The organism is Paenibacillus sp. FSL R5-0486, from assembly GCF_037975155.1.
GTDB lineage: Bacteria > Bacillota > Bacilli > Paenibacillales > Paenibacillaceae > Paenibacillus > Paenibacillus amylolyticus.
Genome location: NZ_CP150237.1, coordinates 5,305,768 through 5,536,453 on the forward strand (window position 1 = coordinate 5,305,768; position 230,686 = coordinate 5,536,453).

Genomic DNA, 230,686 nt, shown 5'->3' on the forward strand with positions numbered 1-230,686 from the left:
AGCGCCAATCGTGGTGGAAGAGCAGCCTATGAATTGCTTGGACTAACTCCGGCACCCAAGGTAAAATCAGATCTTCTGGACCAAGGCAAAGAAAATCTGGAAGCTAGCGCGGAGGTCTTTGGAGAGTATGTAGGTGATTACCTGCTGATGATGGTTACAGAAGGCACGAAAGATCACTCCCTGTTGCCTACCGTCTGGGACAATCTGCCTGCGGTGCAGAACGACCATATCTACAAACTGGATATTCATAAATATTTCACTGCTGATCCCTATACCTCCATTCTACAAGCCGAAGAGATCGCAGATCGACTCGCAAGTGGACAGACTGAGCTGAATTAGCGCGAGTTTTCAAATCTAGTGAGACCCGAAACCGAACCTGAACGTGTTCAGCGTAGGCAAGCGCACTGAATCCTGAATGTATGAGAACGTGCCCTTCAAGTACGAGCAAGCGATCAAGACGTCGTGAAAGCAGATTTTCTTCCTTACAATGAAAAACTTCGCTTTGGGCGGGATTCAGGGTCGTTCTCTCGGCTCGCCGCCGGTTAGATCAAAATATGGAGCGAGCGCTAACGAATCTGAGGCGTCTTATTCAACGATTTGAAGCGCGTGCAGAAATCTAAGGAACTTGAGACACTCTATATCCGATTAACAAGCCGTTTTCAGTGTTTTTATAAGGGCATTTTGGTAGATAACGTGTCTGAGGTTCCTTAGAATTTAAGAAGAGGAGCGGAAGGCCAAATAAGATGTCCTGAGTTCCTTAGAAAATCATCTATCCATTCGCCAAGATCGGCAATCTGGGATTCAAGTTTTTATCCAGCTCAAAAAAGATTACACAAACAGCGCCCACCAGAACGATTCAGGTGGCGCTGTTTTATTTGGTATGAATATCTCGCTGTCGTCAATGATCATAAGCCGAAAGACTATAAATATCTAGTTACAAAAATAAGTGTTCATACTTTCGAATCTGAGCAACTATCTCAAAATCTTGCTACTACTGACAAAAGTCTTACGAGAATCCTTGCTCACCTGCAAAACGGGGATGGACATCAGCACAAGACAACTCCTCATTAGAAAATCGAATCCAGACATAATCATCATATAACACACCATGTGTTTGTTTTACGATCTCCGAAGCTACATAATCATTCAGACCTAATGATTGCAAAATTTTATCGGCATGATGTCTGGTGCGAGGGAAACATCTTGATTCGAAATAATCCAGTACATCCCCTACGGTCACCTTGGACTTGTTTGGAAAAGGAAGAAACACAGGCGATACATTGTGATCTTGCCATACATCAACCGTTTGATTGCTATAATCCAACTTCACTTTGGCAATCACCTGGTCATGCTCCAAGACCTCAAATTCAAGAGGAGAAGATATAAATTTGTTTATATTTTTCATCTGCTACCTCCCATAGTGATCTTTCATATTTCTTTGTTATGATTATATCATTTCTTCAACTTGTATTTCATTTCCTTACTTCATCATTCTATTGAAAAAAGCCCGAACAATTTCGAGGAGATCTCGAAATTGTGTCGGGCTCTTCAGATTGCCTTCCATCCGTGCAAACCTATCTACGTATTGGAGAGAGCTTTGTTTTTCTCATAAAAACGGGCATTATGGGAAGAGACACCCGCCATATCGGAAGCAGCAGGTTCCAGATACGTCTTGGCACTGTTGACTGCGAGCACCGCATCGTTAAAAGCACCTGCAATCAGTCGAACTTTGCTTCCATAAGTGATGAAGTCCCCTGCTCCAAATATGCCTGGAATGTTGGTACGCATGCGCTGATCAACGGACACGCCGTAATCTTCCCGCGCCAGTCCCCATTGCACAAGGTTACCGAAATCACGATCATACCCATGGCTTACAACAACTTCATCCACTTCAACAAGTGTGATCTCACCAGTTTCTACATGGGCTAGCTCAACACGATCGATTTTGTCACCTGTACCGTATAAGCGTGAGATGTTAAATGGCGTCATGACGCTCGCTTGAGCTTTCATCTGAGCAACTGGCGACTCGTGTCCGGTAAATTCATGACGTCTGTGTGCCACCGTAACTTCACTTGCTATTTTGCCCATTTCATTCGCCCAGTCGACTGCGGAATCGCCACCACCCGAGATCAGAACACGCTTCCCGGCAAATCGGGACAGGTCGGTTATCGTATAGTGCAGATTTGTCAGCTCATACCGATTGGCACCCTCGACATCCAGCTTTTGCACCTGAGTCATGCCTCTACCCGCACATAATAGGATGGTACGTGTGTAATGGCGCTCCCCTGTTTTAGACATGAGTACAAATACACCATCTTCACGTCGTTCAAGCTCGGCTATTTCCTGCCCAAACACAATCGTTGGATCGAACGTTCTCGCTTGTCTCTCCAGCGATTCAATCAGCTTCTCACAGCGAATCGGATCAACCCCGCCCACATCCCAGATCAGCTTCTCCGGGTACGTACGCATGAATCCACCCAGTTCCTGTTTGGCTTCGATGATCTTGGTACGCATGGCTCTCATGCCACTATAAAAGGAGGCGTACATGCCAGCAGGCCCACCACCAATAATCGTAATATCGTAGATATCCAATTGTGTCTCCGTTGTCATTTAAGGCACCAACTTTTCAACAACATAGTCCATCAATTTTACAGAACCAATCGGACCCACACCGGATACGAATTGGCTTGTCTTCAACGGGAAGACATGATCATTCTTCACAGCCTCCAGATTCGACCACACCTGGCTTGCTTTCAGATCTTCCATGGATTTCTTCGTGTCATAACCTACGAGGGTTCTGTCTTCCAGGAAAATATAATCCGGATTCATCTCAGGCAAGAATTCCAGAGAGAACTGGCTAAACCAATCTGTAGAATCTTTAATAGCATCAGGACTATTCAGACCAAGAATATCATAGAAGAAAACACTGCTACTTCCTCCTTTGGGACCCATGAAACGGTAACGATTGTGCTCAACCCGGAGAACCAATACGGTCTTTTCTCCCAAGGCTGCCGCGATTTTCTCTTTCGCTTGTGAGGCTTTCTCATCGAATTCAGCCAGTACTTTGGCAGATTCTTCGTTCTTGTCAAATATGGCAGCCAGCTTTGGCATAGCACGTTTCATTTCACTGTTGGCATCAAGTGCCACTGTAGGAGCGATTTTGGACAATTCATCATATACGCCCTGTTCCATTCCTTCGCCAGCTGCAAGGATCATATCCGGTGACAACGCAAGCAACTGCTCATAATTATATTGATATTGCTCGACTTCAATGATTTGGACCCCGTGTTCTTTCAAATACTCAGGGCGGTATTCCGCTTCAACTTCTGGAGTTAACAAAACGATTTGGGGTGTAACACCCATTTCAATCAGATACTCGGCATAAATCGAATCAAACACAACCAGATTTTGAGGATGAGTTGGAATCATTACTTCTCCAAACTGATCCTTCACCACCTTAGTCCCACTTTCAGTCGCTGTTTGTTCTGCAGTACTCGCTACTCCTTCAGTTGGAGCGCCTGCTGTTCCAGCTGTAGCGTTCTCTTCCTTGGTTCCACCGGAACATGCCGCCAGCATTACACTAATCACCAACAGCATGATACCCAACCCTTTAAATCTTCGTGACATGATATACTTCGCCCCTTATGTATATTGATAATGATAATTATTATCAAATAGTATCAAATAAGAAGTGTTGCTTCCATAGCATATCGTGCGTATTCAGTTGGATTATTGTGCTCTCTCATGAAAAGATTCCGTAAAATGGCGAATGATCTGATTGAGAATCAGAGTGTGTCCCGTTATTCCGTGACCGTCTACCCACAGGTGAGTATCTACGTAAAATACCCGATTATTTTTCACAGCCTTGAGGTCATTCCATTGCGGACTCTCCCATAGTTTCCTCATATTCTCTTCAGCACTGAAGTGCTGCATAATCCGCTTCTCCACAAAGAGGTAATCGGGATTGGCTTGTGTGAGCAGTTCAAGCGAACAAGGGTTAAACCATGCTGTACCTGAATCCAGTGCTTGCGGCAGTGTTAATCCAAGCTGTTCATATAACAAGTGTGATACCCCGTGTGAATGCCCACCCAGATATCGATAACCAAAAGCTTCTACCCTCAGCAGCATGACAGTGGACGCGGATTGGATGAAGGGTTGCAACTGTCGCTTAGCTACGCTGACTTCGTGTTTCATCTGCTGATGCAGTCTATAAGCCTCATCTTCTTTATAAAACCAGGCTGCCATTTGATTGAGCATTGGTTCTACATCTTGATGAAGTCCGGTTAGAATCGGTGCAATTGTGCGCAACTCCCTTTTGACCTCTTCCGTCAATACGTTTCCTATCAACATCTCCGGTTGAACTTGTCGAACAAGTTCTATCTCCACCTCATACTGTGTTACCTCCAGCATCTCTACTCCATACGCTTTAAATTGTTCATGGTGATGTGGGGACAACAGGATCGGGGTGACCACTACGGCATGGGGGATGACACCCAGATGAATCATAATTTCTGCACAGATTGGAGAAAGTGACACCATCTTGCGCTGCGTCATCGTCTGCCTATATATCTTAGGTGATACGCCAGTCAATTGTTTGAAGCGCCGGCTAAAATAATGAGCATCTTCAAATCCAGATTTTTTGGCAATATCCTGTGAGGTTGCATCTGTTAATAACAGTTCTTCCTGCGCACGGTAGATCCGGTAGTGTGCCAGATAATCCAGAGGTGGCTTACCATATCGTTCACTAAATTTGCGGGAATAATGCCATGGACTGATTCCGGCAATCTGAGCTAACTGTGTACGTGTAATGACCTGATCATAATGCTGCTGCATGTAGTCAATGGAGCGAAGTATACCGTGTTCTGGTTTCAACTCGTCATCCGGCTGTTTCCGATATAGATTACTTAACAACTCATATAATAAATGCTGATTGCCAACCCTTTCTGCACTCTGATCCTGTGAATGCACTTCACTCCAATGCTGAATGATACTTGCCAGACTTCCACCGGACAGTTGCACTTTCTGATACGCCTCTCCTGACGGTAACCGCCATACGAACTTCTCAGCTTCCCGTTTATCATGCAGCACCGAATATGTATCGAACTGAACATGCCAGCCTGCCAGATCCAGGTTGCCACCTTCAATGACCTCCATTACGGAGTTCTCTTCAAGCGCAATTAATTCTCCATAGGAAACGTGAACTCGATGTCCATTTATATTCCAGATCGCTTTTCCATCAATAATAAATATCAAGGTGTGACTGGGAAAGTGGTGCAGCTCGCCTTTCGTTATCCATGCGTTGCTTAGTGTATTCGTTGACCTCCATTGAGCAATCCATTCCATGTTGTCAGACATAGGTTATCCTTTCAAAGGGATTAGTAATCCAGATTTATAGGTTTCACTATATCAAAATACATGACAACTCCATAACCAACAAGCTATGGCTTGAATAAAATGGTGGACAGCGATTGTACATTCCATACTTACATTAATCAGAAAAACACAACAAAAAAGCCCGCACCATAAGGTACAAGCTCTTTCTTACAACTTTAATGCTACTTTTCAATGCTACGTTTTACATATTAATCAATACTAGCTTTCGGTGACCCCTGTCCCCGTTTCTGTCCTTTTCCTGCCATCCAATACGTTAGTCCACCTGAGACACCAAATGCAATAACCACACCAATGCAAGTGTGTAACAGATTCAAGCTACCCTCTTCGATGAAGAGCGGGAGGCTGACCAAGCTCGGATTCCCCACCATAGCAAATGCCTCGACAGATAACAATCCAAAATACAGTCCACCCGCAGCTCCACCCAGCATTGCCGCGTAGAAAGAGGATCTTTTTCTCAAGTTGACCGCATACAATGCAGGCTCTACCACTCCAAGGAGGGCTGTTCCAGTAGCCCAGAAAGCCAGTCTTCTGGATGCTGGCTCTTTTGAGCGCAAAGCGTTTGCAAGCGCGGCCCCCGCTTGTCCAACAATCGCCACTAACATGGCAGCAATCACCATAGAACCACCATTCATAACCATTTCATTAATGATGATGGCAATCAGCCAGTAGTGTAATCCTATAATTAACATCAGTGAGAAGACAGCTCCCAGTAACATCACCGACAACACTGGAGCATTAGCTACTAGTGAATTCAATGCCTCCGGCAGATATTCATCAATCCAGGTGCCGACTGGACCAAGTATCATCAATACTAGCGGAACAAGAATCAGTAACGTCAGGAATGGAGCAACCATCCCTTTGGAGAATTTTGGACTCCATCGTTCAATGACTCTTTCCAGGTAGGCCGCTGCACAGATCGTGAGAATGACCCAGATGGGCGTAGAGTAAAAAGCAGGCTGGGACACAAGTGGCAAACCCAGGAAATGCACCTCTTTTTCCCCTGACATCAGCATGGTCATCTCCGGATAAAACATGAGTCCGCCAATAGATGCTGCAACATAGATATTACTCTTCAACCGATACGCTGTGCTGATTGCTACCAATATAGGCAGTACATAAAATACACTGTCTCCAATGATCCTGAAGATCGTAAAGGTCTGGCTGTCCATCAACGCAGAAGAGCCCGCAGAACTGTACGTATCCATTAACGCAATAATGGCGACTATAATTTTAATAACAGCGGCTCCAAGAATCGCAGGCATCAATGGCCTGAATACATCGGATACAAAATGTAAGATCGAGAATCCGTTTTTCTTCGTATGTCCCGCTTCCTGCAACGCTGTCCCTGTCGAATCCCAAGCGTCCATACCCAGTAACGTATTGTAGATTAGTGAAGATTCATCACTAATTACCAGATGACACTGCTCACTTGTTACTCGAATATCTACCACATACTCTGTGGAGGCAAGAACCGACATATTCAATAGGGTACTGTCCTTCAGCGCCAACGTCGTTGTACCCTTATCGTGTTCTACGAGCTTGATGTTCTCCTTGCCTCCTGCGAGTTTCAACCAATCTTCAATCTGTGTGTTATGCATTATGTACGATCTCCTCATATTACGGTAAACCCGTGTTTTGTGATGTGTTATGATCTAATATGCCTCTATCTATATACACATTTCCATGAAAAAACTTCAATAGGATAAAAAAACTAATTTCCCTGACATTTCATGTTCATTTATACAAGGTATATGGACCTATGAAAGTCGAAAAAGCAAAAAAGCCTACTCTTATGTAGGCTCTTATCCATCTGTACTTATGAGTCATACTCTTCATACTCACAACCGACATTCGCAGTCATCAGATGGCGATGCACGTAAATATACATCCTCATCCTATGACAGTGCCAACATCGCGTTCATATCTTCTTCTGCCGTTGTAATTAACTTCAGACCAAACATATCCACGAGTACATCCAAGACACCTTCCGATATGAACTCAGGCGGCTTTGGTCCAATTCGAATGTCCTGAATGCCAAGGCTGAACAGGCCAAGCAGGATCGCAACTGCTTTTTGCTCAAACCAGGACAGCACAATGCTGACAGGTAACTCGTTCACGGTACAGCCAAAAGCATCCGCCAAAGCCATTGCAATTTTCACCGTAGAACCGGAATTGTTGCATTGACCCAGATCGATATAACGCGGTATACCCGTGTCTACAACCGTACCATAATCCACATCGTTGAAGCGGAACTTGCCACAGGACGTGGTCAGAATTACAGTATCATTCGGTAAGGATGTCGCGAGTTCACGATAGTAGTTGCCACCTTTGCCTGGCGCATCACAACCGGCAATAACGAAGAATCGACGAATATGACCGTCTTTCACCGCTTGAATAATTTCGGGCGCAAGCCCAATCACGGTCTCATGATGATATCCTGTCGTTAAGACTTGCTCCGATTGTATATTAGCCGCAGGCAGAGACAATGCACGTTCAATCAGCGGTGAGAAGTCATCATCCATAATCTTGGCCACACCCTCCAGACCCGCCACTTCGTAGGAGAAAAAGCGGTCTGCATAGGTGCCTTTGATCGGCATAACACAGTTCGTCGTTGCAAGAATAGCACCCGGGAATTGTTCGAAAAGTCTTCTCTGATCGTACCAGGCTTTGCCGATATTACCCTTGAGATGGGCGTATTTCTTCAGCGCAGGATAACCGTGCGCAGGCAACATTTCCGAGTGGGTATAGATGTTGATTCCTTTCCCTTCAGTTTGACGAAGCAACTCCTCCAATGCATACAGATTATGTCCCGTTACCACGATGCACTGTCCTTCAATCTGGTTCTGGCTAACCGTAATCGGTTGCGGTACACCAAAGCGGTCCGTGTGTGCACGATCCAACACATCCATAATGCGGATTGCTGCATTACCTACCTTCATCGCCATCTCAAGATGTTCCTGTACATTAAAATTCGAGTTCGTTAATGTCATATATAATGCCTCATGTGTAATCCGATCCACCTCAGGATCATGATATCCCAACTGGCGTGCATGTGTCGCATAAGCAGCGATGCCTTTTAACGCAAAAATCATCGTATCCTGCAAACTTGCGATTGTTTCGTTTTTGCCGCATACCCCTACCACGGTACACCCGCCACTCGGCGTCTGTTCGCATTGATAACAAAACATATGGTTTCCCCTCCAAACTTAGATTTAAGGCAGTTCGTTATGTAATAGCGTAACAGACCCTGATATGAGCTAGTGTGATGGTGCACACAGTTTTTGATCCAACATCTATATATGGTTCTCCAGACTATCATCCAAACTGGAAATAATAACATTCAAAAAAAGGCATATCTCGGATCATTATGAAAAATACTGTGTACAGCTAAAAACGTATAAATCCATAATCTTAAAAAAATACGAAAATGAAACGATTCTAGATTTTGCCCGTAAGGGTAATACACAGAGAAATCTAATATTCAAGGAGCTGGTCAATTGCAACATTACAGACACAGTGCGGAGGAAACCCTTCAGGATGTACAGAGTTCCTCCAAGGGACTTACGACCTCCGAAGCTGCCAAGAGAATTGAAACGGAAGGATATAACGAGTTAAAAGGTAAAGATGCAACACCCGTCTGGAAACTGTTCCTCGAAAATTTCAAAGATCCGATGGTCATCGTGCTACTGATTGCAGCCGCGGTACAGGTTGTACTTGGACACCTGATTGAATCATTGATCATATTCCTGGTTATTTTGCTCAACGCAGTGATCAGTGTAGTTCAGACCAAAAAAGCCGAGAGTTCGCTTGACGCGCTGAAACAAATGTCTGCACCCGAAGCCAAGGTCATTCGTGATGGCCAGAAAAAGACCATTCCAGCGAGGGAACTCGTTCCCGGTGATATTGTTATGCTGGATGCAGGTGATTATGTCCCGGCAGACGGGCGTATCCTGGAATCAGGAAGTCTGAAAATCAACGAAGGCATGTTGACCGGAGAATCCGAAGCTGCGGAGAAACACGCCGATACCATCCCGGATGAGGCTCCAATCGGAGATCGTCGCAATATGGCCTTCAGTGGCTCACTCGTCGTATATGGACGGGGTATGCTTGTCATTACAGGTACGGCTCTCAAAACCGAAATCGGCAAAATTGCCGAATTGATTGAAAATGCCGAAGCCAAGAACACGCCATTACAACGCAAGTTGGAATCATTCAGCAAAAAACTGGGCTTTTTCATCCTAGGCTTGTCGATTCTCATCTTTGGCATTGAAGCGGGTCGTGTATGGTTGACCGAAGGTACGGAGAATATCGGACCATCCATCGTGAATGCACTGATGTTTGCTGTAGCTGTTGCAGTTGCTGCCATTCCTGAGGCGTTATCCTCCATTGTGACTATCGTATTGTCACTCGGAACAAATAAGATGGCCAAACAACATGCGATCATTCGCAGACTGCCTGCCGTTGAGGCGCTCGGCTCTGCCAGTATCATCTGTACGGATAAAACAGGAACACTAACTCAGAATAAGATGACTGTTGTTGATTATTACATTCCCCATGGCACCAAGGACGAATTCCCCGATGATCCCGATCAGTGGTCGGAAGAGGAACGACGTCTGTTACATATTGCAGTGCTCTGCAATGATTCGAATATTAACCAGGAAGGCAAGGAATTGGGTGATCCAACCGAAGTGGCCCTGATTGCCTTCAGCAACCGGGTGAACAAGGATTACAATGAAATCCGTGACCAGTTCCCTCGTGAAGCTGAGCTTCCTTTTGACTCGGATCGAAAGCTCATGAGTACGGTGCATACCTTCGAGGGACAGACAGCTTTGCTGACCAAAGGTGGACCTGATGTGCTGTTCAGCCGCTGTAGTCATGTGTTTATCAACGGTGAGGTTCAGCCCCTCACACCCGAGATTCGCACACAATTTGAAGAAAAAAATGAGGCCTTCTCGAAACGTGCCTTCCGTGTGCTGGCCTACGCGTACAAAAAATTCGATGATAAAAACCAGGTCACCATTGATGACGAGCATGATCTGACACTGGTTGGTTTGACAGCGATGATTGACCCACCGCGTGAAGCGGTATACGGTTCTATTGAAGAGTCCAAAAAAGCGGGCATTCGCACCATCATGATCACTGGAGATCACAAAACAACGGCTCAGGCGATCGGTGTGGATATCGGCCTTGCCGAACCGGATGACCTCGCCATTACCGGAGCCGAACTGGACAAAATGTCTGATGAGGAGCTGGATCAACAACTTGAACACATCTCGGTTTACGCAAGGGTATCTCCTGAAAACAAAATCCGGATTGTTCGTGCTTGGCAGCGTAAAGGCAAAGTGGCAGCCATGACCGGAGATGGAGTTAATGACGCACCTGCGCTGAAACAGGCCGACATCGGCGTAGCGATGGGTAGCGGAACAGATGTCGCCAAGGATGCGGCTGCCATGATTCTGACGGATGATAACTTTGTCTCCATCGTGAATGCAGTTAGTGTTGGACGGATGGTATTTGATAATATCAAAAAAGCCATCGCATACCTGTTCGCCGGTAACCTCGGCGCGATTATCGCCATTTTGTTTGCCTTGATCGTCGGCTGGGTTAATCCATTTACGGCCCTTCAGCTGCTGTTCATCAATCTGGTGAACGACTCCCTGCCTGCCATTGCTTTGGGTACAGAGAAACCCGAGCCAGATGTCATGCGGCGTAAACCCCGTGATATTAACGAGGGTATCTTCGCAGGTGGAACCCTGCAGGCTGTGATTACACGTGGTGTCCTTATTGGTGCGGCTGTTATTGTATCCCAATATATAGGACTTGGCATCTCGGAGGAAATCAGTGTGGCTATGGCCTTCACAACCTTGATTCTCGCACGCAGTCTGCAAACATTTGCAGCACGTTCCAACACACAAACCATCTTCCAAGTGGGCTTCATGACCAATAAATTCGTGCTTGGCTCCATTCTGGTATGTCTGTGTCTCTATGCAATCACACTGATTCCAGGTGTTCGCGGTGTATTCGCCATCCCGGATACATTCGGCTGGAATGAGTTCCTGATTGCAGGCGGACTTGCACTTGTCGCCGTCATTCTGATGGATGTCATCAAGTGGATTCGTAATCGCGGTAAACAAGTTACTGCGGCGTAAGATTTGTAGATATAACATGCACAAACAGGCGCCCGTTATCGGAGCGCCTGTTTGTTTACAGTTTTTTTTACACAGACAAAGCGTACACTTCTCAGCCATACTGATGATTTCTAGGGTATCTTCGCAAAAAATTTAAGCATTAAGTTGATATCTATATACCAATCAACAGATGGACAGATGCTCATCTGCACCGGCTGCCATTCGGGAACTAGGATACGATCGGAAACCAGGAACGATGAAGGACAGTCAAAATTCCCAATGGTGTAGCCCTCTCATTAGCTGATTGGGCTTCTTTTTCATTCACTACATGTGGAATTAATTGGAATTATATGTTATTATTTGTTTATTCCAACAGAAGGAGTCGATCTTTAAAGTGAAGAAAATTTTCAAAGCCGCTCTTACCTGTACTTTACTATTTAATGTGAGTATGGCATCCGTCGCTATGGCCTCGCCAGATACTACGGATCAGTACACTACGGAGAAGTTCACTGAAGTTCAAACGTCAGGGACAGCCAAAGCAAAAGCAGGAAAATTTCAAGGCGATAATACAATTGTTATTGATGAAGAAGGGAACCAAACTACGGTTGGGGAACTCAAAGCCTTAACAAACCTTGTTTTACCGGATAACCCTAATGCCGATGTATCTCCGAAAATCACCATACAACTGGCACCACACATTGATATGGTACAGCCATTTGCGTCAGCTTACGGTCACGCTTGGCCTTATTCGGCAGTCACTTCAAGCGGTGTCAATTGTTATGGATATTCGGTAAAGGCACCTTTCTTCTGGAACCCGGGAGATGGTGATGGGGTTTCCAATGTGTATGACACAGGATTTTTTACAAATTCGAGCGTTGGAGCAGCCCTTGTAGTTAAAGACGGAAACACGAATGGACTGTATTTTAAACCTGGTTGGAAAATTCTATCCAGTAGGACAGCTACTGTCACAGACGAAGAACACCGCATTGCTTATAGAGTTGGCTGGATTGATGCCAACAATAATGGCAAAGTCGATGTAGGTATTGATGTGGTGGACTTCCACTTTATGTTGCAGAACAGTACGGGAAAATGGTCTGAGAAACACGGACAACAACCATCTATCAACACCAATATCTCAGACCCAAGTACCTTCTCTTGGGATCTGGGTACTTATAAGAATTTTTATAATAGCTCTACTGCTTATATTGCTGCGAAGGTGCACTAATCTATGTAACCATTTTCATATTTTCATAGAAAAACGGCGTTTATCTTTAAGATAAGCGCCGTTTTCTGATTGTAGAGATTTGAATCTAAATTATGGTCATACTGCACCGGTACTAAATCCGGAACTAGCACGTGCGGCCTTATCCGTATCGATGTGCAGCTGCGCCGGTCTTCTCAGCAAATGACTACCGCCAAGCGCAAATTAAGGATACATAATCCTCAGGATACCGTCGGAAATGTCGCCGACCATTTAAACTTTTCTTTCCCTTTTGAACCATTTGTTAATCCGGATGCTATTAACGCAACTCCAATAATTAAACCGATCTGGGCAAACAGCAAAAAAATTCCTTCTACCATATAGATAACTCCCTCACATACTCCGATATCAATTTGAGCATCATTAGCATTAAATAAATCCGCTTTCTAACTGTATCTAATTACCCCTGTTTGATGCCAAAAGCGATCCAGCGTCCATCAATATCCTCGATCACAAACTCCTTGTTATTATAGTCTGTATGATTGAGGACACGTACGATGTTCACATCTGCGTTGATCAATTCCTGCTGAAGCTCTTCCTGGTTCTGGGTAATAAAATATGCATCATATCCATAGCCATATAATTCTCTGTTGGGTATAACTTTCTGTCCATTGCTTTGGGTTAAAATAATCTCGGTAAGATCACGATACAGGCAGATATGAGGTTCCGTGGCATCAAGATATTCGACCACCCGAAAGCCCATCTTTTCTTCATAAAACTGCGCCGTTCGCTTCATATCCAGAGTCGGAAATACGCTGTGGGACATTAATAATAAATGATTCATACTGTAAACTCCTTAAAATATAATCAAATCCAGTTATGTATTCAAACTTATTTATTCCAACCACCATTTTACCCAATTTCAGGGAACTAGTCTATAAATTCCGATTCTACGTCTCTTAAATTTCACTTATACTGCGTAATATACAGTATGACATTATTGCCATATGATGAAATGGGGTGTAAAATTATATATTGCTTTTCATCACATTTTCATCAAAGCTCAATCCGAATTCATATTCATACCCAAGACAGGAATGGTACCGTGAAAGATAAAATTGTCATGCCACTCTGGACATGCTGCTTGTTCATCGTTGTGATGAATACCACCATGTTCAATGTTTCTTTGCCAGTCATTATTCAAGATCTACAGATTACCTCGGACCTGGGGTCTTGGGTCATCTCAAGTTATTCGATTGGTTACGCCCTGTCGACGGTTATTTACAGTCGATTGTCAGACCGTATCCCGGTACGCAAACTGTTAACGGTCGGGCTTCTGATCCTGGGATTATCTTCATTGCTGGGGTTATTCGCGCATAACTTCGCGATCTTGTTACTGACACGTATTCTGCAATCTGCGGGCGCAGGAGTTATGGCCGGGCTGGGTCTCGTCATTGCAAGTCGTTACATCCCGGTGGAACGACGCGGAGCTGCCATCGCGCTGATCTCATCAGGTAGCGCCATGGCTTTTGGACTTGGCCCCATTGTCGGCGGACTCATTAGCGAGTACTGGGGCTGGAACGGACTTTTTGCCATAACGGTGCTTGTCCTGCTCGCCCTGCCTGTATTGCTCTATTTTCTCCCCCGTGAATCCGTCAAAACAGATCAGCCGTTCGATGTGATTGGCGCCATATTAACCGTCATTAACGCCACTACACTTCTGGTCGCGATCACCCAGCAGTCCTGGTTGTGGTTTGCCATTGGCGTTATTTCACTTGTTGCACACCTCCTGTATATTCGGAAAGCGAGTCTTCCGTTTGTGAATCCACAAGTATTCCGAACGCCAGGATACACCCGGTTAATCCTTATCGGGTTCTGCGTGCTGGTGGTGAATCTGGGAAATCTGTTTTTGATGCCGCTTGTGCTCGCTGATTTATATGGACGCTCTTCGCTCGCCATTGGTTTGCTGATTGCTCCTGGGGCAATTGTTGCAGCATTCTGCACCCGTTTTGTTGGACGCTGGATCGACCGTTATGGCAATATGCGATTTATGATCATCGGACACACCCTGCTCGCAGCGGTACTTGCCTTATTCACGCTCGGACTGGATCAGTCCGCCTTGATCATTACCAGTGGTTATCTCTTTTTCTCACCGGCACTGTCAGCCTCCATGGCTTCACTGAATAATGAAGCGTCACGTGTGCTGCCCAAAGCGCAAATCGGTTCCGGTATGGGCATGTTACAATTGATTCAGTTCTTCGGTGGTTCGGTGTCTGTAGCCGTGTGTGGGCTGCTGCTGCACAGTATTCCGGGAGTCTCGGTCGAGCAAGCTTATCATGTGGTGTATGCTTGTCTGTTGCTCGTCTGCGTTGTTTCACTCGGGTTGACCGTCTGGCATAGCAGAGCTTCACGCTCAGGCATTAAACCTGTTACATTGGACAATTGATAATTGAGGTTTAAAGTTCAGAACAAAGAGGCTTGCGTCAAGCGCGAGCCTTTTTTAGTTTGGAACAGAAATGCCGTTTTTTTAAAAGTAGATCACTCAATGAACTTGAACTTACCGGTTAATTTCCTGATTTCGTCCTACAGCAGCATGCCAACTATTTCCCGTCCAGTGCGAACTTCCAGGCCTCCATTATGCTAATTGGGGCTTTACTGCTGCTCTCGCCGTCACCTTCCTGCGTCCAAAGTGGTGGATAATACGCAAATACTTGTCCTGGCTGGAGCTGAGACATATCCTCTTGCCAATCTTTCCAGCGAAAGGTCTGATAGAACTGCTCCAGATCACCATTCGCCAGCCAGTTGATGAAACCTGAATATGCCAGTTCTGTCGATTCCCATTCGAGTGTATCCGGTGCAAAATAATATATGTGTCCCGTGCGGCCATACTTGCCTGTATCCAGTCCGAAGAAACCGCCTGCCGCATCATATGCAACGACCATCATACCTTCCAGCACATCTACCCAAGGTTGCTCACTCACACCATTCCAACTGGTGAGACTCCCCGATGTACTGTCACCACCCGCACCAAGCAACGTGATCCAGCCATGGTCCAGTACAATACCTTCTGTCTCATAAGCAACAGCCCCCAAATAGGATTTGGTGCTTATTTGCAGACGATAGAGGGTATCCTCTCCAGCCTCTTGTTTTGCTGGAACATACACATATGTATTTTGCCCACTATCCAGGAGTTCCTTGAGTTCTTCCCATGCGTGATTCTCCCGATCTACTAATTCAGCTATCGTTAATGTATTCATGAGCAGTCTCCTCGCTGATTTTATAAGAGCATATCATGGGTTATTAACCCGTTCAAATCTGCTATAATCTATCTTCAAAGCTAAATTCAAGGGGGAAACGATTTGATTCGCGTAGTTATACTTATGATTCCGATTCTGATGGTGCTTGTATCCGGTTGTCAGAATCATACATCTGCCATGAAGGAATCCGTTTCTGTTCAAAAGTCTGATCCCCAGGTCATCCATTACATATCACCCCAAGGAAACGACTCGAATAAAGGAACCATTCAATCTCCGTGGAAAACGTTGCAGCACGCAGCCGACCACGCTTCGCCAGGAAGCACGATCTATTTGCGTGAAGGTGTCTATCATCAGAAAGTCAAAATCACCCGGAGCGGTAATTCTTCCGCTAATCCAACCCTATTTTCAAGTTATCCTCAGGAGCAGGTTATCATTGATGGTAAAGGTTTATCTGTTCGGGGCATTGAAGGGTTAATTGAAATTGAAAATGCCAGTTATATCACGATTCAGAATCTCGAAATTCGTAACTTCACGACCACACTCGGGGGCCAAGTTCCAACCGGGATTTATGTCCACGGAGCAGGTGAGCATATTCAGCTGTTAGGCAACACCATACACGCGATTGCTAGTTACGCAACTCCTGAAGGTCCCGATTTGCGGGGCAGGGATGCCCACGGTATTGCCATATATGGCACAGAGCACCCTCAAGCTTTACGCGATATCATCATCAAGGATAATGAATTGTATGATCTTACACTTGGTTCAAGCGAGTCACTCGCAGTTAACGGTAATGTTGATACCTTTGCCATACAGGACAATATCATCCATGATTCCGATAATATTGGTATTGATCTGATCGGGTACGAGGGTACGTCCGAGGACGACACGTACGATCAGGCTCGGAACGGCATTGTACGAGGCAACGAAGTATACGATATTACGTCCAATAACAATCCCTCCTACGGTACAGACCTGCCCAATGATACCAACTCGGCCGGCGGCATCTATGTAGATGGCGGGAAAGATCATATCATCGACCAGAACCGGGTATATCGGAGCGATATCGGAATTGAGATTGCCTCAGAGCATGCCGGACGTTCAACCAGCAACATTACCGTGCGTGATAACCTGATTTATTCCAACAGATTGACGGGGATTGCCATGGGAGGTTATGACGAGGAACGAGGAGCTACCGAGGATAGCAACATTATGTACAATACACTTGTGGGAAATGATACCCTGAATGCAGGCAATGGACAGTTATTCATGCAGTCACGGACAAAGAACAATACGTTCATGCGTAACATTCTCGTATCGGGCAGCTCGGAAGTACTGATATACAACGAATATACTAGCAATACCGGCAATGTGTTTGACCATAATGTCTATTACTCACCAGGTGAGCAGGAAGATGCCCTGTGGGTTTGGAAAAATAAAGCCTACTCCGGCATCGCCGCCTACATCAAGGAATCTGGCAATGATGCACACTCCATATATGTGAACCCGGCATTTATGGATGAACCGAGCGAAGATTTTCGTCCTCAGGCGAACTCTCCGGCTAAAGCGTATGGTTACCTTGCTCCGCGATAGATTAACCCTGAGTCTGCCATCTCAACGTAGTCAATCTGTTTCACGCAAATAAAAGGAGCCTGTGCATGTGGGATCATCTCCCTCATCATGCACAGGCTCCTTATTGCTTTCTTTTGATGCAATCCAATTCTTAACTTTTTACTATCTGAGCTGCATGTGTCACCCGGTTTCGTCCTCCGGTTTTGGAGGCATACAGGGCGTTGTCCGCTCTTTGGAACAAGGACTTTTCCGTATCTTCCTCTACTACAGTGGCCGCACCGATACTCACAGTAATGTTATATTCACCCCAGTCGGCTGAAGCAACCTGTGAACGATATCGTTCTGCAATACCGATCGCCTGCTCCTCTTCACAATCTGGAAGAATGACAACAAATTCCTCTCCACCGTAACGTGCAACCACATCCGTACTTCGCGATACCGTTTGCAGCAGCCCTGCCAGATTGCCGAGCACCAGATCTCCGATCGGATGTCCGTACGTATCATTAATGCTTTTGAAATGATCAATGTCCACAACCAGCAGGGAGAAATAACGTTGTTTTTCACGGAACATCATTACTCTTTCAAGCATTTTTTCCTGGAAAAACCTGCGGTTCTTCAATCCTGTCAACAAGTCGGTGGAGGCCAGTGTCTCCAATTGATCATTCACTTTGATTAACGCCTGCTCTTTAATTTTATATTCCTCATGCAGTCGTTCAAGCTCTTTGTTCGCTTCTTGCGTCGCTTGATACAGCTCCTGTAGCTTCGTTTTGGTATGCAAAATATCCTTCTCATGTTCGATTCGCTTACGCATGACTACAACGACACAATCTACCACGCTTTCCCCGTTACGTGTCTGACGAACACCGTTAAGCAGAACAGGAACAGCCTGTTGATCACGGGTACGGAACGTGAAGTACATCTCGTCCACATGTCCATATAACTGGATGTAGGGATAGAAATACGTATGGAAAAACACCTTGTTGCTTACCGACATGGTGGATTCAATATGTTGCCCTATGAGCTCATCGCGTTCATATCCAAGCATCGTAAGCATAGTTTGATTAATCGACTGTACGACGCCCGAATCAGAGATAGAGAAGTATCCACAGGGAGCCAGATCTAATTGTATATCCATGGAATAACTGCCTTTCTTCCGCGTTTTATGCGCTCGTTAAATAATCCTTAATCATTCGGATGGTTTCTTCCGGTTGACTTAGATGCGGATAATGTCCCTTGGCCGTCATCTGTTGCAATCGGCTATTCTTCAGATGAGCGTGTAAATAATCCCCTACTTCTACCGGGGCAATGCTGTCATCCGAGCACTGAAGAATTAATGTTGGCACAGTTGCCTGCTCCAGATCAATACGACAGTCAGATAAAAACGTCACTTCGGCAAATTGTCTCGCAATATGCGGATCTCTGGAGCAGAAGCTTTTCTCCAACTCTTCCGTCAGCTCTTTCCGTTCCGGATTGTTCATCACAATGGGTGCCAGATAACTCGCCCACCCAATAAAATTCATCTGCATCATCTCAAGTAATTCATCGATATCATTCCGATCGAAACCTCCATAATAATTCGGCAGATCATTCACGTAACGTGGGGAGGGCCCTAACATTATAATTTTTTTGAAATATTTGGGGTTCTGAATCGATGCCAGCATACCAATCATACTACTGACGGAATGCCCGACAAATATGGTGTCCTTTAGTTCGAGCGCTTCCATAACTTCCAGCACATCCTGGGCATATCCTTGAAGGTTGTTATATTTGATAGCATCATAATAGTTAATTTGAGATTCGCCAGATCCAACATAATCAAATAACACCACACGGTAGTTCTCCATAAAACCTGGAATAATGTAACGCCACATATCCTGATCACATCCAAAACCATGAGCAAATACAATCGTTTGGCTACCCGAGCCAAGTACCTTAACATTATTTCTTACAAGTATATCAACCGTCATTACATATCACCTCTCCGAGGTAGTATTCACTTGAATCATTTTATCTGGTTATTATACCGGAAAATGTTGGGATATGAATTAAAAATAATTAATAACTTCTCTCACCCATCAAAAAATCATGAACCCCTGCTCTGAATATGCGCTTTACAATCTGACCATCGTCAGGTAAAATCAGTTCAACATGTCGCGCGACTGAGATCAATATTACGGAGGAAAACCATGAGTACTTCAACACATAGCTCTACACCTCAGCAACTCTGGGGAAGATCATTCCTATTTATCATGTTAGCCAACGCATTATTGTTTATGGCATTTGAAATGTTGCTTCCCACCTTGCCTTTGTTTGTCTCAAGTCTTGGTGGCGAAGCCTCCCAAATTGGGCTTGTTACCGGCGTATTTATGTTTTCTGCCATCTTGATTCGACCCTTCACTTCTGTTTTAGCAGCTCAAATAGATAAAAAATATCTATTGATTATCGGCATCACTATCTGTGCATTAATGACAGGCGCATACTACCTATCGTCAGGTATTTGGATGATTCTTGTATTTCGAGTGATCCACGGATTCGGATTTGGTTTGGCAACGACATATTTTGCAACGATTGCCACTGAAAACATACCAAGAGATCGCCGGGGAGAAGGTATGGGGTATTTCGGTGTAGGGGAGACGGTCGCTATATCCATCGGTCCATTGATTGGAACAAGCCTGTTGTTTAGGTACGACTACCAGAGCCTGTTTATGGGAGGTATGTGCATTTTGCTGTTAGCTCTCCTAATGACAGTGTTTGTATCCAGAAAGCCGAAAACAGTAGGTAGTAGCGAGTCTATGCAAACTCATGTCCCTTCGGTGAAACTGATTGAAAAGAAGGTACTCTTCCCTTCCCTTCTCATTATGCTCGTTGGCATTGCAGCGGGTTCAATCATGTCCTTTGTGGCTTTATTTGCCGCCGAAAGAGGGTTCGAGAATATAGCCTGGTTTTTCTTCATCGTTGCCATCGCCAGCTTCGCCGTTCGACTGTTTTCGGGGAAAATGTTTGATCGATGGGGACCAGGTTCCGTGTTGTTACCTTCTGCCGTGTTTGCAATCGCGGGGCTACTGGTTCTGATTATCGCCCAGAGTGATGTGCAATTCCTGATCGCCGGTGCGTTATACGGCTTTGGTTTTGGTGCCATATTCCCGGCGATTCAGACCTGGTGTGTGAATCTTGTAGAAGAACATGAGCACGAAAGTGCGATGGCTTCCTTCTTTAACTTCTTTGACCTCGGAATTGGCGGTGGTTCGTTGATCCTGGGCGTTGTGGCTTCTGCATTTTCCTATACGGTGGTGTATGCTATCTCTATAGGCATTTTTGTGGTATATATCTTGTTATATTTGGTATACTCCCAAAAACAGCAGAGGTATACAGTTCGCCAACTGGAGGTAGACATTGAGTAAAAAACGAATCAAAGAAATTGCCATTCAACATTTTAATCGTCTGGGTTACGAGGGGACCAAGATGGCGCAGATTGCCGAAGAGGCAGGCATTCGCAAGCAATCCCTGGCTTATCATTATTCATCCAAAAAAGCATTATTGCTGGAGTTATATGAGGAAGTTGTGCAGGAGGAACAACAGTTTGTACGCCAATTCTTCAGCGAGTCTGTTACCCAAACTTTGGATCAGCAGCTATATGCCTTTTTGCATGAACACAAAAATCGCTTTCTGACTCATCCAAACGTTGCTTTTATGTATATCTTGTCTTTTATCACACCGCTGGAGGTGCATGATTTTGTGCTAGCCCAGTATCGAACGTACCTCGGGACACTGAAGGAAGAGCTGGCAGCCGTATTTACCAGACATTCCGATATACGCCTGAGTCCGGAAGAAGCCACCCTAGCTTTTGTCACCGTGATGGATGGATTGGATGTACAGCTCGTGTATGAGACACGGCAATCCTATGAACAAGCTTTGGCAATCACCTGGAATGTCTTCTGGTCAGGCATCCAGCGTTAACGGATTAATTACGATCAGACTACAAAAATAAGAGGGGCATCCCACCAGCCATGTTGATGACTTTTGGGATAGCCCCTCTATTTCTTTATTTCACAGTTAGGATCACACGTTGATAATGCTTCAACTGGTGCTCTCCATCATCCTGTACTTCGGCAACGATATGAAGGGTATCACCCGATTTGGCATCGTCAGGAACGGTAAATGTCACCGCTTCGGTGTCACTGCCCTGTAATTTTATCGTATCCACCTGCTCATCCTTGACAAGTTCACGATGCAATCCAAGTTGCAGGTCACCCGCCATTTCAGGCTGAACTTTGTTCGGTGTTACTTTGGAATCCTCATAAGTGTCCGCTTCGAAATATCTCCACCACGTATAGGTCAGTTGATCTCCATCCGGGTCTTTACCCTCCGCGTGAAGAGTAACTTCCTCCCCAGGACTAACACTAAGATCCACCCCTTCCTTAATCGTTAAAGACGGATTATGGTTGGCACCTTCGTAAGTGTCTGCAACTGCCCAGTCTGCACGTGCTGCAAAATCATCCTGCACATCGTCAAACCATCTCATCAGAGAGTATTCGGCTTCATAGCGTTTGGTGTACGGATCGTAATCAAGCACATTGTTTCTAAACAGCTTGTCGTTCACAACTCCAAAGCGTCCACCCCAACCGCCGTAGGAAGGGTCTTCCATACTGCGCAGCCCATTATCAATCAGATAAAAGAAGGAAGGAGAGTCACCCTCAGATATAAAATCGTACTTGTCATATTGTGGATTGTTCTTCAGATACTCAGCACTTCCCCGTTGTTCTTCGGCTAGTTCGCCTTCGATCATTTTACCATCACCCATCGATGCATACATATCCATCAGCTTGCCATGTCCGTTCAGAATATTCTTGACCATCCAGTCGCCATGAAGCTTACTGTTCACTTCTTCGGCATGCATCTTCCATGCATAGGCAAAATGCCAGAAGTTCGATTGGTCGTTGAGAATGCGGATATCCGGCCAATTCTTCGCAATGTATTCGTTGTAGCTGTCATCCTGATCGAGGATGATGTACAGGACCAGTTTGTCACTGACTTTTTTGCGAATCGTATCCCACTCGGCCGTATCTTTGTACTGTTCTTCAATCGATTTTAGCGCTCTGGCTGTGGTATTGGTGCCCCCCCATGTCTGAACAATCAGGTCTCGGGAGTCATCATCGAGGAAAAGAGTTTCGAGGAACTCGGAACCTTCGGTTTCCTTCTCCATCTCCCCTTTATCGGAAATATTACCGATCTTGGTCATCGCTCGAAGCTGTTCCGGCTCCGGGTACCCATCCGCATGTTTGGATAAGTTCGGGTAGATCTCGCCATAGGCATCGATCATATCGTACACCCACTGTGTGCCTGTCCAGCGGAACGGCTTGATCCCTGCTTCCTCGTCTCCAGCATAATGATACACCGAGCTGGTCAGTACAATTCCGGCAAGGTCCATCTCATTCGAATATAAGAGGAAACGAATGACGGAGTTCATATCATCCACTTCACCGTCGGTTGTAATCACCGTTCTGCCTTTGGCAGCTTGGTTGTTTGCAGGTTCCTGGGTTTCATTCTCTGTCTGCTCTGTCGCCTGATTTGGTGTGTCACTCGCGGTTTGTGGCGCTTTGGATGCGCATCCACTAATCACCAGGATGATACTGAGACAACCTGCGGCAAAACCGTTTAACCATTTTCTCTTGTTCATAATGCTCCCCTTTCTTCTGTACAGCGTGATGTTAGTTGGGTTGGAAATAAGTACGTCCTCTGTTTTTCTATCCTTAATATGGACCGTAGAATGCAAAAAAACCCGAACAACATTATGAATGGAACAAAGTCCACGCATAGTGATGTTCAGGTTTTGCCTGCCCGAAGCAGTAACAATCCTTATTTGAGTGAAAGTATATCATGTCCACTCATTAATGTAAACGTATTCAAATTTTTTTTTGAATTTATCTTTGATATAGTATAATGCTTATAGCCAAGAATCAAACGAATCGGCCTGTTATTATATCAATGTTATTAGGAGGACTCAGACATCATGCAACAACTGGATGCGGCCTTGAGCCGTTTGGTGGAACAGCAGGATTTATATAATGAAGCTTATGGACTTTTCAAAAATCATGATCTGCGTCCACGCGAACAACATCACCAGCCGGAAGTGGATACACGAATAGCTCTTTCTCCAGAACTTCAGTATCTGTACAGTCATTATGAAATGATGGATGCGGATGCGGAAGGTACACTCAAAATGAAAAATGCCGCCGTCGAAATCGGTGATGCAGCGCTCATTTCCTTTGTCGCACCTGAACATCTGCTTCGTCAGCAACTGGGATTCCGCTGGATTGGCATGAATGAACCTTATGAGGAGTCCTCCACTTGGCCAAAAAATCACGTTGTCATCGCAAACTTTAACGATGATCCGTTAATTGTAGATGTGGAAGCACCAAACTCTCCCGTATATGCCGCTTTTACAGGTGGAGAACCAAACCGTGTTGCTGATTCACTATCAGACTTTTTCAGTGCACTAGCCATCCTGATTGAAGCGGCGCGCACCTATGCCGGAGAAGTAAAAGATGAAGAAACCTATGAAACCAAGCCCGAGTATCTGGAGCAAGTGGAACCTTTATTGCAAGATCTGTTGGGAGAAGAATATACCGCTCATCTTTTCGAGTATCTGTCATTTTGTTAAAACGGTGAATTGAAGGAATTGGAGGGGCGTCCATATGATCTATGTAGCCTTGTTGCGGGGCATAAATGTAGGCGGGAACAATAAAATCAATATGAAACAGCTGAAAGAAACGTTTGAACAAGCAGGCATGCTGGATGTCGTTACCTACATCAATTCTGGCAATATTATTTTTGCCGATCATCAGGAACGTGCCAATGCGAATGTGGAGATATCCCATGTGTTAGAGCAGGCCATCGCCGCCGATTTTGGCTTACAGATCAGGGTAATGGTGCGGAATATGGATGAAATTCAATCCGTTATTCAGGCGCTGCCAGAAGAATGGGTTAATGATGACACAGCCAAAAGTGATGTGATGTTCCTCTGGGATGAGATCAATGAGCCCTCCGTGCTGGACCAGCTGCCCATCAAACCGGAAATTGGTACACTGATCTATGTTCCTGGAGCGATTTTATATTCAGTCAGCAGAGAAGATGCATCCAAAAGTGGCATGAACAAGCTTGTGGGATCCAAAGTATATGCCTATATGACGGTTAGAAATGTGAATACCACACGTAAGATATATGCCCTGATGCAAGCAACAGCAGAGAAATAACTCGGTACCAGCACAACGGATAGTCAGTTATGCATCGTCCAATTCATATGAAAAATAAAGCATGCAGAAAACATCCTTATGGATGTCTCCTGCATGCTTTTTGCCGTGTTAGGAAACTATTTTTTTCACTGTATATTAGTCAATTTGAATGCGTCTGCGAGATTGATCATCACCAGGACGTTTTGGAATCTCGAGCTTCAGCACACCTTCTTCCAATTTGGCCTTAATGTGCTCCTCATCAATATGATCAACATAGAATCGCCGGATAAACTCGCCGGAACGGCGCTCCTGCCGTATGATTCGATTGGAGTCATCCTTCTGCTCCACTATATCATTGCGTTTGGCACGAATAATCAATTCATTACCTTGAACCTGAATGTCTATATCCTCTTTGGCAATGCCCGGAAGCTCGGCTTCTACCGAATATTTGTCTTCTTCCTCACGAATGTCGGTCCGGAATGGCTGGGAGCCAGTTCCAAAAGGGGAAAGGAATGAGTTCTCAACCATGTCATTGAAGGATTTCAACATGTGTCCGAACGGGTCTTCATTTCGTTTACGAAACGGAATCAGATCAAACATGAAAATCAGCTCCTTTTGTGTGGTTGGTTTATTGGTGTTGCTTACATTGATTATTATAATACCCGTGCAAATAAGGCTCAAAGTCCGTAAAAGACGAAAAAAAACGATTTTCTTTCATCATGGTTCACTATTTTAAAATAGATCCTTTTTTCTTTTATTTTGACCTTATTTGATCTTCTGACTTTGTCTGACTATAACGAATGAGTGGGGTCCGCTACAGTATTGGATTCATTCTTCCTCATTCCCAGCATCATGATTGCCAGCAAGACAACCAGAACAGCTACGAGCATAAATGGAACATGTTTGTCCACCTGATAAAGTGTCGTTGTAAGTAAAGGCGTAATGACGGCAGATATCCCCTGAATCGCTGCTACCAATCCCGCTGCCCCTCCCTGCTGTTCTTTGCTAACTGCCAGCGAAGCACCTGCCATGAACCCGGGCATCATCAGACCTGAACCCATGCCAAACAGGAAAAACGAGAAATAATACATGGATAACACATTAAAGACCAAAAACAGGATCATGCTTGCGATCAGGAAAAGGGACCCGAGCAAAATCATTGGGCGTGGCTGCCATTTCAACCATTTCATCTGAATGACCTGCATGATCAACATCGCTACTCCAGAGAACATGAGTCCAAACGAAACCATTCGGGCCGTCGCCGCTGAGGATAGAGCCAGTTGATCCTGAAAATAAAATCCCCCGACAACCTGTAGTGTCATGATACCCATCATCGTGACTAAGCCGGCAGCAAGGTACATTCGTAAACCACGTTGGAACGGGTTGACTTTAGGCGGTTTTGCCTGAATGACCGGTTTGGCTGACGGAATTAACAACAAGGCAATAATAAACGCAGCTATCGCTATAAAAATGCCAAAATAAAGCGGCCAGAGCAGACCGATAAGGGTAAAAGCTCCTGCAATCGCAGGTCCAAATACAAGGCCAAGTCCATTCGCAGCACTGATAATCGCCATTCCACTTCCCCGCTCTTCCCCTTCTGTCACATCACCCATATAGGCTTGGGCAGAAGACAGCACTGCCGGAATGAACATGCCGATCAGACTGCGCGTCACAATCAGAAGGGTTAACAGGAGCCCCCCTCCGATCCATGCATTTAATCCCCCGTACAATGCCAGTGCAAATAATGCACAGCTCACGGACATACCTATGAATCCAATCAATATAATTGGTTTTCTTCCTCTTATATCACTCCATCTGCCCCATACCGGAGCCATGACAGCCATCATAATGGACCCAAGCGAGATAATAAGACCGGAATGGCTTTCTTTCATGCCCAACTCGCGAATAAGTGGTGGCATAATGGGTGCAATCAGCATCAGACCCAACATGGCTGCAAATACGCTAAAAAAAATACTTCCTCTGATTCTATTCATGTTTATACACTCCTCTATATTTCAGTACAGTACCCACTGTACCTGGAGTATACAAGGCTGAATGAATCCCCACTGCCTCTATACGGAACAATTCACGGCAAGCCGGATTATTTAATAAATTTTTTTCATCTCTGAGGGCTTCACGCCGAATTTGCGATAAAATTGCTGCGAAAAGGCACTGACATTGCTGTAACCGACCGCAATCGCGGCCTCGGTGACGTTGTTATCCTGATTGCGCAGCAACTTCATGGCGTTGTCGAGACGAACCTGACGCAAATATTCGAACACCGTGCTTCCGAAAAGTGCCTTGAATCCTTTTTTTAATTTAAAATCGTTAAGACCTACTTGTCTGGACAATGCTAGCAAAGATGGAGGATCTACCATACAAGCCTCCATAATCTCCCGTGCCGTATGTAACTTCCGGATGTCCTCTCTGGAGAATCCCGCGGGAATTGGCGCCAGATCAAACAATTGGATCATAAATCGATTCAAGATCTCCAAGGCTGTCGCTTCCATCATTAAGGATGATCGATAACTGTTGTTTAATTCCACAATCAGACTGTCAATCATCGTTCGTATCCGGTTATCCAATTGAAATACAATCGGCTTGAACACTTTTCGCCCTAACACCTGATTAAACGCAATCGACTTGAAACCGCCCAGTTGCGCCGCAGCATAATTGAACAGAGAAACCGGAATCCCCAGCGAAAAGGACGTATACAGTTCCCTTGCCGGAGGATGGAACCACGCTTCGAAATCATGCATAAAAATAAGGGCCCCTTGCCCTATCGATAATGAATAATCCTGACCGGATATATCCACATTTCGCTCTCCTGACAAGGCAAATTGCAATTCCACAATGGGCGTTTCGGATGCAAAATACGTTGGATACGGCTGATGATATTCAACCTGGGAATATAAAATCTCAATGCCACTGTATGTCGTTACTCTTTTAATATTGCCACTTCCCGCCTTGGGAGAGAGCAGATACGTGTGTTCATCTTGCTGACTGTAAGGCTCCTGGGTCAGGTAATGCTGATATACTACGCCTAATGCATCATCCGTGCGCATGGGTATTCACCTCGCCTATATCTTGATCAGACTTGTCAGTAAAGAAAGTCTGAATTGATTGATAATGATTATCAATTATAATTCTAGCGTATTTTCGCCCGTTCGACCAGTCCTATATATATGAAGGTTCACGTCTGCTTTTTTCTTCATGTGGCAACATCATTTTATACACTAACTTACATATCCAATTAGGAAAAATATCTCTTATCTAACCTTTTACACAAATCACAGACTTCTCTTACATCTCCTTAACATAAGCTCCCTATACTAAAACAATTGTACAACTCATTACACACGAAACGATAAAGGGGATCTGGAACATTGAAAAAGAGAAATCAATGGCTTGCCGTTCTGTCGATGACTGCCATTCTTACTGCAGGAGCAACCAGCTACACATCAATGATTCATGCCGCTGACGCAACTAAAACCACCAACGATCATGTCGTACTGCGCACAGCCATCCAAAATATGCAGGGTACGGTCACATGGAACGGAAGCAGTCGCAGTGTTGATATCCAGATCGCAGATACTAAAGTACAACTTCCTATAGGAACTTCATCAGTCACCATCAACGGTGTGAAAACTCCTCTGGACAGTAAAAGCTACATCACCAAAGGTACAACGTATGTATCTTCCCAAACGCTAAAATTAATTACGGATCAACTGATCCTGAAACAAAATAAAACCGGTTTTGAACAGACCGCATCGTTTCAGATGCCTGGTGGCAAAGCAGAAATATCAGCCTCTACGCCAGATGGACAGCGCCTGCTCGTAACCGAAGCAGACAATGGTAGCATTGCCATACTGGATATTGCTGATCTGAAAAATATTAACGTATTAAAGACGGTCAGCTTCCATGACCTCTCCGCCAAAGCTGAAGTCACAAGCGTAACCGTGTCCAAAGATGGCAAATATGGTCTTGCAGTTATTCGCACAGGGGATACGGACAGTGAAGCAAACAAAGGGTTACTTGCCATTGTGGATCTGGCAACCTACAAAACCGTCAAAACGTATGAACTGGGCATTGGTCCTGACTCGATTGCACTGTCACCTGACGGTCTGCATGCGGTGATCGCGATAGAGGATGAGGAGCTGAATAAAGCTGCGGATGAAATTGACTATGCCAACACCAAACGTCCGGGTAGCATTATGGTAGTATCTTTTGCTGGCGGGAACGTATTGGAGGGTGAAATCACCAACTTGCCAGTATCTCTGGACAATGTAGAAGGCGCCATCTATCCGCATGATCCACAACCAGAGTATGTTGCCATTAGTCCAGATAACAAAACAGCAGCCATCACGCTACAGGAAAACAATGTCGTTGCCATCGTAAATCTGGAGACAAAAAAAATCAGCTCGATCTTCGCGCTCGGTACTACTTCACATCAAGCAGATCTGAAGGATGACGGTATCGTTCAGTTTAAAGAGACGTTGACCGCTCGTTATGAACCGGATGGGATTGCTTTCTCGGCAGATGGTAAATACCTGCTGACAGCCAATGAAGGGGACTTAGGCAAGAATGAATTTGAGGATGGTGTAAAAGCAGGCGGACGTAATATCGCTGTCTGGAATCTGCAAGGCCAGCGGATGTACGATAGTCAGAATCTCATTGACGAGGCAACCGCTATGGTCGGCTTGTATCCGGATGATCGCAGTCCCAACAAAGGCAGCGAAGTCGAGAACCTGACCGTTGCTACTGTAGACGGCACTACGTATGCAGCCGTAGCTTCTGAACGGGCAGATGCCATTTTGTTCTTTGATCTTGCTGATCCGGTCAATCCGGACTACCTGGGTCTGATTCCTACAGCTGGAGAATCACCAGAGGGAATTCATCGTGTTAACGGACGCAGCCTGTTTGTGAGTGCAGATGAAAGTACTGGAACCCTTAGTTTTTTTGCCAAGAAATAGTTTTAGTATCCATGGCGTACAAAGACTGAAATGAGCGGTTTCACGTTGTATTGAGTAGGTGGGGGCGTAGAGCCCCTGTCCTCTCCTACTGCTGTACCCACACCATTCCGCGTATCCAAAACTAGTGATGTAAAGGTTATCGACGCTTCATATTTTCCAATTCCCGCCTGTTCCGCTCTACTTCCTCTTGTAACACTCGTACTTCCATCCTTAATGCGGATACTTCCTCTTTGACGCCAGACCTCTTCATCACAAGATAGAAAACCAGATATAATACAAGACCAATCATAATAAAGAAAATTAATAGCGTTATAATACCTGCAATACCTATAGAGCTAATCATAACTTTACGTTTCCCCTTTCCGACATTCTATTAATTTATATTTACAACAATACCATAATTAAGCATAACGAACAGTATAAAAAGCCAAGAGAGCATGCTCCCTTGGCTTTCAATTTATCTATATATACCTTCCTATCCGATGATCCTTATTCCCAGAAGAAACGGCCTGCGAACACTTTTTCCGTCAACAGTTTATACGTTTCTTCAGGCAATTCTTTTTTCATCTTTGCCATAACGGCGTCTTTGCCTTGATTATATTGTGTGGACATGCCAATTTCTGCCGTTGTATTGCTTGCATCCAGACGCATGACTGGGGCTTGAGCATCTTTCGTCCAAGGTGTCCATGCCGCTAGATCAGGTGATCCACCCGTACCTGGATTGCCTGTGTACAGGAACTGCTTCAGATAAGCTGCCATCGCGGCGGACAACTGATCACGTCCTGGTTTGTTTGTATCGCTAAAGTACCCATCAGGGAAATAAGCAGCAATTCCGTCTGCGTGTCCTGTATAGAAGTCCATATCCGCACCATGTGGTGCGCCCAGTAACGTGAGCAAACGCTCAGAGATGACTCCAGGTTGTGTGCCCCATGCAAAACGATACGCATATACTGGTGGTTGACCTGCTTCACTCGTCAATTGCTCCGCTACACGCTCTGCATTAAAGCCTGCATAAGCTTCGCTACCATATTTCAACGCAGCAGCATATTGTTCCGCCTTGGTTTTATCAGTAAACAGAGTCTCATCCGTAATCGACGGAGAGAAGTTTGGATCACCGAAGGCAAAACCGGAGAACTCCGTTTCCAAGCTGCCGAGCAATACAGGTACTTTTTTATAATTGCCATTATTGATGGCGTCAAATCCTTCTTTTGGAATCACTGTGCCATCACGGAACAGATGCGGGAATGGGTCCATACGGATTGCGGTTGCACCAAACGCTGTGACCAGCTTGTCCGCAGGCAGTTCACGCAAATAGCTCTCCAGCTGTGCCTGAGATTGCTTGCCAATCCATGCTTTTGCTTCTTCTGCATTAGCCGCTTTCCCCTCTTGCACGAGTAGCTTCACAAGTACATCCTCGGATTTTTGCTCGCCTTCTTCCGGTGATGCTGTCGTCAATCCTCCGCTGAAAGCAACTGCTTTTTGATACAAACCTTTGCTAAGTGGCGAGATCAGCGTTGCCAGTACATCACGTGCACCAGCAGATTGTCCGGCCAATGTAACATTGCCTGTATCTCCGCCAAAACCTTCGATATTATCCTGTACCCACTCCAATGCACGGAATGCGTCAAGCAGACCATAGTTACCTGAGTCATCCAGGGCATTCCCTGTTTTCAGCGCTGCATTCTCGAAGAATCCAAGGGCTCCCAAACGGTAATTCACTGAGATGATAATGCTGTTGGTGCTCCGTGCAAGCTGTTCACCTTGAAAATCTTTACCTGATCCGGTCATATTCCCGCCGCCGTGCAGGAACACCATAACCGGAAGTTTCGAACTGGTTGTGTCGGGACGCCAGATATTAAGATACAACGAATCTTCGCTTCCCGCTGTAGTCTTGCCGGAGATCTGCAAGCTGTTCGCTGCAAATTCCTTAGCCGATCTGGTTCCTGTCCATGATTCCGGTTCTTGCGGGGCTTTCCAGCGCAGTTCCCCTACCGGAGGTGCCGCGTAAGGAACACCAAGCCAACCGAGCGTGCCATATTGCTCATAGGTTTTGCCATCAATTGTGCCATACTTGGTCTGTTGCACCGTTTGAGGTTTGAACGCTCCAGCTTCTTTATGTTTCAACCAGTTCTGCTCCAAAGTTCCACTGCCATTCTTGAGCTGTATCTGCAAAGCCTGTGCGGTTGCCTCTGCCATTAGGCGGTTGGTAAGTTGACTCGCTCCCTTCCCTTGAAGCGCCATGATTCCTTTCCCAGCCGCATAGGTGGAAGCCGATCCCTGCTCATAATCCGTACCTGCTTCATATCCAAGCACCTTCAGCAGCATTTCGGCATAACCTTCCGCTGTAAGGGGTGCATTAGGTTCAAACTTCTCCGTTCCTGTTACGATCTCAGACACATACGGATGCTGCTTCAAGTAACCAACGACCGGTTGTAATACTTTGCCTGCCTGAGCCGCATCGTCATACGTTTCCGATCCCTGATAAGCGAGTGCTTCTTTCTCCAATCCGGACAAACGCAAGTAAAGTACTGCGGCCTGAATACGTGTTGCCTTTTTGTTTAGATAAGCTGCATTAACACCTTGACCGCTACCGCGAATAAGCTCGGATTGGATCAGCTTGTCCATCGCTGCTGAAGAAGAAGGTCCTGTATTGCCTGCTGCATAAGCTGGTAGAGCGGATACACATAACCCCAGAATGGTTGCTACAGCAATCGAACGTTTAATGGTTTTCATGTCATAAATCTCCTCGCTGTCGAATAGTGTGTGATGGGATAAGTGCATTGGAATGTCCATTTGAGTTGCGTATCTAAGAATCAGTATTCCAATGTCTGGATGAGTCTATATCTCTATTTATGAAAAAATTAAATCTGCTGCGCTCCTTTCTGCTCGAAATATCTGCTACGGCGCTTGCGGTCATGCCATCAGGCATTTTTTATATAAAAAAACCTGAACCGAAGGCAAACAGACATCGCTTTAGCGTGGTCTACTGCCCTCAATTCAGGTTTTGCCTGCAATCAGTAACAACCCTGAGGAATGAGGTTCATTCCATATGAAAATGTAAACGCAATCAATCGTTTGATGAACAAACAACCAACGAATGAACTGACACAGGTATTGCCCTAAACACGGTTACAATCCTGTTGTTATGGTGATGTTAGCACATAATGTAAGCGTTCGCAATATCTTTTTTTAATCGTCAATATATGATCTTTGACAGGGTAACATTAAAAAACTGCGTTCTCATGCGGGTTTAAACTCAACTTACAACATGATGATCTATAAATACTGTCTCTTAATTCGTCGACTCCTCTTTTTGTCCAGTTCACCTGAATTCCAGCATCCTTCACTAATCGTAAATTTTACATATAGTTAATCCATTTCATACGTTAGTTTAGCAATTGTTGTATACACTTGGTTTGGGATACCAAACTATACATATATTCTAGGAGGATGCATTCATGTTAAACCGGTTTAATGTCCGTGCAGCCAAAATGATGCTCGCGGTGACAACAATTATTACGGCTACACTCGGAGGTAGCAGTGCAGCGTGGGCTGTGGAAGACACCACCTCAACGACATCTGCATCACCGATTAAAAATGTGATTATTCTGATTCCTGACGGTATGGCTAACGATGCTACCGCTCTGGCTCGCTGGTATAAGGGCTCGTCCCTGACACTGGACTCCATGGCAAGCGGCATGGTTCGGACACACTCCGCCGATGCGCCGATTGCGGACTCGGCCCCTGCCGGAACTGCTTTTGCTACAGGTTATAAATCTCATACCGGATTTGTCGGTGTACTGCCGGACAAGGCTACCATGCCAGGGCAAAAGGCGATTGCGCCTGGAGACGAAAGAAAACCGATCGCTTCTGTACTGGAAGCTTCCAAACTGGCGGGTAAAGCAACTGGCATTATCGCTACATCCGAGATTATGCACGCCACACCAGCGGACTTCTCCTCTCACTATCCGGACCGTAAAAACTATGATGCACTCAGCAAACAGCAAGTCTACAATGGCATGGATGTTGTATTGGGTGGAGGTAGCAAATATCTTGAGCCAGCCGGACGTAAAGACGGCGAGAATCTGATTTCGTCCATCAAGGCACTGGGTTACGATTACGTCACTACACCAGCTGCAATGAAAGCATCCGATTCGAACAAGCTGTGGGGTATGTTTGCACCCGCAGGCATGGCTTATAATATGGACCGTGATCCTGCGAAGCAGCCAAGCCTTGCCGAGATGACATCCAAAGCCATTGAAGTTTTGTCCAAAGACAAAGACGGCTTTTTCCTGATGGTCGAAGGCAGTAAAGTGGACTGGGCAGCTCATGCCAATGATCCGATTGGTATTATCAGTGACGTGCTGGCTTTTGATGATGCCGTAAAGGTAGCCATGGATTTTGCCAAAGCCGATGGAGAGACTGCCGTTGTGGCTGTTACGGACCACGGCAATGGTGGACTCACCATTGGTAACAACGCAACTAGCGGCACATACGATAAAGAGCCGTTGTCCACATTTATCGGACCTTTGAAAAAGGCCAAACTGACAGGCGAGGGCGTTGAAGCGAAGCTGAATGCCAAGCGTACAAACATCAAAGCAGTGATGAAACAATACTATGGCATTACGGACCTGACTTCCGAGGAGATTGCCACCATTAAAGCGGCCGAGCCGGGCAGTCTTAACTATGCAATCGGTCCAATGATCAGCAAACGCGCAGGGATTGGCTGGACAACCGGTGGTCATACAGGTGGAGATGTTGTGCTGTACACGTATGCTCCGAACAATGACCGTCCATTCGGTGTGATTGATAACACGGATGTCGCCAAATATATGGCACGAGTACTGGATCTGGATCTCGACAGCGTGAGCAAACAATTGTTTGTACCTGCCAAACAGGCATTTACAGCCAAAGGCGCGACATACAAACTGGACTTGACGGACGCCAAAAATCCGAAGATCCTCATAACAAAAGGTAACACCAAACTGGAACTGCAAATCTACAAAAATATTGCACTGGTGAACGGCAAAAAAACAACTTTGGAGGGTGTCATTGTGTATAACGGTGTAGATGCATTTGTACCACAAACGGCCGTTGATCTGATTCAATAATTCGTTAGAACTACTAGGACTACAGGAGATTACACCATTTGGCTGCCGAATATTTCGGCAGCTATTTTACTGTTTATTATTAAGGAGTAGGTTCCTGCTAGCGCCTATCGTATAATGAACGTAACAAAAATACATATCATGCAAAACAAAAGGAGAGATTCACCCATGTTGATCAAATTAAACTGGATCACGCTGAGGGTCAGTAATTTGGAAGCTTCGCTCGGGTTCTACCACAACATGCTCGGACTTCCCATTCAGCGCAGATTCGAAAGCCGTGGACGACAGATTGCCATGCTGGGCATGGAGAATGAAGCCAAGCTGGAACTGATTGAGGGCAGTGAATCCATTCTTAAACCAGAGGCCGGCGTGTCGATCGGCTATGAGGTGAACTCGCTGGATGAAGCCATGGAACGATTGGCAGAGCTGAATATTCCGATTGTGCGTGGCCCCATCCAGCCCAATCCGCATCTGCGGTTTATTTACATTACAGATCCAGATGGCTTCGAGGTACAACTCGCAGAGCATGTCTAATTAGGCGAGAGCACATAATTGTGCGTATCACGATGATCAGTTGTGTGTGCAAGTGTGCAGTCAAATCAGATGCAAGCTCACACCTACATCGGGCAGCGCAAGCACGTTTTTTGTCTGTTTACAGCTTCATGCGGCGCATCAGCGGTACACCTACGCGATTCAACAACCAATCAAGTAGCAGCCAGCACCAGCGTCTGCCCCATGGAAGGTGGCGCTCATACACAGCCGAATATTCAAAATCCGCCACAGCACCGCGATTGCGCTTGAACTGCGCAGCCCCGGCGCTCTCATGTAACAGATGGCCGTTCTCGCGAGCCTGTCCGATCAGACAAGCTGATAACATGCGGTATAGTCCGACGGATTGGGGCACCGCTGTGTCGTAACCAAACAGCGGCGTTGTCATGATTCCATTTCGGCAGAAATAACCCATCACCGCGTCCAGGCACCCTTTCTTCCGCAGTCCGTAGAGTCTGAGTGTTCCTGATGCCATCGCAACAGCAATGAACCGCTCAGTGAATTGCGGATTGTGATAGGAGTACTTTTCAAGGTATAACAGCTTGTACAACTCCGCGATTCGCGGAATATCTGCATCCGTCATATCTGATTCGGAAACGAATTCGTATCCATGCTTGCCCAATAATTCGTAATCCCGCTTCAACAGCCAGCGTGACTTCGAGTTGCCAAAATTCGGATCATGCGCTTGGTACAGGTAGATTTGTCGGCTCGGAATTAATCGGCAGCCCGCTTCCGTTAGCCTCGCCGTCAGATCGGGATGAAGTCCTGGACACAAGGAGCGAAACACAATGACATGCTCAGGGTATCGCTCTTGTACCGATGCGAGCAAACATTCCGCCTGTTCACCGGACATGGCTGGATACAGATTGGTGGACAACAACCAGTTGTTCACATGCACAACTTTGTTGATCTGTGATTGCTTCATTCCCCAACCTATTAGACTGAGCAGCACAGAAAGACCTTTTTCCAACACAGGCTTCTGCAACATGGTCAATTCCTGCTTGGCGTAACTCACATAATGCGTATATGGCGAACAAACGTAAGCATTATCATACTCTGTATCATTCACCGTCAGCGGAATAACGAGATCATCAATTCGTGCGAGCAACAATGTCGTTTCCACGTTGGACATAAAGCTTTGGGTCCCGTCCAGCATCATAGGTTCCAGATAGACTCTGGCATATCTGCCATCCTCCGTATCGGGCCAGTCCATGTCTTTGAACGATTGCTGATCATAAAAACGTACGCGTGTAGCCCTATTATCATTCTTAACCTCATATGTACTGTCATCACAGTCCAATCTATCTTTCATTCCTTTATCCTTCAACCTTCTACTCCCCCATGAGGTTACATCTTCTTTTAACTACCATTTACAGTTTCAGTTCTACGCTCTTCATACTCTACACATCACTGTATAGGAAAAAAATGTCGGCATCAAGCTGTATTCCAGATGAAAAAAGCCCGTCTAGTACGCTAAATACGTACCAACAGGCCCTCAACTATTAATATTAAAATTTATTCTCAACGGAAGAAGCCTGATGATCCGAGACTAACTCATTCAGGTCCACAATCAGTTGCTCCAATTCTCCAAAGCTCTCTACCATCTTCTGTGTCAGGTTACGTTGTTCTTCCATGCTCGCCAGAATCTCTTCTGTCGCTGCACTGGATTGCTCCGTTACACTCGAAATCTCGGAAACCTCATTCACAACTCTGGTGGAAGATTCCTTCATGGTCGCCGAACTAGTCTCGATATCTGTCGCTTGATTCAACACATGCTGAGAGTTGCTGTTGATCGTACGGAATACTTCCTCTGCCGTATGGACGCTATCTCTTCCTTGTTGTAACGATAGACGAATACGTTCGAATCGATCTGTCAGTGCCTGCGTTTGTCCTTTTAATCGAGACAGGATGGTTCCGATATCACTTGCGGACTGACCCGAGTTCTCTGCCAACTTGCGCACTTCCTCTGATACAACGGCAAACCCGCGTCCATGCTCACCCGCACGAGCGGCTTCAATGGCTGCATTAAGCGCGAGCAGGTTGGTCTGACTCGCAATATCCGCTATGCTGTTCAGCATAAGCGTCATGGATTCACTTTCCTCGTTGAACTTTCGCATGTCATTTGCAGTTGTATCGATTATCTCATATAGATCTTGCATCTGGATGTTCAGCTGGTCCATCTGTGTGCTTCCTGTTTGCGTGCTCGTTGCCATACTTGCGGACAAGTCTTTCATCTGCTGGGAATACGAAGCAACGTCCTTGATATGCTGATCCGACACAGATAAGGATTCCGAGATCTCGGCTACACTGGTCGCTTGGAACTCAACACCTTTTGCAACCTCACTGAACCCAAGCGTCACTTCATTGGTGATAGAGCCAGTCGCATTCACTTTTTGCTTCAATTGATCTGTATAACGTGATAGACCTTCGACCGATTCCTTCACACGCTCCAGCATGGTTTCCACTCTTTGCTTAGAATGCTCCACCTCATTCTGGCGTACTTCACTTTCATGGAAGAGCCTTTGATTCAGCTGGGAGACCAGCATCAGAATGGCCCCCGTAAGAGCGAATAGTCCCACATTAACGATATTACCTATTAGCTCAACAGAGTCAACGGTATTCATAACAAATAATTGAAGAACACTGTTGACTAGTAATACCGAAAATCCAACCACAAAAAATTTCTTGTTAGGAAATAGCAGTAGAACTGCGGTTATGACCAAACTTAACGCAAAATTGACCGTTCCCCAACCGACATAGACTCCACATATTGTAAGTAATACAGTAATCAGCCATGGAATGAGATGAATATGTTTCTTTTTCGCATTAGCGTATGTAATCCAAACTACAAAGATCAGAGCTACTCCATTGGACACAAGTAACTTCGGCATCGTAAAGGCCAGCCCCATACCAATGGCAATAATAATCCACAAAATGATACCGATTAATTTGTTCCTTTTCCAAATAATTTCGTCCATACGATCCATGCATACCCCGTCCTTTTATGTAGGTTAAATGTAAGTTGTAGGGCCTTTCTGTACTACATCTAGTAGTCTTTGGTCCTGCTTATGTGCAAATCGCAAATACGCAGCGCCTTAGCATAGTACATATTAACTTCATAAGTATGAAACCAGCGCTACTTTATGTATATCGGTATTCAACATTTAAAATGAATATGAATTATAAAATGATATGTAGGCATATCATTTTATAAACAAAAAGCCTGTCTTATACGTTTTGGCGTATAGGACAGACTTTTTGGCATAATGCGAATATACGGGACAAGCTCTTACTTTCCGAATACAAGTGTCGTATTGGAGGAGCCTGCATACTTGGTGACGAACTCACGCGCGTAGCTGGCACTTTCTACCTGATAACTATAATTGGAGCTTGGTCTCCAGTTCGTTTTAGGAGAAGTCGGACTATTAAGCGCTGGTGTACTGCCCGTATCCGTAAACTCACCTTTTCCTTTGTCATCCAGGATGCCACCCTTTTCAGCGCCAGCACCAAAGTAGTTGTTTTCAGAATAAATTCGTGCTTTTTCACCAATTGTGATGGCCTGATTAAAGTTGTTTGCATAGTTGTTTTTGAGATGGAAGTAACCATATCTTAAAAGCCCAGGACCACGTACATATAAATTTTCGAAGTAATTATTGGACATCGTCACATGAGGTACGCCATTGTAACTACTGTTACCATCATTCGGATGACCGAGGATGACGCCATACTTATGGTTCGCAAATTTGGAATTGCTAATCGTAATATAGTCGGCGCGATCACCAATATACAGAAGTTTGTCCAGATCACTACCGCCAGAGCTGTAGCTGTGACCAGCAAACGTCACATGATCAATCCAGTAATTGGAGCCTGAAGTGATATACATCTGGATATCATCATTGGCATTAATATTGGAAGCGTGTTCAAAAGTCAGATTCTGAAAAATCACATTGCTTGAACTGCTTGTGGATCTGAAATGAATATTCGTTAATGTATGTTTGCCAAAGGAACCTACAAGTGTCTTGTTCGCTCCGAATTCAACCTTTTGCAGCGTAGAGGAAGAAATATTCTGTTCAACAACGACAATCTTGGCTGTAGAGCCCGCCATATGTGTTCTCAAGTCATTGAGATTACTAACGTAAACCACCTGACCGTTCTTACCACCTGTCGTAGCTGACTTGGATACACCATTTTCATTCTTGGCACTGCCTGCAAAACCAGTCAACCCGTTCGTACCTGTGTTTGGATAACTGGCCGCACCATATGTAGACGGGGCTGTGGAGACAGTTAACAACAATAGAGTTACAGCGAGTAAAAGCATCGAAAATTTCTTCAAAATTTCACCATCCTTTATAATATTATCCTCAAAGACAACTCGATTATATCGTGTAACTTTGGCTGTGACAATACAAAAATTGCAAAAAGACAACAATTATCATTTTTATGCAACAGCAGATCAGATATAGTGAAAAAACATAAAACCATGCTATTCGTTCACACAAAATTGAGCCGCTAATTAGCGGCTCTATTAACGAGTACTATGTGATCCAACTTGGAACTGATCCACCCTTGGATCAGTTCCTAAAGCCTCTGACGAAAAACCATTCGCTTGCGAATAATAATATGTCACGACTTCTGATAGCTGCGGCGGAAGGCGCCAGGTGTGATTCGTTCCAGCTTCTTGAAGATGGCTCCATAATAGCTGGCCGATTCGAAACCGACTTGACGAGCGATATCCTCCATCCCGCGTTGCACATTATCGAGCAGCAGTTCCTTGCTCTTGTTGACTCTTACCTGATTAACATAGCTGATGGGACGAATAGCTGTCGTTTTCTTAAACAAATGACAGAAATATTCTGGTGTAACACAGATCAATCCAGCAAGCGTTGGCAAAGTAATCTCTTCAGCATAATGTTGTTCAATATAGTCCAGAACCGGCTTTATTCGCTCATACTGCTGTCCGACAGTATCGCTGCCCTCAACAGATACGCGTTGAATAATCTCTGTCAATAAGGTATAGAGGACAGCGGAGCAGGCGTAATTGCTTAATGTCTGCTCTTGTGGTGTTAAGGCAGCTTGTAGTAGCTCCCGCATTCGGGATAGAAGGTATTCAGGCTGTGCAAGCGTGTATACGCATGTGTCGACAATGCCAACGGTTTCAAACAAGCTTGCTGTCCCGTTGCCATCGAAAATGATCCAGTCGACTTCCCAACTGCCGGATAGCGCATAGTATTCGTGCTTCTGTCCAGGGAATAACAGCATGCCCATACCTGGCTTGACGATATGTTCCGTTTCACTGAGCTTGAGCTTACCCACACCGCTGCGGCATTGTATCCACTGATAATCCTCAATGCCTTGGTCTCGGCGGATATGCTCCTGTTCATGATGCAGGCCGATGCCAAGTAAATAAAAAGGGAGCAGCTTGTCTCGGGAAGATAACACCGGAAAATTACGATTGGGATGATGCATACGGCTAACTCTCCTAATCTTAATATTGTTATATCATATTAATTATTTAAGATATTCACTCGAATTAATATAACATATAATCGCAATATATTGATAAATAAAGGAGATCACAGGATGACAATTAAGATCGGAATTGATTATTATCCAGAGCAATGGACCCCGGAGTTATGGGAGAAAGATGCCATACTTATGCAACAGACAGGGGTTGCAGTTGTGCGAATGGCGGAGTTCGCCTGGAGCCGAATGGAACCGACTGAGGGGAATTATCAGTTTGAATGGCTGGATGCGGCCATAGAAGTATTCGCTTCGCGTGGTATGGAAATTGTGTTATGCACCCCCACCAATACCCCGCCAAACTGGATGACAACCCGTTATCCGGATGTGCTGCCCATGGATGAACAACGCCACATCATTCGGCCAGGTGTGCGTGGACATCGTTGCAACAACAGCCCTTCCTTGAGAATGCTGGGCTCCAAATTTGTGGAAGCGATATCACAGCGCTATGGTAAGCATCCCGCCGTCATAGGCTGGCAAATCGATAACGAGATGCACTACCAAGAATGCCATTGTGATACATGTAATCGTGCATTTGTTGCTTGGCTGCAAAAGCGTTATTCCAAACTGGAGGAGTTGAACCGGGAGTGGGGTACGGTCGTCTGGAGTGGTGAGTACAGTAGCTGGGCTGAGGTAACAACACCACTCGGTGCCAGCAAACCGATGAATCCTTCCTATCTTCTGGAGTACAAACGATTTTGTTCTGACAGCGTAGGCTATCTGCTGGGATGGCAGCTTGAGATTTTACGTCGCAACTGTCCAGATCAATTCGTGACGCATAACATGTGGCAATATCCGAATAGCCTGGACTATTATGATATGCACAACGAATTGGACTTCGTCTCTGTCGATTATTATCCGAATGAGCTGTATCGCGATTATGGCGATCGGTTTCCGAGGAACGGAGCGCTTACGCTGGACTTGGTTCGCGGTATCAAACGTCGGAATTTCTGGGTAATGGAACAGCTCAGCGGAGCGCAGGGCGCCTGGATGCCGATTCAGCGCACGCCGTATCCTGGACTGATCCGAGCTCGCTCTTGGCAGACAATCGCTCGCGGTGCCGATATGGTCGTACATTTCCGCTGGCGGAGTGCTACCGTCGGAGCGGAACAGTTCTGGCATGGGCTGATCGACCACAGCAATGTTCCTGGACGCAGGTTCAGGGAGTTTGCTGAGCTTACTCGCGAGGTGAACCGGTTAGGAGAAATGCTCGCCGACTCAACCATTGTTACCCAGGTTGCGATTCTGCATTCGCATGATCAGCACACAGCGCTTTCCCTTCAGCCGCAGGCGGAAGGGGGAATGCACTACTTAGACAACTTGTCCTCTATGCATAATGCATTTCTGAAAATGGGCGTCGGTACAGACGTTATCAACTGGACTGAGGAGCTCGATGGGTACAAGCTGGTCATTGCCCCTTCCCTCTTCCTGTTAAGTGAAGAAGTAGCACAGCGGCTGGAGCGATTCGCAGCCAAGGGTGGTACGGTTGTTCTTACCAATCGGACTGGCGTGAAGAACATGAGGAATGTATGTGAGATGCTGCCTCTGCCGGGGCTACTGGGTGAAGCGGCGGGTGTTGTCGTAAGTGAATATGATGCCATCGGCAACAGTGAGCATCGGATACGGAACGCTGAGGGCAAGACATTCGCTGCGAAGCAATGGTGTGATCTACTGGAACTGCGAGGGGCAGAGCCAATCGCCTGGTATGACAACGACTTTTACGAGGGTGTACCGGCGGTTACTGTCAATAAGTTTGGTGAAGGTGAAGTGTATTATGTCGGCACTTGGCCGGAGCCATCGTATTTCTATCAGTTGTTTGAAGGCATATTGAAGGAAAAGGATTTGGCGCCCAAAATCCAGCTGCCGGAAGGTGTCGAGCTGTCGATTCGAACGAAGGGGGAGCAAAACTTCCTATTTCTGATCAATTTGACGAATGAGCAACGAGAGATTACGCTGGACGTTCCTTATCGCAGCTTGTTGACCAGCGAGAGATTGGATCAGAAGTTGACCCTTCCAGCTCTGGGAGTAGATATTTTAACTGTATAAGATCAGCGGTTTTTCATACCTAAGAAGGGATGTCTCACAAGGCTTACATCCTTGAGGGACATCCCTTCTCTGCTTTCACTAACATTCACCTAATCTGAATAAGAGTATTGCCAGTTAGTTCATCTTATTTGATTTTGATTTCCAGTTCATCCTTCTTGGCTTCCTGCAAATCATCATAGACCTTATCTGGTTTACCACGAAGTTTTAATACCATGGACTCCGGATGGTCCAACAGATTGCTACTGAAAGAATACATCATTCCATCTTCCGTTCCGCTCCCGCCTACCATGGATAACTTGGTCTGCTTCCCATTCCTGGAGATCGAAATGATTTCGATAGGCCAAACGATCTCGTTGAGCGACAACTTCGTTTTGTAGTCCATCTCTTGATCAGGTGCATGGACAAATTTGACCCGCGTTACTAGCGGAGACATCTCCACCTCCGACAATAAGACCTCATAGCCTCCAACGGTAAAGGTCCGATTAACGTTGATGATTTCCGTTTTGGGGATAGAGAATTTGGGATCCAGTGCAAAAGAAAGATTCATTTTTTTGGAATATTTATATTTCCGTTCCTTTTCCCCTTTTTCTGAATTTCCCACCACATCTGGAACAACGGAAGAAAGCTGGAACTGAAGATTCACTTGCTCAGGGAGCGGTTTATTTCGATTACGCTCAATTGTATTCCGGCCATAAATGGTATGCTTATCCTTCGAAAAATGCATACCTCCTATATTTCCGTTATCAAGGACATAACCTGTTCTTGCATCCGTCATCTTGGTATTGACTATCGAATAAATCTCTTGCGAAGCATCCGTTCTGGCGGTATACAATACCGTTATCCTGTTCTCATCTGCCAGAACCGCATTCACGGTAAACTGATATATGCCCGATGTAACCGTCCGATCCACGAGTTGCACATAATCATGATTTAGCGTTGAAGTAATCGTGGCACTATCCATATCCGAAGTTAGCAGGCCACGAAAGGGCTCTAGTACACCCCAATGGGTGACAGGCTCAGTATATGTTGCCGGTTGTTGCCCATAGTTTCCAAGCGGGCCCGTAAGAAACCAACCTGCAGCAAGGACCGTGACCAGCACTGCCGTAATCCATTTGACACGAACGATCCTACCTGATCGTCTTGTTCTGGCCTTTGCGATACCACGTTGAATCGCAGCAGTCGTGTCCGCCGGATTCCACTGCTGTTTCTCTCTTTTCACCTGATATGCGTCTGCAAGAAGTGCTTTCTCCTCCGGGTTAGTGGTCATGCCAATCCCTCCTGTTCTTCATCAACTTGCGCAACTGCTGGAGTCCCTTGTGCTGCCAGGTCTTGATCGTCCCTTCTGGTTTGCCAAGGATCGAGGCAATATCCGTCAGTGTCATGTCGTTATAATATTTCAGCAGTAGTACATGGCGATATTTCGGTTTCACCTTTTGCAAAAGAGATTCCATAGCGATTCGATTATCGTCAACACTAATCATCCAAGATGCCGGAATGCTGTCCTCCATATCCTCCTTCGCCAGAGGTGTCGCCCGCTTGCGGCGCCTCTGTTCATCGATGCAGACATAGATGAGAATCCGAATGATCCACGACTTGAACGCCTTCTCATTATTCAGCGTACGACGTTTGATCCAAGCCCGGCACGTCATCTCCTGCACAGCTTCCAGCGCATCTTGCCGGTTACGCAGGTAGCTATAGGCAATAGAAATGAGCGTATCTTGATGTTCCATAATAGATTGCACAAATGCCGTCTCGTCTTCGGTCTGCACATAGATCCTCTGGTTTATCTCTGCTTTTGTTTCCACCCCGCATCCCTCCTTCTCTCTCTTTCTGTGGTATAAGACGGGTGAGTGAAGCAAACGGTTTTTAATATTTATTCATCAAAAAAAGCTCCGCCATCATCATGAGGGAGCTTGATTACATAGCACTTCGGCCGCTGATATACTGAATTACGTACACAAATGAACAATCCAAGATCAACTAACTTACAAATTGCCGGTAACTTCGATCCCGTCAGCCAATTGCAGATGATTTCTCACCCAAGCTGTGAACTGATTCAAAAAATTCCGTAATTCTGGCTCTGCAACCACCTGTTGATCCAGCTCTGATATAATTTCCACCCACACTTCCTTCGTAATCGGATTCTCCCAGCAGGGATCAAGAGCCTTCATCTCTTCTCCAGTTCGTGGGTCAGTTAAGGGAAATACACGATCCAATGCAGGACGAATATAGTCAAAGTCTTCATTATATATGAACAGCATGTCTTCCATCTCTACTTCAACCGAGTCTTCTATGTATAAAGGGGATAAAACAAAACCCACATTTCGCTGTGGACCTTGATATTGATATATGAGCGCAGGAATTGTTCTCTTTGATTTTTTAGCCATATATGTTCCTCCTGTTTCAGGCAAATCTTCTACCGATCAGAGTTCAAACCAGATTAAACCACCATCAACCCGCCTGGTTTCTTGCTCCATCTGATGCATCCAGCTCCGCGCCTCTTCACCCCAGATATGAAACAAACAGTATATATACGAATCCCCATCCACAATCTCTTCAAACCCGGAAGCCTCTTCTATCCACACTTCAAGTGCTCTAGGCCAGGAAGGATCTTCACGTTTCAATACAAAGCCGTTGGCTTGGTGTTCCAAACTATACACTTCGGTAAATTTTAATGAATTTGCCAAACGCTTCACGACTTCAGGTAAAATCGCAGGCTCCGTTGTTCTAATCCCATATTCCCAGCCCATATGTACAACCTCCTTCAGACTTCGTTCGCTCCAGATTGTTGCTTTTGTTCATGCATTTGATGGATCGAACGATTCAACCACAACTCGTACCAGTCCAGAAAATGTAATCGATTCGTATTGCCCCAATACTGATCAGGATAGATTCCATTGCGGTTAGCCCGGTCATCAACCCAGATCTCTCCGTAGGAGGCTCCCTTAACAATCAGATTCATGGAGATGCCACAGCCAAAATCACTGATGCGCAGCATGCCTGCCGACCATTTTGGATCAAAATATTCATGTTCCAGCGCTTCCCATTCCTCTTCTTCCTTGCTGTCATCGAACCAGTCATAGTTCCAGTTCCATGCTTCCGTGAATTGGAAAGGGTCCGAGACCGCGTTCAGCTCATCGTTATAACCCAGCACAGCGTATACGCCGTCATCCGGGTTTTCCAGACCATAATAAGGTCCTGTACCACCCGTTCCCATATGAAGAAGCCATACCTTATAGTCCTCCGGCAACTCAATTCGCCATTTCTGTTCAAATTGCGTAATATCCTCCTGCGTCCATACAGGTGCCATTTCATATTCATGGTTTTCTGCACCAAACAGCTCCAGATCCGGGTCCAGACTTCGGAGAGTGATCAACTTTTCACGCATACGCTCCAGTTGCACTTTGTACATGGCTTCCCTACCTCCCTTCTTTACTCTGTTAAGTTTGTTCGACGGGGTACCCGCGTTGCTGCAACTCACCCAGTGTGGCTGCCACATCTCGCTCAGGACACAACTGCTTAATCAGTCTGGCGGTCACCGGTTTTCCTTCATATACTTCAGCTACGGCTTCCAACGGCAGATCCGGCAAGTCATAGTACCCTTTGGCCCAATCAGCGTAATCTTCCGAGTTTTTTTCCAAATATCCCAGTAAAAATTCTGCGCCACCTCTGGCGTCCGCTTTGTCTTCCTTGGCCATCGCCAGCTGAATCCAGTTACCAACCTTCCATGGCAAGTCGTTCCCTTCCTGCCATAGGCAAAAGGTCACATCCTCCATATCCAACGTTTCCTCATGATCTCGCAGTACAGCCATCAAGGCCTCCGGCACTTCATCGTACATGCCCGGATAGATTTCTCCGTCCTCACGAGCATGTGGGCTCAAGGGTGACTCATGATCAAATCCTTTGATCAACGTGCCTGAGTTCGTAAACAAGACATGCAGATGATCACCTGCGCCGTTATTGATGTTTCCCCATGCCAGACCTGGCTGAATTTTATCTTCATAATGATGAACGCGTAGCCATTCTTCCTCCGAAAAAATGATATCCAAAGCAGCGAGTATTCTCATCCGTTTACGCAGGGCATCTGCATTCATCATCGTTATCTCGTTCCATTCCTGCATATGAATCCCTCCTGTTCGTATATGTACACTATATCCGGATTAATTCATCCAGCGTGTTATTTCCCTGAATACTTGGTGTCATGACAATGGTGATCCGACTGGCTTCTCTGGAGACGATACAAGCATAATTTCCGGGTTTTAACTGAAACAGAACCCCTTCACACGTCTCATCCGGCTCCAATTCACCGCCAGTGACATCATCCGCCGCTCCCAGATAGACGTGCCCAGACGGAACTTGCAGATGATACACCTTTTCCCGTTCCGCTGCGTGATCTGGATCTGAATCCTCCTCTACATCCTCCAGGCTCCATCCCACCTCATACACTCCATCCGCACCCAGATTCAAGAACAGACAATGACCTGCATTCACCTCAGCCAGCTCATCCACTGGAATAGACCACCAGTCCGAAGTATCCTCAAGCCGATGTTTTAACGCTGCCAGATCATACAGGCACAATGTTGCCGTATCTGTAACCATTTGAAATGTTCCTCTCATATTCATCCGTCCCTTCTGCCTGATCCAGGTCTGACCTCAGAAATATATTCCATCATTATATCAAGCCTGATACACGTGTAAAAGGAACCCATGGACCATCTCTGCTTGCGCAACTCTTCATTTCTCGCTCCAAATGGTCGATATAAGCATAACTGACTTTTTTTGAACCTGATGGAGGAAGCCAAGCCATGTCAATTAACAATAGAAAAGAACCCTTTCGCTACACATTGAAGGAACCGATCCACTTTGAGATCTATATTCTCAGCATCAACGGGGTTAACGCACCAGCCAAACCCATTCAGGCCGAACTCTGCGATATCAGTCGATCCGGCTGTCAGCTGTCATTTCCGCTATCCCTTCCTGTAGAGAATAACGATATTCGGATTGGAATGAATATGCTGCTCTTTGAAGACCCTCTATATATGGAAGGCACTCTCCGTTGGGGTCAAGAAAAAAATACCTCATGGCACTATGGTGTTCAACTCGAAATGCAGGATGGGAACCAGGACCGTCTATCTAGAGAGATGCGAATGCTTGCAGGACAAGGCAAAATTATCGTGAAATAGCCATATAGCCTGATAACAAAAAACAAAAAAACAGCCCAATCAAATTGGACTGTCGCAAGTGAAACTCTTTATGCCGCTTTACTAACTGTCGCTGGTTGTTCCATTTTGGACCAGTTCACGGTTTTTTCAAGAACCAGCGAGACCAATACCCCAATGACGAGACCATTACTTATGATCGGAATGAGGTACATGGGCAAAGTTTGAAAGGCCTCAGCAGGAATATTCATGACCGCAACTCCCGTGAGGACCGGCAGCGCTACACGATAGATCGTTTTAGAATTAAACGTTGTACCTTCAAGCGTTCTTAGTGCCGTGCCGAACATCTGAAGATAAGCCACAAACAAAACCGCACTGCCGACGCTTGGTGGTATTTGTGCAAAAAATGCTGTCACTGAAGGTGTAAGACCTATCACACATAACATCCCCGCTCCAATTATCAAGGCAGCACGACGCAGAATGCGAGTACTCTCCAGGAACCCGATCGATGATGCAAATAAACCAAAGGGCAGCACACCTACACAGGCTGACAACATCGTGAACAGACCCGTTAGCGCATAGGAATGCCTATACTGACGACTTGTTGTTTCTGTCCGGTATAGTTTCTCAACTGTGCTTAATGTGGTGATCGAATTCGTCATGTTCACCAGTCCCACGAAAAATGCAGTAATGACAATACCCGGTTCCCATCTGGGCGCTCCCCACGGAAACAGTTCGAGACCAGCCGGGGCCTGATTCGGCTGTCCGCTATGTTGTCCAGGAAACAATAGACTATAAGCGATCCAGCCTGCCACAATCCCAATCAGGATCGCGTAGTTCCCCAGTTTCCCCCTACCCTTTAATTGAATCCATGCCACCAAAAATGCAATGACAACGGACAATGCGGCAACAGGCAGATTGAAGCGGCCAAACTCCGTATATCCAATCATACCTTTGAAAAAATTCATGGTTAATTGAATCGTCATTAGAAACAACATGGCACTCTTCACCATGGGTGTAAACAGCTTTTGCAGCACTTGCGCCGCTCCCAGCCAGCCCAGAATCACCATCGTTAATCCCGCTAACAAAAAACCTGCAGCCAGTCCACCGCCAATACGCTCCAGACTCATACCGGCCGATGAAGCAGATACCGTCAAACTTAGCGTCAATCCCCACCATAACCCTGACGGACCATCCATAATCGCATATCGATGACCAAATACGGCTTGAAGAATACACACTGCTCCGGTAAGGATAAATGCGTGCTGCATGGAGGTAGCGATGGCATCCGGAGACAGATGAAAATTATGTCCAATGGATAGCGGAACAACAACGGTATTGGTAAACAGGAAGAAAAACCACTGTATACCTGCCAAAATCAGTGAAGATACGTCCTTCATATTCTTTTGTAAAAAATGCTCTTGATGTCTGTTCATTCGTTTGGAATATCCTTTCACTGTTCTGTATCATAAATGTATAGCCTTTTCAGACTTGGGTTAATAGTCGTTCCATCTCGGCATACCGATGCCGGCTCGCATGTGCAAGCGGTGTAATCCCGTCCCGATCCGCAATCTTTGGATCTGCACCATATTGTAAAAGCAAGGCAACAATCTGCTGCTGACGCGGCCCACCATCTCCCAAAATGACCGCTTCCAGCAAGGCTGTCCACCCCAGGTTGTTGATATGGTTCACATCCACATCACTGCGTGTCAGCAGAAGCTCCACAATGTCCACATGGCCCCGATCCGCTGCTGGGATAAGAGCTGTGCCGCCAAAACGATTTGTTAACCTCGTATCTGCACCTGCTGTAATCGCCAATTCGACCATGTCATACATACCCTCAGCACTCGCGTATAACAGCAGGTTGTCCAATCGTGCATCCCGAAGATTAATGTCGGCTCCGGCGTCCACTAACATCCTTGCCGTGTCTATCTTGTTACCGTGCACCGCTGCCAGCAGAGGTGTCCGCCCCAATGTATCCCGTTCGTTCAACCGGTTACCCTGTTGTGTGATAAATCGAATGACCTCATCGGTATGGCCCGCTTGAGCAGCATCATGTATTGTTCTAACCACGTTGTTTTATCCTCCAATTCAAGGTCTTTCTCATGCAGTAATATTCATATAGAAACCAAACCCTGTTAGTCAGGTATGCAAATCTAATGTATGGTAACATAAGATCGTAGTATATTAAAAATACATGTTTTGTTGCCTTTCCATATGAATTACATATACATTGCAGGCGAAGGAGAACAACCACTTGGATATCAAACAATGTCGCTATTTCATTGCCATTGCTGAGGAGAAACAGATTACAGCCGCAGCTCGAAGACTGCACATGGCTCAGCCACCCTTAAGTCAGCAGCTAAAGTTAATGGAGGAAGAGCTTGGCGTAATTTTGTTTGAACGCAAAGGACGTATGATGGAATTAACGCAGGCGGGTCTCAGCTTCTATGATTATGCGGTTACCTTGACCAAATATATGGAGGAAGCTGTAATGGAGATGCAAAGTTTCCGTCACGGCATACGGGGCAAACTCGCCATCGGCATCAATACCATATCGGATCGCCTGATCCCGCAAACACTGCAACAGTTTCGCACCACCCACCCACAGGTTACCTATAAAATTCAACAAAATGAATCTGCGCAATTATGCCGATTGCTGGAAGATGGCAAAGTTGAACTTGCCTGTGTACGCATGCCTGTCCAGACTGAACGTTATGAGGTGCTGCATCTGCCACAGGAACCCCTTTTCTACATTTCTTCAACACCGCTCGATAGTCCGACAGAGATGGGACCAGGAGTGGAGATGGGGACTTATTTTGAGCAGCTTACAGGTATCCCTCTACTGCTTCCAAGCACAGAAGGACTCGGTATGTTCGAGCTAATTTTGGACAAGTTTCGGGAGCATCAGGTTACCCCCTCCATCATGGGTGAGTGCTCAGACATTAATATGTTACTCGAGCTGGTCCGACTCGGCTTCGCCAGTTCCATCGTGCCTCACACGGTACTACAGCTATATCACGAGCACCCATTCCACGTATATCGCATCCAGGATCAGCATTCCACGGTCGGTTCGGCGCTGGTCTGGCTGCAGAACCGTTATCTGTCCAAGCCTGCACAACACTTTGTGCAACTGGTGCAGGGTATGCTTCCCGTGTAAAAGGCTATAAGCAAAAAAAACAGCAGCTTTACCGGATTACATTCCAGTGAAGCTGCTGTTTCATTTTTATGGTTAAGCTTTAGCTGTGAACAACAAGTCTTTTTCTTTGATCGTAGTGCGACCAGCAGACTCAATCGACTCATACTGATGCATATTTGTAATAATGACTGGTGTAATCGTTGTGTAACCGGCTTTTTCGATCTGTTCCCGGTCAAACTCCATCAGTACATCACCTACAGCAACCTTCGCACCTGCTTGAACTTTAGGAGAGAAGAATTGACCTTTCAGCTTCACGGTATCAATCCCGATATGAATCAACATCTCTGCGCCTGTATCACTTACCAGACCAATGGCATGTCCACTCTTCGATAACGAGAACACGGTTCCGTTGATCGGAGATACGACGCGACCTTCAGATGGTTGAATCGCGAATCCTTTACCCATAATCTCTTCAGAGAACGCAGGGTCTGGCACTTCGCTCAGCGGTTTAACTTCACCTGTGATCGGGCTGAATACTTGCTCATCTTGTGCTTTTGCTTCTTCAGTTACAGCAGCAGAAGTTGTTGCTACTGCTGTTGCCGGCTCTGCTGCTGGTGCAGCTACTGGCTCCGATGCATTTTCTTCTTGGAAGCCCAAGATATACGTAATGATTGCTGCCGCTACGATGGCAATCAAACCACCAACCAAAGCATAAATCAATGTGCTAATTGCTGGACTGACAAATGCCGCAATACTCGGCAGACCTGCAAGTCCTGTAATAACATACGATTTAACATTGAAGATTCCCATGAATGCACCAGCAATAGCACCCCCGCTGAGAGCTGCGATAAATGGTTTTTTGAACTTCATGTTGATACCATACATCGCTGGTTCCGTGATCCCCATAATAGCCGTAAGACCTGTGGAATAGGCCAGGGATTTGGTTTTGCTATTTCTCGATCTGAGACCTACACCAAATGCTGCACCACCTTGTGCCAAGTTAGCTGCAAACATCAGTGGAATAATAAAGTCGTAACCCAGTGTTGTCATTGAACCAACAACGATTGGTAGCAACGCATAGTGCATACCTGTAATGATCAGCAGTGACATCGTACCACCAATCAGGATACTTGCGAAGATGGACATGTTATCGAACAACCATGAAATACCACCGGACAAACCATTACCAAGAACCGTACCCAATGGACCTACTGTCATCAACGTCAGTGGAACCATAATTAACAAGGTAACTGTTGGAACAATGAGTAACTTAAGTGAAGCATGTATAACACGATCAACGGCTTTCTCTACATATGAAGCAATCCAAACGGCCAGAACAATTGGAATAACTGTAGAAGAATACGTTGCCGCTATGACTGTAATCCCCATAAAGGATGAGTTATGACCATCGGCCAGCAATGCTGTAATGGTCGGGTGCATAATGCCCGCAGCAAGCGCCGCGGCAATATACATATTACTACCCAGCTTACGTGCAGCACTGATCGCCAGAATGATTGGCAGGAAGTAGAAGGCACCGTCACCAATTGCCGACAAAATGATATAGGTTGAACTAGTATTGGACAACCATCCAAGTGCGACAAGGATAGCCACGATCCCTTTGATCATACCTGCACCTGTAATCGCAGGCAGGATTGGTGTAAACATACCTGAGATGAAGTCGAACAACGCACTTATCGGATTTCTCTTTTTCTTTTCTCCAGTTGAAGCGCTTGAGGTTGCATTATCTGCGTTTGGTGATTTGGACATGTTGCCAACGAGTGCGTTATACACGATAGGCACATCGTTACCGATGATAACCTGGAACTGTCCACCGTTCTCCATCACGCCCATAACGCCTGGTGTATTTTTTAGCGTCGCTTTGTCCGCTTTTTGGTTGTCATTCAGGTTAAATCTGAGTCTTGTCATACAGTGTGTGACTTGATCGATATTCTCTTCGCCACCAACAAGCTTCAAAATATCCTTGGACAATTGTTGTTTATCCATTGTGTTTTGCTCCTTTTATGTGTAATGAAGGTTAAAAAAAAACCTAAACACTGAATAATGACAAAGCAGAAAAGCTTATCATTATTCAACGTTTAGGTTTTGCCTTTTTAGCAGTAACAATCCCAACTTTATTCAATTGTTTGTTCATTTCTGACAATTCGTTCAATATGAATGGTCAGATACAGTATTTCTTCCTTGGACAATACCCGATTATAGATCTTACGCGTATAGTCACTGATCCTTACTGCACATGCATGTGCTTCCGGATACTGCTTGCTCACCAAGTCATGAAGCGGATTATCTACTTCTTTATCTTCAATCGCCGTTCCTTGCAACACACGTTGGGCAAAGAACTTCAGATGAGTTAAAAATCGATAATAACTCAATGAATCTTCATCAAGTTCAATCACAAAGCTACGTCTTACGATGTTAAGTATGTCCTTAACGATGTTCGTAATACTGATCGTTTCCCTCATCTCACCGTTCATCTGGGCATTAACCAGATGCATTGCAATGAATGCGCATTCGTCTTCGGGTAGCAGGACACCTAATGTTTCCTCAATAATCTGTAGCGCCTTGAGTCCAATGGCATATTCCTTCCGGTACATGCGCTTGATCTCCCAGAACAATGCGTTACGGATCTGCAATCCTTGACGATGTCGATCAATGGCAAAATGAATATGATCCGTCAGTGAAATGTAGATGCTTTCATGCAGCTTCTCACCTAACACCGTCTCGGCATAACGGATAATCTCATCCGAGCACTCGACATATTCAACCGGGATATCAGACAGAAGTGTTTTAAGTTTCTGTGATACTTCCTTACTTTCAAGCGAGAATATTTTTTCGACGAGACTCTCGTCAATCGATTCACCAGTATGCTTTTTGAAGGCAATTCCACGTCCCATAACGACCAGTTCGTTTCCTCCCGGATCAATTACGGTAACTACGTTGTTGTTCAGCACCTTCTCAATTTTCATTTCTTCACATCACCTTGCACCGTCAAAGTAGTAAAAGGCAAAACCAAAGCAGGTCACGAAATATGCCCCGCTTCTGGTTTTGCCTGATTGAACAGTAACAATCCAGTATTCATTAGCCTTAGGCCCATCTTACCATATAATTATCCATATGACAATGTTTTTGTGAAAGCGGTTAATGTGCGTTAATGTGACATCAGAAGGTGCTTGCACAACTATGCTTATAGAACTAGTGTTTACTCGTTGTTGTTCTTAAGACTTGCGCCATTTGTACTAATAACTTCCTTGTACCAATGGAATGATTTTTTCTTGTAACGCTCCAATGTTCCTGACCCGTCATTGTTGCGGTCTACATAGATGAAACCATAACGTTTCTTCATCTCTGCTGTTGAAGCACTTACCAGGTCAATACAGCCCCATGACGTATAACCCATCACTTCTACGCCATCCTCAAGAGCTTCGCCAACCTGTACCAGATGGTCATTCAAGTATTGAATACGGTAATCATCGTTCACCGTTTTATTGCCATTTTCGTCCGTAATCAGTTCATCGACTGCGCCCAGACCATTTTCGACAATAAACAATGGTTTTTGATAACGGTCCCAGTATTTGTTCAAGGTTACGCGCAGCCCTTGCGGATCGATCTGCCAGCCCCACTCACTCGCTTTCAGATAAGGGTTTTGCACACCTGCGAACAGGTTCCCTTTTCCTTCGATACGTTTCTCGGGATCACCAGTCTCACAGATACTTACATAATAACTGAACGAGATAAAGTCTACGGTATGCTTCAGAATTTCAGCATCGCCATCTTCAAACTTGATATTGATATTATTCGCTTTGAAATAACGATTAATGTATTTTGGATAGTATCCACGTGCATGGATATCAGCAAAGATATCATTGCGCTGTTCCGCATGCATCGCTGCAACCACATCATCCGGATTCGGAGTCAGCGGATACGTAGGCATGCTCAGTACCATACAGCCGATTTTGGCTTCAGGCATAATTTCATGACCCAGTTTTACAGCTAACGCACTGGCTACCAATTCATGATGGATCGCTTGGTAAAGATCCTGTTTGGACAGTTCAGCTTTTGGCGTATAGATTCCGCCACTCATGAATGGTTCCTCCAGGATGGAGTTGATTTCGTTGAATGTCAGCCAGTATTTCACTTTGCCTTTGAAACGGTTGAACAGCACTGTTACATAACGCTCGTAGAAATCGATCATTTTACGGTTAACCCAGCCATCATATGTTTTGGACAAATGCAGCGGTGTCTCATAGTGAGAGATCGTTACGAGTGGTTCAATCCCGTATTTGTGGCACTCATCGAACAGGTCATCGTAGAATTGCAGACCTTTCTCATTTGGCTCCAATTCATCACCTTTAGGGAAGATACGGGACCAAGCGATAGATGTACGGAACACTTTGAAGCCCATTTCAGCAAACAGTTTAACATCCTCTTTGTAGCGGTTGTAGAAATCGATACCGATCAGTTTCAGGTTATCTTCTGTAGGTGCTTCCGTTCTAGGCGTTGTAATCCCATGTGGCATTACATCTTGAACAGACAGACCTTTGCCATCTGTATTATAAGCTCCTTCAAGTTGGTTGGCTGCTACAGCGCCGCCCCATAGGAAGTCTTTCGGAAATGGTGTAGTCATATCAATCATTCCTCTCATTATTTATCATTATAAAGTTGGTTATTGAACTTAGTTTGTTGGCAATTGTTCCAATCGTTGCAGAATCAGCTCCAGCTGAGCACCTGTAACCGACTTCGATGAATCAAATTGATCTTTGGACATACCGGACATAATACCGGCTTTGGCACTATTTTGAACGGCTTCATAAGCCCAATGCTTATCATTCAAATCCTTGAACAATACTACAGTTGACTCGTCTGCATCATTCCAGCCGCGACTCGTCAAAATATGGTCTACGATCACTGCCATCTGTGCACGTGTTACTTCCTCTCCCGAGGCAAATATCTGATTGCTGACACCTTTCATCAATCCTGCCTTAGTCACTGTTGCGATGGCCTGACGAGCCCATTCAGGGGCAGAATCTGTGTACGGGTAAGCAGATTCGGATACTTCAGGAAGATTTAACTTGTCGGCAAGCACGAGGGCGATCTGCGCTCTTGTCACAGGCTCAGTTGGTTTTGTTCCATGCTCTATGTTACCTCCATCCTGTTCCCCTGAAGTTCCTTTGCTTAGTTGGAACAGGTCGGCAAGTACTTCTTTGTTGTCAAAAGCCGGTACCCATGACCAATGCTTCATGCCACCGTACAGTCTTTGGCTATCCATGTAAGCATCGTCATACAGCGTCATATTGACATGCTTGGCTCCAAGCTCAGTCAAAGCCTGATAAGCCAAAGAGCTTGTCCGGCTGTCAGTGGTTGGATCATTTTTGGCATGCATAATCCATACTGGGACATCCACAATATCTTTCAGTTCTTTTTTGAATGCTTCAACAGATCCGGTGTAATCCGCTACCGTATCCTTGGCCGCTACAATAATCGCTCCAGCAAACAGATCGGGATATTGTGTCAAGAAACGGAAGGCACCACCACCGCCACTGGAAACACCAGACAGATAGATCCGATTCGGATCAACTTCACCTTCAGCAACCAGCTTCTGGATCAGCTCATACTGTGCAACAAAATATGCTTGCATTTTAGCCAGTTGTTCAGGGTTATCGTAAATTTTGAAACTGTAATTCTCGGGATACTGTACAGCAAGCACGGAAGTATCATACCCCGATTCCGTCCAGACTACTGCTCCACGATTAGCCGTAAGATGACTTCTACCATCCGTACCTACTTCACCCCCGCCATGAAGCCATACCATGAGCGGCTTCGGTTCTTCGGACGTGCTTCGTTTCAGTTGATAGGACAAGTTCGCACCATTACTGCCTGTAAATTGTCCTTTTTCAAACTCATCGACCGTACGTGTTTTGACTACATTTACATTTTTATCGTCAAAAGAAAGTTCAGGATACGCCTTGCTTGTGACTGCAAATGCTGACTTAAATCCACCTGGATATTTAAAAGGCTTTACCGCCATATGGATGGTATGATCCGTAATTGTCAATTTTATTCCGTCATCTTCATACTCATTTTGTATGATCTCTTCCTCTTCATTTAAGGGATAGCCATCATAATTGCCAGTAATTTCGAAGTCTGAAGCTTTCAGATTCTGATATTTCTCCGGATTTGCTACAGTAATGTCAAAGGACTCTACCATCTCTCCAGGATCACCAACATAGGTATTGGCCTGGATTCGAGTAACCTGGTTGCTTTCCGCACCAACGGTTGCTGGCCAGATCACACTCAGACTTAGTGTCAGGGCAAGCATCCATCCCATACTTTTTGTGTTCATACTCCATCTTTTCAAAAGATATCCCTCCATATGTAATGTTTGCAGCACATAAAAAAGCGGACAAACGCTAATCAGCAGGCCCTCAGGAACATTAAATTCCATTAAACACTAACTGTTATATCAGGTTTGCCCGCTCAGAAAACGTGAGAACTACAGTTGCTCACCATTACTGGAGATTACGTTTTTGTACCAGTCGAATGAATCCTTTTTGGAACGTTTGAGTGTTCCGTTACCTTCGTCATCCAGATCCACGTAGATGAAACCATAACGTTTGGACATTTCGGAAGTGGACATGCTCACAAGGTCAATCGGGCCCCATGCTGTAAATCCAATCAGATCGACGCCATCTTTGATGGCTTCTTTCATTTGTTCGATGTGTTTTTTCAGGTAATCCACACGATAGGAGTCATGGATCGAACCGTCTTCTTCAACACGGTCATATGCACCCAGACCATTTTCTACGATGAACAATGGTTTCTGGTAACGATCCCAGAAGTTGTTCAAGGTTACGCGCAGACCGATCGGATCGATCTCCCAGCCCCAGTCGGATGCTTCCAGATAAGGGTTTTTCACGCCGCCAGTCAGGTTACCCGATGTTTCTTCCTTGTCTGCAGATGCAGATTTGGTTACGGACATGTAGTAGCTGAAGGAGATGAAATCAACGGTATTGTTCAGCAAGATCTCGTCATCGCCTGCTTCTTTTTGGATCACGATGTCGTTTTCTTCAAAATAACGAGCCATGTAGTTCGGGTATTTACCACGAGCATGCATGTCCGTGAAGAAGAGGTTAATCTGATTCTCGTGTTGAGCCAGACGAACATCTACCGGATTACATGTTGCTGCATAAGTTTCCATACGAGCAAGCATACAACCCACTTGGGAACCAGGCATAATCTCGTGAGCAAGCTTCGTTACCAATGCACTTGCTACAAATTGGTGATGCAGCGCTTGATAAGTGGTTTGCAGTTTGTTGTCCACTTTATCGATCAGAATGCCGCCGCCAGTGTATGGGCTGAACAACATGACGTTAATTTCATTAAACGTCAGCCAGTATTTCACTTTATTTTTATAACGGTTGAACACCGTTTCTGCATACCGAACATAGTGCTCGATTACTTCACGGCCAGCCCAGCCGTTATATTTTTGCGTCAAGCCAAGCGGTGTCTCATAGTGAGACAATGTAACGAGCGGCTCGATGCCATATTTCAACAATTCGTCAAATACTTCATCATAGAATTTCAAGCCTGCTTCATTCGGCTCTTGATCATAACCGTTCGGGAAAATACGTGCCCAGTGAATGGACAAACGGAATACTTTGAAGCCCATTTCAGCGAACAATGCAATATCTTCTCTAAAGTGATGGTAGAAATCGATACCAAAACGTTTCGGGAAACGTTCTTCAAATTTGCCGGAGAGGATCTCTTCGATTCGGGAAGAGGAAATTTCCATAGCATGTCCGCCTGTACGCTTCTCTTTGGGAACATGAGCGATCATGTCCGCTGTGGAGAGGCCTTTGCCGTCCTTATCGAATGCACCCTCCAATTGATTGGCAGCTGTAGCGCCGCCCCATAGGAAGTTTTCGGGGAATCCTTTTTTTGCCGTGGTCATGAACAACAACCTCTTTTCGAAATTTATTTTGGTTTTTCCAGGTAAAAAATGGTGTGATTTAGAGCAGAAAACAAGAAAAACCTAAACTCAAGGTAAAATAGCACCAAAAAAAGGAGCTTTCATTTCACCATCAGTTTAGGTTTTGCCTGTCTTCACAGTTACAATCCATCAAAAGATGTTATTGCATATTCTGTTGTGTTTGCTCTTGTAATGTAAGCGTAACATATCTATTTTGCAAAATCAACTTCACTGGATCAACTGATCGCTCGCACACTCTCACCATCGAAAAAATTAACGTGGCATACGCATAATGGCCGCCCTTAATGCCTGCGCTCCTTCCTCCGTTTCCAGGTAAACAGCGGGACTTTGGTCCCCTAAAGCCGGGATATCTTTAGCTATCCATTCAAAAACGTACTCCCCCATTTCACACAAAAGCACCCGACTTATATCTGCCGGAATCCCTTGTAATCGCGCACGTTCTACCCACGCGGGGTCCAACTTTTGTCCAAGTTCTTCAAACCCTTCGGAAAATGAGTCCCAGCTTGTATGATTAAACTCCTTTAAATAGATACCTTTCATACTCATGTAATTTCACTCCCTGAATTGCAATTAATAACACCCAAGTCCTATCTGACACAATTCATCCTTAAGCCGCTTGAATCCGTTTCTGTAACAGGTAGACTTAATTTTAAATGTTTTTCGGGGGAAAGAACAGTCAAGGAGGATTCAATAATGACTCAGGAAGAAAACACATCCGGTTGGGATGCGATTGATCAATCCATGCGTGAATTGTATGGGGAACAAGAGCCAAAACACTACGGCACTGCCCTTCCATATATTCTTGGAGGTCCCGATCCACTCGATGGCATTAGCGTTTATGAGGTGAACACACCTATGCCTCACTGGCATTTTGTTACCTACGGTTTCTCAGAATTATATGAAAAAGAGATGCAGGATGCATCCAAAAGCGGGTATGGATTTGAGCTCACCTTTCGTCTTACACGCAGTGAAGCAGAGACTGATCCGCCAGCCTGGGCGCTGAATCTGTTACAGAATGTAGGACGATACGTGTTCAACAGCGGAAATATCTTTCAGCCAGGGGATTACATGGACGCCAATGGCCCCATCTGTCTGGAGTCCGACACTTTGCTGACTGCTCTCTCGTTTATTGAAGACCCGGATCTACCCGCGATCTCTACGACTAATGGTTCAGTGCAATTTATTCAGATGGTTGGCATTACAGGTCGGGAACTGGAAATGATTCAAAGCTGGAATGCTCGTGGATTCCTGTCTGCCTCCTCCATGTTCATGCCCAAATATGTGACGGATCTGATGAGAAATTCGTACGCAGATATCCCTTCGGTTATACAAGCGGTTGAGCATGGAATAGAACAGGACGGGTCCAGCACAGCGTTTTTATTCATACAACAACTGGCTTGGGAATCTCCTCGCAAAAAAATTGCTGCAAAAATCGGTTCCGGCCAAACTCCAGCTTGGAGCCAAACAAGCCGTATTAGTTGGCACCATCCTTCGTAGCCGAATTTCGAAAGGTGCCTCTCTATCCTTGATCGGACCGGATACTAATATTCTGTTCGAAGCAGGAGAACATCCAGCCGTATTGGAGTCGGACAGACAAGTTACCCTGACGGTGAACAAACAAACTGTTGAGGAGCTGGCAGAGAATCTTCGTCCGGTTGAAGGGACATTTGAGATAACTTCATTGGATCATATTCTCGTTCAGATTGTTAGAACAGAAATCAAGGACCAGGAAGGACACGTCATTCAAACGATTGGATGAGAACTGTGCAACAAGGAGAAAACAACATGCCTGCCATTACATTTGCCACACGACACGAAGAGTCCCCGACTTGCTCGCATGCAGCAGGAACGGCTCCGTTCGACTATTTACCAAAATCCAGTCTGGACAGGCTTCGTAAAATCAATCATTTCCTGATTCATGCATTCCAGAACAGTATCTCGGTTATCCAAGAGAATTTAACGGGCACTTATCTTTTTCTACTCACAGATAGCAACGGTGTGCTCCTCTCGATGAATTATAGTTCAGATCTTAAAGCTGTAGTAGAACATTCCCCCATTCGTCCTGGCATGTTCTTCACTGCACAGAGCTGTGGAGTTAACGCCATATCTGTAACGATGGACAGCAACGAGCCTGTAGTGCTGCTGCCCGAGCAGCATGAAAGTCCTTTTTTTCAAAGCTGGCATTGTTACGCCGCACCTCTGTTCATGGGATCGCAACATGTCGGTTATCTGGATGTGTCCACCATTAATACAGATATGCAAGGTGAACTGATTGCCATTGCCAAGCTAATTCCAGCGTACATGCAGAACTGTTATCAGAGTCAACAGACTGCTGAAGCGTGCGACAAACCGGCGGTGGAGTTCACCGAGCGTCAGTTAACCATTCTGGAGATGATAGCCGGAGGCCTCACGGTAAAAGCCATTGCTTTGAAATTAAAGATCAAGGAATGCACCGTGAATCATCACAAAAAAGTGATTTTTAACAAATTAGGTGTGCAATCCAGCACAGAAGCTGTTTCAATTGCCAGCCGAATGTCTTATGTATAGAAGACCCCTATAGATTCCTATAGGTAGTATATGAGAACGTTTGTGCTACAATTTAAGAAGCAGGCAACATGTAGAGAGAGAAACAAACACACACATTTCAGGAGGGTAATATGACAATTCCAAAAAAAGCTTCTTTATTCGCCATGCTCATTATGATTATGCTGGTTGCAGCCGCTTGCGGTGACAAAGCAGATAACACAGCCGCAACAGAAGAGCCTACCCCGACAGAAACAACGACAGGTACTGATTCTGATACAGCCAATACAGAAGAAACAGAGAACACAGAACCAGCAAGCGAAGAGTCCAAGGAAACTGATAATTCACAAGACGTTGAGCTGGGGACTACGAAAAAAGGTTCTTACACCAATGACTATTTTGGCGTATCTCTGAAATTTCCGGAAGCTTGGGAGTTCCAGGATGCTGCAGGCATGAATGAGCTGACAAGTGCTTCATCCGAAGCGATTGCTGGTGATGATGAAACAAAGAAAAAACAAATTGAACTGTCTCAGACCAAAACATTGAATCTGCTTATGGCTTCAAAGTATCCATTAGATGCAGGCCAAGTTGGTCCTTCCGCAATTGCGGTTGCTGAGAAAGTAAGCTTGTTGCAAGGCATTCGTACAGGTAAAGACTACCTGGAAGCAACCAAAAAATTCATGGTGGATAGCCAGTTCCCTTACGATTATAAGGAAATGACAACGGAAACCATCGGTGGTAAAGAGATGGATCTGATGCAAATCACGATGGATCCAGGTGACGGTTCAACCGTTACTCAAGATTACTATAGTACAATTATTGAAGGATATGCTTTCAACTTCATATTCACTTACGTGGATGATAAGACCAAAGCCGAGATTGATACCATCAAGAAATCGGTTCAATTCAAATAATCGCTTTCGATTACTGCCATTATACGAAGAACATATAACTCAACCCCGATAACGATCTGTAGAGATCATCGTCGGGGTTCTTTTGTCGATGAAACAGACTATATATTGCACTATCTAACTAGATATGGCTACCCAGTGCCCTTCCGTGACTTCTACCCACTTGGAATGTTCCAGATTATAACGGTCCTCTACTTCAACATTTTCTTTAGTTGTTTCTTTGACAACATGTCTCTTTTTCTTCGCTTCTACCGCCGGATCAGGCACGGGAATAGCAGATAGCAAAGCCTTGGTGTAGGCATGTTGCGGGTTGGAATAGAGTTCTTCACTCTCGGCCAGCTCTACAATTTTTCCGTTATACATCACCGCCACTCGATCACTGATATGTTTAACCATGGACAAGTCATGCGCGATGAAGAGATATGTCAATCCGAGTCGCTGCTGCAACTCTTCAAGCAATTGTACGATCTGAGCCTGTATCGACACATCCAGTGCAGACAATGGCTCATCACATACGATGAATTCAGGTTCCACAGCCAGAGCTCGTGCAATACCGATCCGCTGTCTCTGCCCACCCGAGAATTCATGTGGATAACGCTGCGCATGGGTGGGATCAAGACCCACCATCTCCAGCAATTCCTCCACACGCATTTCCCGCTGAGCGGCAGTGCCTGCAAGTTGATGAATATCAAGCGCTTCTCCAATGATATCCATAATCCTCATTTTGGGATTCAGAGATGCATAGGGGTCTTGGAAGATGATTTGCATATGTCTACGCATCGTTTTCATCTCCGAAGCCGACAAACGATTGAGCGGGACTCCTTTAAACAGTACATCTCCACCTGTTGGCTCATGCAATCGCAGAATCGCACGGCCCGTGGTTGATTTTCCGCTACCGGATTCCCCTACAACGCCAAGCGTCTCTCCTTGACGAATATGAAAGCTAATATCATTAACCGCCTTTAAGGTGTTACCTTTGCCCAGATTAAAATGTTGTCTGAGTGATTTCACCTCAAGCAACGGCTGATCGTCTTCCAGATCTCTCGGGACCAACGATACCGGTTTGGGCTTTTTCTTCTGATCCAGACGTGGTAATGCATTCAGAAGTCTGATCGTATACGGGTGTTTGGGATTAGCAAAAATCTCTGTTGTTGTCCCGGTTTCCACAATCTGTCCTTCTTTCATAACAACAACCCGATCACACATGCCTGCTACTACGCCCAAATCATGCGTGATCAGGATAATCGATGTGCCCAGTTGGTCCTGCATATCTTTCATCAAATTAAGAATTTGTGCCTGAATCGTAACGTCAAGTGCGGTTGTCGGCTCATCGGCAATGAGTAATTCAGGACGACAAGCAAGTGCAATACCGATCATGACCCGCTGGCGCATGCCTCCGGAGAATTCGTGTGGATATTGGTTGTAGCGTATTTCACTACGAGTTATCCCCACCCGCTCCATCATGGCAATCGCCTGTTTCTTGGCTTCCCTTTTGGACACCTTCTGATGTTTGATTAGACTTTCGGAGATCTGTTTACCCACTTTAATAGTCGGATTAAGAGAACTCATCGGGTCCTGAAAGATCATGCCAATATCACGCCCACGAATGCTCTCCATCTCTTTCTGCGTTTTATTCGCCAGATCGACCCCTTTGAACAGAATCTCTCCATTTTTCATCTGTGAAGGCGGCGATGCAAGCAGCCTCATAATGGAACGTGCGGTTACACTCTTGCCACTACCCGATTCGCCTACAATGCCTAGTGTCTCTCCTTTGCGCACTTCAAAACTTACCTCTCGTACTGCATGAAACTCACTCTCTCCAGAATGAAAAGAGACCGATAGATCATTCACTTTCAATAAAGGTTCCATGTTATCACCAGCTCTCATCCGTATTTCACATTCACTTATCTCATATGTATACCATTTAATTCCTTGACAATTGTTTAGACCCTAAATAATATATACTATATCAATCGGAATAATGCAATTTAAACCTGAATGAAAGGAGGCACGCTTGGTTTGAATCTTGCAGAAAGCAGCAGACTCTCGCGGTTGGTGCACAATTTAAGTTTTATTTATGGCAAAATGATGCTTCATCCTTCCTACCGATATGTTCTGTTCATTCTTGGATTACCGATCAATCTGGTCGTGTTTCTAATATGGCGTTCGAATCGAAAAAATGACGGCTGGGTAGCCGCCAGGCAGACGGCTGAGCAAGAACTGCTCGCTTCTTCCTATCGGAACAAGATGAAGTTGGAAGTCGAAGAACAGCTACGACGCAAACATCGTTTTTTCCAGCAGCAGGTCAGTGAGGAAGAATTCAGACGTCAGACCGAGGAATGGTTGGAAGAAACGGTTCAGAAAGAGTTGAAGGAGCGGACTTCTCGCATACTTCAGGAACAGGGAAGTCAACGTCTTACGATGGCCGATACATTCCACACCCTTATCGACAAACCGTGGTTTTTCGCGATATCCATTATTCCTGGCTGTCTGATGTATGGCATCCTCTTTTTGTATGGAAATCCTTATCTAAAGTACATATTTGAAAGAATACTGATGACGGTATTTGTCATTCTGGGCGTAGCCACACTCGTATTTACGATTTTGTATCTGTCTCCGTTCAACCCGGCAGCTAACATTCTCGGAGAGACAGCAACGCAGGAACAGATTGCAGCATTCAATCAGGTGTATGGCTTGGATCAGCCTTATCTTACACAGCTCTGGAACAATATTAAGGGAGTTGCTCTCTTCGATCTTGGCAAGTCTTTTGCAGGAAATGAAGACGTAACAGCAACGATTGCAAGAAAGTTTCCAATTACATTGACGCTGGCGGTCATCTCCCTGCTGCTAGCACTCGTCATCGCATTGCCCATCGGTATCATCTCAGCGATTAAGCCTAATTCATGGTTCGATTATACGTTTATGTTCATCGCTCTGATTGGATTATCGATCCCGAATTTCTGGCAAGGACTTATTTTCATTCTGAACTTTTCGATCAAATTACAGTGGCTTCCCGCCACCTTCAACCCGCAGAACTGGCTGTCGATCATTATGCCAACCATTGTGCTGGGCACAGGACTTACGGCTGCGGTGGCACGGATGACCCGGTCTTCCACACTGGAAGTCATTCATGAGGATTATGTGATGACCGCCCGCGCCAAGGGGTTAAGCGAACGTCAGGTCATGCTGAAACACGCTGTACGTAATGCATTGATTCCAATCGTAACTGTGGTTGGACTTCAATTCGGAGCCATGCTTGGCGGGGCAGCAGTGACGGAGAAAGTGTTTAATATCAGCGGTCTCGGCAGCTATATTGTGGATAAACAATTCATCCCCGATATTCCGAGTATCATGGGCGGAGTAATCTACACAGCAATTACGATCTCCATTATCAATGTAGCGGTTGATCTGCTGTACGCTTTTATTGATCCAAGAGTGCGCTCCAAGATGAAACAATATTAAAGTGTGTGTTGAACTACCTCTTAAAGCAGGTGTATTATGACAAACTCGTCCTTAACACAAGAAATGCGTTTCCGGCTTAAGTCTTCTCGAGAATACAGTCAGGCAAGCTTCGCCTGGATCACGTCCCTTCTCTTGACTGCCTTGTTGCTGTTCAACAGTTATGACTGGAGCGGGCAGACGTTCAAACCATTTCTGCTAACGATACTTGGGATCTATGTATTCTTCACACTGGTCCAAAGTGTCATCACCCTTCGGATTCGAAAAGACTTGATCCGTACGGGTACGATCTCTACTTTGACCCGCAGGTTAGCCTGGGTTCAGCTACTTGCCATCATTTCTGGAAATATATTTATCGTAACGGCAGCCTTTCATCTGATTCGAAAAGCCAGGAATGTGGAGTACACCTTTGCGGTATATATGCTGTTAACCCAGCTGTTCGTCATCGGTGTATCCGCGTTAAATGTTTTCAAACCCTATGTGGCTGACAACTTTCTGCCAGCTATGGCGGTGCTCATATTTATTCTGGTCATCGACCTGGTCGTACTGATTATCGTATCCCGATATAACGCGACCTCTATCCTCCCTCGCTGGATGATCGGTGTCAGTGTAGTACTGATTCTGACCTCAATCACAGGTAATGTATTTGCCCTATTGCTCGGCATTTCCATTATTGGGCGCATTCGCAGACAGGGGAAACAAAAATCAAACTTCTGGAATGATCTGTGGGAGCGACTTGCTCCGAATATGACTGCCATGTCCGGTTTGTTTTTTATCATTTTTCTGTTCTCGATATCGATTTGCAGCTTCTTTACTTTTGATTACAGCATGGCTGTGGAAAACAACTACTCCGCTCTGCTTCAACCCCCTTCCCTTGCGTATCCCTTGGGAACGGACGACTTCGGACGATGTTTATTTTCCCGGATTGTATTTGGTGCCCGGATCTCCTTAATCGTAGGTTGCATGTCGACCATCATTCCTGTGTTGATCGGTGGAGTCCTCGGAGCATTCTCCGGTTTCTACGGAAGGCATACGGATAACATCATCATGCGGCTGCTGGATATTCTCTATGCGATTCCGGGAATTCTGCTCGCCATTGCCATTATTGCGGCGTTTGGAGCTAATACGGTCAATCTTATTCTGGCGCTGAGTCTGGGTTCGATCCCAACTTACGCCCGTACCATGAGAGCCAGTGTGCTCTATGTATCTACTTTTGAATTTGTGGAAGCTGCACGTGCACTGGGGTACAACAATCGTACGATTATTTTCAAACACATTATTCCCAACTCCCTTGCGCCCATGATTATCAAGTCCACACTCACGATTGGTGGAGCGGTTATCGCTACCAGCAGTTTGAGTTATCTGGGACTCGGCGTGGAGCCGCATATTCCGGAATGGGGTAACATTCTGAAGCTCGGCAGTACATACCTGGAGACCCACTCTTATCTGGCGATTTATCCAGGCTTGGCTATTATTCTGCTGGTTCTTTCGTTTAACTTTCTCGGTGACGGTCTGCGTGATGCGCTTGATCCCAAGCTGGAAAAGGCATAAAAGATTCGTCATTGAAATGAATGATATAGAAAAAAAGAAATCACACATCACACATTCAAGATATGGAGGGTAATCCCATGAAAAAACGTACACTGATCTCATTACTATTAATTCTCGTCATTGTGATTTCCGGTTGCAGTGTAAAAACGAAAACCGAATCCCAGGCGGAGACCACACCAGCGGATACAACAGAAACTGCACAAAAACCGGCTGACATTGAACTGCTCGCCATGAGTTCTTCCGAAAATGATGTAAACATTGTGCGCGACCAGCTGACTAAAAACGGCTTCAATGTGAAACTGAACCTGCAGCCGGATTATGGTAGCTTCAAATCCCAGCAGGATGCAGGGAATTATGACATTGCCTTGTCCAGCTGGACAACGGTAACGGGAAATCCCGATTATGCGGTGCGTTCCCTTTTCAAAACAGGTGGAGATTACAGTATCCTTGCGGATGGGGAACTTGATAAACTCATCGATCAGGCAGCTACTCAAACTCCAGATGAGTACAAAGACACGTACAAACAATTGGAAGATCGCTTGGTAACGGATCAGGCGTATATCGCTCCTTTGTACATTTCCCTGAAAAGTCAGGCTGTGAACCAAGACATTCTGAATGTCGACACCGTTCGTCTCTCCAAATCCCGCGCCATGGCTTGGGAACCAATTGAGTTCAAGGACAGCTCCAAAAATGCCAAAGATCCGTTGATTCTGACGCAAAGTGCATCCGTACTGACTTCCCTTGATCCAATCAAAGGAAACGACGGCTCCATCAACCAGTTGAATACCAATATGTATGTACGTCTCGTTAACTTGACAGATGACGATCAGCTGACAGCAGATGGATCACTGTCCCATAACTTCAGTATTGCTGAAGGTAATTCGGACTACTACTTCATTCTCAGAGACGATATCAACTTTGCGAAGATTGATAACAAAAAAGCTGTAGATACAGGAGAACGTGTCGGTGCAGATGATGTGATCTTCTCCCTGGATCGTGCTAAAAATAAAGATTCCGTTCCGGATCACCGGACGTACAGTCTGCATGAACACATCAAAGAAGCTGAGGTTGTAACGGATCTGAGTGCATTACAATCCATTAAACAATCCAGCGGTAACGGCACAATCCTCGAAGCATTGGAACAAGGATTGGGCAGCAAAATTACAGAACTCGTGACGGACAAAACCAAAGCAGATAATAGCGCAGGTAAATATCAGGTCGTTAAACTGACAACAACTGAACCTTTCCCGCAAGTACTGAACTATCTGGCTCACCAATCTGCGGGTATCGTGTCCAAAAAACAGGTGGAGAGCATCAACACATATGATGTAGCTTCCTTTGACGTCAACAAAGATATTCCTTACGGTGATCAGAACACGGTGACTGAAGGCGCAGCATACAATAACACCCTTTATACTAGCGGACCTTATATTTTGTCTTATAAAAATGATTATGAAGGTGTATTCTTAAAAAATCCAGCTTACCGTAAAGGTACGGAAGATGAGCCCAAAATTGCTCAGGTTAACGTCCGATTCATCGCGGATGCAGACAGCGCCCTCTCTGCTCTTCGCAGCAGTGAAATTCACTTATACTACGGTGTACCTGAAACCAAGTATGACATCATCGAAAATGACAGCAAACTGAAACTGCAAAGTCTGCCAAGTAACGCTGTCTCCTATCTGTTGTTCAACACGGCCAATCGTGAAGTTGCCAAGAGCAGTGACCTGAGAAAAGCCGTGCTGTACTCCATTAATCAGGATGAGATTTTGAGTTTCTACAAGAACAACAAACTCAAAGCATACTCTACAGTAAGCCCGCTCGTTCAGACCGGGAATGAATTGAAAGCTGATCCTGCAAAAGTAAAAGAATTCTTGAGTAACTACAACGCCTCCAAGTAAACGCATAACAAAAAAAAGGTTGTCACCAGGATCATCTATTTGATCCTGATGGCAGCCTTTTTTATTCTTCCAGCACACGGCAATCTGCCAGAACATCGGGGTAGTTTCGCATGCTGTCCGCATCAGTAATTTTGCGAATAACTTTGCACGGTACGCCTGCTGCAAAAGAATGCGGTGGAATATCACGAGTCACCACGCTACCTGCTCCAATGACACAGCCGTCTCCAATCGTTACGCCCCCGCACACTGTGACGTTTGCCGAGATCCATACATCGTTACCAATCGTGACCGGTTTGGCATAACATAGCGACTTCACATCACCGTTCTGGTCCACCATCTGTCTCCGCTCGCTGGCAATCATGGGGTGAATGGGGGTAACAATCGTAACGTTGGGTCCAAAACTGGTATAGTCCCCGATCGTCACTTGTGCGTCATCTTGTATCGTCAGATTGTAATTACCGAAGAAATGCTCGCCTATCCGGGTATGCACACCATAATGAAAGAAGATGGGGCCTTGCATGAATCCACCTTCACCGATCTGCCCCATTAACTGTTGTAATATCTGATTCCTTTCCTCAGTCTGTTCTTCAAAGGTCTGACTGTAACGCTGACTGAGATTATGGGCCCGCCTTTTGATGATCTTTAATTCGGGATCACTTGGACTGAACAACACGCCTTTCATGATTCTCTCTTCTTCACGCATCATGAATCCTCCTCTACAAGGGTTAGCTTATAAAATAAAAGCCAAAGACATGGCCTGTGGGTTATAAGGCTTCTGATAGAATGCCTGACTTCAACGCCTGAAGCACCATTCCTCGTAACCCAGCATCAAAATCATGTTGGAACGAATCCTGATGTACGATCTCAGGCAACGACGGCATGGGGTGATCCTTCCCGTATTGTTTCCACGCCATATCCAGCTCTTCTCTCTCCACCCGTTCCTGATAAATGACAATCTGGTGCGGGGCAACGACGGCATTAATCGTTTGCAAGATGTGACATACGTTCACTACAAAATCATCTTTGCTCATGTCACGGTGCCAATCAGGTGAATAAGGAAGATACTTGATCTCACCAAACATCCCGTTTTTCCCACGGATCATCTGTCCATTCAACATCATGCCCATACCCGGCGGGTATCGGTTCGGAAAATAAATTCCTGCTACACTCCGTTCCTTCATATCCGCATGCTGTGTACAGTATCCGCTAATCGCTGCATTAACATCATTCTCCACGAGAACGTTCAATTGAAACTCGCTTTCGATCTCCCGTATCAGATGTGAATGGATAAGCTCTTCATGACTGCTCACCGTGATGTCCCCATCAACGGCTTGCCCCGGAATACCGATGCCGATCATATCAATGGAGGGATATTCCTTAATGAAACGCGCGATAAGTTGCAGCATATGCTGTTTATCAAAAGCAGGCAAGATGCGCTCTTCCTTCAACACAACCTTATTCTCCAGATTCATGACCGTCGCCGAAATCAACTCCTGGCCTTTCATCTCTTTGATGTAAAGAACCAAAGCAAGCTTGAAGTTATAATTATATCGATATGCCTGAGCAGGACGACCGCCGTTAGAGGGAACCACTTTATCCTGGAACAACTCTCCGCCATCACATAATTCCTGAATCAGCGCATTAATGGTAACAACACTAAGATTGGTTAATAAAGCTAATTGCGGTTTGGTCGCCGTTTCAATCTGCTGCATGACTTCACGCACATTATTCAAATTGATGTATTTCATCATTGTAGCGTTGGCTTTTTTCATAACCCTCTCGTTTCTACTCTGGTTCAATTGAGCCAAAGCAATGGTATGGATGTCATTCACACCATATCATAACATAATGCCTTACTCGAACACATGAGTTCCATCGTGCTGGAAAAGGATCGAAATCGGCCAAGCTACTTTGTTCACTCAAACAAATCATCCATCGATTTCACAGGTTTCACTTCAATCGGTTGCTTTGACAAGACCATACTTGCATAGGTACCTGCCCATATTATAACTGCCATAATAACGTAGACCATCCATACTTACCTCCCTGTTTCATACGGATTAGGATTTTGCGATACTTACCACATGTGACTATTTCTCTAGTTAATAAACAAACTTTATAAAGTGTATTACGTAAGTATGCGAGGATAATAGTTCTTTGTCAATATGATATAGATTTATCCGAGCCGTTTTCAGTCCAAGGAACATGTGGACAACAAGACTACAACAACGCGTATTATCTCGATGTCCATAAAAAATAACTGTCGAAAGAATCATTCAACGATTCTTTCGACAGCCGTTTGTTCAATATACAAGCAGTTTATTTTGAATATATTCGCTGTACCCCGGGCAATAAGCTCACAACTTGGATACCCACTCCCCATGCAAAATAGACCAAGTGAATGATAGAGACATCCTGAATCCAGTACACCTGCGCCATAATCCAGATGATGAGAGCAAACCCCGTATACAACGAAAAAGTCCAAGCCCAATAGCGGTCAGGATAGAGATTCAGTCTCTCACCCAGCCCCCAATGAATGTAGCAGATGAGCGAAATAGCAATCATTGTAGGCATCACGCCAAGAACTAGCAATAGGATGATCCCCGGGAACAAAAAACTGGCAAACGGAGAATTCTCCAACAAAGATGCGGGCAAATTCACCATACTTCCGGATGGGTCTATGATTAAAATGATGCCTCCAATGATCGCCCCAATCCCCAGCATTCCATGCATCAACATGAGTAACCACGATCTGCCTATACGCTGCTTCATCATGAATGGCTCCTTCCGTTCTCTCGTTTCTCAACCTCATATATGGAGGATTATACTCAAACCCTCTAGTACCATTCTCACACATGCCACGTATTGTTCCTGTGCTGCTTTTCACTATATTGATCTCGAAAATCATTCGTAATGGAAAAACTTGATAAAAGAACGTACGTTCGGTATAATGGGATTATCCTGAATAAGCGAGAGGCAGATATGGACGACAAATTTATTAAGGAATTACGCGAGATTAGTCGGGATGACAGACGAAGATCGGAATTTATGATTCAAGGTTTGAAGGAAACACTGCAAGAACGCAAAGAAGAAGGCATACTCAAGCGCTGGATACGGCGTAAGAAAACAGAGAAAAAAATCTCTCAAAGATTTAATCAAGATCCTCACTCGGATCAAAAGTAACAACATAAAAAGGAGGCGGAATACGCCTCCCTTGCTTGCTATTTACATATGTGAATCATTTAGACTTTGTTAGTTGTGACTTAACCCATAAGTTTGCCAAAGCACACATTTATGCTTCTAAATAAATCAAATCCTAGCTGAACTTGGTTCCTCATAAGCTTACTTGCCTCTTGCCAGTTAGCTAAATGAAAAAAGAGCAGCCTGCCATCCTGCAGTCTTCCCCATGCTTTATGAACTAACGTTTCCCGTTAGCTTATAAGTAAGGGTCTCTATAGCTCTTTTACCATCTTCACAACTTCAATTTCATAATTTAAATGCTTATAGAAATTTACGGCACGAAGGTTATTGTTAAAGACATTCAGTATAAGCTGTCGATAGCCTTTTTGCCTTGACCACTCTTCTGCTTTGGTCATGAGTCCCTTGCCGACCCCTTTTCCTTCTCCTTGTGGAGAAACCGCAATCGCCACAATATAACCTTGTTCTATATCGTTCAATTTATCTTTATGCGGCTGTACTTCAAGGAAACCCAGTAGCTCTCCTGTTTCATCTTCCGCCACAAAAATCTCCGTACCAGGAGAAAGATTGTCTACTGATTCTTGGGCTAGGCTGAGCTGTGATTCTTCCATTTTGTCTGGATCACGCCAGCTCATCAGCTCAAAGTCCATAAATCGTAAAGCCAGACTTACAATGAAATCTTTATCGGACTCTTGAAAAGCTCTAATCTGCATACACTTACCCCTTATATATAATATAAATTATGGAATACCTGTTCTAATCTTAAAATTAATGCCGTTATTTCTCCCAAAGCTCGACCAGTCGACCTTCAGGAACTTCATTCAAAATAAACTTTCCAAATTCACTAATCTCTTTTTTCTTTGCAAGAAGTACACTAATCTGTTCAAGATGCTTCATAGTCTCGTTTAGATTATGTACTTAGAAATTTAACATCACTTGTTGTTCTGTTGGAAAATAACTGTCATTCTCGATAAAGACTGTACCTTTTTTTATAACTTCAAGATTCTTAGTTCTCCAAAATACTCCTCCGAAACCTTTATCATCGTATCTAAGTCCTGTTTATCATCAAATTTTTAGCTATCCGATTACATTAAATATTCGAGGTTTAAATAAAAATACCTTTTTCAACTATTCTGCCCGTTAGTTGAACTAAAGCAGCTGATCACGTTGGTAGCTGCTTTGTTGGATTTATTGAGCTATCGTTTCCCGTTAGCGTAATGTTCTGTACTTCTACCTATGATACGGATCACCGTAATGAATCAAAACATAAAGTATCTTTTGATCACAAGATATACATATCAACATAAACAAAATCCCACTCCATGGCCGAGTGGGATTTTGAATAGAACTTCTCTTTTGTGGAACTATCGTTCCGCTAAATCAAGGAAGAGTAGTATTTCTAACATACTTCATTCCAACTCTAGAATTGATTCGCCACTAATTATCGTACCATTATTCTTACCCTCACAGATTTCTTTCATCGAACCTGGTTTATCGAAGTTAAACACATGCATTGGCAAATTGTAGTCTCTTGCCAAAATGAAAGCTGATTGGTCCATTACCTTTAAGTTGTGTTCTAAAACGTCGTTGTAATGAAGCGAACGAAATTTCTTTGCATTTTTATCAAATTTAGGGTCTGCATTAAGAACACCATCAACACCTTGCTTTGCAACTAATAAGGCGTCACAATTAACCTCGATGGCTCTTTGTACTGAAGGATAGTCTGTTGTAACGTAAGGTTGACCGTTCCCTCCTGCAAAAATTACAATATAGCCTTTCTCTAGATGGTGAACTGCTCTTAGACGGATGTATGGTTCTGCAACTGAAGTAATAGGTATAGCGGTCATTACCCGTACTTCCTTTTTGGTCTTGGCTTTAAGAACTCCACGAAGCATTAAACTATTTACTACAGTCGCAAGTGTTCCAATGTTGTCAGCTTCTGCCCTTTCTATCCCCCAGCTTTCCGCCATATTACCTCGAAAAATATTACCCCCACCAATAACTAATGATACTTCAACTCCTAAGTTTACTATTGACATAATTTCATCAGCGATTTGGTCCAATCTTTCCGGTTCAAAACCAAATTCAGAGTTTCCGGCTACTGCTCCGCCACTTAGCTTAACGAGAACTCTTTTATACCTTGACAATTAATACACCCCCATAAAATAAAAACACTAAAGCAATAAATGCTTTAGTGTCCTACAGGAATGGAAATATGAAATTACACAAGTCGACTGAATATAAGTCTTACTTTTCCACCTCATACCCCCACCCCTTCCATGTTTTTCCGTTAAGTAATTTTACATTACGTGAGGCTAAATTGCAATTACCGTCAATATTAAATCTGCAAGCAATTTCAATAAGTTATAGAATGATTTACGATGAGCCGTATCAAAGAGCTACCTTGCCACTATCCTGCCCCTTAGCTGAAAAACAGCCGACTATTTAGCCGGCTTTCTACTTGAGTATCATTCTGAGTTCTGTACCTGATTTAACTATTTCAGCTTTTGATCTACCCCGTATTACGGCAGAATGGCAAAGGACCGGACTGGAAAACCAGAAGCTCTCTCCGCTTTGGGTACAATGTTGAAGATTACCGCGCCTTTAGCCGGCACCTGATCCAGGTTTGTTAACAGCTCGACCTGGTATGTATCCTGGGCAAGTACATAATATTCTGCCAGAAGTGCCCCATTCTTCTGATAATCCACCGCTGAATCCGTGTCAAAGGTTTCATGCCCAATGGCTTGTACTTTTCTTTCCTCAAATAAAAACATGAGCGCACGAACCGACCATCCAGGTGCATGACTGTTGCCCTCCGCATCCTTGTTATCAAATGTTTCATGATTAGGCCAGCGTTTGCTCCAATCGGTACGTAAGGCTACAAAGCTTCCAGCTTCAATCACGCCATGCTCTCTTTCAAATTCAAGAATATGCTCCACATCCAGTGTGAAATCCGGATTGTTCTCTACTTCGGCGGACTGGTCAATGACCACAAACGGGAGCACAAGCTCTTTCAAGCCCAGCTCATCCAGATACCGGGTATCCCGAACGAAGTGGATCGGCGCATCAAGATGTGTCCCGTATTGACCCGGGAACTTGAAGCTCTGGGCAAAGAAACCTTGATCGTGATCAAACAGTGTATCGAATTGCGCTGCCTCAAAAGCTGAAAAATGTGGAGAGTTTGGACCAAACGTATGGGTCAGATCCACCCATTTCTTTTCTTTTAACAATTGAATGGCTTGAATGAGTTCGTTGGACATCCTAATCACCTCATGCACAAAATGGAATAAATTTCTCCTATTATATCTTATTCCACTACAATTGGGGAGCAGTCCCTATATTGGTTCTTAGGGCTGTTAATTTTCAAATTTAAAAACTTCACTGACCGTAGATGTCAGTGAAGTTAATTTATAATACAAGAGTAATCCATTCAATCATGAAAACAAAAGGAGCATGTATGATGCAAACGAAGAACGTATATCTATATGTATTTGATACGATGGCAGACTGGGAGGTAGGATATCTAACTGCTGAATTGAACTCGGGAAGGTATTTCAGGAAAGAGATCAAGCCTTTACAGGTCGTAACCGTAGGCGTGGATAAACATCCGGTAACTACCATGGGCGGATTGAACATCCTTCCTCATATTTCTATTGATGAATGTACATTGAAAAGTGATGACGTCATCATTCTTCCAGGAGGAAACACCTGGATGGACACCATCCATGATCCCCTATTGAAAAAAGTTGCTGCCTCTATAGAAGAGGGTACGGTTATTGCGGCGATTTGCGGTGCGACAGTTGCACTTGCAAAAATAGGGATACTGGATTCCAGACAGCATACAAGCAATGATTTAGAATACCTGAAGATGATATGCCCAGATTATACTGGAGAAACCTATTATGTAACGGAGCCTGCAGTAACCGATGGAAATCTAGTTACTGCATCTGGAATAGCTCCGTTAGAATTTACGATGCATGTGTTGAAGCTGTTGAATGTCTATACACCAGAAACATTACAGGCCTGGTACAATCTATATCAGACTCATGAGTCCAAATACTTCTACGAGTTAATGAATTCTATTGCACCTGAATAACCAGTTTCCCGCGGGTATGATGGGTTTCACTCTTCTCATGTGCTTCCCTTACTCCCTGTTGAGTTAGCGGGTACGTTCCATCAATAATCGATTTGAGCTTGCCTTCCGCAGCCAGTTCAGCCAGCTGATCCAGTTGATCCCCTTTGGGCTCCATCATGAAGACGTTGGCCGTTACTCCGGCTTCCTTGGCAAGCTTCTCATCCGGTTGTTCCACCAAGGATACCAGATGCCCGCCAGACTTTAACACCTTGAAGCTATTGCGCTGAATATCACCGCCCATGGTGTCCAGCACAACATCATAACCGGAGAGAATCTCCGAGAAATCTTCTTTTTTATAGTTGATAAAATGATCCACACCCAACGAGCGAAGCAACGCTTCGTTTGATTCACTTGCCGTGGAAGCCACTTCAGCGCCGAGGGACTTGGCGATCTGAATGGCATACGTTCCCACACCACCTGCACCAGCATGAATGAGTACCTTCTGCCCTTTGCCTAAACGTCCGTGATCCACAAGTGCCTGCCATGCCGTCATCGCCGCTAGCGGGATCGCTGCTGCTTCCTCGAAACTCAGTTGCTCCGGTATACGGGCAATAATGTCTGCATCAACAGCAACATATTCTGCATAGGTTCCGAATTGACGCGGACGCGCAAATACCCGATCACCTTCTCTGAACCGCGTGACATTTGAACCTGCTTCAGCCACAATACCCGCAACATCGCCGCCCAGAATCAACGGAAAATTCTCCGCTGCTTCTTTCATATAACCTTGTCTGATTTTGAAGTCGACCGGATTCACCGACGTGGCATGTGTTCGAATTAATACCTGATTCACTCCACATGTTGGCTTGGCTACTTCTTGTTCCTTCAATTGTTCCGCTCCACCAAATTCCTCAATCACAATTGCTTTCATTAGAAATCCCAGCCTTTTCATTGATTATTGTTATACTCTCTCTCCCTTCATTACCCTTTCCCGGCGATCACTTGACCTATTCATTCAAAATTCACAGCAATCTGGGATTCACAAGCCCGTTCAACAATCGTGATATAATGTCCATTATCGATTACGTTAAATCTTAACCCAATAACTGAACAAGCGAGGTAACACGATGGAAGTAGAAGTAAGTACATTACATTCATTTTCGGACAAGGCTCATGGCGGAAACCCCGCAGGTGTTGTTTTACAAGCAGCGCATTTGTCTGAAACCCAGATGCAGGAGATTGCCAGACAAGTCGGTTTTTCAGAGACTGCGTTTGTCATGCCGTCGGATCAGGCTGATTTCAAAGTACGTTATTTCACCCCAAGTGATGAAGTCGATCTATGTGGACATGCCACAATTGCTTTATTTTATCTAATGAAGACACAACATCTCGTTAATGTTGGTACATATACACTGGAGACACTGGCCGGAATTCTTAAAGTTGATATCGAAGTCAATGGAGAAGTCTATCTGTCTCAGACGTTGCCGGAGTTTGGGGAGATCGTGGATCGACAGCAGATTGCCGATTCGTTACGTATTTCTATGGAGGATTTGCATTCCGAGCTACCTGTACAGATTGTGTCTACCGGGTTACCCGATATCCTGATAGCTGTTAAAGATGTTAATGTTCTGACCAGTATCGATCCTGACTTCCAGCGTATCACTGAAATAAGCAAGGCTCATCATGCCATAGGTTATCACGTGTTTACACTCGAATCAGATGCTGAGGACGTTCTGGCAGAATGCCGTAATTTTGCACCGCTTTATGATATACCGGAAGAGAGCGCGACAGGCACATCCAATGGTGCCATGCTCTGTTATTTATCCCAATACAACCAGCTTACAGATCCTCATCTTCACACGTACATGATCAGACAAGGGTATACCATGAACCGCCCCTCTGAGATCCGAGCCAGATTAACATTGGACAGCTCTAATGAAATCACACAGATTCAGGTTGGCGGTAGTGCAATTCATATCAAAAACATTCAAATACACCTCCCTTAGTGGGAGGTGTTTTACGTACTTAGGATATGTAAACTATCTTATGCGAAGCAGTGTAGTAGCCAGTGTTCATCATTGAATTTGTTGTAAAAATCGTAGTACCGCTACCTCCAACTGGTTCAGCCCTGGCTGCTCTATAGGAAAATGACCTGCCCCTTCCAAGATCACACATTCCTTCTCCACCACCAGACGATCAAAAAAAGATTGGCTGAACCTGATCGGTGTCATGGGATCCAGTTCAGGGTGAACCAACAGGACCGGACACTGGTTGAACTGTTCCGGGCTTATTTCCGGTTTTTTATTAAGGAATGTTCTTAATAATTTCAACGGAATACGTGTAGCTGCCGCTTGTGGATCATTCATAATAAGCCGGGTTAAGTCCTGGTTATTAGTAATCAGTTGCATTCGGGATACCTGTTTGACCGAAATACGTACATGATTCAGCAGACCTGGGAACAGATCCATCATCCGTTTTCCCGCCCGACTCACCAGACGATTCGGTGCAAGCTGATCTCGCATTTTCGGATTACTCGTATCTACAAATGTAGTTGCGATCAAACCCTTAACACGCTTGCTGCGTGCACTGGTGTGATAGGCAAGCATCCCTCCGATGCTACTTCCCAATACAACGATTGGCTTGCCGTCTTTTTTGTATTCCCGTTCGATGAGTGACACAAGCAGCTCTATCCAAAGTTCGTAGTTAATACGTGTACCAGACATTGCGTAACTTAACCCATATGGCGGAAGATCTGGCGATACCACCTCGTATCCATGTCGCTGCAACATGCGGGCATACGGAGCGAGCAACCTGCCATTGCCTCCCGCACCATGAATGAACAGAATTTTGATTGAAGACTCCGGCGCAGGCAAGCGATCGATATGCAGATGAACCCCATTTGACTCCCACCATTCTTCCTCAGGAGCTGTATGCTCCCCTAACCTCACTTCTTCCGGGAAAAAGCCCTGATACTGTTTCCAATAGGGATGTGTTGTCTGATATGAAGGCAAACTTTTTTTCATACGTTACATTCTCCTCTTTTTGTATACAAAAAAAAGCCGTACAGTGTACGACTTTTCGTTAAGAATACGTCTATGACCATACTTCTTTTTATAACAACTCCGTATATCTGTCAATCGGGAAACTGTACATTGCCCGGTACGATATATGCACCACCTGACCCATCATTAGGCAGAGCCGGGATCGTGTCATTTAATACCTGACCGCGAATATCGGTAATACGAACGTTTAATTTTTCTTTGCCCAGTCCAGTTCCGAGGAAATGATTATAGTCTTGCTTTTCAAGATTGAGCCACGTACCATCCTTCTGTTTCACTTCGAACTTCAGCACCGGATATTTGTGATTACGAACCTGAATGGCTGCCCACCACTGACTGCTGCCTTCCTTGATCCGATAAGAGACGTTGCCTTGAATTGGAGCTTTGACCACTTTCCAGCTGATATCGATTTTACCTGCCTTTGGGTCACCGATCAGGTTAAAGGCATTCGGTGAGAGATCCAGCGCTCCGCTGGCGCCTTCTGGATAAAGGTCTGTTACATAGACGGTTGTTTTGCCTTTAGGGCCCTGCACCTCGAGATAGGCTCCCGCTAAAGCAGCTTTGACACCGTTATAATTGAGTTGAAACGGATTAAGTGCAGTAATCTTCATGTCCGCCGGGATGGGATCAAGCAACACTGCACCTCCCGAGTAACCTGAGCCTGTATACGTCGCGTAACCCTGATATGTATCGTTCCATGCAGCAGATGCAGGCAGAGCAAATAATACGAGACTGAGCAACACCCCTGTACCGGCCCATTTTAACCGTTGAAATCTACTTTTCTTGTTCATGAGCTATTCCTCCTCGTTCGTTCTCGTGTACATAGTGCGTTCAATTGCTAGATTTGAATATAACATTATTTTACATAATATGTTCTTATTTTCAATCCCTCTCAACCAAATCACAACTATAGTCCTGCCCGTGGACTTAAACATTCACGACCACGCACAAGATATGGATACATACCATAATTTGGTGAAGTAGGTATAATAACAAGGCTGTATTGGATGGATTCCTCGTAATAAAAAAACGCCACACCCTGGAGTAATTTCGCTCTCCAAATGGTGTGGCGCCTATTAAACACTACGGTCAGAATAACCTGTCTGTCCTAGGACATACAGCGTTTGACTCAACCCGTTTCCCTTCGTTTCATCCGCTTCCTTAGCCGCGCATACTGAGCATAGATCCGCGGAGATTCTTTGGTCAGGATAGGCCCCAGCACAGCCAGAATTAACACATACAACACGGCAAACGATTGGATGGATGCCATCAGCCCTCCGGCCTTGCCGATGTTCGCCATGATAATGGAGAATTCACCCCGCGAGACCAGGGTAAAGCCCACATTCAATGATGCTTTAGGGCTCATTCCAGCCAGTCTGCCAGCGATCATACCTGCACCATAGTTACTGGCAATCGTCAGAATAACGGCAATAATCGTCATCCCAACAGCTCCGCCAAGTGAAGCCGGCTCGATGGTCAGGCCAAAACTGAAGAAGAAAATTGCACCAAAAAAATCTTTGAAAGGCATGATCTGATGTTCAATCCGACTCACATGTCTTGATTCGCCCAACACAAGCCCCATCATCAACGCTCCAATAGCTTCCGCTACGTGCAGCGTCTCCGAGAAACCTGCTACCAGGAAGAGCAGTGTCATGACGGTAAGCAGAAACAACTCTGATGACTTGATATTCAGTGCCTTATCAATATATTTGATGCTTTTCCTGCCAATAATCAGGAACAGCACAATAAACAGCAGGGCAGACAGCGATACTAACAGAACACTTAAGAATGAAGTTGCCCCGCTGAGCACAAGCCCGGTCAGGATGGAGATATGAATCGCGATGAACAAGTCATCAAACATGATCATGCCCATAATAATCTCTGTTTCAGGGTTTGCCGTGCGTTTCAGATCAACGAGCACTTTAGCTACAATGGCTGTAGAAGAGCTGGTCATGATCCCGCAGACAACAAGTGTCTCCTGAAGGGGCAGATCCATGAACCACCCCAACAGCAATCCAGAGATAAAATTCAGACCAACATAGAACATGCCCCCGGTCAGAATGGCTTTACCAGACTTTAATAAACGGGAGACCGAGAACTCCAAACCCAGATAAAATAACAAAAACAGAATGCCAAGCCTGCCCATAAATTCAATAAAGGTCGAACTTTCGATAAAACGTAAATCCACTATGCCGATCTGTGGTGCATGTGGTCCAACAGCCATACCAATCAGGATATAGAAAGGAATGACTGAAAATCGTAATCGTGAAGATATCAGCCCAGTAAGTGTAATCAGCGCAACGGCAATTCCCACTTCGAATATGAGCATATCCATAGGCTAAGTCCGTCCATCAGTCAACAATTGTTTGAGATGTTTGATCTGATTCCGTTCACCGGCAACTACAATTGTAGCTCCAGCGGTAAAAGCATAATCCGGGCCTGGATTAAAATGCTTCTCCTTATCCTTGGTCACAACAGCGAGAATTACGGCGCCCGTAGCCTGACGGATATCCAGTTCACCAATCGTCATGCCTACGCTTGCGGCGTGGGGCTCAATCCGTAGCCATTCGATTAACAGCCCTTCAAGCATCACTTCACGCTCATCCTGAAACTTCGGTTTATAGGTCATACCACCAACAATAGCGGCTACCGCCCGGGCTTCATCATCGTCCAGGGTGACCAGAGATACCATATCACCCACCTCTTCAGGTGTATCCCCTGACTCCATATGGAACAGGTCACGTCGCTCGTCGTTATGAATCACTATGACCAAATGCTCACCACTACGGGTATGCAGCCAGTATTTACGTCCAATCCCTGGTAAGTCCGTCTCTTTAAAGTGCATGATCTGCACCCCCTAGCGCCGGCTCGTTCAAGGTTTCGCTCCTCAGCTCGATCCCCGTAATGCGGATTCTCATGGAACCTGATGGTGTATGAACAGACCTAACTTCCCCTTTACTGCCAAGCAGTAATTGACTCCCTACTGGAGAGAGGAAGGAAATACGACCCTCATCAGGATTAGTATCCTCTGGCATGACAATCATGAACGAATCTGACGTATGAAAATCGAGATATTCAAAATCAATATGACTGCCGATCAATACAGCTGAGTCCAGATCTTCATCAGGACCCAGGAGCAGTTTTTCCACATACTCTGTATATGCGGACAATTGTTTTTCCAATTGTATCCGCTCTGGATCACGCGCGTCGAAATAGTCGTCGAGAAATGTTCTTTTCTCTTCACCGAATGTAAATAGCTGGCTCACCAGCTTCTCTCTGCAATTATGGCGGGAGGTCCTATGGTTCATAGTAGATTTCCCCCCCTATACAAGCCTTGTTCTCCATGTTGATTGGCATGTTTCTCTTCATCATCTTGTTTTCCTCCTTTATATTTTAAAAAGACCCCGGAATACGAGACCTTCTTACCATCTTACCAAAACTAATATTTTAATCCAGTATATTCGTCTAACTTGCTTTTTTATTATCATTTGTGGTCATATCTTCCATTTAATAACTTAATTCTTCACATCATATGGTAGATCCATAGAACATTTTAATTACTGCATAAAAAACATTTTATGAATTTTTATCTCGTATTTTTATTTGCTTTCCTGTATATTTAACTACAAACTTTTATTCAATTTATGCAAATAAGCCTCTACAGACTTTAACACAATAAAGGAGTGCATCGAAAAAGTGTCCACGATAACAAAAGAAACTACAGAGTCCGTTCAAGTTACTGCCGCAGAATATGTTCATTCCGTTTACGAGTCGGTTGTCGCCAGAAATCCGCACGAAGACGAGTTCCATCAGGCTGTCAAAGAAATTCTGGATTCCCTTATTCCTGTTATTGAAGCACACCCCAAGTATAAGAACCATAGTCTGTTGGAACAGCTTGTTGAACCTGAACGTGTAATCACATTCCGTGTCCCATGGGTAGATGATCAGGGCAAAGTTCAGGTTAACCGTGGATTCCGGGTGCAATTCAACAGTGCCATTGGCCCTTACAAAGGCGGACTTCGCTTCCATCCTTCTGTATACTCGGGCATCATCAAGTTCCTTGGCTTCGAACAGATCTTCAAAAATGCTTTGACCGGTCTGCCCATTGGCGGCGGTAAAGGTGGTTCTGACTTCGATCCCAAAGGAAAATCGGATCTGGAAGTCATGCGTTTCACGCAAAGCTTCATGACAGAGCTGTACAAATATATCGGTTCCGATACGGATGTACCGGCAGGTGACATTGGTGTAGGCGCACGGGAAATCGGTTACATGTTCGGCCAATACAAACGTATTCATGGCGGGCATGAGGCAGGCGTATTGACAGGAAAAGGTCTGCTGTACGGAGGAAGCTTGGCACGTAAGGAAGCGACTGGCTTCGGCTGTGTGTACTTCGTGAAGGAGATGTTGCAATCCAAGGGGCTCAGCTTCCAAGACAGCACAGTCGTTGTCTCTGGCTCTGGTAATGTGTCCATCTATGCCATTCAGAAGGCACAGGAGCTTGGAGCTACAGTCGTGGCGTGTAGTGACTCAGGTGGCTACATACACGATCCACAAGGCATCAACCTGGATACTGTGAAACGTCTGAAAGAGGTTGATCGTCTTCGCATCAGCGAATACATCAAAGAACACCCGCATGCTACATATACCGAAGGCTGTGAAGGCATCTGGTCTATCCCTTGTGATATTGCTCTTCCATGTGCAACGCAAAATGAGATCGATGAAGAAGCTGCGGCCCTTCTAATCAAAGGTGGCGTGAAGGCCATTGGCGAAGGGGCGAATATGCCTTCCACCCTGGCTGCCATTGACGTCTTCCACGGTGCAGGCGTGCTGTTCGGTCCAGCCAAAGCGGCTAATGCCGGAGGTGTAGCCGTGTCTGCTCTTGAAATGTCACAGAACAGCATGCGGTTGTCCTGGTCATTTGAAGAAGTAGACGCCAAGCTGCATGACATCATGAAGAACATCTACACCAGCTGTGTAGAAGCTGCTGAAGAGTATGGCTGTGAAGGCAACCTCGTAGCCGGAGCGAATATCGCCGGTTTCCTCAAGGTAGCGGATTCCATGATTGCTCAAGGTGTAGTTTAATTTAAATACGTGATTCTCCACGATCAAAGGGCGTTCCCATCCATTTGGGTAACTGCCCTTTTTTCCTTGTCTTCAATTGCTCTAATCGCAATGCAATGGTAAAGTGGTACTGACGTAATTCCATCTATTTGTACCATTATAAGGAAGTGTTTACATTGTCTAACCAACCATTTGCCAGCACTGCGAGTCCTCATCTTAGCGCAGACTGTGAGCAATGTTTTGGCCTGTGCTGTGTTGCCTTGCCCTATGGCAAGTCATCTGACTTTGCTTTTGATAAAGCCAGCGGCACACCCTGTCCCAATCTGCGCACGGACAATCGCTGCGGTATCCATACCCAGCTTCGGCAGAAAGGGTTCAAAGGTTGCACGGTATACGACTGTTTCGGAGCTGGACAGAAGCTGTCCCAAGTGACCTACGCGGGCAAAGATTGGCGTGATCATCCAGAGTCTGCAAACGAGATGTTCGATTGTCTGCCTGCCTTGCGACAACTTCACGAGTTGCTCAGTTATATGAAGGAAATGATGATGAGACCGGAGACGTCATCCCTTCACTCGGCATTTGGTGAGTTATATGAGGAGGTTGAGCGCTTGAGCAATCTGGAGCCTGCGGCACTCCTCCGTCTGGACATCGCCAATTATCGGTCCAGTGTGAATCAACTCTTGGTCCAGGCAAGTGAGATGGTACGCGCGAATGTGCCACCCACCGCTCAAGGACAAGGACAGTCGAAGAAGAGTAAAAAACGTACCGGAAGTGACTTTTTTGGTGCCAATTTAAAAGGGGCTGACCTGCGGGGTGCAAGCTTCCGAGGGGCTTTAATGATCGCAGCCGATCTCCGATATGCAGATACACGAAATGCGGATTGGATTGGCGCGGACTTGCGGGATACGGATCTGGGCGATGCAGACCTGAGAGGTGGCATCTTCCTGACGCAATCCCAGATTAATGCAGCCAAAGGTAATGTGAATACCAAGTTGCCGGATCATCTTAACATTCCCTCACACTGGATGTAGGGTGCCATTTCCGCAAGAGCACGAGCAGGGATACAGGCAGGATAGTACCTGCCAATTCATATGAATGTATGAATCGTATACAGCAACAGCAAAAAAAACAGCTCGTCCTATACATCCAAGGACGAGCTGTTTCTATAAAATCACTGGAACGAATCAGAATTATAACAAGTCGCGGCGAAGATCTTCAGCCGATTTTGGAGACAAATGACCGAGCGGAATATCAAATACCGTTTTCGCTCCCTTGTGTCCTTCCACGCTCAAGCGTTGTGCGGCTCTTGCATACGCTACAAGTACGCTTGCTGTAAATTCAGGATTGCTGTCGAGTTTTAGACCAAATTCAATAATTTGCTTTTGACCAGCACCTGTAACCCCACTGCGAATTACAAATCCACCATGCGGCATACCTTCATGCTCGGATTTCAATTCTTCTTCGCTAATGAACGTTACAGTTGTATCGTAATCTGCAAAGTAGTTAGGCATCGACACAATCGTCTCACGGATCTCATCCTGATTAGCACCATCTTCTGCTACCACATAACATTGACGCAGATGTTTCTCACGTGTAGACAGCTCTGGTGTCTCCCCTGCACGAATGCGGTTGATCACCTCTTCAACAGGTACAGTATACTGTACACCCGCCTTAACGCCTGGAACACGACGAATAGCATCCGAGTGGCCTTGGCTCACACCTTTGCCCCAGAACGTGTACTCTTTTCCTTCTGGCAGGATAGACTGTGCAAGCAGACGGTTCATGGAGAACAAGCCTGGGTCCCAACCTGTGGAAATGACACTTACGTGACCGCCTTGCTCTGCCGCAGCATTAACTTCCTTGTAGAATTCAGGAATCTTCGCATGTGTATCGAAGCTATCTACCGTATTGAACAACTTGGCGATGGCTGGTGTCTGCTCTGGAAGGTCGGTTGCAGAACCACCACAGAGGATCATAACATCAACCTTGCCTATGTATTGCTCCGCTGCAGAGATATGCTCAAAACGTACTTCTGTGCTTTCAGCGACCATCTGCTCCGGATTACGACGTGTAAACACAGCAATCAGTTCCAGATCCTCGTTCTGGGAAATGGCTTTCTCTACACCTTTACCCAAGTTACCGTAACCAACAATACCCACTCTAATCATGTTCAATCCTCTCCTGTCTTCTTCTATAGTTGTCTATTACTCTGTTTATAATGATATAACATATCATGTAACCTGTCAGGTTTCCAGTTCGAAATAAAAATACCTTGCAGCGGTGCAACAATAATGCGGCTCCGTATGCAAGGTATTATGGCGTTCATTCGTTATTTTAGGAAGAAAAAAAGCAGGAAAGAAAAGTAGCCCTTATCTTCTGCTTATGATTCTGTCCAGGTCAACGTCAGTTCAATGACGCCTTCCTGTCCCGCCAATGTTCCTCCAATCAAGGACCAGACATCCTGCGTTTCCGGATCGGTTCCCTGAATGATAATATTTTTGTCATCGATCGTCTGACCTGCATCGGTCAACTTTTTGGCGTTGAAGTAATCTTTATACAGCTGGGATACGGTTTTCATATCTTGTTCAGTGGAGAAAATCACCATGGCCGATTGCTTGCCTTCATTCTCACCAGAATTGGCTAAACGAATCGTAGCATCTTCCGGCAACGGGAAATCACTTGGCAAGTTCTCCGGCAACTCATTGGTTCCAGCAGTTGCTTCCTCACCACGATCTGAATCCGAGTCGGTTGGTGCAGTCGTACCCTCCGTTTCGGTCACTGCACTTGTTGTTGCTTCGCCTGCACCTTCTTTAGTCGCTTGTTCACCAGTTCCAGAGGAAACTTCAGTGTCCACCTTCTCCGTATCACTCGGTTCGTCTGCCGCGCTGCTGCAAGCACTCAAGGCCACCATCATCGCCAGTGCCGCACAGGCCAATACATATTTCCTTCTCTTCACCATCTGTTACCACTCCTTCTTCTTAGTTTCATGTGCTAATCACGTTCAAACGGCTGGATCACAGGCACCGCATGAACGTTATTCTTAACCCATATCACAGATACAGATAATACACTTAGAGACAATAGACAACTGACTACAAGAATGGACAGGAAGCGGGTGATTACTTTAAACTTTTTCATCCATCCCTCCTCCTCCTGTTCATCATGTATTTGTGGAATCATGTTACTCATAGGTCACTGGACGGTGTCACTAATTTCATGATCTCGGCGGCGACAATATCCGGTTGACTGTTGTGGATACTGTGTGTCGCTTGTGGAACCGTCAGCTGTGTTCCGTGTCTTGACCATGAAGCAAAATTCGCTTGGTCGTCCTGCCATGCACGACTGTCCTCATCCAACTCCTCCGAACCGGCTGTGAGGATCGTCAGGGGGAAGCCAAACTTCGTTTTGTTCTCAAGCACACAAGCTGCATTTGTTCTGGAATTACGAACCTCTTCCATGACATTGTCATTGTACGCATGTCTCAGCGTGGATATCGTGACGGCTTTTTTCATCGGTTCCGTTACCAGATTGGGGTCAATGACCAGAGATGCCATCATGCGATCCGATTGCAACAATGTTCGTGCGATGCCTGTTTTCACCAGAAAACGGGACCCATCCATCATCCATTCCGGTGTATTGAGGTCCGTACGACTGTAATACTCCGGGCTTCCACCATCGATCATGACCATGCCAGCCACTTCATCAGGATACCTTTGCGCAAACCGCAGTGTCTCCAGCGCACCCAGGGAGTGACCGACCATGATGTAAGGGGGACGTTGACCGGATGTTCGCAGCAATTGGTGGATCTCTTCCGAGATGGTATCAACATCACGAGGGTCATCGGTATAGTCGCTGTATCCGTATCCGAACCGATCATATACTGCAATTTTTACCTGTGATTTCAACTTGTCATATAGCGGACTGAAATCCACATACGGATTGGGTGTACCCCAGCCTGAGGCAAACACCACAGTTACCTCTCCTTTGCCAGCAGTGTAGAGGTGCATGTTGCGACCACTCACTTCATAATACTTGCCTGGCGGGGGATAGGACTTCATATCCTGCGTGGATTGATACGCTTCATACGCTGTACCTGCCAGCAGCAAAAGTCCTGTGGCAAGCATGATGCCTCCCAGCACTTTTAACCCTCTCCGTAACCCCTTCTTCATCTTCTCTACCCCTTACCCCAAAGGTTCATCTATATATGTATGCTTCAATCGTACCCAAGAAATAGCGGGATTGAAACAATCCCGAGTCCAGTTCTTTCCCCAACCAAAGTCCAGTGTCCCTCCCCTACCTGTGACGCAAAAAAACTGCAAATCTCCCATTCAGGAAACTTGCAGTTCATCTATACTTGTATTCTAAAACTCTTACCTCAATCTATCTCATGATGATCCTTACCTATAGTTGCAACGTAAGACCCACCGGGCAATGATCACTGCCCATCACGTGGCAGTCGATATGCGCATCTGCCACCTTAGGTGCCAATTGATTGGATACGAGAAAATAATCAATGCGCCAGCCCACGTTCCGTTCTCTAACCTTAGGCATATAAGACCACCAGCTGTATACATCCGTACGATCCGGATACAGATGGCGGAAGCTGTCTACATACCCGGAAGCAAGCAAATCAGTCATCTTGCCACGCTCTTCAAGGGTAAATCCGGAATTGCCCAGATTGGGCTTCGGATTCTTCAGGTCAATCTCCTGATGAGCCACATTCAGGTCACCACAGACGATAACCGGCTTAGTCTGCTCCAATTGCAGAATGTACCCCCGGAATCGATCCTCCCATTCTAGACGGTAAGGCAGCCGGGTCAGATCCCGCTTCGCGTTAGGGGTATAGACGTTCACCAGATAAAACTCATCATACTCCAGTGTAAGCACCCGTCCTTCCGGCTCGCTGTCCTCCTCCATCCCGTAACGAACGGATAAAGGCTTGATTCGGCTAAATACAGCCGTACCGGAATAACCTTTTTTGATCGCATAATTCCAATATTGATAAACATCTTCCCCCAGGTCCATCTCAATCTGTCCGGCTTGCAATTTGGTCTCCTGAAGGCAGAAAATGTCTGCCTGACTCTCCCGATAATAATCCATGAATCCTTTGGTCACACATGCCCTTAAGCCATTCACATTCCAGGACACCAGCTTCATATCCTCATCTCCTCACATCCCTCCAATATAGCATGGGCTCATTCAGAGGGACAAGCCTTACGGCTCTGGAATGAGATGGAGTCATTGGAATCCTTATGGGGCTAGCTTGCCTATATTTCGCTTCGTAACTTAGAGAACACCGCAAGGTCAATATATCTGCCTTTCTCAAACTCATGCTGCCGCAGTACACCTTCCTGTTGAAAATCAAGTTTATGTAACAGGTGAATTGACGCCTCGTTCTCCGGTTCAACCTTTGCTTCGATCTTGTTGAGCTGCATGCTTGTGAATCCAAAATGTAACACAGCACGGGCCACTTCAGTCATAACACCGCGGCCCCAGAAAGAGGAACGCAAATCGTATCCAATCTCTGCACGGTTATGTACATCTTCATAGTTCAGGAACCCACAGGTTCCGATCACTTTACGAGTTTCACGGTCTTCAATCATCCAGCGTAAACCCGTGTGTTCTTTGAAAATCTTCGTATACCAATTCATCTCACCCTGTGCATCCTCTACGGATTCAAAGGGAGTGAATGGCATATATTGAACCACAGCTTCATCGGAATATAACGCGAGCAGATCATGGCTGTCTCCAGCCTCAGCTGACCGGAGGATGAATCGTTCTGTCTGAATTAATGGAAATAGATCAAACCTAAATTGCTCACTCATGCGAAGTCTCCTTTGCAACATTCATTGTAGAAGTCCATTTTACTACACTTGCCTTCATCAAGCTTTTACTATTAATATGTTCTATTAAGGCATTACTGTAGAAAAGGATACATAGGAGAGGACGTGCTATTATCACACAATCATATGACGTTATTATCGTTGGAGCCGGCTCCATGGGTATGAGTGCTGGGTATTATCTATCGCGCAGTGGATACAAAACTTTATTAATCGATGCCTTTGATCCTCCGCATACGGAAGGAAGTCATCACGGGGATAGCAGACTGATGCGCCATGTGTACAGTGGTGGGCCTGACTATATTGCCATGGCATTACTTGCACAGAAGTTATGGCACGAGCTGGAGGAAACGACCGGAGACCAACTGTTTGTTCCTTCCGGTGTAATAAATGTGGTTGATCCGGAGATTCATTCCTTCCACAACCGATTGAGCCATGCAGATGGTGCAGGCATTCGTTATGAAACGTTGCACGCAGCCGAGGTGATGAAACGCTGGCCAGGTATTACAATACCTGAACATTACAAGGGCATGTATGAGCCTGATGCGGGTTATCTGTATAGTGAACCCTGTATTCGTGCCTTCCGCAAAGCAGCCGAAACTCACGGTGCCACCTTGTTAACGCACACGCTTGTGGAGCATATCGAATACGGACCACATTCCGTTGCAGTTCAGACTTCAGGTGGTGAGACATACCATGCAAATCAAATCATTCTGAGCGCTGGTGCCTGGTTTCAGACATTAAAACCTTTCGTGGATCTCCCCATTCAGGCAGTGCGTAAAACGGTTGGATGGTTTGATGCACCAGAAGCCTTATACGGCGAGACAAACTTCCCTGGTTTTACACTGGCGGGAAAAGAAGGTACATATTATGGATTTCCAAGCATGGGCGGATCAGGTCTGAAGATGGGTCGTCATGATACAGGCCAGGTGTGGACACCAGGAAGTACAATGGCTCCATTTGGTACGGAAGAAACGGACGAGGGGGATCTGCGCAGGCTGCTCGAACTTCATATGCCTCAGGCAGCTGGAGAATTGAAACGTGGTAGTGTGTGCAAGTATGAATTCACTTCGGATGAAGATTTTATCATCGACCGACACCCTGCCCATGAACGTGTGTGGCTCGCAGGCGGTTTCTCCGGTCACGGCTTCAAGTTCGCAAGTGCCATTGGGCAGATTCTATCCGACTTGGTGCAAACGGGGTACACGGATCAGGATATTAGCAGGTTCGCCCTATCCCGTTTTCGTTAAGTACCAGCTGGGTGGATGAATATATGTATGTCTAAAATAGTTACTTTTCTTGAGGGTGCAGTGTTGCTTAGAGCACTGCACCTCCAAGAAAAAAGGACACGTAATAACGTTTAATTCATGTGTACTCACACTAATTAACTTTGACTAGGCTCCATTGCTGATTGGCCCCGCCATTGTCGGCCCATTGAATGGTGGAGGCACCCGCGGTCAGAGACCCTTGATTGATGTCAACCGTCAGTCCACTGTTTCGATTCGCAAGTACCACATATCCTGCCACTGAATCAGAGCGGCTCCGCCTTGTGTGGAACCCGAATTCACATCCAGCAAAAGCCCACTGCCTACATTGCGAATGTTGTAATATCCGTTACCTGCCGACTCCAGCTTCCATTGCTGGTTGGCTGCTCCATTATCATTCCACTGAATGATTGTTGCCCCACCCGTAGAAGAAGCACCGTTAACATCGAGTGCAAGTCCGCTATTTCGATTGATTGATTTGTAGATGGCCCCGGATTCATATCCTGTACCGCCATTGTAAGTTGCACCGGAAATGACGTAGGTTGTGACCGAATTGGCCTTGGCCGTAGCGGTAAAGGTTTTGTTTTGCACTGAAATATTGGTCAGTTGCTGCAACTTCTCTGTTGAAGAGGTCCGATATACTTGAGCAGACGTGCCTGTGTTAGTAAAACGACTGAGATCATAGGTTACTGTTGTATCCGTCGAATCCGAATTGGTTGTAACCAGTACAACTTTGCCGGAAGCTGCATCATAGGCTGCAAGGGTATTGGCATCATTCATGCCGATAATCTTGTATCCAGGACGAATAAATTTGCTGTAATTGCCCATGACATAGTATTTTTGGTTCACGGTGTAACTGGTCGTTTGTGTATTGTTCAACACGTTCTTGAAGAATCCCCATCCTTCTGCACTATCGACGGCTTGCCAATACACCCATCCACTTGCGCCCATATTGCGAATATCCTTGAGGATGGTCCGTGACATCGTAAGTCCGCTTGCATCCCCATCTCCATATTCCGAGGTCCACAGATGTTTGCCCGCAGACGTCGCTGTGTTGCGCAAAGCAGTACGATTGCTTCCGCCATACGTATGAGTGTTGATCTGAGTGATCGCTGATTTAACCGCATTGCTGTAGCTGTTGAACGACACATTGGTATCATCGATACTGTATTCTTCCGGTGCGCTCAGCTTTGTGGACAGGCCCTTTGCATTCAACGAAGCTTGTACCTGACTCAGAATTGTGTTCTGATCCGCCCGGTCAAAGTGCATGCCCTCCTGGTCATTGCCCTGCTTCCACCACGTCGAGATCGGTTCATTCAGCGGAGTTACACTATCAAATGTGATCCCCCAGTTATCCCGAAAATGCTTTACAACCTCGGTTAAGTAATCGGCAAAATCATCGTAGTAATCGGGCTTGAGGTTGTTACCACCATTGGCCGAACCGGACACATTACCACTGATCGTCATCCAGTAAGGTGCGGAATTCGCAAAAGCTTCGATGACATTCACGCCTTGCGCTTTGGCAGCTTGCAGCATATATCGTTGGTTTGCATCTGCATTCCAGTCATACACGCCGGGAGAAGGCTGGTAACCAGGAACGGCTTTGCGATATTCAAGGATATTGGACGATGGATTATCCCCGCCTCCAATGTTGTACCGCAGAATATTCAGCCCCAGTCCGGTATTTGCATTGAACATTTTCTCCACATACTCATCCCGATTGGAATATTCTCCAACCACTTTGCCCCACCACGCGAGGGATGTTCCCCATCCTTCCATCGTCTGATATTGCTTCGATGGATCGGCAACAGCCGTATAGGCTCCAGCAGCATATGCGTTCATTTGTTTCAACCCCTTCATGCACTTCACTCCTTACGGGATATGATTAAGTCCCTTTGAATGAACACAACGATATAAGTTCAATTAAAGAATATTTGTATCTAGCACTCCGATGTCAGAACAACTTGCCGATCGCTGTTATCCTTGGACTTTTCTGGACACAAAATTATTATTGCGCAGGAAATAACCCGGTATCCCGATGGTATTACATGACCAGTTCGTGGTATAGACGACATAATATAGACCATCTGTTCGAATTGCACTTACATGAAGCTTCACTCCCTTCACAGATCATGGATGAACATTAGTATTTTATGTAAACGGTTACATATTATAAAAATCTTTTATTATGTCTGCTCAACATTTCGTTGTTCTAAGCCTCCCTAACATCCCCCATCCTCTTAGCCCGATCCTCATCAAACTGAATCGAAAATCAACGAATCTTGCGATTCCACCAGCCAAGAAGATTAGGAGAAATTCATTAAGTCAATGCACATTCGAAGTTAACAATCTATCATTCATCTGTATTGTTTATGTCTTGGAGCTTTCGATATTTACCATTTAACTTCATTAGTTCGTCGTGAGTCCCATCCTCAGCAATTCGACCATCTTCCATGAGGATAATGCGATCTGCCAAAGGAATTAGATTCAAACGATGGGTAATCAGTATTGCAGCTTTATTTTGCAGGAAATTCTCCAAGGCATTTATTATGATTTGTTCTTTCCCTTGATCCAATGCTGATGTGGGTTCGTCCATAATTATCAATGGACTATTCTGATGAATAAATGCCCTTGCCAAGCCTAAACGCTGTTTCTGCCCACCGGAGAAATTGTCTCCCTTCTCACTTAAGGATGTGTCATAAGATAGAGGCAAACGTTCAATATCTTCGTTTACTCCCGCCAAGGAGGCTGCATGACGAATATCCAGTTCCGTGGCTTCGTCCATAGCTAATTTAATATTCTCTCCTACTGTACCCGAGAACAAGAATATGGATTGACCAACGTAAACGGACTTATCAATTGCTGATCTGAATTCGCCACTGGTAGGTTGGTAAAGTCCAGAGCATATTTTCGAAAATGTCGATTTACCCGAACCGCTACTTCCTATAACAATAACTTTCTCTCTTTTTTTCAATTCAAAATTGATATGTCTTAGAATCGTTTGTTCACTATTTTGAGGCTGATAAGAGACATCTCTCATGAAGATTATCATATCTTCCTGAATTGGTTTCCTATCATTCGAATGAACGGGTTCGATCTCATCTGTGCTACTCTTTGTATTTAAAAACTTATTAATGCGTTGAAAGGCTCCTACTCCTTCTTGCAAACGACTATACTGATCGGACAACCCGATTACGGGCCATATCACTAATTCAAATAGAACGCTGAATGTCACTATGCTTCCTGGCGTTAACGTATTTCTGGAAGCCGCAATAGCAATAAAGATCAGAGCGGTTACATACACAAGCTGAAAGCTACTTTCCGTAAAAATCCGGCTCATCGCGTTGGACATGGCAAGCTTTGTTTGGGAATGGTTAAGCGTTCTCCTTTGTTCCATAAATTGGTTAAGGTAAAGAGATTTGGCACCATACATTCTGATAACTGGCAAACCTTGAATAAATTCTTGTGATGTTTCTCTTAACTTCGTTTCATCCTCCTGTACACGACTAGCCTGATATCGAATCCTCCGATCAAATATACGACCAATCAGAAAAAGAACCGGAGAACCCACCGCCCCCAACAATGCCAATACCAGATCAATCCGAATCAAGTAAACAAAAGATAAGATAATAAGCAACAACACGGTGATAAATTCAATTATAGCTTCAATAATTTGCGAACCATGTTCAATATCCTCTTTTAAGCGTGAAGTGAGTTCGCCAGAATGATATTTCTTTATTTCTTCATAAGGCATATGATTTAGTACTGCAAACAACTTCAACGTTAAATCACGATGGACATTGCCCAAAACTTTGACAATAATATGACGATGCACAGCCAATAACAGGATACCTGCAACTAATAAAGCGACCACAATTTGAACAAGATAAAATAAGTGCTCTTTAGTACTGGTGGTTGCCGTGTCGATAAATAATCCCTGGATTTTCGCAACGCCTAATTCAAAAATGACATCAACTAACATTAAAAAAGGAAGAAACACAAGCAAAATTCCGTATTTCTTAGTGTAAGACCATATAAGAGATACAGTCTGTCGTGTGCTAAAACGAAGTTCCAAGTGCCTTCCCCCTCACAAAACCTTGCTCTGTATAAGTTGATAATACTTCCCTTTATTATTCATCAGTTCTTCATGGCTCCCCATTTCTTCAATAGTTCCTTCGTTCATGTAGACAATTTTGTTCGCAGAGCGTATTGTATCCAAATTATGAGCTATGACAATCGTTGTACAGCTTTGAACTAAACGATCCAGTGATTCCCTGAACTTTATTCCATTTTCGAGGTCTAATGCGGAAGTCGGTTCATCCAATAACAGGATAGGTGATTTCCGTAAATATACCCTTGCAAGTGCAAGCCGCTGAACCTCTCCTCCGGATAGCTGAACTCCACGCTCTCCAATACATGTCTCATAACCTTGAGGGAGCATTAATATTCGATCATGCAAATGTGCAAGCTTCGCTGCATTCTCCACTTCGGTCATAGATATATCGCTTAGTCCAAAGCAGATATTCTCTCTAACAGAACCACTAAAAACGATTGCATCCTGGGAGACATAACCCAGACTAGATCTCCATTCGTTAAGATCCATATCCGTTATGGACACTTGACCACTTTTTATTACTCCTTCTGAAGGAGTATACAGTCGTAACATCAACTTCATCAAAGTCGATTTGCCTGCTCCACTTGGTCCGACAACGGCCAGCATCTGACCTGCTTCTATTTGAAAAGATATATTCTTCACCCCATTATTTCCGTTCGAATAACGATAACCTACGTTACTAAACATAATAGAATGGGAAGTTTGAGAAACGGAGCTCGAATTTCCAGTAAAAGTTTTATTATTTTCCTCTGGCAGATCACTAATGGTGAAAACTCGCTGTGCTTGTGTTATAGATTGAATCATCTCAGTCCACAAACTGGATATGGACAATAGAGGATTGATAAGTTGACCGCTGGTGACTACAAATGTAGCTAATGTCCCTGCAAGTAACTCCCCTTGAATGACTTGATACCCACCGAAACCCAACGTGAAAATCATACCACCAAAGGTAGCAAATCGATTCAGAGAATCGACAGATCTCTCGTACAAGGAAATTTTAAGTGTCCGCCTTAAAACTTTGTTTAACCTGCCTTCTAGTACATATCGAAAATAGTTTTGCAATTGATATGTTCGAACTTCTTCAACTCCCTGAACCGCTTCCTGCAAAACTACATCTCTTTGAGCAATCTCATCACCCTGATGGTCATAATTCTTTCGCAGAACACGTGAAATGGGATACGTGATGATCGGGTAGAGTAAAGTAAAGCCAATCAATCCAATCGTCAGTGGAAGGTTAAGCCAACTGAAATAGGCTAAGCTTAAAATTACTTGCAAGCCATTTTGGAAAAAAACCAGAAATTTTTCATTTACACCTGATTGAGCTTTATCGACAGAATGAAGTAATCTACCCACAAGATCGCTACTATGATAGCCTTCTAAGGATTCATGCTGTTTACCGTGCAATTGATTCAAGACACGATGTTGCATATCGGTTACAGATTTATTCTTCACTCGAATCATGACTCTACCCTGTAAAAGACCTAAAAAAACTTGTAAAATGGTTGCACCTATCGCCAAAATGGCACCCATATAAACGCTATCAAGAGATTTTGTAGTTGCACCTGATATGATTCTACGGATAGATTCAAGATATCCTATGTTAACAAAGGCTAAACATGAGATGATAAGCAATAAACAAAGATAATGAAAAACATAGGCTTTAGAATGTTTGATTAGTCTGGCAAAAGTTTTACGTGTCGAATACACGGCTGTCTTTCCCATCTCGGCTCCTCTAGTTCGTGTCTTCACTTTTGGATTGTTGTTCAATATACTCTAAGATTTCTCTAATCGTTGGAAAGTAACTTAAGTCTAATTTGGTTTCTTCGAATTGAATATCAAATTCATTTTCGATGAGAATTACAAGCTTAATAAAACTGATTGAATTTACTCCTGCGTCGATCAAGTTAGTATCCATGGAAAATTCAATATCTGCCTCCGGAAATTCTTTTTGGATCACATTGAAAAAACGTTGCTCTATGTTCTTCATATTTATTCACTCCCTGTACATGATAAGTTACTTGTTTCAACTGAGATTTGCTGGAGAACTGACTGCTCATCTTCATGAATGAAGAAGTGACCACCCCGAAAAACCTTAACATCCGTGCAAGGAAGCGTAGTGAAATGTTGCCATTCCATCACCGACTTCAGGTCACAAGGTACATCCCGCTCGCCAATATACACCGACAATGGGATATTAAGAGGTTCTGTTGGTATATGCTGATAATTGTCAACTATATGGAAATCATTGCGGATAATGGGTAAAAACAAACGAAGGAGCTCTGGTTCCTCAAGCAACATTTCCGAAGTGCCTCCCAAATCCCTTAGTGTTTCTATTAGTTGATCGTCGTCCATATCCTTGACTTTTTCTTGCCTGGAAGTCCCGAATTTACCTGGTGGTAAACATCCTGATATAATGATGCGAGTTGGTGGAGGATCCCCATTTATTTGAATTTTTCTAGAAACTTCGTAAGCCAACATTCCTCCCAAACTATGGCCGAATATAATATAAGGTGTATCTATATCCCCTCTCTTTAATTGACTTAACAAATCTTGCGCACCTTCATCAATATTGGAATACAGTGGTTCGTTTAGACGGCTTCCGTGACCACTCATTTCCAGCGGAATAACCTTTATAGTACTCTCTAATTCCTTTTTCCACTTATAATAAATAGAGGAGCTTCCACCGGCATAAGGAATGCAAAATAATACTGGTTTCATTTCAGTATTCATTGATGTGCTCCCATCCATTAATTTTAATCAGTCTCTTCTCCATTTCCATGATTCTGTTTAAGATGTCTTTGGTAGCCATCAATTGATTAGGAGAGTACATATCGGAAAAATATAATTTGCCCCAAATTGCCCGGATATTCTTCCATGCGTCCAATATTTCTCCTATTGTCTGAAGCCGATCTGGTTTACTATCAAAATAAAAGTACCTCGCACACTCTACTTGTTTGGCTGCAACAATGCGATTAAATCCTAGAAATATGGACTCGGCATATGCCTGTATCTCACCTTCTTCTAGACATTTTTCGCCAAACCAAGCCGAATATTGTTCCAGTTGTTTGATACCCTCTGTGTACTTAGCGCGATGTTTAAATATGTTGTACTCATATGTTTCGATCCAATCAGAGACAAAAGGCTCTTGCTTCGATTCAAACCTATACGTGGAAATAAGATTCTCATCCGCATGATCCAGTTGAAAAAAAGCATCGTAGCTTTCTTTAAGACTGGAATAAGAAATCCATTTCAATCCATAATTTAGGGATTCTTTGTTGGAGTGTTCCATAATAGCAAACTGCTTCGTATCATCGTTGTAACCCACAATCAATAACGTGTGGGCCCAATGTTCCTTGTGATACATATCCAATCGAATATCTTCATAAAAACAATCGACCCATATAATAACAGGTTTATTCTGATGTATTGAACTGACAAGGTATTCTATAATATTTTCTTGTCGCCGGCTTGTGCAGACTTCATAATTTTCTTCCTTAAATATTAATTCCGGATCTCGAAAAGGATAATATGTCATATCCAGCATGCCAGGCACTTCTTCGTCTTGACTATAAAACATAATATCATTAGAAATATGTGGATAGATGCTTCTATCCATCCATTCCAGCACGGAGAAAAGGGCGTTATAAAAACAGCTTTTGTAAAAAAATTGGTTGAACGGCTTAATCTCCTGAATGATTTTTAATGCCATGTACTTCCTCTCCCGCCTCTTTTCTTTCCACATATTCCGCTTCTACATACCGAGCAATATCAGAGAGGCGAGAATTTTCAAAAATAACTTCCAGTGTTAAATCCACCTCGTATTTTTCGTATACTTTAGCAATCATATTCATAATATTGATAGAGTTTCCGCCTAAATGTAAAAAGTGATGCTCTCTTCCAATGAATTCAACCCCCAAAATTTCCGTCCAGATCTCGGAGATTTCTTGTTCAAAGCGACCGACTGGCGAAACATATTCAACCATCTCAGGCTCAGGCAAAGCTGAATACTCAATCTTTCCATTCGCGTTGATAGGGAATTTAGAAAGCTCAATAAAGTACGAAGGAATCATTGGTTCTAATAAATGGTTCTCAACTTTTCGGATATAGGTTTCGTATGGATACACAGGTTCGTCATTTGCTTTAATTTCCGTATTCGGAATAACGTAAGCAATGAGAACTAACTCCTCGGAAGGTGCTTCTTTCACTATAACAGCGACGTCTTTCACAAGACCGGAAGCCATGATCACTCGCTCAACCTCAGCTAATTCAACCCGATGTCCTCTAATTTTGACCTGTCTATCTTTTCGCCCTAAAAACTCAATATTCCCGTCGGGTAATGCTCTTCCAATATCTCCAGTTTTGTAAACCAAATCGTTGTCGCGCTCTGAAAAAGGATTCTGTATAAATTTTTCGCGATTGAGACCTTCCTCATGGAGATACCCTAAACTTCGATACGGAGTACGTATAATGATTTCACCTTTTGTTCCAACTGGACACATCTGCAAATCATCATTCAATATAATGACACGAGTTCCGGATATAGGTTGACCGATGGGTATACTAGCTCGATACACATCTTGGGGTTTGATTCTATAAAACAATTTAGCCAACGTCGTTTCAGTAGGTCCATACAGATTAATAAGCTGTACCCGATCTCCAATGGCCTCATACCAAGATTTCAGCTTTTGCGGAACGATCTCTTCTCCTGCCAAAAAGATATATTCCAAACTCTTATAATGCTCTCGGTTGGGCTTGAAAGAAGTCATGTTCTTAAACAAACTTGGTGTACAATGAATTAACTGAACTCCTCTATTTTCTAGCCAATCCATTAACTGATTGGTGTTCAGAAGAGTCATCCTAGATTCGGGAATGCAGATTGTCCCCCCTGATAACAAGGGCACTAAAATATCTCTAAGGAATGGATCATGACCTGGAGAAGTGAGTTGACTTACCTTTTTTCTATATAACTTGAATTCACTAGTTTCCCACTCTACATAATGAGTGAGCCCTTTGTTTCTACCGAGTATGGCATGGGGAGTTCCGCTTGTTCCCGATGTGAAGTAAATATATATTGCATCATCCTCATCATATTCAACGGATTCCATTGGTTCGGAAAATAACAAATCGTCCAATTGCTTTCGATCTAGCGTTAGAACCTTAAGCCCAGCTTGCTCTAGTGAAACAAGTCCAGGCATAGAATCTGTAATGACCAATTGCAAATCGGAAGCGACCGCCATCGACAACAATCTTTGGTCTGGATAGTCTGCATCAAGCGGCACAAATACACAACCGGCTTGCCAGATTCCAAGCATAGATGCAATTACCATATAACGATCCTGGAAGCACACACCAACAAATGTGCCCTTCTCAACATTGTTCACGTGCAGCCACTGTGTGATTCGATTCATGTCCTTATATAACTCTGAATACGTGATATGACGACTTAAATATTCCACCGCACAGTAGTCCTTATATTGTGCGAAACTTTCTGATATTCTGTTCTGAATCGTATTCCGAACCTTGTCATCCAATCCAATCACCCATTTCTTTTATAAATCAGGCATATCAAACACATCTAAAAATACACAAAAAGTAATTATAATGATAAGTATGTCACTTTCGTAAGGGAGGTTTAATTTGAAATCATTACGACTATACTGCTCCACCAATTCATGCACAAAATCTGGATTGAAGTAGCCTTGCTTCTTTAATCGCTCTTTAGAGAGGAGGTTAATCAAATACTCGTCTGCCTCTCTAATTAAGTCGGGACTTCCGGGAGCGACAAAAGCGAATTTCGGCCGTTTGATAATCTCGTTAGGAACCATACTTCGTGCTATTTCTTTGAGAATATATTTTTCATTAAACCCTTTAAGCTTTAAGTGGGGTGGCAATTTTCGGGAGACAAATTCCATCAACTTATAATCCAGAAAAGGGTAACGCGCTTCAACCGAATGCGCATATGCCATGCGATCGCCATGACCTGCCAATAGATGTTCCGGTAGTCTCAACTTGAAATCAATGTAGGAACGTTTATGCAGCAAGTGGATATCCGCAATCTTCTCTTTAGAGATTACAGGATACCGGAGACAATCTATGGATTCAATGTCAGGAAGTATTTTCTCCCCATATAGCCTTAACTTCAATTGTCTCAGTTGACTATAGTCCCGTTCATAGAAAAAGCTGCCATCCCCCCATAACCTTTCTCGTATGGCAACCTCCTCTTCAGCGATGGAGTGAGTCCCCTTTTTGGCGTTAAATTGATCAAACCGATAGCCTACATAGCCTGCAAAAAGCTCATCTGCTCCTTCACCGGTTAAGACCGCTTTAATACCTTCACGGTTCACCAGCTTGGACAGCATATAGGACGCTGTATTATAACTCTCCTTAAGTGCTGTTTCCGAATGCCAAACCACACTTTTCAAATGTTCAGTGATATCACGAATATCGAATTCGTGTTGGAAATGTTCCGATTTAATCTCATCGACAACTAACTTCTGATAGATAGACTCATTCATACTTTTATCAGCAAATGTAACGGAGAACGACTTCCTTGGCGATGGTGAAAGTTGAGAAGCTTTCAAAGCAATCATGGAAGAATCCAACCCCCCACTGACATAAAGTCCTACCGGGAAGTCAGCCGTTAGCCGAGTTCCAACAGCCTCGGAAAAAATATGGTCCAGTTCTTCAATGTAATCCTGCTCCTCGCACAATGAATCTTCTATTTCGTGCGACTTGGGATAAACGAGATCCCAATATTGAACCTTCTCCATGCGGTTACCAGTAATATGTAAATAGTGTCCGCTTTCCAAGCTGGAAATTCCATGAAATAATGTTCTGGGAGCTATAATACTGGGAAAAGTCAGTAATTGATCTAAAGCAACCAAGTCTACTTTTCTTTCCACAGATGGATGATGGAGGATGGATTTGATCTCCGATCCAAAAATAAAGTCATCGTTATTCACCGTGTAGAACACAGGGCATATTCCTGCCTGATCCCGAATCAAATACATCTCTTCTCGAACTGAATCATATAATGCAATAGCAAATTGCCCGTTTATATATTGCATAAACTTTATACCATATTTTTCATATAGATGAGGAATGATTTCCATATCACATTTTGTGTGTAAAACGTGCCCCTCAGATTGTAAGGAGCTTTTCAAGCTCTCATAGTTAAAAATTTCACCATTACATATAGCAATAACTGTGCCGTCTTCATTAGAGAACGGTTGCTGACCATGTTCCCAATCCATCAAACTAAGGCGAGTGAATCCAAAAGCAACTCGATTCCCAATATATTTAGAATGATCGTCAGGGCCCCGATGATGAAGAACTTGCGTCATTTGTTCCAACGTACCTGGAACGATGACTTGTTCTTTAAAACGCATGTTATATACTCCACATATTCCGCACATATGACCCTCCACACATTCTTGCATAGTTTCTTCGATGAGACTTCCACATCAATGAGAACGATTCAATCAGAAGTGAATTCTAATCCAATGTAGATGCTTATGACCCATCACTAGGTCAGATCGTCATTAAAATTGATCATGGTCTGTTTACTTTTCTCACTTCCCGTTAGCTCAAGCTCAACAATGCGTTGATCCATATTTCCGCATGTTTGATTTATTAAGAAAATATAATCATCTAACCATGCTTTCACAGTAGCTTCGTGATATAACTCTGTGCTGTAATCAAATACAATCGCCATCTGCTCATCTTGTTCATAGATTTCCATTTTGAAATCAAATTTAGCAGTATCATTGACAAAAGGTTTGCTTATAAAAGATAAATCCTCGATATCTCCAATGCTAGACTTATTGTTTTGCATGATGAACATCGTATCGAATAGCGGGTTTCGATTTAATGGAGTAGAGTAATCAATCTCTTCAACCAAGAGTTCAAAAGGGTAACTCTGATTATTGAGTGCATCATGAACTGTTTTACGAATAGATTGCAAAAACACCCTAAATGTATTCTCTTTATTTATTTTCATTCGAAGTGCTAGCGTGTTAACGAACATTCCAACAATTCTATCCCACTCACTACGGGATCGCCCCGAAGTCGGTGTACCTACAACCAAGTCTTCTTGCCCTGCATACTTGTGTAATAACAATACATATATTGAGAGCAACACAGTATACGAGGTCGTTTGCTCCTCATGGGCAATGTCCTTAATTTTTCTAATTAAAGAGGTGGGTATATCCATTCGTAAATCTTGCCCGGTACCCTTTCTTACATTCGGACGGCTAAAGTCTGTGGGCATATCAAGAAGAGGGACTCCGTCCTTGAATTGTCCTCTCCAAAACTGCTGTTGTTTCCTTAGCGTCTGTTTCCCTTCTTCACCTTTCTGCCAGTTTATATAATCCTCATAGGTATACCTGCTAGATTCAATCGGATGACCATGATATAAATCAACAAAATCCTCCATTAGAATATTCATAGAAACACCGTCTGATACAAGGTGATGTACATCGAAAAAGAGGCAATGATGTGTCGCCGCACATTTTACTATAGCCACCCGAAACAAAAAATCGCTCGTAATATCAAATGGACGTACAAAATTTCTATATAATGACTCCATGGTCGATTGGGGTTCCAAATGTAAGTATTCAATGACCAAATCGTGTTTTTCGATCCTTTGCATAGCCATATCATTAATATAGTGGAACGATGCATGTAGTTGGCTGTGTCGAAGAACCAGTTCTTGAAGAGAGCGCTCCACTCTCTCTACATCCAAGGTCCCATAAATGTCCAGGGAGCCAGGCATATTGTAGCTTGTATTGATCTTTGTTCTTTGAAGGGCGTAGTATATCCCTCTCTGTGCATACGTAAGAGGTATAAATTCTTCTTTTTTATGGGTTCGATGAATATGGTCGAGGGATACCATCTGTTTCTTGTCCCATTGTGATTCTATATAACTTGCGAACTCGTAAAGTGTCGGACTGACTAATAATTGGCTAATTTCAAGATCTATATGAAGTTGTTCTCTTAATTTATTGATGATTTTCAAAGCAAATATAGAGTCTCCACCCAAATCGTAAAAATTTGCGTCTACATTGATTTCGCTGTATCCTAAGACCTCTTTCCAAATTTGGATCACCTTTTGTTGAATGGTATCGGCGTCTCCTGCATTGGAAGAATTATTCAGAAGAGATTGGTTTGTTACATCCAACCAACATCGAATTCTTTCAAATGGGTACACAGGCAATGATATTTTAGGCACCGGTTTCTCATACAGACTTTCAAGCTGAACCTGGTCACCTTGCAAGTAGCTATGCAAGAGCGTACTTACTGAGTCAGATAACGCTAACGGATGAAACAGTAACGGCGCTTCCGCCGCAGGATTAGTATAGTACACATGCTCTATCTCGTTGTTTTGCGGATTTAAGCGGATCGACTCCAATCTCTGGACAAGATCTTCATAATTATGGAACATAATTAATACTCGCTCCGCATACTGTCCCCTGCCCGTATTAATTGTATAACACAGCGCTTTCAAGTCAACATCTGGATTTAAAGACAAAAACAAAGCATAGGCGTTCATCAGTTCAACTAGTGTACTGTAATTGTGAGCAGAAATAGTTAAAAACTCAAACGAGGTTTGACTTGTTTTTTCGATAATTGCACTCTTTTGTTCGTTCTCCACATACTCTTCAAGGACAAGATGACAATTCGTCCCACTCATACCAAAGGCACTGATTCCACAACGCCGGATGCCGGAACCTGCTTCCCATAAAGAGAAATCCCGATTCACGTAGAAGGGAGAATTAATAAAATCAATCAGTTCATTAGGAGAATCAAAGTGTAGAGAAGAAGGAATCGCTCTCCTTTTCAAAGACAACACACTTTTAATGACTCCTGCAATTCCGGCCGTTCCATCCAAATGACCAATATTAGATTTTAAAGATCCTATGGCGCAAAATTGTTTTTGATCTGTGAATCTTCTCATTGCTTTTGTCAAAGCTTCAACTTCAATAGGGTCTCCGATCTTTGTACCTGTCCCATGAGTTTCAATATAAGATAGGGTACTCGGATCGATTCGAGCATCTTTCCACGCTTTAATCAGCACTTCTTCCTGCGCTGTTACATTAGGCGTCGTTATTCCAGCGGATCTGCCATCTTGGTTTATTGCGCTTCCCTTGATAATCGCATAGATATGGTCACCGTCATTTTTAGCTGCAAGTAACGGCTTTAATATAAGGGCAGCTACTCCTTCCCCACTCACGGTTCCATCTGCCCCCTCCGCGAAAGCACGAACCCGGGACGTAGAGGATTCTATACCGATCTGGCTTTGACTTTCTGTCGGTAAAATACTCAGATTCACTCCGCCGCATATAGCGGCCGTACAATCCCCGTTTCTTATCGCTCGAACTGCAGTATGAATTGCAACTAGTGAAGATGAACAAGAGGTATCAATTACCATACTTGGTCCCTTCAAATCCAACACGTAGGAAATTCGGCTGGCGATGATCGCATTCAGGCTACCTGCGACATTTTCTAATTCAGGAGCGATATCCTGCACAAAATCTTGATATAGCCCTCCAGCGTTGCCGCTAAAACCGAGATACACTCCGGTTTCGCTTCCTCTCAACTTCCTTCCTCCATACCCCGCATCTTCTATAGCTCTCCATGCTACCTCGAGAAACAACCTTTGATTGGGGTCCATTGCTTTTGCTTCAGCTGGCGATAGTCCAAAAAAGGGATAATCGAACTTATCAATTTGATTTAGAAACCCAGCTTTTACATACTGGGGATTCTCGATGTTCTTATACTTTAAATAGTCGTCTACATCTTTCTTTCTGTATTCCGGCAACTCACCGATCAGATCTTTGCCTTCACGAAGATTTGCCCAGAATTCATCTAAGGAATCCGCGCCTGGGAAATATCCTTCCATCCCAATAATAGCAATGTCTTTATTATCCATTTTCTGAATGGTCATTTCATTGAATGGGGCGTTAGATGGTTTTATATTAAGGTCAGTCAATTTGATCATCGTGGCTTCCTCCTCTGCTCGATGTTTAACCCTGGCTTTCTATTCTCAAGTTATATTTGCGATAGAGGGCATGGAGGATCGTTGTTTTACTCTCCAAAGGTATCTTCTTATTTTCAAGAATAGTTAAGAACAATAGACCCGCTCGATGGATTCGATCTTCAGCAGTTCCCGGTGCACTTGAAAAGCTGTATTTTATGGCCTCTAACTCTTTGTATGCTCGCACAACTGTCCGATCATATTCAGCTACATCTTTATTGTAATTCCGAGTACCAGCTGCAATAGACAATAGATGATTATAAATCTCTGATTCATCATTCTTTTGATAATTTTCGAAATCATCCACGCTCGATAGTGCATGTACGTTTACACCTTCGATATATTGAAGCATCTTCTGAAAAATATTTTTAGGCGGCATACTCGTTAGGTGTGTAACACCATGCCTAATGGCCGTTTCCATCGATTTTGTCCATAACACAGGTTTGGTCAGTTGCATTTCCAAGTTTTCCACGATACAATCAGCGCCCGTATAAGCTTGACCCGTTACATTAGAGATAATTGTGCATCGTGGAGGGCTCCATTCTACTGTTCTTAAACGCCTTCCAAGAAGTTCTCCTGCCTCGTGCATCAACGGACTGTGAAAAGCACCGGAAACCTGAAGAGGAATTACCTTATAACCTCTCTCTTTCCATTTCGTCTCTGCACTCATAAGATCACTTCTCTTACCTGTCAGCACAATCTGATTATCCGAATTGTACGCCCCAATCCAAATCTGCATATCGTTTAAACGTAAATCAGCGCACTCCTGTTCAATATGCTGCAAGTCTTTTACTTCGTACTCTAAGGCAAACATGGCTCCGTTCCCCGAGTCGGCTACTTCCTCCATGACTTGCGCGCGATAATGTACCACGCGAAGTAAGTCTTCGAACGATGCGGCTCCAGAAGATGCAAGTGCAGAATACTCTCCTAAACTATGGCCCCCCATAATTTCGGGAGCCAATTGATGCATGTTCTGAAGTTGACGGTATGCTGCGACACTTAACACAAAAATAGCAATTTGGGCATTTATTGTTCTCTTTAATTGTTCTGACGTTCCACTAAAACATAGATTAGACACTGAAAAATCCAGGATATCACTTGCTTCATCAAATGTCCTTTTTATAATGGGGTAATGGTCATAAAGGGCTCTCCCCATACCGGTAAACTGTGCTCCTTGACCGGGAAAAAGAATCATTGTTTTATGCATAATACGGGTTCATTCCTCTCAATTCCAATTTGAGGAAATCGATGATATCACCTCGCGTGATGAACTCTTCCCATTTTTCTTCTGGCAAGACAACACCGAATTTTTGATAGATTTCAGATAGGAATGCAAACTTATGCCAAACTTCCTCACTATTCAGATTAAGTCTGTCATTCCAAGAAACGGCGTTTTCTCCCCAAACGTTGTACATGGCATTTTCCACAATTTTTTCAAGTTCAGAAAGTCCCTCTTGTTGAACGTGCTCTACTCTCCTGGATTCCATAGGCAAAAATTTCAACTCAGTTGGTTGACTATGTAGGAGCGGGATATATTGTTCAGCATGAGTTAGTTCCTTCTCATTATTAATGAATATATCCCACTCACCCACAGATTCGATACACTCGCTTTTGCTTTCAGTTTCCTTTGCTGGCTCTTCATTCTCCAAGTATTCGTCGTCCAGACCTTGTCCATATACACAAACGATATGGCTTACTTCATCGGGTATACGTGACACAGGTATCGTAATCACTCGCTCTCCTTCGTGCACTACCTCATGTTCCATCCAATCGTTATCTCGTATAAATTGTTGGATGGCCTTATTTTTATCTCCGTTAATCAATACAAGTTCAATTTTGGTTAGTTGCCGTTCCAAGCAAAACTTTTTCAACAAAGAGAATACTGCAACCTCAACACCTCTTCCAAGGACTCGGCAACTCAGCAAAAAGGTATCAATAATCAATGCTTCTTGCATCATTTTAGTAATGATTAACCCCGTAAGGCCGTATGATCCAAAACGGTCTGTAACTTCAATCGCCCAACAGACATAATTCCGATCTTGCATCAATCCATACATTTCCTTTTCCGACCTTCGGATAATGGTTGAGTTGAATTGATTGGTTCGTTGAGTCAATTGTGCCAGTCTTGGAATCATACTAGAGTCGGCCACATCCATATACAATTGGAGACCCAGTTCATTCATATAATCTTCCGGCGACTTCGTTTCCAATGTTTTCCGCTGTGCATTGGTCAGCTGCATTTGGGTGCGTTTTCGGTCTTCATTTGTAATTAACAACTTGTCTAATGCCCATACATGGGATAAAAATGCAGGGATTTGCATTTTATCTTTTGGCAGTTTTAGAGTCAAAACTTCAGGCAGTTGATTCATAACTTCTAAACACTCATGTGGACTATCATCTATGAAAATGATGCTGTCCATTCCTAGGTTCAACTCTTGGGCAATCTCGCGAATATTTTCTGCCTTGCTCTTCCAGTTAATCCTCCAACTTACGAAATGTTTTTTTTGCAGTAACATATCCTTATGGTTTTCGAACACATTCCACACATCTGATTCGTTATTTTTGCTGGCTATGCACAAGAGCATACCTTCTTCCATTTTGGAAATCATGGTCTGCTGAAGTGATTGGAACGGATTATCTATTCCTACATTTGTCTGGTTTTCACCACATATACCTTCCCATAAGGTATTATCACAGTCCAGCACAATGACTTTGAATTTCTGATTATTCAGAGCGTGCAATTGTCTTATGAGATAAGCCCCCATTACTGCATCAAACGACTGGGAGAATGGCATCTGCGCCAGATTATCCTTGACATAATCGAATGGATTCTCAATGACATACAATTTTTGGCTGCGTTCAAAATCCACAAGGTGAACACCGGAAATGCCACTTAGAGCATTTCTCCATCGTTGGTTCAACTCTGTAATATAGCTAAATAGCGTGTTACTTAAACCTGCTTCGGTGGATATAGGGAAGATGGCTACGATGAGCGCCTCCTTTTGGGAGGCACTCTCAATAGCATTTAATGTTTCTTTAAAGGCATACTCTAACTTTTCACATTTTTGTGGTTCCATCATGTGGTCATCGTCACGAATCCAATCCTCAAATCTATTAAAAACAACGCGATAATCGAATGAGTTCATGAACTGACTTCTAGGGTATAACAAATCAGGTAACATCCGCTGCTTATGGAGCGTAACGTTCAGTTTGAAAGGTAACATTCTTTCTGCCCACCATTCCATATGCGGCACAATAGGGTCCGATTCAAAAGTCGATGTAATCACTAATTTACGAGTGTTCTCTTCTGCAATTGTCAATATAACCCCTCCTCAAACTGTTGTGTTGTTAGAAACCTGGTCACAAACAGCCGATATCATAGCGACGTAGAGTTCGGTAATCTCTTGTATTGTTTGCTCACGTATTCTGGAGCTGCCGATAAATTGAATGGTTAGTCCTTCTTCATTTTCTTGTGCTAACAATGTAATATCGTATTTTTGATACAAGGAACTGGACGATTTCCATGTATATAAAATACTGGCTTCTCCATCTGGATAATGCATCTCAAAGTCATGTTTGTTTGACTTCGGGTCATATCTTTTTTCATAGAGATAGCTCACCAATTCCTCCAAGCTTTCAAATTCAGGCAAGTGAACATCACAATGCACGATAGAATCTTCGGAAACCCCCAAATCAATGGATATATTATCCAATTGAGCATATTGATTCAGTGTATATACCCAAATAGCAAACGTAATATCTTGAATATCCACAGCCATGCCTTTAGCCATTTCATTCAAAATACTTACTTTCTCCTCAGCCAAAATCACCCGATACATTGCTCCATCCGATAATCCCATAGCGGCAAGGTCGCTTCCCAAAGTAACTCTGCTTGCCTCATTGGTTCGGGACCCTTCCTTACCCGTAACTGTGTCATCCAGATATTGAGCCATTTCTCGAATGGTTGGATAAGTGAAATAATCCGTAATCGTCAACAATCCCGAGAATGCTTCATTTAGTCTGGCATGCAACTGTATTAGCAGGAGCGAGTTACCACCAACCTCAAAGAAGTTGTCGTGTCTGCTTATATGATGATGTTTTAATACAATGTTCCATGCATCAAACAAAACAGCCTCCGTTTGGTTCAACGACTCATTCTCCATTGGACAATCAATCAAACCCGTAAGATCCTCACGCAAGGACAATTCCAACTTATCAATCTTCCCATTAGCCGTTCGAGGGAATTCATTCAGGAATATCACATCTTCGGGTGTCATAAATGGAGGTAGTTTCTGAGCAAGTTCTTTCTTTAATTGTGAATCTTCTATTGGTTGGCTCGCATCCATGATGACATAAAGAACAAGACGTTGGCTGTCATCGGTTTTCTTCATTACTGCAGCAGCTTGTGTAACACAGTCCATCTGCATTGCACTGCGTTCAATCTCTTCAAGCTCAACCCGATATCCCCTGATTTTCACCTGATTGTCAGTTCTACCCCAATATTCCAGTGTACCATCTGATAACCATCTCCCCCGGTCACCCGAACGATACAATAATTGATTTGGCAATTCGGTTACATGAACAAAACGTTGACTCGTTTTTACATCGTCATTCAAATAACCTTTGGAAAGGCCCTTTCCTGTTATATACAGTTCTCCAGGTACTCCAATGGGTACTATTCTTTCATGGTTATCCAGAATATAAACTTCCATGTTATCGATAGGTTTTCCAATGCGAATTTGTGTATCTTCTGCCTTGAATTCATGAACTGTCGTACAAACACTGCATTCGGTTGGCCCATATTCATTAAACAACCTCACGTCAGGGAATAATGCAAAATGATTGTTTACGAGATGCGCATGAACTGATTCTCCAGCTACAGTTACCGATTTAAGATAATTGAAATCCGGCTTAGTTTCCAATATAGCGGCATACATACTAGGGACCATCAGAAAATGAGTAATTTTATGTCGCTCTGCAATTTTAGTTAGTGCTGTAACATCCAATCGATCCTTCGACGACATTAATGTCAACGTTGCTCCTGACAATAATGCACAGAAAATATCTTCTACAGAACTATCAAAGGATAAAGAAGGTACTTGAAGCGTATTATCACCTAACCTAAACGAATAATGGTTTATTCTCCATTTCAGCGTATTAAAAATGGCTGCATGGCTTACCTTGACTCCCTTTGGATTTCCTGTTGATCCAGAAGTATAGATGACATAGGCTAATGCTTCGGTGTCCGGATAACTTCCAGAAATAGTCTCCGATACATAATCGTATTCGATATCCTGCACGTTAAAGCGCTGTCCCTGAAAATCTGCAAGCATCTTTGTGCTGGTTTGATTATCCGTCATCAACACATCCGTCATGCTATCATCCAGCATGTATTGCAGACGTTGATCGGGATATTCGGGATCTAATGGCAAGTAAGCTGCTCCCGTTTGAAGCACCGCCAGAATCGAGATAATCATTTCTGGGGAACGCTCCATCATCACACCCACAATCGTCCCTGCTTCAGCTCCTTTTAAAGCAAGCGCTCCGGCCACCGTCTGAGTACGCCGATGTAATTCGGAATACGTAAGTTGAATGTCATCGTGAATTAATGCAACAGCCTCTGGCGTATGCTCACACTGCTGTTCAAACCAGTGATAGAGTGTTATGGGTTGGGTTTCCTTCCCGCTAGAACGAATATCCACATTCAAATGTCTCTTCTCATGATCTGCAAGCATATTTAAATGTGCTATAGGCGCATTGGGCTGTCCAATGACATCGAGCATTAAATTGATAAAATGCGTCGAGAGACGTTTAATCGTTTGTTCTTCGAAAAGATCAGTACTGTATTCAAAACAGAACGAGATCTGTTCATTCTCTTCCCAAGCAAACAGTGTCAAATCAAATTTTGAACTTTCCATTTCTGGACTTATAGGTACAATCGTTATGGAGTCTTGAATTGCAAGGCCCCCATCATCATAATTTTGCAAAGCAAACATAACATCAAAAATGGGGTTACGCGAAGTATCTCTCTCCACATGGAGACGTTCAACCAATTGTTCAAAAGGAACATCCTGGTACTCTAACATCTGAACAGTATTTTTCTTGACTGCTTCTATCAGTTGTGTAAAGGTCATTTCTCCTGAAAGTGCAAGACGAAGTACTGTCGTATTTACAAACATCCCTATAAGGCCTTCCAATTCCTGTTGCTTTCTTCCAGCTAGAGGTGTCCCTATTAAAATATCTTCTTGTTGAGTGTAGCGGTACAGGGTCGATCCAAAGAGGCTAATCAGTCCCATATATAATGTAATTCCGTTCCGTTTACACAACTGTGAAAACTGGGATGATACGGACGAATCTGCCTCGAATCGAAAAGCTGATCCTTTGAAACTTTTTACCATTGGCCTTGGAAAATCTGTCGGAAAAGCAAGAACAGGCAGTTCTCCAGACAATTGTTCCAACCAATACTTCTCCTGTTGAGCATAGGTTTCCGTTTGTAAAAACGCTTCCTGCCATACGGAATAATCCCGATATTGAATGCTAAGTGGAGGAAGTTCATGTTTTGCATTGTAAAAACTCACAAAGTCACGGATGAAATATTCCATAGAAATGCCATCAAAAATAATATGATGGAAATCAAATTTTATTTCATGGCGCTCCATTCCCAATCGGACCACTCTTGTTCTAAATAATGGCGCAGCAGATAAATCAAACGGTTGTACATATTCAGAGATATCCAACGCCGAGTTGCACCATTCCAAAAGTGGTTGAACACGATCTGGATCATGAACAATTTGTACCAAACCATCCTGTTCTGTAAAATGAAAACTGGTTCGTAAGATTTCGTGTCGTTCAATCATTTTTCTCAAGGCAAACTCGAACTTTTCCTTCTCTAAGTTACCTTCAATAACAAAGCTTTCAACGATGTTATAAACGGTTCCATTATTGAATTGTTGAAGAAAATATAATCTCACTTGTGCAGATGTCAACGGGTAATGACCTTGGTTCTCGACAGGTTTAATTGCTGGGATAACTGGTTTTTGGCGGCTCACAACAAGTTCCGATAACATCTCAATCGTTGGATTGGCAAAGAACGACTCCAAACTAATCTCAACTTCGAATTTCTTTTTGATTCTGGAAAGGAGCATGATTGCTTTAAGCGAGTGCCCCCCTAGATCAAAGAAATTATCATTGATGCTTATCTCCGAAACATTTAATAAAGGAGTCCACATCTCAGATAATGCCGTTGTCAATGTATCCATACGTTCTGGATCAGAGATATCTGTGCTTTCCTTCGTTTTAAGATTGGTGGAAATCTGTTTTTTGGCGAGAGCGTTACGATCCACTTTTCCATTTAAAGTGTACGGAATTTCATCCATAATATATATTTGGTCCGGTATCATGTACCGGGGTAAATACAATTGCAACTCTTCTTCGACGTTTTTCACTCCATCGGGAGAGTTCGATTTAGCCGGTACTACACAAGCTATTAATGCATATCCACCAATAGAATCATTCTCAACGAATACTACTGACTCCTTAATATTTGGGTTCTGATTCAAATAATGCTCCACTTCGCCTAGTTCAATACGATATCCTCTTACTTTGACCTGGGTATCTATCCTACCCACATATGCAAGTTTGCCATCCGGCATTAACCTGGCCAAATCTCCTGTTCTATACATCCATTCTCCGTTCTCAAATGGATTTGGAATAAAGCGCTCTCTAGTGAGCTCTTCTTGTCCAATATACCCCATCCCAACTCCCATTCCGGAGATGTACAATTCTCCAATCACGCTTAAAGGACAAGGCTTGAGATACTCATCCAAAACATAAACCCTTGTATTGTCCGCTGGCACACCTATAGATACGAATGGTGAATCATAATCAGGCTCCAACTCATAGATCATGCAACCTACGGTTGTTTCTGTTGGGCCATATTCGTTATATATTTTAATTGTACCCTTACCATATATCGACTCAATATCACGAGCTAACTTGGTTTCCAGAGCTTCTCCCCCGACAATGAAACGTTTAATGCGATTACCCTCAAGTTCCATTTCTTTCATTAGTCGCAGATGGGACGGAGTTAATTTGATAATATCGACCAAGTTATCCTGAATGATCCGTTTGAGAGACTCCTCGGGTGGATCGTTGTATACAACGATGATATTTCCTGTGATCAATGGTGTAAATAAAGAGGTGATCGTCAAATCAAAAGCGATGGAAGAATATAAAGGGAAGGCGATATCCTGTTCTCCGCCTACATACACCTTGGCAGCCCATAAAGAATAATTCAACAATGACCGGTGGCTAATCGTTACGCCTTTGGGTTGTCCAGTAGAACCTGATGTATAAATGATGTACGCCGGTTCGAGAATGCTAATTTCGGGTGTATCATCACACTGGGTTTCCACGAAAGGTTCCAATTCTGAATTTACAACCAAGTTGAATTTGCACTCACCTACTAATTTCTCAACAGGTTTATCGCTAATTAATGCAAAACATTGACTATCTTCCAAAATGTAACTGATTCGCTCTTCAGGATACATTGGATCTATTGGTAAATAGGCTGCTCCCGTTTGAAGCACCGCCAAAATACTTGCAATCAATGAAGAGGATCTTTCCATCATGATGCCGACAATTTTCCCAGCACTAGCGCCCCTCATTACCAATTGATTGGTTAAAGCATCAGCTTGCTGCATCAGCTCCCGGTAATTCCACTTTTCATTTCCTTCTCGTATTGCAATTCGTTCAGGATTTATCCTTGCCTGCTCTCTAATCAGATGATGTATTGGTTTCTCGAATGATAATGAAACTTCGTTACGGTTCAATTCGTAGATTTGCCAATTTTGCTCATCTGTAGAAAGAAGGTTATATGTTTTGATACATTCATCAGGTTTTTGCGCAATACAATCTAAAAGTTCAACAAAATGATAGGCTAATCTTTCTATAGTGCTTTGAGCAAACAACTGCGTGTTATATTCAAAGCAGATTGTCATGCTATTTTGATGTTCTGTTAACTCCAATGAAAGATCCATCTTTGAAATTTTATTTTCGAATGCTACAGGTTTGATCGTCATCTCTTCGACCACGGTATCAAAGTCTTCCTTAAACTGATGCATAATGACCATGGTATTAAATATAGGATTCTGATTGTTCATCCGATCAAATGAAATGTTCTCTACCAGTTGGTGGAATGGATAGCTCTTATGCTCATATACATTCACCACGTTTTCCTTCACCTGGTCTAGCAACTTCGAGAAGGCAATCTCGGGATCAACATTTTGCCGGATAGCTATGGCATTAATCATCGGTCCCATAACCATATCCAGGTTGCTATCATCGCGTATAGATGAAGTTGTTCCTACGATAAATTCCTGATCTCCTGAATATTTGTTCAATAATACATAGTAAGCAGCAAGGATATTCATAAACATCGTGGTCTCATTTTTCTTGGAAAGCTGTTTAAGCATGTGTACGGTCTCGCCTTTGATCTCCTTGAAACATACGGAGCCTGTGAACGTTTGATGTTCGCTACGATCATAATCATAAGGTAAAGACAATTGGGGAAGAGCTCCACCCATGTATTTCATCCAGAAATCCTTCAAATGGACGTACTCGGAGCTATTCGTATGCTCTTTCTCCCAATATGCAAAGTCTTTGTATTGGATCATTTTTTCTGGAACATCTGTGCCATTATAAAAATCAAATATTTCTTGAACTAAAATCTCGAAGGTTCGTCCATCTGCGATAATATGGTGCATGTCAAACAGTACATAGAACCAATCTTTATCCAACTCGACCACACTTACCTTGAATAGCGGAGCATTCGCCAAATCGAAGGGCTTCACAAATGAATCAATGAAAGATTGAAGCTTATCATAGTTAAGCTGATGCCAGTCTAAACTGAACTTGGTAATATCCAAGATACGTTGAACAGGTTCGTAATCATGCACCTCAAACTTGGTTCGGAGTATTTCATTCTTCTGAATTATTCTTTCCAAGGCCATATCCAACTGCTGACGATCCAAAGCACCTTTTATTTCAATGATCCCTGGCATATTGTATGCCGTACTGTCAGGATGGGCTGAGTGTAAGGTGAATAGTCTCTCTTGGACCAGCGATAATGGATAGAACGCTGCCACAGGAGCCGGCGATATTGGGGTATTCTGCTCCTTTTCGCTGTCATCAATAAACTTGGCCAAATGATACAGCTCAGGCGTCGCAAACAATTGTTTAATCGATACATTTGTCTGAAATTGTTTATATATTTGACCGCTCAATACAGCTGCACTTAGAGAATGTCCACCCCGCTCAAAGAAGTGATCCTCTCTGCCTACGGTTTCGATATCCAGTACATTCTTCCATATCGTTCCAAGCACTTTCTCGGTATTTGTTATGAGTTCTGAACGCCCATTATCCGAAACTTCTGATTTCACCAACGGATATAATGCCTTTTTATCCAACTTTCCATTGGCATTTGTGGGGAAAGACTCTAACAAGGTAAAGTTTTTAGGTTGCATATATAATGGCAATTTTTCTTTAATTCCCTTTTCAAGCTCCATCAATGCAGAGTCATCTTTCATAACAAGGAACGCAAAAAGTTCCTCATTCTGATGTAATACCACTGCTTCTTTAACCTGGCTATGCTGTTGAATAACCCATTCAATTTCGTTGAGTTCGACTCGATGACCCCGGACTTTGACTTGTGAATCCATCCGATTCATAAATACAATGTTACCGTCAGCGAGCCACATCGCTAAATCACCGGTTTTGTACAATGTTTCACCTGACACAAATGGCGAAGGCATGAAGACCCTGTCAGATTCCGTAGGTTTTCCGATGTAGCCTTTGGCCAATATGTCTCCACTAAAGCAGAGTTCACCTATCACCCCAACAGGCAAGATTTCATTGTTCGACCCAAGAATGTATGCACCTACGTTTTTGATAGGTCTACCTATAGGGATGGCGCCACCCTGTAAGTCCGATGTCTCAACCACGTTATAAGCCGTCACATCAATGCAGCATTCTGTTGGTCCATAACAATTGATAATGGTTGGTGCAGTTTGTCCAAAAACTGCCCGAATCTCATGAACTAAAGATTCCTTTAGGGGCTCTCCCCCAATTAAAAGTAATTCTAAATGGGACCTCTGAAATAAATGAGGGGGGGTAGACATTAATATGCGAATCTGAGTAGGTGTAGCATTCAATGTATGAACCTCGTTATCACCTAAGTATTCCATTAATAATCTACCGTCTCGTTGAGCTTCATCAGATATGACAATGAGGGTATGTCCGTTAAACAAACCATAGAATACATCTTCCAAAAAAACATCAAAAAAGTAAGGTGCAATCAAACCAATATGTTTAGGTTCTTCGTATGAAACGACATATTTACCAAAAGCACTAGTGTGATGCAGTAACATCTGATGTTCGAACAAAATGCCTTTCGGCTCTCCTGTACTTCCAGATGTGTATACAATGCATGCACCTTGCTGAATTGGAATAGAGGGGAATTCTTGTTTTTTTTCATAAGCAAACTGTATTACATCCTCTATGACGAGGATCTCAGATTCAAATTTTTCCATTTTGGAAACCATTGTTGCCGAGACAAGTGCCATTCTAGCCTCACTATCTCTATACATGTATTCCATTCTTCCTGCTGGAGATGACGGGTCAATGGGTAAGAAGACGCCACCCGCTTTCAGTATCCCCAACAAACTGGAAATGGTATTAACAGATCGTTCACAGATACAAGCAACTACCTCTCCTGGTCTCAAGCCTTGAGCCAGCAAAGCATAAGCGATATGATCTGAGCGTTCAGACAGCTGTTCGTAAGTTAATGCTTCATATGAATCTTGTACGGCTCTCCGCTGAGAAAACCTAAGAGCATACTCCTCAAACAACTTATGTAGCGGTAATTCTGGTTCCTCCACTATTTTTCTTTCGTTGAACACGTAAGCTATTTGTGTATGTTCTTCCTGCGATAACATTGACAGTTCACTTATTTTGACGTCCGATGAACCTTTAAGTGAATTACTAAGTAGTTGTTCATAATGACCCAACATCACTCGCACTTGCTCTTCACTAAAATCGGCTTGATAAGCTGCGCTTATTTCCAATTCGTCCAACGCGCTACTCATCCAAAGAACGATCGGATACTGTCGTGAGAGACTATCCATGATGTGGCTTCCATGAAGAGGCTTATAGCCGATAATTACATTGTACAGTGTGTCCATAGGCTGATTATTTTCTTCAACGAATGGAAGAATTGAAGCATGTGCATACAGAGTATCCAGTTTACTCTTGGTCTCAATCAACATTTCTTTTAAACTAGCCTCGGGCTTCAAGTCTTGAAAGTAAGGTAATGTCAGGCTCACTTGAGGGATTCTGTAATTAGATTTCATATTAGGAATACCAACAGCGATACGTCTGCTTCTTGTATACTGGCCGAACATCGTATTCCATATGGTGAGAAGATAAGTAAATATTAATGAATCATTATGCTTGCATCTTTGTTTCAAAAGATCGGCTGTCTGTTGATCCACCGTTCTTCGAACCATCCCTTGTCCTTCTGACAAGGTGTACGGGTGTACTCGCATGGTTATATCTGTAGCTGGATATGATTCGTTCCCCAGCACGTTTTCCCAAAACTGTTTTGCTTCATCCATGTTCTTTTCAGTAGGCACCATAATCCCTCGCTTTCTCCCATTTGATTAGTCGTCGACAATCATATTGCCGACGACTGTTACAATTACAGTAGATCAGTAGATCAAAAATCAAACTCGAACTGCTGCGTATTCCATCCGCCTTCACTCTCGTTCTGCTGCCTAATTTTAATCTGATTCAATTTAATATCATGATCATCTCGAACTTGGCCCGCAATCTCAACGAAAGTTTCAACTATATACTCGACCATATCCTTGCTGAATTGGGAGGTATCATATTCGACCTGAATTTCCGTCCCTGTAGGGCTCTCCAGGATTACAAATGAAAGATCCATCATGGCGCTTCCATCATCCATAGTCTCATTAGCGACGATCTTCAATTCGTCAATGTAGAACACAGAAGGCCGGCATACTTCATAAGCAAACATGAAACGGAATAAAGGTGATCGTCCCGGAACGGTGGCAATCCCAAGCTCTTCCACCAACTTATCCAACGGATAAAGCTGATGTTTCAATGCCTCCTGCATAACCATTTTTATGTGATTCAAGTAGTCATTATAGTTCATGCTTCCATGTGGCTTGCTGCGTACAGGTAATGTATTAACAAACATACCCATGGTATCGGAAAATTCCTGGTCCACCCTTCCTGAGACTGGTGTTCCTACAACGATGTCCTCAGATCCCCATAGTAAATGCAAGGTACATTTGTATAAGGTAAGCAGCACATTAAATAAGGTTGTTTTCTTGTCGTTTGATAAAGTTGCCAAGTCTTCGAGGAGGGATTGGGGCAGGATATATGAAACCGCTCCGCCTCTAAAGGACTGAACATGAGTATTTGTATTCAAGGCGATAGTAGGCTTAAAATCGCTGAAGGTCGTAAGCCAATAGTTTTTGTCAATGTCCAACATTTGTCGCTTATAACGCTCCGTTTCCCAAATCACATAATCATGATACTGGTATTCAATGGATGGCAATGTTTCTCCCCTAAGCAACGCCATCAGCTCACGTTCCAAAATCCCCATAGAGATTCCATCACTGATCAGATGGTGAATATTTATAACCAATATATGATGATGATTCTCCATCCGTATGACTGCTGCTGAGAAGAGAGGTTCTTCCCCAACAACATCGAAAGGTTGCAATAACTGAGCCATTAACTGATCTCGCGTTTCGAGTGTCGAATCAAACCAGTATAAGAAATTATCGTAATCGCCCATAAACTGCACAGGCATGCCTTTGTGATATCCAAAACGATAACGCAATACGGAATGCCGCTCTAAGATTGTTTGGAGAGCAGATTCAAGGCGTAAAAAGTCAAATGTCCCAAACAAATCAAACTTACTTACAATGTTATATGACATCCCGATATTAGGGTGTTGACTCAGTAGAAAAATTCTGTTTTGGGCTAGAGATAATGGATACCGAGCTCCGGTAATTACATTCGTCGCTATATGGTCATCTCTATTCCTTCTGGCCGATTTAGCAACTTCATTTGATAACGATGCAATCGTTGGATTATCAAATACATCTTTGATTGTGAAGTTGATCTGATATTCCTTCTGCAAATAATCCGCCAACTGCATAGCTTGTAACGAATTTCCGCCTAATTCAAAGAAATCATCCTCAATCCCGAATCCTTGCTTCTCCAAGAGAACAGACCAATACGTGGCTATCTTCATTTCCATTTCCTTCCTTGGTAAAGTTTTGGGATTCGCTTCCGTACGCTCGGCTAACTCAATCAGCTTTCGACGATCTATTTTCCCGTTTAATGTAAGGGGAAAGGTATTTAGATGTACGTATTTATAGGGCACACTATAAGAAGGAAGTTTTTGGTTAAGGTGACTTTTCAGCTCCTCGATTGGCAGCTGGCTCTGTGAAACATAAAAAGCACACAAGTAGTTATTTGGGTGTTCTCCCAGGGACAGAACCGAAGCTTCGTCAATATCAGGATACGTCATTAAATTTTCTTCAACGTCTGATAACTCTATGCGGTATCCTCTTATTTTCACTTGATCGTCAATTCTACCAACATACTCAAGCTCCTTCGCAGACGACATACGCATTAAATCTCCGGACCTGTACATTTTTTGGTTCGCAGCGAATGGGTTGTCCAGGAACCTCTCTTGGTTCAGTTCTTCTCGGTTCAAATAACCTCTTGCCACACCTGCTCCACCCACATAAAGTTCGCCTATTCCACCTTGTGGAGAAAGCTGTCCATCTTTATTCAGCAAATACGTGCTTAGAGTAGGAATTGGTCTTCCAACACTCCGATTATCCTTAGCCATCTCCTCATGTCGAAGTTCCTTATATGTTGTAAAAATGGTTGTTTCCGTGATCCCGTAAATATTTAAGATATTTATTTCGGGATAAGCTTCATGAAAAGCAAGCAATCTTATCGGGTGAACCGCTTCTGCTGAAGAAATAACATATCTCAAAGGCAGATCCACGTCTTGCTCCAAAATGACCTTAATTAATGCATACAATGCTCCCGGGGTCTGGTTAAGCACGGTTACCTTCTCCCGAATTAGCAACTCCAAAAATTCACGATTATCGTACACAGCCTCGTTTGGAACAATGACCAATCTGGCACCTTTTAGAAGAGCCCCGTACATTTCCCATACTGAGTAATCAAAGCTCAATGCATGAAAAAGGGTCCAGACTTCCTGCTCATGAAATGGGAAGAACGGTGCTTCATTCTCAAACAATCTAACGATATTGGCGTGCGTGATCATAACTCCTTTAGGCTTGCCTGTAGTTCCAGATGTATAGATTAGGTATGCGAGATGTTCAGGTGTAAGGGCTATCCCCGGATTTGTTGTATCTCCGGTCTCATAGATCTCAACCAGATCACTCAAGCTTATTTTCTTTCCGGATGTATCGAGTGCATCCCATACGTCAGATGGTAAGTCAGCGATAACAAATTCTGCGCCGCAATCTTCCATAATGTAACGAATCAAATCATCGGAATACTTCGTATTAATGGGTACATATGCTGCCCCGACCTTTAGGATGGCTAATATGCTGACGATTGCATGGATAGATCTGTCCATATGCAAGGCAACGAAATGCCCAGCAGATACGCCCCTGTTTAGTAAAGCATTTGCCAATTGGTTGCTACGTTCGTTCAGTTGACGATACGTAAGCGCTTCAACTTGATCGTTAACAGCAATATGGTCAGGTACTGCTGCAACCTGTTGTTCAAAAAGATGCTGAATCGTCTTGCCAACAGGGAATTCCATCTGTGTACGATCAAACGCATGGATGATCTCGTCCACCTCTACTTGTCTCATAAAGTTAAGATTAGCAAGTTTCTCATGAGGTTTTGACAAGATATCTGCAATTAAATGAACGAGATATTCACCGTGTTTTTCAATCGTATTTTTTGTATACAGACTGCTATTAAACTCAAGTTTGATTAACATGTCATCTGTATGTTCGAATACTTCGATCAATAAGTCGAATTTGGCATCACCGCTCGCAACGACGTGTTCAACAATATCATCATGTTCATTCATTTGATTGTCTGCATGTGTCCTATTCTGCATAATAAACATGACGTCAAAAATAGGATTGCGGGATTGCTCCCTCTTGATTGAGAGATCGTCAACAAGCTGATCAAACGGATAATCCTGGTGTTCAAGATCATTCATTAATGAATCCGTTACTTCATTCAAAAAATCGGTAAATGTCTTCCCACCAGATGGGTAATTCCTTAAAGCGATGGTGTTTACAAATAAGCCCACACTTTCTTCAAAGCCGGGCTGAGTCCGTCCTGACACAGCTGTACCCAATAATACATCTTCTTGTCCGTTATACTTGTATATCATCACGTTATAAGCGGCCAGCAATACACTAAATAAGGTCGCGTCTTGCCCCTTCGCCAACTCTCGAAGTGAAGCAGTCATCGCAGCGTTCAGTTCAATCCAAACAGTCTCGGCTTTTCCATCTTGTTCCGATGTTCTTGAGTAGTCAGGTAATAAAGTGAAATCTGTCCGTTCAGCCTCTAGTTTTCCATACCAGTACGCCTGATCGTCCCGAGATTTCTGCGATTTCATATAACTTTCAAACCATAAGGCATAATATTTATAAGAGCTGTAATTTGCTTCTACAGGCTCGCCATCATATAAAAGAATGAATTGATTGATTAAATTCAAGTTTGATATGCCGTCAGTTATGATATGATGCATATCAATAAATAAGTCAAAGCACTCTTCGGTTACTTCAAAAACAGAGACTCGCAGCAAAGGAGCATCATTCAAATCAAAACTTGTTATCCATTCGTCATCAGCTGGCTCAGATTGCCACACATGTACATTGAAATTCCACTCCTGCAATATGCTTGCCATGATGGTCCCATCCACGACCGAAAAGCGTGTTCTTAGAATCTCGTGTTCTTTCAACAAACGATGAAAACAAGTCCGAAGTCTACTAGTATCCAACGGTTTATTAATCCTAAATTTCCCAGAGATATTGTACTTTGTACTGTTCATGTTCATTTGGTGCATTAGGAACATACGTGTCTGAGCAGGTGTCAACGAATATTGCGTAGACGTTGCTTCAAACATCGGTTCGAGTTCTTCAACAGAGGAACCCTGAACAAGTTTGTGTTTGATTAATTTTGCAAAATCGGCGGGTGTAGGATATAGAAATAACTCTTTGAGTGTTGCATTGATTCCCATCTCTTTTTTCAACTTAGAAATGAAGTTAGCCGCATATAGAGAATGCCCTCCAAGCTCGAAAAAGTGATCCTGTGGCCCAATGCCCTCAAACTTAAAAATCCCCTCCCATAGATGAATGATTTTCATCACTTCAGGATCTCGAGTAACTTGTTCTGAACTACCACCCGTTACATTCATTCGCTCTAGTAGATGATGTTCCACCTTACCACGATCAGAGAGAGGAAACTCCTCTAAAAAGACTATTTTTGTTGGCACCATATAAGGAGGTAAAGTCCGTGAGGCCCATAGTTTCAAGTCATGGTCCAATATCTCTTTCCCCTCAGTTACAACAACAAATGCACATAGAAATTTTCGATCTTCGGTATCTTTCAATAAGACAGCGACTTCTTCTATAGCACTATGAGATAACAGACATTTTTCGATTTCTTCCAATTCAATTCGATAACCATGCAGCTTTACCATTCGATCGTTACGGCCTAAAAAATCAATATAACCGCTCGATAACCATTTAGCTTGGTCTCCTGTACGATACATTTGTTCATTATGCAAAAAAGGATTCGGCACAAATCTGGACCGGCTCATATCCGGCAAGCGTATATAACCCGTGGAGAGGCCCTCTCCTCCAATTACGAGTTCTCCTGAAATGCCAACTGGCTGCAAACGATCATATTTGTCCAGAATATATGCCGTTTTATTCATCATTGGTTTACCGATAGGCGTAGTTTGCCAACTCTTGATCTCATTCAGGTTTACTTTGTAGTACGTTGCATCCACACAACATTCCGTTGGACCATATACATTAAATACTTCCAGATCTTCCTGCCCGTATAATTGAAACAAGTCCTCCAGCAACTGATGAGGCACCTTTTCACCACCAATTAATAAGCGGCGCAAAAATCGTGGTTGTTTGTTTTCAAAAAGAACAGATCTGATATAACTTGGACTGCCATTCATCATTTGAATTGCATGATTATCAAGGAAGTGAAGTAATTGCTCTTGATTCAAACGTTCTTCGTTTGTCGCAACGAATAGGGTGTGACCAAGCAATAAAGAACTGAAAATCTCCTCTATGGATTGGTCGAAGAAAAATGGCGCAAGCTGAGCCACATTTAGTTTCTTCTCAAAGGGTGCATATATTTCAAGAGATAGACCTCTTACTAGGTTGATAATACTCTTATGTTGCATCTCAACCCCTTTGGGCCTTCCTGTTGTTCCGGAAGTGTAGATAATGTAAGCTCCGTCATCAGACAGAACTGGATAAGTTAAAGCGCTCGGTTTTTGGTCCGAATCGGAAAGGGAAGCTTTGTCAATAAACAGACAGTTCATTCCTTCATAATTCCTGTCTTGTGCTTCCCATAGTTTCTTCTCCGAAAGCAATAATTGAATACCGCTATCCTGCATAATATATAGATTCCGATCTTCAGGCGCTTCCGGATCCAAAGGAACATAACGTAAGTTAGATCTTAATATTGCCAGAGCACCAATGATGAACCATTCATTACGATCAAACAACAAACCCACTGCCGTTCCCTTAGGCAACCCCATTGAAATCATTTCATTGGAGAGATTGGTTGATTCCCTTAGAAGTTCTCTATAGGTCATAGTCCGTTGTATACTGACTACAGCAGTTTCATTAGGATGAGCATTAGCCTGTTGTTCAAACATATGAAAAACGGATGAGAACTCCGGCATGCTAGTAAGCTCCTGCCTACTCAATAACTTCCCTTTTTCCTCAGCAGTCAACATATCAAAATTTCTGATCAATTCCGTTTTTTGGTCAGCTACCAATTGGACAATTCGAAGGAAGTGGCCTTTAAACAAGTTGAGCAACTCCGAATCATAACGGTTACGATCATAAATAATGGATACCTCAGCATGGTTAGTATATATATCAAATATCATTTCTAATGGATAGTGTGATTTTGAAGCAAATGTCACATTACTCACATTCATTCCTGTAATTTGATCGTTCAGATCAAAAGAAAGTTGATCCTCAGCAGGAATATCCCCATGATTATTAAAAATTAAGATGTGATCAATTAAATCCTGAGAAATTTCGCTTTCCCCCTGGATTTGGTGCAGCGGATAATATGAAAACTCTCTCGATTTGAACATGTCATTTTGAATGTTTCTAAGCAAATCTACCAGAGTTGTATTTGAGGTTGATATCACTCGCATTGGAATCGTGTTTAAGAATACCCCTAAGGCATGTTCGATATTCTCAATTCCGGGATCTCTAAGTGAAGTGACCAATCCGTATACAACGTCCTCCGAATTAGCGTATCGTTGTAACATCATTGCCCATATTCCTTGGAACACTACGTTAATCGTTACACGATATGCAGCAGCAACGGTTTTTAAGTTCTTGAACAATTCTGGATCAACTACAAGTTTCAATTCTTTATACTCGGATATAACATCTTGATAATTTCTCTTTGGAATTGAATAATTGGAATCGTAATTGGCCAAATAAGAATTCCAATAATCGGATGCTCCCATCCAATCTTGCTCATTCAACCATTGAATGAAATGGGCATCTGGCATACCCAACAGCTGGATATCCGTTCCACGGGCATGCAACACATTGTCATAATTAACCAAAAGATCCCTCAACAAAATTTTGAAGGAATAACCATCAATGAGTATATGATGATAACTGCAAATCAGTTTAAATGAGTTGTCGCTGGTCGAGAGGATAGAAAATCGTATGGGCGCTTCTTCTGATACCACAAAAGGCTTTGTACGGTCTTCAACCAGCAGCTTACATAAGAGGTCTTCAACATCGTCTCCCTCCAGTTTGGAAGCATCCATGTGATTCACTCTTGTGAATCCTTCCTTCCTGATTATCCTTACCACTTGATCAAGATCTTCATGTAAGAAAGTAGTTCGCATTACTTCACACCGTTTCGTGATGCCGTGCAAAGCCTCTATAAATTTATCGTATTGGAACAGTCCCTCGATCTGAACAACAAACTGTTCAACATATGTCCCATCAGGATGTTCATCGTTAATAAGATGGAACATCAATCCTGCCTGTATTGGGGGGACAACATCTATTCTTTGAACATCACTCATGGATGTGAACCTCCCATTTTTTTATTTTCTTGAATGATATGTTCCACCTGTTGCAATTGCTCATTATTTAATTGACCATATTGATAATGACTTCTCCGCTTGCTGGAAGGCACTTTTTTGCCAGTATCTACGCTAGGTATCGTACTCCGTCCAATACTGTTTTTGCTCGCAATGAGACCTTTAATGGTAGAGCGTTGGAATATATCTTTCACATCAATCTCATAATCTTTTTTCTTCAATAGTGCTACAACACGCATAGCTTTGATAGAATCTCCACCGAGTGAGAAAAAGTCATCAGAAATACTGATTTCATCACGGGCAAGAACCTGCTTCCAGACTTCAGCGACTAATATTTCTTCCTCACTTTGGGGAAGAACGTTCTCTTCCTCCACATAAAATTGCCGCAAATCCATTTTTTTTGCTGCACCCCGATCAATTTTGCCACTTGTGTTGAGGGGGATATCATCAACGAGAACAATGTTCCTTGGAACCATATACCGTGGTAACCGCCGATATAATATTTCACGAATATACTCTTTGTTAAGAGGTGGTTGAACAACAATTAGGGCGTGCAACACTGCATCTGACCCTTCCTGGAATTCACCTTCGAACACAACGGTTTTCACAACTCCCTCAATCGCACGGATGAAAGCTTCTATTTCCTCCAACTCGATGCGATATCCAGAAATTTTCACTTGATTATCTTTTCTTCCGAGGTATTCAAGCGATCCATCGGACCGTATGACTCCAAGATCTCCAGTTCTAAAGAACTTTCCTTGTTGTTGTCGCAGGTCAGAAGGAAGGTAAATAAATTTTTCGTTCGTTAGTTGCTCTCTGTTCAAGTAACCTCTCGAAACTCCACCTCCACCAATTACAATTTCACCTTGAATGTAAGGGGGCAAAGGTCTGAGTTTTTCATCCACCACATAGATCATTTCGCCGGGTAATGGGTTTCCGATCGGTATAAAATCACGCTTATTCTGCTCCACATCCAATAACGCCGACCAGATCGTTGTCTCCGTAGGGCCATAAGCATTTACGATTCGGGCATCCGTAATATGACGGAGCTTGTGGAACATTTCCACTGGAAATGCTTCCCCACCAATAATAATTGTTGTCAGAGATTTTAAAAATTCGTGTGATGATGAATCATTTAGAATATGTTGTAGACGAGAAGGAGTGGTTTGAAAATAATTAATGGGTCTCATCTTCTCCTTATGAACTTGAAGCTTCTCGTATTCTTTGAAACTCTTCATCCTTAATTCGTTTAATCGCTCTAACCCTTCCAAGACTTTTACAGAATCAATTCCAAAATCAATCAGGCTTGCAATTTCATTGACTCCGATATGAACAAGCTCGTCTACCATGACTTGACATGTCTCTACCGTTCCAAACAATGCTGCTTTATTCCAATATCGTTCAAAAGCAAATTCATACATTTCATCTTCTGACTCAATGTTAAAATCCTCGTGGAGTTTATCAATCAATCTTTGAACAAGTCCGGCACTAGAACGCAAATAGTTACAAAACGGCTCTTTAACTATTTTCTTTACTTCCTCAAGTTCATCACCCAAGTAAGTATGGATCATCAGAGTTACCTTGCCTGTATCTGGAGAAAATCCCGATTCCAACAGGGATTTCCTGTAAATATCGATATTACTCCTTAACGTTTCCAAGTCTTGTCCTAGTAGATGTGTAAGTACGTTAGCACCTATTTGCCCAGCCTTCTGAAATGTATCTGGGTTTCCTGCAGATGTGATCCAGATCGGCAAGTTTTCCTGAACAGGCTTGGGATATACACGCAGTGATGTGGTTTGACCTAATCCATTGATTCTACTAATCTCTCCACCACACCATAATGTTTTGACTTCTTTTATTTGTTTGTACATGTGTTCCTCTTTGTTCTCAAATCGTTCCGGTGCCAAGCTAAAATCGTCTACATGCCATCCTGATGCAAAAGATACTCCTACTCGACCAGAGGAAAGCTGGTCAATCATGGCCCAGTCTTCAGCGATATGCAAACTGTCTTGTAAAGGGGAGACAATGCTGCCCGCTCGAATATGGATTTTTTGAGTGACAGCTGCTATAGCAGCACTGGTTATCGCAGGATTAGGAAACTTCCCACCGAACTCATGAAAGTGACGTTCAGGCGTCCATACTGCTTCAAAATCATGTTTATCTGCAAAAATGGAAGATTCAAGTAACAATTGATACTCGTTTTCAGGTTGCTTATCCCGATTCGCATTACCAAAAAAGTAGAGGCTGAAATCTAGTTTGCGGGACGTATTTAAGTAAGCGTCGTAGCTTTCAAATTGTTCATGGTCATCTACTTTTAATACAACCTCTATCCCGTTACATAAAGTCCATAACAACTCCAGAACGGAAATGTCAAATGAAACGGTCGTAACCGATAGTAAAGCATCCTTCGTACTCGGTTTAAAGTAATCATTTAAACTCTCAAAAAACTGAATAACGTTTCGGTGCTCGACCATAACGCCTTTTGGTTTTCCTGTTGAACCAGACGTATAAATGACATAAGCTAGTGAGCTGACATCATGGATTCTTGAATCCATGATTATAGAACTCGAACTCGAAGAAGAATGCCAGTCTTCTAATGTAATAAGCCTCATGGGGAAGCCATAATTTTCAGGGATTGTATCCGTTACCAAGGCGATCATACCACTATCCTCAACAAGGTATTGAATGCGCTCTTCGGGCAATGTCGGGTCAATTGGTACATAAGCTGCACCGGCTCTTAACACACCCAAAATAGCAATAATTAACTCAGCCGAACGTGGTAAACATATTCCTACCCTGTCATCTGCTCTAATATCCAATTGATTGTGAAGGAAGTTAGCAAATGAATCGACCCTTACTTTTAATTCTGCGTAGGTAAAAATATGGTTCTTATATACCAACGCTACATCCCCTGGTTTCTCCACGCAAATTTCATCGAAGATTAAATCTAGTGTTTTCTCCTTGTAAGCACGAATAGACTCTAGGTCTGATAAAGGTTTCTGATCCAGATTCTCTGCTGTCACATCAGGTAAATACCAGAGCTGCTCCAACTTCATCTGAGGGTTGCTCAACATTCGGTTTAATATATGGATAAACTGATCTGATAATCCTTTTATGAATTCATCTTCAAAAATCTCTCTATTATAGCTGAAATTAAACTCAACATCTCTTTCCGATGGCGTAACCGTTAGTGTAATATCGTATGGATTAGTCTCATGAACCTCATAATTCAGGATAGAAATGTTATGATTTTTCTCCATACTTTCTATATTCATAGGGTAGTTTTCAATGACCACAACGGTGTCAAACAAACGATTTATCTTCCCAAAACCTGACCATTCATGAATTCGAGTCAAAGGTGTGTGTTCAAATGCAATGCCATCATGGAAGCGACCGGCACACTCCTGTAATACCTGCTGTACATTAGCATCAGAACTGTGTTTGAACCTAAAAGGAATTGTATTGATAAAAAGTCCTATTGTTTCATCAATAGCTTCGACTTCCATATTTCTTCCGGAAACAGCCACCCCAAACAGCACATCTTCACTTTGTGCATATTTCTGAAGCAAGATTCCCCATGTAGAATAAACAGCCATGGCCAGTGTACTTTGAATGGTAGAAATGTTATGCATAATCGAATCTTTATTATTTTCGCCAAGATTGATTTTGTAGTTTGTGAAGGAATCTATATTCTGATTATGTTTCTTAAATAAGGAGGTCTTAACTGCTCCATCTAAATAGCTCGTCCAGTAAACGCTTTCTGAATGACTGCTCGTATGTCTTAAGGCTTCAATGAACTGGCTGTATTTTGCTTTTTCTTGAACTACGGAATAGGTGTCGTCTTTTAACAGATGTTTATATATTTCTAACCATTGCTCCATAAAGAGCATATTGGACCAACCATCCATCAGAATATGATGAAATGCGACGACGATATGCCATTCTTCCTCACAGGTTTTTAACAGACCTATATGAAGAGGAGCATGCATAATATCAATTTTTTCGCGCAATGACCCTAATAGTTCATCAACACCTTGTGGATCTTGAGAACCGAGTTGATCACTCCATAAATTGGTGAAATGGAACGGCACATGATACTCCTTTAACACTATACGTATAGGTCTTTCTATTTTTTCCCACCGAAAAACTGTTCTCAACGTGTCATTTTGAACTGTTACATGATCTAATGCCCTGCGAAGAATCTCTTCGTCTAGGAATGTAGCTTTGATGTGATAATGGTATATTACATGATGCTGCTGTGGATTAATCATATGCTCAAAAAGCATCCCTTCTTGCAGAGGGGATAGATCTGTGACCGCTTCCACATTTTGCTTGGAAATCTTCATGTCCATGTCGAAACACCTACATTATTTTTCATTTTAGGCTGTATCAACCTAGATTCAGCACTCTTTCTACTATCTCTCGACTTTCGAAGGTCTCGTGTAATATTGATTCGTTTGAGCCAACGATCTCTGCCCGCATATTTGGGGCTGAATGGTTTTCTTCCATGGACAGCACGATAATTATCAACAAACAACATGTCTCCCGGTTTCAGTGTAATATCCATAATTGAATCTTCTATCTGGGATACGATATGTGCCATAGCTTCTCTGGCTAAGTCATCTTTCTCATCTATAACTCCCATAAAAAATGGGTCTAGCCTTATATAGGGAGAGTCGTAGTTACCGAATAAAATAGATAAAGGCTGCTTCGATGAATAATTAGCTTCAAATTGATCAAAAATCTCTGATGAATCTTGTCCCACATTATTTTTGCTAAAGTGAGATTCATCAGGCAAAATATAAAATCTCGGCTCAAACAAAACATCCTTGTACTTCTTTTCCAGATTTAACATATCTATAGATGCATAAGTTGTTGCAACTGAATCCGGATTCCGTAAACAAAACAAACCGAGATAATCAGCCCGATATTCATGAAAGGCTTCTTCTGTATGCCACCAAAGTAACGAATTACTCCCTGAGCCCAACTGCTCATTCTCATCTCCCTTTACAGGAAGTATATTGTGAATGTAATATCCTTGTTGCTGGGTCCCCCATCCAAACAAATCTCCTAGAATTGACCCACATAACGAAAAAAAGATTTCTACCTTTCGTGTCAATTTAGGATCTGGCCGTTCTCTCCAATGGGAGGGTGTCAGACCGATATCATCATCATTAACTGGGAATCCGGATATAACGAGATGAGATTGTTTTTCCGATTGTTTAAAATCAATTAATTTCTTCTTTAGTTCAAAAGGTAAATTATACCCCCATAGAGCTGCCTCCATTAAGTAACGGTCCGTCTCAAGATCCGTGTCTGCGGGAATAGATTCAACGAGTTCATAGATCTCATTGAGCTCACTAGCCGAAAGAACATACCTGTTCATTGTTATCATCTCTCCTTTGATTAGGTCCTGGATTTATACGTTATAGGGTTCAGCCATCGCAACGACAATTTTTCTATCTCCCTTAAATGTTTTTCTGCCGTGCGCCATGAGCATATTGTCTAACATGAGGACATCTCCCTCTTGCCATGGAAAGACTATACTGATCTCCTCGTACAGTCCTTGGATTTCATCTATTAAAGAGTCCGGAATTGTGCTACCATCTCCGAAATACGTATTGCGAGGAAGATTGTCATAACCCCGTTCTTCTATAAGCCATTCTCTGGCCTCTAAAGGCAGACTAGAGACATGAAATAAATTAGCTTGATTGAACCAGACCTTTTCCTTAGTGAGGGGGTGAATGGCTACTGAATCACGAACGGTTCGCGTCCGCAAATGATCTTTAGATATCCATTCGAATGCAATCCCATTTTTTTGGCAATACTGTTCTACGATCTTTTGGTCTTCTGTCTGGAAAACATTTTGCCAAGACAAATCCAAGATACCGTCGAAATTCCTTACATACATTACTTTCTTTTCGATAAATTGTTTTTTAATAGATGCATCTAGCTTCTGCAATAACTCTCTACTGTCTGCAATCGGCGTTTCCCCACCTACCTCGGCATTGATCTGGCAAGAAAACCATATCTTCATAGGCCATACTTTTGAATAAGAGCTTTCATTATGCATAGGTATACACTGGTCCTTAGGATATTCAGTGGAAGTATAGATATTATCCTGAACCTCAGTTCGTGGTGTAGATCGTTCCTTATACTCTAACAATTCTGAACTGAAGATTTGCGTGATTTCACTAAACTCTGATATCGATGCTTTGGGGAAATTCCGAAACAAAACGCCTCCTCTTTGTAGCAATACCTCTTCTAATTCCTTCTTGTTCTCTGTAACCCATTGATTCAATTTGATTTCTGTATCCGTGGGAGTATATGTGTAGAGTGATCCTGCAGTGTAATTTAATATGGAATTACCAATGCTTTTCATAATGATAAACCTCCTGATTTCATACGTTTTTGGAGAACTTAATCTTTTCTTTTTGGAAATAGAATGCTATATCCCCCGCAAAGGAAACATCCCCCTGCAGCTACGACCATGAAGATTGCACCCACAACCAAGCTTGAAGGAGCCCAAACGCTCAGGAAACTCCAGGGATACCCGTGATATAAAACAGTAGGAGAAAAGTAGATGGCCACAGTGAAAATTGCATATCCAACAGATAACAACGTCAGTTTAATTCTCGCATTCAAGGATGGTTTTTGGAAAGATCTATGCTTGTCCTTATACATTCGAGAACAGAAGAATAATGACAGCGCGATCACAAGCAAGCTCAATACAAGAAGCACTCTCATCACATTATTCAATATCAGAAATAGATCTACTTCGGATGGAGTCGGCGTGTTCCCTAATAAAATTTGCTCAATTCCCATAGCTATTGAAAATACAGCCTCTGAATTCAGGTTGGCCATCACGGTTACCCCTATTTTTTTTCCTTTATTCAATAACATGTAAGATGAAAATCCCGGATTTGCTCCTGAATGTTCAAGTTGCTCACCTTCAAATGAATAAATCTCCCATCCAGCAGCATATGACGCTCCTTCTTGTATCCCCTCCAGAGTGCTATCCTTCATGTGTGATTCCAAAATGACTTCACCAAAACCAGGTACATTGACCATCCCCAATTGGATCTTCATCCACTGACGCATATCCTCAGCATTGGACACAATGTATCCAGCGGGCGTATTCCCGCGATAGGATGGTCCGTCATAGGATGCTGCGCCGAAAAAACCTAACTTATGTCCAGAAGCCATATTTTCCTCTGACTGAACTTGTGCCTTAGGATAAGTATTCAATAATCCCAACGGATTGAATATATTTTCTATCATGTATTCTTCGTAACTCATCCCCGAAACTTCTGCAACAACGAGACCGATAATATCGTAATTCAAGGTTGCGTATTCGAACATTTGTCCTGGCTTGTTGACAAGTTGTACAGGTACCATTTCCATCAGCATTTGCTTCAAGGCATCAGCATCATTGCTTTCAGGGATTAGAGTTATGGAATCAGTAGGAATTCCGCTTGTATGGTGTAACAATTGCCGAATGTTAATGTCTGATTCGGTGCCATCCAAAACGGCCGTGAACCAAGGCAAATGTGCTGTTACGTTATCATCCAGGCTGAGCTTGCCCTGTTTAACCATTTTGAGTAATGCAAGCCCGGTAAAAGCTTTGGAATTGGAACCAAGTTCAAAAAGCGTCCTTTCATCAACGGCTTTGTTCCCAGAACTACGAAATCCATAACCTGCACTATATTCAAACTTATCTTGAACAATAGAAGCTGCTAATCCAGGAATTTTCATTTTTCCCATTTCCATATTAATAAACATATCAATAGATTTTTCAAGATTATGTGTTGAGGATTCAGCATACCCAACATAGTTATTACTCAAAAATACAACTAGAATTAGTAAGGTAAACATACGACGGAATTTCATATATAGAACCTCTCTCTTTTTATTGGCTCATCAAGAAAATAATGCATCCAAGTCCTCCTGGTTTAATTTATGTTCTGTAAGATCTACAATAGGGTCGCTTACAACTGAACGGATGAGAGAAATCTCTGTTAGTTTATTTTGTATTTTATTCATCCATAGTTGAATGGTATTTACAGAAAAATCATCTTCTTTATAGTTGATTTGAATATACAATTGTCCACTCATGACATAAATATTGATGTCCAGCAAACAGTTTAAATCATTGTAGGGACAAACATCGGCGCTAGTATTTGTATCTGAGGGTGTAAACCACGTACCAGCAAGGCCATTGTCCATCTCACCAAGATAGTTCAGTCGGACTAATCGTCTCTCTTCCACCCCTAATACATCTTTTAAGTAATAATGTATTCCGTAACCCATTCCATTGAGAGGTATACTGTTCAGTTCATTGGAAATAGCAATAATCTGATCTGTTAAATCTCCCGATTCAACAAAGAAGTTAACGGGAAACAAACTGGTGAACCATCCGACTGTACGATTAATGTCGAGCGTATGATCGAACATTTCCCTGCCATGGCCTTCCAGCATTACAGAGATGTTGCTCTCCTTCGTTAGCTCCCATATGCTGAGAACAACAGCTGCAACAATTAAATCTTTTGATGTTGTTTGCAGATTTTTGTTCACCGTGGACATAATGAGTTTTGTTATACTTTCTTGAACTATCCTTTGTTCCTGAACACTTGGTGAGTGAGATCGTTCGGTCTGTAGCTTATCTTTTAAATCTATATAGTGAATTCGGGAAACAACTTTGCTCCAATACTCTCTATCTTTCCTGGCAGCAGGACTCTCAGCGTATTCCAATAGTTTACCAGCCCATTCTTGATAAGAGCTTCCTTTGGATATCCGAGAAATATGAGATTGTTCCCCCTCCCTAATCAATGAATCCAGATCCTCCAGTAGAATTCTCCACGATATTCCGTCTACAATCAGATGATGTGCAATGAACGATACCTTAATACCATGCGGAGTATCGTAAAACACGCAATAAAATAAGGAGGGTGAATCCATTGAAATACTCTCTTTGATCTCCTTATCGTATTTGATCATACTTTCCAGATAATCTCCCTCTTCTTCTAAGCGTAGATCCATGTATTTCATTACGGATGTCAAGGGAAAAACATCTTGATATTTTAACTGCATTGTTTCTTTGTCCATCGTAATTCTCAAAGAATCATGAACATCAACCAATTGAGAAATAGCATGGCAAAATATGTTGTAAGAAATATCTTCCTTAAGATTGATATGGACGGACTGCAAGTAATAATCCTTGTTACTTATACTGCCTTTAAGAAACCATTGATTGATCGGCGAAGGAGGAATACTTCCCTTACACTGGGCTGGTTGAGTTGTTTGTTCAGTAACACGCTTCTCTGCCATCTCAGCATGTTCTCCAACAATTGGAAATAAAAGTATATCTTTGGCCTTCAATTCAATTCCTTGCGTGTTAAGCAGAGAGGAAACCTGTATGGCTTTGATGGAGTCCCCTCCGATAAAAAAGAAATTGTCATCCAGAGATATATTTTCTGTTTTTAAGATTTCTTCCAATGCGCTCAATACCTGTTTTGCGATTTCAGATGGGCCACTGCGATTCTCAACACCCTGTGATAACTTAGGCATTGGTAGTTGTGAACGATTTATCTTTCCATTTGTCGTGACAGGTAAACGTTCCATTATCTCAAAATGCGAAGGAATCATATAACTTGGCAAGAGAAGCGATAACGATCTCTTTAACTGATTAGTAGAAATGGATTCTAGCAACTCCAAATGTGCAATCAGCATATCTGAGCCATTGGGTAATGAATTTTTCGTTACTACCGCTTCTTTAACGCCTTCAAGTCCACACATGATATTTTCAATTTCTAACACTTCGATCCGATAACCATTAATTTTCACTTGATCGTCTGCCCGGCCTACATAAAATAAGTTTCCGTCTTCGACGTAATAACCTATATCCCCCGTTTTATACATCCTTTGACCGAGTACGAATGGATTAGGTAGAAACTTTTCATTTGTTAAATCACCTTGATTTAGATACCCCCTAGCAACACCAGCTCCCGAAACAAAAATTTCACCTTTTGTATACAAAGGAACCGGTTGTAACTCACCATCCAGAATATAAATTTGAGTGTTTTGTATAGGTTTACCAATACTTACGGATCCGCCTCTAACCGAAGCACTATCGTATCGGTAAATCATACATCCCACTACAGTCTCTGTCGGCCCATATTCATTAAATATATTGATATCCTGGCCAAACATTTCAAGCACATTTTCGGCAAGCTGTACTTTTAAATCTTCCCCTCCAACGATTAACGTTCTGAGTGAATTTCCATATCGCCCATGTTCAATCAGCAGTCTTAGGTGAGATGGAGTAAGCTTAATTACGGTGGATTGGTTATCCGTTATGACTTTATCCAACACAAACCCACTATCAGATTCACTGTAAATAATAGCTTTGCTTCCGCAAATTAACGGTGTAAAAATCGAAGTTAAAGTTAAATCAAAAGAAAATGACGAATAGACCGGAAACACTTCAATTTCGTCCACATATGTTGAGCAAGCCCACGTCGTGTAATTAAACAATCCACCATGTTCTACCATGACTCCTTTAGGAACACCCGTTGAGCCAGAAGTATATATAATGTAAGCAAGTTGGTTTTTGGCTGGAATAACCGTTAAATTATTTGTTGTTCCCTCATATGTTGTTTCTAAAGAAATATCAATCACTTTGATATTATTACTACATTCATCAATTCCACCTAAATTAGTTAAGATAGCGCTAACATTACTATCTTCAAGCATATATCTTTTTCTTTTTGAAGGAAGTTTAGGATCGATGGGTAAAAATGCCGCTCCAGCCTTCAATACAGCCCATATCGCTATAATGGCTTCCAGAGAATGTTCTGAGATAATAGCTACAACCTTCTCTGATCCAATGCCATATCTTGAAAGGTTACGTGCTAATGCATTGGATTTTAGATTAAGCTCCTCATATGTCAACCTGGTCTCACCGTACTCAAGCGCAATTCGTCCTGGATGAAGTGCCGCTTGCTTGTAGAATAATTCAACAATACTATTTCCTTCTATCTGGTGATTCTCAGTATCATTCCATTGATGAATAATCTCTTTTTCAAGCTCTGGCTCCATAATTCTTAAATCTTTTACCTTTGCTCCATTATCTAAGATGATCTGCTCTATCAAATATAGATAGACAGATGAGAAGTGTTGAATCTGAGCGTCTGTATAGTCGTCCGTCTTATACTCAAAGTCGAGTCGTATATGCCCATCCTGGTACCAGTCTTTAACAAAAACTTGAAGTGAATAAATCTGATGACCGGAGAAAAAGTCCAACGTTTTAATGTCAATTCCGTCACAATGCTCAGGAAGTGCTGCATTGCTGTAATTGATACAATGTTGAAATAGTTGATCCTTACCTTGTTGCTTGAGCAAAATATCTTCAATTAAAATATCGTAAGGATATTTCTGATGAAAATAACAATCATTTAGTTCTTTGTGGGCCTGAATCATAAATGTCGAATTTTGAATTTCTGGATCAATGTTCATTTTTAAGGGCATTGTGCTGGTATACATCCCAAAGCTTGCCCTCTCCTTGCGTCCAGAACGATTAAACACAGGAGTCCCCAATATGAGTTCCTCTGTCTTATCCATTTTGGACAAGTGAAGAAACAATACACCAGTGAAAAATGCTGCATTTGTTATAGCTTGATTTTGGATATAGTTCCTAATCCTGTTTGAACGGTTAGCATCAATGATCGTTGTTAACCTACGAGCTTGCGTGTTCTCGCTGCTTTTCGTTTGAGCAACCTTGGTCAAATCTTCGAAACGTTTCGTCCAAAAGGTTTTGTCCTTTAAAAATCTCGAAGAGTTCTTGTATTTTTCTTCCCTATGTAGATAATCAGTAAATAATAATTGATCTGATTTAACTTCTTTTCCAGAAAATTTGCTTTGATATATATCAACGACTGACTCTGCGATTAGCTTCACAGACCAGCCATCGCCAATCAGATGATGCACTTTAAAATAACATCCGGCATTTCCAGACTGATCAATAAAAACGATAAAACAAAAGAGTGAACTTTCAATCAATTCAAAAGGTTCGTTAAAGTGATTGGTAAACCACGTTTCAGAATCTATCTGCATCTCTCTAAAATCGATGAAGGAGACTTCATGTTCTGTTTCATCAACATATTGATATACGTTATTAGAACTTCGCTTCAGACGAATACGCAAGTTAGCATTGTTATCAATCAGTTCCTTAATGCTATCTTTCAGTAAAGTCAGATCCATCGCTTGTTTGAAATAAAATGCGCCGCCCAAGTTATACAGAGAACTCTTTGAATATATATTCTCTATGATCCATACTCTTTTTTGTGGATGAGACAATGGATATAGCAACATAAACACCCCTTATTTATAAACGATTGTTAATTATAACTTGTTATTATAATCAGTTAATGGTGTTATTTGTCGTAAAATTGATTATAATGGAATAATAACTCCCATTTTTCTTCTATAGGAGATATTATAAACCAACTTTTTTCAAAAAAAATGCTTTTTTTTCTTTTATGTAAAATTGGATACATAATTTAAGATATGTTATTTTAATCTATATATCACGCTATGATTGGCAATTAATTACCATTATTATTTGAAATTATGTAGATGTAATTTGAATAATGTTGCGGATTCTTAGGTCTATTAAACTTGTAAAGGAGTACCCATGTATGAAGTTTGTTACGGTTTCTGCATATAGTGTCGAACATCTTTTGCCTAAGACCGAAATATTTTGTTCCTCTATACACCATCAAGCTTACGCAATTATTGTTCCTTCTTCTACTTTCGTATCTTACGATGGTAATGAGCTACTTATAAATAAAATGAGCATACTAATAGGTAATAATTTCAGTTTGCGGAACTTAGGTTCTTCTTATGTAGAGATTCGCAAGATCACTTTTAATCATTCGTTTACTGACCTAGAAGAATATCCTTTGGTCATCCAAGCTTCTTCTAAGACAATGAGAAGTATAAACAAATTGTCCAAATTAATATCCGGGCCGTTAATCGGACGCTACATTGCTGAAACAGAAGAGCAAATTGAAACCCTTCTTCGAGCAAATCATGACAATTTCAGTGAGCGCTCTCATGAGGCGAATACCAAAGCACAGACAGGAACAATTGATAATCGTTTGATTATGGTACATCGCTATATCCGCAAACATTATGCAGAACCACTTACGTTACAATTACTTGCTGAATTAATCTATTGCAATCCAGTTTATTTAAGCAATAGTTTCTCTAAAATATTCGATGTATCACCTATGAGGTACTTACAACAAGTCCGGATGAAACGTGCCTGCGATCTTCTCAAAACGTCCAATCTGAATATCAAAGAACTCACGACTGCCATCGGGTATATTTCAAATTCTCAGTTTTCGAGTATTTTTAAGAAGCACTTTTCTTGTACTCCAGCCGAATATCGGAGATTCATCCGTATGAACTGTAACGAAGGGGAGAGTGTAACTCATTGACCGACAATCTCAAAGATACCATTACGATAATGATCGCTCAGTGCCTGCAGGTTACTAACATCAAAGAAATTGATGTGCAAGATAATTTAAATGACTTAGGAATATGTTCCATTAAAGTGATAAGACTGATTGTACTGTTAGAAGAACACTTTGATATCACTTTTAATGATGAAGAGTTGTTAGTCGAAAACTTTAACACGTTATCCAATATACTCAACATCATTCAGTTGAAGTTAAATGAGTTTGATTATGAACAATAAAGAAAGGTGATCTCTGCATGACAGAGTTCACCTTTCTTTGTAGTTATCGGTATACGTTTAATTCAATCTACTATAGATAGGTTAATCTCACTTCCTCAAGATCTGATAACAGTTCCTGAACTGCCGACCGTTCCTGCTTCTCCATTTTCTCGATCAATTCAACTATTTTTACTATATCATTTGTCGTTTCTGACATACTGTGCTTTATACACCAATTCCTAAGAATTAAGCACAGCTGTTTAATTTCTCTGTAAGCCTTTTCATGAATATCCAATCTAGTAATATACTTTTTCTCATCGAGATAAACCAAACTTCTCAACATCACTTCCTTATGGTCAAAGAGCAAATGGAGAGATCTAATCAGACTAAATTCGAATAAAGCAGTCTCTGTAATATGTTCTCTTAAAAAACGATAAACTCCTATTCCCCAAGCGTCCGTATCTTTGCCAGGTTCTTCAACCAACTTATAATCGTTAGAGGATTTAGTTTCATTTATATAGTCATGCAACTGTTTAATCAGATAACCTAGATCTAACTTGAATTCACTTTTTCGTTCATTGAATTGCAAAAGCTGAACACCTCTGAACCACTCTCCCTCAGAATGAGGACTTACAAATGCTTCATTAACGCTATCAAAACTTGCTGTCGAGAAGGAATATTTGGAATTAAAAAAATCAGCTACGTAAAACATTTGATTTTCTTTGTTATATCCATAGATCAACATATCATGCGGAGCATGCACTTTTCCAAAATTATCATAGGCTGCAATGTAGTATTGATCTATGCTTAAATATACATAATTTTCTTCATCAATTGCATCAATAATAAACTGTGTTATATCGTCACACCACTTTACTAAAACCTTCTTATGGTAGTGGTGTAATTCAAATAATCGATAGTATTCTCTAAAAACAGGCGTATAAAATTGTATGTAAACCTCTGGAGTCTCCCAGGCTACTAGCTGGACATGATTATGACAAAACCACGGAAAAAAAACATCTTCTTGAGTGCTAAGAATAGCAGTCATGTTTGCAAACGCAGGAAGTGAAGTAATCATTGGATATTTAATCGGTAATCCTTTTTCTGTTGGCATCCTTATCTTCCTTTCTTAAATCGCTAGATTTATTACTTAATAGTTAATTTAGACCAATTTTTTTCTATCATATCAGATTTCACTCTATAATGAAAAGGCTTTCATAGTTGAACAACTAAAACGCATGTGTAGCACATTAGATATCTGTCATCATCGTATTTCGAGCAGTTATACTACCAGAGAATTTTCAAACCGAAACCGTACATTTTATTTACAAAAGAACATCCTCAGCACTTTGTACAATGTGCTTAAAATCTGTTATCTTTTAGCCTCTTTATCCAAACTCTTCTTTACGCCTACCTCACTTAATGTTAGATTTTATAACATATCATTATGAAAGCGAGTGGGTTGAAGATGGATCTGCAACAGTTATTGACTATCCCCATTCTCTCCAAAGCAAAGGTTATTGCCGGACATCGTGGACTAGATCGTTTGGTACAATCGATTAACATTATGGACGCGCCAGATATTGTACAATTCCTGAAGCCGGGGGATATGTTGCTGACGAACGGTTATATCCTGAAAGACCGCCCCGATGCTCATCTTGGATTCATTACAGACATGCATGCAATTGGTTGTGCAGCGCTTGCGGTCAAGACACAGCGTTTCTCTCTTGAATTATCTCCGCAACTGCTTGAAACGGCCGACAAGCTGGGCTTCCCAATCATCGAACTATCCGAGATAGACAATACACTTGGTGAAATATTTCAACATTCGATCAGTGCCATCCTTCAAAACAAAACCCATGAGCTACACTACGCCTTATCTATTCACAAGCAATTTTCCACGATGGTGATGCAGGGAAAAGGCATACCCTCCATCGTAGATACGTTGTCTCAATTACTATCCTCACCTGTACTTCTGCTTGGTTCGAAGAAGCAGATTACGGCAAGCTCCCATTATGCACAACAGATGGATCACCAGTCTCTCGCCGCGCCCTTACTGACATTTATAGATGAGCACCCTTCCTTCCAAACCGCAATCTCGATCTGCCTGCTTACTGCTGATAAATATCGACACGCCGAGCTTCATCCCATTTTCACGGATCGGCACGAGGGCTATTTAATCGCACTATATGACAGTTCCGCAAGCTCTAAGCTCTCCACTCTGGCACTGGAGCAAGCCGTTAATGTGATCGGCCTGGAGTTAACCAAGAAGCAAGCCGTCAAAGAGCGTTCCCGCCGTTACAAAAATGAATATTTCTCCGATCTCATTCAGGGTTTCATTCGTTCGGAACAAGAAGCGCTGCATCGCGGCAAGAAATATGGGCTGCAAGCCAAAGGAAGTTCCGTTCTGATCATTGCCAAAAAGGATGAATCCTTAGCGGGCATACCTAAACAGAACTCTACTTCGTCCGGGGAAGAGCGGTTCATCTCGGAACGAGACGCTAATTACGAGCTGATTAAACAGGAATTCGCCAGATTGGATCTCTCCTTTGTCATGTTCACTAAGAACGACCAGTTCGGCATACTCGTCTTTTTGGCCGAATCGTCTTGGGACGAACACACCGTTGTTCAGCAGCTTGAGCGGATGGCGAGCAATCTGTATACAGAGTCGCAGCTCAGCCTATCCTTCGGCATAGGTAATTCCTACACCAATGTATTGGATATTGGACTCTCCTATAAAGAAGCAGTCAAGGCGCTCCAGTCCGGCTATCAGATGCGAAAGACCCGCTTCGCTCATTCCTATCAAACCATGGATATAAGCCGTCTGCTGCGCATGATTCCCCACGATGAGATGCTGCAGTTCCATCAAGAAACCTTTAAACCCTTCAACGACCGAGATCCAAACGAGCGCAACGAACTGATGAAAACCTTGTCCTCCTTCTATGAGAATCATTGCCAGATCGTTGATACGGCGAAAGAGCTCTTCGTACATCGCAATACAGTGATCTACAGATTGGAGAAATGCGAGAAACTGACCGGCAGGAACATTAAAGACCCGATGGAGAGCCTGCGCTTTCGACTTGCCTTCGCACTTGAGTCCCTTTTGAATGTTAATCCAGCCCCTAGTGAAGCTAATCATACGTCTTAAATCGAGAACGTGTCATGTTTAATGACACGTTCTTTAATTTTTCTTTTCATATTCAATTCATGTTCAATCTTCATTTGTGCATTTTAACTGATTTAATTCTATTTTTATGTTCAGAGTAACTAATGACAATGATGCAAACAGTCTATATGATTAGGAATATATTCATTAATGTCATGTTAATTAACATCAAATTACATCAAGAAACGAAAAAACATCAGGCTGTAGGAAAGGGGCTACCTATCATGGCTATACAGATACAAGGCGTATCCAAATCATTTGTCAGTGCAACCGGAGAAGATATTCAGGTCCTGGCTGAGGTTTCGATGCAAATCAAGAAACAGGAATTCTTCAGTATCGTGGGACCGAGCGGTTGTGGCAAAAGTACGATTTTCAATATTATCGCAGGTCTGCTTAAGCCAACAAATGGCAAGGTTATCGTCTGTGGCGAAGAGATCGATCAGACCACCGGACATGTCGGTTATATGATGCAGAAGGACCTGTTACTTCCTTGGAGAAGCATCCTGGACAATGTCACGCTAGGCTTGGAAGTGAAGGGCATGTCCAAAAAGGATCGCGGCGATATTGCCATGGATTATCTGGATCGCTATGGCCTGGCCTCATTCGCAGAAGCCTATCCCTCCACACTATCAGGTGGTATGCGCCAACGTGTAGCCCTCATTCGCACCCTCGTTACCCAGCCCGATATTATATTACTGGATGAACCCTTCTCCGCACTTGATTATCAGACCAGACTCATTCTGGAAGATGAGATCTTGTCTATCCTGAAATCCGAGGGCAAGACAGGCGTCCTGATCACGCATGACATTGAGGAAGCCATCGCCATCTCCGACCGCATTGCCGTTATGAGTAAACGACCAACAACTGTGAAGCAGGTGTATGACATTGGTCTCGCCTCGCAATATGGCTCAGCACTGAAAGCCCGCTCCGACCAGAAGTTCAAACAGTATTTTGAATCGATCTGGTCAGAGCTTGATATCCAAATGGGGAGGATCAGCTAATGAAGAGCACATCACCTGAAATTACCCTTGCCGGAAAGCCTGCTGGAGTTGCGAAAAGCAAACGCAGACAGCCCACCTTCTCCAAAGAATGGCTGATGACGATGCTGTGGCGGTTCATTATTGTAGCGGTCATCCTGGTGATCTGGGAATCCGCTGTTCGCTTGAAACTCGTTAACGGATTCCTCATGGGATCACCAAGCGCCATTATTGATGCCGCCATCACCATGGCTAGCTCAGGACAACTGCTTACAGACGCGTTTGCAACGGTAAATGCCACCGTTATCGGCTTTGTAGCCGGAAGCTTAATTGGCTCATTGGCAGGACTACTCATGTGGTATTCCAAGTCCGTTGCCCGTGTGCTCGATCCATTCATTGTAGCGATGAACGGTATTCCGAAGATCGCACTTGCTCCCATGATTATCATCTGGTTTGGTTCAGGCATCTTCTCCAAGATTGCTCTGGCCTCCGTAGCAACATTTATCGTAGCGCTATTATCCGCCTACCAAGCGACTCATCAAATCGACGAATCCCAGATTAATCTGATGAAATCCTTCGGTGCAAAGAAATCACAAATTTTCCGCAAAATTATCGTTCCTTCCTCTCTGCCATGGATCATCTCAGCCTTCCGTATCAATATCGGTTTGGCATTGGTGTCTGTTGTAGGTGGAGAATTCATCTCTTCAGATAAAGGACTTGGACACATGGTATTCGTCGAAGGTAACCTGTTCAACCTTCCGGCCGTATGGGTCGGCGTGTTCATGCTTATGCTGGTCGCCATGCTCCTCTACACCTGTGTCGGTTATATTGAATCCCGTCTCCTTCCATGGAATGACAACAAGACTAGCAGCAAATCCACATCTGTATAGCTGACCTACAACGATTAAAGGGGACTGATGACTAATGCGTACATTCAAAAAGATAGCTTTTCTAGCAACGATGACGGTTATTTTGACTACACTGCTCAGTGCATGCGGAAGCAATGCCACGACACCCGCGAGTGGTGCAGGTGCATCTAATAGCGGGGGGCAAGCAAATACACAAGTAGACAAAATTATGGTGTCCGAGGTGTATCACAATCTGCTCTACCTTCCCTTGTATGTAGCGAACAATCAAGGTTTTCTAAAGGAGAATCGCATTGAGCTATCTTCCATCCGTGCTGCCGGAAGCGGCCCAACAGCATTGTCTTCGGTGATCTCAGGCGAGTCGGCGTTCTCCTTCCACGGTCCTGAACATGTCGCATTTGCTAATGCAAAGGGCGGAGATGCTCGCTCACTGGTCCTTCTATCCGGCAGCGCTCCAGTATGGGCAGTCGCGAGAGAAGGAGTAACCGTGAATTCGACAGCGGACTTCAAGGGTAAGACCATCGTAGTGGGCTTGGCACCTACAAGCTCAAACAGCTTACTGCGTAAACTATTCGCTGACAATAACATTGATATTGACAAGGATGTGACGATCACCGAGGTTCAGAATGGCTCCGAGCTTGGTGCTGTATTAGCCGGCAAAGCCGATATTGCTATCGTTTACGAACCTCAGCTGGATCAAGGCATTGCAGAAGGACTGCATATTGTCCATGATTTTACGAAGGATTACCCTGACTTTGCCTTTGCAACGATGAATACAACCGCAAGTTTCATTGAAAAGAATCCTGATCTCACCCAACGCTTTGTCACCTCTATTGAGCAAGCCCTGGACTACATTCAATCGAATCCTGAAGGCGCAAAAGCAGTTGCCGTGAAGGAATTTCCGAATCTGGACAAAAACGTCGTGGAGCAAGCGGTACAACGCATGATCGACAGCAAGATATATCCTGCGGAGGGACTTATCAATGAATCAGCATTCGAGACCGCAATCGATATGCAACGCTTCATCGGCAATCTGAAGGAAGACCTCGCTTATGAGGAGATTATCGATTCAAGCTTCACCACCAAATAGAGAGAGAAAGGGTGATTACTCTGAACCAGGACAACTATCTCACACACCGCCGTACAGAAAGCGCCAAATATGCGGACGGAGTTATTACAAGCGAGGAGCTTGCCCTATTTACAGCAGACTTGGAGCTGATTCGAAAATTCAAGTTGCCAGAACAAGTAGGGCCCAATCCCCCGCATAGGAGCGTGCCTCTGCCATGATTACGAAACCACTTAACGAGCTGACGATTGCTGAAGCCGCAACACTGATTAAAAATAAGTTGATATCTCCTGTCGAGCTTACAAAATCCTATTTGAATCGCATTGAGAAAGTAGAGCCTTCTGTGCAAGCCTTTGTTACGGTCACCGCCGAACAGGCTTTGCAGGCCGCAAGAGAGTCTGAACAAAAACTGATGAATGGCGAATATCTCGGTCCTCTGCATGGTATTCCCTATGGAGCCAAAGACATTATCCATATTGCTGGCATACGCACCTCCGCTGGATCAAGTACCTTTCCAGACTTAGTACCCGGAACGAATGCAACAGTGATTGATAAGTTGCAAGCTGCAGGAGCTATCCTGCTCGGCAAGACAACAACGACGGAATACGCCTTTCAGGGAGGAGAACCACCAACCCGCAACCCATGGAATTTAGAACATACCCCGGGCGGTTCCAGCTCCGGCTCTGCCGCTGCAGTAGCGGCTGGCATGGCTTCCTTCACACTCGGGACACAGACCTTTGGATCTCTGCTTAGACCCGCAGCTTACAACGGATTAACCTGTATGAAACCCACTTACGGCAGAGTTAGCCGTAATGGTGTCATCACAGCCAGTTGGAGCCTGGATCATATTGGCGCATTCACTCGGTCCGCACAAGATAACGCAATCGTTCTGGAAGCAATGGCCGGGCAAGATGAGCTGGACTCCTTCACGCTTCCTTATGGCAAGCCAGACTTAAAAAATGCTCTTGAGCATCCTATTTCAGAAATGGTGATCGGTCTCCCGAGCAACTTCTTCCAAACCGATGAACCAGCGATCTTGTTAGCGGTAGAGTCGGCAATCGCTGTGCTTGAGAAGCTGGGCATGCAATGGAAGAAAGTTGACCTGCCCTCTTATATGGAAGAGACCATTGCTGCTCATCGTACGGTTATGCGGGCAGAAGCTGCCGCCTTCCATCAGGAACGCTTCGCGGAAGCCTCTGATCGTTACGGCCACACGATGCGGGAGCAGCTTGAACTCGGTTACCAGACGAGTGCCGTTGATTATTTGCAGGCACAACGCATACGAACGATATTCCGGAGCGAGATGATGTTGTTGTTCGATGAAGTGGATGTGTTATTGACTCCATCAACACCCTATGTGGCCCCACATGGCTACAAGACGGGGAGCCCGATTTTTAACGGACCGTTTACTAATACAGGACTACCGTCCATCACCGTACCCATCGGGTTTGATACCACCTCAGGGAAGCCATTGCCTATCGGCATGCAACTTGCGGGTCCACTCATGAGAGATGGCCGCCTGTTGTCCATCGCTCATCATTATCAGCAGGCTACGAACTGGCATCAGTTAACACCAATCATACACACTCATTAGGAAAGGAATGACAGCTACGATGTCTACCATCATACATGCAAGTGCAGCACCCAAGTTCCCGCTTCCTTTCTCCCATGCTGTCCGCGCAGGAGATTTCCTCTACGTTGCAGGTCAAGTAGGCGTTGATCCACAGACGCTTGAGCCCATTGGCGGCATTAAGGAGCAGACGGAGCAGTGCATTCGTAATATTGAGGTGATCCTGCAAGAAGCCGGACTTACACTCGATCATATTGTGAAGGTAAGCACTCATCTGGCCCGAGTCGAGGATCAGTCCGAATACAACGAAGTGTATGCGCGAATGATTAAGCAGCCCTATCCCGCCCGTATTACCGTATTCAGCGGGTTAGGCCCTTATTTAATTGAAATGGAAGTGCTGGCGTATGCGCCTTCCATTCGAGGAGAGTAACACATCACCAAAGAGCACCTGTAGCCATAGATGGGTACAGGTGCTCTCTTTGTCTAGAAGCCCGGTTCTCTTTTGAGAAACGGGTTTCTTTTCGTATTCCTATTTTGTTTTAAAGCGAGATGCTTCTTCGGCCAGTTGTTTGGTCAGTCCATCGATTCTCTGCACCATATCTGTCAAATGTTCCGTCATGCCGGACTGCTCCTGCATTGTTGATGTGACTTCCTCAACAGAAGCCGACACCTCTTCACCGGAAGCAGACAAGTTCTGTGCAGCCCCAATGACGTCATCCTTATCACGTTCAATCGATTCGATCTCCGTGGCAATAGCCTGAACCTGGCTCATCATCTCATTCATATTCTCGGTGACAAAATTGAATGTCTCCTTCGTCTGGCTAACACTGCTCTTATGCTGTTCCGCAATCGCTTCAATAGCCTGAACACTCCGGTTATTCTGCTCCACGTGATCAATGGTCTGCATTACAATTCGGTTGATATCCTCCGATTGAGCTGTCGTCTGCTCTGCCAGCTTGCGGATCTCAGAAGCAACGACTGCGAAGCCACGTCCCTGATCACCAGCTCTCGCCGCCTCGATCGAAGCATTCAACGCAAGTAATTTCGTCTGATTTGCGATTTCGGCAATCGTACCTGTAATCTGGTGAATGCCCGAGGAGCTTTCGGCGAGTTGAACTGTAATTTTGGAGATGTTGCCAACTTCAATCTCGTTCTGGCCGTTCACCGCAATGAGTGCATCAATAACTTCATGATTATTTTTGAATGCATCCGTAATTTCATCTGCCTTGAACTTCACTGCCTGCGACATTCCATTCACATTGGCAATCTTGTTACCAACATTCATGAATTTGTCCACAATGGCTTCCGTATCGTTCGCCTGGGACTCCATCGCTCGTGAAATCTCAAATGCTGTTGTCGTTGTTTCGGCAATCGTGGTCGAAGTTTGCTGAGTGGACTGTTCCAGCTCGGATGTACTTGTTTTCAGGATGCCGATGGAATGGTTCATGCTGGAGATCAGCTGTTTATTGCCTGCTGCCATGGTATTGAAGCTGTCCACCAATTGTTTGAATTCTCCGCTATATTTACCTTGAGCCTGCACCGTCAGATCGCCGTCAGCAAGCTGTCTGAACAACACAGTTAGTCTGGTAATTGGTCTGGTTACCAGCAAAGAGATCAGAATACCCGCTACGACGGAAACCGCAATAGCACTAAACAGAACAATATACATCTGTTTTGCCATGGCACGCAAAGGTTTCTGCACATCACTCAGTTTATCTTCAACAACGACGGTCCAGTCGGATCTTGGGATTTTGGAGTAATACGCCACTTTCTCATCTGTGCTAATATCCCCTTGCTGTAGTTCAGCGCTAGGAGCCAGATCTATCAATGATTGGTATTCGCCGGACTCCATCTTCTGGCCTGCCAACTTCTCATCCACTGAATCGTAGATGACCGTACCTACACGGTCCAGAATGATCACTTTTCCCTCATCATTAATATTGATATTTTGTAGCTGATTAACGAAGAACGAGGTGGATGCCGCTGATACGAGCACTCCCTGTACTTCTTGATTCTCATTGTAGATTGGCATGGCAAAAGCCGTACCTAGTTGTCCTGAGGACTTGGCTACAATCCCTTCGCTAATCACGTTTTTACCCTGAATTGCTTCTTGAAAATATGCCCGATCTCCGCGTTCTGCCTTGATAACTGCCGGATCATTCGCTGCAATAATAATGCCATTCCGATCCAACAAAATCAGACTGTTGTTCCCTTCCATACCTGCCAGACTGTCCGCGAGAATACCACTCGCCTTATCCAGCAGCTCATTGTTTTCCGAGAAAAAGTTCTCACCTTCCTGCCCATCCGTATTCCGAATCTCCAGCAGATCCTGGAAGGTCCGATGTGTTGTGATCAAAAAGGTGGATTGTTCTTCCAAACTTAGTGAAGCATACAGACCTGCCCCCACCCGGTCCGAGGTTGCTTTAATCTCATCTTTGCTTTTGTCGAGTGTGATGACAGCCGCTACAGTGTAGGATACTACTGCAGTTACCGCCAGTACGATACACACCAGCAGACTGATCATAAGTGGCAGTTTGACTCTGAACGACATGTTGCGCATGCGTTCTCTTGCCTTGCTAAATACCATGATTACATTCACCATCCATTTTCATTTTCATCATTATGAAGTCCAAATTCTATGTATCTACTTTATATCGGTCGATATCAAATAATCTGTAAGCTGTTTCGCCAGTTATACTAGGTCAAAGGCCACTGCAAACGATTGGAAAATGAAGACTTTGGGTTAATACAAAATATAACATCAACATCGTATAATGTATAAAATACATATCGTGCAGGAAGAGGGACGACGCATTGAATCCGAAAATGCCTACTTTATTAAAAGTCGAATAGGAGAAGTGATATGGCAAAAACAGCATTACCTACGCTATTAAATGTCGTGCGCATTTTATTGAGTGTAAAACTGATCTACGTGATTGTGTCCTTTATCGTGTTCCTCATTGACTTCAACCAGAACATGGAGACCTATCTGGGTTTCTTACGCAAAGGAGATGATCTGGCTTACGCCTCTGGCGTAATCTTAGCCAGAATGTTGTTTATCATCGGTCCCAGCCTGCTTGCTGTTATATTCATCACCAAAAGAAAGTTCAAGCTCACCGTGACGTTTCTGAGTCTGGCGCTATTCGTTGCCATTCCGAATGAGAGTAACCTGTTCACCCTGATTCATCTCTTCGCCCTGCTCATCGTGCTCTTGCATCGTCCAAGCAAGATGTATCTGAAACGAAAGGATCCCCCTGTCAATGAAGCCGTAGTTGAACCGAAGAATTAATTCGAAAAGGGGATCACATGATATTGAAGTCCAGATACACGGTGGAGCGCATAAGATATGATGTCATAATAAAAAAACAAGGACGTTCCTATGTATTACAGGAAGGTCCTTGTTTAATGTGACTCATTATACAAAGTGATTGTGAGTTTTACAATTACAGTGCAGCTTGATAAATTTGTACTACATCTTCACGCTGCAAGTTTTTGAAGAATCCGAACGGACCAAATCGCATCGCTTTATCAGCCATTACGTCAATCTGACTGTCGTCGATGTCATAGTCCGCCAGACGGCTAGGGGCACCAATCGAAGTCCAGAATGTACGCAGCGCTTCAATGCCTTCTTCAGCAACTTGTTTGTCCGACTTTCCAGTAGGATTAATATCAAATACATTAATGGCCATACGTTTGAATCGATCTACATCCACATCCAGATTATGCTTCATCCAGTGTGGGAAGAGGATTGCAAGACCTCCCCCATGAGGAATGTCATACACAGCCGATACAGCATGTTCTATATTGTGAGAAGCCCAATCTCCGGCAAGACCCATATTCAGGACATCGTTAAGCGCCATTGTTCCGCAGTAGAGAATGGTTTCACGCAGTTCATAGTTTTCTGGATCTTTAATCAGACGAGGGGCCGTATCAATGACGGTACGAAGAATCGTCTCACAGAATCCAAGCTGAACTGGTGTATTCGTATCCAGATGGAAATAATGTTCAAACACATGAGACATCATGTCCACCATGCCGTATACAGTCTGATCCAGTGGTACGGTGTATGTGTACTCCGGATCAAGAATGGAGAACGCCGGGAAAGAATACTCGCTGAACCATGCCCATTTTTCCTGCGTGTCCTGATTGGTTATTACTGAACCGTTGTTCATCTCGGAGCCTGTCGCTGCCATCGTTAGAATTGTCCCCAGTGGAAGGCCGCCTTCTGGGGTTGCTTCGCGCACAACAACATCCCACATGTCTCCATCGTATTTGGCTCCTACTGCGATGGCTTTCCCGCAGTCAAGCACACTGCCGCCGCCAACCGCAAGAACCAGATCAATGTTATGTGTTCTGCATAGTTCTACACCCTTATGAACCGTAGACAGACGAGGGTTCGGTTCCACACCAGCCAGTTCCGTAACCTCTGCTCCGATCTCATTCAACTGGCTAATTACCTGATCGTACAGCCCGCTACGTTTGATGCTTCCACCACCATATACAAGCAAAATACGTTTTCCGTATTTTGGAACTTCGGTTTGTAGTGCTTGAAGTTGCCCTTTGCCAAAAATCAGCCGGGTCGGATTATAAAACTGAAAAGATCTCATAACGTATGTTCCTCCAAAGAAATCTGAAATTTTGTGCATCCACCATTATAGTTCTCTTTATTCGTAAAAACAAATACAGGCAAGAAGGAGACAACAGATGAGTATGGAGTCTGTCACATTACAACAATTAATAAAACAAACCATTAATCAATATGTATCCTCGGATATTCACATTCTAAGTATCAAAAGTAACCCAATCGGTGCCGGATCTCAAGCCGTTGAATTGCTTCGACATCATATTGAATTCCTTATAAATGGTGTGAAAAGGGATATTTCTTTCGTAACAAAGAAGGCCACATTCATTGAACGCTCCGCCTTGTCCAGATTATTTTTACAGGGAGCCAATGTACCCTATCATCTTTCGAATGAACCTCATACTCAAGATCGCAGTCTGATCTGCATTCAGGATGTGGACTACCAAACCGATTATAGTCATCTGGATATAGACCTGCTTCAGAATAAAGAATTACGAACACTGGCTTACATACATGGGACGAATATGGGGTCGAAAAAAGAACTGCCATGGATACCTATTGTGGATCGATCTCATATCATCGAAATGATGGAAAGACGCTGGAGACCTTTGTGGAACACCGCCATAGAACGTCCATCATTCATTGAGGAATTTGGATCACCGCTCATTTCGGAAATTGAAACTGTAGCAAGTAATATTGTAGATGATATTGAAATTCTCATCGAAGATGAGCACACACATACGATGATTCATAATGATCTGAATCCTGGCAATGTATTGGTACACAACAATGAGGATGTTTATTTTATCGATTGGGAGGAAGCAAGGTATGGCTCCCTGTTCTTTGATATCCCTCTGCGCTGTACACATTTGAAACAAGTTGATATCTATCGGGAGTCCCTAAGTTCTCACGGATACGATATTTCACAACATCAATTCGAGAAGTACTTCTCTCTGGCATCCCGATATCTCGGCATCCGTTATATGAGTTGGAACCTTGGGGTTTGGGAACAATACCCACATGCAAAAAACGACTTAAAAAGGTATATGAAAATGGTGACTCAACCTTTGTTCTCCTAATCCCCTCATCAGATTAGACGTACGATGAATGCCTTGTTCTCCTGGACAAAAAAGCTCCTGCCAGCAAAGTGGCAGGAGCTTACGTGACAGGGATTAAGCATGAACATCACATGATTCATGCTTTCATGACAGGCATGCTATACGTCCCCTCAGATATTAATAATTCGGTACTTAGGTTCTACCCCAGATCGGCAATCCGCTGTCCAATACGCGGAAACAGCCCGAAGGCATTCTCATAGAAGACTTTATCATGATGCTGTTCCGGTACAAGTCGGCGGACAAATTCGGCATACAGATCGATGGGCGCAAGCGGCCAGTCGGTGCCAAACAGCATTTTCTCGTAATGATCCGAATAGACCAAGGCCCGGCGGAAATGATCCATGAACAAAGGCTCGTTCATGAACCGTTCAAAATGGGGCCGATCCCCCACCACAAGACCAGACAAATCCGCGTACACGTTAGGATTCTTCGCCACCACTTCAGCTGCATCCATCACCCAGGGATCACCCAAATGACAGATCATGAAGTTCACACCGCGCTGCTGCAAGGCTAATTCATCCACCGTCAACGGATGCGAATATTTGAGTAATCCATTCATGGAGTACGTGTCACCCGTATGAATCACGACAGGCAGGTTGTACTTGGCTGCGAGTTCATAGACCGGAGTATAGATTTTGTCATACACATAGTGATGATAGTATCCGGCATAGAGTTTGATTCCGGCTACTTCAGGGGATTGCAGTCTTGCTTCAATCCGATCAAGCTCGTCCTGAGCGTTTTTACCATCTAGCGCATTGGGATTGATCCCCACACATTCCATGAGGAATGATGGAACCTTCTCTTCCAAATCAAGTCCCATCGGGTTAGGAGAACTGGAATCCGGGAACGCTCCCTTCGTCTGCTCCGTAACCCCCATTCCGATGCCCAGAATGACGTCGTTTTTATCAAACTCCGCTTTAAGACCAGCGGCTGAGTAATCTACTTTCGATAGATCGATCGCTGTTCGGTGAAAGCTGTCGATGTCCGACAGATGAATGTGAATATCAATGATCGGCATGTGAAGCCTCCTTTTCATCGGTAGAAGTTGCAAAATTCAGTTTGAGAAGGTCATGCACATCCGCTGAACTCAGCGGGATCTGTCCCAGAACCAAATATGTTGGCTCCGTCCAGACCGTCTCCCCATGCTGGAGTGTCAGATGATGATGAACGTTCAGACCCGTCACCTGATTATTAGCAAACCCCCACGCACTCTGATTCGGGTAACGATGGACCGCATGTAGCATGTTTTCACGCGAAACCGATCCTAATCGCAAAAGGTCTTCAAGTGGCAGGCCCACATCCACCTTGCCCAGCGGGAATCGATCTTTACCCGGTTGCTCTATCCAACCTTCCGCAAATACAGATGAAGGCTGGAGGAAACGTTCCTCCGCAAGCGAGTAATCCGTCAGCGTCAGGCCGCTTTCGTTGGTCACGGCAAGTAGCGTGCATAGCACAGGAACACCCGGGAGCATCAGATAATGCTGGTGGATCGTGAGTCCCCGATTCGCTTCATGCTTTTCAATCCGGGTGGTCAGCTTTATACCCTTCCAGACGTTGCCGTATTGATCCTTCTGCTCTGTCCAGGAAGCGGCTCTCTGTTCCAACTGGCGGCTGAAACCATTCATGCCTGGAACCCCGACACCCAGTCCGCCATACCACGGATTCCACCACGAACGTGGAGCCGGTTCAGGGTATGAGCTATCCAGCCATTCTTCTCCTGCATATTTCAGAGAGTGTACTACACTCCCGAATTCAGGAGCAACGGCGATCGACAACACTCCATTGTCTACGGTGTACAAAGGGCCAGATGAACCTTCTTCAATCTTCTGCTTCACCTCTGTTCCGCTCTGTGGGAACCAAAGGGCAGTTCGCTCCTGAATCCGATCTTCGCCCCGGTATAGCCCACGAACTTTCCAACCACTCGCGTGCTGGTCTCGGTCCGCTTCGTCTGGTGAGAATGTCAGCTTGGCTGAGTTTAGATTCTGTTCCGGATTGAATTCCTTAACATTGGCCCTAACCTCCGGTTTGCCACCCTGCTGCACATATAGCTCCAGCTTGCCCGCAAGCGGAACCAGTTTGTGTTCAGTCAACGTTGCTTGAAGCACGTCCGGGGCAAATGGATTCCCCTCACTCAGTGTCAGATCCAGATGACTGTCCAGCAACGGAATGACCGGGTTACGCTGCTTCCGTGCAAACGCACGGAAATCCGACCATTTGGCAAACGTGTTCAGGGCATATACAGTTGCTTTTGTCCGCACAACGGCTCCTGCGGGAATACGGCCAAGCTCATGCTGAAATCCCAGCGTGTATTCCGGGCGAAGCAACTTCAGAGAAGGGTCCCAATAGATACCGCTGGCACCATACTCTTCCTTGCAAAACAGCCAATTTTCCGTAATTTGTGAACTGTCCCAATGGTTCGGATCGCCAGCGTAAGAATCCCCCATATCCACAAAACGATCTTGGTACGGGAGAATTAACCTGCTACCATAGAACCCAAAGTTATTCATTAGATACAGGTCCTCTTCCCAGGCGGTGTCTCGTGTATTCTCAACCTCGTGGTGGAATTCGACGACTCCATTCGCAGACAGCTTGACCACAGACTTAATCTGCAAGCCAGGGAAATCCTCCGAGTCATACAGTGCTTCAAGAACCTGACGTTCCCCTTCGGGATAAATATTCACTTCTCTTGCTTGTTTCTTGGATAACTCTTCGGCAAACGGCTTACCCAGCTTCGGATAAGTCCACCAGAATGAATGACGGGAACCGGGATATTCAATCCACATGACATTATCATGTTTGTTCATATGGAGCGAGAATGCACCATTCACAGCCACCCATTGATCCTCAATCTGCCCGCCATATTTCCCTTCGATTCCCTTCATCAGGACAGAAATTTTGCTTGTAAAAGAGATCGCATGGTTCCCCGCTGGGACAGCCGTCACTTCTACTTCTTGGGAATAGAGACCATACGAACGCAAGGTGAAAGGCACTGGCACAGACATTTTACCTTTGGCTGGCACCGTAAAGCGCACCGAACGCTCCGCCCATTCAAGGAATTCATCCTCAGGCAGGTTCAAGCTAAACTCCGTTTCGGCATCCACATTATTTTCCACGTTCAGAACCAACTCCGCTGGAATACCTGGATAGAGCTCCTTCACAGGCAAAACGGTCTTGATTTTGGCCGGGAATTTCGGGGCAATACCTAACCTGAACTCCGCTTTCTTACCGCCGATCAACCATGTGCTGACAACCACGGGATGAGTCTTATTGTTATTCTGTTCCTCTGTAATTGGATCAAGGTGAAACTCACCTTCCACGATGATGGTTTCTCCCGGAGCGACTGCTTGTGCAATGTCCAGCGCAAATCGAATGTTTTTGTTATCCTCACCCTTGATCTCAACCGCCAGTTCGGACGCAGAATTGTTCTTAATGCGATAGCGAACCTTATAGCTGGAACCGAATACCAGATCATGATCATCGACTTCTGTTGAGATTTCGTAATCTGGTGTTTCGAGGGCAGTCAGCCCGCGACCCGACTTTTCAAATTCAGCCCGCAGGGAGACATCTCCCTTTTTCCACGTGTAGTCAAAGAAATCAAAACCACGCTCCCGTCGGCCATCCGGCTCGACCACGAGTTCACGCGTGCTGTCTGCATACCAATCCAACTCCTCGAAATATGGAGCGAGTGCTTCGGTCTGCAAAATGGTAGGGATGAAATTCATCAGATGCACATTATCATCTTTTTTCTCCCAGAAGAATCCGCATTTCTTGTACATCGGTACAGCCTTTGTATTGCCTGCCCATGTGAACAGATCCAGGCGAGGCCATCCGGCCTCCACGGTCTTGCGCACAGCATTCAGGATCAGATTACGTCCGACCTTATACCCGTGATAGTCGGGGCGTACGTTAAGTAGCGGTACATATAGCGCTCTCTCGTCATAGCGGTAATGGGCAAAACTGCAGAAGCCAACAACCTCTTTCTCATGAACGGCTAGAAACACATAAAGATTGGACGAACTCTCCATCTCCCGGCGAACTGTTTCCTCTGTTCTAAGGTTGGTGCCACCTCCCCAGCTTTCATTACTACGGTTCCACATATCCGCGAGTGCGGCAGCGTAAGAGGGGTCGTATTCAATAATATGGATTTGATCAATAATCGAAGTTACGGTCATATTTGGATCTCCTTATCTTTATCTATAGGATGGTCTTTGTGAACTTTCGATATGGCCTTTGCCCGATAGCCGCAGAGATAATACATGCCATGTTTGAAGAAGCTAGCGATAGTCTTATCATACTATAAATGGAAGCATTTTCAGAGAATTAAAAATCTTTCTTTCCAACTTATATGTGCCTTTCGGAAGCTCTTGTTAGAAGCGTCAAGGATGGACGAATCTATTTAGGCATGAAAGAAAAAATCCACGTCTTTTAGTTAGACGTGGATTTAGGAATATGATCAGCTACTAATTTTCAATTATGCCAATATAGAACGGACATTGCGTAGAACTGATTTCATAAATTCAGAGGTTGGTTCGGCATGCCCCGCAATTTGGATATGTCGTTGCCGCACATCAAGACTCTTCAACTGATCCGTCAAAACAACACCTGAAAATGGCAGCTCTTCTGGTAGTGTAACTTCAAAAGGATAATCCTTGGCTTGGCTCGTTATGGGACATACAACGGCAAAACCCGTTATTTCATTGAATTCAAGTTCCGATAGAACAATAGCCGGTCGTCTCCCGGCTTGCTCGTGACCCGCTTGAGGATCAAAGTCAAGCCATATCAGATCGCCTCGTTTGGGAATAATCAAAGTAACTCGTTCCCTTCAGTACCAAAGTCTATTTCTTCATGTCTTGTATCCTGTTTCACTTTAGAGAGCAAAGTCTTTAGATGGTTACGTAGTTCCTCATTGGACTCTACAGGCTTGGTTTTTGGACGCAACAACAATTCATTATCTTCTGTCACCAAAATCTCGATTTCCGAGCCCTCTTCCAGATTAAGACGCTTAAGCAATTGGTTAGGAATGCGAATTGCACTGCTATTTCCCCATTTGCTAAGTGTGGCTGTAGTCATGGCAATCCCACGCCTTTCGTTTGATTGATGCTCCAATTATACCTCACCTCCCTACAGTTGTATATCTATATGATATACATGAAACAATAAAAGGATACATTGGAGCTATAGTCCCTCGGTAGCTTACCCTTGTATAATGTGCCTTGATCTCGACTGCCAGTTCGGACGCAGAAGTGTTCTTAATGCGATAGCGAACCTTATAGCTGGAACCGAAAACCAGATCATGATCATCGACCTCTGTAGAGATTTCGTAATCCGGTGTTTCGAGGGCAGTCAGCCCGCGACCCGACTTTTCAAATGCAGCCCGCAGGGAGACATCTCCCTTTTTCCACGTATAGTCAAAGAAATCAAAACCACACTCCCGTCGGCCATCCGGCCTCCACGGTCTTGCGCACAGCAGCGTAAGAGGGGGCGTATTCAATAATATGGATCTGGTCGATAATCGAAGTTACGGTCATGTTCTGATCTCCTTCTCTTTATGTACAGGATGGTGAAGAAGCCAGTGATAGTTTTATCATACTATAATTGGAAGCATTTTCAGAGGATTATATCATTGCTTCGGTACCCACTTCCGTATGAAGTGTCAATGAATCCATTCAACCCTTATGTATGGGTAAACATATTGCCGCAGTGTGCCCTGAAATGGACATCCATGTGAACTTTGACAAGCTCTATTCGCTATTGTTACTCTTTGTACAGGAGTGTTTCTTTTATATATAAAAAAGATAGATTCATGGAGGGAAAGCATGACAGAATGGATCACGCAATTTATACTCTTTTTTAAAGATTTGTCATACGCAGGTCTGGTCATTGCCTTGTCGTTTGAATTCGTACCTGCTGAACTTGTACTGCCCATGGCGGGATATTGGGTGTATCTTGGGGATATGAAGCTTTGGCTGGCTATTCTGGCTGGTACCGTAGGTGGTACGTTTGGACCTCTGACGTTGTATGCCCTGGGACGATACGGCGGCAGACCGATGGTCGAAAAATTCGGCAAATATTTCTTGATTCGCCCCCACCATCTGGACGCTTCCGATAAGTTCTTCGAGAAGTATGGCAGCGGGGTAGCTTTCTATGGACGTTTTGTACCCGGTATTCGGACCGTGATCTCCATCCCATGTGGAATGGCGAAGATGAATGTGTTTAAATTCAGTATCTTTACATTCTTGGCCATGCTTCCGATCACCTCATTGTATATCTACCTAGGCTTCAAATTAGGCTCTCAATGGGAGCACGTGGACGAGATTGTTAAGCCTTATATCGTTCCGGCAGCGGTGGTTTTCTTAGGTGCTTTTGGATTGTATGTGCTTTTGAAACGTTGGAAAAGAAGGGCGGCTCAAAGCGAGTCATAGGCTTGTTTAAGTAAGGTAAAGAAGATGAGCAGTTTGATGTTATTTTTTTTGAAATCGTATGATAAACTTCTTCTAATTTATATGTAAAGCCCCGCCGATTTTGAAAATCGGCGGGGCTTTATTGTTGTTGGGTATAGAATCGTTTTAGAGATTCTCCCTATGATATTTCTCTATTTATTCGAAATTATATGTCGTTGCTGCGCCAGCTGGAAAAAGATTACGTGCTGCTTCCCGAACCTGAACCGATTCTCCGGCTTGAAGCGTGACAACTAAATCCCGACTAAACTCTATCCAATCTACTCCATCCATTGAATACTCAAGGGTTGACGTGAGTGGCGCAAATGAATTACCCGTTCTTTTCACATTTACATTAGAGGTGAATACAAAACTTTTAGCAGTACCTGCTGGAAGATACTTGCCACCTTTCTCACGAAGCAGTATGGTAAGATCACCTGGAAATTCAGGTGGATTCACCTCATCGTATGAGGTCCAACTTCCTCCTTCATCGGATGAATACTCCATAACAGATGATATATACATGGTATCGAATTTGTTGGTACTATCACTATGATAAATAAGTATTTCTACCTGATCCGAAAAGGAGAGAGAGGCTGTTTTACCAGCAGGTATTTGATTAACTGGATCGGCTTGTAAACGAACCTGTACCCTCGCTTTACCTGGGAAAACCGGTGGATCCTGCTCATCATATGGAATCCACGTCGTTCCATTGTCTACCGAGAATTCCATTGAAGCATCAGCGCCAATGATGATATTTTTAGTTTCATCCCTAGTCAAGACCGGTTTCGCAGGAGCTGAAGGCAATGTATCTTTGATAGTAACATATACGGGCGCTGTTTCAGATCCATCTTGAAGCACAGCTCGAACAAGCAACTGAGTAGCTCCTTCAGGAATAAACGTTCCGTTAGGCAATGTGTAGCTATTCCCATCCTCTTTGTCTATTGTTGCAATGGTTGAAAGGCCTAGCCCTGAATCCCCCCAGAGTAACTCATAAGAAATGACGGAACTATCATCTGTACCTGGAGTCCATCTAATATCTCCCCCAATAAAGCCTGCAGCCGTATCGGTATCCACAAAAGAAATGCTCATCGGTATAGAAGCAGCCTTAACATATGCAAGTTCATAAGCAGTACGAATTTCTTCAAGGCTCGTGAATTTGTTATCAGGCAGAAGTCTTCGATCATCAATAACCGTTTGCGCAACTTCTAATCGAGCAACCTGATTCATGTTGCTGTATGCCGTGATATCAATATTTAACGTGGCTGCATATCTCTTCAGATAAGACTCCATAAGAGAAACGGTTGTCGCACTATTGATGTTTCGGATTACACTGGCTTCCGTACTGGATGGAGCAGGATATTGCTGGTTGATCGCCTGAATAATCTGTTTGACATCACTAAATGTGGTGTATTGGCCCGCTTTTTCTGCCAGAGCCTTTTGATAATGCTGTCCATTGAACTCAACCAATTCCAACTCTTGTTTTAACGGAGAAGGATACACTCCAAGAATGTGCATAACCGCTTCTGCCTTAGTAGGATCGATCGTGTTCCCAGTTTCTATGGATAATTGCTTGGTGATCAATGAGACAACTTCCGGACCCGAGTAACTGCCATGTCCCCCAAATGAATGGGCACTTGGAGAACCATTTTGTTCTGTAAATTTAATCTTTAGAGCATCTTTTACGTAGGTCCAGTCTAATCTATAAGACGTTCCATCCCCCAATGTTACCGGGTCAAAATTCAGATTCATAATAGGCATATTGGGAATGGTTAGATCCCAGTCAATTGAATTAATCTCAATAAATCCATATCCATAGTTTCGAAGATGACCATCTTTAACTATGGCAGACGGGTTTGTTGTACTTGTAGCCGGAGGAGTAAGAACGCCAGTGAACTGAATTCTAATCTGACTTAAGTTTGAATTCTCATAAGGAAGAACACTAATGTCATTCGCAAGATAATTCATAACGGAATGGATAAGCATCGGCTGCGTTTCCTGACCCGTTTCTTCATTTTTGAAAATGGCATACATGCTGTATGCTTTCGTCGGTTCCAAGCCTTCTATTTTATAGGTTACAGGTTGGTTAGCTGTTATAGAAAACGCACCATGTGTTGAAGGCAGGTTATTAGGAAGTATTCCGCTCTTCACTTGTTCAGTTGTAGGACGTACATTATCACCTGAACGAACAGCCATGTAATAGACCGTACCCGTTTTGTTCGTGGTCATCAAACCATCAGCCGAAGTTTCTGTACGGTTTTGATAACTCTTGTAAGTGTACGGATACCATGCTATTGGGTTCGGATTCGTTGGTGTTGGTGTTGTACCCGGATTAGAGGGCGTTCCTCCTCCGGAGTTCCCCGCATTACCTCCGCTATTGGAAGAATTACCGCCTCCTGAACTTGGGAGTACGTAAGCTGGATTCGATGCTCCGTTAATCGTAGCGATCTGTGTTTTTACTTTATCGTAGTTTGCAATCACTCTCTCTGGTGCTATTCCGTCTGGAAGCACTAGACGTTGAATGGAACCGTTAGCTGGGAGTGACACTTGGCTGGCACTATCTGTAATCGTTACGGACCCTATTACGCCGGTACCTTGTAGCGCAATTGTGCCAGAACCTTTAATGGTCACCGATTCGATATGACCTGTTCCAGAAATTGTTGTTTCTTTATTACCTGTATTGATCTCCAATTTCTGGATGTGGGCATACAAAGAAGCATTTTGAACACCTTCTCCTACAGTTACACTCTCATATGTAATGGATTCATCCCCCCACAATCCGGAGAGCTTCGACTCAATATGGACTTCTTTAACGACCGTTTTGTTTACTGCTTCTACCCGAACATCTTCCTTGGTAATATTCATTCCTTGGAGTGACGAATGGTCGAATACGACCGTATTATCGTCTCCGCCCTTAACGTATGTTGTACCTTTTACCGTAATCTTCTCTGCGTAAAAGTCATTTTCGAGTTCCTTCGTAATTTCCATATCGCCACTAATGTTGATATTCTTAATCGTTATGTAGTCAGCTGCAACTTTTACATTGCCTTCAATGACTGCTTGTCCGCCATCTAGTATGGTATTACCTGAGAACTCTTTTTTACCCGATTCTGCTCCCTGACCTGGCGTAAGAAGTTTTAGTTCAAATACCTTGGTGATACGATCATCTACGGTTTCAACACGAACTTCCGCGTTAGCAAGTGCAGCTACATTATTTTCCGAGAAAAGTGGTTTTAATGCTTCCGTCACACTATAGTTGGTATTTCCAATCGTCACCATTCCATTTTCTATTTTCTTGATCGTTTGAAGTTTATTGCTTGTAGTCTTAGAATCCATTCTTACTAAAATAGCTGCCAATTCCTGCCGAAGTACTGGTTTCTGTGGATGAAAGCTTCCATTACTTCCTGTCATCAAACCTGATGAAACAACGGATGAAACTGAGTTTTTAGCCCAAGCGGATATTTTCTGATTATCCTTAATAGCTGGAAGCTCATCTTCTTGAACTGCCACTGCATCTACTTGTGTAGCTCTGGCCAAAATGGAAGCTAATTCTTCTCTCGTAATTACTGCTTTAGGACGAAATGTTCCGTTACGATCTCCATTCATCCATCCTGCTTTTTGTACCGCATTAATCGCACTTTCACTCCATGAACCAGGAGCAACATCTGTAAATGAAGAAACCACATTGTTACTTAATTGAAGGCCCATTAATTTGGCAAGCGCGACTGCCGCTTCTTGACGAGTTACCTCCTGTAAGGGGTGGAAATAACCCTCACGATCTCCATTCATGAACATCTTCTCTTGAGCTTCTTGAATAAGTCCCTTTGCCCAAGGCGATGCCTGTGCAACATCTTTGAACGGATCGGATGCTGCCGACACGTTGGAGTGAATTGCCGTGCTTAGCGTAAGAGCTATCGTTGCCATAGCTGCTACACCCAGTTTTTTCGAAATATCCATATTGCCTCCTAATGATTAAGTCTTTTCTCCTGCTTTTTGTATAATATTGAATCAAAAGACCTATACATCATAATATGTAATTTAGCTTATAACAATATTAATTTCCAAAATGTTCAGCTTGTTAAAGTAAACTAGTAACTGTTCCGTAACTTTTGCTCAGATTATCCGATCGAAGGTGTATATCGTACCATTTGCTAATTTGATACCCGTTCATATGCAAAATAAAAACTGAAAAAAAGCTCCTTCTCACTCCATAGTTCAGGTGAGAAAGAGCTATTAAAGAGTTCTATTAAAGAGTTCTTAATGAAGCTTGGTGCTACGTATCATCTATATCAGTTCCTGTCGTCTTTTCAAATACACATACAACACTACTCCCGATGCCGCACAGATCACAGCACATAAACCAATGAACCCATACCCCGCCTGAAGTCCGCGCAGCAGTCCCAACTGAGTCGTTGAACCGTACAAATTCTTCACACCTTCAATCACCCAGCCAATCACATAGTTACCAATGACACTACCAACCCCCATCAAGGTAACCGTGAATGTAATCGCGGTGTCACTGCCATTCGGATATCTGCGTGCGATAAACGCCATCACTGTTGGATAGATCATCGCTATGCCCGCGCCAGATATCGCAAAGAAAATCGCAAGACGTTCTCCCCCTGCAAGCGCCACGAACGTACATACTCCCGAGAAAGCCGAGAACAGAATCAGTGATAATACAAATCCGATCCGGTCCGTCAATGGTCCAAGCAGCAGGCGTCCCAGCGAGAACGTGAGGAAGAACGCAGATAATAACCCGGAGGCTTTGACCGTGTCCCACGTGTAGGCTTTTTCCAGGAAATTAACCAGCCAACCCCCAACCGCCAGCTCCGATACCACGCCAAAAGAAAGAATGAGCACCATCAGCCAAAGGGCAGGATCACGTGTTAACGTCTTCAGTGAAGTCCGATCTTCATGTGGAAGATCATCCCCCGGAAATTTGCTGCGCAACGCCGCAATGATCGGCAGCAGACAGAGTGACAACATCACCAGATACATGCCGCGCCAGTCCAGTTCGTGTCCAAACACGCGCAAAGACATCACACCTGTCGCCAATAAAGGCGCCACCGTTGAACTCAGCCCATAGAAGAAATGGGACAGGTTCATCATCGTACCTGTATTTTTTACAAAAATCCGCGCACCCAGAATCGCCAAGGCAATCTCCAGCATGCCGTTACCGATGTACATGAAGAAGTACGATGAAGCAAAGAGTGGATAAGTATGAGACACATAAATGAACACACCCGATAGGATCATCGATGCAAATGAAATGATGCTAACCGCCTTGATGCCCCATTTGCGAACCAGAATAGCCGTGAAGGAGCAGGCGATCAGGTACCCCAGTGCATTCAGGGACAATAACGTCCCGAGCTGTTTCTCATCTAGATTGAAATCAAATTGAATGCGCGGAATGGCCGGCCCCTTAATATTTTCCGATATGCCAAATACGATAAATCCAAGAAAGATCGTTGCCAATTGCATGGCGTACAGCTTGTTGAACTTTCGTTTGTTGCCTTGCGTACCTGCTTGCTGATTCAAAATAAGTTCCTCCAGTGTGTTCAGGAAAATGATTGCACGTTATAACTACGATTGCAGTACCATCTTCCGACCGCTGTTATCCCTGTATTTTTTTGAATTGTTCCTAAAGGTGAAAATACAGTGATAAAGGCGTTCTTCAGATTGGTTCTGCCCTCTACGTTATCGTGTCAATAATTTGTACATTTGAGGCAGGAAACATGGTTAAGCTTTATTCCTAAAAATAGAATACTCGTAAAAGCTCCTTTTCCCTTTACCACTGCTTCTCAACCACCTGAATGCGGTAGGTCAGGCTCTCCAGCGTCACCGCGACCAGCCCAGTCACATATTCGCGGCGCGTGTCTCTTTGGATGATCAACTCCGGCATATGCTCCTGTGGAATTAGATGATTCAGACAACCTTGCGTCAGTCCATCCCGCATAGCTGGGTCCATTGTATCGCCTGTAACCACAATCGTAGCCGGGTTAATGATCGCGATGATGGATACCAGCGTCTGTACCACCAGTTCCTGCAACCCTTCCGTCGATTTCAACATTCGCAACTGCTCTTCTCGTGACACGCCAAAAGGTAAAAAGGACACCTCGCCCCCAAATTGCGTATTCCCGGTCAGCGGACGACCATCAATGATAAAGCCTGCACCCGGAAAATGGTTCTCCGGAAAAGTCACCACCGCAAAGTTCTTCTCTTCCTCAAATTGCTGCTGGTTATACAGTCCATAGACCGTAAGGTTCATGTCGTTGCCAATGACCACTTCCACGTCTTCATATTGCTCCTTGAGCCTTGGTCCGAGTGGCTGATACATGAGCTCCGGTACATCACAGATCCCAATAACGCCGTTGTGTGCCACCCCAGGTATGCCGATCCCAATCGCCTGCACATTGTGGTGTTGTTCAATCAGGTTCGCAATTAGATCCTCTACCACCGTTACATTAATTTCTTCCAAAATGAGCGTCTGTTCGTCCGCCATCTCTCCGTTCAGATTGGCATATGTATGCATGATTGAGTGAATGCCGCCCTCTGTTCGAATAATCAGGCAAAGTACGCTGGCGTAGTCCGCATTGAATTGATACCGACTCGCCGGTCTTCCCCCACTCGACTCATCTGGACCCAGATCTATAATCTCACCCGTCTGAAGCAACTCATTCAGGATCGTGCCGCATGTCGCCACGCTGAGTTTGGTCAGGTTCGCAATGGAAGCTTTCGTGCCTACGCCCATGGATCGGAGCGTGTTCTTCACCAGTTCGACATTAATGCGCTTCACCTGTTGGGTGTTGTGTGATGTAGGTAACATGGTTAGTTATATGCCTCCTTTCGTTCATTTCGAACCATTCAATGAATGTTTTTAAAAGTGTTTTAATAATTGAAGTGTAGGGGGATTTGGGAGGAAAGTCAATGCTTAATTGAAGCGGAAAACGTTTGGATGGACAGGCAAAAAGACAGTTCAAGAACATCTAATATGATCCTGCGCTGTCCTTTAGTTAAGGTGACTTTATGTAGACTGACTGGCTCATTTGATTTGCCAAGATGCTCTTCTCCAGTCGGACTTTAAATAACTTTCTGTTTAGATCCTGTTCCATGGAATGAAGGTGATATGCAGCTTGTTTCACCGTGTCCATATGCAGCACCCCGCCTCGCTTCGCGATGATGTCCATGGCATCCAGGATGAGTTTGTTACATGTGACCAGCTGATCGACGTAATCGTCTTCCTGTTGGACAAGTTGTGCGTACTGCAAAGCGAGGTCTTCGCTGTTGATACTGGTCATGTCATCACTCCTAAAATTGGTACGCATAAGAGTACCAGATATACAAAAAGTATATGGTACGCTCATGCGTAACGTCAAGACCATATGGAAATTTCAGGAGTGATACTCATGGCTAAGAAAGTCGTCGTCAATATTCATAAACTCACGGAAAAACATAATATCTCGCTGCGCGAGTTGGCACGTTTGTCTGATATCCGCCATGCTGCACTAAGTGAGTTACAGTCTGGGAAAAGAGAAAATATCAACTTTGCTCATATTGAGCGGATTGCAGAAGCCTTGGGTATTGATGATATTAGAGAAATTATTGAGATTCGTAATTCCTAATCTAATTCTACTCATTATAATTTCCCTCTATAAAACCATATCTACCTTTGTTTTTATTTTTCGTAAATTCAATATAATTAATTTTTTCTATTACTTGCTTTGGAGGAGTTTTGTTCTCAAAGATAATAACTTGTTTCAAAACAACATCTTCTGATATAAATTCAAAAAATTTAGTCTGTAGATCCTCAGATGTTTTATCTTCAGCTTCATCTTCTTCCTTGTATGAAGTTACAGGTGAATCAAGCACTACTATTCCCGGATGTGGAAGACCTTTAATATTACAATATCGCATCAACCCTAATATAAAAGCACTGTAAGATATTGAACGATAGCCTTTACCAAATAGCCTTCTGGGCTTACCGGAAATTAGTATATCTTTCTCTTTCATATCAAAACTAATTTCTTCAAAGCCTGGATACTCCCATCCAGCTAAATAATGTTTAATACACTTGGAAAGCTCCTCATAACTGTTATTATGATCAATTAATGTTGACTCAGTTGATTTTCCATCTGATTCAAATTCAACATCTGTTCCTAGTATATTCTGTATTTTCTCTTTCTCATCCAATAATCTCGTTAAAATAACATGCTTTTGTTTCAAATCATTGATATCTTTCTGCATCTTTAGAACGCTTCGCAATTCTTCCTCTAAAATATAATTTTGTGGCGCTAATTGCTCATCAAGTATTCTACTTAATCTTTGATAGCTAGCTTCTTTTTCGTATAATTCCTTTTTCAAAATTTCTAATTCGTCATTCATTGTACTAATTGTATTTTTTAGATCCTCAAGATGAATCAATATTTTATTAAGCTCAATTTTATAGGATGCTTTCCTCTGCTCAACTTCAAAATGGGAACAATCTAGTTCAGATTTGTTCGTCTGTTGGCTACAAAGTGGACATCTCTCAACACTTAATAAAGAGAAATAATGATCTCCTTCTATTAAAAAATGTATTCTATCTATGTCAGTTTCATACTGTTTTTTTAGCAAATAAAACCTATTTAACAATTCTGTCGTTGACAATATTTTTGAACTAACTTGTTGAATTTCCCTCCACAAAGTTATCCTTGAATCAGATAACTTCTCAATTTCAGAACTAATTCCGCTTCTTTTTGAAATTAATTCTTTTATTTTTTCTTCTAAGTTTATCTCTGTTTCTTCTGGAACTCTCGGTATATTCAATTCCAAATCATCAATTAATTTTTCTAATAATCCAATCTGTCCTAATGAAGTTGAATCTAATTTGTTTAGATCTTTATCTTCTGTCAAACTACTATCATCTTTTCCAGTTAGAATTAACCGGAAAGCAGATTCCTCTGATGTTTTAGTTTTATTGTTATCTGAATGAACTGGTGACTGTTTAGAGATTATATCGATTTCATTTATTAGGATGAAATCATTATAATTTCTATATGTAAATCTATTTAATTTATTTAATTTGTTTTTCTTAATAAATAAATCAGTGTTTTGATAACCCGATAAAGACATAAGGAAATTTGAAATACTTTCCTTATTCTTACTATGTCTAGTGGAGAGGACTTCAGAGTCTACTCCATCATGTATTTCATCTATAGGACCATTGTACTTTTTCACATTTTTCCCTTTTATATCTCTTTCTATTGTATACTTTCGCCCCTCAGCGTTTTCTAATTCTAAAAGAACAACATCATAGTCATTTGTAACAACTTCTTCAATTGGATCAGGTACATCTTTACCGCCAAACATAAAGTTAATACATTCAAATATAAAAGATTTCCCGGTGTTAGTAGGTCCTGGTATTATCCCCTCAAGGTAGACAGTGAAAAAAAGAGATCATGTTAAAATGAACTCAACACTGAAAACCGGAGGGGATTTTTGCTATGCCAGCGAAAAAGGGCCAAACTTTTAATCAATATAGTGAAGAAACGAAGAAAGAGGCTGTTCGTCTGCGATTGGAAGAAGGTTGGACATACAGTCGGATCATGGAGAAGTTTGGTATTAAGAGTGAGAGCCAGATTATTACTTGGGTACGTAAAAGCCAAAATGGAGAGAGTTTTGAGGATTATCGAGGACGTTGGACGAAGAAGCATTTTAGCAGTGCAGAAGAAGAAAATGCTTATCTGAAAGCGCAGGTAGAATATCTAAAAAAGCTCAATCCGAATTTGCACGGAGAGGGAAGCTGGATTTCGAAGCCCGGTGCCAGTCCGTTCGAGAAATAAGTAAGTGGGCACCTGTGGTTTGGTTGTGTAAAATTGCTGAAATTTCTCGTGCAGGTTACTACAAATGGAAGAAGAATATCGTCCTCCGAGAGAAACGAGCAGATCGGGATACGGATCTAAAAGCACATATTTTAGGCATTCACCGGCTTCGTCCTTATTTCGGCTACAAACGTATGCGAACCGCGTTAGGAAAGGAAGGCCTCGTGGTGAATCACAAAAAGGTACGCCGCTTAATGAGAGAACTCCAGATTCGTTCCGTGATTCGCAAGAAACGTCCATTTGCTGGCCGGAAACCGTCAGTTCTATTCCGTAATGTCTTAAATCGGGAATTCTCGGCGGTAGCTCCTGTGCAGAAACTCGTGACGGATATTACATATGTCCGGATCGGGCATGATTTTGCTTATCTCTCGGTTGTGATGGATCTATACAACAACGAGATTGTAGCTTGGGAACTCTCCGAGCGAAATGACTTAAAACTTGTGATGGAAACGGTAAAGAAACTGAAATGTGGACCGGCCTTACTCCATTCCGACCAGGGATTCCAGTATACAACACAGAGCTATGCCAAATTGCTTGAAGAGAAGAAGCTAACAGGAAGCCATTCTCGGCGTGGGAACTGCTATGACAATGCATGTATTGAGTCGTTCTTCTCCCACTTAAAGACGGAGAAGTTATATTTGGAGAAGCCTCAGAATCTGGAACAAGCAAGGAACCAAATTACAGAGTATATGTTGTTTTACAACAAGGACCGTTTCCAAAACAAACTCGGCGACCTCTCCCCAATTGAATTCCGGGAAAAAGTCGCCGCTTAATGGAGTTTCTCTTTTTTTATTGTCTACTTGACGGGGCTATGACCAGTCCAACAATGACATTCAAGCCCTTTTTAAACTCAATCTCTGAAAATAATCCATTCTTATTGATTAGACGCAATCTACTAATAAAAAAGCCTTTAGTTGTCATTCAACACCACTCCTGACATAAGCCTCATACATAAACTCTCCGCCCCATTTTTCAATGTTACTTTCAATGAAAATCTTGAGATCTTCTTCTGAATATGCTGAGAAATGATTCGTAACCCATGAAGCATTTTCCCTAAGTCTATCGCTGTAATTGGAAATAAATAAATCAAGAAATGGTTCTGTTAATTGAGAAGCTACGTACGATACTCCCTCATTATTAAATATGATATCTATAAGGCTCTTACTATACATTAAATCTAAACCGACTTGCATTGCTTGTCTTCTAACAACGAGACCACCTGATCTATGAGGAATATCAGGATGTAACGAAGGTGGACAATTTTTTACACCAACATCATTAGAATGCAGAATTAAATAATCATAATAAATAAGTCTTTGAAGGTTAAGACTCCTTGGTGAATTTACAACAATGATTGCTAAAGTCCTTAATCCAACCTCAAATGGAGAATTATATCCCTCTCCATATCTTATTTTTTCATTAATCATTATTCAGTCCACCCAACTTATTTTATCTTCATTCGCTAAGTGATGACATAACCCGTTTAAGTCGTTTCCTTTAATTGAGGTATATAATGGATAACTCGGCATATTAAGATTTCTCGCAGATTTGCACACCTCTTTAACTCTCACAAATCCATCAGAATGGTCTGACTCAACGATATCAATTATCCCGTCATAAACCTCTTGTTTTAAATCCTCGAAAGCATCTACTCCTGGCGGAAGAGTATCCCTTTCAAACTTCATTAACGACTCTGCAGAGTAAAAACATTTACGTTGCCTATTAAAATGATTAATATAATTAGAATGAGCTGATAGATGAGAAATATCTTGAATTACAGATTTATGGTGATCTGAATACGCTTCAAGCAATTTCTTGACATAGAGTAATTCATCAGGAAATATCTTATCTGGAGGCTCAATAGCTTCTGGACGTGTCCTATGAATACCCCCGAATCTATAGTAGTAATATTTTGTTTTCGAATGCTGTTCAATCAGTTCTTGAGGATCGATATCATCAATAATTGAAAAATCGAAGTTTTCAACGTATGCAAGAAAATCACCAATCAATTCTATCTTTTTTCCTGATGTAATGTTGTTTTGACATTTATTTACCCATTCTTTGATCAGCCCTTCTTTTAATTTACCTGGGTTATCAATTAAATTTGAGAGCTTTGTTGATATACCTTTAGGCGTAACAAAGTAGTATTTTCTTGGAGCTGGATATTGTTTTTCGAAAGTGTAATAACACAGTTTTCCTAGTTCTATCCAAATTGCACTTGGAGACAATGGTGAATTATAGTGTTTACATTGATAGTTGTCCCACACTAAGTTCTTCCCTTTTTCATTATTCACATAGGCAATAACGTCTCTACCCATATCTCCAGATCCACCGCACCGCTTTACTTTTACATATGTATCTTTTAAATAACCACATGACCACTCTCTGACTAAATCTTCAAAATCTGTGTCGGAAATAACTTGAAGTCTATTAATAGGTTCAATAGGCTTCCCCAATAATAGATCGGTATTCGACAATTTAGTTTTTAATATTGGTTCATCAATATCAAATGTATTTTCTTCTTCTATCATTCCGTTCACCCACACTCAATGATTTTTATGTAATCAAATGATAACACAAAATCTTTTTTCCATATATGGGAATTTGACACCCCCCTCAAAAAGATCTATCCTAATAACGAATCGTTAATTCACTATTAAGGAGTCGTTCCCGATGGTGCAAGCTAAGAAAGACGAAGTCAGGAAAGAGATTGAATACGCGGCGCTCAAAGTCTTTTTTGAAAAAGGCTATGTGGATGCCAAGATGAGCGATATCGCGGATGAGATCAATATTTCTGTGGGCAATATCTATACTTATTTTAAGAACAAGAAAGAACTCTTCTACGCCGTTGTTCCACCGGATCTGGTGGATTATTTAAAAAATGTGCTGGTGGAGACGATTCACTTTGATAACCAGACCTTGTTCGAGGAAACGGATAGCGAGCGAAAGTCGGCGCTGTTACAGGAACAGGTCGATGTGTTACGTAAATACCGGAATCAGATCGTGATTATCTTCGAAAAGAATAAAGGCACCATCTACACCAACGCAAAGAATGAGCTTGTCGAGCTGATGATCGAGACCAAGAAGACCTATCTCAAGAATCAATATAAACGATATGAGATTGGCACCGAGGAAAATTTGATCTTACTGAACATCCTCGCGCACAACGTGATCGACATGAACCTGGATCTATTGAAACGGGATATGAGTGAGGACAGCCGGAAGCAAATATTCGAAGCGTTGTATGTATACAGACTGTACGGTATGAAGAGCCTCAACGAATAACACTCCTTCTCATCAATTATGCCGGGTAGACAAAGCGTGCAGATCAGATCAACTCACTTGGTTTGCACGCAAAAAAAAACACTAACATTAAGTCACTCTATTTTTTTGGCCCAAAAATGAATTTATAATTCATTTTTTAAGACGAATATTTACCATTTACCAAACTATTTAAGTTGAACCCATATTTACACGATAACGGAGAAGACAGAAATAACCAGAGGAAGCGAAGCGTTCGCCTGAAAGCTTTCTGAAAGAAAGCTACATCGGAAGCATAAGCTATCACCGGATTTTCCCTATTAAGAGGGAATCAAAAAAATCTGGGGATAACAGCGATCCGAAGGTTGTTCTGTCATCGGAGTGGCAAGTGTACATACCCTCTTTCAACTTATATAATCCCATCCACATTCTAAGGAGGAACACAACACGAACACCGCTTACGCATTGAAAAACGTCCATCTGATCCACGGAGATCTGAAGCGTAATCCACAAAAAAACATGACGATTCTCGTCAATGAACAAGGACTTATCCAGGATATCGGCCGAGATCACGAGTTGCATATCCCAAGTCACTACACAACGACCGACCTCTCAGGAAAATACGTAATGCCTGGACTGATCAATGCCCACGTACATCTCTTTGCAGATGGTAAACCGTTCAGTCTCTCGGTCAGTGAAGGCTTGTTGCAGTTTGCCTATGATCGAATATTGAACACGAAGTTTGGCAGAAACGTTTTGAAAAAACGAATGAAACGCAACGCGCTGACCGCACTCCATGCGGGTGTGACGACGATGCGCAGTGTGGGGGAATTCTTTTACACCGATGTCCAGCTACGGGATGAGATTAACAACGGTGACTTTGTCGGTCCCAATTTGCTAGTATCCGGATTTTTCCTAAGTGTCACGGGCGGACATGGTGCTCCATTTCTCGCTCTGATGGGCGACTCCCCATGGGAAGGCAGAAGAAATGTGCGGATCAATGTGAAACACGGCGTGGATCTAATCAAAATCTGTGTGACGGGTGGCGTGACGGATGCGAAGATGGTTGGCGAAGCTGGACGTTTACAGATGACGGTGGACGAAGTTTCGGCGATCTGCAACGAAGCACATAAGATTGGTTTGCGGGTGGCAGCGCATGTGGAGAGCACGGAAGGCGTAAGAGTTGCGTTACAAGGTGGGGTTGATACGATCGAGCACGGTTCGGAGATGGACGACGAAATCATTCATTTGTACAAAAATAATCCCAATGCCCTGAATGGTTACACCGCACTCATCCCCACCCTGCAAGCCGCCTATCCATCCGCTTCATTGGATACCAACGTAACGAAGGTAAGTGCAACAGTAAAAGAGAACTCCAGACTCGTCTACGATTCCATGCTCAAAGGCGTAAAACAAGCGATCGAAAACGACATCACCATCGGTATAGGTACTGATGCCGCTATGCCTTACGTGACTCACTATGATATGTGGAGAGAGATGGACCACTACATGAGACAGGCCAACCTGAACAACAAACAGGTCATCGACATGGTGACCCAAACCAATGCAAAGATCCTCGGTGTTGACGATATTACAGGGACGGTGGATATCGGGAAACATGCCGATCTGATTATTATGGAGCAAAATCCGCTCGAACATATCGAGGCCTTGTCAGACATCTCTATGGTCATGGTCAAAGGAAATTTAATTGAAACACCATCTGTCACAAGAATCAAAGAAGTGGACGATGTTCTAAACTCAGTTTGGTGAATTCAGATATGTAAACATAGAGTTCATCAATAATACGTAATACTTGCTTCAATTAAATATGCTTTATCTTTAGGATTCAATAATTCAGGCATTATGCTTTGAGAAGGCGGAATATCTTCAACAGGTTCTCCATCCAAAAATAATTCAAGTGCTTCTTTCGCCATCAATAATGCTTCATCAATTGATTCGCCACAGGTGATACATCCGGGCAGATCAGGAAATGTAACATTAATTCCATCTTCAGCAAAATTAAAAATTGCGTAGTATTGGTAAGTTCGAATCATATGGGACACTCTCCTGTTATCTATACTTTTAGCAAAAACGAGTTGAAAGCCTTTCGGATTATATCTGAAAGACTTTCAACTCGTTTTAAATCTTAATTTCCCTCAAATATATTGTTATAAGATTAATCATTCAATCCTTTGCCCTCCAGGATCGGCTGCATGTACTTCTCGATTCGTGACACTTTTGTTTTGGATTGCTTCGGTTGTGAGAAATAATAGAGATATGCCCGCTGCCGTCCGGGTGTCAGTGCTTCAAATGCATCTCGGAAAGCAGGATTTTCATCGAATTGCTGTTGAAGTTCCTCAGGAACGCTATATTCGGTAGTCTTTTTCATTTCCACCTGCAATCCTGCCTGTTCCACTTCAATCGCTTGCTGGATATAGGCTTTGATCATAGCCTCCTGCTCCACAATCTGCTCCAGACTGGTGAAGCGAAGCTGGCGTTCTGCCTGTACATTCTCCGTTTGCTGGACCAAAATGCCGTGTGTATCCTTCAGTAGAGCACCTTTGAAGAATAGAATGGCTACGTACTCTTTGAACCCATGAATTAAAACGATGTTTTTCCCATCCAGCATGTAACAAGGATGCATCCACTTCATATCCTCTGTCAGTTCAAAATCCCGAATAACTTCTCTCAGCTTTGTGGACTCTTCCTTCCACGTTTTGAGTTTTTTTAGATAGCCATCAACTTTGCGATTCCCACTTGTATCCGTCATGGAGAAATACCTCTCTTTATCTCATGTTCTTATAGGATCAATTGTACTGGTTTTCAGTGGATTGTACAGCGTGGCTTACAGAGCTTTTATTGACTTTTCCACTTGAATTCAAACCTTAATAGCAACAAGGACTATCCTGTTAGATGGCCTATAATTAAAGAAAGTGATTTAAGAAGACGTATTAATTGGTTTGAATTATTTGGGATTACTTATTTATGGAGAGCAACGGACCTGATTCTAAAACCCTTTTCCCCAACTAAACAACTATTCTTTTCAATGTTTATAAAGACTCAGCAAATCCAGTCAAGTTAATTCCGGCTACGGATAAGAAATAAGACAGCCAGCTCCCAAGTACGGGGGTTGGCTGTCTTATTTGATTCTACTTATTGATGGAACAGAAAGTCTTAAGAACCTTCAAGCACCTTATCTTCAATTACAGGCGCCGGTATTTCTTTAATCTCTACGGATTCTTCCGGAGCAAAACTCTGGATCTTCATCGGCATGGAATCCAGGTACTTGTACTCTTCGGTCTTGGTAGAGCTAGTTACAATTTCACCGTTTTTGTCTTTCTGATAAATCACACGTTTTGTCGGTAAACCCGTATTTACATCAATGGTTACAACTTCCTTGTGGAGGTTATCCTCCGAAACAGCTTTTTGCTCGTTACTCTGTGTAGCAGAACGGGATTGTGTGCCCGTTGCTTCCAGTACTGTCCAATCCTGACTCCGTAATTCTTCTTTTGCATTCTCCAAGAGCGAGATCTGTAGCAACTTCTCATTTTCAGCAACTATGTTGTCCGGCATGGTCCAGGTATTCCCGACCAATTTCCCTGTCTCGAAATCTCGACCATACGAAGTGATTTTCTTACCACCATCTTCAACAATCAATTTATTATGAAGCTGGTTATCACGGTAATCCTCAGTGATTTCTGTCAAATTCACACGGTCCCGGTAGCGAACGATGTATGACCCGTCTTCAAACGATTCTTTAATGTAATCGACCTTACCCTGAGTCGCCTTCAGTGCTGCGCTTTCAACATCGCTTTGAGCACTAACTACAGATGGTTCATTCAAGTACATGTAGCCACTCACAGATGCAGCTACCAGTGTTATGGTGAGGATTGAAACCAATGTTTTTTTCTTCACAGGTAGACCCTCCTCTTATTTAGTCAGTATATATTCCTAACGCTTTATTCTGCTTTTTAGGTCCAGCCATTTACATATCCACTATCAAAATACCTGTTGAGTTAGATCCTGCTTGGTGATCCTGCAACCTCCACGCATTTGGATACATGTAGAAGCCTTCAATTCAGCATCAAAAGATTGCATATAATAGTCAGACTGCAGCCCTTTCATTACACCAGACAAATTATTACAAGAGCTAGAATACATTGGAGTCACTCTACTTGTTTTAAGCAACCTGTCGGGATATAGAATAATACGATCGCAAATACGAATAAGACAAAATACTTACTACTTACACTGCTCAATTTTACTACAAATATTATCCAAATCCATATTTTATTCAAAACTATCTACCGTATCCAACCAAAAAATGTTACATTTTGTAATGAAATATTAAATAATATGTTCTTACGTAGATAATTCCCATAAGAAGCCCGATATGGTTTTAGTTTCATCTTTAGAGTTATGGTTCTTCAATTGAAAATCGAAAAAAAGCCGCATGATTAGCGGCTCGTCGTGCACTCTTAAATTCTCCTACGCTCACTCACTATTGGTCTGTTGATGTCAAACCGACTATTTATAACATGTACACAACGGTTACTCATGGATGTCTCACACACCCGTAATGATCGTCAGAGCTTTTTATGATTATGCATAAAGCAAAAAGGTCCATAGACTGTCTATGGGCCTTTTGCTTTGGTTAACATTTCTGGCTTAAGCTAATATCCAGTAGTGACTGTGCCTCTTCTTCCAACATGGAGGAAGCTATCATCATGAAGTCTTCAGCCCCAATTTCAAAGTGACCTTTACGAAACGGAAACCCCCAATTGCGATTCCCGCTTGTAAAACTAAGTTGGTCTAATAACGTTGCGATCTTTACTTCTCGACACGGAAGATAACGAAGATCTCGGCGAAAGGGTACAAATGATTCCGACATCTGATATTGGTATATCCTGTCGTCGGTAATTTGACCAATAGCGGTAAAAGCCTGAAGTGGCTTGCCTGTTGATATGTCTGTGCGTGGAGAATAGTATATCAGCCAATCACCCGCGGACATCTGTCGCAACAGCGCTGACTTGCCATGGCACACCTGCGCAAACCCTCCCTCTACGGCTACATTTACATGAGAAGCAGATACAACACCAATCCAATACCTGCTGTCCTGATTTGGTTTCATGGATACATCTCATTCCCTTCTCTCGTTTATATTTCCAGATTCGATTTCAATCGGTCTAATTGCAAAAAATGATGTCTGTAGTGCATCTCTATCAACAAAAACCACTCCTGAGCGTTTAGAGCGCCAAGCCTTGGATGACGTATTTTGTTGTTTACGGACGCTTGGTGTAAAACAGATGCCGTGCTTCTCATCCGATCCACTACCTCGTGAAGCCCATCGATCAAGGACTCCATCCTCTCGGGTGGTTGCGGGGTATACTGCGGGGAAGCAGGGACTTTAACAGGCACGGGAGGGAATTGTCCTAATTCAAACACTTGCCTACCCAGTTCTGTTTTTTCCTCACCCGAGTTTAATGTTGAATCCCCGCTGCTCAAACACTGCTCAATATTATGCAGATGCATGAAAAGCGCTGATTGAATCAAATGTACATACATCTGTCCAATGGACCATTCCTCTTCACTTTGTTTTTTAAGTAAGCTAGACATATCCAAATTTTTCAGTTCTGCCAAATATCGTTCTACTGTCGTTTCAAATGATTTCAATACTTCCGCTGTACTTCTCATCCTCCAACCCACTCCTCTTGATCTGTGATATATCAAAGTATAAAAAAACACTACTGACAGGTGTATGTCAGTAGTGTTTTAAGATGTTTTTGGCTACTTCCTTCATTCGGAAGCGTAAAGACTCTGGCTCCAAGACCTCGATATCTCCACCCCAACCAAGTAAATAATGCAATATTTCCTCCGGATAGCGAACACGAAAATGAAAAACAACACCCTCCTCTTGCTCCTCAAATGCATCCATATAAAAATGCAGGGCCTCCATAACTTTGTCAGCAATTTCAGGTTTTGCTCTGATTAATACTTGTTCGTTACGGTCGTCAGGAGGTCGATAACTGTTTAGATCAAAATCCGGTGGCAAAAGGAATTGATCCTCCAGCAGGGAAAGTTCAGTCATGCGTGACAAACGAAAATGACGAATGTCTTGTCGCATATCACAACGTGCAATTAACATCCAATTCTCCTGAACCAGTGAGAGTCCGTAGGGTGAAACCTCACGCATATTATACCGATTGCCATCCGTTCCTGGCATTTTTTTCAGGTACATAAAGCTGATCTTACGTTTATCCAGAATGGCATTACGTATCTGGTTAAGGTATGTTTTCACCCGCGCTCGGGTTAAAGGTTCAACCGTATGAAGCAGTCGCATCGTTTCCCGAACACGTATCGATTCATTACGAACGGATTCTGGTAAAATCGCTTCAATTTTTCGTTGAGCCGACTTAGCCTCCATCGCGTATTCTGTATCCAATCTCTGTTCGATAAAATCAGCTCCCATGAGCAGAGATACGGCTTCTTCTGCGGTGAAGCTTACCGGGGGCAGAAAATATCCTTCCATGAGGGAATACCCATGACCCGGAGCTCCCATAATCGGAACACCAGCTTCGCTTAATGCCTGAATATCTCGATATACCGTACGTACACTTGTCTCAAATTGAGCCGCTAAATCTTCTGCTCGTAACATCTTTCTTCGCTGCAATTCAAGCGTAATCGCAAGCTGCCGCTCCGTTTTGTTCATTCTCTAAGCCCCCATCGTTTCATCATCCAAACCGTTAAACTGCCCTAACATGGTGGTGAAACGCTCCAGTTCCTTATCATCCCATCTGGATATACGGTCATAAAAAGTTGACTCCTTCTCCTTGAGCGTACCAACCGTCGATTGTTCTGGTTTACAAAGGATTATATAGAACCACTTACCCCAATTTACTTGTCTTACTTAATTTAAACCTTAAATAAAAGCAAGGCCACCCCTATCCCGGATAGCTCTTGCTTTTCTCAATTGATTGCAACTACACTTACATTTTCAACATCAATCCATTTAATCAACTTCCTGTCGTGGAATGATATAAAAATAAAAAACTAAACCAATTATCATAGATGGAATTAACGCAGTAAATATGTTTTGCCCGAACGTAATAAATACTAATTTAACCACTTCACTTAAATTCTCACTCCACAAATCTTGATAGCGCTCTTGCTCTCTCCACCCTTTAATCAATATTGTCACGGCAAATATAATGCAGTAACTAATTAATCCATATTTCAAACTTTTTTTGAATTTATTTTCCTCTTGCTTCTCCTCAATTAACATAACCTCCAAAGAAACATCGAGTAGATCAGCAATTTTCATCATGTTTTTTTTGCTTGGATAACCATTTCCTAATTCCCATTTTGAGATGGATTTATCGCTAACATCTAATAACTCTGCAAGTTCCTGTTGTGTGATTTCTTTTTGTTCACGATACTGTTTTAACTTTTCACTCAATATATTCTTCGTCATTTGCTCACCACCATTGTTTTGTTGTTTACTTCTAAGTTAATTAAAACCAAATATAGGGTCCATATAAAGGAATTTTAGAAAATAGAATTCTATTTTTCTGAAATTCCTCAACTCTTTGGGTGCCTTTTAAGGATTAATCCATACTATTACACAATACATACACGTTTTGCTTTCCTAAAATAACATTGCCGCTGGGTTCCCATACAAAAACAGGAAACCAACGGCAATGTTAAAGTTACAACAACAAAATTACTTCACTCTATTATACCTAGTTATTGATACTGAGTTTTCATGCTTATCAAAAAGATTGAGACAAGTAATAAGATCTGAAATCCCTTCGCATAATGGCCTTCATCATTTGTCAACCATTTCGAGTTTTGCTCGTGGATTAATGGTACATTATCATGGAAAAGGAAAGGATATTACGCTATGGTTAAACGTACAATATCTTACTGCTGATGATAACATCCTCTGACGAGATTACGTCATTAAAAGACAGTAACTATGGGGGAATGATCCCTAGGTAGTGGAGGTCACAAAATGAGAAAAAAGCGATGGATTGTGAGCATAGTCATTTTGATTATCATACTTTTCATAAGTGAATGGGTGATGTTGTCCTCAGAAAAGGTTGGAGTTCTCAACATAACGCAGAGAGTCATTTCAGGTGCACCTCATGTTGTCGTTCAAGGGCAGACACTGTCTTACCAAGGTAAGGTTAAGTGGGAGGATATACAGAATAGTATCGAAGTATATTCCGTAAGCGATGAAGGAACGATCTTGTATAAAGCACTAGGCACCCCTGTCCCACCACCTTGGATATATGTGAGAAAAGAAAACCAACAGGGTTTCCGATATAAGTTCCCACACCTCCCTTGGAAACTATAAATCACCTATCACTTACCTTAGCCGTTATCTTTGCGATTCCCACTTGTATCTGTTATTGAGAAATACCTACGAAACATCCAAGATAATGTTGTCCTGGGTCCGTAGGTACTTGTAGAATCTTAGAAATTAATGCTTCATCAATCAGGAGACATAGTTAACGTGAACACACTCTCCCAAGGCGTTTTTATAATGTCGTTATACCGCGTGTCCACTTTCAAGCCACTCGACCAAGAGCCCCATGCACTCCCATTGCTAAATACAGGGTCCGAAGTTAAAGGAACATCTATATACATCGCATAGCTACCTACAATTTTCTTGTCTTTAGGAGCAGAAATGAGTTGTACAACACGATCCTTACGAAGCTTCAAATCATTCGGTGCATTGGCATGCACAATCTCATATTGAATGTAGGTACGCATATACAATACCCCATTACGATATGTCACCATACTTGGTTCAGGACGAACATCTCCCTGAATAATCACTTTCTTGTTCTTAATCCATTTCACATACCCTTCCATCTGAAGCTCTCTGGCTGTCTTATCACCCATCTTGCTGGTAGAACCACCAGCATGGCTTTCCAATGCTGGTGCCCAATTCATATTGATGGTGCGGTAATCTGTATTCAGCAATAGCTCATAGTACTTTGAAATATGATTGGCATAACGCCCAAAGTCATCACTGGTTAACTCAATGGGAAGTCCCACGGCTTTTGACCGGTAGAGCTGCGCTGCATTCAAAGACAAACCTTTGAGAGAATTCGCCTTAGGAAATTCTTTCTCATAATACTGATTAGGGATACCCGCGAGAACATAAGGATATTTTGACGCTTTAGCAGGCAAAGCTTTTGTTCTAATTAGTTTACCGTAGTCATCCAGATTATCCTTTTGAGTAAAATCTGCAGTATATATCCCATATGATCTATCGAATGAGTAGTAATTGAATGTTAGATTGAATGCTTCAGAAAGTACCCTTAGGGGGACATAGACTTCCCCATTTCGGAACTGCGCTGAGGTATTTGACGAAAGGACATTCCCTTTGCCATCGACCATACTGCTTTTGGTCACAGATAACGAATGGGTAGAATCGTTCATGTTTAATTTACCGTTGGAGATAGAAGCAGCCCATTTTGCTTGTTTGGCAAAAGCGAGCGACGGGATCATAACTTCCTGTTTTATCGTTAGATAAGGTTTGTTCGACGTAAAGTAGAGATTTTTACCATTTAAATTCAAACGAACGCTTTGATCCCATACATTGAGAGTTGGCCACTGAAATGGAACCTTAACAGGGATAGGTGAGTTCTTCTTTTTGTTGGGCAGCTCCATTCCAAGGCCACCTCTATAATTAAATCCCCAAGCCCATACACTTAGATCCTCTTTTTGAACAACCATGTGTCCACTGTCTGCTTCACTTACCAAACGTACATTCTTGAGGATAATCTTGGGGACCGTGGCTTGATTGGCTGTCCCATCTCCTAATGTACCTGTTCGATTGTCCCCCCAACCATACATATTTCCAGATTCATCCAAAGCAAAACTCGCATCAGATGAATTCGAGATGTCCATAATTTTGGGTAGCTGCTGTATTTGTACAGCAGAGTCCCCGCTCTTGGTCCATACAGTGCCATCTTCTTTAAGGAACACAGATCCATACTGATCTACCTTTTTGACATCCGTTATTGTTATGTATTGTCTTGCTACAGAAGTTCCAGGCATAACATGCCACACCGTACCGTCTTGTCGAATGAAATACGACCCGAAGATATCTTTAACCTGATCTAGTCCAGGGATAAGCATGGGTAACTCTGGTTCAGAATACGAATTTTTCCAGGCCAAAACCTGCCCATCTTTTCGTAATGCATAGATATAATTTTGAGTAGCCTCCACTTGCACAATCTTCTCATCTTCACTGAAGTGAGTTTCATCTCCTGAATACACCTTAGTATACTCTGTTAGTTCCCCGACTCCCCTTCCTTTCCATACCGTTCCGTCCTGGGTCACCACAATAGCCGCTCCGTACACTACAGAAACGTCTACAATATGATTAATTCCTTGTAACACGTATTGTGCATAGTTCGTCTTGCTACCTTCGTCACTACCAAAACCACCCCATGATATCAAAATTCCTTCTTCTGTTAGCACTTGAGTACCCGACGATGAAATGATTTTTTGGAGTTTTGGAATTTTATTAGTAGAGGTTGCTGCATGGGTGTACGATGGTGCTGCAGTGAGAATAATTAGAACTAAGACTAACCAAACCTTTAAAAACTTTTTCATTATATCCTCCTTATATGTACTAAATTACTAATAATGCAAGTCTAGCAGTCCTAGGTAATTTTTACTATCCACAAATTTCTGTCACCCCTACAAAAGTAACAAAAAGTCATTCAGCACACATATGAATGGCTTGTGCACTGATAACAGAAGTTGTTAACACTAAAGTGTGGCAAACACCTGATCGAACCCAGCCTTCGACTTGGCAAATAGTTCATTCGTACCAAGATTCGATGCCGGGGCCAGTACTTCCTGAGCCACCACACCATTGTAGCCAATCGCCTGCAGATTTCTCAGAAATCCACCCAGATCAATAACCCCTTCGCCGGGGTATAAACGCTCATAATCCAGTAATTCCTCGATCGGCAAATCATAGGCATCGTTGATATGCACATGAACAATCTGCTCTTTCTTCAACTTCAACAGATCTTCCATCGGTAAACCATTCGTATGCCAGTGATATGAATCTACGAGCAAACCTACGTTAGGTGCATGGATGGTCTCGATCCAGTCCAGCGTATCCTCCACACGCCAGATAAATGGATTTTTCCATTGCGTCCGCAAATGGTGGCATCCCACAAACTCCAGACCCAACTTAATCCCGTAAGCATCCAAGATATCTGCGCAGAGTCTCAAACGTTTCGTAGCCGCGGCCATGAATTGCGCTACCGGTTGATCCGTTGAGGGTAAAATATACGTGCAACAGCTGTAACAGTCCAGCGAAGCAGAAGCTTCTGCCATAGCGACCAAAGATTGCAACCCCTCACGAAATTGCTCATCTGTCGTCCGCCACTCTACCGTCAGACCCGATGAACCGATGATCACCTTATTGCTTTCCAGCAGATGTTGTGCCTGTTCTTTGCCATACGTTTCAATCAATGAGAGCGGATTCAAATCTACAGATCCGAATCCGTGCTTGGCCGCATCTATGATATATTGTTCATCAGACTCGATATTGCCCAGTCCCGCATTCGTTAACCCTCTAATCATCCCAATCTCCTCCTGTGACTCGTTTGGAATTGCAACTTGTGTATCATTTTCTTTATCATTTTATAATAGCAGTACTCTCCGAAAAAGAAACCATCAAAAAAGAGCCGCAACAACGTTATATTAACGTCATTACCGCTCTAACATCTCTATCTCACACTCTCCAACGTATACCGATTACGCGGAATCTCAAGACCCAGATTCTCCCGAAGCGTCTCATGTTCATACTCCGTACGGAACAGCCCCCGTTCTTGCAGAACTGGAACAACTAGCTCTACGAAATCTTCCAAGCCATTGGGTACCACGGTACGAACATTGAATCCGTCTGCCGCTTCGCCTTCAAACCATTCCTGAATCCGATCTGCGATCTGATCCGGTGTACCAATGAACGATGTACGTGGGGTAGATGCCAGCAATGCCACTTGGCGCAGGGTCAGCCCTTGTTCTCGCGCCTGCTGCTTGATCTTGTCTGTTGTACTGCGGAAACTATTGCTGCCAATCTCCCCAATCTCGGGGAAAGGTTCGTCCAGCGCGTGCTGGGAGAAGTCATAATGATCGAAGTACCTCCCCAGATAGTTCAACGCCTGATCAATACTCACCAGTTCGGCAATTTCCTGATACTTCTGCTCCGCCTCTTCAGCTGTTCTACCCACAATGGGGCCGATGCCCGGGAAGATCAGGATATCCTCTGCCTTGCGTCCATAAGCCACCGCTCTTGCTTTCACATCGTGGTAGAACTCCTTTGCTTCCTCCAGTGTCTCATGTCCCGTGTAGACGGCATCTGCCGATCGGGCGGCCAGATCTTTACCAGATTCAGATGAGCCCGCTTGGAAAATGACCGGATGACCCTGCTTCGAACGCCCCACATTAAGCGGACCCTGTACCGAGAAGTACGCTCCCTTGTGATTTAGCGTATGTAGCTTGGCAGGATCGAAGAATACGCCCTGTTCTTTGTCTCCGACAAAGGCATCGTCCTCCCAGGAATCCCAAAGTCCTTTGACCACATTTAGATGTTCTTCCGCAATTTCGTAGCGTAGCGCATGGTTCGGATGTTCGCCTTTGCCAAAGTTCAGTGCCGAACCTTCCAGAGGTGAAGTAACCACATTCCATCCGGCTCTCCCACCGCTTAATTGATCCAACGAGGCAAATTGCCGCGCAACCGTGAAGGGTTCACTATAGGAAGTAGATAATGTAGCAACCAGCCCGATGTGGGAAGTTACCCCGGCGAGTGCGGACAGAAGCGTCAAAGGTTCGAAGCGATTGAGAAAATGAGGATTGGACTTCTCGTTGATGAAGAGACCATCTGCAATAAAGAGCAGATCAAACTTCCCTTTTTCCGCGATACGCACCTGCTTCTTGTAGAACTCCAGACTAACGCTCGCGTTAATGGGAATATCCGGGTGACGCCAAAAGGAAATGCTGTTACCCACTCCGTTCAGATTAGCTCCCAACTTCAATTGTCGTTGCGACATATATTTTCCTCCCTATGTTGTGGTGATGACACTGCCCAAGCCGCTCCAAGTAATACAATTCCTGTGAAGAGAAAAATAAACGGAATGCCGATCCATCCACCGAGAAAACCACCGATTAACGGTCCAAGTACAATACCGAACTGACTCGCCGTCTGGCTCAAACTGACAGCCCTCCCACGAAAATCGTGATCAGCATACTTGATGATCAGCGCATTAAGCGCGGGATAGACTGCGGCAAAGAACAAACCATAAACAAATCGCAGGCTGCCAAAATAAATCAGATTATTTGCTGTCATTTGCAGCAGACTGCCAATTCCGCCGCCAATCAGACCAATAAACAGGGTTTTCTCGTATCCGATCCTTCCACCAATCTTCCCCCATCGCGGCCCCATAATGACCGTTGCCACACCAATCGCCGAGAAGACAATCCCTGCACTAAGTGTTGCACTGCCAACATCTCCACCAATCTGGACCACATAGAGCGTCAGCACCGGTTCGATGATGAGCACGGAGGTCGAGACTAGGAGAATCAAACTGTAGATTCGAATCAAACCCGGCGTGGAAGCCGCTCTTTTCAAATCCCCTATGATCCTTGTTGGTACTATCGTACGAGCTTGTCGTGACTCCTTAACACCGAGGACCATCAGTGCCGCGAGTAACGTAATGACAGCGGATGCAATGAAACATCCCCGCAGTCCGATCCAGTGACTCAACACACCACCGGCAAGAGGACCAAGAATCCCACCCGCAGCGCTGGCCGTGGAGATCACGCCAAGTGCATAACCCACCTGTTTCTCCGGAGTATTGGTGCCAATCAGTGTAATCGAGGCGGGATGAAAACCAGCCATGAGTCCCTGAAAGACCCTCACCGCGATAAACGTATACGGATCATACACAAAGAAGTTAGCCAGATGTGCAATGCCTAGCCCCACTCCGGAACGGACTAGCATCAGTTTGCTACCATATTTATCAGCCAGTGATCCCCAGAAGGGTGCGCATAATCCGCTGATCAGAAAGCTGATGGAGATCGAAATACCGGACCAAGCCTCCAGACCGCTCTGTATACCAAGATCATTTTGCAGAAATATAGGAAAGAACGGAACGGACAGCGAGTACGCCATATGATTGAAAAACAGGCCGAACCACAGAATATACAGATTTCGCTTCCATTGTGGCATCTTGGCATTCTCCATACTATATAATTCCTATATAAAAAGTAGGTTATTATCCATATTAGGGTAACGTCATCAGAAAGTATAATAGAAAAGTTCAATAGACCCATTCAAGAATTAAATGAATGGGTTTTGTGGAATGAGGATATTTGGTACGAACATGGAAAATTTATGTTGAAACAACAAATAGGTTCGTATAATATAAAACTAATTACTTGTTCTATAAATATAGAACTAATCTAGAAAGGAACTATACTCTTATGAACTACACAGTAGAAGTTGATTTTGCGCCAATTTATGAATGTGTAAGCACCCTGAGCGCTTTTATGAGTAAACAAAATCATACTAACCTGGATGCCGGGAAACGGTGGGTTCGTGATGTACAGGATCGATTCTCTCCAGCCAAACTTCAACAAATGCGAGATACGATGAAAGCCACAGACAATTTCAGCCTTGCGCCATATATATGGAGCTGTTCAGGGGAACGTTCGGTGAATGGCTTTTTGAATTGGCTTGAAGAGTTGTCCTCAGGACAATTGTATGACATCGCCGCTCGCTTCAAGTTATCTGTCCCCTCCAATCTGTCCGAATTGCGCAGTCGGACATCCGAAGTGCTACGAGAATGGGATACTCAGTATTTTGGGCACATCAATCCGGCAATTATTGAGGGACTCTCTTTGGAAGCTGAATCGAGACGTTCCAGTCTGAACGGGACGAATGACCAAGAGGTCTATGAACAAGCTACACAGGGCATGAGGATATATCCCAACCATACGCTAAAAAAAATAATCCTCATCCCTCAATATCATGCACGTCCATTTGTCACCTCAGTGATCTTTGACGAGATGATCTTCACTAATTATTCTTGCGATATTCTTCCAACAGAACCGGGACGACCAGACCCTGGGTTACTGCGTCTAACCCGGGCACTGTCCGATGAAAACAGACTGTTCATCTTAAGACTACTGGCTGGTAAACAGCTGACCTTCACTGAAATTGTCCGTGAGGTTGGACTGTCCAAGAGCACGGTGCATTACCATCTAATAGCCTTGCGAGCAGCCGGGCTAATTATTGTGCATTATGATTACAAAAACACCGAATATAGCCTGCGCTTGGAAGCTCTAAACAACCTTCCACGGCAGATTGGAGCTTATATTGAAGGTTGAGTTCAAGCATTTCCTTCTCCACAAATTGCACTATTCTATCATATGGAGGAACCTTAATGCTGAAGCGAAGTTACTACGGTTTATTGGCTACTGTTACTCTTAGTTCTCTAGGTGATGTGTTTGGTCTTTTGGCCATGGAATGGCTTGTTTATGAATTAACTGCCTCTAAGCTAGCCATGGGTGCTATGGCACTAAGCTTCAGCATTCCTGAAGTAGTCTTCCGGCTACTTGGATCACCGTTGTCCGACAGACTGCATCGTGGACGGTTCATGGCCGGATTGGCTGCAGTACGACTGTTGGCTCTTTTGTTGCCACTGAGTATGGGTATTGCGGGCCAATTACAACTTTGGCACCTGTTTCTCGCCGCAGCACTCAGCGGAGCCTGCTCCGCCCTCTTCATGCCAACGGCCATGGCTGTTGTACCAGGTGTAGCTGGCGAACACAAACTTCTGCGGGCATTCGCAGTGATCGATGGTTGTCGAAATGCCGCTGCCTTGCTGGGACCTGCCTTTGCCGGAGCTCTAACGGCTACATCCGGAGCGTTACCAACACTTGGCATCAACGCTATTTGCTACATTGCAGCCATCACCGCACTGCTCTATCTGCCCACAATGCAGAAACCAGCAGCTCAAGCATCTTTTTCTCTCAAAGCTTATATCCGAGATATTGGAGAGGGTTTCTCTTTTTATCGGCGATTCCCAGCCATGCTCTCGATTATGGTAATGGTTTCGATCAGCAATATGTCCTCTGTAGCCATCTGGACCATGATGATTCCTTTTGTCCGCGAAGTGTTGCACCGAGATGCCGCCGCCATGGGCACTCTGACCACCGCTTCTGCATTTGGCACACTAGCAGGACTAGCTATTATCTCGTGGATGGGTGAAATCAAGAGAAGACGCACGGTCATGCTGTGCAGTTTAGCTGTGATTGGGCTTTTCAACGCTTTGTTGGGACTATTTCCGAGTTACCCATTTGCACTTATTGCCTTATGTGCTGCAGGAGCAGCCGGACCTTTCTTCGGTTCTCTAAGCTCTTCGTTACATGGTACGCTTGTGCCCAGTTCTCTACAAGGCCGGGTTAATTCGATCCGTTTTCTGATTGGTGGAGGATTACAACCCGTAGGCGCTTTTGCAGGTGCAGCGGTTGCAGAAGTCTATGGCCTTCCCTTCCTATTTCTGTCTTTAGGTCTTCTTCCTTTCATTTGTTCGATAGCTGCTTCATTTCTCCCGAATCTGAAAGATTTGAATGGTGACCTCGATACTCTACTACATAAGCCATCCAATAAAGTTCATATTACAAGTAGTTAATAACACTAAAGGCGCCGTCCCTTTTTATTGGAACGACGCTTTTGACGTGTGACAACGATAGCAGTTTACTTCAAACATGCCGTGATACAACATCTATCCCCACTTTCCAAACATGCGGGATCGGTATCCCGACATAGGTAATTGTGAGATAAAAGCCAACTCTTCGCTTCTTAATATTTTTTTCTATACTCTCCATTAACGTGTAAATATGAAGTGAACTTGATTACGTATGGTAATCATACTATTCCGGCACTTGGACCGACATAAATACATCGACCTCATCTTCACTGTCCAATATAAATCCAAATCGTTCATACAATCGACGAGCAGGGCTTCCCTGCAAAACATTTAAAATAACACATTTCCCCTGAACTTCATCCTGTTCCAGCAGCATGTTCAGTACCTGAGTTCCTATTCTCAGGCCTTGATAATCGGGATGTATGTAGAAATGTTCCAATAGATATGCCTCAGCCTTGGGCTTTAACGCTACACAACCTACCATTGAACCCTCCACTTCAATAATCTGTGTCTGGGCAGGATTGAATGTATTCCGGAAACGTTCACGCACCTTCACATCATCGTACCTTCCCAGTCTGGTTAGATCATCGTATAATACCAAGGCTCGCAAATCAGCGAGTTGCTCTTGGTCTGCCTGTACAGCTTGACGCATTGTTATTGGGTTCATTTGTTGAATTCCTTTCCAGTGGAGACACGTTAATTTTTGAATGTCATATCGCACTATAGAACACTAAAAATCATACCTTTGGCAGCTCACTTGAGCAACATCGGATTTTAGAACGCACTATATTTTTCAAACATACTGAACTCCTCAAAAAAATAAAAAAGCCCACAAAGGACGGTGCAGTCTTGCTTATACCAATAAGCGAACCTGCAGCCATCCCTTCTGGGATGTAGATTATTATAGAAAACTATGAAACATGTGAAGCTTGTGCCGCATGTTGTAATGCTTCCAGACCCAATGCTAACGCACCACATAGGCCTGCATGCTGGCCCAATCCGGGCTGCACAATATATTGGTCGATATGTTGCGTGATTGGGGCAGCATTTACATAACCATTGAGATTCCGCACTACCTGCTCCCGGATCATAGGAAACAGATGATCTTGCTGCATCACACCACCGCCCAGGATGATCTTCTGCGGCGAATGAAGCAAGATGGCCGTAGTAATCGACTCCGCAATGTAAAAGGATTCGATCTCCCACGCCGGATGATCTGCCAGCAGTTCACTGCCAGGTATCTGCCAACGGGCTTCAATGGCTGGTCCTGCAGCCATACCCTCCAGGCAATCGCCATGATACGGGCATAATCCGGCAAAGTGATCGTCTGGATGGCGTCTTGTGCGAATATGTCCACCCTCGGGATGTAACAATCCGTGGACTCGTTGGCCCCCTGCCACAAGTCCGACACCAACTCCTGTGCCAATCGTGTAATATACACAGTTATCCAGCCCTTGAGCCGCTCCCCAAGTCACTTCACCGAGCGCGGCAGCATTCACATCCGTATCCCATCCAAAAGGAACCGAAAATTCATGCTTCAAGGTTCCAACCACATTACAGTTTCCCCACCCAGGCTTAGGTGTGGTCGTAATATAACCATAGGTGGGACTATCCGGTTGCAGATCAATCGGACCAAAGGAGCCGACCCCTATGGCTTCCACATCTTTATCCCTGAAATAGTCGATCACCTTGGCAAGAGTGGTCTCCGGATGTTCTGTTGGAAAGCTGATCCGATCTTCAATCTGTCCATGTTCATTACCTACACCACATACAAACTTTGTTCCGCCCGCTTCTATGGCTCCAATGCGCATCATTCTGGGCTCCTTTCCTTCATTACAATTAACCTTTAGCCTTGGTTGATGATATCTCATAGATATGAAGTGAAGAGAAGACCAGATCTGTATTTTCCGCATGAGCAGAGATGCCTTGGCAATCCGCATCCGGATAGATCAGATCCGTGATAACCGCCTGACCATCATTTGCAAATACCTCCACAGATGAATGATCTACAAAGATACGCAAACTTTGATTTCCATCCACTTCTTTTAACTCAGCTGTATGACGGCTCAGGAAAAGTTCATGAAAATTGCCGATGCCCGATCGACTACGATCAACGTACACTTCACTTCGGATCGAGTCTACACCAACGACCGTTTCGTGATCTGCGCCGCTTCTTAGTGCAAAATGGAACGTCTGATCCTGAGCCCACTCTGCATGGATCTCATAGTTCACGAGTTGCAATGCGTTCAACTGCTCACTCACTTGCTGAATCGAAGCATCCTGTAGGGACAATACTGGCGTACGGGCTTGCTCAAGTTCACGTGCAGGACGTTGAATCAATATAACTTCTCCCGCTCTTATCTCCAGTGTCAACTCCCGGGCAATGGTCATTGCTCCACGGTAATCATTGGTTGGCGTCTGGTTGGCATACATCCAGTTGCTCATCCAGCCGATAATGAGGCGTCTTCCATCTTCCTCAGGAACGTCAGACCAACTAACTCCTGCGTAGTTATCCCGACCATAATCAATCCAGCGAATCGTCTGGGATGCCTCGTCTGGGACAAATGTAGTTCCATCAAAATCTCCGGTAAAATATTGTGTTCTGGAGCCTTCAATAAAAGCAGGATCTGCACCGATGCTAACGAGCATCACCCATTTCTCCTGCCCTGAATCTCCATCCACTGTAAGCGGGAACAGGTCGGGGCATTCCCACACGCCATCGTGTGAACCAATCCCGGCGCCAAATTCACTTCCTAGGGTCCAATCCTTCAGATTGGGAGAACGATACAGACATACCGTTTGACCACAAGCGATAATCATAATCCACTCTTTGGATTGCTCATGCCAGAATACTTTGGGATCACGGAAATCAATAAAGGACTCATGCTTTAATACCGGATTACCCTCGTACTTAGTCCAGGTTCTGCCGCTGTCTTTGCTATAAGCCAGACTCTGAGTTTGTATGGCATCTTGGTTTTTAACTTCAAGATGATGGGTGAAAATAGCAACCAATCCTGGCTCACCCTCAAAGAATCCGCTCGTATTATTCCAATCCACTACAGCGCTTCCCGAGAATATAGTGCCATTCTCATCGGGGAGTAAAGCTATCGGAAGTTCCTCCCAGGAGATCAGGTCCCTGCTCACTGCATGGCCCCAATGCATGGGGCCCCATGTGGTTCCATGTGGGTGATGCTGATAGAACAAGTGATACTCCCCATTGAAAAACACCATGCCGTTTGGGTCGTTCATCCACTTTTCTTTTGGTGAAAAATGGTATTCATTTCTGTAATCTTGTTTAAGAATTGTCGACATTATGGTTTCTCCTCCGTACTTCTCTTTATTTGTTATTACGGTCATATCCCGCTTGTTTAATCTGTAGCCATTCTTGCAATCCAAGGCGATCCAACTCTTTCAAGTAAGCATCCCATTCCTGATCTATTTTCCCGTTCTGATACCATTCTGTACGCAGACGTAACACGTAGGCGAAGAGATCGGTCTCAATCGTGGACAAGCGATCCAGTTCATCAATGGAGAAGAACACACTTGGATATACGTTCTCCGCTTTCATATGCGGAACCATAACCTTGTCGAGAAGTTCCATCCGCCAAGCCGCATCTTCCGGTTTGGTTGTGTATTTGTCATAATAACTGTCGAGTATGGCCAATGGTCCGGCGATACTGGTTTTTTGTCTGAGTTCAACTGGTGCAGAGCCCTCCAGCGGAAGATGTTTCAGCATCCCTTTGGCTTCATCGAATTCAAAAATATTTTGCTGACTCTCGTCTCCATAGGTACCCCAGTTGTTCTGCACAGATTGGAGCGGATCGTACAGTTGGTCTACCCACTTCGCTGTGGATTCCAGGTTTTTATTGCTGCTGGTAATGACCATGCGACCACGATCAAGCCCAATCCCGTTTGTTCTTGTGACATTGACCTCTCCGTTAGGCCCGGCAACCGGAGGCAGAACATCGTACGTATCATTCATGCCTGTAATGTTAGCCTTATCCCATGTGAAGTACATGCCGTACTTATTATCCTTGCCTTTCGCAAGATACGTGTTCCAATCCTGCTGGTACGATTCGACATCGATCAGCCCTTCTTTAACCAGCTCATGAATGTATTTAACCGCTTCCTTGTAGCCTTCATCAGCTGCCGTGAAGACCACTTTCCCATCATTGGTTACCACGGTATGATCCCAGTTCTCTCCGAGTCCAAATGCCGCAAAGAGAAATGTCAGATCTTCTCCGCCCGGTTTGTTAATGAAAGATAACGGAATTTCGTCGGCCTTACCGTTGCCGTTTGGATCTTGAGTTTTGAACGCGATCAATACTTCTTTCAGCTCTTCGGTTGTCGTTGGCATCTTCAGTCCAAGCTTGTTCAGCCACTCCACATTAATCCAAGGCAAGTTATCCACTGCCTGAATCCGTTGTTTGCCACTTCCGAGTTCTTCAATCCATGGGAATGAATAGATATGTCCGTCTGGAGCCGTAATCATGCTCTTGTATTCGGGAGCTTCCTCCAGCACCTTTTTCAGATTGGGCATGTGTTGTTCAATCATGTCCTCAAGTGGAATGATCGCCCCGTCCTTCGCCAGTTTCAGGAGATCATAATCCCCGTAACCTGCATCAAAAATGGCATCCGGCAAATCACCGCTGGCGACCGCCAGGTTTCTTTTTTCTGCAAACACATCACTCGTATAGTTCTTCCAGTTGATATGCACATTGGTTTTCTCTTCGAGTCGCTTGTTAATCAGCTTGTCGTTTGGATCAGCGGGAGCCAGCGGAGAGCTCTGTGTTATAAAATTCAATGTCACCTTGCCATCAGGGGATTGCGCCTCACTTGCCGCGCCGCCGCCTCCACCTCCGCCACACGCGGTTAAAAAGAGCATTGCAGATAACATGGAAATGGATGCCGTTGTAACGGCTTTTCTGGATTTGTTCACTTTTTTCATAATAATGACCTCCATGAGTTGGATTGGATCAACTTACTGTATCGCAGGCTGTTCACTATTTGAGGGAACCGACCATGACACCTTTTTCGAAATACTTCTGGAAGAACGGATACATGATGATGAGTGGCAGACTCGAAATGACAATCGCTGAGTATTTAATCATCTCGGAGAGCCGTTTCAGTTCTGCCATCGCGAGCTGATCACTGATCATGCCCGGTGCAGCCTGATTCTGAATCAGAATGGAACGCAGAACGAGCTGTAACGGATGCAAGTTCGGATTATCGAGATAGATCATTGCATCAAAATAGGAATTCCATTGCCCAACGAACGCATAGAGCGCAAGTACAAAAATGATCGGTTTCGACAACGGAATGACGATCTGGAAGAAAATCTTCATCTCAGAGGCACCATCCACGTTTGCAGCTTCTTTCAGTTCTCGAGGGACTCCTTTGAAAAAGGTTCTGGAGAGAATGATGTTCCAGACGTTAACGGCTCCAGGGATAATGATCGCCCACACCGTATCAAGCATGCCGAGATTACGTATGAGTAGATAAGTAGGGATTAATCCCCCGCCGAAGAACATGGTAATGATAAAGATAATCATGAAAAACCCACGTCCCGCGAGCCTATCATCCGACAATGCATAACCTGCAAATATGGATACAGTCACGGTGATCAGTGCAAAGGAAACCGAATACAATACCGCATTTGCAAACCCCCGGATCATGGCTGGATTGGACAAAATCATCTGATATCCGTCCAGACTCCAGTCCGATACATTAAAGGACAGTCCACGATTCAGTAACACCGTGGGGTCCATGAATGAGGCGATAACAATATAAATCAGGGGAACAACCACAACCAGTACAGCACAGGTGAGAAAGATGGCATTGAGTGTGAGGATCAACCGATCCATTCCCGTGTGTTTAACAACCATGGATAATACTCCTTTCCTAATAGAGGCCTTCGCCTTCATTCAATTTCTTCACAATCAGGTTCACCGTCACCAGCAAAATCACATTGATAACCGAGTTGAACAATCCAACTGCCGCAGAATAAGCGTAATCTCCAGACTGTAGTCCCACCTTGTAGACATACGTGGCAATAATCTCGGAGGAAGGCAGGTTCATGGACGTCTGCATCAGATAGGCCTTCTCAAATCCAATGGACATAATCCCGCCAGCTGCAAGGATAAAGACGATGGCCATAATCGGACGAATCGTTGGAAGGTCAATGTGGCGAATACGCTGAAGGAGATTCGCTCCATCCAGATTAGCCGCATTGTGAAGCTCCGGATCAACATTGGCCAAAGCCGCGACGTATATGATGGAAGCCCAGCCCGCTCCGGTCCAGATATCGGACAAAATGTAGATCCAGCGGAAATATTCCGGTTCAGACATGAACATGATCGGCTGACCTGTAATCCATGTGGCTAATTGATTAATTGGCCCTGTCGGTGAGAGGAAGATGAACAGCATACCCACAACCACAACAACCGAGATGAAATTGGGTGCGTACAGAAACAATTGAATATTTTTCTTGATGCCAGCTTTGCGTACCTGATTCAGCATGAGTGCCAGTAAAATGGGCACCGGGAAACTGAATATCAATCCCAAAAAGCTGAGTTTAAGCGTATTCATTAAAATGATATCGAAATTGGGTGAAGCTATAAATTTCTCAAAATGCTTCAGTCCTACCCAATCACTACCCATGATGCCTTTGATCGGACTGAAATCCTTAAACGCAATGATGGCTCCGTACATCGGAATGTACTTGAAGATAAGAGTCAAAATTAAGGCTGGTGCAAGCAACATATATAAAAAGTAATTTTTTTTGAGCTGCTGTAACCTATGACCGCTTGTCGTCCTCACTTTCAGTACCCTTCCTTCGCCCTTTTTGCTGTCGGCTATGTTATCCAACACGATACCCCCGTTCATTCTAGAAGTTGACAATTGTTTTCAGTAAGGGCTTTCAATATTTACAATTGCCTATTTGATAATTTACAATTTATCAGGTTTCAACGGATTTAGTCAATACGTTTTGTAAAAAAATATTTGTGCATTTGATCATTTCATCTTTGCATTAATGTAACTAAAGAGGATTAAATTTGCATATATACAGCACTGAATCGTTAATACCCGCATAGATTTTTCTATATCATGACTGTAATAGATTATCATTGTTACACTAATTAACAAAACTTCTGGAACAATTATGAAAATAGAATTCGACTATCTAAATGTAAATGTAATTGTGCATTTGTAAAACAGAGATTGCTATTTGTCCCGTTCTATTATACATTTGACTTAGAGAAGAATATGGATGACTATTGATGATTAGAGGTGAAGCATTAGATGGCAAAGGAAAAAGTCACGATACAAGACATCGCTGATGCTTTGGGGATCTCCAGGAATACGGCTTCCAAAGCATTAAATGATAGCGGAAACATCCCGGATGAAACCCGAAATCGTGTAATTAAAAAAGCAATTGAACTTAAATATAAACAGTTTGCCTATATGGACAATGAGCATGTTCTAACCAAGGCTCCGGGTAATATCGCCCTGTTAACTGAAAACCTGCCTAATACATCTCACTTTGGTTCGTTGTTAATCAGTGGTCTGGAGAAAAGAATCAGTGCGGAGGGATACAATCTCTCGATTCATATCGTGCGTGAAGACGATCAAGATACACTTACACTTCCCAACAATTTTGATATAGCCAAAGTAGACGGCATCATTTGCATTGAATTATTTGATCTAGAATATACACAGCTGATTACCGATCTAGGCATTCCCACCATCTTTATCGATTGCGCTTCCAACATATGTTATCCCGAATTCAAAGCAGATCTGCTACTCATGGAGAATGAACATAGCATCTATCAGTTAACCACAAAATTAATTGAGAGCGGCTACACAAGTATTGGATTCGTCGGAGATTACAATCACTGCAAGAGCTTTAATGAACGATGGGTTGGATATCAGCGTGCTATGCTGGAGGCGGGGTTGCAGGTCGACCTGTCCCATTGCATCGTAGATAATGATCGCCTGTGTTTCTCCAAGCCAGGATGGTTGAACCAGCGAGTGGAAGAGCTGGCCTCCCTACCTTCCGCTTACGTATGCGCTAATGACTTCATTGCAGTTGATCTGATCAGGGCGTTAAAAGACAGAAATGTCGCTGTGCCACAGGATATTGCGATATGCGGATTCGATAATGCACCCCAATCTCGAATTATTGAGCCAGCATTAACGACGGTTCATATTTATAGCAATGAGATGGGCATTAAAACTGCGGAGATGCTGTTATCCCGGATTAATAGTCCAACACAGCCGTATCAGGTCTCCCACATTGTGACCAAACCCATCATCAGGGAGTCCACACCAGCAATCATGGCCGATCATTCTCAGATGGTTCATAGTTCTGCAAAATAAAAAAAACGTATGTCTCACGAGTAACAACTCGTGAAACATACGTTTTTTTGTGGTTTCGATTGGGTTGGATGAAAACTCTATCCTATCCATCGTGGCCTAGATAAAAAATCATCTCGCGATTAGATCTCTTTCAAAATGCCTTTTACAAGTCCGATAAAGGTTGTTTTCACTTGCGCAGCCACTTCAATAACTTCATCATGACTTAACGGCTGATCCAGAATACCACAGGCCATGTTGGTCAGACAGGAAATGCCTAGCACCTTCATACCGCCATGAATGGCAACAATGGCTTCAGGTACCGTGGACATCCCCACTGCATCCGCACCCATCGTACGAATCATGCGAATCTCCGCTGGTGTCTCATATGCCGGGCCACTCCACCATGCATAGACACCTTGCTGCAGGGCAACATTCTGCTCTTCTGCAACCTTAAGGGCAATACTGCGCAGTTCACGATTGTATACCTGTGATACGTCTGGAAAACGAACACCCAGTTCAGCATTATTCGGTCCCATCAACGGGTTATTGCCTACCAGGTTAATATGATCTGTAATGAGCATCAGTTGACCCGGCTCAAAGCTTGTGTTGATGGCTCCGCACGCATTGGTGATAAGCAATTGCTCGACACCCAGCGCCTTCATGATCCGAACGGGGAAAGTCACTTCGTCCAATGTAAAACCTTCATAATAATGAAGGCGGCCTTTCATCGCTACAACCGTTTTGCCCATCAGTTCACCAATAACCAATTCATTGGCATGACCGATAGCCTCCGATTGGGCGAAATACGGAATATCTGTATACGGGATAACGGTCGCATTTTCAATCTCGTCCGCGAGCGCTCCCAGTCCAGAACCCAGAATCATGCCTACGGCAGGTTTGGTATGGATTCGGTTTAATATGTAATCTCTTGCTTCCTGAATATGTGCGGATTGATGCATAATGATATCCTCCTGATGATCTGAATTGAGTTAACAAAAACTGAGTTAATGAGGTACTACTCATCAAGTGTAATGAACAATGGTCATGATGTAAATGGAAGCTGTTCTATATACAATAAAAAAAACGACCCTATGCTCCAGAATCGTTTAAAAACATGGACATACCCTAATCCAATGTATATTTGTTTCTACTTTTCATGTAATCGATTGTCATGATCAGTAACAGCATCAATGTAGCAAACATCAGCGGTTTGGCAAAAGTACCTTCTTCAAAAATATAATACGCAGCGACCAAGTTTCCTGCAAATATTAACAGATAATTGCGGGTGCGATCCATCTTCTCAACTCATTTCGGAAAAGAATATTGTTCGAGATTGCCTTTCTTTTACCCTATCATAAACTTCCATAAAAAACCATATACTTATCATCCATACAAATCAACGCCTCTAATCATGCACGAGATAACCGCACTGTATAATCTATATTGACTACAGCAAAAAATCGGTCACATCGTGACCGATTCTCTCCACTTCCCTGATGTTCAGGACATAGGGTTAATGATACGCCAAAATGATTCCTTTGGTTGCAACTGCTGATCAAAAACAAAGGGCCAATTTTTGCGTCCGCGTACCGGGAAATGGTCTAACCAGGTATAATTGTCCGCTACTCCCCAGAACGTCACAGAGGTAATGGATGATTTATACTCACGGAACAAATTAAAGATTTCTTCATATCGACGCTCCTGTAGCTCAGCCATCTCTGAAGTTGGCGCGGTGAGGTCCGTTCGACGATCCTCATGACGAAACACGGACATATCCAGCTCCGTAACATGCAACTGCACATCCAGTGAAGCATAACGCTCAATAGCCATTCGGATCTCCTCAATTGAAGGACCATGAATATTCCAATGCCCCTGCAACCCAATCCCGTGTACAGGCGCTCCCTTGTCCAGCAAAGACCGAACCAGATTGTAGATCTTCTCCCGCTTGACCGGATCCGTCTCATTGTAGTCATTATAGAAAAGAAGAGCATTTGGATCAGCTTCATGAGCCATACTGAACGCTTGCAGCAAATAATCTTCCCCCACCAGCTCTAACCACTTCGTGTCCCGCATGAACAGGTCGGTCTTATCTTCAACAGCTTCATTGACGACATCCCACGCATATATTTGCCCCTTATACCGACCTACTACCGTATCAATATGTTGCTTCAAGCGAGATAATAACAGCTCTCTGGAAGCGGGAGCACCTGAGGTATCCTCAAAGACCCATTTCGATGTTTGATTATGCCAGACCAAAGTATGTCCGCGAACCCCAATCCCTTGGGCAACAGCAAAATCAACAATTTTATCCGCCGCCTCAAATGAATAACGATCCTCTTCCGGGTGAATTTCTTCGAATTTCATCTGATTTTCAGCCGTGATACTATTGAAGTGTTTGGCGATGAAATCCGCTTCGGACTGCAACATTCTGGTATGTACAGCAGCACCTATTTTGAACGTATTAGCGTACGCAACATGTAATGATGGAATTTCAGTTGGCATTTACAATTCCTCCCTGCCAGTTTTTATCCATCATATCGTTTGTTGAATACGCTTACAATGAACAAATTATACTTCTTCCCCCTCATATTTAACTATTTATGATCCTCGGCCCTGTTTGCACAACAAAAACACCTCCACGTATGTCCGACTGCTCATCTAAACAGAACATTTCTCGGAAGGTGTTTTGTGATCGGGCTGTTCAATTAAATTCAACTCATATACAAAGAGGATATGAAGCCTTACAGCTTGTCCACCTGTAACAAGGTCACCTGTTTCACTGTGCATGCCGGGTTAATTTGTTCCTCGGACAGAATGTTCAGCTTGATCAGGCTTTTCAGCTTATGGCTGTCTACCTTGGACAACAATCGCCAGATGTCCGGGTCTGGAAGAGAAGCATACAGCTTCTGATCATCGTATTCCTTCCGGTTCTGAAGCACTGTTTTCACGGTGTAACCACCAACCTGCGTCTCATAGACCCCTTGTTCTGCACAATACGCGACAATCTCATCTCGTAGTACAGACAACTGCTGCTCAATATCTTTTTGCTGCTGTTTCAGTTCAAAGTAAGTTTGCACTTTCTGCTCCATATCAATCACGCTCCTCTACTATCATAGGTATGCGAGGATCGCTAGTTTAGGACTGACTGTTTATTTTATTCGAAAAAAGTGGTCTTTCTATTACTTAATCGTACATTGTCGTCATTGTGTATCCCCGTATTACGATTACAGCAGATGTTCATTCAAATACGGATTATGGACAGCCATGTTGTGAACCCTTTCCATTACATCTGGCCCCATGGGGACATCCCCAACGCGCTTTAACAGAATCCAGCGAAGACAAGCTACAGCTTCAAAAACCTGCTCCTCTTCCAGCGTGTACGTATAACTTGCAGAACGTGCAAATTGAGCGCGATACATCTCGCCATAACTTTCCCCATTATAAACGGTGATCAGAAACACAGACCATGCCATATCGTACCTTGGATCACCATACTGCCCATTAGTCCAATCGATGATGGTGTACTGGTCGTCCATCTCAAGAATGTTTCCCAGATTATAATCGCCATGAATCAAGCGGTCCTGTCTGATCTGGACCTGCTGGATCAAGTTTGCCAGAAGATCATTTATATCGTCATGTAATTCAATTTGAGGAAAAAAGTATTGAACAAAATCGTACCTGAATATGTATTCTTCATCTTCTCCAGTACCCATTTCATTCACCGGATAACGATGGACCTCCATTAATCGCTCAGCCAAATGTGTCATTTTTGTTGGTGTTAATTGGGTAATCGGCTTTCCATCATAGCTCGTTAACAGCACTTGATTCCCTTGCTCGTCTAATCCCCAACCGTAGGGTTTGGAAACACGAATTCCACTTTGATAAAGCTTGGACAATAATCGATATTGTTTGGCGATATCCGGTTTAGAATCCTTGTCCCAGACTTTCAATACGTACCGCTGATCTTCCATTTCAATTCTCATCACACTCGCTTCCAGTCCAGGTGGCAAGGGAATGATCTGATACTCCTGTTCCATCACCTGCTGGATACGTTCATCCAGTTCTATCCAATTCATCTGGCTAAGTTGAATTGTCATCGTTTCCCCTTCTTCCATGTTATGACCGCCTCTCCGGTTAGTCAGGTATAATCAGGCCTTTGCCAATGACATTGGCGGATACTGGCTGTTTGCCCAATTCTCTGGCCCATACCGACAGCTGTCCCATATGGTGAATCTCATGGGCGATCACATGTCGCATAACTTCTCCCCATGAATCTGTACTGGCCTTGCCAGCTGAGCGATGATCAATATAAGCTCTTTTTTCCATACTCGAATCCCAGGCTGTAACAAATGCCTCCACATCAGGACGTAACTTGCGATCGAGTCTCCTTACCGCCTCAAGATTCTGGTAGTTTGCAAAATCTTCTGCATCATCCGATTTGCCCTGAAGCAGCTGAAGCCAGCTCCACTCTACATCAATGATATGAAATAATGTTTGTAATATGTTGCCTACTCCGCCCGTACGAGGCCGAAGCAATTCTTCAAGCGGCACATCTTCACACCACGCATACCATTGCTCACGTACCATCCAGTTATAACGAAAGAATGTTTCCATTGGTATATTCCCCTTTATCGGCTATATTTTTCAGAGAGATTTGATCAATTCTGTATTGGCAAAGATATCCTCCGAATATTTACACTTACCACTCCGATGACAGAACAACCTTCCGATCGCTGTTATCCCCAGATTTTTTTGATTCATTTTATAATGGGAAACTCCGGGGATAAAGGCGAACACTTCGCTTCTTCAGGTTTTTTCTGTCCTCTCCGTTTCGTGTAAATATTCTGTTGAATTTATTTAGTTAATTTCTTTTTTATATACAAGATTACATGAATACCTGCATAAATAAACAGGACATTGAACAAATATAGAAGTACATTTAAATAGATACCAGATATAAACCAGATTGTTCCCGCAGAATTAGCATAATGATAATCCGTAAAGAATCGGAGCGGGAAACCATACTCTGTTCGGAGCGGTCCATCTTCAGTATGTAAAGTTCCAGGAATACATAGGATGGCTAATACAGCAAGCCAGGCTGATAGATTCATTATTCTTTTGTTAATCGTCAATACATCTCCCCCTTATTCAACACTAACGGTATCTTTACCAAAATATGTCCCTTCCAACTTTTGATCCATAAAGTCTCTTAAGTCCTTTTGATCAAGTATATATTTCGAATCTCTATTAAATCTGCTTTTTGTGGATACAATAATCTGTTTCCGATTGTATTGAATCGTAACTTTAGCGTTATGCTTTAATTTCAAAGCAATTCCCGCAATAATACTTCCTGTGACATCATCTACTGGTATTTTGGCTGTTTCCGGGGCTGCATTCAGCCAGCCCACTATACGGCTAATGTCTTCTTTACTTAACGTAACATTGTCAATGCTAACGTGTGCTCCACCGTCGCCTGTCCTGGTGTACACGACTATGCTCATCTCTGTGCTTATCACTTGATTTCTCGAGATCGGCTTATTTGGATCAGGGTTACTCGTGATTAGAAAATACAGAAACATGATTGCCGCACCTATGAAAAACCAGAATCGCCTACGTTTTCCTAGCATTACAGCGCATTCTCCGTATCCACCACGTTGGCAAACAGTCTCAGTACCGTATTGTGATGTGCAATAATCTGCTCTGCTTGAAGTGTCTTTGAATTCCATGTGCTGTGCGCATCTTGAACCAGATTGACCGTGTAACCCAGACTGAACGCTCTGCGGCAAGTCGTGTCTACACATACCTCAGTCTGCATACCCGCGAGAATCAATTCCGTCACGCCATCTTCTTGCAATTTCAGATGCAGATTGGTTTTGTGAAACGAATCCGGTGTCTCTTTTTCGATAACGAGGTCACCAGCACTAGGTGCAATGGACGGATGGATGTCCCACCCCAGTGTTCCTCGTTCCAGTGGACTGCCTGGCCCTTCGCAGTGTTGGATATATATGATGGAATGCCCTGCTTCACGGGCCCTGGAAACTAATACCTGGATTTTCTGAAGCAATCGTTCCCCCTGATATACGGGATCTGCTTCATCAAACATCGCTACCTGTACGTCAATGATTAGAAGTGCACAATGCGTTGTCATTTTGCTTTCCTCCTGACAAATCAATTTAATTCAACTCTTTCTTCTTCGTAACTTTAACAAAACTTCCAATCCCATATCAATCAGTACAAATAGAATAGCAGCAAGAACGCCGAATAAGGTCAGAACTAACGTCTCTTTGAAATCCAAGATTGCTTCTCCTGCGCCCATGACCAGATAATAAATATACATGCCTAAAACTCCAGCACATGCATAGCCTAATATCCTCGTACTTAGATACAACACATGATTAGGGAATTGTATTCGGCTGAGCAGATAGTCTAACAATATCGATAAAGGTAGCCCGATCAACAGGATCAAGGGAGTCGCGTATATCGGATAAATAAGAATGTAAAAATCAAAACTGTAGGTTTCATTCATCGATATGAGACTTGCAGCCAAAGTAAAACAAATGATGGTTAGAACGGTTGTCATCAGCTTTCTTCCCATGTTCATCTCATCACTCCAATACAGTTATCTCTATTCATTGGATGTGCTCATGCGTCAGATTTTGCCGGCTGCCATCCGATTTCTTGAGACCAACGATGTGCTCTCTGTAATATGCTCCACACCATTGGTCCTTTTCCTTCAACATATTTGGGACGCTGATCTTTATACAATGACATGAGTCTGTGCTTTTCTTCCGCATAGTTCAAACAATCTTCTGGGTGCTCCCTTAAATAGTCTCTGAACAGCAAGGTCATCTGTTCGGAGAAACTGCCTGCCTGTCTAACGTGTATATGTATCCTTCTGCTTCCGGGTTCTTCACGAAAGTAACGTTTAGTCTTATCCGGATTTTCTGCTCTGAATACAAATCCGACTGTTTCGATCTCACGTTTGTAGTCCAACAGATTCTCATAATTAGAAACAGATATTTGTATATCTATGATAGGTTTGGCGTCTATTCCAACAATTGAAGTGGACCCAACATGGTCAATCCGCAGAGCCTTTTCTCCTAACGTTTCTCTTAATTTCGAACCCGTTTCGAGAAACAAATCACGCCATGCCGGATCATACTTTGCAATTCTCCATTGATCCTCCATACAACTCCTCCTTGGTTATCCAATCAAGCTATATAATTATATAACACGTTCTTTTAACCTTTTGTTACATGTAGATTATTTAGTGATGCCATATAGATAACAGCAGCTTTTTTTAAAAAAAGAGAAGGACCCTTAGGCCCTTCCCTTAACTTCTTAATGATAATCACACTTGAAATTTGTAAACTCAGCTGAAGCATCTTGCCCGCTCGAGTATAACCCAATAAGTACGCCTGTAAAACCTCCTGCCACCTCCGAGGATAGGTATCTCGTCTGTGCCGTGCCCAGCAGAATCTCTTCACCATCTGCTTGAAACAGGAAACTGTAGCGTTCTTGGCTTGAGCGGATCACCAGCGTTGCATGCTGTTTATTTCCCATATCCACTTCATGTTCTATCGATTTGATATCACCGATATTTAAACGCTCGATCACCTTATAACCGTCCTGTTCCTGACGAATAGCCACTTCATAATGATGATTCTCATCCATGTAGATCGTGATCCCGGCTTCTCCACTCGTCAGACTAACATCGACTGAAATTGTTGCATTAAAGTCTTTTTGACGTAGCCCGATGAACGTTGGGGATGCTGGAACGTTCAGCGTTACATCGGTTCCTGTTAGCGTAAGCTTATCTGATTCAAGCTGATAATGCTCTGTATTTGGATGACGAAGGTAACACCAGTCGAGGTTCCAGTCTGTATTTTCAAACGTGTAATTCTTCTTATCCTGCTGGATCACCTTATCTGGGATACGATTGGTCTCAAAACTCGTCAGCGTTGTTCCTTCATACCCGGCTGTAAACCATCCGTCTTCACCAAACGTAATTGGAGTCAGAAATACTTCTCGACCCAGATGATGGTACGTAGCCCATCTGCCAATCTGTCGGAATCCCAAGTGAAAGAGCCACCAGTTTCCCCGATCATCCTGAACCAGATCACCATGCCCCACGCCCTGGAGCTCATACCCGCCCAGATTGCGATTCGTTAGAACCGGATTGTGTGCATAGGCTTCGAACGGACCTGAAGATGAAGTTCCCCGGGCATACGTTACCATGTGACCATACTCGGTGCCGCCTTCGGCTGCAAGCAGGTAATAATAACCATTCATTTTATAGAGATGCGGACTTTCCAGATATCGTCCACCTGTTCCGTTCCATATCGAACGACTCGGGGCCAGTTTACGGCCAGTTTCAATTTCAAGCTCGCACTGAACAATTCCGCCAACGCCTTCATCATCCACCCCGTTACTCATAAACAAGGTTTTTCCATCTTCAAAATACAAATCGGGATCAATTCCGCCTTGATCCACATAGATAGGCTCAGACCATTCTCCGTAGATATTATCCGTCCAGACATAGAAATTCTGATGCGTCGTATCATTCGTTGTCACCATATAAAAACGCCCGTCATTATGCCTGATGGTTGGGGCAAATACACCCCCGGAGCTGTTCACCGTCTCGAGCTGAATCTGGCTTTTACGAGTCAGGCAGTGACCAATCTGCTTCCAATTCAGCAGATCCTTGCTTTCAAAGAGCGGGACACACGGAAAATATTGAAAAGAACTACACACCATATAGTAGGTATTGTGCACCTTAATCACACTAGGGTCTGGATAAAAACCTTTTACAACAGGGTTATTGTATTTCATTACTCCACTCCATCTCTTATCATAAAATTCACAAATATAAGAATTCAACTTCGTAACAACTACAAAAATTAAACACCATCGGGTGTAAACTTGCAATGAATCTGAATTGCATCTTGGAGCTAATTTTATTAAATTAATATATATGTGATTTTAGAATATTGAGTGTAGGGAGTTGTACAGATGATCAAAGCAAATGGGGAGCCCCAGTTCCTTCCTTTATATGAGGCGCTGGCAAGCGAAGTCAGATGGAGAATCATGGATATGATTGCAGATCGCGAAATGAATGTGAAGGATATTGCCGCAGTATTAGAGCTTAGCCCCTCCATTGTCACAATGCATATTCGCAAACTGGAAGATGCGGGTCTAATTGGGAGCAGGCGAGTTCGGATCAACGGAGGGACGCACAAATTATGTTACCTCAAGCAAAATCAGATTGAAATCGAGCTGCCATCCGCAAGCCAAACTTCACGAACCAGAGAACAGACGATAGCCGTGGGACACTACACTGCTTTTGATATCCACCCTACCTGTGGGCTAGGGACACTTGAGAAAGAAATCGGCGTATGGGATGATCCCCGTTACTTCCTTGATCCCGAGCGGGTACACGCCGCTATCCTGTGGTTTGGGAAGGGCTATGTTGAATATAAAACACCGAACTTTGTCCCTCCTGACCAGACAACCGATGCTATTGAAATTTCGATGGAACTGGCGTCTGAAGCTCCGGGATTGCGAGATCATTGGCCTTCCGATATTCGTTTCACCTTCAATGGCATTTCTCTTGGAACGTGGACAAGCCCTGCCGACTTTGGCAGAGCAGCACGCGGCAAATATACGCCAGAATGGTGGCATCGCAATGTGAATCAGTATGGATTATTAAAGACCATTCGTATTGATGGTTCCGGTACCTATATGGATGGTGAGTGGATGTCAGACATTACTCTCAGAGATGTCAAACTAGGCGAATCGTTCTGGACGCTACGTTTCACGGTTGACGAAGAAAGCCCCAACGTAGGGGGATTAACGATCTATGGTGCCGGTTTTGGTAACCATGATCAGGATATTGTTATACGTGTACTTCAGATCTGAAGTAACCGCTGAGGGGAGGTGGTGATATCATCAGATCTGGCATTTAGAAAAATAACCTGTCTATGTGTTAGCAATCATTCTGTGTTTGGAACCACTTTCTTAGCTGATTAATATGAGCTTGATGATAACGGTTATGGTCAGCCATATGCCATAATCCCCAACGTACCGTAGCTTGTTTTTCGTTCTGATGTCCAAAAGTAACTACTCGATCTAGGTCAGCATCTGCTACTTGTGTGCATGTTTCTTTCAGATGGGTTAATACACCCTCATATTGAGAGATAAGTGTGTCACGTGACACATCTTGAACCAGCGGAAGTCTATTATTTTCATCAGTCATGGGACCATATTGCTCTATTAATGACTGCGGAAGGACAACTCCCTTTATTCTATAAACCCAATTCATATCAACAAACATAATATGTCGTATTAATTGAGCTGTACTATTAAACTGGTTCTTTTCCCCTTTGTAATCCACCTCTTCTTGCGACATACCTTCTGTAATTGATTTAAGTCTTTGGCTATTTTCTGTTACAGCAGAAAATAACATCCCCACAACTGGTGACATGTTGGCTTCACCTTGTAGATCGTAAATCATAGCATCCCTCCACATGTCTATTTCGATGACTCTCTGATCAGTCTTTGATTCAATTCCCAGATTGCTACTCTATTACTATCCCATTTAAGTATTTCACGAGCTTCTTCATAAGCCACCCATTTATATTCTGAGTGCTCATTGGATAAAGACAGATCCATTTCATCCAGTTCTACTCCAAAGCAATACTCAGGAATAACTAATGTATCAGGTCCCCACATAAAATAACCAACCACATCTACCACGGAGTGAGTCGAGCTTAAATTAAGACTCCTGTATTTACTATTTAAAGGGATTCCCGCCTCTTCAAATGCTTCTCTCATAGCTGCTTCTAATGGTTTTTCTTCATCTTCCCCTCCCCCAGCTATGCCCTGCCAGTAACCTTCTCTTGATCTTCGAAAGATAGCGTATGCATAATCATTTGAATCTTTCAACCTGATATAAGGAAAAACTAATATTTGAAATGGTGCTCGAGACACAAGTACACCCCTCCTCTTTACCCTCGTTCTTTCAACAGTTCCTTAAGCTCCCTTAACTCTGATAATATTTCTTTGGTGTGCTGGCTATTTTTGGAGTTATCTATTCCAACTTTCACAACATAAATACCGAGGAACAGATACACTACCAACATAATGATCATTCCCATGTATATCTCTCCTTTCCAAAGTAGCGGCACATTGCTACGAACGTTCACTATCCTCTCTCTCCAACTGATTCCCATGGAATGCCTTCAAAATAAAAGCCCGATCCGGAACGTTCAACCGTTCATACGATTGAAGATACTCCATGTTGTCATATGGAACGCCAATGAATTTCACGTCCACTTTGCCCTCTTGGAGATCCACAATGCCATATCTAGCTATGGCAAGATCGTTACAGCCTAGAGCGCCCGGATTCATATATACTCTTTGATCTGTCTTATAATAATGAAGAATATGATAATGACCAAAACAAACCAAATCATGGGCCGTTCCCTGATATCTTGCATCCAATTTGGTCCTGGATGGTTCTTTATCGATGACATCCAACTTGTCGTTGTTCATATGATAGTGAGTCAAAAGGAACCGATGTCCTTCTACCTCTTTTTCAACGAATTTCGGTAGAGCTTGAATTTTCTTGATCGATTCTGCACTCAAATGCCGACCAATCCATTCGTGATGCTCGGCCATCCCTTTGTGCCCTTCTAATGGACCCTTATTTTGAAGCAAACTCAATACGGCCTCTTCGTGATTCCCTGAAATTGCTATCATATTTTCGCGGCTGTACAACATCTCGATCACTTCATTGGAGTACGGGCCAATACCGATCATATCCCCCAAACAAAATGTATGCTCAATGTCTCCTCTGGAATCGATATCAACCAATACCGCTTGAAGCGCAGGAACATTCCCATGAATATCGGTTAAGATGGCAACCTTCATTGTGATTCCTCCTCAGGAATATACATCGTCTGAATCTCCTGCACACCCGGAATAAAGCCCAGATTCAGATACACGGACTCCGCATCATTTCCTTGCATCACATACAAGCGTAAAACGGGATACTTACCCTTAAGTTCATTTAGTGCTCTCTGTAACATCAGCGTAGCCAGACCTCTGCCTCTATAGGCCGGACGAACACCTATGCTATACACAGCAGCCTGATTATCTTGCAAGCACAAGCGACAATTTGCAATAAGCTGTCCCGTTTCCTTGTCATATACAAGCGTGGACGCTTCGGTCAGAATTTCATTGGTATAATTAGGGTCATCACTTGGTATAAAATCTGCAAGAGTGGTATGTTTTCTTCGTGTAGCTTCAAGACTTCCTGCAAAACTCTCCAGGTCACATTGAGCAATTTCATCTTCATTCACATATTTTCTATTGCCGGTTTCACTTTCAATAATCTCTGGACTCTTCACGGTTACCCTGCTGTCCCATTCGATTTCAAAGTGATCTGTAGGCCGCTGCATCCAGCGACATTTAAACTCCACTGGCCAGAATCCAGCTCTTGCATATAGATCAACTTGGTCTGGAAGAATCTCAAAGGTCAGAATACGTTTGGTGCGATCCGACCACTGTAATAATTTATGCTTCAGAAGCTTCAATACATCAAAGCACTGCTGGAATGGCGGGATAAAAAACAAATGATACATCCGGTTAGGCTCCATTCTCACGCCCCCTATTTTGCTTTCCCCCTTGTAAATCCAGTAGGCACTGATCTTGGAAGAACTGAACTCTTCTTCCCTGAAAAATCCGACATAACGCATATCATAATAAACCGTGCAATATAATCCCCATTCGGCAAAATCAGCTTTGCGAATCGAATATTCATCCGACAGATCATATTGAAGAATATCTGTAGACCACTCAGTTAACCCCATATGTAATTCCTCCTCAGTTTTAATTAAATGGCAAGCAATCAAATCATTTTTCTATACGCCACCCCGTGAACATGAATTAACACATGCTGTGCCTCCATACGTTCGAAGAAATCCAACATGTCCTTAAACGGATTCTCGAAATACGAAGACTACCAAGGAAAACCTCTATTGTCTGCCCTGTTTCTGTATTCTTGAACATACAATGCTCGCCGTGAACATCAAAATACCAATTTTCCGTTAATTCTTCTTCTCCGTGGATTACATCCGCATTGGTCAGCAAATGGTACGCACCTCCGAGAATTTCCGCCCGATCAGGCTGATCGGTTTCCAATATCAGTTGGTCGATCAATTGCTGCGCGATTCTTTGGTACATATCCATCACAGCCAATAGTTCTTCCGTGATTTCCTGGGTTATCGCCTTCACACCTTCATAACCTTATCCGGGTATCCAATTTCTGCAATTTCACCTTCGATATCACTTAATTTCAGTTCATCATTTAATTGCTGTAGTAAGACCTCATCGATCGGCTTCATATCAAATACCTGTTCAACCAGATTGATATCCAACGCTATCTCGTAGTAATCCTGTGCCCAAGCATGATAATATTTCGCGCCGCCTACCAAAATCTCTAACAGTTCGTATTCATGATCCCCAAGCTCCGTGCCTGCAGACCACCCTTCCTGATCCGCCACACTCCAGATACAGAACGTCGTCTGATCCATTACAAATGCCGGCTCTACCACAAAAGTATTAAATGCTTCTGGAACGCTTTTTACCACCTCACTCCTATCAACCTTATGCTGAAGTGTGTACTCTTTATCAAAGCCTTTATCAAAGCCTTTAATAATCAGCCCATTCGGACTGAATATTGCAAAATAATGATCTCCTTGCCCATCTCTCATGGATGCCATTTGCTCATTCGTGTCCCACTGGGAATTATACGAGTAATACCTGTACTCCCATTCCGGCATCAAAATGGCATCCAGCATAGCTGCTGCCTTTAGAATCTGTTTGCATTCACTAATGTGAGGAAGTTTATCGATAAAATTAAGATTACCCATCGTGTGATACTGCCTCCTTTACCCTTTCAAATGGAATAATTAGTTGCCCGACCTTGCGGTTAGCAAGGATATAATAACGTATCCAAAAAGTTGAACCGCAAATACAATGACAACAAACTCAACCATTATGCTGTTCGCTGCATTAAAATCATTCACAAGATCCACAAAGATCTTCCCAGGTCGGGATAATACATCCCACGAATTCCACCGATTAAATCTACCAATGTAAACCCCTATACTGCTCAATAGCAAAATAACACCGACAACCATCATACTAATGTACTTATTTATTAATTTGTTTAACATGCCGTGGATTTGAATGATCGAACAAGTCGAGAGCAGCAATCCGATGATCGCTACGGCAAACGTCAGGGTGAGTCCATACCAAAAATCAATATTAACCCAAAATCTAACCTCCCCTTGAGCATCAAAATATCTGAATGAATGCAGAATCTCCGTAAAAAGGTAGGCCGCATTGGGCAGAAAAAAGAGCCATACTCCACACATCAGCCCCATACATATCATGCTCGTTGTGGTTAATTTCTTATTAAATATGTATCTAATGCAGGATGAGATGATGAAGGGTACCCATGCCAGGAACATGTCCCAACTTAAAAATCGATACATATTTGTATCTGATTGGGCACGTAAATACATCACAACACCTAGACAACAAAGAGTAGCCACGAGCAAGGTAACGATGAGTCGGACATCTTGAACCGGATGTTTGTTATCTTTCATTTCTTTGCTTCTACTTCCTTTTCCTTGATGAATGTTATAAGTTATAAATACTTTTTAAATGCCTTGCTGGATTCTCCGTTGTACCCCAATTTCGTATAAAAGTGATGTGCTTCGTTTCTGGATGATCCGCTCGTAAGAAACACCTTCACACAATTTTTCTGCACACATACATGCTCTATATGTTTCATCAATTCAGATCCATATCCCTTGCTCTGCACATGTTCCGTAATGATAACCCGCTCAACTACGCCGAATGGTCTATTTTCCACCAAAGCATCCAGACAAATATGTAAATGAGCCGTGCCGATCACCTGATCATCCATTTCATACACAAACAAGAAACTGTTTGGGTTATTCCGAACCTCTTCAATCCGTTCTGCCAGTACCTTCGTGTTTAAGTTGTTCGGCAATAATTCTTTATACAGCCTTTCAATAACCGCTACATCCCTAGCTTCTGCCTCTCTTATCATCAAGCTTCCCCTCCCTGTTACCTCACTTGATAACTTAAAATGATATCACCGTTGTCCTCGAATTCACCCGTGTCCTGAAATCCGCAACGTTTGTACAGCGCATTTGCCGCAATGTTATGCGGAACATGGGATACCCTGATTTGCTGGCAGTCACTTCTCTCTTGCAACATACGAACCACTTCTTGAATAGCAAGTTTGCCGTAACCCTTCCCCTGGTACTTCTCGTCAATCATGAAGCGCAAAATCCAGTAATACCCGTCATTGTATATCTCGTTATCAAATAAAATAAAACCAACCATCTGATCCTCTGCCAAAATGCCGTATGGTTTGGACGTAATCTCCTTCGTCGCATGAATCAATGAATCCGCATTGCTAGCTACCAAATCTAGCTGATCTTCCCGTGGTTTAAGGTGGATGCACTCAATTTCATTTTCTTTGGTTATAGGTTGTAACGTCACTTGCTCCATACCCACAATCCTCTCTCCTTGCAGCTTACTTACTAAATTTTCTTGATTAATATAATCTCCAAAGGTTGTGTATCCAACAACAGAGCCCCTGCATCAACATACCCCAGCTTTCGATAGAAATGTTGCGCATGTTCGTCTGATTGCGTTGAAGTCATCACCGTATCAAAGCCTTGTTGCTTCATTAGATTTTCCCAGTGATGTACCACTTTTTTGCCATATCCGCCGTTTCGATAGGGTTCATCAATCCAGATCATATTCATGAAGGGAAGGTTATCCCAAAAGTACCCGTACCTCATCCATCCAACTCTTGATCCCTCGTCCTCGTCCCATAGGATGAATATTTCTTTCTCACTAATCTTCGTTTTCACAAGTGGCTGATGGATATGCCGATCTCTTTCAATGATGTAGTCGTAGTCAGCTTCCGTTGCATACTCAATCTTCATTTGTAATACTCCCTTCATTAACTACGTCCATCATAACCCAAAATGTGGTATATGCGAACAGTTCTTTCCTCTTTTTCTCCCATGCCAAAAAACCACGGTTTCCCGTGGCTGCACCCGCTCTATTTCCCTCAATCCGCTGTTGATCCACTGACCAATTGCCCCTTGTACCATACGGCCTGCCGCGCAGATCGCCGCGCAACAGCTTCCGCCGAACAACTCGCATGCACTAATACAAAACTCGCGGTGTCGCCTACCTTCGGCCAGACTTGTTCCCCTTGTGAATCCAGAGGTGTAATCCCGCCTGTTACCCATGCCAAAGATTGAGACAAGGACAGTTCGTCGCTATATCCGTACAGTTCTGCGAATCGTCCCGCTTTCTCAAGCATATCCCCATTGCCAAAAGGAGACCAATGATCCGTCAGGCTGTCTGTGGCCAGCTTCACGTTCACACCCATACGGTGGAGCATGGGAAGAGGCATCATCGTTCTGCCAATAGGCACCGTAGAAGCAATGCTCATCCCAAGCGAGGCCATTCGCTGCGCCATGTCTTCTGCTTCCTGGTGCTCTGCGCGGGCGAACCAGAACGCATGACTTACCGTAACTTTACCCTGAAGCCCTGCTGCTTCGGTCAGATTTGCGAGTTCCAACAGCGTTTGTTTGCCGGCCTGCCCACCATCATGCAGATGAATATCGATGCCCGCCTGGTGCTGAACAGCCAGTTCAACCATGGCGTTCAGTGATTTCTCGATATGTTCGTCCACCGTATGAGGATCAAGTCCGCCCACATGCGTTGCACCTTCCTTCATCGCTTGGCCCATAAGCTCCACTGAATGGGAGCGAAGCAGTCCATGCTGCGGGAAAGCCACGATCTCCGAAGCGATTTTGCCCGAAAATGATTCCAGAGCCTGCCGCGTCGCTTCCAGTCTTTTCAAGCCACTGACGGGTTCAATATTGCAATGACTACGTACATGAGTGGAGCCGCACCCCTGAATCAAGGTCAGAATACTCTCCGCTTGACGCTTGGCATCTGGTAGCAACTTGGGCAACAGAACCTTCTCTTCTTCAATACGTTCGAAAATACTGGAGATACGCTTAACGGCTGTCCACGGCCCATCGTAGTAGGTTTTATCCAGATGAATATGTGCCTCCTCGAACGAAGGCAACAGCAGAAGTCCCTTGCCATCTACTTGTGGTAGATCGCTAGACAACGGGTTGTTTCCTTCCACAATCTCCGCGATCACTCCATCTTTAATCCGCAGATGAGCGGGGCTTGTCCGTGTCCCCGTCACCTGTTCCCCCTCCCGAATATAACTCCGCTCCACAGTCACGTTTGTTAACCAATAAGCCTGCTTCATCATGTCATCCCTCTTTTCTTACCCGGCATTACGTCCCCCGGATACCGATTGATCTATGATCCATGGTACCATACGGTTTCACAGGGCAAAAATACGTAAAACGTTGGTGTTCCATATGCGGAACGTTTGTATTACTCTACCTTAATACATGCAAAAAACAGGCACAATACGTGCCTGCCCCGTCCACTCACCTTAATCTTCTTGATTACGTGAGTCTATTAAAAATGAAATCGCGCATGCCCTCCATCGGTCACGCCTTCAATCTGTTCAATATCCAGCAGTCTGCGCTTCATCTCCAGGCCTCCACGGAACCCGGTCAGCTTGCGATTAGCCCCAATAATGCGGTGGCAGGGTAACAAAACCGGAATTGGATTGGCCCCATTTGCAGCCCCAACTGCTCGCACAGCCGAAGGTCTTCCAATCGCAACAGCTATATCACCATAGGTCCGAATTTCACCGTAAGGCACACGCCCTAGCTCTCTCCATACCTCCTGCTGGAAGTTCGTTCCGATCAAGTCCAGTGGGATTGCATCTGTATAAGCCATCGATTCTCCTGCAAAATAGGACTGCAGCCAGTCCATCATACCTGTTTGTTTCAGAGCATGTTCGTTCTCTTCCAGTTCCACGCCAGGTGCAACTTTCTGTATCCAGCCATTCCAGTCCTCCAGTGTTTCGTTGGGCATGACCACTCGGCACAATCCCTGTTCCGTAGCGAGCAGCACCCATGGACGACCGTCCAACTGCATCGTGGTGTACATCAACTTTTTTCTCATTCGTTTACCGCCCTCTCCCTGGTGGAATGCTTAATGCTAGAACTAGGAGGTAACCTGCTTCTTCACCTTGCGTTTCATACTGCGGATCATCTGCTTGCTCTCCGGATCAACGCGATAAGATTCCGTAATTTTCTGAAGTGCCTTATTATACGTAAAATCATCCAAGGTATTACGGTTCAGATAACGCATAGTCACCTCAGGTTGTTTCACATAAGCCATTGAGATGGCCCAAGCCACTGCCATTTTCACATAATACGCCTCGTGCCTAATCTGATCCAATGCGGATAGAACCTGATCGATATATCTCTCATTCAGATAAAAATTCAACAGCATTACCACACCAAACCGGATTTCATATTCCTGATCAGATCTCAGATACGGCTGCAAGAACGCCCACATGGGCTCCGAATGGACCTTCGTATATTTCAATCCCGCACAAAAGCTGTCACACACCGACCAGTTGTCAATCTTGGGTACAAATGTTTCAATAGCCTTTAACAGTTCGTCCAGATCAGCCTGTACATGTCCAATGACCATCGCTTGCAACATCACTTCTTCAAAATATTCATCCTCTGCCGTTTCCAGATACGTGCGCCAGTCCCCGGCGGCAAGCTGCTTGGCAATTTTTCGTAAGGCTGGTAACCTTACACCTAGTACATTCGTAATGTTGGGAATAAGTGCAGCCGAGAATTTCTGATACTCCGGCTCAACCATGCTGAGCAATTGTGTTCTGATATCTACTTCCACTAGCGCATGTCCTCCTTGTCTGTTGCTGTACAACAAGTATATCCTTGAAGTGGCTGTTTGTAAGCCCATATCGAATGTTTGAGCAAGATTACAATATCATTTTGGGACTCTCATTTTTTCTCCATTTGTTTAATTCCCAACCCATTTCGTTTAAAAATATGAAGCTGACCGAATAGAAAGGAGTGTCGATATGAACGGACCTCATACCAAGAAAGATTTCTCCGTGGAGGAGATCACCGAACAACTCGTGCAACATGTACAATCCCGGAACCTTCCCGATTTCTATAAATTGGTGAAAGAACTGCATCCCTACGACCTCTCACTTGTATATAAAAAGTTCCCTGAAGAAGAAACCAATCGGTTTTTGCTCCTATTCAAACCCGATGCTCTGGCGGATCTCGCCGAGACCTTGAAGCTGCACGAACAGATTCAACTGTTTGAACGACTTGGGCCGGAACGAACACTTGAAGTCATGCAGCAGATGGACAAAAGTGATCTGATCCGATTCATGCACGATTTACCTGCCAAACGCAGAGAAGAATTGCTGTCCAATATGAACCTGGATCACTCTGCCATTATCCGATCCGTGCTTAATTACCCGCCGGAAACGGCAGGACGCATCATGACAGATCAATATCGGACCCTGCTCGCTCATGAGACAGCCAAGGAAGCCTTACGACAATCGCAAGGTACCATGCATATCTCAGCCTCCAGTTATCTCTATGTAACCGATAATGAAGGTAAACTGGTCGGTGTCGTGAGTTATCGATCCCTTGCCCTGGCTGACGATAAGACCCAGGTTGAAGAACTGATGACCCGGCGGGTGATCCATGCAACGGTAGATATGGACCAGGAAGAAGCAGCACAGCTTCTACAGCGTTATGAGTTTATTGCACTTCCGGTGGTGGATGAAAATCACAGGTTATGCGGTATCATTCAGATGGATGATGTCATCGATATTATTATGGATGAAGCCAGTGAAGATTTGGCCAAAATGGGGGGCGGTAGCAAGGATATCGACTTTGATACCAAACCACTCGTGGCCGTCAGACGCAGGCTTCCCTGGCTCATCTTGCTTCTATTGATTGGTCTAATCTCGGGAAGTATTGTGGATTTCTTTGAGGATACACTCAATCAGGTTGTGGCATTGGCATTTTTCATGCCGATGATCGCAGGTATGACCGGTAACACAGGAACGCAGTCTCTGGCTGTTGTGGTACGCGGACTGATCGGACGCAAGCTCGACAAAGCCACCGTACTCGCACTGATTGGTCGGGAGATCAAGGTAGGCATAATGATCGGCTTGGTATGTGGATTACTGATCACCGTCATCGCTTATTTCTGGCAAGGGGACTGGTTGCTGGGCGCCATTATTGGGGTATCTCTGTTCCTCACTCTGGTCATTGGTACACTGACCGGTACATGCATCCCGCTTCTGCTTAGTCGTTTCAAAGTCGACCCGGCTGTTGCCTCTGGCCCGTTAATCACCACATTGAATGATATCTTGTCCCTGTTTATCTATTTTGGCATCGCCACACGTTTCCTCGATGCCTTAATGTAACTAAGTTGTGCATACAGCAAAACAGACCTGATTCTGAGATCAAGGTCTGTTTTTTCATTTTACCAAGTGTTACGCTGATCTTTTATTCTTATTATAGATATCAAACGCTACAGCGAGCAGCAGTACCAACCCCTTAATCCCCTGTTGCCAGTCAATACCGAGACCAATCAGGGACATCCCGTTATTCAGCACACCCATAACCAAACCACCGATGATGGCACCAAATACCGTACCTATGCCCCCTGAAGCGGAAGCACCACCGATGAAACAGGCAGCAATGGCATCCAGCTCGAAGTTGGTACCCGCTCTTGGCGTAGCCGCATTCAGACGTGCGGCGAAGATCAACCCGGATACCGCGGCAAGTGTACCCATGTTCACGAAAACCCAGAAGGTTACCTTTTTTGTTTTGACTCCAGACAGACCTGCGGCCTTCTCATTACCTCCAAGCGCATACACATGCCGTCCCATGACAGTACGATTCATAACGAAGGAGTACACAACGATCAGGACAAACAGCAGGACCAGGATATTCGGAATACCTGCATAACTTGCGAGTACAAACGTAAACAGATTTGTCACAACAGCCACCACAATCAACTTGAGCAAAAACAGTCCCTGTGACACGACTTCAAATCCATATTTTCGCTGGGAACGGCGTTCCCGCAATTCATTGACAATGTACCAGACAGTGAGCACAAGACCCACAATGATAGATACCAGACCAAAACCTGAGAATTGAATGTCCACCAGGAAGCCAGAGCTTATTTTCTGGAATCCACCCGGGAAAGGAGAAATCGATTGCCCCTCCAGAACGATCATCGTCAAGCCTCGGAACAGCAACATACCTGCCAGCGTCACGATAAATGCCGGAATTCGCACATAGGCGATCCAGAAGCCTTGCCATGCACCGATCAAAGCGCCAACTAGCAAGGAAGCGATAACTGCAAGCCAAGCCGGAAGCTGCCAATCAACCATCATAATTGCGGCAACGGCACCAACAAAGGCAGCAATGGAACCAACAGACAGGTCAATATGCCCGGTAATGATGACCAGCACCATTCCAATCGCCAGCACCAGAATGTAGCTGTTCTGCAAAATCAAATTTGTAATATTAATCGGCTTGAGCAACAGCCCGCCTGTAAGTACCTCGAACAAAAGCATAATCACTACCAGGGCAATAATCATGCCGTATTGACGGATATTATTTTTGAACAGTTTTGTTATCATTTCCATGCTTGCCGCCTCCAGACTTGGTCATATATCTCATCAACGTTTCCTGCGATGCTTGCTCCCGGCTGACTTCACCGGTGATTCGTCCGGCATTCATCACATAGATCCGGTCACACAGGCCAAGAACCTCCGGAAGCTCGGATGAGATTACCAGTACACCCTTGCCTTCAGCAGCAAGCCGATGAATGATCGTATAGATTTCGAATTTCGCTCCCACATCAATACCGCGGGTAGGTTCATCCAGGATAAGAATATCTGGTCCGGCAAAAATCCATTTGCTGAGCACCACTTTTTGCTGGTTGCCTCCACTCAGATTACCGGTCTTCTGCAAAATACTTGGTGCTTTGATGTTCATGCTTTTCTTCATCTTTTCTGCTACCAGCACTTCTTCACGCTCGTTCACTACCGCGTTTCGCGTCAGCTTGCTCAGACCCGTCAAGGAAATATTGCGCTTGATGTCATCCATCAGAATGAGTCCGTATTCCTTGCGGTCTTCTGTCACATAAGCAAACCCGTTCTGAATGGCCTCCGTGACGGTATTGTTGTGGATCGGTTTACCATTCTTAATGAGTTGACCCGAAATATTCCGGCCATAGGATTTGCCAAAGATACTCATGGCAAGCTCGGTACGCCCAGCGCCCATCAGCCCGGCAATCCCTACAATCTCACCACGTCTGATATTCATATCGATCTGATCCAGTACTTTCCGCTCGGCATGATGTTCGTGATATACCGTCCAGTCCTTTACCTCCAGGATAACTTCACCAATGGTCGCATGACGTTCCGGATAACGGCTGGTGAGATCACGTCCTACCATTCCACTAATAATCCGGTCCTCCGACACTTTTTCCTTCTTCATATCCAATGTCTCAATTGTCTTGCCATCCCGTAAAATGGTCACGGAATCGGATACCTTGGATACCTCATTCAGCTTGTGTGAGATCAGGATACAGGCGATACCCTGTTTCTTGAATTCCAGCATCAACTGCAGCAGATTTTCACTGTCGTCCTCGTTCAGTGCAGCGGTTGGCTCATCCAGAATAAGCAGCCGCACCTTTTTGGAGAGCGCTTTCGCAATTTCGACCAGTTGCTGCTTGCCTACCCCGATGCTGGATACCAGCGTGTTTGGATTTTCGCTCAGTCCCACCTTCGAGAGCAGTTCTCGTGTACCTACAAAAGTTTCCTTCCAGTTGACAATTCCTCTGCTGGCACGCTCATTGCCCAAATATATATTTTCCGCGATTGAAAGGTAGGGAATCAGGGCCAACTCCTGATGGATAATGACGATTCCCAGATCCTCGCTCTGCTTAATATCCTTGAACTCACAATTTTTGCCCTGAAATAAAATGTCGCCTTCATACGTGCCATGTGGATATACACCACTCAGTACCTTCATCAACGTAGATTTACCTGCGCCATTTTCACCACATATGGAATGAATTTCGCCTTCACGGACTTTCAGATTGACATTTTCCAGCGCTTTGACGCCAGGAAAGGTTTTGGTGATGTTTTTCATTTCCAGAATGATTCCGGCCATGGGATGTGCTCCTTTCATTTATTATTTCAGTCCGATTTCTTCCTTCGTGTAATACTGTGTACCAACGATATCCTGCTCCACATTTGTACGGTCCACCGAGATGGGATCCAAGAGATACGCCGGAACAACATCAATTCCATTGTTATATGATGTTTCATCATTAACTTCTGCCTGTTTTCCTTGCAAAATGCTATTGGCCATCTCTACCGTCTTCTCCGCTAGCTTCCGTGTATCCTTGAACACCGTCTGCGTCTGTTCCCCGGCCACAATGGACTTGATTGAGGCAAGTTCGGCATCCTGTCCTGTAATAACGGGCAGCGGTTTGTTCGAAGTACCATAACCAATCCCTTTCAAGGATGAGATGATACCAATACTGATTCCATCATAAGGAGATAATACTGCATCCAGATTATCACCCGAGTAATAAGCACTCAGCAGGTTATCCATCCGTGACTGGGCCAGTGCCCCGTCCCAGCGCAAGGTCGCAATCTGGGCCATCGTCATCTGCTTGCTGCGCACGACCAGCTTGCCGGAATCGATGTACGGCTTCAGGACAGACATCGCACCGTCGAAGAAGAAATAGGCGTTATTATCATCAGGAGAGCCACCAAACAGCTCAATGTTATACGGTCCTTTTCCATCCTTGAGCCCAAGCTTTTGTTCGATGTAGGAGGCTTGAAGCACACCCACCTTAAAATTGTCGAACGTGGCATAATAGGTTAAATATGGCGTATTACGAATGAGCCGATCATACGAGATCACTTGTATCCCTTCGTCATGTGCTTTCTTGATTACATCCGTTAATGTGTTGCCATCCACGGACGCAATCACCATCACATCCACACCTTTGGTGATCATGTTTTCAATCTGCGAAATCTGATTCTCGACCACATCCTCAGCATACTGAAGATCGGTTTTGTACCCCTGCTCCTGAAACAGACGGACCATGTTCTCCCCGTCTCCCACCCATCGTTCTGATGATTTGGTTGGCATCGATATACCGACATATCCCTTTTCTTTACTGCCTGGGCCACTCTCTGCCAGATTGCAGGCCGAGAGCATCAAGGTCATCACCAGAAGCCAGATGAGCATTGCTCCTTTTTTCATATGAAGTTCCCCTTTCCTCACGTCATACGGTTCTGAATGAGTTATAAGATAACGCTTACAATACATGTAGTGCATCCTGTTGCTTGCTGTTCCTATCTGAGACCAATCGTAGCATTGGAGATGCCGCAAGGTCTTTGCACGTTTTGAACCTTTTTTATAAAAATTTAACTTTTGATGGAAACGCTTAAAGTATAAGTGTGATCCACGAGATACCATACCAGAGTCAAAAAAAAGGACATGCTCCACTTCGCTTCACACGAAGTAGAACACATCCATCTCATTTATCACACGTCTGAATGAACAACTGTATTACGATATTTAATTCGCGGAAGGATGATAAGCCGTCCCCCCGTTCTTTCGATACTGCACAGGCGAAATGCCCATTGTTTTCTTAAATGCAGTGCTGAAATAATGCTGGGTATCATAACCTACACGCTCAGCTATGGTGTGAATCGGCAGTGTTGTTGAATCTAATAACTGTATAGCCTTGCGAATGCGAGCATGCGTGACAAGTGTGACAAAGGAATCATTCAGCTCTTTCTTCAGCACACGACTAAGATATACGGCAGATACTTGTAGACGGGAAGCAAGCGATTCCAGGGTCAATTCCCGCTCGGCATATTCTTCGTGAATAAGCTGTCTTGCCCGGCGAACCAGAGGCGACAACTGCACTTCACCGAATACCCGTTCACGGCAATGACGGTACGTATCCGGCGTTTCTTCCAGTGTCCCTGCATGTGTCTCCACATGAGCATGAATGGCAATATTCAGGCAAGAACTAATCTGTTGTTCCAGAAGGGACTCTATTTCTTCAGGGGCTTCCTGCCACAGACACATGCCGATCAACCCGCTTACGTCCCGAAACAGGACATGAGGCACGTCCCCCAGCAGTTCACTAATTATATTTTCCACTGCAAACAGAAACAACTGACGATCATTCTCTCTCAGTATCGTCTGACGAGCTTCAGCAGCAGGCCAGCGTACGACCCCGATCTGCATAGGTGGGACGGCGGGCAGCCGCAAAAACACAAGCTGCTCCGTCAGATCCCTCCCTTCAGCCTGCCCCTCCAGCCACTCCAGCATAAATCGCTGGCGAAGCAACGGGATATTACGTTCAATCTGATGAGCTGCCTGTTGTACATATGCCGTCCTCTGGTGCTCTTCAGTAAGTCGCTGATGTAATCGCTCAAGTGCAGCATATAATTGTTCTGCTTGCACAGGTTTTAAGATGTAATCCTCTACGCCAAGACGAACCGCCTCCTGCGCATATGCAAATTCATCATGTCCCGAGATGATCAGGTAACGACAGCCCGGGCACTTCTGCTGAAGGGCACGGATTAGTTCGATTCCGTTCAGGAATGGCATATTCATATCAACGAGAACAATATCCACACCCAGGTCAGCCGCCCGTTCCAGCGCTTCCTCGCCATCTTCCGCTTCACCTACAACCTCCATCCCGAGAGTTGCCCAGTCAATGGCATCCCGAATCCCCTCACGAATGATCGGTTCATCATCAGCGATGAGCACGCGGAATTTCTTCGCCACATGGCTATCCGGCGTAATCTCCATTACTGTGGTCGATGCGGATGTCTCATCTGTTTCAGTGGAAGTTGTCACGGTCGATTTCATGAATTTTCCCATTCACTCTCCTGCCTCTCTTCGTTATTGATTTGCTTGGTTGGTGGGAGCTCTCGCATCAACGGATGAATGATGGTCACACTCGTTCCTTCCCCTTCCTGGCTATCCAGTTCAATTCCGTACTCATCGCCAAAGGACAGCCGAAGACGGGCTTGCACGTTCAACATTCCATAACTTTTACCTGTTATCCCCGGCGAAGACGTTTCCAAACTGGCCAAAGGAGCTTCGAGCAGATGCTGCATCTCGGCAAGCCGTTCGTTGGACATGCCTGCTCCATTATCCTGAACGGTCAGTAGCAGTCTGTTATGTTCCAATCTGGCCTCCACCCTAATGTGTCCCGGCCCACGCCTGCCCTTGATTCCATGATAGATTGCATTCTCTATTAGCGGCTGAAGCAGCAGCTTTAACACAAAAAGGTCCCGCATTTCCTCTGGAATATTCAATGTATACTGAAGACGATCGCGGTATCGTGTCTGCTGAATTTGCAGATAGCTGGTCATATGCTCAATCTCCGAATGCAGCGGAATGTAATCCTGTCCTTTACTAAGCCCTATGCGAAATAATCGAGATAACGCGCCAACCATGCCGGATACATCTTCTGCACCCTCTTTGCGTGCCATCCAATGAATCGTATCCAAGGTATTGTACAAAAAGTGTGGTTTGATATGCTCCTGCAAACTTCGCATTTCAGCGTCGCGCTTCTGCCGCTCCCGCAATTCATTTAGTGATATCAGTTGTCTAATCTGTGCCAGCATGCGGTTATAACTGTTGCCAAGCATGCCAATCTCATCAGCGCGATCGCTCCAGCGGCCTGGTCTGAGATTGCCGGTCTCCGCCCTGCGCATGTAGGACATGAGCCGGAAAATGGGCTGAGCAATGGAACGGGAGAACCATAAAGAGGCGCTCAGGCCAAACAAACACACCACAAATACAAAGCTAACCACGTAAAACTGGATTTGGCGTACTTCGGATATCGAGTCTCTTGTGGGAAATACCCCTACCGTTCTCCAACCTGTAAAGGTAGACGACTGATACATGAATAATAACGTTCCACCTTCTGTTTCGGCGGTAAATGTTCCACTCTCACCAGAGGGGAACCAGTCTGTGGGAATGTGTTCTATTAGCGGATGCTCAGGTTTGTATACACTTTGACCTTCTGCATCCGTCACCATCACATAACCGGATTTCCCCAAGGTTACATTACGGGCAGCCTGAGAGACGGACCTAAGTTTAAGATCAATCATAATAACGCCCCGCACACGTCCTGACGCTTCATCCGTTATGGAACGCGCAACCGATACAATCTCATCATCCTTGTACCGTACATGTGTCGTGAGATTACGCTCTTTCGGCTGACCCAACACCGTGAAGATGCCCGGATTGGCCGAAGCTTTTTGATACCAATTTTCCTGAATCAGGCTCTGTTCCGCTCGGGGATACATCTCGTTGCTAATATAGTCACCACTTGCATTGACAAGAACAATCCCGGCGATTTCAGGATACAACGTTGTGAATCCCTGCAAGGTCTGTTTGATGCCATATAACCGATTTTGCTCCGTTTCGGCATTGGTGTCCATGTTCATCGGTTCGATACCTGCATCATCATTCAGTGGCATTTTGTCGTTCATAAAAGCATCAATCTCCGGGTCAAATGCAATCAGATAGGTCATGTTTTGCAAATTCTCCATTTTGCTGTTCAGAGCTTCATTCACTTTGCCAATCAGTTGCATGGTATGCCCTTCAACCTGTCGTTCAACAACCCGCTCCACCGTCCAGTTCACAAGCAACCCAAGCCCTACGGAAGGCACAATGGCGAATAACAGAAAAAGCAGCATCAGCTGGTACCTAAGGGGCATATTACGCAAGCGTAAACGCCGAATCCCGTTCCTGAAAGTGGAGAGAATTGCTCTCCTACTCCAAGGCATTGGACTCTTGAAATATTCCTTGTTATTTGGCATAGTAATCATCCACATCCGAGCGTGTCACCACAGAGATCCCTGTGTCCACCATCACGGGAAGCGGTGCATTTTCACCGGATGAGGATGGGGCAGGAACCGTTAACTGGTGATGCAGATGGAACAGATATTGGAGTGACCAATATCCCATATTCCAGGTTCCCTGTGCAATTGTAGCTGAGATCGTACCGTTCTTGATCATATCCAATGTAGTCTTATTTGTATCAAACGAAATAATCTGCAATGGATGTCTGTCCCCGGCAGTTTGAGCGGCTTCCCCCGCTCCTGCCCCTCCGGTAGCTTCAGTCACAAAAATTCCCGCCAGCTCGGGATGTTCCTTCATCATTCTGATTGTTTCGTCTCTGGATACCATCGCATCACCATGTCCGTCTGCAACTTCAAAAATCTGCATGGAAGGGTATCTCGCCTTGATCGTATCGCGGAAACCCTTCGTGCGCTCTTCATGATTTTGTTGTCCGGGCAAGGTTAATACCGCGACCTCTCCCTCACGACCCAGCAGTTCAGCCATTTTATCGGCAGCCATTACACCCGACTTGTAATTATCTGTCCCAAGAAAAGAATAGGCCTGGCTATCGGGTGCATCCGCGTCAAATAATACAACAGGGATATCTGCGTCGATTGCCTTGTTAATCGCTGGAACTAACGATTGAGGATCGATTGCAGATATAGCAATGCCTGCGGGTTTACGAGCGATAGCCTGCTCGATCACCATGGTCTGCTCCTTCGCATCATACCGGGTAGCCCCGCGATATTCTACGGTCACGCCGAGTGCATCCGCGGCATCCTCGAAACCTTTGAGCGGGCTCTTCCAATACTCCAGCCCGGACTGGAATGTAATCATGATATACGTCTCTCCGATATCACCGCGTAGCCCCCGGTCCTCCCAAGAACTGTTTACCTGACTGGTGTATTCAAACCTCAATACATACAACGCAAAGGCTGAGATTAGCAAAATGTAAACCAGCAGCATTTTTTTCATTCCGTTCACTTCCTCAAGTCGTCTGATCACCTTGTACATCGTCTAAATTGTAAACGCAATCATTCAAAAAGAAAACCACCCCTTATCTTTTAAAAACAAGCTCCTGCTGTTAACGGTGTACCTGCTGCAATAATGTACTATATGGTTTCTCCCTATGGACGTATGATCATGGAACTAAACTACAACCAGAGGAGAGCATCATCCTTATGAATCTTGCATCTTTTTTAATCTACTGCATCGTCGTAACATTTACCCCCGGCCCCAGCAATATCGTAATTCTTTCTTCCGTACAACAGGTTGGGGCGCGTCAAACGATGCAATATGTGTGGGGAGCTACGTTGGCATTTGGTCTGCTGCTTACCGCTTCAGCTTTTCTTAATCAGCTTCTTGCGGGAGTGTTACCCGGAATTCTGAAGGTGATGCAGATTGTCGGCGGCCTGTACATGGTGTATCTGGCGTACCAGATCTACAAGATGGGTACCACCGAGGATGCACCGAAACAAGTTACCGGATTTTGGAACGGTTTCATCATGCAATTTGTGAACCCAAAGGTCGTCTTGTTTACTTTCACTGTCATTCCAAGTTATGTATTGCCCTTTTATCAAAGTTCATTCTCATCGTTTCTGTTCGTGGTGCTCATTACCTTCATTGGATTTCTGGCCTATTCCAGTTGGGTTGTTTTTGGTACGGTTTTCAGAACGTTGCTGAATCGCCACCAAAAATTACTGAGTATTCTCATGGCACTTTTTTTGTTATACTCAGCCATTATAGTATCCGGATTGATCTAAAGCTTGGGAGGTGTGCTGCATGGAACGGTTTAACTATAAAAAGTCGCAAGACGTGCTGGCACTATCCGCCAGCTTTACTGATTTTGCATACAAAAAACATTGCCACGAAGAGTATGCGATCGGCGTAACCCTGCGTGGCATTCAACAATACAACCTGGACGGACAATATCAGGCGTCTCACCAAAATGGTGTCATGTTGTTTAACCGTGAACAGTCCCATGATGGAAGTTCCTATGATAAGGCTGGCATTGACTATGTGATGCTGTATTTGAAGCCGGAATTAGTAGAGGAGATTATAGGCAAAAAGGAATTGCGCTTTGGAAGTCCCATCGTCTATGATCCCGAGCTTGCACGTAAGATTCTGATGCTGAACGATGCCGTTCAACTCAGACAGAACGAAGCCGAGTGCAGCGAACGGGTCTTCGATCTGGTTCACCTGCTGGCTCAGAAGGAAATGGACACCAAGCTCTGGTTGCCTCAGGACAACCTGGTCCGCAAAGCCAAGGAAATCATGTTTTGCAGCACCGAAGATGTGCTCAAGCTGGACAACCTGAGCTCCGAATTTGGCATGTCCAAGTTTCAATTTATCCGTGAATTCAAAGCACAAGCAGGCATATCCCCCTACCAGTTTTTCTTAAACTGCAAAGTAGAGCGTGCCCGTCAATCCATCGAAATGCAGAAGGACGTCTATGCTGCTGTTGCCGATTGCGGATTCGTCGATCTGACCCATCTCAATCGACATTTCAAACGGGTATTTGGTGTCACGGCTTATGAATACATGTTGCAGCTGAACTAGCTGCAACAATCCTGAAAATCCCCGTATAGAACGTCAATGTTTCTTAACGTTCTGTACGGGGATTAGCTTTTTTTTCCGTTGGGCAATCAGATTCTTTTCTTTCGTCTCCAGAGCCACAGTACTGCCAATGCTGCTAATAAAATGACTCCGCCATATAAGATGAGATAGAAAGGCCCAGTTCGCCCACCACCATCCTTGGTTTCTCCAAAATCTTCTTTACTTACAAGCTTTCCCGCACCCAGCAATTTCAGATCGTCTCCAGCCTGTTCACTTGGAACATTGCCACTGCACAGATTCGTATGCAGCCTGTTGTCTCGTTCATCCAGACTGGCAAAGATCAGGTAAGACTGATTCTTTTCAAATTCGATGCCACAGGAGTCAGACCCTCCGCCCCTCCCCACAATTTTCATCTTTTTGGCACTGACTCCCTTCCATGCAGAATCTACATCAAAGGTATACTCTCTTACCCCATTATACCGGTATATCTGCGATCCGCCTTTCTTCACCACTTCTCCTGTAAATACCGTGGTATACGTTTCCAATCTCTTTTGAGCATCACTCTTGAGACAACTGCAAGCATACACTTTCTCTCCGGGAAATAGAGCTAACCCAGACGTAACCAACAGTAAGATCAACATGCACATCACCAAACGTCGTTTCATTCCGACCGCTCCCCTCCTAC

Annotated in this window: 184 protein-coding genes and 3 pseudogenes (1 of these 187 cut by a window edge); 49 read left to right on the top strand and 138 right to left on the bottom strand. The window is 43.8% G+C overall.

The genetic code is table 11. The features are described from left to right. A protein-coding gene (locus MKY01_RS23585; RefSeq protein WP_164783361.1) for an ABC transporter substrate-binding protein crosses the window boundary here: on the top strand, positions 1-339 show its final stretch. Its footprint begins 636 nt before the window's first position; 339 of the gene's 975 nt are visible here — the last part of the coding sequence; the start codon falls outside the window, past its left edge; the stop codon is at positions 337-339. 667 nt (positions 340-1,006) lie between these two features. On the opposite strand, the gene MKY01_RS23590 is transcribed toward MKY01_RS23585, so the two are convergent. The 6 genes from MKY01_RS23590 to hcp form a co-directional block, all read right to left on the bottom strand. After that, complete coding sequence (locus MKY01_RS23590; RefSeq protein ID WP_127550127.1) at positions 1,007-1,405, bottom strand: hypothetical protein; 399 nt, start codon at positions 1,403-1,405, stop codon at positions 1,007-1,009. Between the two features lie 173 nt (positions 1,406-1,578). After that, entirely contained in the window at positions 1,579-2,610 is a 1,032-nt protein-coding gene (locus tag MKY01_RS23595) for an NAD(P)/FAD-dependent oxidoreductase (protein ID WP_339283790.1), read from the bottom strand. Beyond that, positions 2,611-3,627, bottom strand: coding sequence for an ABC transporter substrate-binding protein (locus tag MKY01_RS23600; protein WP_036617457.1), 1,017 nt, complete (start codon positions 3,625-3,627; stop codon positions 2,611-2,613). It lies immediately after the preceding gene. 102 nt (positions 3,628-3,729) lie between these two features. Then, positions 3,730-5,355: a helix-turn-helix domain-containing protein gene (locus MKY01_RS23605; protein WP_339283792.1), complete on the bottom strand. Its 1,626-nt coding sequence runs from the start codon at positions 5,353-5,355 to the stop codon at positions 3,730-3,732. Between the two features lie 227 nt (positions 5,356-5,582). Then, the gene (locus MKY01_RS23610; RefSeq protein ID WP_339283794.1) at positions 5,583-6,992 is read right to left on the bottom strand and encodes a PTS transporter subunit EIIC; all 1,410 of its coding nucleotides are present in this window, start codon (positions 6,990-6,992) and stop codon (positions 5,583-5,585) included. Positions 6,993-7,289: 297 nt separating this feature from the next. Continuing rightward, positions 7,290-8,582 (bottom strand): hydroxylamine reductase, encoded by a 1,293-nt coding sequence (gene hcp / locus MKY01_RS23615; protein ID WP_339283796.1) that lies wholly within the window; start codon positions 8,580-8,582, stop codon positions 7,290-7,292. Positions 8,583-8,891: 309 nt separating this feature from the next. Between hcp and MKY01_RS23620 the strand changes: the two genes are divergently transcribed. Both MKY01_RS23620 and MKY01_RS23625 read left to right on the top strand, forming a co-directional pair. Further along, entirely contained in the window at positions 8,892-11,543 is a 2,652-nt protein-coding gene (locus tag MKY01_RS23620) for a cation-translocating P-type ATPase (protein ID WP_253502319.1), read from the top strand. Between the two features lie 373 nt (positions 11,544-11,916). After that, positions 11,917-12,747 carry a hypothetical protein gene (locus tag MKY01_RS23625; protein WP_127550115.1) on the top strand — a complete coding sequence of 277 codons (831 nt, stop codon included), beginning with the start codon at positions 11,917-11,919 and terminating at the stop codon, positions 12,745-12,747. Positions 12,748-12,965: 218 nt separating this feature from the next. Here the strand turns inward: MKY01_RS23625 and MKY01_RS23630 are convergent, their stop codons facing one another. Continuing rightward, a complete protein-coding gene (locus tag MKY01_RS23630; RefSeq protein WP_339283798.1) occupies positions 12,966-13,103 on the bottom strand; it encodes a hypothetical protein in 138 nt (45 codons plus the stop codon). An 80-nt stretch (positions 13,104-13,183) separates the two neighbouring features. After that, a complete protein-coding gene (locus MKY01_RS23635) occupies positions 13,184-13,567 on the bottom strand; it encodes a VOC family protein (protein ID WP_339283800.1) in 384 nt (127 codons plus the stop codon). A gap of 261 nt (positions 13,568-13,828) precedes the next feature. Between MKY01_RS23635 and MKY01_RS23640 the strand changes: the two genes are divergently transcribed. Beyond that, a complete protein-coding gene (locus MKY01_RS23640) occupies positions 13,829-15,169 on the top strand; it encodes an MFS transporter (protein ID WP_339283802.1) in 1,341 nt (446 codons plus the stop codon). A gap of 154 nt (positions 15,170-15,323) precedes the next feature. Here MKY01_RS23640 and MKY01_RS23645 read toward each other — a convergent pair whose 3' ends face one another. Then, positions 15,324-15,980 carry a DUF2625 domain-containing protein gene (locus MKY01_RS23645; RefSeq protein WP_339283804.1) on the bottom strand — a complete coding sequence of 219 codons (657 nt, stop codon included), beginning with the start codon at positions 15,978-15,980 and terminating at the stop codon, positions 15,324-15,326. Positions 15,981-16,082: 102 nt separating this feature from the next. On the opposite strand from MKY01_RS23645, the gene MKY01_RS23650 reads away from it, so the two are divergent. Then, positions 16,083-17,570: a DUF5123 domain-containing protein gene (locus MKY01_RS23650; RefSeq protein ID WP_339283806.1), complete on the top strand. Its 1,488-nt coding sequence runs from the start codon at positions 16,083-16,085 to the stop codon at positions 17,568-17,570. A 130-nt stretch (positions 17,571-17,700) separates the two neighbouring features. Here the strand turns inward: MKY01_RS23650 and MKY01_RS23655 are convergent, their stop codons facing one another. After that, the gene (locus MKY01_RS23655) at positions 17,701-18,684 is read right to left on the bottom strand and encodes a sensor domain-containing diguanylate cyclase (protein WP_339283808.1); all 984 of its coding nucleotides are present in this window, start codon (positions 18,682-18,684) and stop codon (positions 17,701-17,703) included. Positions 18,685-18,709: 25 nt separating this feature from the next. Further along, positions 18,710-19,516, bottom strand: a complete 807-nt coding sequence (locus tag MKY01_RS23660; RefSeq protein WP_211080908.1) for an alpha/beta hydrolase — start codon at positions 19,514-19,516, stop codon at positions 18,710-18,712. A gap of 219 nt (positions 19,517-19,735) precedes the next feature. Between MKY01_RS23660 and MKY01_RS23665 the strand changes: the two genes are divergently transcribed. Both MKY01_RS23665 and MKY01_RS23670 read left to right on the top strand, forming a co-directional pair. Then, positions 19,736-20,950 (top strand): MFS transporter, encoded by a 1,215-nt coding sequence (locus MKY01_RS23665; protein WP_339283810.1) that lies wholly within the window; start codon positions 19,736-19,738, stop codon positions 20,948-20,950. After that, entirely contained in the window at positions 20,943-21,506 is a 564-nt protein-coding gene (locus MKY01_RS23670; RefSeq protein WP_339283812.1) for a TetR/AcrR family transcriptional regulator, read from the top strand. The genes MKY01_RS23665 and MKY01_RS23670 overlap by 8 nt, the downstream gene beginning before the upstream one ends. Positions 21,507-21,591: 85 nt before the next feature. Here the strand turns inward: MKY01_RS23670 and MKY01_RS23675 are convergent, their stop codons facing one another. Further along, positions 21,592-23,226: a nucleoside hydrolase-like domain-containing protein gene (locus MKY01_RS23675; protein ID WP_339283814.1), complete on the bottom strand. Its 1,635-nt coding sequence runs from the start codon at positions 23,224-23,226 to the stop codon at positions 21,592-21,594. A 333-nt stretch (positions 23,227-23,559) separates the two neighbouring features. On the opposite strand from MKY01_RS23675, the gene MKY01_RS23680 reads away from it, so the two are divergent. Both MKY01_RS23680 and MKY01_RS23685 read left to right on the top strand, forming a co-directional pair. Continuing rightward, the gene (locus MKY01_RS23680) at positions 23,560-24,210 is read left to right on the top strand and encodes a hypothetical protein (RefSeq protein ID WP_076318787.1); all 651 of its coding nucleotides are present in this window, start codon (positions 23,560-23,562) and stop codon (positions 24,208-24,210) included. A gap of 34 nt (positions 24,211-24,244) precedes the next feature. Continuing rightward, a complete protein-coding gene (locus MKY01_RS23685) occupies positions 24,245-24,802 on the top strand; it encodes a DUF1697 domain-containing protein (protein ID WP_339283816.1) in 558 nt (185 codons plus the stop codon). A 135-nt stretch (positions 24,803-24,937) separates the two neighbouring features. Here MKY01_RS23685 and MKY01_RS23690 read toward each other — a convergent pair whose 3' ends face one another. From MKY01_RS23690 to MKY01_RS23700, 3 genes are all read right to left on the bottom strand, one after another. Next, a complete protein-coding gene (locus MKY01_RS23690; RefSeq protein ID WP_036617413.1) occupies positions 24,938-25,381 on the bottom strand; it encodes an Hsp20/alpha crystallin family protein in 444 nt (147 codons plus the stop codon). Positions 25,382-25,572: 191 nt separating this feature from the next. Continuing rightward, positions 25,573-26,775: an MFS transporter gene (locus MKY01_RS23695; protein ID WP_339283819.1), complete on the bottom strand. Its 1,203-nt coding sequence runs from the start codon at positions 26,773-26,775 to the stop codon at positions 25,573-25,575. Positions 26,776-26,886: 111 nt separating this feature from the next. Continuing rightward, positions 26,887-27,846, bottom strand: a complete 960-nt coding sequence (locus tag MKY01_RS23700) for an AraC family transcriptional regulator (protein ID WP_036617408.1) — start codon at positions 27,844-27,846, stop codon at positions 26,887-26,889. Positions 27,847-28,167: 321 nt separating this feature from the next. Here MKY01_RS23700 and MKY01_RS23705 point away from each other — a divergent pair, with 321 nt between their 5' ends. Continuing rightward, positions 28,168-29,754, top strand: a complete 1,587-nt coding sequence (locus MKY01_RS23705) for a stalk domain-containing protein (RefSeq protein WP_339283821.1) — start codon at positions 28,168-28,170, stop codon at positions 29,752-29,754. A 136-nt stretch (positions 29,755-29,890) separates the two neighbouring features. Here the strand turns inward: MKY01_RS23705 and MKY01_RS23710 are convergent, their stop codons facing one another. Next, positions 29,891-30,097, bottom strand: coding sequence for a hypothetical protein (locus MKY01_RS23710; protein ID WP_036668655.1), 207 nt, complete (start codon positions 30,095-30,097; stop codon positions 29,891-29,893). A gap of 146 nt (positions 30,098-30,243) precedes the next feature. Beyond that, complete coding sequence (locus tag MKY01_RS23715) at positions 30,244-32,487, bottom strand: carboxylesterase family protein (protein WP_339283823.1); 2,244 nt, start codon at positions 32,485-32,487, stop codon at positions 30,244-30,246. 725 nt (positions 32,488-33,212) lie between these two features. Between MKY01_RS23715 and MKY01_RS23720 the strand changes: the two genes are divergently transcribed. Both MKY01_RS23720 and MKY01_RS23725 read left to right on the top strand, forming a co-directional pair. Then, positions 33,213-34,865: an alkaline phosphatase gene (locus MKY01_RS23720; RefSeq protein WP_339283825.1), complete on the top strand. Its 1,653-nt coding sequence runs from the start codon at positions 33,213-33,215 to the stop codon at positions 34,863-34,865. Between the two features lie 165 nt (positions 34,866-35,030). Then, complete coding sequence (locus MKY01_RS23725) at positions 35,031-35,396, top strand: VOC family protein (RefSeq protein WP_076252789.1); 366 nt, start codon at positions 35,031-35,033, stop codon at positions 35,394-35,396. 118 nt (positions 35,397-35,514) lie between these two features. On the opposite strand, the gene MKY01_RS23730 is transcribed toward MKY01_RS23725, so the two are convergent. The 4 genes from MKY01_RS23730 to MKY01_RS23745 all read right to left on the bottom strand — a co-directional run bounded on the left by MKY01_RS23730 (position 35,515) and on the right by MKY01_RS23745 (position 40,877). After that, the gene (locus MKY01_RS23730) at positions 35,515-36,723 is read right to left on the bottom strand and encodes a GNAT family N-acetyltransferase (RefSeq protein WP_339283826.1); all 1,209 of its coding nucleotides are present in this window, start codon (positions 36,721-36,723) and stop codon (positions 35,515-35,517) included. Between the two features lie 196 nt (positions 36,724-36,919). Next, positions 36,920-38,398, bottom strand: a complete 1,479-nt coding sequence (locus tag MKY01_RS23735; RefSeq protein ID WP_127550083.1) for a methyl-accepting chemotaxis protein — start codon at positions 38,396-38,398, stop codon at positions 36,920-36,922. A gap of 302 nt (positions 38,399-38,700) precedes the next feature. Then, the gene (locus tag MKY01_RS23740; RefSeq protein WP_235200863.1) at positions 38,701-39,729 is read right to left on the bottom strand and encodes a pectate lyase; all 1,029 of its coding nucleotides are present in this window, start codon (positions 39,727-39,729) and stop codon (positions 38,701-38,703) included. 305 nt (positions 39,730-40,034) lie between these two features. Continuing rightward, entirely contained in the window at positions 40,035-40,877 is an 843-nt protein-coding gene (locus MKY01_RS23745) for an AraC family transcriptional regulator (RefSeq protein ID WP_339283829.1), read from the bottom strand. Between the two features lie 114 nt (positions 40,878-40,991). Between MKY01_RS23745 and MKY01_RS23750 the strand changes: the two genes are divergently transcribed. After that, positions 40,992-42,977, top strand: a complete 1,986-nt coding sequence (locus MKY01_RS23750; RefSeq protein ID WP_339283831.1) for a beta-galactosidase — start codon at positions 40,992-40,994, stop codon at positions 42,975-42,977. 124 nt (positions 42,978-43,101) lie between these two features. Here the strand turns inward: MKY01_RS23750 and MKY01_RS23755 are convergent, their stop codons facing one another. The 7 genes from MKY01_RS23755 to MKY01_RS23785 all read right to left on the bottom strand — a co-directional run bounded on the left by MKY01_RS23755 (position 43,102) and on the right by MKY01_RS23785 (position 47,594). Further along, positions 43,102-44,244 carry a DUF4179 domain-containing protein gene (locus MKY01_RS23755; protein WP_339283833.1) on the bottom strand — a complete coding sequence of 381 codons (1,143 nt, stop codon included), beginning with the start codon at positions 44,242-44,244 and terminating at the stop codon, positions 43,102-43,104. Next, positions 44,234-44,782, bottom strand: a complete 549-nt coding sequence (locus MKY01_RS23760) for a sigma-70 family RNA polymerase sigma factor (protein WP_235431599.1) — start codon at positions 44,780-44,782, stop codon at positions 44,234-44,236. Before MKY01_RS23760 ends, MKY01_RS23755 begins: the two co-directional genes overlap by 11 nt. 180 nt (positions 44,783-44,962) lie before the next feature. After that, positions 44,963-45,364, bottom strand: a complete 402-nt coding sequence (locus MKY01_RS23765) for a hypothetical protein (RefSeq protein WP_127550077.1) — start codon at positions 45,362-45,364, stop codon at positions 44,963-44,965. A 36-nt stretch (positions 45,365-45,400) separates the two neighbouring features. After that, positions 45,401-45,727, bottom strand: coding sequence for a hypothetical protein (locus MKY01_RS23770; protein ID WP_127550075.1), 327 nt, complete (start codon positions 45,725-45,727; stop codon positions 45,401-45,403). Between the two features lie 14 nt (positions 45,728-45,741). Further along, entirely contained in the window at positions 45,742-46,389 is a 648-nt protein-coding gene (locus MKY01_RS23775; RefSeq protein ID WP_339283836.1) for an SMI1/KNR4 family protein, read from the bottom strand. A 28-nt stretch (positions 46,390-46,417) separates the two neighbouring features. Next, complete coding sequence (locus MKY01_RS23780; protein WP_339283838.1) at positions 46,418-47,098, bottom strand: hypothetical protein; 681 nt, start codon at positions 47,096-47,098, stop codon at positions 46,418-46,420. A 28-nt stretch (positions 47,099-47,126) separates the two neighbouring features. Continuing rightward, positions 47,127-47,594: a DUF6386 family protein gene (locus MKY01_RS23785; RefSeq protein WP_339283840.1), complete on the bottom strand. Its 468-nt coding sequence runs from the start codon at positions 47,592-47,594 to the stop codon at positions 47,127-47,129. A gap of 188 nt (positions 47,595-47,782) precedes the next feature. Here MKY01_RS23785 and MKY01_RS23790 point away from each other — a divergent pair, with 188 nt between their 5' ends. Next, positions 47,783-48,160 (top strand): PilZ domain-containing protein, encoded by a 378-nt coding sequence (locus MKY01_RS23790; protein WP_036617371.1) that lies wholly within the window; start codon positions 47,783-47,785, stop codon positions 48,158-48,160. 68 nt (positions 48,161-48,228) lie between these two features. On the opposite strand, the gene MKY01_RS23795 is transcribed toward MKY01_RS23790, so the two are convergent. Then, positions 48,229-49,572: a uracil/xanthine transporter gene (locus MKY01_RS23795; RefSeq protein WP_235200860.1), complete on the bottom strand. Its 1,344-nt coding sequence runs from the start codon at positions 49,570-49,572 to the stop codon at positions 48,229-48,231. A 49-nt stretch (positions 49,573-49,621) separates the two neighbouring features. Next, entirely contained in the window at positions 49,622-50,209 is a 588-nt protein-coding gene (locus MKY01_RS23800; protein ID WP_127550067.1) for an ankyrin repeat domain-containing protein, read from the bottom strand. Between the two features lie 184 nt (positions 50,210-50,393). Between MKY01_RS23800 and MKY01_RS23805 the strand changes: the two genes are divergently transcribed. Beyond that, complete coding sequence (locus tag MKY01_RS23805) at positions 50,394-51,296, top strand: LysR family transcriptional regulator (RefSeq protein ID WP_339283843.1); 903 nt, start codon at positions 50,394-50,396, stop codon at positions 51,294-51,296. 72 nt (positions 51,297-51,368) lie between these two features. Here MKY01_RS23805 and MKY01_RS23810 read toward each other — a convergent pair whose 3' ends face one another. From MKY01_RS23810 to MKY01_RS23835, 6 genes are all read right to left on the bottom strand, one after another. Further along, a complete protein-coding gene (locus MKY01_RS23810) occupies positions 51,369-53,279 on the bottom strand; it encodes a beta-glucoside-specific PTS transporter subunit IIABC (protein WP_127550063.1) in 1,911 nt (636 codons plus the stop codon). Between the two features lie 128 nt (positions 53,280-53,407). Further along, entirely contained in the window at positions 53,408-54,259 is an 852-nt protein-coding gene (locus tag MKY01_RS23815) for a PRD domain-containing protein (RefSeq protein WP_036617363.1), read from the bottom strand. 233 nt (positions 54,260-54,492) lie between these two features. Further along, positions 54,493-55,923, bottom strand: a complete 1,431-nt coding sequence (locus tag MKY01_RS23820; protein ID WP_218034880.1) for a glycoside hydrolase family 1 protein — start codon at positions 55,921-55,923, stop codon at positions 54,493-54,495. Between the two features lie 42 nt (positions 55,924-55,965). Further along, positions 55,966-57,648: an S-layer homology domain-containing protein gene (locus MKY01_RS23825; protein WP_164783358.1), complete on the bottom strand. Its 1,683-nt coding sequence runs from the start codon at positions 57,646-57,648 to the stop codon at positions 55,966-55,968. Positions 57,649-57,783: 135 nt separating this feature from the next. Continuing rightward, entirely contained in the window at positions 57,784-59,241 is a 1,458-nt protein-coding gene (locus tag MKY01_RS23830) for a glycoside hydrolase family 1 protein (protein ID WP_127550057.1), read from the bottom strand. Between the two features lie 291 nt (positions 59,242-59,532). After that, on the bottom strand, positions 59,533-59,826 hold the full coding sequence (locus tag MKY01_RS23835; protein ID WP_127550055.1) for an antitoxin Xre/MbcA/ParS toxin-binding domain-containing protein: 294 nt from the start codon (positions 59,824-59,826) through the stop codon (positions 59,533-59,535). 147 nt (positions 59,827-59,973) lie between these two features. On the opposite strand from MKY01_RS23835, the pseudogene MKY01_RS23840 reads away from it, so the two are divergent. From MKY01_RS23840 to MKY01_RS23850, 3 genes and pseudogenes are all read left to right on the top strand, one after another. Then, positions 59,974-61,039 (top strand): annotated as a pseudogene (locus MKY01_RS23840) (suppressor of fused domain protein). Between the two features lie 26 nt (positions 61,040-61,065). After that, the gene (locus MKY01_RS23845) at positions 61,066-61,827 is read left to right on the top strand and encodes a LuxR C-terminal-related transcriptional regulator (protein ID WP_127550051.1); all 762 of its coding nucleotides are present in this window, start codon (positions 61,066-61,068) and stop codon (positions 61,825-61,827) included. A 110-nt stretch (positions 61,828-61,937) separates the two neighbouring features. Then, positions 61,938-62,717 carry a hypothetical protein gene (locus MKY01_RS23850; RefSeq protein ID WP_127550049.1) on the top strand — a complete coding sequence of 260 codons (780 nt, stop codon included), beginning with the start codon at positions 61,938-61,940 and terminating at the stop codon, positions 62,715-62,717. Positions 62,718-62,831: 114 nt separating this feature from the next. Here MKY01_RS23850 and MKY01_RS23855 read toward each other — a convergent pair whose 3' ends face one another. Next, a complete protein-coding gene (locus MKY01_RS23855; RefSeq protein WP_288993425.1) occupies positions 62,832-64,583 on the bottom strand; it encodes an ABC transporter ATP-binding protein in 1,752 nt (583 codons plus the stop codon). Between the two features lie 150 nt (positions 64,584-64,733). Here MKY01_RS23855 and MKY01_RS23860 point away from each other — a divergent pair, with 150 nt between their 5' ends. The 3 genes from MKY01_RS23860 (at position 64,734) to MKY01_RS23870 (ending at position 69,622) form a co-directional block, all read left to right on the top strand. Beyond that, positions 64,734-66,176, top strand: coding sequence for an ABC transporter permease subunit (locus tag MKY01_RS23860; RefSeq protein ID WP_255319895.1), 1,443 nt, complete (start codon positions 64,734-64,736; stop codon positions 66,174-66,176). Between the two features lie 36 nt (positions 66,177-66,212). Beyond that, on the top strand, positions 66,213-67,724 hold the full coding sequence (locus tag MKY01_RS23865) for an ABC transporter permease (protein WP_076328215.1): 1,512 nt from the start codon (positions 66,213-66,215) through the stop codon (positions 67,722-67,724). A gap of 77 nt (positions 67,725-67,801) precedes the next feature. Continuing rightward, a complete protein-coding gene (locus tag MKY01_RS23870) occupies positions 67,802-69,622 on the top strand; it encodes an ABC transporter substrate-binding protein (RefSeq protein ID WP_315372063.1) in 1,821 nt (606 codons plus the stop codon). A gap of 61 nt (positions 69,623-69,683) precedes the next feature. Here the strand turns inward: MKY01_RS23870 and MKY01_RS23875 are convergent, their stop codons facing one another. The 3 genes from MKY01_RS23875 to MKY01_RS23885 all read right to left on the bottom strand — a co-directional run bounded on the left by MKY01_RS23875 (position 69,684) and on the right by MKY01_RS23885 (position 72,397). Beyond that, the gene (locus tag MKY01_RS23875) at positions 69,684-70,328 is read right to left on the bottom strand and encodes a sugar O-acetyltransferase (RefSeq protein WP_315372064.1); all 645 of its coding nucleotides are present in this window, start codon (positions 70,326-70,328) and stop codon (positions 69,684-69,686) included. 58 nt (positions 70,329-70,386) lie between these two features. Continuing rightward, the gene (locus MKY01_RS23880) at positions 70,387-71,394 is read right to left on the bottom strand and encodes an ROK family protein (protein WP_315372065.1); all 1,008 of its coding nucleotides are present in this window, start codon (positions 71,392-71,394) and stop codon (positions 70,387-70,389) included. Positions 71,395-71,941: 547 nt separating this feature from the next. After that, a complete protein-coding gene (locus MKY01_RS23885; RefSeq protein ID WP_339283848.1) occupies positions 71,942-72,397 on the bottom strand; it encodes a hypothetical protein in 456 nt (151 codons plus the stop codon). A 207-nt stretch (positions 72,398-72,604) separates the two neighbouring features. On the opposite strand from MKY01_RS23885, the gene MKY01_RS23890 reads away from it, so the two are divergent. Beyond that, entirely contained in the window at positions 72,605-72,805 is a 201-nt protein-coding gene (locus tag MKY01_RS23890; RefSeq protein ID WP_026080945.1) for a hypothetical protein, read from the top strand. 269 nt (positions 72,806-73,074) lie between these two features. Here MKY01_RS23890 and MKY01_RS23895 read toward each other — a convergent pair whose 3' ends face one another. From MKY01_RS23895 to MKY01_RS23910, 4 genes and pseudogenes are all read right to left on the bottom strand, one after another. Beyond that, positions 73,075-73,533 (bottom strand): GNAT family N-acetyltransferase, encoded by a 459-nt coding sequence (locus MKY01_RS23895; RefSeq protein ID WP_047843914.1) that lies wholly within the window; start codon positions 73,531-73,533, stop codon positions 73,075-73,077. Positions 73,534-73,597: 64 nt separating this feature from the next. Next, positions 73,598-73,813: pseudogene (locus tag MKY01_RS23900) on the bottom strand (hypothetical protein). A gap of 416 nt (positions 73,814-74,229) precedes the next feature. After that, entirely contained in the window at positions 74,230-74,967 is a 738-nt protein-coding gene (pyrH, locus tag MKY01_RS23905; protein ID WP_036668708.1) for a UMP kinase, read from the bottom strand. Between the two features lie 375 nt (positions 74,968-75,342). After that, entirely contained in the window at positions 75,343-76,080 is a 738-nt protein-coding gene (locus MKY01_RS23910; protein ID WP_339283849.1) for a cyclase family protein, read from the bottom strand. Positions 76,081-76,280: 200 nt separating this feature from the next. On the opposite strand from MKY01_RS23910, the gene MKY01_RS23915 reads away from it, so the two are divergent. Continuing rightward, the gene (locus MKY01_RS23915) at positions 76,281-76,916 is read left to right on the top strand and encodes a type 1 glutamine amidotransferase family protein (RefSeq protein ID WP_315371825.1); all 636 of its coding nucleotides are present in this window, start codon (positions 76,281-76,283) and stop codon (positions 76,914-76,916) included. Here the strand turns inward: MKY01_RS23915 and MKY01_RS23920 are convergent. Then, complete coding sequence (locus MKY01_RS23920; protein WP_315371822.1) at positions 76,900-77,826, bottom strand: NADP-dependent oxidoreductase; 927 nt, start codon at positions 77,824-77,826, stop codon at positions 76,900-76,902. The genes MKY01_RS23915 and MKY01_RS23920 overlap by 17 nt on opposite strands. Positions 77,827-78,022: 196 nt before the next feature. Between MKY01_RS23920 and MKY01_RS23925 the strand changes: the two genes are divergently transcribed. After that, the gene (locus tag MKY01_RS23925) at positions 78,023-78,901 is read left to right on the top strand and encodes a PhzF family phenazine biosynthesis protein (protein WP_339283851.1); all 879 of its coding nucleotides are present in this window, start codon (positions 78,023-78,025) and stop codon (positions 78,899-78,901) included. Between the two features lie 69 nt (positions 78,902-78,970). Here MKY01_RS23925 and MKY01_RS23930 read toward each other — a convergent pair whose 3' ends face one another. The 5 genes from MKY01_RS23930 to MKY01_RS23950 form a co-directional block, all read right to left on the bottom strand. Then, positions 78,971-79,918: an alpha/beta hydrolase gene (locus MKY01_RS23930; protein WP_339283853.1), complete on the bottom strand. Its 948-nt coding sequence runs from the start codon at positions 79,916-79,918 to the stop codon at positions 78,971-78,973. Between the two features lie 110 nt (positions 79,919-80,028). Next, positions 80,029-80,745 (bottom strand): expansin EXLX1 family cellulose-binding protein, encoded by a 717-nt coding sequence (locus tag MKY01_RS23935; protein WP_036617320.1) that lies wholly within the window; start codon positions 80,743-80,745, stop codon positions 80,029-80,031. Positions 80,746-81,083: 338 nt separating this feature from the next. Beyond that, the gene (locus MKY01_RS23940; protein ID WP_339283856.1) at positions 81,084-82,289 is read right to left on the bottom strand and encodes a cation:proton antiporter; all 1,206 of its coding nucleotides are present in this window, start codon (positions 82,287-82,289) and stop codon (positions 81,084-81,086) included. 3 nt (positions 82,290-82,292) lie between these two features. After that, positions 82,293-82,799, bottom strand: coding sequence for a cation:proton antiporter regulatory subunit (locus MKY01_RS23945; RefSeq protein WP_036617317.1), 507 nt, complete (start codon positions 82,797-82,799; stop codon positions 82,293-82,295). Beyond that, positions 82,789-83,262, bottom strand: coding sequence for a GreA/GreB family elongation factor (locus tag MKY01_RS23950; RefSeq protein WP_051449595.1), 474 nt, complete (start codon positions 83,260-83,262; stop codon positions 82,789-82,791). The genes MKY01_RS23945 and MKY01_RS23950 overlap by 11 nt, the downstream gene beginning before the upstream one ends. A gap of 388 nt (positions 83,263-83,650) precedes the next feature. Here MKY01_RS23950 and gdhA point away from each other — a divergent pair, with 388 nt between their 5' ends. Both gdhA and MKY01_RS23960 read left to right on the top strand, forming a co-directional pair. Beyond that, a complete protein-coding gene (gene gdhA, locus MKY01_RS23955) occupies positions 83,651-85,036 on the top strand; it encodes an NADP-specific glutamate dehydrogenase (protein ID WP_174806476.1) in 1,386 nt (461 codons plus the stop codon). Positions 85,037-85,191: 155 nt separating this feature from the next. Next, positions 85,192-86,046 (top strand): pentapeptide repeat-containing protein, encoded by an 855-nt coding sequence (locus MKY01_RS23960; protein WP_339283857.1) that lies wholly within the window; start codon positions 85,192-85,194, stop codon positions 86,044-86,046. Positions 86,047-86,205: 159 nt separating this feature from the next. Here the strand turns inward: MKY01_RS23960 and MKY01_RS23965 are convergent, their stop codons facing one another. The 6 genes from MKY01_RS23965 to MKY01_RS23990 all read right to left on the bottom strand — a co-directional run bounded on the left by MKY01_RS23965 (position 86,206) and on the right by MKY01_RS23990 (position 90,840). Further along, a complete protein-coding gene (locus MKY01_RS23965; protein ID WP_076318750.1) occupies positions 86,206-87,189 on the bottom strand; it encodes a diaminopimelate dehydrogenase in 984 nt (327 codons plus the stop codon). A gap of 206 nt (positions 87,190-87,395) precedes the next feature. Continuing rightward, positions 87,396-87,974 (bottom strand): hypothetical protein, encoded by a 579-nt coding sequence (locus tag MKY01_RS23970; protein ID WP_339283859.1) that lies wholly within the window; start codon positions 87,972-87,974, stop codon positions 87,396-87,398. Positions 87,975-88,006: 32 nt separating this feature from the next. Next, positions 88,007-88,153, bottom strand: a complete 147-nt coding sequence (locus MKY01_RS23975) for a hypothetical protein (protein WP_165790037.1) — start codon at positions 88,151-88,153, stop codon at positions 88,007-88,009. Positions 88,154-88,200: 47 nt separating this feature from the next. Next, positions 88,201-89,184: an alpha/beta hydrolase gene (locus tag MKY01_RS23980; RefSeq protein WP_339283861.1), complete on the bottom strand. Its 984-nt coding sequence runs from the start codon at positions 89,182-89,184 to the stop codon at positions 88,201-88,203. A 232-nt stretch (positions 89,185-89,416) separates the two neighbouring features. Next, complete coding sequence (locus MKY01_RS23985; protein WP_339283863.1) at positions 89,417-90,172, bottom strand: exodeoxyribonuclease III; 756 nt, start codon at positions 90,170-90,172, stop codon at positions 89,417-89,419. Between the two features lie 110 nt (positions 90,173-90,282). After that, a complete protein-coding gene (locus tag MKY01_RS23990) occupies positions 90,283-90,840 on the bottom strand; it encodes a GNAT family protein (RefSeq protein WP_076328222.1) in 558 nt (185 codons plus the stop codon). Between the two features lie 131 nt (positions 90,841-90,971). Here MKY01_RS23990 and solA point away from each other — a divergent pair, with 131 nt between their 5' ends. Next, positions 90,972-92,105, top strand: a complete 1,134-nt coding sequence (solA, locus tag MKY01_RS23995) for an N-methyl-L-tryptophan oxidase (RefSeq protein WP_339287247.1) — start codon at positions 90,972-90,974, stop codon at positions 92,103-92,105. 234 nt (positions 92,106-92,339) lie between these two features. Here the strand turns inward: solA and MKY01_RS24000 are convergent, their stop codons facing one another. The 18 genes from MKY01_RS24000 to MKY01_RS24085 all read right to left on the bottom strand — a co-directional run bounded on the left by MKY01_RS24000 (position 92,340) and on the right by MKY01_RS24085 (position 140,078). Further along, complete coding sequence (locus MKY01_RS24000; protein WP_339283865.1) at positions 92,340-93,980, bottom strand: glycoside hydrolase; 1,641 nt, start codon at positions 93,978-93,980, stop codon at positions 92,340-92,342. Between the two features lie 493 nt (positions 93,981-94,473). Further along, a complete protein-coding gene (locus MKY01_RS24005) occupies positions 94,474-96,195 on the bottom strand; it encodes an ABC transporter ATP-binding protein (RefSeq protein WP_339283866.1) in 1,722 nt (573 codons plus the stop codon). A gap of 12 nt (positions 96,196-96,207) precedes the next feature. After that, positions 96,208-97,956, bottom strand: a complete 1,749-nt coding sequence (locus tag MKY01_RS24010; RefSeq protein ID WP_282320543.1) for an ABC transporter ATP-binding protein — start codon at positions 97,954-97,956, stop codon at positions 96,208-96,210. Positions 97,957-97,966: 10 nt separating this feature from the next. Beyond that, a complete protein-coding gene (locus MKY01_RS24015) occupies positions 97,967-98,221 on the bottom strand; it encodes an acyl carrier protein (RefSeq protein WP_127550003.1) in 255 nt (84 codons plus the stop codon). A 2-nt stretch (positions 98,222-98,223) separates the two neighbouring features. Next, on the bottom strand, positions 98,224-98,964 hold the full coding sequence (locus tag MKY01_RS24020; RefSeq protein WP_339283868.1) for an alpha/beta fold hydrolase: 741 nt from the start codon (positions 98,962-98,964) through the stop codon (positions 98,224-98,226). Then, positions 98,954-99,943 carry a C39 family peptidase gene (locus MKY01_RS24025; RefSeq protein ID WP_339283870.1) on the bottom strand — a complete coding sequence of 330 codons (990 nt, stop codon included), beginning with the start codon at positions 99,941-99,943 and terminating at the stop codon, positions 98,954-98,956. The genes MKY01_RS24020 and MKY01_RS24025 overlap by 11 nt, the downstream gene beginning before the upstream one ends. Beyond that, positions 99,915-101,765, bottom strand: coding sequence for a non-ribosomal peptide synthetase (locus tag MKY01_RS24030; protein WP_339283872.1), 1,851 nt, complete (start codon positions 101,763-101,765; stop codon positions 99,915-99,917). Before MKY01_RS24030 ends, MKY01_RS24025 begins: the two co-directional genes overlap by 29 nt. A gap of 18 nt (positions 101,766-101,783) precedes the next feature. After that, a complete protein-coding gene (gene asnB, locus MKY01_RS24035; RefSeq protein WP_339283874.1) occupies positions 101,784-103,673 on the bottom strand; it encodes an asparagine synthase (glutamine-hydrolyzing) in 1,890 nt (629 codons plus the stop codon). Positions 103,674-103,759: 86 nt separating this feature from the next. Next, complete coding sequence (locus MKY01_RS24040; protein WP_339283875.1) at positions 103,760-107,233, bottom strand: condensation domain-containing protein; 3,474 nt, start codon at positions 107,231-107,233, stop codon at positions 103,760-103,762. A 25-nt stretch (positions 107,234-107,258) separates the two neighbouring features. After that, positions 107,259-108,476: an ACP S-malonyltransferase gene (locus MKY01_RS24045; RefSeq protein ID WP_339283877.1), complete on the bottom strand. Its 1,218-nt coding sequence runs from the start codon at positions 108,474-108,476 to the stop codon at positions 107,259-107,261. After that, positions 108,469-110,589 (bottom strand): HAD-IIIC family phosphatase, encoded by a 2,121-nt coding sequence (locus tag MKY01_RS24050; protein WP_339283879.1) that lies wholly within the window; start codon positions 110,587-110,589, stop codon positions 108,469-108,471. Before MKY01_RS24050 ends, MKY01_RS24045 begins: the two co-directional genes overlap by 8 nt. A 12-nt stretch (positions 110,590-110,601) precedes the next feature. Continuing rightward, the gene (locus tag MKY01_RS24055; protein WP_339283881.1) at positions 110,602-119,961 is read right to left on the bottom strand and encodes an amino acid adenylation domain-containing protein; all 9,360 of its coding nucleotides are present in this window, start codon (positions 119,959-119,961) and stop codon (positions 110,602-110,604) included. A gap of 80 nt (positions 119,962-120,041) precedes the next feature. Continuing rightward, entirely contained in the window at positions 120,042-127,691 is a 7,650-nt protein-coding gene (locus tag MKY01_RS24060) for an amino acid adenylation domain-containing protein (protein WP_339283883.1), read from the bottom strand. Next, entirely contained in the window at positions 127,688-132,061 is a 4,374-nt protein-coding gene (locus MKY01_RS24065) for a MupA/Atu3671 family FMN-dependent luciferase-like monooxygenase (RefSeq protein WP_339283884.1), read from the bottom strand. The genes MKY01_RS24060 and MKY01_RS24065 overlap by 4 nt, the downstream gene beginning before the upstream one ends. Next, positions 132,052-133,095, bottom strand: a complete 1,044-nt coding sequence (gene gntD / locus MKY01_RS24070; RefSeq protein ID WP_339283886.1) for a guanitoxin biosynthesis L-enduracididine beta-hydroxylase GntD — start codon at positions 133,093-133,095, stop codon at positions 132,052-132,054. Before gntD ends, MKY01_RS24065 begins: the two co-directional genes overlap by 10 nt. A gap of 33 nt (positions 133,096-133,128) precedes the next feature. Then, positions 133,129-134,091 carry a TauD/TfdA family dioxygenase gene (locus tag MKY01_RS24075; RefSeq protein WP_339283888.1) on the bottom strand — a complete coding sequence of 321 codons (963 nt, stop codon included), beginning with the start codon at positions 134,089-134,091 and terminating at the stop codon, positions 133,129-133,131. Positions 134,092-134,129: 38 nt separating this feature from the next. Then, positions 134,130-135,599: a serine hydrolase domain-containing protein gene (locus MKY01_RS24080; protein WP_339283889.1), complete on the bottom strand. Its 1,470-nt coding sequence runs from the start codon at positions 135,597-135,599 to the stop codon at positions 134,130-134,132. A gap of 30 nt (positions 135,600-135,629) precedes the next feature. Next, a complete protein-coding gene (locus MKY01_RS24085; protein ID WP_339283891.1) occupies positions 135,630-140,078 on the bottom strand; it encodes an amino acid adenylation domain-containing protein in 4,449 nt (1,482 codons plus the stop codon). Positions 140,079-140,404: 326 nt separating this feature from the next. Here MKY01_RS24085 and MKY01_RS24090 point away from each other — a divergent pair, with 326 nt between their 5' ends. Together MKY01_RS24090 and MKY01_RS24095 are read left to right on the top strand one after the other, a co-directional pair. Beyond that, complete coding sequence (locus tag MKY01_RS24090; protein ID WP_339283892.1) at positions 140,405-141,208, top strand: AraC family transcriptional regulator; 804 nt, start codon at positions 140,405-140,407, stop codon at positions 141,206-141,208. Continuing rightward, complete coding sequence (locus MKY01_RS24095; RefSeq protein ID WP_127549969.1) at positions 141,205-141,468, top strand: acyl carrier protein; 264 nt, start codon at positions 141,205-141,207, stop codon at positions 141,466-141,468. Before MKY01_RS24090 ends, MKY01_RS24095 begins: the two co-directional genes overlap by 4 nt. Positions 141,469-141,538: 70 nt before the next feature. Here the strand turns inward: MKY01_RS24095 and MKY01_RS24100 are convergent, their stop codons facing one another. Continuing rightward, positions 141,539-142,561, bottom strand: a complete 1,023-nt coding sequence (locus MKY01_RS24100) for a hypothetical protein (RefSeq protein ID WP_339283893.1) — start codon at positions 142,559-142,561, stop codon at positions 141,539-141,541. Between the two features lie 354 nt (positions 142,562-142,915). Here MKY01_RS24100 and MKY01_RS24105 point away from each other — a divergent pair, with 354 nt between their 5' ends. From MKY01_RS24105 to MKY01_RS24130, 6 genes are all read left to right on the top strand, one after another. Next, positions 142,916-144,595 (top strand): PucR family transcriptional regulator ligand-binding domain-containing protein, encoded by a 1,680-nt coding sequence (locus tag MKY01_RS24105; protein WP_339283894.1) that lies wholly within the window; start codon positions 142,916-142,918, stop codon positions 144,593-144,595. A gap of 242 nt (positions 144,596-144,837) precedes the next feature. Next, complete coding sequence (locus tag MKY01_RS24110; RefSeq protein ID WP_036617567.1) at positions 144,838-145,614, top strand: ABC transporter ATP-binding protein; 777 nt, start codon at positions 144,838-144,840, stop codon at positions 145,612-145,614. Then, positions 145,614-146,480 carry an ABC transporter permease gene (locus tag MKY01_RS24115; RefSeq protein WP_339283895.1) on the top strand — a complete coding sequence of 289 codons (867 nt, stop codon included), beginning with the start codon at positions 145,614-145,616 and terminating at the stop codon, positions 146,478-146,480. The genes MKY01_RS24110 and MKY01_RS24115 overlap by 1 nt, the downstream gene beginning before the upstream one ends. 34 nt (positions 146,481-146,514) lie before the next feature. Continuing rightward, positions 146,515-147,546: an ABC transporter substrate-binding protein gene (locus MKY01_RS24120; RefSeq protein ID WP_339283897.1), complete on the top strand. Its 1,032-nt coding sequence runs from the start codon at positions 146,515-146,517 to the stop codon at positions 147,544-147,546. Positions 147,547-147,739: 193 nt separating this feature from the next. Continuing rightward, entirely contained in the window at positions 147,740-149,116 is a 1,377-nt protein-coding gene (locus MKY01_RS24125; protein WP_339283899.1) for an amidase, read from the top strand. A 19-nt stretch (positions 149,117-149,135) separates the two neighbouring features. Further along, positions 149,136-149,522: a Rid family hydrolase gene (locus MKY01_RS24130; protein ID WP_339283901.1), complete on the top strand. Its 387-nt coding sequence runs from the start codon at positions 149,136-149,138 to the stop codon at positions 149,520-149,522. 99 nt (positions 149,523-149,621) lie between these two features. Here MKY01_RS24130 and MKY01_RS24135 read toward each other — a convergent pair whose 3' ends face one another. Continuing rightward, positions 149,622-151,679 (bottom strand): methyl-accepting chemotaxis protein, encoded by a 2,058-nt coding sequence (locus MKY01_RS24135; RefSeq protein ID WP_339283902.1) that lies wholly within the window; start codon positions 151,677-151,679, stop codon positions 149,622-149,624. 276 nt (positions 151,680-151,955) lie between these two features. On the opposite strand from MKY01_RS24135, the gene MKY01_RS24140 reads away from it, so the two are divergent. Continuing rightward, positions 151,956-152,381 (top strand): hypothetical protein, encoded by a 426-nt coding sequence (locus tag MKY01_RS24140; protein ID WP_339283903.1) that lies wholly within the window; start codon positions 151,956-151,958, stop codon positions 152,379-152,381. Positions 152,382-152,535: 154 nt separating this feature from the next. Here the strand turns inward: MKY01_RS24140 and MKY01_RS24145 are convergent, their stop codons facing one another. After that, a complete protein-coding gene (locus MKY01_RS24145) occupies positions 152,536-153,699 on the bottom strand; it encodes an iron-containing alcohol dehydrogenase (protein ID WP_036674351.1) in 1,164 nt (387 codons plus the stop codon). Positions 153,700-153,796: 97 nt separating this feature from the next. On the opposite strand from MKY01_RS24145, the gene MKY01_RS24150 reads away from it, so the two are divergent. Further along, positions 153,797-154,753, top strand: a complete 957-nt coding sequence (locus MKY01_RS24150) for a phosphotransferase (protein ID WP_282320532.1) — start codon at positions 153,797-153,799, stop codon at positions 154,751-154,753. Positions 154,754-154,931: 178 nt separating this feature from the next. Here MKY01_RS24150 and MKY01_RS24155 read toward each other — a convergent pair whose 3' ends face one another. The 4 genes from MKY01_RS24155 to MKY01_RS24170 form a co-directional block, all read right to left on the bottom strand. Further along, positions 154,932-155,810 carry a TatD family hydrolase gene (locus MKY01_RS24155; protein ID WP_339283905.1) on the bottom strand — a complete coding sequence of 293 codons (879 nt, stop codon included), beginning with the start codon at positions 155,808-155,810 and terminating at the stop codon, positions 154,932-154,934. Continuing rightward, positions 155,797-158,964, bottom strand: coding sequence for a GNAT family N-acetyltransferase (locus MKY01_RS24160; RefSeq protein ID WP_339283907.1), 3,168 nt, complete (start codon positions 158,962-158,964; stop codon positions 155,797-155,799). The genes MKY01_RS24155 and MKY01_RS24160 overlap by 14 nt, the downstream gene beginning before the upstream one ends. A 299-nt stretch (positions 158,965-159,263) precedes the next feature. Next, positions 159,264-159,599 (bottom strand): type II toxin-antitoxin system PemK/MazF family toxin, encoded by a 336-nt coding sequence (locus MKY01_RS24165; RefSeq protein WP_253502564.1) that lies wholly within the window; start codon positions 159,597-159,599, stop codon positions 159,264-159,266. Continuing rightward, positions 159,596-159,898: an AbrB/MazE/SpoVT family DNA-binding domain-containing protein gene (locus tag MKY01_RS24170; protein WP_017687001.1), complete on the bottom strand. Its 303-nt coding sequence runs from the start codon at positions 159,896-159,898 to the stop codon at positions 159,596-159,598. The genes MKY01_RS24165 and MKY01_RS24170 overlap by 4 nt, the downstream gene beginning before the upstream one ends. Positions 159,899-160,608: 710 nt before the next feature. On the opposite strand from MKY01_RS24170, the gene MKY01_RS24175 reads away from it, so the two are divergent. Further along, the gene (locus MKY01_RS24175) at positions 160,609-161,214 is read left to right on the top strand and encodes a DedA family protein (RefSeq protein ID WP_339283909.1); all 606 of its coding nucleotides are present in this window, start codon (positions 160,609-160,611) and stop codon (positions 161,212-161,214) included. A gap of 174 nt (positions 161,215-161,388) precedes the next feature. On the opposite strand, the gene MKY01_RS24180 is transcribed toward MKY01_RS24175, so the two are convergent. The 4 genes from MKY01_RS24180 to MKY01_RS24195 form a co-directional block, all read right to left on the bottom strand. After that, positions 161,389-165,186, bottom strand: a complete 3,798-nt coding sequence (locus MKY01_RS24180; protein ID WP_339283910.1) for a DUF4073 domain-containing protein — start codon at positions 165,184-165,186, stop codon at positions 161,389-161,391. Positions 165,187-165,513: 327 nt separating this feature from the next. Continuing rightward, complete coding sequence (locus MKY01_RS24185; RefSeq protein WP_339287249.1) at positions 165,514-166,713, bottom strand: MFS transporter; 1,200 nt, start codon at positions 166,711-166,713, stop codon at positions 165,514-165,516. Positions 166,714-167,020: 307 nt separating this feature from the next. Beyond that, a complete protein-coding gene (locus tag MKY01_RS24190) occupies positions 167,021-168,058 on the bottom strand; it encodes an ROK family protein (protein WP_339283912.1) in 1,038 nt (345 codons plus the stop codon). A gap of 187 nt (positions 168,059-168,245) precedes the next feature. Further along, complete coding sequence (locus MKY01_RS24195) at positions 168,246-168,530, bottom strand: hypothetical protein (protein WP_339283913.1); 285 nt, start codon at positions 168,528-168,530, stop codon at positions 168,246-168,248. Positions 168,531-168,638: 108 nt separating this feature from the next. Here MKY01_RS24195 and MKY01_RS24200 point away from each other — a divergent pair, with 108 nt between their 5' ends. Next, positions 168,639-168,854: a helix-turn-helix transcriptional regulator gene (locus MKY01_RS24200; RefSeq protein WP_285078747.1), complete on the top strand. Its 216-nt coding sequence runs from the start codon at positions 168,639-168,641 to the stop codon at positions 168,852-168,854. 7 nt (positions 168,855-168,861) lie between these two features. Here MKY01_RS24200 and MKY01_RS24205 read toward each other — a convergent pair whose 3' ends face one another. After that, positions 168,862-170,580 carry a hypothetical protein gene (locus MKY01_RS24205; RefSeq protein ID WP_339283916.1) on the bottom strand — a complete coding sequence of 573 codons (1,719 nt, stop codon included), beginning with the start codon at positions 170,578-170,580 and terminating at the stop codon, positions 168,862-168,864. 134 nt (positions 170,581-170,714) lie between these two features. Between MKY01_RS24205 and MKY01_RS24210 the strand changes: the two are divergent. Then, positions 170,715-171,865: pseudogene (locus MKY01_RS24210) on the top strand (IS3 family transposase). Between the two features lie 144 nt (positions 171,866-172,009). Here the strand turns inward: MKY01_RS24210 and MKY01_RS24215 are convergent. Both MKY01_RS24215 and MKY01_RS24220 read right to left on the bottom strand, forming a co-directional pair. Beyond that, entirely contained in the window at positions 172,010-172,519 is a 510-nt protein-coding gene (locus MKY01_RS24215; RefSeq protein ID WP_339283918.1) for an ABC-three component system middle component 2, read from the bottom strand. A 3-nt stretch (positions 172,520-172,522) separates the two neighbouring features. Next, complete coding sequence (locus MKY01_RS24220) at positions 172,523-173,623, bottom strand: ABC-three component system protein (protein WP_339283920.1); 1,101 nt, start codon at positions 173,621-173,623, stop codon at positions 172,523-172,525. Positions 173,624-173,765: 142 nt separating this feature from the next. On the opposite strand from MKY01_RS24220, the gene MKY01_RS24225 reads away from it, so the two are divergent. Together MKY01_RS24225 and MKY01_RS24230 are read left to right on the top strand one after the other, a co-directional pair. Continuing rightward, entirely contained in the window at positions 173,766-174,377 is a 612-nt protein-coding gene (locus MKY01_RS24225; RefSeq protein ID WP_339283921.1) for a TetR/AcrR family transcriptional regulator, read from the top strand. Positions 174,378-174,818: 441 nt separating this feature from the next. Beyond that, positions 174,819-176,123: an amidohydrolase family protein gene (locus tag MKY01_RS24230; protein WP_339283923.1), complete on the top strand. Its 1,305-nt coding sequence runs from the start codon at positions 174,819-174,821 to the stop codon at positions 176,121-176,123. 26 nt (positions 176,124-176,149) lie between these two features. Here the strand turns inward: MKY01_RS24230 and MKY01_RS24235 are convergent, their stop codons facing one another. The 11 genes from MKY01_RS24235 to MKY01_RS24285 all read right to left on the bottom strand — a co-directional run bounded on the left by MKY01_RS24235 (position 176,150) and on the right by MKY01_RS24285 (position 188,619). Next, entirely contained in the window at positions 176,150-176,407 is a 258-nt protein-coding gene (locus MKY01_RS24235; RefSeq protein WP_339283924.1) for a type II toxin-antitoxin system HicB family antitoxin, read from the bottom strand. A gap of 122 nt (positions 176,408-176,529) precedes the next feature. Continuing rightward, positions 176,530-177,123 (bottom strand): YdeI family protein, encoded by a 594-nt coding sequence (locus MKY01_RS24240; RefSeq protein WP_339283926.1) that lies wholly within the window; start codon positions 177,121-177,123, stop codon positions 176,530-176,532. Positions 177,124-177,527: 404 nt separating this feature from the next. Continuing rightward, complete coding sequence (locus MKY01_RS24245) at positions 177,528-178,268, bottom strand: hypothetical protein (RefSeq protein ID WP_339283927.1); 741 nt, start codon at positions 178,266-178,268, stop codon at positions 177,528-177,530. Positions 178,269-179,007: 739 nt separating this feature from the next. Then, on the bottom strand, positions 179,008-179,484 hold the full coding sequence (locus MKY01_RS24250; protein WP_339283929.1) for an EVE domain-containing protein: 477 nt from the start codon (positions 179,482-179,484) through the stop codon (positions 179,008-179,010). A gap of 26 nt (positions 179,485-179,510) precedes the next feature. After that, on the bottom strand, positions 179,511-180,047 hold the full coding sequence (locus MKY01_RS24255; RefSeq protein WP_339283930.1) for a DinB family protein: 537 nt from the start codon (positions 180,045-180,047) through the stop codon (positions 179,511-179,513). Between the two features lie 67 nt (positions 180,048-180,114). Continuing rightward, positions 180,115-181,062 carry a YafY family protein gene (locus tag MKY01_RS24260; protein WP_339283931.1) on the bottom strand — a complete coding sequence of 316 codons (948 nt, stop codon included), beginning with the start codon at positions 181,060-181,062 and terminating at the stop codon, positions 180,115-180,117. Between the two features lie 300 nt (positions 181,063-181,362). After that, complete coding sequence (locus MKY01_RS24265; RefSeq protein ID WP_315370887.1) at positions 181,363-181,824, bottom strand: helix-turn-helix transcriptional regulator; 462 nt, start codon at positions 181,822-181,824, stop codon at positions 181,363-181,365. 1,022 nt (positions 181,825-182,846) lie between these two features. Then, positions 182,847-184,985 (bottom strand): hypothetical protein, encoded by a 2,139-nt coding sequence (locus MKY01_RS24270; protein ID WP_339283932.1) that lies wholly within the window; start codon positions 184,983-184,985, stop codon positions 182,847-182,849. Between the two features lie 159 nt (positions 184,986-185,144). Next, positions 185,145-185,972, bottom strand: a complete 828-nt coding sequence (locus MKY01_RS24275; RefSeq protein WP_339283933.1) for a sugar phosphate isomerase/epimerase — start codon at positions 185,970-185,972, stop codon at positions 185,145-185,147. 146 nt (positions 185,973-186,118) lie between these two features. After that, positions 186,119-187,441 carry an LLM class flavin-dependent oxidoreductase gene (locus MKY01_RS24280; RefSeq protein ID WP_339283934.1) on the bottom strand — a complete coding sequence of 441 codons (1,323 nt, stop codon included), beginning with the start codon at positions 187,439-187,441 and terminating at the stop codon, positions 186,119-186,121. Then, positions 187,423-188,619: an MFS transporter gene (locus tag MKY01_RS24285; protein WP_339283935.1), complete on the bottom strand. Its 1,197-nt coding sequence runs from the start codon at positions 188,617-188,619 to the stop codon at positions 187,423-187,425. The genes MKY01_RS24280 and MKY01_RS24285 overlap by 19 nt, the downstream gene beginning before the upstream one ends. A gap of 254 nt (positions 188,620-188,873) precedes the next feature. On the opposite strand from MKY01_RS24285, the gene MKY01_RS24290 reads away from it, so the two are divergent. Next, positions 188,874-189,779, top strand: a complete 906-nt coding sequence (locus MKY01_RS24290) for a winged helix-turn-helix domain-containing protein (RefSeq protein WP_282320500.1) — start codon at positions 188,874-188,876, stop codon at positions 189,777-189,779. A 56-nt stretch (positions 189,780-189,835) separates the two neighbouring features. After that, positions 189,836-191,086: an MFS transporter gene (locus MKY01_RS24295; RefSeq protein WP_339283938.1), complete on the top strand. Its 1,251-nt coding sequence runs from the start codon at positions 189,836-189,838 to the stop codon at positions 191,084-191,086. Between the two features lie 241 nt (positions 191,087-191,327). Here the strand turns inward: MKY01_RS24295 and MKY01_RS24300 are convergent, their stop codons facing one another. The 6 genes from MKY01_RS24300 to MKY01_RS24325 form a co-directional block, all read right to left on the bottom strand. Beyond that, on the bottom strand, positions 191,328-191,771 hold the full coding sequence (locus MKY01_RS24300; RefSeq protein ID WP_339283939.1) for a GNAT family N-acetyltransferase: 444 nt from the start codon (positions 191,769-191,771) through the stop codon (positions 191,328-191,330). A gap of 244 nt (positions 191,772-192,015) precedes the next feature. Then, positions 192,016-192,915, bottom strand: coding sequence for an ROK family protein (locus MKY01_RS24305; protein WP_076319920.1), 900 nt, complete (start codon positions 192,913-192,915; stop codon positions 192,016-192,018). Between the two features lie 28 nt (positions 192,916-192,943). Further along, a complete protein-coding gene (locus MKY01_RS24310; protein WP_339283941.1) occupies positions 192,944-194,416 on the bottom strand; it encodes a glycoside hydrolase family 32 protein in 1,473 nt (490 codons plus the stop codon). A gap of 25 nt (positions 194,417-194,441) precedes the next feature. Beyond that, entirely contained in the window at positions 194,442-196,052 is a 1,611-nt protein-coding gene (locus MKY01_RS24315) for an ABC transporter substrate-binding protein (protein WP_249911956.1), read from the bottom strand. Positions 196,053-196,107: 55 nt separating this feature from the next. Then, on the bottom strand, positions 196,108-196,989 hold the full coding sequence (locus tag MKY01_RS24320; RefSeq protein WP_036617174.1) for a carbohydrate ABC transporter permease: 882 nt from the start codon (positions 196,987-196,989) through the stop codon (positions 196,108-196,110). A gap of 16 nt (positions 196,990-197,005) precedes the next feature. Next, a complete protein-coding gene (locus MKY01_RS24325; protein ID WP_223200008.1) occupies positions 197,006-197,866 on the bottom strand; it encodes an ABC transporter permease subunit in 861 nt (286 codons plus the stop codon). 540 nt (positions 197,867-198,406) lie between these two features. On the opposite strand from MKY01_RS24325, the gene MKY01_RS24330 reads away from it, so the two are divergent. Then, positions 198,407-199,483, top strand: a complete 1,077-nt coding sequence (locus MKY01_RS24330; protein ID WP_282320495.1) for a LacI family DNA-binding transcriptional regulator — start codon at positions 198,407-198,409, stop codon at positions 199,481-199,483. Positions 199,484-199,602: 119 nt separating this feature from the next. Here MKY01_RS24330 and MKY01_RS24335 read toward each other — a convergent pair whose 3' ends face one another. The 12 genes from MKY01_RS24335 to MKY01_RS24390 form a co-directional block, all read right to left on the bottom strand. Continuing rightward, positions 199,603-200,421 (bottom strand): purine-nucleoside phosphorylase, encoded by an 819-nt coding sequence (locus MKY01_RS24335; protein ID WP_249911955.1) that lies wholly within the window; start codon positions 200,419-200,421, stop codon positions 199,603-199,605. A 166-nt stretch (positions 200,422-200,587) separates the two neighbouring features. Continuing rightward, positions 200,588-200,758 carry a hypothetical protein gene (locus tag MKY01_RS24340; RefSeq protein WP_282320493.1) on the bottom strand — a complete coding sequence of 57 codons (171 nt, stop codon included), beginning with the start codon at positions 200,756-200,758 and terminating at the stop codon, positions 200,588-200,590. A 204-nt stretch (positions 200,759-200,962) separates the two neighbouring features. After that, a complete protein-coding gene (locus MKY01_RS24345) occupies positions 200,963-201,964 on the bottom strand; it encodes an endo-1,4-beta-xylanase (protein WP_282320492.1) in 1,002 nt (333 codons plus the stop codon). 239 nt (positions 201,965-202,203) lie between these two features. Continuing rightward, on the bottom strand, positions 202,204-202,551 hold the full coding sequence (locus tag MKY01_RS24350) for a hypothetical protein (RefSeq protein ID WP_081746078.1): 348 nt from the start codon (positions 202,549-202,551) through the stop codon (positions 202,204-202,206). A 135-nt stretch (positions 202,552-202,686) separates the two neighbouring features. After that, positions 202,687-203,577, bottom strand: a complete 891-nt coding sequence (locus tag MKY01_RS24355; RefSeq protein ID WP_339283946.1) for an aminoglycoside phosphotransferase family protein — start codon at positions 203,575-203,577, stop codon at positions 202,687-202,689. Positions 203,578-203,596: 19 nt separating this feature from the next. Next, positions 203,597-204,076 carry a DinB family protein gene (locus tag MKY01_RS24360; protein ID WP_282320490.1) on the bottom strand — a complete coding sequence of 160 codons (480 nt, stop codon included), beginning with the start codon at positions 204,074-204,076 and terminating at the stop codon, positions 203,597-203,599. Positions 204,077-204,315: 239 nt separating this feature from the next. Further along, complete coding sequence (locus MKY01_RS24365; protein ID WP_282320489.1) at positions 204,316-204,594, bottom strand: hypothetical protein; 279 nt, start codon at positions 204,592-204,594, stop codon at positions 204,316-204,318. Between the two features lie 12 nt (positions 204,595-204,606). Next, complete coding sequence (locus MKY01_RS24370) at positions 204,607-205,089, bottom strand: hypothetical protein (RefSeq protein WP_282320488.1); 483 nt, start codon at positions 205,087-205,089, stop codon at positions 204,607-204,609. Then, positions 205,089-205,610, bottom strand: coding sequence for a cysteine hydrolase family protein (locus MKY01_RS24375; protein WP_282320487.1), 522 nt, complete (start codon positions 205,608-205,610; stop codon positions 205,089-205,091). The genes MKY01_RS24370 and MKY01_RS24375 overlap by 1 nt, the downstream gene beginning before the upstream one ends. 30 nt (positions 205,611-205,640) lie before the next feature. Further along, the gene (locus MKY01_RS24380) at positions 205,641-206,063 is read right to left on the bottom strand and encodes a hypothetical protein (protein WP_282320486.1); all 423 of its coding nucleotides are present in this window, start codon (positions 206,061-206,063) and stop codon (positions 205,641-205,643) included. Positions 206,064-206,104: 41 nt separating this feature from the next. Further along, positions 206,105-206,650: a GrpB family protein gene (locus MKY01_RS24385; RefSeq protein WP_127549874.1), complete on the bottom strand. Its 546-nt coding sequence runs from the start codon at positions 206,648-206,650 to the stop codon at positions 206,105-206,107. A 153-nt stretch (positions 206,651-206,803) separates the two neighbouring features. Beyond that, a complete protein-coding gene (locus MKY01_RS24390; RefSeq protein WP_282320485.1) occupies positions 206,804-208,294 on the bottom strand; it encodes a glycoside hydrolase family 43 protein in 1,491 nt (496 codons plus the stop codon). 180 nt (positions 208,295-208,474) lie between these two features. On the opposite strand from MKY01_RS24390, the gene MKY01_RS24395 reads away from it, so the two are divergent. Continuing rightward, positions 208,475-209,380 (top strand): ArsR family transcriptional regulator, encoded by a 906-nt coding sequence (locus MKY01_RS24395; protein WP_282320484.1) that lies wholly within the window; start codon positions 208,475-208,477, stop codon positions 209,378-209,380. A 67-nt stretch (positions 209,381-209,447) separates the two neighbouring features. Here MKY01_RS24395 and MKY01_RS24400 read toward each other — a convergent pair whose 3' ends face one another. The 14 genes from MKY01_RS24400 to MKY01_RS24465 form a co-directional block, all read right to left on the bottom strand. Continuing rightward, positions 209,448-209,975 (bottom strand): DinB family protein, encoded by a 528-nt coding sequence (locus MKY01_RS24400; protein ID WP_282320483.1) that lies wholly within the window; start codon positions 209,973-209,975, stop codon positions 209,448-209,450. 17 nt (positions 209,976-209,992) lie between these two features. Continuing rightward, positions 209,993-210,451, bottom strand: a complete 459-nt coding sequence (locus tag MKY01_RS24405) for an NUDIX pyrophosphatase (protein ID WP_339283948.1) — start codon at positions 210,449-210,451, stop codon at positions 209,993-209,995. A gap of 17 nt (positions 210,452-210,468) precedes the next feature. Continuing rightward, on the bottom strand, positions 210,469-210,618 hold the full coding sequence (locus MKY01_RS24410; RefSeq protein ID WP_339283950.1) for a hypothetical protein: 150 nt from the start codon (positions 210,616-210,618) through the stop codon (positions 210,469-210,471). Positions 210,619-210,652: 34 nt separating this feature from the next. Beyond that, positions 210,653-211,393 carry a metallophosphoesterase family protein gene (locus MKY01_RS24415; RefSeq protein ID WP_282320481.1) on the bottom strand — a complete coding sequence of 247 codons (741 nt, stop codon included), beginning with the start codon at positions 211,391-211,393 and terminating at the stop codon, positions 210,653-210,655. Beyond that, positions 211,390-212,334 carry a GNAT family N-acetyltransferase gene (locus tag MKY01_RS24420; protein WP_282320480.1) on the bottom strand — a complete coding sequence of 315 codons (945 nt, stop codon included), beginning with the start codon at positions 212,332-212,334 and terminating at the stop codon, positions 211,390-211,392. The genes MKY01_RS24415 and MKY01_RS24420 overlap by 4 nt, the downstream gene beginning before the upstream one ends. Before the next feature lie 76 nt (positions 212,335-212,410). After that, positions 212,411-212,758, bottom strand: coding sequence for a hypothetical protein (locus tag MKY01_RS24425; RefSeq protein WP_282320479.1), 348 nt, complete (start codon positions 212,756-212,758; stop codon positions 212,411-212,413). Further along, the gene (locus MKY01_RS24430; protein WP_282320478.1) at positions 212,755-213,396 is read right to left on the bottom strand and encodes a hypothetical protein; all 642 of its coding nucleotides are present in this window, start codon (positions 213,394-213,396) and stop codon (positions 212,755-212,757) included. Before MKY01_RS24430 ends, MKY01_RS24425 begins: the two co-directional genes overlap by 4 nt. A 39-nt stretch (positions 213,397-213,435) precedes the next feature. Continuing rightward, positions 213,436-214,137 carry a DUF1361 domain-containing protein gene (locus MKY01_RS24435; RefSeq protein ID WP_076252885.1) on the bottom strand — a complete coding sequence of 234 codons (702 nt, stop codon included), beginning with the start codon at positions 214,135-214,137 and terminating at the stop codon, positions 213,436-213,438. Positions 214,138-214,178: 41 nt separating this feature from the next. Continuing rightward, the gene (locus tag MKY01_RS24440; RefSeq protein ID WP_282320477.1) at positions 214,179-214,607 is read right to left on the bottom strand and encodes a GNAT family N-acetyltransferase; all 429 of its coding nucleotides are present in this window, start codon (positions 214,605-214,607) and stop codon (positions 214,179-214,181) included. A gap of 17 nt (positions 214,608-214,624) precedes the next feature. After that, positions 214,625-215,074, bottom strand: a complete 450-nt coding sequence (locus MKY01_RS24445; protein ID WP_282322125.1) for a GNAT family N-acetyltransferase — start codon at positions 215,072-215,074, stop codon at positions 214,625-214,627. Positions 215,075-215,106: 32 nt separating this feature from the next. Further along, positions 215,107-215,517: a GNAT family N-acetyltransferase gene (locus MKY01_RS24450; RefSeq protein WP_047843998.1), complete on the bottom strand. Its 411-nt coding sequence runs from the start codon at positions 215,515-215,517 to the stop codon at positions 215,107-215,109. A 128-nt stretch (positions 215,518-215,645) separates the two neighbouring features. Continuing rightward, positions 215,646-216,872 carry an amidohydrolase gene (locus tag MKY01_RS24455; RefSeq protein WP_076252994.1) on the bottom strand — a complete coding sequence of 409 codons (1,227 nt, stop codon included), beginning with the start codon at positions 216,870-216,872 and terminating at the stop codon, positions 215,646-215,648. A 218-nt stretch (positions 216,873-217,090) separates the two neighbouring features. Beyond that, the gene (locus MKY01_RS24460) at positions 217,091-217,645 is read right to left on the bottom strand and encodes a methylated-DNA--[protein]-cysteine S-methyltransferase (RefSeq protein WP_339283952.1); all 555 of its coding nucleotides are present in this window, start codon (positions 217,643-217,645) and stop codon (positions 217,091-217,093) included. Between the two features lie 42 nt (positions 217,646-217,687). Continuing rightward, positions 217,688-218,392 (bottom strand): DNA alkylation repair protein, encoded by a 705-nt coding sequence (locus MKY01_RS24465; protein ID WP_339283954.1) that lies wholly within the window; start codon positions 218,390-218,392, stop codon positions 217,688-217,690. 190 nt (positions 218,393-218,582) lie between these two features. On the opposite strand from MKY01_RS24465, the gene mgtE reads away from it, so the two are divergent. Further along, positions 218,583-219,953 carry a magnesium transporter gene (mgtE, locus tag MKY01_RS24470; RefSeq protein WP_051447459.1) on the top strand — a complete coding sequence of 457 codons (1,371 nt, stop codon included), beginning with the start codon at positions 218,583-218,585 and terminating at the stop codon, positions 219,951-219,953. A 69-nt stretch (positions 219,954-220,022) separates the two neighbouring features. Here the strand turns inward: mgtE and mmsB are convergent, their stop codons facing one another. The 6 genes from mmsB to MKY01_RS24500 form a co-directional block, all read right to left on the bottom strand. Continuing rightward, entirely contained in the window at positions 220,023-221,186 is a 1,164-nt protein-coding gene (gene mmsB / locus MKY01_RS24475; protein WP_339283956.1) for a multiple monosaccharide ABC transporter permease, read from the bottom strand. Next, entirely contained in the window at positions 221,155-222,720 is a 1,566-nt protein-coding gene (gene mmsA / locus MKY01_RS24480; protein ID WP_339283958.1) for a multiple monosaccharide ABC transporter ATP-binding protein, read from the bottom strand. The genes mmsB and mmsA overlap by 32 nt, the downstream gene beginning before the upstream one ends. 21 nt (positions 222,721-222,741) lie before the next feature. Continuing rightward, complete coding sequence (gene chvE, locus MKY01_RS24485; protein ID WP_339283960.1) at positions 222,742-223,827, bottom strand: multiple monosaccharide ABC transporter substrate-binding protein; 1,086 nt, start codon at positions 223,825-223,827, stop codon at positions 222,742-222,744. 318 nt (positions 223,828-224,145) lie between these two features. Then, complete coding sequence (locus tag MKY01_RS24490; RefSeq protein ID WP_339287252.1) at positions 224,146-225,396, bottom strand: response regulator; 1,251 nt, start codon at positions 225,394-225,396, stop codon at positions 224,146-224,148. 56 nt (positions 225,397-225,452) lie between these two features. Beyond that, positions 225,453-227,390 (bottom strand): sensor histidine kinase, encoded by a 1,938-nt coding sequence (locus tag MKY01_RS24495; RefSeq protein ID WP_339287254.1) that lies wholly within the window; start codon positions 227,388-227,390, stop codon positions 225,453-225,455. Between the two features lie 22 nt (positions 227,391-227,412). Continuing rightward, entirely contained in the window at positions 227,413-228,420 is a 1,008-nt protein-coding gene (locus MKY01_RS24500; protein WP_339283962.1) for a substrate-binding domain-containing protein, read from the bottom strand. A gap of 206 nt (positions 228,421-228,626) precedes the next feature. Here MKY01_RS24500 and MKY01_RS24505 point away from each other — a divergent pair, with 206 nt between their 5' ends. Together MKY01_RS24505 and MKY01_RS24510 are read left to right on the top strand one after the other, a co-directional pair. Continuing rightward, positions 228,627-229,208 (top strand): LysE family transporter, encoded by a 582-nt coding sequence (locus tag MKY01_RS24505; RefSeq protein ID WP_017686897.1) that lies wholly within the window; start codon positions 228,627-228,629, stop codon positions 229,206-229,208. Positions 229,209-229,227: 19 nt separating this feature from the next. Beyond that, entirely contained in the window at positions 229,228-230,004 is a 777-nt protein-coding gene (locus MKY01_RS24510) for an AraC family transcriptional regulator (RefSeq protein WP_339283964.1), read from the top strand. A gap of 86 nt (positions 230,005-230,090) precedes the next feature. On the opposite strand, the gene MKY01_RS24515 is transcribed toward MKY01_RS24510, so the two are convergent. Then, positions 230,091-230,666, bottom strand: coding sequence for a hypothetical protein (locus MKY01_RS24515; RefSeq protein ID WP_339283966.1), 576 nt, complete (start codon positions 230,664-230,666; stop codon positions 230,091-230,093). Positions 230,667-230,686 lie beyond the last annotated feature (20 nt).

Bases quoted from the DNA above. Each gene is read 5' to 3' on its own strand.
- MKY01_RS23590 (WP_127550127.1), bottom strand. From the start codon at position 1,405: ATGAAAAATATAAACAAATTTATATCTTCTCCTCTTGAATTTGAGGTC.
- MKY01_RS23595 (WP_339283790.1), bottom strand. From the start codon at position 2,610: ATGACAACGGAGACACAATTGGATATCTACGATATTACGATTATTGGT.
- MKY01_RS23600 (WP_036617457.1), bottom strand. From the start codon at position 3,627: ATGTCACGAAGATTTAAAGGGTTGGGTATCATGCTGTTGGTGATTAGT.
- MKY01_RS23605 (WP_339283792.1), bottom strand. From the start codon at position 5,355: ATGTCTGACAACATGGAATGGATTGCTCAATGGAGGTCAACGAATACA.
- MKY01_RS23610 (WP_339283794.1), bottom strand. From the start codon at position 6,992: ATGCATAACACACAGATTGAAGATTGGTTGAAACTCGCAGGAGGCAAG.
- hcp (WP_339283796.1), bottom strand. From the start codon at position 8,582: ATGTTTTGTTATCAATGCGAACAGACGCCGAGTGGCGGGTGTACCGTG.
- MKY01_RS23630 (WP_339283798.1), bottom strand. From the start codon at position 13,103: ATGGTAGAAGGAATTTTTTTGCTGTTTGCCCAGATCGGTTTAATTATT.
- MKY01_RS23635 (WP_339283800.1), bottom strand. From the start codon at position 13,567: ATGAATCATTTATTATTAATGTCCCACAGCGTATTTCCGACTCTGGAT.
- MKY01_RS23645 (WP_339283804.1), bottom strand. From the start codon at position 15,980: ATGAATACATTAACGATAGCTGAATTAGTAGATCGGGAGAATCACGCA.
- MKY01_RS23655 (WP_339283808.1), bottom strand. From the start codon at position 18,684: ATGGATATACAATTAGATCTGGCTCCCTGTGGATACTTCTCTATCTCT.
- MKY01_RS23660 (WP_211080908.1), bottom strand. From the start codon at position 19,516: ATGACGGTTGATATACTTGTAAGAAATAATGTTAAGGTACTTGGCTCG.
- MKY01_RS23665 (WP_339283810.1), top strand. From the start codon at position 19,736: ATGAGTACTTCAACACATAGCTCTACACCTCAGCAACTCTGGGGAAGA.
- MKY01_RS23675 (WP_339283814.1), bottom strand. From the start codon at position 23,226: ATGAACAAGAGAAAATGGTTAAACGGTTTTGCCGCAGGTTGTCTCAGT.
- MKY01_RS23680 (WP_076318787.1), top strand. From the start codon at position 23,560: ATGCAACAACTGGATGCGGCCTTGAGCCGTTTGGTGGAACAGCAGGAT.
- MKY01_RS23685 (WP_339283816.1), top strand. From the start codon at position 24,245: ATGATCTATGTAGCCTTGTTGCGGGGCATAAATGTAGGCGGGAACAAT.
- MKY01_RS23690 (WP_036617413.1), bottom strand. From the start codon at position 25,381: ATGTTTGATCTGATTCCGTTTCGTAAACGAAATGAAGACCCGTTCGGA.
- MKY01_RS23695 (WP_339283819.1), bottom strand. From the start codon at position 26,775: ATGAATAGAATCAGAGGAAGTATTTTTTTTAGCGTATTTGCAGCCATG.
- MKY01_RS23700 (WP_036617408.1), bottom strand. From the start codon at position 27,846: ATGCGCACGGATGATGCATTAGGCGTAGTATATCAGCATTACCTGACC.
- MKY01_RS23710 (WP_036668655.1), bottom strand. From the start codon at position 30,097: ATGATTAGCTCTATAGGTATTGCAGGTATTATAACGCTATTAATTTTC.
- MKY01_RS23715 (WP_339283823.1), bottom strand. From the start codon at position 32,487: ATGAAAACCATTAAACGTTCGATTGCTGTAGCAACCATTCTGGGGTTA.
- MKY01_RS23720 (WP_339283825.1), top strand. From the start codon at position 33,213: ATGTTAAACCGGTTTAATGTCCGTGCAGCCAAAATGATGCTCGCGGTG.
- MKY01_RS23725 (WP_076252789.1), top strand. From the start codon at position 35,031: ATGTTGATCAAATTAAACTGGATCACGCTGAGGGTCAGTAATTTGGAA.
- MKY01_RS23730 (WP_339283826.1), bottom strand. From the start codon at position 36,723: ATGAAAGATAGATTGGACTGTGATGACAGTACATATGAGGTTAAGAAT.
- MKY01_RS23735 (WP_127550083.1), bottom strand. From the start codon at position 38,398: ATGGATCGTATGGACGAAATTATTTGGAAAAGGAACAAATTAATCGGT.
- MKY01_RS23740 (WP_235200863.1), bottom strand. From the start codon at position 39,729: ATGCTTTTACTCGCTGTAACTCTATTGTTGTTAACTGTCTCCACAGCC.
- MKY01_RS23745 (WP_339283829.1), bottom strand. From the start codon at position 40,877: ATGCATCATCCCAATCGTAATTTTCCGGTGTTATCTTCCCGAGACAAG.
- MKY01_RS23750 (WP_339283831.1), top strand. From the start codon at position 40,992: ATGACAATTAAGATCGGAATTGATTATTATCCAGAGCAATGGACCCCG.
- MKY01_RS23755 (WP_339283833.1), bottom strand. From the start codon at position 44,244: ATGACCACTAACCCGGAGGAGAAAGCACTTCTTGCAGACGCATATCAG.
- MKY01_RS23765 (WP_127550077.1), bottom strand. From the start codon at position 45,364: ATGGCTAAAAAATCAAAGAGAACAATTCCTGCGCTCATATATCAATAT.
- MKY01_RS23770 (WP_127550075.1), bottom strand. From the start codon at position 45,727: ATGGGCTGGGAATATGGGATTAGAACAACGGAGCCTGCGATTTTACCT.
- MKY01_RS23775 (WP_339283836.1), bottom strand. From the start codon at position 46,389: ATGTACAAAGTGCAACTGGAGCGTATGCGTGAAAAGTTGATCACTCTC.
- MKY01_RS23780 (WP_339283838.1), bottom strand. From the start codon at position 47,098: ATGCAGGAATGGAACGAGATAACGATGATGAATGCAGATGCCCTGCGT.
- MKY01_RS23785 (WP_339283840.1), bottom strand. From the start codon at position 47,594: ATGAGAGGAACATTTCAAATGGTTACAGATACGGCAACATTGTGCCTG.
- MKY01_RS23790 (WP_036617371.1), top strand. From the start codon at position 47,783: ATGTCAATTAACAATAGAAAAGAACCCTTTCGCTACACATTGAAGGAA.
- MKY01_RS23795 (WP_235200860.1), bottom strand. From the start codon at position 49,572: ATGAACAGACATCAAGAGCATTTTTTACAAAAGAATATGAAGGACGTA.
- MKY01_RS23810 (WP_127550063.1), bottom strand. From the start codon at position 53,279: ATGGATAAACAACAATTGTCCAAGGATATTTTGAAGCTTGTTGGTGGC.
- MKY01_RS23815 (WP_036617363.1), bottom strand. From the start codon at position 54,259: ATGAAAATTGAGAAGGTGCTGAACAACAACGTAGTTACCGTAATTGAT.
- MKY01_RS23830 (WP_127550057.1), bottom strand. From the start codon at position 59,241: ATGACCACGGCAAAAAAAGGATTCCCCGAAAACTTCCTATGGGGCGGC.
- MKY01_RS23835 (WP_127550055.1), bottom strand. From the start codon at position 59,826: ATGAGTATGAAAGGTATCTATTTAAAGGAGTTTAATCATACAAGCTGG.
- MKY01_RS23845 (WP_127550051.1), top strand. From the start codon at position 61,066: ATGCCTGCCATTACATTTGCCACACGACACGAAGAGTCCCCGACTTGC.
- MKY01_RS23850 (WP_127550049.1), top strand. From the start codon at position 61,938: ATGACAATTCCAAAAAAAGCTTCTTTATTCGCCATGCTCATTATGATT.
- MKY01_RS23855 (WP_288993425.1), bottom strand. From the start codon at position 64,583: ATGGAACCTTTATTGAAAGTGAATGATCTATCGGTCTCTTTTCATTCT.
- MKY01_RS23865 (WP_076328215.1), top strand. From the start codon at position 66,213: ATGACAAACTCGTCCTTAACACAAGAAATGCGTTTCCGGCTTAAGTCT.
- MKY01_RS23870 (WP_315372063.1), top strand. From the start codon at position 67,802: ATGAAAAAACGTACACTGATCTCATTACTATTAATTCTCGTCATTGTG.
- MKY01_RS23875 (WP_315372064.1), bottom strand. From the start codon at position 70,328: ATGATGCGTGAAGAAGAGAGAATCATGAAAGGCGTGTTGTTCAGTCCA.
- MKY01_RS23880 (WP_315372065.1), bottom strand. From the start codon at position 71,394: ATGAAAAAAGCCAACGCTACAATGATGAAATACATCAATTTGAATAAT.
- MKY01_RS23885 (WP_339283848.1), bottom strand. From the start codon at position 72,397: ATGATGAAGCAGCGTATAGGCAGATCGTGGTTACTCATGTTGATGCAT.
- MKY01_RS23890 (WP_026080945.1), top strand. From the start codon at position 72,605: ATGGACGACAAATTTATTAAGGAATTACGCGAGATTAGTCGGGATGAC.
- MKY01_RS23895 (WP_047843914.1), bottom strand. From the start codon at position 73,533: ATGCAGATTAGAGCTTTTCAAGAGTCCGATAAAGATTTCATTGTAAGT.
- MKY01_RS23910 (WP_339283849.1), bottom strand. From the start codon at position 76,080: ATGTCCAACGAACTCATTCAAGCCATTCAATTGTTAAAAGAAAAGAAA.
- MKY01_RS23915 (WP_315371825.1), top strand. From the start codon at position 76,281: ATGCAAACGAAGAACGTATATCTATATGTATTTGATACGATGGCAGAC.
- MKY01_RS23920 (WP_315371822.1), bottom strand. From the start codon at position 77,826: ATGAAAGCAATTGTGATTGAGGAATTTGGTGGAGCGGAACAATTGAAG.
- MKY01_RS23925 (WP_339283851.1), top strand. From the start codon at position 78,023: ATGGAAGTAGAAGTAAGTACATTACATTCATTTTCGGACAAGGCTCAT.
- MKY01_RS23930 (WP_339283853.1), bottom strand. From the start codon at position 79,918: ATGAAAAAAAGTTTGCCTTCATATCAGACAACACATCCCTATTGGAAA.
- MKY01_RS23935 (WP_036617320.1), bottom strand. From the start codon at position 80,745: ATGAACAAGAAAAGTAGATTTCAACGGTTAAAATGGGCCGGTACAGGG.
- MKY01_RS23940 (WP_339283856.1), bottom strand. From the start codon at position 82,289: ATGGATATGCTCATATTCGAAGTGGGAATTGCCGTTGCGCTGATTACA.
- MKY01_RS23945 (WP_036617317.1), bottom strand. From the start codon at position 82,799: ATGCACTTTAAAGAGACGGACTTACCAGGGATTGGACGTAAATACTGG.
- MKY01_RS23950 (WP_051449595.1), bottom strand. From the start codon at position 83,262: ATGAACCATAGGACCTCCCGCCATAATTGCAGAGAGAAGCTGGTGAGC.
- MKY01_RS23970 (WP_339283859.1), bottom strand. From the start codon at position 87,974: ATGGTGAAGAGAAGGAAATATGTATTGGCCTGTGCGGCACTGGCGATG.
- MKY01_RS23975 (WP_165790037.1), bottom strand. From the start codon at position 88,153: ATGAAAAAGTTTAAAGTAATCACCCGCTTCCTGTCCATTCTTGTAGTC.
- MKY01_RS23980 (WP_339283861.1), bottom strand. From the start codon at position 89,184: ATGAAGAAGGGGTTACGGAGAGGGTTAAAAGTGCTGGGAGGCATCATG.
- MKY01_RS23985 (WP_339283863.1), bottom strand. From the start codon at position 90,172: ATGAAGCTGGTGTCCTGGAATGTGAATGGCTTAAGGGCATGTGTGACC.
- MKY01_RS23990 (WP_076328222.1), bottom strand. From the start codon at position 90,840: ATGAGTGAGCAATTTAGGTTTGATCTATTTCCATTAATTCAGACAGAA.
- MKY01_RS24000 (WP_339283865.1), bottom strand. From the start codon at position 93,980: ATGAAGGGGTTGAAACAAATGAACGCATATGCTGCTGGAGCCTATACG.
- MKY01_RS24010 (WP_282320543.1), bottom strand. From the start codon at position 97,956: ATGGGAAAGACAGCCGTGTATTCGACACGTAAAACTTTTGCCAGACTA.
- MKY01_RS24015 (WP_127550003.1), bottom strand. From the start codon at position 98,221: ATGAAGAACATAGAGCAACGTTTTTTCAATGTGATCCAAAAAGAATTT.
- MKY01_RS24020 (WP_339283868.1), bottom strand. From the start codon at position 98,964: ATGAATACTGAAATGAAACCAGTATTATTTTGCATTCCTTATGCCGGT.
- MKY01_RS24025 (WP_339283870.1), bottom strand. From the start codon at position 99,943: ATGGCATTAAAAATCATTCAGGAGATTAAGCCGTTCAACCAATTTTTT.
- asnB (WP_339283874.1), bottom strand. From the start codon at position 103,673: ATGCAAGAATGTGTGGAGGGTCATATGTGCGGAATATGTGGAGTATAT.
- MKY01_RS24040 (WP_339283875.1), bottom strand. From the start codon at position 107,233: ATGATCAAATTGACTGACCTTAATATAAAACCATCTAACGCCCCATTC.
- MKY01_RS24045 (WP_339283877.1), bottom strand. From the start codon at position 108,476: ATGCATAAAACAATGATTCTTTTTCCCGGTCAAGGAGCACAGTTTACC.
- MKY01_RS24055 (WP_339283881.1), bottom strand. From the start codon at position 119,961: ATGGTGCCTACTGAAAAGAACATGGATGAAGCAAAACAGTTTTGGGAA.
- MKY01_RS24060 (WP_339283883.1), bottom strand. From the start codon at position 127,691: ATGAGTGATGTTCAAAGAATAGATGTTGTCCCCCCAATACAGGCAGGA.
- MKY01_RS24065 (WP_339283884.1), bottom strand. From the start codon at position 132,061: ATGGACATGAAGATTTCCAAGCAAAATGTGGAAGCGGTCACAGATCTA.
- gntD (WP_339283886.1), bottom strand. From the start codon at position 133,095: ATGAACAGGTATGTTCTTTCGGCTAGTGAGCTCAATGAGATCTATGAA.
- MKY01_RS24075 (WP_339283888.1), bottom strand. From the start codon at position 134,091: ATGAAAAGCATTGGTAATTCCATATTAAATTACACTGCAGGATCACTC.
- MKY01_RS24080 (WP_339283889.1), bottom strand. From the start codon at position 135,599: ATGAAATTCCGTCGTATGTTTACCTTACTAATTCTAGTTGTATTTTTG.
- MKY01_RS24085 (WP_339283891.1), bottom strand. From the start codon at position 140,078: ATGTTGCTATATCCATTGTCTCATCCACAAAAAAGAGTATGGATCATA.
- MKY01_RS24090 (WP_339283892.1), top strand. From the start codon at position 140,405: ATGAAGTTTGTTACGGTTTCTGCATATAGTGTCGAACATCTTTTGCCT.
- MKY01_RS24100 (WP_339283893.1), bottom strand. From the start codon at position 142,561: ATGCCAACAGAAAAAGGATTACCGATTAAATATCCAATGATTACTTCA.
- MKY01_RS24105 (WP_339283894.1), top strand. From the start codon at position 142,916: ATGGATCTGCAACAGTTATTGACTATCCCCATTCTCTCCAAAGCAAAG.
- MKY01_RS24110 (WP_036617567.1), top strand. From the start codon at position 144,838: ATGGCTATACAGATACAAGGCGTATCCAAATCATTTGTCAGTGCAACC.
- MKY01_RS24115 (WP_339283895.1), top strand. From the start codon at position 145,614: ATGAAGAGCACATCACCTGAAATTACCCTTGCCGGAAAGCCTGCTGGA.
- MKY01_RS24120 (WP_339283897.1), top strand. From the start codon at position 146,515: ATGCGTACATTCAAAAAGATAGCTTTTCTAGCAACGATGACGGTTATT.
- MKY01_RS24125 (WP_339283899.1), top strand. From the start codon at position 147,740: ATGATTACGAAACCACTTAACGAGCTGACGATTGCTGAAGCCGCAACA.
- MKY01_RS24130 (WP_339283901.1), top strand. From the start codon at position 149,136: ATGTCTACCATCATACATGCAAGTGCAGCACCCAAGTTCCCGCTTCCT.
- MKY01_RS24135 (WP_339283902.1), bottom strand. From the start codon at position 151,679: ATGGTATTTAGCAAGGCAAGAGAACGCATGCGCAACATGTCGTTCAGA.
- MKY01_RS24140 (WP_339283903.1), top strand. From the start codon at position 151,956: ATGGCAAAAACAGCATTACCTACGCTATTAAATGTCGTGCGCATTTTA.
- MKY01_RS24145 (WP_036674351.1), bottom strand. From the start codon at position 153,699: ATGAGATCTTTTCAGTTTTATAATCCGACCCGGCTGATTTTTGGCAAA.
- MKY01_RS24150 (WP_282320532.1), top strand. From the start codon at position 153,797: ATGAGTATGGAGTCTGTCACATTACAACAATTAATAAAACAAACCATT.
- MKY01_RS24155 (WP_339283905.1), bottom strand. From the start codon at position 155,810: ATGCCGATCATTGATATTCACATTCATCTGTCGGACATCGACAGCTTT.
- MKY01_RS24160 (WP_339283907.1), bottom strand. From the start codon at position 158,964: ATGACCGTAACTTCGATTATTGATCAAATCCATATTATTGAATACGAC.
- MKY01_RS24175 (WP_339283909.1), top strand. From the start codon at position 160,609: ATGACAGAATGGATCACGCAATTTATACTCTTTTTTAAAGATTTGTCA.
- MKY01_RS24180 (WP_339283910.1), bottom strand. From the start codon at position 165,186: ATGGATATTTCGAAAAAACTGGGTGTAGCAGCTATGGCAACGATAGCT.
- MKY01_RS24185 (WP_339287249.1), bottom strand. From the start codon at position 166,713: ATGCAATTGGCAACGATCTTTCTTGGATTTATCGTATTTGGCATATCG.
- MKY01_RS24190 (WP_339283912.1), bottom strand. From the start codon at position 168,058: ATGTTACCTACATCACACAACACCCAACAGGTGAAGCGCATTAATGTC.
- MKY01_RS24195 (WP_339283913.1), bottom strand. From the start codon at position 168,530: ATGACCAGTATCAACAGCGAAGACCTCGCTTTGCAGTACGCACAACTT.
- MKY01_RS24200 (WP_285078747.1), top strand. From the start codon at position 168,639: ATGGCTAAGAAAGTCGTCGTCAATATTCATAAACTCACGGAAAAACAT.
- MKY01_RS24205 (WP_339283916.1), bottom strand. From the start codon at position 170,580: ATGTTTGGCGGTAAAGATGTACCTGATCCAATTGAAGAAGTTGTTACA.
- MKY01_RS24215 (WP_339283918.1), bottom strand. From the start codon at position 172,519: ATGATTAATGAAAAAATAAGATATGGAGAGGGATATAATTCTCCATTT.
- MKY01_RS24220 (WP_339283920.1), bottom strand. From the start codon at position 173,623: ATGATAGAAGAAGAAAATACATTTGATATTGATGAACCAATATTAAAA.
- MKY01_RS24225 (WP_339283921.1), top strand. From the start codon at position 173,766: ATGGTGCAAGCTAAGAAAGACGAAGTCAGGAAAGAGATTGAATACGCG.
- MKY01_RS24235 (WP_339283924.1), bottom strand. From the start codon at position 176,407: ATGATTCGAACTTACCAATACTACGCAATTTTTAATTTTGCTGAAGAT.
- MKY01_RS24240 (WP_339283926.1), bottom strand. From the start codon at position 177,123: ATGACGGATACAAGTGGGAATCGCAAAGTTGATGGCTATCTAAAAAAA.
- MKY01_RS24250 (WP_339283929.1), bottom strand. From the start codon at position 179,484: ATGAAACCAAATCAGGACAGCAGGTATTGGATTGGTGTTGTATCTGCT.
- MKY01_RS24255 (WP_339283930.1), bottom strand. From the start codon at position 180,047: ATGAGAAGTACAGCGGAAGTATTGAAATCATTTGAAACGACAGTAGAA.
- MKY01_RS24260 (WP_339283931.1), bottom strand. From the start codon at position 181,062: ATGAACAAAACGGAGCGGCAGCTTGCGATTACGCTTGAATTGCAGCGA.
- MKY01_RS24265 (WP_315370887.1), bottom strand. From the start codon at position 181,824: ATGACGAAGAATATATTGAGTGAAAAGTTAAAACAGTATCGTGAACAA.
- MKY01_RS24270 (WP_339283932.1), bottom strand. From the start codon at position 184,985: ATGAAAAAGTTTTTAAAGGTTTGGTTAGTCTTAGTTCTAATTATTCTC.
- MKY01_RS24275 (WP_339283933.1), bottom strand. From the start codon at position 185,972: ATGATTAGAGGGTTAACGAATGCGGGACTGGGCAATATCGAGTCTGAT.
- MKY01_RS24280 (WP_339283934.1), bottom strand. From the start codon at position 187,441: ATGTCGCAACGACAATTGAAGTTGGGAGCTAATCTGAACGGAGTGGGT.
- MKY01_RS24285 (WP_339283935.1), bottom strand. From the start codon at position 188,619: ATGCCACAATGGAAGCGAAATCTGTATATTCTGTGGTTCGGCCTGTTT.
- MKY01_RS24290 (WP_282320500.1), top strand. From the start codon at position 188,874: ATGAACTACACAGTAGAAGTTGATTTTGCGCCAATTTATGAATGTGTA.
- MKY01_RS24295 (WP_339283938.1), top strand. From the start codon at position 189,836: ATGCTGAAGCGAAGTTACTACGGTTTATTGGCTACTGTTACTCTTAGT.
- MKY01_RS24300 (WP_339283939.1), bottom strand. From the start codon at position 191,771: ATGAACCCAATAACAATGCGTCAAGCTGTACAGGCAGACCAAGAGCAA.
- MKY01_RS24305 (WP_076319920.1), bottom strand. From the start codon at position 192,915: ATGCGCATTGGAGCCATAGAAGCGGGCGGAACAAAGTTTGTATGTGGT.
- MKY01_RS24310 (WP_339283941.1), bottom strand. From the start codon at position 194,416: ATGTCGACAATTCTTAAACAAGATTACAGAAATGAATACCATTTTTCA.
- MKY01_RS24315 (WP_249911956.1), bottom strand. From the start codon at position 196,052: ATGAAAAAAGTGAACAAATCCAGAAAAGCCGTTACAACGGCATCCATT.
- MKY01_RS24320 (WP_036617174.1), bottom strand. From the start codon at position 196,989: ATGGTTGTTAAACACACGGGAATGGATCGGTTGATCCTCACACTCAAT.
- MKY01_RS24325 (WP_223200008.1), bottom strand. From the start codon at position 197,866: ATGTTGCTTGCACCAGCCTTAATTTTGACTCTTATCTTCAAGTACATT.
- MKY01_RS24330 (WP_282320495.1), top strand. From the start codon at position 198,407: ATGGCAAAGGAAAAAGTCACGATACAAGACATCGCTGATGCTTTGGGG.
- MKY01_RS24335 (WP_249911955.1), bottom strand. From the start codon at position 200,421: ATGCATCAATCCGCACATATTCAGGAAGCAAGAGATTACATATTAAAC.
- MKY01_RS24340 (WP_282320493.1), bottom strand. From the start codon at position 200,758: ATGGATCGCACCCGCAATTATCTGTTAATATTTGCAGGAAACTTGGTC.
- MKY01_RS24345 (WP_282320492.1), bottom strand. From the start codon at position 201,964: ATGCCAACTGAAATTCCATCATTACATGTTGCGTACGCTAATACGTTC.
- MKY01_RS24350 (WP_081746078.1), bottom strand. From the start codon at position 202,551: ATGGAGCAGAAAGTGCAAACTTACTTTGAACTGAAACAGCAGCAAAAA.
- MKY01_RS24355 (WP_339283946.1), bottom strand. From the start codon at position 203,577: ATGGAAGAAGGGGAAACGATGACAATTCAACTTAGCCAGATGAATTGG.
- MKY01_RS24360 (WP_282320490.1), bottom strand. From the start codon at position 204,076: ATGGAAACATTCTTTCGTTATAACTGGATGGTACGTGAGCAATGGTAT.
- MKY01_RS24370 (WP_282320488.1), bottom strand. From the start codon at position 205,089: ATGCTAGGAAAACGTAGGCGATTCTGGTTTTTCATAGGTGCGGCAATC.
- MKY01_RS24375 (WP_282320487.1), bottom strand. From the start codon at position 205,610: ATGACAACGCATTGTGCACTTCTAATCATTGACGTACAGGTAGCGATG.
- MKY01_RS24380 (WP_282320486.1), bottom strand. From the start codon at position 206,063: ATGAACATGGGAAGAAAGCTGATGACAACCGTTCTAACCATCATTTGT.
- MKY01_RS24385 (WP_127549874.1), bottom strand. From the start codon at position 206,650: ATGGAGGATCAATGGAGAATTGCAAAGTATGATCCGGCATGGCGTGAT.
- MKY01_RS24390 (WP_282320485.1), bottom strand. From the start codon at position 208,294: ATGAAATACAATAACCCTGTTGTAAAAGGTTTTTATCCAGACCCTAGT.
- MKY01_RS24395 (WP_282320484.1), top strand. From the start codon at position 208,475: ATGATCAAAGCAAATGGGGAGCCCCAGTTCCTTCCTTTATATGAGGCG.
- MKY01_RS24400 (WP_282320483.1), bottom strand. From the start codon at position 209,975: ATGATTTACGATCTACAAGGTGAAGCCAACATGTCACCAGTTGTGGGG.
- MKY01_RS24410 (WP_339283950.1), bottom strand. From the start codon at position 210,618: ATGGGAATGATCATTATGTTGGTAGTGTATCTGTTCCTCGGTATTTAT.
- MKY01_RS24415 (WP_282320481.1), bottom strand. From the start codon at position 211,393: ATGAAGGTTGCCATCTTAACCGATATTCATGGGAATGTTCCTGCGCTT.
- MKY01_RS24420 (WP_282320480.1), bottom strand. From the start codon at position 212,334: ATGGGGTTAACTGAGTGGTCTACAGATATTCTTCAATATGATCTGTCG.
- MKY01_RS24430 (WP_282320478.1), bottom strand. From the start codon at position 213,396: ATGGGTAATCTTAATTTTATCGATAAACTTCCTCACATTAGTGAATGC.
- MKY01_RS24435 (WP_076252885.1), bottom strand. From the start codon at position 214,137: ATGAAAGATAACAAACATCCGGTTCAAGATGTCCGACTCATCGTTACC.
- MKY01_RS24440 (WP_282320477.1), bottom strand. From the start codon at position 214,607: ATGATAAGAGAGGCAGAAGCTAGGGATGTAGCGGTTATTGAAAGGCTG.
- MKY01_RS24445 (WP_282322125.1), bottom strand. From the start codon at position 215,074: ATGGAGCAAGTGACGTTACAACCTATAACCAAAGAAAATGAAATTGAG.
- MKY01_RS24450 (WP_047843998.1), bottom strand. From the start codon at position 215,517: ATGAAGATTGAGTATGCAACGGAAGCTGACTACGACTACATCATTGAA.
- MKY01_RS24455 (WP_076252994.1), bottom strand. From the start codon at position 216,872: ATGAAGCAGGCTTATTGGTTAACAAACGTGACTGTGGAGCGGAGTTAT.
- MKY01_RS24460 (WP_339283952.1), bottom strand. From the start codon at position 217,645: ATGAGAAAAAAGTTGATGTACACCACGATGCAGTTGGACGGTCGTCCA.
- mgtE (WP_051447459.1), top strand. From the start codon at position 218,583: ATGAACGGACCTCATACCAAGAAAGATTTCTCCGTGGAGGAGATCACC.
- mmsB (WP_339283956.1), bottom strand. From the start codon at position 221,186: ATGGAAATGATAACAAAACTGTTCAAAAATAATATCCGTCAATACGGC.
- mmsA (WP_339283958.1), bottom strand. From the start codon at position 222,720: ATGGCCGGAATCATTCTGGAAATGAAAAACATCACCAAAACCTTTCCT.
- chvE (WP_339283960.1), bottom strand. From the start codon at position 223,827: ATGAAAAAAGGAGCAATGCTCATCTGGCTTCTGGTGATGACCTTGATG.
- MKY01_RS24490 (WP_339287252.1), bottom strand. From the start codon at position 225,396: ATGGAGATTACGCCGGATAGCCATGTGGCGAAGAAATTCCGCGTGCTC.
- MKY01_RS24495 (WP_339287254.1), bottom strand. From the start codon at position 227,390: ATGCCTTGGAGTAGGAGAGCAATTCTCTCCACTTTCAGGAACGGGATT.
- MKY01_RS24500 (WP_339283962.1), bottom strand. From the start codon at position 228,420: ATGAAAAAAATGCTGCTGGTTTACATTTTGCTAATCTCAGCCTTTGCG.
- MKY01_RS24505 (WP_017686897.1), top strand. From the start codon at position 228,627: ATGAATCTTGCATCTTTTTTAATCTACTGCATCGTCGTAACATTTACC.
- MKY01_RS24510 (WP_339283964.1), top strand. From the start codon at position 229,228: ATGGAACGGTTTAACTATAAAAAGTCGCAAGACGTGCTGGCACTATCC.
- MKY01_RS24515 (WP_339283966.1), bottom strand. From the start codon at position 230,666: ATGAAACGACGTTTGGTGATGTGCATGTTGATCTTACTGTTGGTTACG.